90 protein-coding genes, 1 tRNA gene, 1 other RNA gene and 1 pseudogene (1 of these 93 cut by a window edge) are annotated in these 181,926 nt (G+C 67.4%); 84 read left to right on the top strand and 9 right to left on the bottom strand.

The window, feature by feature from the left end:
- The 3 genes from AAK988_RS06110 to AAK988_RS06120 all read left to right on the top strand — a co-directional run.
- Window positions 1-546, top strand: partial view of an NAD(P)-binding domain-containing protein gene (locus AAK988_RS06110; RefSeq protein ID WP_151430440.1) — the 3' portion only. Its footprint begins 420 nt before the window's first position; only the last 546 of its 966 coding nucleotides appear in the window; the start codon falls outside the window, past its left edge; the stop codon is at window positions 544-546.
- Window positions 547-839: 293 nt separating this feature from the next.
- Window positions 840-1,829 carry a radical SAM protein gene (locus AAK988_RS06115; protein ID WP_242369435.1) on the top strand — a complete coding sequence of 330 codons (990 nt, stop codon included), beginning with the start codon at window positions 840-842 and terminating at the stop codon, window positions 1,827-1,829.
- Window positions 1,830-1,941: 112 nt separating this feature from the next.
- Window positions 1,942-2,844, top strand: coding sequence for a DegV family protein (locus AAK988_RS06120; protein WP_369873242.1), 903 nt, complete (start codon window positions 1,942-1,944; stop codon window positions 2,842-2,844).
- Between the two features lie 98 nt (window positions 2,845-2,942).
- Here AAK988_RS06120 and AAK988_RS06125 read toward each other — a convergent pair whose 3' ends face one another.
- Both AAK988_RS06125 and AAK988_RS06130 read right to left on the bottom strand, forming a co-directional pair.
- Window positions 2,943-3,986, bottom strand: a complete 1,044-nt coding sequence (locus AAK988_RS06125) for a TIGR03915 family putative DNA repair protein (protein ID WP_369880504.1) — start codon at window positions 3,984-3,986, stop codon at window positions 2,943-2,945.
- A gap of 9 nt (window positions 3,987-3,995) precedes the next feature.
- Window positions 3,996-5,552: a putative DNA modification/repair radical SAM protein gene (locus tag AAK988_RS06130; protein ID WP_369880505.1), complete on the bottom strand. Its 1,557-nt coding sequence runs from the start codon at window positions 5,550-5,552 to the stop codon at window positions 3,996-3,998.
- Between the two features lie 196 nt (window positions 5,553-5,748).
- Between AAK988_RS06130 and pyrE the strand changes: the two genes are divergently transcribed.
- From pyrE to AAK988_RS06260, 26 genes are all read left to right on the top strand, one after another.
- On the top strand, window positions 5,749-6,432 hold the full coding sequence (gene pyrE, locus AAK988_RS06135; protein ID WP_369880506.1) for an orotate phosphoribosyltransferase: 684 nt from the start codon (window positions 5,749-5,751) through the stop codon (window positions 6,430-6,432).
- A gap of 97 nt (window positions 6,433-6,529) precedes the next feature.
- A tRNA-Thr gene (locus AAK988_RS06140) sits at window positions 6,530-6,604 on the top strand.
- A 116-nt stretch (window positions 6,605-6,720) separates the two neighbouring features.
- Entirely contained in the window at window positions 6,721-7,017 is a 297-nt protein-coding gene (locus AAK988_RS06145) for a hypothetical protein (protein WP_151430450.1), read from the top strand.
- A gap of 78 nt (window positions 7,018-7,095) precedes the next feature.
- A complete protein-coding gene (locus tag AAK988_RS06150) occupies window positions 7,096-8,232 on the top strand; it encodes a M42 family metallopeptidase (RefSeq protein ID WP_369880507.1) in 1,137 nt (378 codons plus the stop codon).
- Window positions 8,233-8,236: 4 nt separating this feature from the next.
- Window positions 8,237-8,704, top strand: coding sequence for an SsrA-binding protein SmpB (smpB, locus tag AAK988_RS06155; protein ID WP_135971017.1), 468 nt, complete (start codon window positions 8,237-8,239; stop codon window positions 8,702-8,704).
- A 106-nt stretch (window positions 8,705-8,810) separates the two neighbouring features.
- The gene (locus AAK988_RS06160) at window positions 8,811-9,434 is read left to right on the top strand and encodes a hypothetical protein (protein ID WP_135971018.1); all 624 of its coding nucleotides are present in this window, start codon (window positions 8,811-8,813) and stop codon (window positions 9,432-9,434) included.
- A 124-nt stretch (window positions 9,435-9,558) separates the two neighbouring features.
- On the top strand, window positions 9,559-10,515 hold the full coding sequence (gene bsh, locus AAK988_RS06165) for a choloylglycine hydrolase (protein WP_151430455.1): 957 nt from the start codon (window positions 9,559-9,561) through the stop codon (window positions 10,513-10,515).
- Window positions 10,516-10,674: 159 nt separating this feature from the next.
- Window positions 10,675-11,053, top strand: a transfer-messenger RNA (tmRNA) gene (ssrA, locus tag AAK988_RS06170).
- A gap of 438 nt (window positions 11,054-11,491) precedes the next feature.
- Window positions 11,492-13,342, top strand: coding sequence for a L,D-transpeptidase family protein (locus tag AAK988_RS06175; RefSeq protein WP_369873244.1), 1,851 nt, complete (start codon window positions 11,492-11,494; stop codon window positions 13,340-13,342).
- 7 nt (window positions 13,343-13,349) lie between these two features.
- A complete protein-coding gene (gene murI / locus AAK988_RS06180) occupies window positions 13,350-14,258 on the top strand; it encodes a glutamate racemase (RefSeq protein WP_242369419.1) in 909 nt (302 codons plus the stop codon).
- Window positions 14,259-14,353: 95 nt separating this feature from the next.
- Window positions 14,354-14,968, top strand: a complete 615-nt coding sequence (gene rdgB / locus AAK988_RS06185) for an RdgB/HAM1 family non-canonical purine NTP pyrophosphatase (protein ID WP_369873246.1) — start codon at window positions 14,354-14,356, stop codon at window positions 14,966-14,968.
- A gap of 217 nt (window positions 14,969-15,185) precedes the next feature.
- A complete protein-coding gene (locus AAK988_RS06190; protein WP_135971307.1) occupies window positions 15,186-15,569 on the top strand; it encodes a MerR family transcriptional regulator in 384 nt (127 codons plus the stop codon).
- Window positions 15,570-15,697: 128 nt separating this feature from the next.
- Complete coding sequence (larB, locus tag AAK988_RS06195; RefSeq protein WP_242369417.1) at window positions 15,698-16,480, top strand: nickel pincer cofactor biosynthesis protein LarB; 783 nt, start codon at window positions 15,698-15,700, stop codon at window positions 16,478-16,480.
- Between the two features lie 6 nt (window positions 16,481-16,486).
- Window positions 16,487-17,401 carry a nickel pincer cofactor biosynthesis protein LarC gene (larC, locus tag AAK988_RS06200; RefSeq protein WP_369873247.1) on the top strand — a complete coding sequence of 305 codons (915 nt, stop codon included), beginning with the start codon at window positions 16,487-16,489 and terminating at the stop codon, window positions 17,399-17,401.
- 780 nt (window positions 17,402-18,181) lie between these two features.
- Window positions 18,182-19,894: an ATP phosphoribosyltransferase gene (hisG, locus tag AAK988_RS06205; RefSeq protein ID WP_262999770.1), complete on the top strand. Its 1,713-nt coding sequence runs from the start codon at window positions 18,182-18,184 to the stop codon at window positions 19,892-19,894.
- 26 nt (window positions 19,895-19,920) lie between these two features.
- Window positions 19,921-21,303, top strand: coding sequence for a histidinol dehydrogenase (gene hisD / locus AAK988_RS06210; RefSeq protein WP_369873248.1), 1,383 nt, complete (start codon window positions 19,921-19,923; stop codon window positions 21,301-21,303).
- Window positions 21,296-22,393 carry a histidinol-phosphate transaminase gene (gene hisC, locus AAK988_RS06215; RefSeq protein ID WP_135971311.1) on the top strand — a complete coding sequence of 366 codons (1,098 nt, stop codon included), beginning with the start codon at window positions 21,296-21,298 and terminating at the stop codon, window positions 22,391-22,393. Before hisD ends, hisC begins: the two co-directional genes overlap by 8 nt.
- Before the next feature lie 12 nt (window positions 22,394-22,405).
- Window positions 22,406-22,996 carry an imidazoleglycerol-phosphate dehydratase HisB gene (hisB, locus tag AAK988_RS06220; RefSeq protein ID WP_201757826.1) on the top strand — a complete coding sequence of 197 codons (591 nt, stop codon included), beginning with the start codon at window positions 22,406-22,408 and terminating at the stop codon, window positions 22,994-22,996.
- Between the two features lie 61 nt (window positions 22,997-23,057).
- Window positions 23,058-23,759: an imidazole glycerol phosphate synthase subunit HisH gene (gene hisH / locus AAK988_RS06225; RefSeq protein WP_160325322.1), complete on the top strand. Its 702-nt coding sequence runs from the start codon at window positions 23,058-23,060 to the stop codon at window positions 23,757-23,759.
- Window positions 23,760-23,761: 2 nt separating this feature from the next.
- Window positions 23,762-24,553, top strand: a complete 792-nt coding sequence (gene hisA, locus AAK988_RS06230) for a 1-(5-phosphoribosyl)-5-[(5-phosphoribosylamino)methylideneamino]imidazole-4-carboxamide isomerase (RefSeq protein ID WP_369880508.1) — start codon at window positions 23,762-23,764, stop codon at window positions 24,551-24,553.
- Between the two features lie 231 nt (window positions 24,554-24,784).
- Window positions 24,785-25,549 carry an imidazole glycerol phosphate synthase subunit HisF gene (hisF, locus tag AAK988_RS06235; RefSeq protein WP_135971192.1) on the top strand — a complete coding sequence of 255 codons (765 nt, stop codon included), beginning with the start codon at window positions 24,785-24,787 and terminating at the stop codon, window positions 25,547-25,549.
- Between the two features lie 9 nt (window positions 25,550-25,558).
- Window positions 25,559-25,882 carry a phosphoribosyl-AMP cyclohydrolase gene (gene hisI, locus AAK988_RS06240; RefSeq protein ID WP_160325320.1) on the top strand — a complete coding sequence of 108 codons (324 nt, stop codon included), beginning with the start codon at window positions 25,559-25,561 and terminating at the stop codon, window positions 25,880-25,882.
- A 256-nt stretch (window positions 25,883-26,138) separates the two neighbouring features.
- A complete protein-coding gene (locus tag AAK988_RS06245) occupies window positions 26,139-26,825 on the top strand; it encodes a transaldolase family protein (RefSeq protein WP_135971190.1) in 687 nt (228 codons plus the stop codon).
- Entirely contained in the window at window positions 26,822-28,744 is a 1,923-nt protein-coding gene (gene rho, locus AAK988_RS06250) for a transcription termination factor Rho (RefSeq protein ID WP_369880509.1), read from the top strand. Before AAK988_RS06245 ends, rho begins: the two co-directional genes overlap by 4 nt.
- Window positions 28,745-28,762: 18 nt before the next feature.
- Window positions 28,763-29,896, top strand: coding sequence for a signal peptide peptidase SppA (gene sppA / locus AAK988_RS06255; protein WP_242369409.1), 1,134 nt, complete (start codon window positions 28,763-28,765; stop codon window positions 29,894-29,896).
- Window positions 29,889-31,901, top strand: a complete 2,013-nt coding sequence (locus AAK988_RS06260; RefSeq protein ID WP_369880528.1) for a class I tRNA ligase family protein — start codon at window positions 29,889-29,891, stop codon at window positions 31,899-31,901. Before sppA ends, AAK988_RS06260 begins: the two co-directional genes overlap by 8 nt.
- Window positions 31,902-32,767: 866 nt before the next feature.
- Here the strand turns inward: AAK988_RS06260 and AAK988_RS06265 are convergent.
- Complete coding sequence (locus AAK988_RS06265) at window positions 32,768-33,049, bottom strand: helix-turn-helix domain-containing protein (protein ID WP_369873254.1); 282 nt, start codon at window positions 33,047-33,049, stop codon at window positions 32,768-32,770.
- A gap of 537 nt (window positions 33,050-33,586) precedes the next feature.
- Here AAK988_RS06265 and rpsB point away from each other — a divergent pair.
- The 13 genes from rpsB (at window position 33,587) to polA (ending at window position 46,409) form a co-directional block, all read left to right on the top strand.
- Window positions 33,587-34,396: a 30S ribosomal protein S2 gene (gene rpsB / locus AAK988_RS06270; protein ID WP_151430747.1), complete on the top strand. Its 810-nt coding sequence runs from the start codon at window positions 33,587-33,589 to the stop codon at window positions 34,394-34,396.
- Between the two features lie 31 nt (window positions 34,397-34,427).
- Window positions 34,428-35,288, top strand: coding sequence for a translation elongation factor Ts (gene tsf, locus AAK988_RS06275; RefSeq protein ID WP_135971187.1), 861 nt, complete (start codon window positions 34,428-34,430; stop codon window positions 35,286-35,288).
- A 129-nt stretch (window positions 35,289-35,417) separates the two neighbouring features.
- The gene (gene murA, locus AAK988_RS06280) at window positions 35,418-36,698 is read left to right on the top strand and encodes a UDP-N-acetylglucosamine 1-carboxyvinyltransferase (RefSeq protein ID WP_135971186.1); all 1,281 of its coding nucleotides are present in this window, start codon (window positions 35,418-35,420) and stop codon (window positions 36,696-36,698) included.
- A gap of 12 nt (window positions 36,699-36,710) precedes the next feature.
- Complete coding sequence (locus AAK988_RS06285) at window positions 36,711-38,225, top strand: LCP family protein (protein WP_369873255.1); 1,515 nt, start codon at window positions 36,711-36,713, stop codon at window positions 38,223-38,225.
- A gap of 114 nt (window positions 38,226-38,339) precedes the next feature.
- Entirely contained in the window at window positions 38,340-38,570 is a 231-nt protein-coding gene (locus tag AAK988_RS06290; protein WP_135971477.1) for a NifU family protein, read from the top strand.
- A gap of 66 nt (window positions 38,571-38,636) precedes the next feature.
- On the top strand, window positions 38,637-38,930 hold the full coding sequence (locus AAK988_RS06295) for a hypothetical protein (protein ID WP_369880510.1): 294 nt from the start codon (window positions 38,637-38,639) through the stop codon (window positions 38,928-38,930).
- Between the two features lie 128 nt (window positions 38,931-39,058).
- Window positions 39,059-39,289, top strand: a complete 231-nt coding sequence (locus AAK988_RS06300) for a UDP-N-acetylmuramoylalanyl-D-glutamate--2,6-diaminopimelate ligase (protein ID WP_242370358.1) — start codon at window positions 39,059-39,061, stop codon at window positions 39,287-39,289.
- A complete protein-coding gene (gene lgt, locus AAK988_RS06305; RefSeq protein WP_135971474.1) occupies window positions 39,289-40,140 on the top strand; it encodes a prolipoprotein diacylglyceryl transferase in 852 nt (283 codons plus the stop codon). Before AAK988_RS06300 ends, lgt begins: the two co-directional genes overlap by 1 nt.
- Before the next feature lie 253 nt (window positions 40,141-40,393).
- Complete coding sequence (locus AAK988_RS06310) at window positions 40,394-40,774, top strand: desulfoferrodoxin family protein (protein WP_135971473.1); 381 nt, start codon at window positions 40,394-40,396, stop codon at window positions 40,772-40,774.
- A gap of 167 nt (window positions 40,775-40,941) precedes the next feature.
- On the top strand, window positions 40,942-41,412 hold the full coding sequence (gene rpmE / locus AAK988_RS06315) for a 50S ribosomal protein L31 (protein ID WP_135971472.1): 471 nt from the start codon (window positions 40,942-40,944) through the stop codon (window positions 41,410-41,412).
- A gap of 146 nt (window positions 41,413-41,558) precedes the next feature.
- On the top strand, window positions 41,559-42,902 hold the full coding sequence (locus tag AAK988_RS06320) for a glutamine synthetase family protein (RefSeq protein ID WP_369883796.1): 1,344 nt from the start codon (window positions 41,559-41,561) through the stop codon (window positions 42,900-42,902).
- 1 nt (window position 42,903) lies between these two features.
- Window positions 42,904-43,578, top strand: a complete 675-nt coding sequence (locus tag AAK988_RS06325) for a winged helix-turn-helix domain-containing protein (protein WP_135971706.1) — start codon at window positions 42,904-42,906, stop codon at window positions 43,576-43,578.
- 203 nt (window positions 43,579-43,781) lie between these two features.
- A complete protein-coding gene (polA, locus tag AAK988_RS06330; RefSeq protein WP_369880511.1) occupies window positions 43,782-46,409 on the top strand; it encodes a DNA polymerase I in 2,628 nt (875 codons plus the stop codon).
- A 32-nt stretch (window positions 46,410-46,441) separates the two neighbouring features.
- On the opposite strand, the gene AAK988_RS06335 is transcribed toward polA, so the two are convergent.
- Window positions 46,442-47,407 (bottom strand): helix-turn-helix transcriptional regulator, encoded by a 966-nt coding sequence (locus AAK988_RS06335; RefSeq protein WP_151430734.1) that lies wholly within the window; start codon window positions 47,405-47,407, stop codon window positions 46,442-46,444.
- A 395-nt stretch (window positions 47,408-47,802) separates the two neighbouring features.
- On the opposite strand from AAK988_RS06335, the gene arcA reads away from it, so the two are divergent.
- The 21 genes from arcA (at window position 47,803) to AAK988_RS06440 (ending at window position 75,463) form a co-directional block, all read left to right on the top strand.
- Window positions 47,803-49,026 (top strand): arginine deiminase, encoded by a 1,224-nt coding sequence (arcA, locus tag AAK988_RS06340; protein WP_369880512.1) that lies wholly within the window; start codon window positions 47,803-47,805, stop codon window positions 49,024-49,026.
- 105 nt (window positions 49,027-49,131) lie between these two features.
- A complete protein-coding gene (locus tag AAK988_RS06345; RefSeq protein ID WP_369880513.1) occupies window positions 49,132-50,739 on the top strand; it encodes a YfcC family protein in 1,608 nt (535 codons plus the stop codon).
- Window positions 50,740-51,031: 292 nt separating this feature from the next.
- Window positions 51,032-51,352 (top strand): 50S ribosomal protein L21, encoded by a 321-nt coding sequence (gene rplU, locus AAK988_RS06350; protein ID WP_016309052.1) that lies wholly within the window; start codon window positions 51,032-51,034, stop codon window positions 51,350-51,352.
- Between the two features lie 21 nt (window positions 51,353-51,373).
- A complete protein-coding gene (gene rpmA / locus AAK988_RS06355) occupies window positions 51,374-51,634 on the top strand; it encodes a 50S ribosomal protein L27 (protein WP_135970774.1) in 261 nt (86 codons plus the stop codon).
- Between the two features lie 145 nt (window positions 51,635-51,779).
- On the top strand, window positions 51,780-53,177 hold the full coding sequence (gene obgE / locus AAK988_RS06360; RefSeq protein WP_369873261.1) for a GTPase ObgE: 1,398 nt from the start codon (window positions 51,780-51,782) through the stop codon (window positions 53,175-53,177).
- On the top strand, window positions 53,177-54,313 hold the full coding sequence (proB, locus tag AAK988_RS06365; RefSeq protein WP_242370208.1) for a glutamate 5-kinase: 1,137 nt from the start codon (window positions 53,177-53,179) through the stop codon (window positions 54,311-54,313). Before obgE ends, proB begins: the two co-directional genes overlap by 1 nt.
- A 128-nt stretch (window positions 54,314-54,441) precedes the next feature.
- Entirely contained in the window at window positions 54,442-55,743 is a 1,302-nt protein-coding gene (locus AAK988_RS06370; RefSeq protein WP_369873262.1) for a glutamate-5-semialdehyde dehydrogenase, read from the top strand.
- Window positions 55,744-55,746: 3 nt separating this feature from the next.
- On the top strand, window positions 55,747-56,538 hold the full coding sequence (nadD, locus tag AAK988_RS06375) for a nicotinate-nucleotide adenylyltransferase (protein ID WP_240806263.1): 792 nt from the start codon (window positions 55,747-55,749) through the stop codon (window positions 56,536-56,538).
- A complete protein-coding gene (yqeK, locus tag AAK988_RS06380; RefSeq protein ID WP_135970778.1) occupies window positions 56,526-57,179 on the top strand; it encodes a bis(5'-nucleosyl)-tetraphosphatase (symmetrical) YqeK in 654 nt (217 codons plus the stop codon). Before nadD ends, yqeK begins: the two co-directional genes overlap by 13 nt.
- A gap of 95 nt (window positions 57,180-57,274) precedes the next feature.
- Window positions 57,275-57,715 (top strand): ribosome silencing factor, encoded by a 441-nt coding sequence (gene rsfS, locus AAK988_RS06385; RefSeq protein ID WP_262999985.1) that lies wholly within the window; start codon window positions 57,275-57,277, stop codon window positions 57,713-57,715.
- A gap of 820 nt (window positions 57,716-58,535) precedes the next feature.
- Window positions 58,536-61,217: an AfsR/SARP family transcriptional regulator gene (locus AAK988_RS06390; RefSeq protein WP_369873263.1), complete on the top strand. Its 2,682-nt coding sequence runs from the start codon at window positions 58,536-58,538 to the stop codon at window positions 61,215-61,217.
- 131 nt (window positions 61,218-61,348) lie between these two features.
- Window positions 61,349-62,872 (top strand): cytochrome ubiquinol oxidase subunit I, encoded by a 1,524-nt coding sequence (locus AAK988_RS06395; RefSeq protein WP_369873264.1) that lies wholly within the window; start codon window positions 61,349-61,351, stop codon window positions 62,870-62,872.
- Between the two features lie 3 nt (window positions 62,873-62,875).
- Window positions 62,876-63,910, top strand: a complete 1,035-nt coding sequence (cydB, locus tag AAK988_RS06400) for a cytochrome d ubiquinol oxidase subunit II (RefSeq protein WP_369880514.1) — start codon at window positions 62,876-62,878, stop codon at window positions 63,908-63,910.
- A gap of 305 nt (window positions 63,911-64,215) precedes the next feature.
- The gene (gene secA, locus AAK988_RS06405) at window positions 64,216-67,029 is read left to right on the top strand and encodes a preprotein translocase subunit SecA (RefSeq protein ID WP_369880515.1); all 2,814 of its coding nucleotides are present in this window, start codon (window positions 64,216-64,218) and stop codon (window positions 67,027-67,029) included.
- A gap of 182 nt (window positions 67,030-67,211) precedes the next feature.
- Window positions 67,212-68,312: a peptide chain release factor 2 gene (gene prfB / locus AAK988_RS06410; protein ID WP_369873267.1), complete on the top strand. Its 1,101-nt coding sequence runs from the start codon at window positions 67,212-67,214 to the stop codon at window positions 68,310-68,312.
- Between the two features lie 19 nt (window positions 68,313-68,331).
- Window positions 68,332-69,165 carry a transketolase gene (locus AAK988_RS06415; protein WP_262999997.1) on the top strand — a complete coding sequence of 278 codons (834 nt, stop codon included), beginning with the start codon at window positions 68,332-68,334 and terminating at the stop codon, window positions 69,163-69,165.
- A gap of 14 nt (window positions 69,166-69,179) precedes the next feature.
- Complete coding sequence (locus tag AAK988_RS06420; RefSeq protein WP_151430707.1) at window positions 69,180-70,157, top strand: transketolase family protein; 978 nt, start codon at window positions 69,180-69,182, stop codon at window positions 70,155-70,157.
- 43 nt (window positions 70,158-70,200) lie between these two features.
- Complete coding sequence (ftsE, locus tag AAK988_RS06425) at window positions 70,201-71,088, top strand: cell division ATP-binding protein FtsE (protein ID WP_440132288.1); 888 nt, start codon at window positions 70,201-70,203, stop codon at window positions 71,086-71,088.
- The gene (gene ftsX, locus AAK988_RS06430) at window positions 71,081-71,995 is read left to right on the top strand and encodes a permease-like cell division protein FtsX (RefSeq protein ID WP_135970787.1); all 915 of its coding nucleotides are present in this window, start codon (window positions 71,081-71,083) and stop codon (window positions 71,993-71,995) included. The genes ftsE and ftsX overlap by 8 nt, the downstream gene beginning before the upstream one ends.
- 81 nt (window positions 71,996-72,076) lie before the next feature.
- Complete coding sequence (locus tag AAK988_RS06435) at window positions 72,077-73,387, top strand: S41 family peptidase (protein ID WP_369880516.1); 1,311 nt, start codon at window positions 72,077-72,079, stop codon at window positions 73,385-73,387.
- 21 nt (window positions 73,388-73,408) lie between these two features.
- Window positions 73,409-75,463 (top strand): ribonuclease R family protein, encoded by a 2,055-nt coding sequence (locus tag AAK988_RS06440; RefSeq protein WP_369880517.1) that lies wholly within the window; start codon window positions 73,409-73,411, stop codon window positions 75,461-75,463.
- Between the two features lie 109 nt (window positions 75,464-75,572).
- On the opposite strand, the gene AAK988_RS06445 is transcribed toward AAK988_RS06440, so the two are convergent.
- Entirely contained in the window at window positions 75,573-76,955 is a 1,383-nt protein-coding gene (locus AAK988_RS06445) for a sodium-dependent transporter (RefSeq protein WP_369880519.1), read from the bottom strand.
- Window positions 76,956-77,116: 161 nt separating this feature from the next.
- Window positions 77,117-77,515, bottom strand: a complete 399-nt coding sequence (locus AAK988_RS06450) for a hypothetical protein (protein WP_369880521.1) — start codon at window positions 77,513-77,515, stop codon at window positions 77,117-77,119.
- 257 nt (window positions 77,516-77,772) lie between these two features.
- On the opposite strand from AAK988_RS06450, the gene ftsY reads away from it, so the two are divergent.
- Window positions 77,773-79,263 (top strand): signal recognition particle-docking protein FtsY, encoded by a 1,491-nt coding sequence (gene ftsY, locus AAK988_RS06455; RefSeq protein ID WP_369880522.1) that lies wholly within the window; start codon window positions 77,773-77,775, stop codon window positions 79,261-79,263.
- A 51-nt stretch (window positions 79,264-79,314) separates the two neighbouring features.
- Complete coding sequence (ffh, locus tag AAK988_RS06460; RefSeq protein WP_151430694.1) at window positions 79,315-80,733, top strand: signal recognition particle protein; 1,419 nt, start codon at window positions 79,315-79,317, stop codon at window positions 80,731-80,733.
- 745 nt (window positions 80,734-81,478) lie between these two features.
- Here the strand turns inward: ffh and AAK988_RS06465 are convergent.
- The gene (locus tag AAK988_RS06465; RefSeq protein WP_369880523.1) at window positions 81,479-82,657 is read right to left on the bottom strand and encodes an IS110 family RNA-guided transposase; all 1,179 of its coding nucleotides are present in this window, start codon (window positions 82,655-82,657) and stop codon (window positions 81,479-81,481) included.
- A gap of 498 nt (window positions 82,658-83,155) precedes the next feature.
- On the opposite strand from AAK988_RS06465, the gene AAK988_RS06470 reads away from it, so the two are divergent.
- The 13 genes from AAK988_RS06470 (at window position 83,156) to AAK988_RS06530 (ending at window position 95,795) form a co-directional block, all read left to right on the top strand.
- On the top strand, window positions 83,156-84,820 hold the full coding sequence (locus AAK988_RS06470; protein WP_369873273.1) for an ABC transporter substrate-binding protein: 1,665 nt from the start codon (window positions 83,156-83,158) through the stop codon (window positions 84,818-84,820).
- A gap of 55 nt (window positions 84,821-84,875) precedes the next feature.
- A complete protein-coding gene (locus AAK988_RS06475) occupies window positions 84,876-85,904 on the top strand; it encodes an ABC transporter permease (protein WP_369873274.1) in 1,029 nt (342 codons plus the stop codon).
- Window positions 85,894-86,808 carry an ABC transporter permease gene (locus AAK988_RS06480; protein ID WP_369873275.1) on the top strand — a complete coding sequence of 305 codons (915 nt, stop codon included), beginning with the start codon at window positions 85,894-85,896 and terminating at the stop codon, window positions 86,806-86,808. The genes AAK988_RS06475 and AAK988_RS06480 overlap by 11 nt, the downstream gene beginning before the upstream one ends.
- A gap of 9 nt (window positions 86,809-86,817) precedes the next feature.
- Window positions 86,818-87,909, top strand: coding sequence for an ATP-binding cassette domain-containing protein (locus AAK988_RS06485; protein ID WP_369873276.1), 1,092 nt, complete (start codon window positions 86,818-86,820; stop codon window positions 87,907-87,909).
- Window positions 87,903-88,505 carry an ABC transporter ATP-binding protein gene (locus AAK988_RS06490; protein ID WP_151432036.1) on the top strand — a complete coding sequence of 201 codons (603 nt, stop codon included), beginning with the start codon at window positions 87,903-87,905 and terminating at the stop codon, window positions 88,503-88,505. The genes AAK988_RS06485 and AAK988_RS06490 overlap by 7 nt, the downstream gene beginning before the upstream one ends.
- 190 nt (window positions 88,506-88,695) lie before the next feature.
- Complete coding sequence (gene rpsP / locus AAK988_RS06495; protein WP_135971415.1) at window positions 88,696-88,941, top strand: 30S ribosomal protein S16; 246 nt, start codon at window positions 88,696-88,698, stop codon at window positions 88,939-88,941.
- Window positions 88,942-88,944: 3 nt separating this feature from the next.
- A complete protein-coding gene (locus AAK988_RS06500) occupies window positions 88,945-89,199 on the top strand; it encodes a KH domain-containing protein (protein ID WP_135971416.1) in 255 nt (84 codons plus the stop codon).
- Window positions 89,200-89,724, top strand: coding sequence for a ribosome maturation factor RimM (locus tag AAK988_RS06505; RefSeq protein ID WP_369873277.1), 525 nt, complete (start codon window positions 89,200-89,202; stop codon window positions 89,722-89,724). It abuts the gene before it with no gap.
- 39 nt (window positions 89,725-89,763) lie between these two features.
- Entirely contained in the window at window positions 89,764-90,675 is a 912-nt protein-coding gene (trmD, locus tag AAK988_RS06510; RefSeq protein ID WP_369873278.1) for a tRNA (guanosine(37)-N1)-methyltransferase TrmD, read from the top strand.
- 127 nt (window positions 90,676-90,802) lie between these two features.
- Entirely contained in the window at window positions 90,803-91,393 is a 591-nt protein-coding gene (gene lepB / locus AAK988_RS06515; protein ID WP_160325389.1) for a signal peptidase I, read from the top strand.
- Window positions 91,394-91,496: 103 nt separating this feature from the next.
- The gene (locus AAK988_RS06520) at window positions 91,497-92,609 is read left to right on the top strand and encodes a glycine--tRNA ligase subunit alpha (protein ID WP_369873280.1); all 1,113 of its coding nucleotides are present in this window, start codon (window positions 91,497-91,499) and stop codon (window positions 92,607-92,609) included.
- Between the two features lies 1 nt (window position 92,610).
- Complete coding sequence (glyS, locus tag AAK988_RS06525) at window positions 92,611-94,692, top strand: glycine--tRNA ligase subunit beta (protein WP_369880525.1); 2,082 nt, start codon at window positions 92,611-92,613, stop codon at window positions 94,690-94,692.
- A 206-nt stretch (window positions 94,693-94,898) separates the two neighbouring features.
- On the top strand, window positions 94,899-95,795 hold the full coding sequence (locus AAK988_RS06530; protein WP_151432025.1) for a pyruvate, water dikinase regulatory protein: 897 nt from the start codon (window positions 94,899-94,901) through the stop codon (window positions 95,793-95,795).
- Window positions 95,796-96,768: 973 nt separating this feature from the next.
- Here the strand turns inward: AAK988_RS06530 and AAK988_RS06535 are convergent.
- Complete coding sequence (locus AAK988_RS06535) at window positions 96,769-97,803, bottom strand: putative endonuclease domain-containing protein (RefSeq protein ID WP_369873282.1); 1,035 nt, start codon at window positions 97,801-97,803, stop codon at window positions 96,769-96,771.
- Window positions 97,804-99,115: 1,312 nt separating this feature from the next.
- Between AAK988_RS06535 and ppdK the strand changes: the two genes are divergently transcribed.
- Window positions 99,116-101,833, top strand: a complete 2,718-nt coding sequence (gene ppdK / locus AAK988_RS06540; RefSeq protein WP_242369166.1) for a pyruvate, phosphate dikinase — start codon at window positions 99,116-99,118, stop codon at window positions 101,831-101,833.
- Between the two features lie 214 nt (window positions 101,834-102,047).
- On the opposite strand, the gene AAK988_RS06545 is transcribed toward ppdK, so the two are convergent.
- Complete coding sequence (locus tag AAK988_RS06545; RefSeq protein WP_369873283.1) at window positions 102,048-102,218, bottom strand: hypothetical protein; 171 nt, start codon at window positions 102,216-102,218, stop codon at window positions 102,048-102,050.
- A 156-nt stretch (window positions 102,219-102,374) separates the two neighbouring features.
- Here AAK988_RS06545 and mtnA point away from each other — a divergent pair, with 156 nt between their 5' ends.
- The 5 genes and pseudogenes from mtnA to AAK988_RS06570 all read left to right on the top strand — a co-directional run.
- Entirely contained in the window at window positions 102,375-103,517 is a 1,143-nt protein-coding gene (gene mtnA / locus AAK988_RS06550) for an S-methyl-5-thioribose-1-phosphate isomerase (RefSeq protein ID WP_369873284.1), read from the top strand.
- 128 nt (window positions 103,518-103,645) lie between these two features.
- Window positions 103,646-104,407 carry a ParA family protein gene (locus AAK988_RS06555; RefSeq protein WP_160325370.1) on the top strand — a complete coding sequence of 254 codons (762 nt, stop codon included), beginning with the start codon at window positions 103,646-103,648 and terminating at the stop codon, window positions 104,405-104,407.
- A complete protein-coding gene (locus tag AAK988_RS06560) occupies window positions 104,400-105,071 on the top strand; it encodes a hypothetical protein (protein WP_160325369.1) in 672 nt (223 codons plus the stop codon). Before AAK988_RS06555 ends, AAK988_RS06560 begins: the two co-directional genes overlap by 8 nt.
- Before the next feature lie 856 nt (window positions 105,072-105,927).
- Complete coding sequence (locus AAK988_RS06565) at window positions 105,928-179,919, top strand: SdrD B-like domain-containing protein (protein ID WP_369880526.1); 73,992 nt, start codon at window positions 105,928-105,930, stop codon at window positions 179,917-179,919.
- A 230-nt stretch (window positions 179,920-180,149) separates the two neighbouring features.
- Window positions 180,150-181,926: pseudogene (locus AAK988_RS06570) on the top strand (hypothetical protein); the annotation flags it as partial.

Here is a 181,926-nt window from a genome sequence, read left to right on the forward strand (position 1 = left end):
GAAGTGGGCGCTCCCGGGCGCGCCCAGCTCATGCGCAGCACGCACACCCTGCCCCTCGCGGCCAACCTGGCTTCGGCTATCGAGGCCGTGGCCCTCGACGATGCGGCCGCCCGCTCGGTGGGGGCCCTCGATGCCGATCAGGTGCCGCTGTTCTGCACGGTGAGCACCGACCCGGTGGTGCGGGCCGTGCAGCAGCGGCGCTTCGCCGGAGACTACACGGCCGAGATGCTGCTGGCCGAGCTGTCGGCCGCTCTCATGGCCGCCGACGATGCCGAGGTGATCCTGCCCGGCGTGGAGGCGACTATGCATCTGCTGGAGCTTCTGGCCGTGATCGGCGGGGCGGACATGGCCCCGGCGGCCCTGGCCCTGGTGTACCGCGACGAGGCCGCCGGCGCCGCGGCGGGGCTCGACTGGACCCGTGCCGAGCAGGCCTACGGACGTGGCAGTGACCATAGTCGGGACGAGGACGAGGACTGGAGCGACTATGACGACCCGGACTGGGCCGACGACTCCGATTACGACGACTTCGACTACACCGCAAACTAGGGCACTTCCGCGCGCTTTGGCGGCGCGCGGACTGCTCGACGCTGCGGACTGTCGCCGGTGTCGGGGATGGGGGATGCCTTGATTCGTCGTTTTGTTTCCGTCGACCGTCGTTTCGCGCAGTAATCGCCGCGAAATAGACTGCGCCGCGCGAGGGGTCTCGCAAAAAGTTTTCCATGGAAAACCATGAACAGGTGTTATAGCGCCTGCTACGGATAGATTTGCCTCATAGTGAGAGATTGGAATTTGGAAAGATCTATCTCGCGGCGTTTGCTGCGCAGATTGAGGGGTTTGAGATGCGAGAACTGAAGTCGGTCGGTCAAGGTGGCCCGCGCCCCCTCTGCGCAGCGCCATCGTCGTGCGATCTGTGCCCCCGCGCCTGCGGGGCGAATCGGGCGGCGGGGAAGCGCGGGGTGTGCGGGGCCGACGGGCGCCTGCTCGTGGCCCGCGCGGCGCTGCATTTCTGGGAGGAGCCGCCTATTTCTGGAGAAGGCGGTTCCGGCACGATCTTCTTCGCGGGCTGTCCCCTGCGCTGCGTCTACTGTCAGAACGCCGAGATCGCGCTGGCCGAGCATGCCCGAGAGATCACCGTGGAGCGGTTGGCGGCCATCATGGGCGAGCTGGAGGCGGCGGGCGCCCTGAACATCAACTGCGTGACGCCCACGCACTACGCGCCGCAGATTCGCGCGGCGGTGGGACTCGCGCGGGCGGCGGGGATGCGTCTGCCGGTGCTGTGGAACACGAGCGGGTACGAGACCGTGGCCGCCGTGGAGGCGAACGCGGGGTGCGTGGACGCCTATCTCACCGACTTCAAGTACGCCGACGGCGATATGGCCCGGCGCTATTCGTCGGCAGCGGATTACCCCGAGGTGGCCCTGGCCGCCCTTGAGGCTATGGTGCGGGCGGTGGGGCCCTGCGCCTACGATGAGTACCGCGGCCAAGAGCGCTTGACCGGCGGCGTGGTGGTGCGCCACCTGATGCTGCCCGGGGCCCTGGAGAACTCGAAGGCCGTGGTGCGCCTTCTGCACGAGCGTTTCGGCGACGCCGTCCGCCTCTCGCTCATGAACCAGTACACGCCGGTGCTCGCCCGCGCGGCCGAAGCGGGCAGCGCCCGGGCCGCCTCGGCGCTGGCGGCATGCCCCGAGCTGGCCGAAACTGTGCCCGATGAGGAGTACGAGGCGCTGCTGGACTTCGCCGACGAGCTGGGGGTGTCGGACTACTTCTGGCAGGAGGGTGGCGCGGCCGAGGAGAGCTTCATCCCCGCCTTCGACTTCACAGGGCTGTAAACTTCCCTCGCTGTGGCGGGCGGCTCGGGCCCAATGGTGTAGGATGAAGAGGTGAAAGCGCGCGGGCCCCGTAGGGGCGCGCATCGGCCCGTATCTTCGAAAGGAGACCCCCGTGATCAAGATCGTCACCGATTCTGTGGCCTCGATTCCCGCCGATGTGGTGCGCGAGCGCGGTATCGAAGTGGTGTCGCTGTACGTGAACCGCGATGGTCGCGAGTACCGCGAGACCGACATGGACGTGGATGCGTTCTACGAGGATATCTATGACATGATCGAGCAACCGCCGACCTCGAGCCAGCCGTCGCTGCACGCGCTGGAGGCGATCTTCGATCGGGCGGCCGAGGCACGCGATGAAGTGCTGGGCATCTTCCTGTCGTCGAAGATGTCGGGTACCTTCGAGAGCGCCGTGCGCAGCGCCCGGGCCTGCAAGGAACGCTATGAGCAGTTCCGCTGCACGCTGATCGATTCCACGTCGAACTGCGGCGATGAGATGTTCGCGGTGCTGGATGCCGCCGATGCCCGCGATGGCGGTGCCGATTTGGAGGGCTGCGCGGCGGCGGCCACCGATGCCGTGGCGGCATCGCGGTTCATCTTTGCTCCCGAGAGCCTGGCGTTCCTGAAGGCGGGCGGTCGCATCGGGGGCGCTTCGGCCCTGCTCGGCGGCTTGCTGCAGATCTCCCCGGTGCTGACCGTGGCCGATTGGGAGACTACCACCCTGGCCAAGGTGCGCACGTGGAAGAAGACGCTGGCGCGCATGGTGGACGTGTTCAAGGAGGACATTGGGGCCTGTGGCCTCAAGCGCGTGGTGGTGCACTATATCGGATCGGCTGCGCCGGCGGTGACGTGGGCTCGCGAAGCTATCGAGCCGGTGGTGGGGCGGGCCGTGGACGTGCTGCCCGTGAGTCCCGTGATCGGCGTGCACGTGGGGCCGGCCGTGGGACTGGCCTACGAGTGCGAGCGCCCGGTGCCCGGTAAGCTGACGGCTCCGGCGAGCGAGCTGCTGTTCAGCCTGTAGAGGGGCGTGCGCGAAACGAGGGCCGCCCTGCGGGGCGCGTCGGTTCCAGGGAAGACGAGCGGGGGCGCCCAGGAGGTGTCCCCGCTTTGCGTGCGGGGCTAAGATCGGGCCGTGCGCAGGGTAGCGGGGCTCTCCTGAAGCTCGGTGAGGTTCTTCCAGAAGCGCTTGGGCATGAACTGTCGGCGCAGCTCGGGATGGTAGCGGGCATCCACCGATACCGAACGGTAGAAGGTGCGCCAGGCCTCGCTGAAGAGGGCCTCGTCGGCCGTGGGATCGGGGAGGGCCCGGGCGAGATCGCCTTGGCCGGCGGTGGCCACGAGGTGCCAGTCGCCTCCGTCGTAGACGCCGGCCAACTCGTGCACCTCGTCGTAGATGATGAAGGGCTGCACGCCGAGCCGCTCCACGAAGTGGTCCATGACCAGTGGTACCACCGAGGCTTTGGGGTTCACCCGGGCGAACCACACTTCGGTGCCGGTGTCGTCGCCCACGCTCTCGCCCTGCAGGTGTTGGAAACGGACGAACTGGCGCAGGTGCTCGCATTCCTGACTGATGGAGCGGGAGATGCGGAAGAGCCGTTCCACGGCCGGATGGGTGATGTCTGAGAGGGCGCGGCCCCGCATCTTGGGGCAGAGGCCCGCACCGCTGCGCCCAGGGCAGGACGATCGCTTGCGGCAGCGCTCGCAGTTGCGGTGCTTCTGCTCGTCCATGGCGTAGCGCACGAAGCGGTAGGCAGCCGTGCCCGCATCGGGCTCGTCGGAGCAGCTGGCCTGCTTCACGGCATGGGCCGCCCGCCAGCCGCAGGCTCGCTTCACGCCGCGCAGCACCCGGGCCGCATGGCTCATGTTCGTGGGGATGGCCGCTACCCGCTGGCCCAGGCGGGGCTGCAGCCGACTTTCGGGCACTACGTCGGTCGGGTTCTCATGGCGCTCGTAGGCGGCGAAGATGGCCGAGAGCAGTCCTTCCAAGGTGCCGTCGTAGGCGTAGGCTACCTCGTCGTAGATGTCGTCAGGGGCGGCTGATGGGACGGCTGCGAGGGGAAGGTGGTGGGGGCTGCCTGCCGCGGAGGGGGACGCGTCCGCTCCGGCCGGATATGCGCCGACCAGGGCGGGGCTTGCGGGCGCGGTAGCGTTTGCGCGGTGCACGACGCTCTCCTAGGCTACGGAGAGCAGTGGCTCGCGGGCATCGTCATCGTGCGGGGCGTTCTCGTGCAGCGGGCTTTCATCTCTGGTGCGGGGCGCTTCTGCGTCGAGGGTCGTCCGCCGCTCGCCCCCAGCGCCGTCGGCCATCGCTCGGGCCAGCGCCCCCTGGGCCAGGGCGCGGCGCTGGGCCTCGAAGGCGACATCGAGGGCGGCGCGGTTGGCGGGGCTCGCCTCGGGGAGCACCGGCGGCGCGTCCACCGCCTCGAAGAGGCTCATCTGGCCCTGCACGGCCCGGTTGGCCCGCCGTCCGTGGCGGCCGCCCTCGATGGGGGCGGAGAGGCGCGCGTGCAGCGCATCGCGGGAGAAGTCGATGCCGGAGCCTCCGTAGGCGCCGTTCATGGTGATGAAGTAGCGGGCGCGCTTGTAGGCGATGCCGAGGCGGCGCAGCTCCGCCTCGCCCAGGGTGGATTGGCGCCGGGCCCGCAGGATGAGCCGCGCCCCGCGCACGCCGATGCCGGGCACGCGCAGCAGCGCCTCGAGGGGTGCGGTGTTCACCTCCACGGGGAAGAAATCCAGGTGGTTTAAGGCCCAGTTGGCCTTCGGATCCACATCGGGGGCGAGGAAGGGGTTCTCCTCGTCGATGATCTCGCTCACGTTGAAACCGTAGTAGCGCAGAAGCCAATCGGCCTGGTACAGGCGGTGCTCGCGGTTCAGCTGCACGGCATCGGTGGCGGGCAGGAGCGGGTCGGCCACCACGGGCAGATAGGCGCTGAAGAACACGCGCTTCAAGGACAGCTGGGTGTAGAGCGCCGCCGACAGGTTCAGGATCTGGTAGTCGCTTTCCGGGGTGGCGCCGATGATCATCTGGGTGGACTGGCCCGCCGGGGCGAAGGCCCGCGTCTTGCGGGCCATTCTCTTCTCCCGGTACACCGTGGTGCGGCGCTGGGCGAGGGCGCGGGATTCCTTGTCTTCGGCCACCGACTCGAAGATGTGGCGCATGGGGGTTAGGATGGAGTGGCGCGACTTGTTGGGGGCCAGAAGCCCCAGGCTCTGCTTGCTCGGCAGTTCCAGGTTCACCGAGAGGCGGTCGGACAGGCGGCCCAGCTCGTCGATGAGTTCCAGGGACGTGCCGGGGATGGTCTTGGTGTGGATGTAGCCGCGAAAGCCGTATTCTTCCCGCAGGATGCGCAGGGCCTGCACCATGAGCTCGGTAGTGCGGTCGGGGCAGCCGGCCACCCCCGACGACAGGAAGAGCCCCTCGATGTAGTTGCGGCGGTAGAACCCGATGGTAAGGTCGGCCAGTTCCCGCGGGGTGAAGGCCGTGCGCGGGACCATGGCGTTGCTGGCACGGTTCACGCAGTAGGCGCAGTCGTAGACACAAGCGTTGGTCATGAGCACCTTCAGCAGCGTGACGCAGCGCCCGTCGGGCGTGAAGGAATGGCAGCAGCCCGCCTGGTGCGCCGCGCCCAGCTGCCCTTTCTTCCCCGAACGCTGCACGCCGGAGGAAGTGCAGGCCACATCGTACTTCGCCGCATCGGCCAGCACTTCCAGCTTCTCGATAACGTTCACGGCCCGGCCTCCTTCCCTGAGAACGCTTCTAAACAAGCACACCTGTTCGCCCGAATGGATGTACGCTATAATAACCGAATATATGTTCGGGTGTCAACTAACCGCTAACCTGTCGCCGCGCGGTCGCACCCTCTGCTGAATCGGGTATCATGGTGTCCATGGAAAATGAGAGGGTCCCTGGAGCGAAAGGATGGCCATGGAGGCTTACAAGCGCGAGTTCATCGAGTTCATGGTGGAAAGCGACGTGCTGAAGTTCGGCGACTTCACGTTGAAGAGTGGGCGCAAGTCGCCGTTCTTCATGAACGCGGGCGCCTATGTGACTGGCGAGCAGCTGCACCGTCTGGGCCTGTACTACGCCCAGGCCATCAACGACAACTTCGGGCTCGACTTCGACGTGGTGTTCGGGCCGGCCTACAAGGGCATCCCCCTGGCCGTGGTCACCGCCATGGCGTTGCAGGAGCTCTACGGCAAGGAAGTGAAGTACTGCTGCAACCGCAAGGAAGTGAAGGACCACGGGGCCGATGCGGGCAACCTGCTCGGCGCCGAGCTCGCCGATGGCGATCGCGTCATCATGGTGGAGGACGTGACCACCTCGGGCAAGTCCATCGATGAGACCTATCCCATCCTGAAGGCCGCCGCCGACGTGGACGTGCGCGGGCTCATCGTGTCTCTGAACCGCATGGAAGTGGGGAAGGGCGGCGTGACCACGGCCCAGAAGGAGATCGAGGCGAAGTACGGCTTCCCGGTGGCTTCCATCGTGTCCATGGCCGAGGTGAAGGAGTGCCTGCACAACCACGAGGTGGCCGGGCGCATCGTGATCGACGACGATATCGCGGCCGCCATCGACGCCTACTACGAGCAGTGGGGCGCCAAGGAGTAGGGAATCTGCGGTTGCAACTTCCCTAAATCGGAGCGTTGTCGTACAATAAGCGGATGCGGCGTCATCTTCGGGGAGGGAGAGGTGCCGCATGCACGGCGCCGGTGTGGCTCAACGGTAGAGCAACTGATTTGTAATCAGTGGGTTGCGGGTTCGATTCCTGTCACCGGCTCCATAACAATGAGCAGGCCATCGTTGGTTTTCCAGCGGTGGCCTGTTTGGCTTTCAAGGCGGGGCCTCCGTCGTGCTAGAATGGCCCCTGAACCACAGAGACGGAAGGACCGCCCGTTTATGCAGACCTATGTTGCCCACTACCAGTCACCCAAGGGATCCCACGACCGCGAGCGCGGCCTCTTCGAATTCCAAAGCGAGGCGCGGGCCGGCACCAAGGCCAACGCCCACGACGCGCGGCTGAAGATGCTGGAGCTGTTCGGGGCCGGCGCGGTGTCCTGGACCATCGAGAAGGTGGAGCGCAAGGCCGCAGCCCCGGCGGAGAAGCAGGAGAAGATCACCGACGGCCAGCTGGCGCTCGATTTCCGGCCCCCCAAGCCCGAGCGCAAGCGGAAGCACTCGAAGGGGTACTGGTAGGTGGCCGACCGCGCTTCCGTTGCCCGGCAGCATTGCGGCCCTCGCCCTGGGGCGGGGAAACAGATTGGAGCATCGTTTATGAAGAAGAAGCAGATCAAGTTTTTGAAGCAGCTGGTGGAAACCCCCTCGCCGACCGGGTTCGAGGAGCCGGTCGCCGCCCTGGTGCGCGAGCGGCTGGGGACTGTGGCCGACGAGGTGTCCACCGACACCATGGGCTCGGTGAGCGCGGTGCTTTCCGGCACCGACGAGGCCGCGCCCTCGCTCATGCTGGCGGCCCACATGGACGAGATCGGCCTTATGGTCACCTACATCTCCCCGGAGGGCTTCCTGTCGGTGGCCTCCCTCGGCGGTGTGGACGCGGCCATTCTGCCTGGCATGCGCGTGGACGTGCACACGGCCGCAGGCCCGCTGCGCGGTATCGTGGGCCGCAAGCCCATCCACCTCATCGAGCCTGACGAGCGCAAGGCGGTGACGCCGCTTTCGGGGCTCGTGATCGATCTGGGCCTGAAGCCCAAGCGCGTGAAGAAGCTCGTGTCCGTGGGAGATCCCATTACCTTCGCCGTGGGCTTCGAGCGCTTCGGGGACGGCATGGCCGTGTCCAAGTGCTTCGACGACAAGTGCGGCGTGTGGGTGGCCTGCCGCGTCATGGAGAAGCTGGCCGCGGCCGGCCGCGCGGCGGGCGACTTCATCGCCGTGGCCACGACCCAGGAGGAGATCGGCACCCGCGGCGCCATGACGAGCGCCCATGCCGTGAACCCCGATGTGGCCCTGGCCTTCGACGTGACCCATGCCACCGACTACCCGGGCATCGACGCCGCCAAGTACGGCAAGATCGTCTGCGGCGCGGGCCCGGTCATCGCCCGCGGCCCGAACATCAACCCGGTGGTCTTCGAGCGCTTGGTGGCCGCGGCCAAGGCCGAGGGCATTCCCTATCAGCTGGAGGCCGAGCCGAGCGTGACCGGCACCGACGCCCGGGCCATCCAGGTGGCCCGCGACGGCATTCCCACGGGCCTCATCTCGGTGCCGCTGCGCTACATGCACACCCCCACCGAGGTGGTATGTCTGGCCGATTTGGACGCCACGGTGCGCCTCATCACGCGCTTCGCCCGCGATCTCGGCCCTCAGGTCAGCTTCGTGCCGGGCATGGGCGCCGTGACCGCCGATGACGCGGGTGTCGGCGGCGAGGCGGACACCGAGGCAGTGGGGGAGGAGTAGCACCGTGCCCAAGCGCGACGAGAAGACCATCGCGAAGAACCGCCGGGCCTTCCACGACTACGAGATCCTGGAGACCTACGAGGCGGGCATCGAGCTGACGGGCACCGAGGTGCGCTCTCTGCGCGAGAATAACTGCCAGCTCACCGATTGCTTCGCCCTGATCCGCAACGGCGAGGTGTGGCTGAACAACGTGCACATCCCTCCCTACGCCAACGGGTCCATCTTCAACCCCGACCCCGATCGCAAGCGGCGTCTCTTGCTGCACAAGAAGCAGATTCGCTATCTGGACGGGAAGGTGGCCGAGAAGGGCCTGGCCATCGTGCCCTTGAAGATGTACTTCAACACCGATGGCCGGGTGAAGGTGGAACTGGCTCTGGCTCGGGGCAAGAAGCTCTACGACAAGCGGGCGAGCATGAAGGAGCGGGACGCCAAGCGCGAGATCGACCGCGCCATGAAAGAGCGTTCACGTTAGGGAAACGAAACCGCGCTCCGTGCCGGGGCACTGCGGCGGGATGGCATCATGGGAACGTGGTCGCCGAGGCGGCCCTGTAGGACGGACACGAAAAAGGAGCACCATCATGGGTCTGGACGAAGAGCTGGAGAGCATGGAAGAGCCCGGCGAGACCGACGCCGAATGGATCGACCAGGAAACCGAGCTTCAGGACGTGGAGGGCGACGAGGACGAGATCTTCGGGGCCGACGCGGCGGAAAGCGACGTGGAGCACGCCTATGACAGCTTCATGACCGACAACGAGGCCGACTACGACGGCTGGGATGAGGGCGACGTGGATGAGGCCCTGGCCGCCGAGGAGGAGGCCGACGTTTTGAACTCCGAGGGCTACCATATCGAAGAGGAGCCCGAAGAGGAGAGCGAGATCATCGAGATGGAGATCGAGGACGGTGACGTGCACGCGGTCATCGTGGACGAGTTCGACAACGAGATCGGCTTTATCCTGCTGGACGAGGACGGCAACGAGGTGGAGTACTACTACGTTGACGAGGACAATGACGACGACGGTGTGCGCGTGGAGCGCACCTCCGACGGCGACGAGTTCGATCTGGGCATTAGCCGCGAGGGCGTGGCGGCGGCCACCAAGGACGTGAACGCCATCTACAAGGACGGCGTCGCCGTGGCCGCGGAGCTGAAGGGCACTTTCGATGAGATCGCCGACTCTCTGAGCTTCCTCAAGAAGAAAAAGTAACGGCGACGCCGCGCTGTCAAAACGGCAACCAAGGGACCGCCCGCCCGCCCAGGGCGCAGCGGGGCCCTACTATGGATGGGAGCGATCGGGTCGGTCGCTCCCGTTTCGTCGTTAGGAGACTATCATGTGCACGGGCGTTCGCTTCGCTGACAGCAAGGGCAATCTGTACTTCGGCCGCAACCTGGATTGGTGCGAGCACTATGGGGAGGGCGTGGTCATCACCCCCCGTGTCGCCCGCATCCCCTCGCCGTTTCTGGGCACCATCGAGCCGAAGCACGCCTGCATCGGCATGGCCATCATCGAGGCCGGGGCGCCTTTGTACTTCGACTGCGCCAACGAGACGGGCCTGGCCGTGGCGGGCCTGAACTTCCCCGGCTATGCCGTGTTCGCCCCCGAGCCCGTGGAAGGTACGGTGAACCTGGCCGCCTACGAGGTGCCCCTGTGGATCGCCTCGCAGTTCTCCACCGTGGCCGAGGTGCGTGCGGCTCTGGACAACGTCACCATCGTGAACAAGGCCGTGAACGACCTGTGGGCCGTGTCTCCCCTGCACTGGATCGTGGGCGACGGGACCGAGTCCCTCGTCATCGAGTGCGAGGCTGACGGCATGCACGTCTACGACAACGGTTTGGACGTGCTGACCAACCAGCCGCCCTTCCCCTGGCACGCCGAGAACGTGCGCAACTATATGCACGTGAGCTGCGAGCATCCCGAGCCGGTCACCTGGACCCGCGACACCTTGAAGGCCTTCGGCACCGGTGCCGGCATGGTGGGCTTCCCCGGCGGCTACGACCCGGCCAGCCGGTTTGTGCGGGCCGCCTTCCTGAACGCGAACTATCCGGCAGAGGAAGGGGAGGCCGCCAACGTGACGCGCCTGTTCCGCACGTTGGAGGGCGCCTCCATGTGCAAGGGCGGCGCGAAGATGACCGACGGCCGCTACGAGTACACCCTGTTCTCCGATGGCTTCTCGGCGGCGACGCGCACCTACTACTGGTGCACCTACGAGGAGCCGGCGCGGCGCAGCGCGTGCATGGACGACTACGACCTGGACGGTGCCGAGCTGCTGCGCGTGGCTGCGGCCTAGAGTTGCGGAACCGCGCCCTTGACAGCGGAGCATGCGGCTCTGCGCCGCCGTCTGCTCGCGCTCCTCTCGTCGGCAGGAGCCTCGCCCGCGGGCGCGCGACATCGCCGACGCCCTTGACAGCGGAGCCGGGGCGGCTACAATAAACCGATACCCTTTATTGGGGGCGACTGGTTTCGACATGGTAAGTCCGAAACGAGGAGCAGGTCGTGGTCTCCTCGCCACGTTAAACAGGGGTAACGTCAAGTTAATTGGCAAAAACACTGCTAAGACCGGCTACTACATGCCGGCCGCCATGGCTGCCTAACAGCAACCTGGTGATCGCCGAAGCCGGTGTTTCCCCGAACCGGCCAAGGCGTCAACTTCAGGGGAATGCTCCCGGGCACGTAGCCGGTATGGCCCGGGAAAAGAGAGAACCGACTAGGAGCGGCCACGTTGGTTGGCGAACCGATCCGCTCCGAATCCCGATCGCCAACTAAGCTTGTAGAGCCTCGTGGACGATTTAGTATGGACCGGAGTTCGATTCTCCGCGCCTCCACCAACGGAAATCGGCCCCTCTGACTGGTAACCTGCCTGGTCAGAGGGGCTTTTTCTTCGCTGAATCGCAGTGTGATCGCCGGAGGGGCACCTCCCTTGTCGCCGGCGGGTGACCAGGGGTTCTCTCGTCTCCCTTCCGACTTTAACCAAAAAATAACCGATGGCTTGGCTGAAAACAGGACGGCGGTGGATATTCGCGAACCTTAAGAAAAGCAGTCATATTCAGGGGAAACGTCTGAATCTCGCGTAAGTCTTGTGAACGGGTCGCGGAGAATGGCCCCTGTACGGGCCGTGAGGGGCCCTCCTGTGTGAAAGTGGCACCATGGCCGCGGGCGCGGAGCCGAACGGGCGGGGAGTGTCGTATAATAGGGCGAAACTCGCTGAGATCGGAGCGCCGGGCAGGCGGCCCTCCGTTGACGAACGACATCCATGGAAGCGCGATATGGCTCAGAATAAACAGGGACATCACGGTAAGAAGGACGGTGCGGCCAAGCCCAAGCGCGGCCGCGGGTTCCGCATCCCCTCGGGGGCGCCCCGGGCTGCCGGCTCCACGGGCGCCATGCCCCCCGTCGGGAGCACGCCCTCGGCAACGGGGGCCATGGCACCGCTGCGCGAGAGCGGCCCCGCATCCACCGGCGCCCACGCCCCGGTCGCCCCGGGCCCCGCTGGTGCCCATGGCCCGGCGCCTTCCGCCCCTGCGACCTCGACCGTCCCGGTATCCCCCGTGCGCTCCGGCTCCACGGGCGCCATGGCGCCGCTGCGCCCTGCGTCCACCGGATCGATGCCGCCTGTGCCCCCTCGGGGGCCCGAGCAGGCCGCCTCCTTCGCCGGGGGCTACGTGCCCAGCTACCAGGCGAGCCCGGTGCCGCCGGAGGAGAAGCGCCATCGCGGTCTTAAGATCTTCGGCATCACCGTGGGCATCATCCTCGGTGTGCTCGCCGTCGTGTACCTCGCGGGCGTCTTTATCTTCATGGGCCGCTTCTTCCCCAACAGCTCCATCATCGACATGGACATCTCAGGCAAGACCCCCGAGGAAGTGCACCAGATGCTCGACGGGGTGCTCGGTGACTACACCTTCAAGGTGGAAGGCCACGGCCTGAGCCTCACCCTGTCCGCCGCCGACATGGGCATGTCCCTGGACAGCCAGTCTATAGCCGACGGCCTCCTGTCCGAGATGAATCCCTGGGCCTGGCCCTACGAGGTGTTCCAGAGCCACGACGACACCGATGACTTGGTATCCACCTTCGAGGAGACCAAGCTCGCCGACACTATCCACGGCGCCGTGGAGGAGGCAAACGCCCGCGGCACGGCCCCCAAGAACGCCATGGTGGCCTACGACGCCGCCGAGCACGCCTTCGTCGTGGTGCCCGAGGAGGAGGGCAACACCCTGCTCGCCGACAAGGTCATGGACGAGGTGGCCCGCGGCACGGTGAACTTCGCCCCGAAGGTGACCTTGAGCGACGCGGTGCTCGCCCGGCCCGAGGTGCTCTCGAGCGACCCGGCCCTGGCCGCCGCTCGCGACGAGGCCAACAAGTACGTCTCGGCCCCCGTGAGCGTGACCATGGAGGGCGTCGAGCGGCTGGCCATCGACGCCGATGCCATCGCTGCCCACATCACCATCGGCGACGACCTGTCCGTCGCCTACGATCCCGAGCCTTTGGTAGCCATGGTGAAGGAGCAGGTGAACGCCATGGACACCACGGGCGCCGAGCGCGCCTACGCGCGGCCCGATGGCAAGCAGGTCGTGGTGAAGGGCGGCGACTACGGTTGGATCACCGACAGCGAGGCCACGGCCGAGGCGGTGCGCGAGGCGCTCGTGAACGCTGAGGGCGGCCCCATCGAGATCACCATGAAGCAGCGGGCGGCCCAGGCCCCGGACCAGTACGGCCGCGATTTCGGCGCCCGCTATATCGACGTGGACCTGACCGAGCAGTACGCGCGCTTCTACGACGGCGACGGCTCCATCCTGTGGGAGAGCGACATCGTCTCGGGCAAGCCGGCCGACGGCCGGGCCACTCCCGAGGGCACTTACTACATCAAGACCAACGACGGGAAGTCGGTGCTGCGCGGCTACAAGCCGGACGGCACGAAGGATTACGAGACCGAGGTGGCCTACTGGATGCCCTTCAAGGATAACTCCATCGGCTTCCACGATGCCGGCTGGCAGGCCCAGTTCGGCGGCGATTGGTACCTGGAGCACGGCAGCCACGGCTGCATCAACCTGCCCCCCGAGAAGGCCGAGGAGCTTCACGGACTCCTCTCCGTCGGCGACGTCGTCGTTGTCCACAGCTAGGGCACCCGTGCTTTCCGCCCAGGACCGCCCCCTCGTGGGCGAAGGCTACGACAACCGCCCCATCGGTGTATTCGATTCCGGCTACGGAGGCCTGACCGTGGCCCGGGAGCTCCAGCGGCGCCTGCCCGAGGAGAGCATCGTCTACTTCGGCGACTCGGCTCGGTGCCCCTACGGGCCGCGGGACCAGGCGGAAGTGGACCGCTTTGTCCAGCAGATCTGCACCTGGCTTCTGGGCCAGGACGTGAAGATGATCGTCATCGCCTGCAACACCGCCACCGCCGCCGGGCTCTCCCATGCCCAGCGGGTCTTCGACGTGCCCGTGGTTGGCGTGGTGGAGCCGGGGGCGCGGGCCGCGGCCCACACCACCATAAACCGTCGGGTGGGGGTCATCGCCACCAAGGGCACCGTGGACTCCAACGCCTACTCCGAGGCCATCCGCCACATCGACGCCGGCATCACGGTGTTTTCCACGGCCACGCCGCGCTTCGTGGAGATAGCCGAGATGGGCCTGAAACTGGCCGACGGCCCCATCGAGGACTACCTGTCCGGGGCCGCGAAGGTCTACATCCGCCCCGAGTTCGAGGAGATCGCCCGGGAGTACCTAGAGCCCCTGCGCCGCTGCGAGATCGACACCCTCGTGCTCGGGTGCACCCACTACCCGCTGCTGAAGGCCCTCATCGGCGGGGTCGTGGGCCGGCCGGTCACCCTGGTGTCCTCGGCCGAGGAGACGGCCCGGGATGTGGCCCACATCCTGCGCCGCCGCCGCAGCTTCGCCGAGCCGGGCAACGTGCCCGCGGCCGCCTTCTTCACCACGGGCGCTGACACCGCGGAGTTCCGCCGCTTTGGCGGCCGGGTGCTCTCGCGCCCCATGGACGTGGTGGAGCATGTCGATCTGCCCGAGCTGGTTGTTTCGTAGCAGTGGCTTGAGGCCCTTCGGGGCGTGGCGGAGGAGGGGCTCCGTGCGGTATACTTTGTCGAGCGCATTGAGAAGAGCCCCCGAGAGGAATCCCTATGAAGACCGTCGTCATCGCCACCAACAACGCCCACAAGGTATCCGAGATCCGCTCGGCCCTGAATTTCGAGGGCTGGGAGTTCAAGACCCTGGCCGAGGCCGGTTTGGCCTCCGATCCGGTGGAGGACGCCGACAGCTTCGAGGGCAACGCCCGCATCAAGGCCCGGGCCGCGGCCGAGGCGGTGCGCGCCGCCGGTCTGACTGCGGCCGTGCTCGCCGACGACTCGGGCCTGGCTGTGGATGCCCTGGACGGGGCCCCGGGGGTGTACTCGTCCCGCTATGCCGGCGCCGACGGCGACGACGGGGCCAACAACGCCAAGCTTTTGGCCGAGCTGGCCGCTGTTCCCGATGGAGAGCGCACGGCCCGCTTCGTGTGCACCCTCGTGTTCATGGATGAGGATGGCACCGAGACCGTGGCCCGGGGCACCATCGAGGGGGCCATCGGCCGCGAAGCGCGGGGGAGCGAGGGCTTCGGCTACGACCCGCTGTTCATCCCCGACGCCTTCGGGGGCACTCTCACTCTGGCCGAGGTGCCCCAGGCCCGCAAGAACGCCGTTTCCCACCGCGGCAACGCGCTGCGGGCCCTGCGTGACTCCCTGGCATCGGACCGCTAGTCCGTCGGCACTGCGCGGTCCCGGTACGTTCCCTTTGCCGGCTGCGACGCGCCGTTCCGGAGTCTGGGAGAGTCGGGGGTGCGCGGCGCCAGTGCCCCTGCGCGAGCGTTCGCGGAAATCTGGCAAAGCGCTCTTGACTTGTAGTCTACTCCATATGGTCTAATTGACGTGTAGTCTGTACGGGACGACTGGTGCAGCCCCGCTCGAAAGGGACCGAATGAAGATCGCGGAAGTCAGCAAGCGCTACGGTGTCTCCACCGATACGCTGCGCTATTACGAGCGCATCGGCCTGTTGCGCCACGTTCCGCGCAATAGGAGCGGTATCCGCGACTACGACGAGGCCAGCTGCAACGCCGTGGAGTTCGTCAAGTGCATGCGCGATGCCGGCATGTCCATCGAGTCCCTCGTCGAGTACATGGAGCTCATCGAGCAGGGAGACGAGACCCGGGCCGCCCGCAAGGAGCTGCTCGCTCGCCAGAGCATCGCCATCCGCGAGCGCATCGCCGATCTGGAGCGGGCCCTCGAGCGCCTGGAGTACAAGATCGATCACTACGACGATATCATGGCCGACAGCGAGCGGGCCCTTCGTCCCGAAGAGTAGCCGCCGGCCATCCCTCGCTTTCCCGAAGGCCCTTGCGAATCTTCCGTGGGCCTTTTTCTTTTCGCGATCCATGGAGCCAACTCCAAGATTTATCATGCAGAGAACGAAAACCGACCGAGGGAGGGCCCGTGGGCTGCGACCATCATGAGAGAGGGGAGGGGCTGAGCGCTTTCGCCCGCCCCGATTACAGCCGGGCCTCCCGCCAGGGGGCCGGCGAGGTGATCTACGGGGAAGGAAAGACCGCTGAGCAGATCGTCGCCATCGCCGCAGCCCTGCTGGAGGCGGGGCAGCCCCGGGTGCTGGCCACCCGGGTCGGCGACGGGAAGGCCGGCGCCGTCGAGGTCCTGTGGGCCGAGCGTGGCAGCGCGGCCGCGGTGACCGGTGCGGGCGCCACCCTCGCGGCCACTCTGCGCGCCCGCCCAGTGTCCCTGACCTTCCACCGTGAGGCTCGCCTGCTCGTGTTCGGCGAGCTGGGCGCCCCTGACGGCGATGGGGTGGTGGCTGTGGTGGCAGCGGGCACGAGCGATCTGCCCGTGGCCGAGGAGGCGGCGCTGACCGCTGAGTTCCTCGGCAACGAGGTGATGCGCTGTTACGACGTGGGGGTGGCGGGACTGCATCGGCTGTTGGATGTGGCCGACGATCTGCGCCGGGCCCGGGCCATCGTGGCCGTGGCCGGCCTGGAGGGGGCCCTGGCCAGTGTGGTGGGGGGTTTGGTGGACTGCCCGGTCATCGCCGTGCCCACCTCCGTGGGCTATGGGGCTTCCTTCGGCGGCATCGCGGCCCTGCTCGCTATGCTGAACTCCTGCGCAAGCGGAGTGTCGGTGGTGAACATCGACAACGGCTTCGGCGCCGCCTTCCAGGCGAGCGCCATCAATCACTTGAACGGCCGCGGCGCGGCTGTGGAGAGGTAGGACGCGATGACACGACTCCTATATTTAGAGTGCACGGCGGGCATCAGCGGCGATATGGCCGCGGCGGCGCTGCTGGATGCCGGCGCCAGCGAGGAAGTCGTGCGCCGGGCCCTCGACAGTCTGGACGTGGAGGGCTTCGCCGTGGAGATCAGCCGGGTGGTGAAGTCGGGCCTGGATGTGTGCGATTTTGCCGTGGTGCTGGACGCGGCCCACGAGAACCACGACCACGACATGGCCTACCTCCATGGCCGCGAACGCGAGGATGGGCGCGAGCGCGAAGAAGGCGGGGATCGGGAGGGCTCCTGCGTCGGTGGCGACGGCTACGGCTACGGGCTCGACGGCGAGCGGGAGTGCGGTGGCGGCCGCGGCCACGGCCATGACGGCGCCGAGGGGACCGGCCATCACCGGGGTCCGCGGGAGATCGAGGCCATCATTGATGGAGCGACCATGACCGGGGAGGCCAAGGCGACGGCGCGCCGTATCTTCGAATTAGTGGCCCAAGCTGAGGCGAGGGCCCATGGCGTGCCTCTGGGCGATGTGCACTTCCACGAAGTGGGCGCGGTGGACTCCATCGCCGATATCGTGGCTATTGCCGCCGCTGTCGACGATCTGAATGTGGACGGGGTGGTTGTGACCGATCTGCCGTGCGGGCGCGGCACCGTGCGATGCCAGCACGGCCTCATTCCCGTGCCAGCTCCGGCGACCGCCTTCATCGCCGAGGCGTGCGGGCTGCCGCTGACACCCTCGACGGTGGAGGGGGAGCTTGTGACTCCCACGGGTGCCGCCGTTGCCGGTGCGCTGCGCACTCAAGGGGCGCTTCCCGAGCGCTTCACCATCCAGCGCATCGGCATGGGCGCCGGCAAGCGCGCCTATGACACTTCGGGCATCTTGCGGGCCATGATCGTCGAGCCCCTCGTCTAAGGGCCTCCGATCTTTCGGCGCCAAGCCACGACGGCGATTCTGCGGCGCATCCGCAAGATCGGCCGTACGGGTCGCATGCGCGTGCAGTTCGCTCCACGGCCATCGCCCTGCGGGACGTGGCCCGTGCAAGCGGACGAGGCCGTCTCGTCAGAATATGGGAGTTATTAGGGTTCGCTAGTCGTTGACGTGCGGAAAAAACTCTCTTTTGAGGATGGACCGGTACGTTTTTCCTGGTAGAGATGGTCGGATAGGGTGGCTTGATCTTCGAGATACTCTAAAAACTCCCATATTCTGACGAACTCTGCTCGGTAGCTTGCATTCCGCTCGCCGAACGCCTTCTTCTTCCTTGGAAATCAGCTGATACTTTATCACTCTACTGTGATAAAGTATAGACAATCGCAGGATCGCTCGTTGCAAATGGCGCTGGAAGCTGGATCGAGCCGGAGACAGGATCAGGCTGGGGGCTGGATCGAGCCGGGGGCTGGACGGTGTTCGCTGCGGGCATCGCGCTGGCCTCAGGGTGGACACGGCGATGATCGCAGGGTGGCATCGCGCCAGCTTGGGCCGGTTGGCCTGGGTCTGGAACCCCGGCGCCTGAGCCTGGAACCCCGGTGCCCGAGCCTGGGCCTGGAGCCCCGGCATCCGAATCGGGGGTCGGCCGTCGGTGTGGCGTCCTGCGGGGGATATGTCGCCTTTTGGCTGTGGCTGCTCCCATGCTGTGGCATGCAGGCGCATAATATGAGTGTTTCCGTAAGAAACGGGTACGAGGAAGGTTCGCTTGTGAACGCAGTCACCCCATCGGGATTCCGTGACGTGCTGGCCGAGGAGGCCCGGGCCCGCGAGGTCATCACCCGCGCCGTGGCCGACCTGTTCGCCGAGCGCGGTTATGCTCCCATCGAGACGCCTACCCTGGAGGTAATGGACGTCGTGCGGGCCGGCGGCCGCATGCCCGCATCCCCCTTCAAGTTCTTCGACTCCCATGACGACCTGCTGGCCATGCGCCCCGATGTGACTCTCCAGATCGCCCGTATGTGCGCCACGCGCCTGGCCGACGAGCCCGGCCCTCTGCGCTTCCGCTACACCCAGCGGGTGTTCCGCGAGGCCGAGGCCGACAACCAGGCCCAGGCCCGTGAGCTCACCCAGTGCGGCGTGGAGTGCATCGGCCCCACGGGCCCGGCCGCCGACGCGGAGATCGTGGCCCTGTTCGTCGAGGCGCTCACCTTGGCCGGCGCCGGCACCTTCGTGCTGGGTCTGGCCACCGTGGGGGTGCTGCGGGCCCTGCTCGAGCGCTCCGGCGCCTCCGAGCCGTGGAAGGCCGCCGTGCTCGACGCCTACCATGACTCCGACTTCGTGGCCCTCGATCGCCTGTGCGCCGCCGGCGCCCCGGGCGCCGTGCTGGCCGCCGACGGGGACGCGGCGCCCGACCCGGGTTGCGTGGCCCCGGCCTACGCCGCCGCCATCGGACGGCTGGCCCGCATCCGCGGGGCCCAGGATGCCATCGACGAGGTGCGGGCCCTGGCCGCCCCCCTCGGCTGCATCGCCGACCTCGACGACTTCCAGGCCACCTACGACCGGCTCGCCGATGCCGGCCTGGCCGAGCGCATCCTCGTGGACTTCTCGGTGGTGAGCTCCTTCAACTACTACACGGGCATCGTTTTCGAGGCCTACGCCCCGGCCGTGGGCTCGCCCTTGGGCTCCGGCGGCCGCTACGACCGCACCCTCGGCGCCTACGGCCCCGACCGTCCCGCCGCCGGCTTCGCCTTCTACCTGGAGCAAGCCATGGCCGCCGCGGCCACGGCCGGTGCCGAGGGGGTGGCGCGGCCCCTGCGCATCGCCGTGCCCAAGGGCTCGCTCAACGGTGAGGCCATCGCCTGCCTGGAAGAGGCGGGGCTCGATGTGACCGGGCTCGCGAGCCCGGGCCGCTCGCTCGTCATCTCCAACCCGGGGGTCGACTACATCATCGTGCGCCCCTCCGACGCGCCGGTGTTCGTGGCCCTGGGAGCGGCCGACTGCGGCATCTGCGGCAAGGACTCGCTTCTGGAAGTGGGGGCCGACGTCGTGGAGCTGGTGGACCTGCGCTTCGGCGGCTGCCGCTTCGTCGTGGCTGAGGCCGCCGGCACTACGGCCGCCATCGAGGAGCGCTACCGCAAGCTCGGCGCCATGCGCGTGGCCACGAAGTACCCCTCCATTACCCGGTCCCACTTCGCCCGCCGCGGCACCCAGGTGGAGATCGTCTACCTCCACGGCAATGTGGAGCTGGCCCCCATGGTGGGCCTGGCCGACCGCATCGTGGACATCACGGCCACGGGAACCACCCTGGCCGAGAACAACCTGGAGATCGTCGACGAGGTGCTGGCCTCCACGGCCCGCTTCTTCGCCAACGGCTGCGCCCTGCGCACCGACGACCGTATCGTGGGCCTGGCCCGCACCCTGGCCGCCTGTGCCCCCGCGCACACCTACGCGCCCATCGCCGGCGCATCGAACCCCGCCTGACCGCCCCGATTCCAAGGAGAAGACCCATGACCATGCGACGCGTTGACCTTCAGCCCACCGAGCCCTTCACCGCCGACTTTATCGACCGGGCGGGGGCCTTCAACCCCGGAGCCCTGGAGGCGGCCACGGCCATCATCGAGGAGGTGCGCGCGAAGGGCGACGCGGCCCTGCGGGCCTACACCGAGAAGTTCGACGGCGTGGCCATCGACGACTTCCGTGTGCCCGAGAGCGCCATCGAGGAGGCCCTGGCCGCAGTTGACCCCGACACCATCGACGCCCTGAACCAGGCCGCGGCCCAGATCCGCGACTTCCACGAGCGCCAGCGCCAGCAGAGCTGGTTCTTCGCGCGTCAGGACGGGGCCATCGTGGGGTCGAAGGTGACGCCGCTCGATTCCGTGGGCATCTACGTGCCGGGAGGGCGGGCCCTGTACCCCTCCACGGTGCTCATGAACGCCCTGCCGGCCCAGGTGGCCGGCGTGGAGCGCATCGTGTGCGTAACGCCGCCGACCAAGGACGGCACGCTCGACCCCACGGTGCTGGCCGCCTGCAAGATCGCCGGCGTTACCGAGATCTACACTGTGGGCGGCGCCCAGGCCGTGGCGGCGCTCGCCTACGGCACCGAGACCATCCGCCCCGTGGCCAAGATCACCGGCCCGGGCAACGCCTTTGTGGCCGCGGCGAAGAAGCTCGTCTCGGGGGATGTGGGCATCGATATGATCGCCGGCCCTTCGGAGGTGTGCGTCGTGGCCGACGAGACCGCCGATCCGTCCATGGTGGCCATCGATCTCATGGCCCAGGCCGAGCACGACCCTCTGGCCGCCTGCTACCTGGTCACCTTCTCGGATGCCTACGCCGATGCCGTGGAGGCGGCCATCGCCGACCACATGGAGCGCTCCACCCGCGCCGACATCACCCGCGCTTCCCTGGACGACCACGGCCTCATCGTGGTGTGCCCCACTATGGAGCAGGCCCTGGAAGCGGTGAACGTCATCGCGCCGGAGCACTTGGAGATGCACGTGGCGAACGCCATGGAGTACCTTGGTGCCATCCGCAACGCCGGCGCCATCTTCTTGGGCGAGTGGACCCCCGAGGCCGTGGGCGATTATGTGGCCGGTCCCAACCACACCCTGCCCACGGGCGGCACGGCCCGCTACTCCTCGCCCCTTTCGGTGGACGACTTCGTGAAGAAGTCCTCCGTCATCCAGTACACGGCGGCCGCCCTGAGAAACGATGCCCGCTCCGTGGTGCAGATCGCCACCCACGAGGGGCTGTGGGCCCATGCCCAGTCCGTGGCCCTGCGCCTCCAGAGCCTGCTCGCCGCCGAGCAGACAAGCGTGGCCGGCGGCAGCGCGGCGGCCGGGGTGGATGCCGGCGCGGGCGCGACGGCGGCGGGCTCGGCCGATGAATAGGGTGCGCGCGGCGGCCCCGTCGTTGGCGGGCCTTGTTCCCTACGATCCGAAGTACCTGCCGGCCGAGGCGTTCCTCTCGGCCAACGAGAACCCGCGGGACGTGGACGACGAGCTGCGGGCCCTCGTGGCTGAGCGCATCGCCCGCGTGCCCTTCAACCGCTACCCGGATCCGCTCGCGGGCGGCCTGCGCGACCTTATCGCCGAGGCCAACGGCCTGGAGCGGGAATGCGTGCTCATCGGCAACGGCGGCGACGAGCTTCTGTTCGATTTGGCGCTCGCCTGGGGCGGCCCGGGGCGCACCTGCCTGAACTTCCCGCCCACCTTCTCGGTGTACGCGGCCAACGCCCGGCTCACGAACACCACGGTGGTGGACATCGCCCGCCGCGATGACTTCTCCATCGACGAGGGGGCCACCTTCGAGCGTTTGGCCGTCGGCGACATCGACTACGTCATTGTGGCGAGCCCCAACAACCCCACGGGCCTGCGGGCCCCGGCCGACTTCCTCGAGCGGCTGCTGGACGCCACCGACGCCCTGGTCATGGTGGACGAGGCCTACTTCGAGTTCTCGCGCCAGACCGTGCGCCCCCTGCTCGCGACCCACCAGAACCTCGTCATCCTGCGCACATTCTCCAAGGCGTTCTCCCTGGCCGGCGTGCGCCTCGGCTACATCCTGGCGAACCCGGCGGTCATCCGCGAGTTCATCAAGGTGCGCCAGCCCTATTCGGTGGATGCGGTGTCCCAGGTCGTCGGCGAGGTGGTCTTCGAGCACCGGGCCCGGTTCGAGCCGGGCATCCGCGAGATCATCGAGGAGCGGGGCCGGGTCGCAGAGGCGCTGCGGGCAACTCCCGGCATCGTGCCGTTCCCATCGGATTCCAACTGGATCCTGCTGCGCATGGAAGACGCCGGCGATGCCTGGGAGTACCTCTACGAGCACGGGGTGCTCGTGCGCGACTTCTCGGCAACACCGCTTTTGGAGGGCTGCCTGCGCGTGACCATGGGCACGCCGGAGCAGAACGATCGGTTCATCAGCCTGCTGAGGGCCTTCGTGGCCGAGCGGGGGAGCCGCCGCGCCCAAGCGGCGCGGGACTAAAGGAGGAGCATCATGGCGAGAGAGGCGACCATCACCCGCACGACGGCCGAGACCGCTATCACGGTCACGGTGAATCTGGACGGCACGGGACGGGCCGATCTGTCCACGGGCATCGGGTTCTTCGACCACATGCTGAGTGCCTTCGCGCGCCACAGCCGCATGGATCTGGCGGTGTCCGTGGCGGGCGACCTGGAGGTGGACGGCCACCATTCTGTGGAAGATGCCGGCATCGTGCTGGGCCAGGCCTTAGGTGCGGCCCTGGGCGACAAAGCGGGCATCGCGCGCTTCGGCAGCGCCTTTGTGCCCATGGACGAGGCCCTGGTGCTGGCGGCTCTTGACATATCCGGGCGCGGGCAGCTGCACTGGGCCGTGGAGGTGCCCTTCGGCATGGTGGGCGATTTCGACACCCAGCTGGCCCGGGAGTTCTTCATCGCCCTGGCCGCCAACGCCGGCATCACCCTGCACGTGCGCCAGCTGGCCGGCGACAACGTGCACCATATCTTCGAGGCCGCCTTCAAGGCCTGCGGCCGCGCCCTGCGCCAGGCCGTGGCCATCGATGGGGCCCTGGCCGGCGAGGTGCCGTCCACAAAGGGCGTGCTGTAGCCGGCCGCGCGTCGTGGACGGCCCGGCGTTGTTGACCGTAGCGGTGAGGGGAGTTGCGAAGTTGATCGTTGTCGTTGATTACCATAAGGGAAACCTGCTCTCGGTGGAGCGGGGGCTGCGCGGCGCGGGCGCCGAAGTCGTCGTCTCCGACGATCCGGCCCAGGTGCGCGCGGCCGACGCCGTGGTGCTCCCTGGCGTGGGCGCCTTCGCCGATGCCGCCGCGTCTTTGGAAGAGCTCGGCCTGGGCGCGGCTGTGGCCGATGCCGTGGCGGCCGGCGCGCCCTTTCTCGGTATCTGCCTGGGTATGCACCTCATGTTCGAGCACGGCACCGAGCACGCGCCCGAGGCGGGGCCCCTGCCCGCGGGCCTGGGGCTCGTTTCCGGCACGGTGGGCCTCATGCCCAAGACCGACGAGGCGGGCGCGGCCTATAAGATTCCCCACGTGGGGTGGAACTCCGTGGAATGGGACGAGGCCGACCCGTTGTTCGACGGCCTGGAAAGCGGGGAGTACTTCTATTTCACCCACTCCTTCGCCGCCCCCGAGAGCGCCGCGACCATCGGGCGCACTACCCACTCGGTCACGTTCCCCTCCGCCGTGCGGGTGCCCGGGCACCCCGTGTGGGGCGTGCAGTTCCACCCCGAGAAGAGCTCGGATGCCGGCGCGCGCCTGCTCGCCAACTTCGTAACCGTTGCCCGCGCTGCGGCCGGTCGCCGCGGCGCGGCCGCTACCATGGCGGAAGATACCGTCTTGTCAAAGGAGTAGCCATGTACCTGTTGCCCGCCATCGATATCCTGGACGGCCGCGCCGTGCGCCTGGCCCGGGGCGATTATGCCGCCGTCACCGTGTACCACGATGACCCGGCCACCCAGGCCCAGCTCTTCGAGGAGGACGGCGCCACCTGGCTGCACGTGGTGGACCTGGACGGCGCGAAGTCCGGCAACCCCGACAACATCGAGGTGGTGCGCCGCATTCTGGCCCGCACGAAGCTGAAGGTGGAAGTGGGCGGCGGCGTGCGGTCGCTGGAGGTGGCCGACCGTTTGCTGGACGCCGGGGCCACCCGGGTCATCCTGGGCACCGCCCTTGTGCGCGACCCCGATTTCGCCCGGGCCGCCATGGAGAAGTTCGGTCCCGACGCGCTCGTGGCCGGCGTCGACGCCAAGGCCGGCGAGGCCGCTGTGGCCGGCTGGATCGAAGGATCCGGCGTGGCCGCCACCGATCTGGCCGCCCGCATGGCCGCCCAGGGCTTCGAGCACATCGTCTACACCGACATCGCCCGCGACGGCATGCAGACCGGCGTGGACAATGGCGCCTACGCCCGTATGGCCGCAGCCTTCGGCAACCCGGTCATCGTGTCGGGCGGCATCTCCTCGGCCGCCGATATCGCGGCGCTTGGGCCCATCGCCGATGCCGTGGAGGGCGTCATCGCCGGCCGCGCCATCTACGAGGGAACGCTCTCGGTGGCCGACGGCGTGGCTGCCTGCGTGGGCACCTATCGGGTAAGCGACCAGCTGGAGGCGGAGGAGAAGCCCCTGACCATCGAGGATTTGGAAGCCTAGCGGGGAAGGAAGAGCAGCCCGCGCGATGGCTGATGCCTCGACCGAGCGAGTTTTGCAGACCATTGGGCGCAAGAGGGCGAGTAAGGAAACGTAGTCAGTGAGACAGACGGTGTTGCGACCGAGCGAGTTCCGCAGCGACCGAAACAGCCCGGTGGGCTGTTTCGCAAAGCGAGGACTGTCTGAGCGAATCGCAATACCGGCTGGCTCGCCGACGGACAGGTTGGAAAGACTATGCTGACGAAACGAGTAATACCCTGCCTGGACGTGAAGGACGGCCGCGTCGTGAAGGGCGTGAACTTCGTGGGCCTGCGCGATGCGGGCGACCCCATCGAGCTGGCCCGGGCCTATGACGAGCAGAGGGCCGACGAGGTGATCTTCCTCGACATCACGGCCACGAGCGACGATAGGGCCACCACGGTAGAGCTGGCCAGCCATGCCTCGGCCGAGCTGCACCTGCCCTATTGCGTGGGCGGCGGCTTCCGCAGCGTGGCCGACATTCGGACGATGATCGCCGCCGGGGCCGACAAGGTATCGGTGAACTCGGCGGCCGTGGCGAACCCCGACCTCATCACCCAAGCGGCCCGGGCCTTCGGTACCCAGGCCATCCTCGTGGCCATCGACGCGAAGGCAGTGCCTGGCAACCCCAACAAGTGGGAGGTGTACGTGGCCGGCGGCCGCAAGAACACCGGCATCGACGCCGTGGAGTGGGCGCGCGAGGCGGCCCGGCGCGGGGCGGGGGAGATTCTGCTCACCAGTATGGACCGCGACGGCAGCCGCGACGGCTTCGACTGCCACCTCACGCGCACCGTGGCCCGGGCCGTGGATATTCCCGTTATCGCCAGCGGCGGCGTGGGCAAGCTGGAGCACTTCGCCGAGGGCATCATCGACGGCGAGGCCGATGCGGTGCTGGCCGCCAGCGTCTTCCACTTCGGTGAGCTGACCGTGCGCCAGGTGAAGGAATCCATGCGCGCCGCTGGCATCCCCGTGCGCCTGTAGGAGGCCGTGATGAATATTTGCGAGTTGAAGTACAACGAGGCGGGGCTCGTTCCCTGCATCGTGCAGGATGCCGATACGGGCGAGGTACTCATGATGGCGTGGATGAGCGCGGAATCGCTGGCGCTCACCCTGGAGCGGGGCGAGACGGTGTTCTGGAGCCGCAGCCGCCAGGAGCTGTGGCACAAGGGCGCCACGAGCGGCAATACCCAGAAGCTCGTGGACCTGCGCTACGACTGTGACGGCGACACGTTGCTGGCAATGGTGCACCCGGTCGGCCCCGCCTGCCACACGGGCGCGCGTACCTGCTTCTACCGCTCGATGCTGGAAGCGTAGGCGGGGGAGGGTCGGTGCTTCCTTAGGACGCTGAGGGGGCGCCTCTCCGTGGGCGCTTGCGGTATGTCCTTGTGCGCACCGGGTTGTTGCGCTACTATGATTCCAGTTCTAAATCTTCAGCGCGAAGCAGCGCCTTTCCCCCTTTCATTTCCGCATCGCCCTCTCAACGTTCTCGCGGTCTGGGTCTCACGGTGCGCGCAGCTCACGATTTGGACGAGATTCCCCTATGTCTGTAAACCTCAAGAAGGAGGATAACGTGAAGTTCTTTCTGGACACGGCCGACCTCGCCGAAATCGAGGAGGCTGCCAGCTGGGGCGCCCTGGCCGGCGTGACCACCAACCCCACGCTGTACGCCCGCATCGGCGGCAAGCTGGACGACTTCCACAACCATATCAAGCGCATCTGCGACATCGTGGGGCCTGCCTGCCCGGTGTCCGCCGAGTCGGTGGCCATGACCCGCGACGAGATCGTGCGCGACGGCCGCGAGCTGGCCAAGATCGCCCCCAACGTCGTGGTGAAGATCCCCACTATGGTGGAGGGCCTGGCCGCCACCCGCGTGCTGGCCGACGAGGGCATCCCGGTGAACATGACCCTGTGCTTCACCGTGCCCCAGGCTATTCTGGCCGCCCGCGCCGGCGCTCGCTACATCTCGCCCTTCGTGGGCCGCTTCGACGACATCTCCGAGGACGGCCTGGCCCAGCTGGACGACGTGGTGCGCGCCATCGGCAACTACGACTTTACCGCCGACACGGTGGGCGGCGAGCAGATCGAGATCATCGCCGCTTCCATCCGCAGCGCCAACCACGTGACCCAGGCGGCCCTCATGGGCGCCGACATCGCCACGGTGCCCTTCGGCATCCTGAAGAAGTGCGTGTCCCATCCGCTGACCGACCGCGGCCTGGAATCGTTCCTTAAGGACTGGGAGAAGGTTCAGAACGCATGAGTGAGGCCGACGAGAACCAGATGACCATCGCCGACGCCCTGGAGGCGGCCCCTGAGAAGCCCAAGCGCGGCCGTCCGCGCAAGAAGGCCGTCGACGCCCCGGCGGCCGAGGGGGCTGCGGCGGCCGGCGAGGCCCCGGCCAAGAAGCCGGTGCGGCGCCGCGCGGCCAAGGTCGCTGCGGGCGAGGCCGCCCCGGAGGCGGCTCCCGAGGCCGCCCCGGCCAAGCCCCGCCGCTCGCGCACGGCCAAGGCCGCCGCAGCCGACGGGGCCGACGGCGCCCCGGCCGAGATGGCCGAGACGGCCGAGGGCGCGACCCCGGCCGAAGCGGCCCCCAAGGCGCGCCGGGCCCGCAAGAAGGTCGAGTCCTCCGAAGCCGAGGCGGCCGGCGCCCCCGAGGCGCCCGCTGCGGGCGAGGGGGAGGCCGACGGTGCCAAGGAGGCCGACCGCAAGGCCACGGTGGTGCGCAAGCACGGCCGCGGCGAGCGCCCCGACGACCGGGGGGAGCGCCGTCAGAGCGGTGGCCAGAGCAGCGCGGGCAAGCAGAACGGGCAGGGGCAGAACGGCAAGAAGGGCCACGACCGCAACAACCGCCGCCAGCGCCACGAGAACCGCAATCGCGAGCCCCAGCCCTCGGTGACCCGGGAGGAGCTGGCCGAGCTCAAGGTGGCCGAGCTGCGCGCGAAGGCCGCCGAGCTCGGCGTGGAGGGGGCGGCCCTCAAGAAGGCCGAGCTCGTGGAGGCCATCTATGAGGCCACCTGCAAGGCCGAGGGCTTCACCGAGGTCACGGGCGTGTTGGACATCATGGGCGACGGCTACGGCTTTCTGCGCACCTCCGGCTACCTGCCCGGCGAGAACGACATCTACGTGGGACTTGCCACCATCCGCAAGAACAACCTGCGCAAGGGCGACATGGTCACTGGCACCACGCGCCCGGCCCGTCCCAACGATAAGTTCGCCGCCCTGCAGAAGGTGAGCCTCGTGAACGGCATGGCCCCCGAGGTCATGGCCCTGCGCCCGAAGTTCTCCGAGCTCACGCCCATCTTCCCCGATGAGCGCCTGTGGATGGAGCACGGCAAGACCACCACGACGGCCCGGGTCATCGACCTGACGGCCCCTATCGGCAAGGGCCAGCGCGGCCTCATCGTCTCGCCGCCCAAGGCCGGCAAGACCACGGTGCTCAAGGACATCGCGGCGGCCATCTCGGCCAACAATCCCGAGGTGCACCTCATGTACCTCGGCATCGACGAGCGCCCCGAGGAGGCCACGGACATGGAGCGCTCTATCCGCGGCGAAGTGGTATCCTCCACCTTCGACATGCCCGCCGACAACCACATCCAGGTGGCCGAACTGGTCATCGAGCGCGCCAAGCGCCTCGTGGAGCAGGGCAAGGACGTGGTCATTCTCCTGGATTCCATCACCCGTCTGGCCCGCGCCTACAACCTGGCCCAGCCGGCCAGCGGCCGCATCCTCTCGGGCGGCGTGGACTCCACGGCCCTCTACCCGCCCAAGCGCTTCCTCGGCGCCGCCCGCAACATCGAGCACGGCGGCAGCCTCACTATCTTGGCCTCGGCCCTCATCGACACGGGGTCGAAGATGGACGAGGTGATCTTCGAGGAGTTCAAGGGCACCGGCAACATGGAGTTGAAGCTGGATCGCAACCTGGCGGATCGCCGTATCTTCCCGGCCATCGACCCCATCTCCTCGGGCACCCGCAAGGAGGAGCTGCTGCTGGAGCCCCAGGAGGCGCCGCTCATCTGGGCCGTGCGCCGCATCCTGTCGAACACCAATTCCACGGAGCGGGCCATGGACATGCTCATCAAGTCGCTCAAGCAGACGGGCTCCAATCAGGAGTTTCTCATCCGCACGGCGAAGAAGGCCCAGACCCAGCAAGGGCGCTCCGACGACAACTTCGAACTGTAGAAGGCACGGGATCTCGCCATGACCGATCAGAACCATTGGCCCAACGCCGCCTGGGGCACCCCAGGCGGCCAGCCCGCACCGGTCCAGGCCGCACCGCAGCCCGCGCCGGCTGCGCAGGCCGTTCCGGCTCCCGGCGCCCAGCCGGGCACCTACGGGACCGGCACCGCCGCCCCTGGCCCGGGGTGGAGTGCTTCCGCCTACGGGGCGCCGCCCGCGCCGGCCGCCGCACCCAAGCGCCGCGGCTGGATCGTGGGCCTGGCCGCCGTGCTCTCCTTTTTCATTCTGGGGCTTTTCTCCATCGGGTCGTGCACCGCGGTGATGACCGCCCCCATGGGGGCCCTTTCCTACGATTCGCCCTCGTGGGCCGATACGGTCACGGGCGATACCGTGGGCATCATCAGCATCGACGGCACCATCCAGTACGACGGCTCCACGTCGAGCCCCGAGGGACTGAAGGCCCAGCTGGACGCCGCCGAGCAGAACCCGCACATCAAGGCGGTGGTGCTGCGGGTGAACTCCGGGGGAGGGGTGGCCACGGCCGGCGAGGAAATGGCCCGCTACGTGCGCGATTTCTCCAAGCCGGTGGTGGTGTCCTGCGCCTCGCTTGATGCCAGCGCCGCCTACATGATCTCCTCCCAGGCCGACTACATCTACACGGCCGAGACCTCGGCGGTGGGCTCCATCGGCGTCATCATGTCGGTGACCGACCTGTCGGGCCTCTACGAGAAGCTGGGCATCTCCGTGGACAACATCACCTCGGCCGACGCCAAGGACGCCGGGGGCGGGGATCGGCCCCTCACCGAGGAGGAGCGCGCCTGGTACCAGGCCCAGGTCGACCAGATCAACGACGTGTTCATCGCCACCGTAGCCGAGGGCCGCTCTATGACCGAGGACGAGGTGCGCGCCCTGGCCACGGGACTCACCTTCACGGGCATCGATGCCGTGGGCAACGGCTTAGCCGACGAGATCGGCACCTTGGAGATGGCCGTGGAGAAAGCGGCGTCCCTCGCCGGCGTGGCCGACGCAGATACCGTGTACTTGCAGGATTCCTCGAGCGACCTGGGGCGGCTGCTCGATATCATGGGCACCGAGGACGAGGCCACCGTGACCGATATGCTGAAGGAGTTGGAAGACCGTGTCGGACTTGAGTAGCAGAACCCGCGTGAAATGGCCGGCCCGGGCCGTGGTGACGGCCGGCATGCCCTACGGCAACAAGCCCCTGCACTTCGGGCACATCGGCGGCGTCTTCGTGCCCGCCGACGCCTTCGCCCGCTTCCTGCGCGACCGCATCGGCGCCGAGAACGTGCGCTTCGTATCGGGTACCGACTGCTTCGGCAGCCCCATCAACGAGGGCTACCGCAAGCTCGTGGAGGCCGGGGAGTTCTCGGGCACCATCGCCGACTATGTACTGGCCAACCATGAGCGCCAGGCCTCTACCTTGGAGGCCTTCCAGGTGAGCCTGGACATCTACGACGGCAGCGGCATCGGGCATGCCGCCGACGTGCACCAGATGATCACGAACCAGTTCATCGAGCGCCTGCACGGCTGCGGTCACCTGAAGCTCGATTCCACGCTTCAGTTCTACGATGCCGAGGCCGGCACCTTTCTGAACGGACGCCAGGTCCAGGGGCGCTGCCCCGTGCAGGGCTGCAAGTCCGAGCACGGCTACGCCGACGAGTGCGACCTGGGCCATCAGTACGCGCCGGCAGACCTCATCGCGCCGGTGTCCACGCTCACGGGCACCACGCCCGAGATGCGCCCGGTGGAGAACTGGTACTTCGACCTGCCCGACTTCGACGGCTTTCTGAAGGAGCGGGTGGAGGCCCTGCGCGCCGATTCCGAGGTGCGCCCGGTGGTGCCCCAGACCATCGCCGAGTTTCTGGCGCCCCCGGTCATCTTCGTGAAGAACGAGCACCTGGACGAGTACCGGGCCCTGGCCGACCGTCTGCCGCCTCACCAGTTCCGCGCGGCCGAGGGGGGCAAATCCTCCTTCGAGATCGAGTTTTCCGATATCGCGGCCCGTGATGCGGCCCGCGCAGTGCTGGCTCCCGCCGGCATCCGCTTCCGCACCTCGAAGACCCTCGTGCCCTTCCGCATTACGGGCAACATCGAATGGGGCGTGGCGGCGCCGGTCATCGACGGGGTGGAGGGGCTCACCGTGTGGTGCTGGCCCGAATCGCTGTGGGCGCCCATCTCGTTCACCATCGCCGCCAACGACGAGCAGGGCCTGCCGCGCGGAAGCTGGCGCGACTTCTGGTGCTCCGACGAGGCCCGGGTCTACCAGTTCATCGGCCAGGACAACCTGTACTTCTACGGCGTGGCCCAGCCGGCCCTGTGGGAGGCTCTGGGCGAGGGCGGCCTGTTCGACGACGGCGAGGACTCCCGCCTGCGCCAGACGACGCTCGTGGCCAACCACCACATGCTCTTCGGGAAGAAGAAGGCGTCCTCCTCGGGCGCGGTGAAGCCGCCCACGGGCGAGCAGTTGCTCGCGCACTACACCGCCGAGCAGCTGCGGGCCCACTTCCTGGCCCTCGGCCTCGACCAGAAATCCGTGGGATTTTCGCCGAAGCCCTTCGATCCGGACGAGGCCAAGCGCACCGACCCGCGCTATGCCGACCCGGCCCTGAAGGAGGGGGCGCTGCTCACCAACGTGTTCAACCGCCTGGCCCGCAGCTGCTTCTACGAGGCGGGCAAGAACTTCGATGGCTGCATGCCCCTGGGCCGTGTGACGAGCGAGGTACGCACCCGCGCCTTCACGGCCCTCGTCGATTACGAGGAGCGCATGCACCGGGTGGAGCTGCACCGGGTGATGTCGGTGTGCGACGAGTTCATCCGCTGGTCGAACAAGTGGTGGGCCGATGGCATCAAGGCCGCCGAGGAGAGCGGGGACGAACAGGCCCGTCGCCAGGTGCTCGTGGACTCGTTCTACCTGCTGCGGGTGGCCACCCTGCTCATGCACCCCATCGTGCCGGCCGGCTGCGAGAAGATCTGCGACTACCTGAGCTTTGGCTTCGACGAGTTCTTCAGCTGGAACTACGACTTCGACTCCAACGAGGAGCTGTGCCCGGCCATGGAGATCGATGCCGGCGTCCACCGCATCCACGAGCTGCCGCCGCGCTTCGACTTCTTCCGCAAGCACGAGAGCCAGTACAAGTAGGGCCTCGTTTACAGCGTCCCAGCATCTTCTAAGGTGCGGCCGTCCCCAGGACGCCGCACCTTTTTTTGCGTTGGGGGAGTGAGCGTCGTGGTGGCCATTGCGGCCGTGCGCGCAGTGCGGCGGACGGGCAGGGCGCTGGGCGTTGCGGTGGTGCGCGGAGGGCTTTCGGGGCGGGGCTGAAAGCGGCGGAAAATGCCGATCTGCACGGTCGGATCGTCGCTTACCGCCAGGAAAGCGGGCCACCGCGCCGAGGTGGCAGCCGTTTCTGCCCCGAATGTGCGGTGTGCACGGGCACATCGACGTTTTCTGCTAGAAAAGGGCACGGTTGGGTTCTTTCTGCGGGGAATCGCGTCCCAGAATGCCGGTGCGCACAGGCGCATCGTCGTTTTGTGTCGGAAAAGGGCGCGATCGGGGCTTTCTGGGAGGGAATCACGTCCCGAATCAACGATCCGACCGTGCAGATCGGCATTTTCTGCCAGAAATGGTCAGCCGAAAGCGGCCGATGGGGAGAGACTGCATTTCCGGGAATGCGGCGGCTCCTGCGAGCGGCGCTGGCCGTTCGGCCATCTTGCGTTTGGCTGGGCGGGATGCGGCGGTGCCGCGACCTTCTCCGCCGGTCCGAACGAGAGGGGCCCGGACGACGAACGGTCGACCGGGCCCCTTTTGCGTGGAGAGGCGAGGAGGGGGCGCCTACCCGGGTTCGGAGCCGGCCCATGGCGCCGACTCCCGGCGGCCCAATGGCCCCGCGCGGCCGTTGCGTCCCTCAGGCGAAGGGGGGGGGTGGGACCGGCCCCGTCGCGCAGGGCGGCGACCGATACCTCCACCACATCGAGGAGCTCTTGCTGGGTATGGACGCCCAGCTTGGCCTAGATGCTCGAGACGTGGCTCTTCACGGTCTCCTCGGAGACGACCAGCTCCTCGCTGATGTAGCGGCGGTTGCGGCCCCGAGCAAGCAGGGCCAGGGTGGTCGTCCGGGCCAGCGCATCCGGCTGTTGGACGAGGGCCGCCGCCGCGCCGCCGCCGATGAGCTGTCCCGCCATGAGGCAGCAGGTGGGCCAGGCCACCACCCAGGGAGCCGGCAGGGCGAAGGACTTGGTGAGGTAGGAGCACAGGCCCCACATGATGAGGTGCACGTAGCAGAAGCCCACGAACTGGACGAACTCCCCGGGGGCCGGGGCGGCGGGGCGAGCGCGATGAGAAGGGCCCCGGTGGCCATGATGCTGAAGCCGACCTGGTAGATGAGGCGGTTGAAGTCCATCTTCACGAAAAGGGCCGTGAGGAGCAGCAGCACGGCGGCCGCGATGAAGCTCAGGGCATTGAGGAGCACCGTTCCCGCGTCCCCGGCCCGCAGCACGGCGCTGCCGAGCAGCGCGCCGAGGGCCAGGCCGTGGAGACTCGCCGTCACGAGGAACTTGTAGGGCGTGCGCAGTACGGCGTTCATGCCGTGGTCGAGCCGGGTCTCCCGGCTTTCCGCCCGCATTCGTTCCGCTTTCCCGATTTCTTCGCGCAATCCCTTGCATTAGCGGGGGATTGTGCTATTTTAGACAGGCTGTGTCCGTCCACGGGACGGAACACGGCGGCAACTATCACACATGCTCGGGCGACCTGCCTCCGCGAGTGGCCACCGGAAAAGGCTGCGGCAGACGGGGAAGACCTCGGGCAGAGGACTAACGAATGGAGCGATCATGACGAAAGTCAGCATCACCACGCTGCTCGATGCCGGTGCGCATTTCGGGCATCAGACCCGCCGCTGGAACCCGAAGATGAAGCCCTATATCTTCGGCAATCGCGGCGACATCTACATCATTGACCTCAAGCAGACCCTCTACGGCCTGGATGCGGCCTACACCTTCGTGAGCAACCTCACCCGCAAGGGCGGTACCGTGCTGTTCGTCGGCACCAAGAAACAGGCCCAGGAGGCCGTGTCCGAGGCTGCCAACCGCTGCGGCATGCCCTATGTGAACGCCCGCTGGCTCGGCGGCATGCTCACCAACTTCACCACCATCCGCACTCGCGTGCGCCGCATGGAAGAGCTGGAGGCCATGGACGCCGACGGCCGCATGGCCCTGCTGCCGAAGAAGGAGCAGATCCTGCTGCACAAGGAGCTGGCCAAGCTCCAGACCAACCTCAACGGCATCCGCAACATGAAGAAGGTGCCCGACGCCATCTTCGTGATCGACACCAACCGCGAGGGCATCGCCATCCATGAGGCCCATCGCCTGCAGATTCCCGTGGTGGGCACCCTGGACACCAACTGCGATCCCGACGACGTGGATTACGGCATCCCGGCCAACGACGATGCCATCCGCTCCGTGCGCCTGCTCGCCGACTTCATGGCCGACGCCGTCATCGCCGGCACCGGCGCTGACGTGACCGCCGCTGAGATGGCCGGCGAGGCCGCTGCCGCCGAGGTCGCCACCGAGGCTGCCGCCGACGTGGCCGAGGGCGCTGCCGCCGAGGTCGTCGCCGACGTGGCCGCCGACGCCGCCGAGTAACTACCGATCCTGTTCCCCGAAGGAGGAATTCATGGCTAACATCACCGCCGCTATGGTGAAGGAGCTCCGCGAGATGACCGGCGCGGGCATGATGGAGTGCAAGAAGGCCCTGGCTGAGGCCGAGGGCGAGATGGAGAAGGCCGTCGACGTGCTGCGCACCCGCGGCCTGGCCGCCGTGGCCAAGAAGGCTGGGCGCGCCACCAACGAGGGCACCGTCATGGCGCTGGTCTCCGACGATTGCGCCACCGGTGCCGTGGTCGAGCTGAACTGCGAGACCGACTTCGTGGGCATGAACGAGAAGTTCAAGGCCTACGCTGAGAAGATCGCCCAGGCTGCCCTGGCCGCCAAGCCGGCCGACGTGGACGCTCTGGCCGCTGCCACCATCGACGGCGAGACCGTCGAGGAGGTTGTGACCGACTGCATCCACGTGATGGGCGAGAACACCCAGCTGGCCCGCGTGGCCGTGGTGGAGGCCCCGGCTGTGGCCGCCTACATCCACGGCGGTGGCAAGATCGGCGTGCTGGTGACCTTCGAGGTGGAGGGCATCGATCCGGCCGCCGAGGACTTCCAGAAGTGCGGTCGCGACATCGCCATGCAGGTGGCCGCCCTGAACCCGGTGGCCGCCACCCGCGCCGATGTGCCCGCCGATGTGGCCGCCCACGAGTTCGAGATCTACAAGGCCCAGGCCGCCGAGTCCGGCAAGCCCGAGAACATCCAGGAGAAGATGGCCGAGGGCCGCATGGACAAGTTCTACAAGGAGAACTGCCTTGCCGAGCAGGCCTTCGTGAAGAACCCGGACCTGACCGTGGCCGCCTACGCCGACGAGTGCGCCAAGGAGCTGGGCGGTTCCATCAAGATCACCGGCTTCGTCCGCTTCGCCCTGGGCGAGTAGCTGTCGCTGGAGTTTTTATTCCGATGGGAGAAAGGCCGCCTTACGGGGCGGCCTTTTTTCTATAATAATGGGACGTATGAACCCATGATGGACTACCGGGCGTTTCGGCGCCCGTACAAAGGACTAGAAATGAACCAGGAAGTCATCATCGTTCGGGGAAACCATGTCCTTTCCGGCGACGTGACCGTGGCCGGCGCCAAGAACTCGGCGCTCAAGCTCATGGCCGCCTCGTTGCTCGGCCAGGGCGTCTCCACTATTCGCAACGTGCCCGTCATCTCCGATATCGAGATCATGGGCGAGGTGCTCGATCGCCTTGGGGCCGCGGTCGCGCGCGAGGGGCACACCCTTACCATCGATACCGCATCCGTCGACTCGTGCGAGACTCCCTACGAGCTCGTCTCGAAGATGCGCGCGTCCATTTCCGTGCTCGGCCCGCTTATCGGGCGATTCGGCGAGGCGCGGGTGGCCATGCCCGGCGGCTGCCAGATCGGTGCCCGCAAGATCGACATGCACCTGGTGGGCCTGGAGGCTCTGGGCGTGCACTTCGACGTGGATCACGGGGTGCTGCATGCCTTCACGCCCGACGGGCTGCACGGCGCCCACGTCTACCTGGAGTTTCCTTCGGTGGGGGCCACCGAGAATATGCTCATGGCCGCCGTGACCGCCGAGGGTCACACGGCCATCGAGAACGCCGCCTGCGAGCCGGAGATCGAGGATCTGGCGAACATGCTGAATGCCATGGGCGCGAAGGTGTCCGGCGCGGGCACCTCGCTCATCGAGGTCGAGGGCGTGGCCCTAGAGGCTCTGCACCCCTGCGATCACACCTGCGTGGGCGACCGCATCGAGGCGGGCACGTTCCTCGTGGGCGGGGCGCTCACGGGCGGTCCGGTCACCGTGCACGGTATCGATCCGGCCTTCTTGCGCATGGCCATCATGAAGCTGCGGGCCATGGGCTGTGCGGTGGAGTGCGGTCCTGACTGGGTGCGCGTTACGCGCAGCGAGCCTTTGCGCTCGGTGGATATCCAGACGCTGCCGCATCCCGGTTTCCCCACTGATCTTCAGGCTCAGTTCATGCTGCTGGCGGCTCTGGCCGACGATGTGTCGGTTATCACCGAGAACGTTTTCGAGAACCGCTTCATGTTCGCCGCCGAGCTCATGCGCATGGGGGCCGATATCACCTTGGACGACCATCATGCGATCGTGCGCGGGGTGGCCGAGCTGGAAGGCGCCCCGGTATCCTCCACCGACCTGCGGGCCGGGGCGGCCCTCGTGCTCGCGGGCATCGTGGCCGACGGGGAGACGAGCGTCCACCATTTGGAGCATATCGATCGGGGCTATGAGGATTACGCGGGCAAGCTCGCCTCCCTCGGCGCCGATATCTGCCGCGTGCCCGTCTCCAGCCGGGGATAGGCGGTCGATTCCATGGCGATGCACAGCAAGAAGGGGCTCTCGGCCTCCCAGACCCGTCGCACGTCCCGCCGGGTGAACGATTCCGTGATCGGCTCCCACGTGGCCCGTCCTGCCGGCCGCCGCGGCCGCCGCGAGGACGATAGCCCCGTGGGCACCACCCGGGTTGACTTCTCCGACAGCCGTCGTTCCCGCCGTGCGACCCGCGGTATGGTGGAGCAGGTGGATGTTCAGGCCACAAGCGGGGAAAGCGATGCCGACTACGCTCGCCGCCGGGGCCGGCGCGGCTATGTGGAGGAGATCCAGGTCCGTTCCCGTCGGCGCCGCATCGCGGTTCTGACCGTTGCGGCCCTCGCGGTCGTGGCCGTGGCCGTGTTCGCGGGGGTGTCGGCCTTCTTCGCCCTGTCCGACTCCCAGCTGTCCCTGGGCGATTCCAACGCCACCGAGGCGCTGGTTGCCCCCGCCGAGGGGGAGCCCTACTTCGCCCTGTGCACCGCCCATCTGGGCTCGGCCACCCCGGCCGGTGCGGCCGAGGGCGACGCCTATCTGGCTGTGCGCATCGACGAGGCCGCTCACACCCTCACCTTCATATCGGTGCCGGCCACGGTGTCGGTGGAATTGTCCGACGGCGCGCGCCACCCCCTGTCCGAGGCCACCTCCGTCGGGGGCGACGCCGAGCTCATCCGGGCGGTGGCGTCCCTGCTGGGCGTGGACATCGCGCACTTCGCCGCCACCGATGCCGCGGGCATCGAGCGGCTCGTGGATATCGTGGGCGGCGTGGCCGTGGAACTGGATCAGGAGGTGGACGACCCCCGGGCCGGCATCCAGGTGCTGCAGGCGGGCCCCGTGACCCTGGACGGCCCCTCGGCCGTCACGCTTCTGCGGGCGTCGAACTATGCCGACTCTTATGCCACTCAGGCGAAGATGCGTGCTCTGTTCACGGTGAACCTCGCCGAGCGGGCGAACTCCGGCGAGGGCCTGAGTTTCCCGACCGTGGTGGCGGACGGCGCCTCGGCCGTGAGCACCGACTGGTCGAGCGGCCAGATCATCGCCCTGGGCGAGGTGCTGCGGCCCCTGTCGGAGGTGACGGTGTACGCCGCCGTGGTGCCCGGTCGTGCCGTGGAGGGCGAGGGCGGCGCGCGCACCTACGAGGTGTCCGACGACGAGCTGGCCACCATGATGGAGGCCGTGCGCGCCGGCAATGCCCCGGAGAGCGCCGCGGGCAACGTGGCCAATGTGGATCGCAGCCTGCTCACCGTGGAGGTGCGCAACGGCTCCGGCATCCAGGGGGCGGCCGCCCGCTGCGGCGAGCTTTTGGAGTCCGACGGCTACCAGGTGGAGGCGGTGGGCAACGTGGACGACGGCACGGCCTATCCCGAGACCATGGTGATCTACAAGGATGCCGCCTTCGAGATAGCGGCCAAGGCCGTGGTGAGCGACCTATCCGCCGGTCGTGTGGTGAACGGCGGCGACTTCTACCAGTTCGATACCGACCTGCTCGTCATCATCGGCCAGGACTGGATCGGCTAGGGACTGCGCCCTGGCCGGTGCCGTTGTGGTGTTCGCGGCCCTGCGCGCCCGCCGCCGCGGCGCTGTGCTATGATGGCTTGCGAACGGAAGAACCTCTTTGAAAGGGAGTGCCTTATGGTTGAGAAGTCCGATGTGGCTGCCGTGCTCGAGCTGATCCGTCCGAGCCTCCAGGCCGACGGCGGCGACGTGTCGTTGGTGGACGTGTCCGAGGACGGCGTGGTCACCGTGGAGCTCCAGGGTGCCTGCAAGGGCTGCCCCATGTCCCAGATGACCCTGGCCAACGGCGTGGAGCGCATCCTGAAGGAGCGCGTCCCCGGCGTGACCAGCGTGGTGCCGGCCGCCTAAGGGCCCGGAACAATCCATGAGCCGAGCGGGCCCTTTGGGGCCCGCTTTCACGAGAGAGGGAAGGGAATGGAAGGCTGCTGGAGCCGTCGCGGCTGCGATGACGAGATGCAAGGGCGCTGCCCGCACAACGTGCCGGGTGAGCCGTGCCCGGCCGACTGCCACTACGCGGCGTGCTATCGGCCGACCCACGTGGTCTGCGACGACTTCGACGTGCTGCTGAACCCCAAGCGCGACTACGAGGCCGCCATCAAGCAGGTCTGCCGTTTCTGCGAGCACTTTCTCGTCCATGGCCCGGAGGTGGATCCCGAGGCCCCAAGCAGCCGCGACAAGTTCAGCGGCCGCAACCGCTTCATTCTTTAGGCACCCTCTCTGGCGCCTCGAGTCCGGGAAGGAGTCGGGTCGTTGCTCTCGTTGACGGCCGTCGGCGACGGCCTCTGCTACAATGGGGGTCTGAAGCGGACTCCAAAATGGAAAGGCGGTGGCGCTCCATGGGGGCTATGGTAACGTGCCCGGCGTGCGGGGCGGGCGATCTGGATGTGCGCACCTTCGAATCCATGATGGTGCTGCGCCCGAACCTGGCGCTGTTCTCCTTGGCGTGCCCCCATTGCGCGGCGACCGTCTCGGCCATCCAGCCCATTCCTTCCTCCCTGCGCGAGGAGGTTCAGTTCGCTGCTATCGAGCTGGGCGCCGGCATGGGTGCCCATGAGGGGAACCTATAATGTTGAACGATATTTACCAGAACCTCGATCCTGTCGCCTTGAGCCTGGGGCCCTTGGTCGTGCGCTGGTACGGCCTGGCCTACGTGGCCGGTTTCGCCCTGGCGGCCTTCATTATCTATCGCATCGCCCGTCGCTGGCGACTCGGTCTGACCATGGACGACCTGCTCACGCTCATGATCTGCGCCATCATCGGCGTGGTGGTGGGGGGTCGTCTCGGTTACGTGCTCTTCTACGGCGACGGCTACTACTTCGCCCATCCGCTCGAGATCCTCGCCTTCAATCAGGGGGGCATGAGCTTCCACGGGGGGCTCGTGGGCCTGCTCGCCGGCGGCGCTGTGGCGGCACGCCTGACTCGCGTACCCTATCTGACCTTAGCCGATTTGGGGGCCATTGCCGCCCCGCTGGGGCTCTTCTTCGGCCGCTGCGCCAACTTCGTGAACGGCGAATTGTGGGGCGCGCCCACCGATGGGCCCTGGGGCGTGGTGTTCGGCGGGGCTGCCGGCATGATGCCGCGTCATCCGAGCCAGCTCTACGAGGCGGTGCTCGAGGGGCTGGTCATCTTCTGCGTGCTGTTCGCCCTCTCGCGCCGGCTGCCCCCGCGCCCCCGCGGCACCTTCGTCGGTGCGTTCCTCGTGCTCTACGGCATCTTCCGCTTCCTCATCGAATTCGTGCGCGAGCCCGATGTGCAGCTGGGCTACTTATGGGGCGGCTGGCTGACCATGGGCCAGCTGCTCTCGGCCCCCCTCGTGGTGGCCGGCGTCGCCCTGCTGGTATATGCGGCCCGGCGCAAGCTGTCCCAGGAGGGCCCCCAGCGGCCTTCGGCGCCCGAGGCGGGGGATACGGCCTGCTAGAGGGTGCGCATCGGTGATGCGGCCTCATCGGCGCCTCTGCTGCCGATGCGCGCGGGTACCCCGGGCCCCGGCCGCTGACCAAGGCGATAGCCGCGCGCCCGCCTGGGGCCGGCTTCGATAACGACGCGGTGTCGATTGTGCGCTCTTCCGGCAGTGTCGTTCTACTTCCCCTACAATAGGGAGCGGTCGAAACTGCGCCATCGCGCGGACGGCCGCTGTCAATGAAAACGACTCAAGAGATACGAGGTGCAAGATGGACGTGAAGTTCTTCAAGTGCATGCACTGCGGCAACATCGCCGTGAAGGTGTTCGACGCCGGCGTGCCGCTGGTGTGCTGCGGTGAGAAGATGGTGGAGCTCGTGGCCGATTCCCAGGACGCTGCCCTGGAGAAGCACGTGCCCGCCGTCGAGGTGGCCGGCGACAAGGTGATCGTGAACGTGGGATCAGTGGATCATCCCATGACCGAGGAGCACTGGATCCAGTTCATCTGCCTGGTGACCGACAAGGGCTATCAGATCAAGCCCCTGACTCCGGCCGATGCCCCCCACGCCGAGTTCACGGTGCCCGCCGGCGAGACCCCGGTGAAGGTGTACGAGCACTGCAACCTCCACGGGCTGTGGGTGACCGAGCTGTAGAACGCCACCGTTCCCCGGCAATTCTTGAAAGACCCGTGCAGCACGGGTCTTTTTTCTTGCATTGGGGCGAATCGGTGCTAATATAAACAAGCTTGTCTCGGGCTTGGTCGGAAACCAAGCCTTATTCGGAACCCTTGGTCGGAAACCAAGGGAAGATAGGAGAACCCATGAAGCAAGGAATTCATCCGGAGTACGTGGACTGCGTTGTGAAGTGCAGCTGCGGCAACACCTTCACCACCCGCTCGACCAAGCCGGAGCTGAAGATCGACATCTGCAATGCCTGCCATCCGTTCTACACCGGCACCCAGAAGCTGATCGACACCGGTGGACGCGTGCAGCGCTTCGCCGATCGCTTCGGCGCCGCTAAGGACGTCGTTGCCGAGCGCGAGGCCGCCAAGAAGGCCGAGCGCGCCGCTCAGATCGCCGAGCGCGAGGCTGCCAAGAAGGCCGAGCGCGAGGCCAAGGCCGCCGCTAAGGCCGAGCGTGCCGCTGCCTTCGCCGCCAAGGCCGCTGAGGCTGCTGCTCGCGCCGAGGCCGAGGAAGAGGTTCAGAACATGGAGGATGCCGCCGCCGAGGCCACGACCGAGGAGGCTCCCGGCGTGGAGCTGACCGAGGCCGAGGTTGAGGCCGCCGAGTAGTTCCGCTGCTTCTCGCACCTTTGAGACCCGTCGCGCACCGCGGCGGGTCTTTTCTTTTGCAGTCCGGTAAATTCCCCCAAGGGCTCTTCTGGCTGCGAACTATAATGGGACAGATCAAGAACGCGACGGCCGAACGGAGCAGAGACGTGGTGGTAACCCCCGAGCAAGATTTCGTGCTGAAGACTATTGAGAGCCGTGATGTGCATTTCGTGCGCTTCTGGTTCACCGACGTACTGGGGAATATGAAGTCCTTCGCTGTGGTGCCCGGTGAGTTGGAGAGCGCCTTCGACGACGGCATGGGATTCGATGCCAGCTGCATCGAGGGCTTCTCGGAGAGGCGGGAATCCGATATGCTGGCCTTCCCCGACCCCTCTACCTTCCAGGTGCTGCCCTGGCGCCCCACATCCAATGCCGTGGCCCGCATGATCTGCAACATCCGCACTCCCGAGGGCAAGCCCTACGAGGGCGATTCGCGCCAGGTCCTCAAGAGCATGGTGCGCAAGGCCTCCGAGGCCGGATACTCGTTCATCGTGGGGCCGGAGCTGGAGTACTTCTACTTCAAGGACGCCGAGGGCACCGAGGTGCTCGACCGCGGCAGCTACTTCGACCTTACCTCTCTCGATTCCGCCTCCGACCTGCGGCGCGACACGGTGCTCACCCTGGAGAAGATGGGCATTCCCGTGGAGTACTCCCATCATGAGAAGGGTCCCTCCCAGCACGAGATCGACCTGCGCTACGCCGATGCCCTGTCCATGGCCGACGCGGTGATGACCTACAAGCAGGTGGTGAAGGAGATCGCCATGAAGCACGGGGTGTACGCCTCGTTCATGCCCAAGCCCCTGACCGGGGCGCCGGGCAGCGGCATGCACGTGCACCAGAGCCTCATGGACCGGGCCGGCAACAACGTCTTCTTCGACGAGAGCGACCCGTCCGGCTACAACCTGTCGGCCACGGCGAAGGCCTACATTGCCGGCCTTCTGAAGTACGCGCCGGAATTCACCTTGGTCACGAACCAGTACGTGAACTCCTACAAGCGCCTGCAACCGGGCGGGGAGGCCCCCACCTGCATCAGCTGGGGCGCCCGCAACCGCTCCACCCTCGTGCGTATCCCGGGGTACCGGCCGCGCAGCGAATCGGCCTGCCGCGTGGAGCTGCGCAGCCCCGATCCGGCGGCGAACCCCTACCTGGCCTTCGCGGTCATGCTGGCCGCCGGCCTGGCGGGCATCGAGGAGGGCCTGGAGCTCATGGCCCCTGCCGACGAGGCCGCGCCCCTCGGGTGCAGCCGTCGGGAGCACCGCGAGCGCGGAGTGACGCCGTTGCCCGAGAGCCTGGGGGAGGCCGTGGAGCTGTTCGCCCAGAGCTCGCTCATGCGCGAGACGCTGGGGGAGCACATTCACGATTACCTCGTGCGGGCCAAGCGGGCAGAATGGGATGCCTACCAGGCCGTGGTGACCCCTTGGGAGCTCGAGCGCAATCTGGCGGTGCTGTAGCATGCAGCGCAAGACCGTCATCTTCATTGCCGACAGCCTTGACAACGCCCATAAGTTCCAGCAGGTGCTCTCGAAGCTGGACGTGGACGTGGCGGCCGGCTCCTCGGCCCAGTTCAAGAAGCTGCTGGCCGCCCATCCCTCCCGCGATCTGGTGATCTACGAGGCCCGCGGCGAGCGCCTGGCATCCCTGGCCTCGGCCGAGGCGGCCTTGGCCGAGGAGGGCTCGGTGGCCATGCTCGTCATCGTGAACGAGGCCGATCTGGCCCAGTTCCGCCTGCCGGTGTCCTGCAAGGCCGACTTCGTAGTCCACGGGGCCGGCGCTGCCGAGTGCGCCACCCGCATCCGCCAGCTGCTGTGGCCTGGCAACGAGACCTCCTCGGCCGATTACATAGTCGTAGACAACATGACCGTGAATCTGGCCACCTACCAGGTGAAGGTGGGCGGCGAGCCGGTGGACCTCACCTATCTGGAGTACGCGCTGCTGGCCTTCCTCGTGACCCATCCCGGGCGCACCTATTCCCGCGATGCCCTGCTGCGCCGCGTGTGGGGCTTCGACTACTACGGCGGCAGCCGCACCGTGGACGTGCATGTGCGCCGGGTTCGCGCGAAGCTCGGCCCTGAGCTGGCCCAGCGCCTGGAAACGGTGCGCGGCGTCGGCTATTTGTGGAATGCGTAAGGCCGAGCGCATGAAAGGCATATCGAAAATGTAAGGGTGTAGAGGAAACGGCGGGTGTTCCAACCGAGCGAGTTCCGCAGCGACGAGAACAGCCCGGTGGGCTGTTCTCCAAAGCGAGGACTGTCTGAGCGAATTGGAATACCCGGCGGTTCCGACCGGCGATGAGCCGCTCGTTCGCTTGCGATTGACGCAAAGGAGTCAGAATGTCGAAGAAGATCGCCGTCATCGATGGCAACTCGCTGATGCACCGTGCCTACCATGCGGTGCAGACGCCCATGACCGCCAAGGACGGCACCCCCACCAACGCCGTGTTCGGCTTCCTCTCCATGTTGTGCAAGTTCATCGAGATCGCCGAGCCCGATGCCGTGGTGTGCGCCTTCGATGCCGGCAAGCCGGTGCACCGCATTAAGGCCCTCGAGCAGTACAAGGCCCAGCGGCCCCCCATGGACGAGGAGCTGCGCGTGCAGTTCCCCGTGATGGAGGAACTGCTGGCGGCCATGGCCATTCCCGTGGTGAAGGTGCCGGGCTGGGAGGGTGACGACATCTTGGGCACCATCGCCGCCCGGGACGAGGCCTTGGGCTTCGAGACGCTGCTCGTGACCGGCGACAAGGACGCCTACCAGCTGGCCGGCGAGCTCACCCGCATCGTCACCACGAAGAAGGGCATCACCGACATCACCGTGAACGGCCCGGCTGAGGTGGAGGAGCGCTACGGCGTGACTCCGGCCCAGTTCATCGATTACCTGGGACTGATGGGAGATTCCTCCGACAATATCCCCGGCGTGCCCGGCATCGGCCCGAAGACAGCCACGAAGCTTTTGCAGGCCTACGGCTCCATGGAGGGCATCTACGAGCATATCGGCGAGCTGAAGGGCAAGCAGAAGGAGAACCTGGAGAACAATCGCGACATGGCCTTCCTGTCCCGCGAGATCGCCACCATCGTGCGCGACCTGGACTTCCCCCTGGATCTGGAGAGCGCCGCCTTCCCGGCCTTCGACGCGGCCGATGTGGAGGAGGCCTTCGGGAAGTACCAGCTGGCGAGCCCCTTGGCCCGGGTGCTGTCCATGATCGACGCCGAGCCGCCCTCCCGCGAGATCGAATTCACCCTGGCCCCCGTTCTGGAAGGGGCCGACGGCGCGGCCGAGATCGAACGGGCTTGCGCGGCCGGCGAGGTCATCGGCGTGGCCTTCGTGGATCCCGAGCAGGTATCGCTGTTCAACGATGGCGCCACGGCGGCCTTCGTCACGGGCTCGGCCCGGGTGATGGCCGAGGGGGAGCGCGCCCTCGATCTGTTCGCGTCCATCGTGCGCGGGGGAACCTTCTGCGCCCTGGATGTGAAGGCCGACGTGCGCCGGGTGTACCCGGCCGATACCGCCGAGGCGGCCCGCGTGACCGACGGGGAAGTGCTCGCCATGGCCGGCTTCGATTTGGGCCTGGCCGGCTACGTGCTGAACTCCTCCACGAGCGCCTACACTTACGACTCCCTGATGGAGTCGGTGGCCGGGGCCACGCTGCCTGCGGCCGAGACCGACGGCGAGCGCGCGGCCGTGCAGGCCACGGCGGCCCGCATGCTCCAGGGGCTTCTGGAGGAGGCCCTGAAGAAGGACGGCACCTGGGAGGCCTATGCCGACATCGACCTGCCGCTCGTGGGGGTGCTCTCCTGCATGGAGCGGGTGGGAGCTGCTATCGACGTGCCGCGACTGGAGGCCTTGGGCGCCGAGGCCCAGGTGGAGGTAGACGATCTCACGGCCCAGATCTATGAGCTGGCCGGCGAGACCTTCAACCTGAGCTCGCCTAAGCAGCTGGCCCGCATCCTCTTCGAGGTGCTGGAGCTGCCGGCCAAGAAGAAGAACCAGCGCGGCTACTCCACCGATGCAAAGGTGCTCACGGAGCTCTCGGCCATTCACCCGCTGCCCGATCTGGTCCTGCGCTACCGGGAGTTCTCGAAGATCAAGAACACCTATATCGACGCCCTGCCCCGCATGCGGGCGGGCGACGGGCGCGTGCACACCCAGTTCAACGAGACGGTGACCACCACGGGGCGCCTGTCCTCCTCCGACCCGAATCTGCAGAACATTCCCGTGCGCACCGACTTCGGCCGCCAGATTCGCAGCTGTTTTGTGCCCCTGCGGGAGGGGGAGTTGTTCCTGTCGGCAGACTACTCCCAGATCGAGCTCAGGCTGCTCGCGCACTTGTCGGCCGACGAGCATCTGGTGGCCGCCTTCAACTCCGGGGCCGATCTGCACACCTCCACGGCGGCTCGCGTGTTCGGCGTGGCTCCCGAGGACGTGACGCCCGCTCTGCGCAGCCGTGCCAAGGCGGTGAACTTCGGCATCGTGTACGGGCAGCAGGCCTACGGTCTGGCCCAGTCGCTGGAGATTCCCATGGCCGAGGCGAAGGAGATGATCGACCGTTACTTCGAGGTGTATCCCGGTGTGCGCGCATACCTGGACGACACTGTGCGCGAGGCCAAGGCGAGCGGCTTCGCCACCACGATGTTCGGCCGCAAGCGCCATATTCCCGAGCTGCGCAGTTTCAACGGCCAGCAGCGCGGCTTCGGCGAGCGCACGGCTATGAACCATCCGATGCAGGGCACGGCCGCCGACATCATCAAGATGGCCATGAACGAGGTGCAGCGCCGGCTGCTTGCCGAGGGCTTTGAGGCCCAGCTCATGATCCAGGTCCACGACGAGCTTGATTTCTCGGTGCCGGTCGATGAGGTGGAGCGCCTTTCGGCCATGGTGCGTGAGGTGATGGAGCACGTGGCGAAGCTGCGCGTGCCCCTTCTCGTGGATGTCAGCTGGGGCCCCACCTGGGCCGAAGCGCACTAACAGGTTCCGCTTGCCCTAACGCCGGGCGGGGCCTACACGGTCTTCCAGAAGTCTTGGATGAGTTCCTGGCGGTTGCCGTGGCCGGTCTTCTGGAGGATGTTGTGCACGTGCACCTTCACCGTGGAGGGGGCCAGGGACATGGCCGAGGCGATGTTCTGGTTGTCCTGGTCCCGCAGGATGTAGTCGAGCACCTCGCGCTCCCGGGCCGTCAGCGAGTGGCGCCGGGCGTAGACGAGCAGATCCTCGGCGGTCTGGTGGTAGCGCTCGGTGTCGTCGACGACCGGGGCGGTGTGAGAGCGGATATCCAGCTGGCGCAACGCGAAGTGGCACGTCATGAGGGCGCAGACGAGCATGAGCAGGTTCTCGGCATAGTTGCGCTCGGCCGTCAGCGTGAACGGTCCCACGGTGATGGCCTCGGTGGACAGCACCAGGAAGAACATGACGTCCTCGAAGATCATGAGCACACCGAGGAGGGCCAGGGCCACGCAGTGGGGGAGATAGCGGGCCAGACGCTGGCGCTCCACCTCGTCGCGGGTACGCAGGTAGTAGATGCCGCCATAGAGGAGGATCCAGAACATGAAGCAGGCGCGGCAATTATAGAAGCAGAAGCGCAGCACCTTGTTCTCGCCTGAGATAGCCAGAAGCAGGAAGGCTATGACGCAGAAGACGATGATGGGCAGTGCGCGCACGCGGCGGTTGCGCTCTCCGATGTACTCGCAGACCATGAGCCAGAAAGAGCCGAGGAATCCCGCACCGGTGACGAGTGTGTAGACGGAGCGGAAGAACATATATTCTGGGGAAAGCTCGGGCCCGAGGATTTGGGCCGCGTAATCGTCCTGCAAGATGGAGGCCACGTCCAGGAAGTAGAACAAAAAGGCCGCGCAGGCGTACAGCATGGTCTTGCGGTGGGTCACCAAATATGATGAGAGGCAGACGGCGGCCGTGAGAACGGAGACGAGAATCACGAGAAGCGTCTCATAGAAGATGGCAAGTTCCATGGATCCCCTTCATCCTGGCCAGCCCATCGGGCGTTGAACTTTGCTGCCATTATATACCAATTCGCCAGCGCCCTCCTCGATGCCCGAAGCCTTCAGAAGTTTTTGATCGAGTTAGGTAACGTAACGGTAACAGCGCACAATTAGATGAGGAAACAACGCAGATTAGAATTTGAAAAACCCAATTATGACCTGCGGTTTATGGAGGTTGTAGGGAGATGCTTCTTCACATAGTCTCAACATACATACGCACCTACACCTGGTTTAGACCTTTCGCAAAATGTGACTATCCCGCACATTGGAGCCATGAAACATCGCGGATTTGCGATGGGCCGTGGAGGGAAACCACGGCAGCCGGCACATCGACAGGCGCCGCGGGCGCCAGATCGGAGAGTCACATGCAAGGAGTAAACGTCAAGAGCGAGATCGGGAACCTCAAGAAGGTCATCCTCCATCGCCCGGGCAACGAGCTGCTCAACCTCACCCCGAACACCCTGGAAGAGCTGCTGTTCGACGACATCCCGTTTCTGGAGGTTGCCCAGGCCGAGCACGATGCCTTCGCCGACATCCTGCGTAACGAGGGCGTGGAGGTCGTTTACCTCGAGGACCTCATGGCCGAGGCTCTGGACACTGATCCGGCCCTGCGCGAGCAGTTCCTGAACCAGTGGATCTACGAGGCGGGCATCCGCACCGATCTGTACACCGACATCATCAAGGACTACATCAACTCCGAGTACGCCGGCACCAAGGACATGGTCATGAAGACCATGGCGGGCATCAACCTCCAGGAGCTCCCGCAGCAGCACACCAACCTGCTCGTGGACATGGTGTCCGACCGCACCAAGCTCGTGTGCGCCCCCATGCCGAACCTCTACTTCACCCGCGACCCGTTCAACATGATCGGCAACGGCGTGGGCATCAACCGCATGTACAGCACCACCCGCAACCGCGAGACCATCTACGGCTCCTACATCTTCAACTACCACCCCGATTTCAAGGATGTGCCGCAGTACTACAGCCGCGAGAACACCTTCCACATCGAGGGCGGCGACGTGCTGAACATCAACGACCACGTGCTGGCCATCGGCATCTCCCAGCGCACCGAGCCCGACGCCATCGACCAGCTGGCCCACAACGTGTTCAGCGATGAGACGTCCACCATCGACACCATCCTGGCCTTCAACATCCCGGTGTCCCGCGCCTTCATGCACCTGGACACGGTGTTCACCCAGATCGACTACGACAAGTTCACCATCCACCCCGGCATCATGGGCCCGCTGACCGTCTTCGAGATCACCCCCGACGGCCAAGGCGGCGCCAAGATCCGCGAGCGCAACGAGGATCTGGAGAGCGTGTTGTCGGAGTACGTGGGCGAGAAGGTCACGCTCATCCCCTGCGGCGGCGGCGACCGCATCGCGGCCGAGCGCGAGCAGTGGAACGACGGCTCCAACACCCTGTGCGTCCGTCCCGGCACCGTGGTCGTGTACCAGCGCAACAACGTCACCAACGACGTGCTGTACAAGAACGGCATCAACTGCCTGGTCATGCCCTCCGCCGAGCTGTCCCGCGGCCGCGGCGGCCCCCGCTGCATGTCCATGCCGGCCTGGCGCGAGGCCCTGTAGGGCTGATCGCTTTCGGCGGGTCCGCCCGGACCCGCCTTGTTTGAATGTTAATTGGCGGCCGAGTCGGGGGAGGGGTCGGCCGCCACTCCCTTAAGGAGTTATCTCATGGCAGAGACAAAGAAGAAGAAGCGCGCGAGCCTTTCTTCGTTTACTATTTTGCTGATCATCCTGGTGGCCCTGGCCATCATCACCGTCATCATGTCGGCTATGGGCGTGGAGGGCGTTGAAGGCGCCACCCTGTCCGGCGTGCTGACCGCGCCGGTCGCTGGCTTCAGCGACGCGTTGCCCGTCTGCTTGTTCGTCATGATCCTCGGCGGCTTCCTCGGCATCATCACCGAGACCGGCGCCCTGGATGCCGGCATCGCCGCTCTGGTGCACAAGCTGAAGGGCAACGAGCTGGTGCTCATCCCGATCCTCATGATCATCTTCTCCATCGGCGGCACCACCTACGGCATGTGCGAGGAGACGGTGCCCTTCTACCTGCTGCTCGCCGCCACCATGGTAGCGGCGGGCTTCGACAGCCTGACCGGCGCGGCGGTCGTCCTTCTGGGCGCCGGCTGCGGCGTGCTCGGCTCCACGGTGAACCCGTTCGCCGTGGGCGTGGCCGTGGACGCGCTGTCCGGCGTGGGCATCGCGGTGAACCAGGCCACCATCATTGGTCTGGGCGCCCTGCTGTGGATCGTGACTCTGGCCATCTCCATCGTGTTCGTGATGCGCTACGCCAAGAAGGTCATGAACGACAAGGGCTCCACCTTCCTGTCGCTGCAGGAGCAGCAGGACATGATGAACGAGTGGGGCATGAAGGACTCCGAGGCCGAGGCCGCTGACGGCCAGGCCGACGCCCCGAAGATGACCGGTCGCCAGAAGGCCTCCCTGGTCGTGTTCGCGCTGACCTTCGTCATCATGATCGTGTCCTTCATCCCGTGGTCCGATCTCGGCTTCGACGGCTTCAACGCCGGTTCCGCGACCGAGGAAGTGACCACCACCCTGACGGGCGAGGAAATCGTCACCGCTATCGACGACGCCAACGACGGTGCCACCGTGACCACCATTGCCGAGCCGGTCGAGGCTGTCTCCGTGGAAGAGGTCGAGACCTCTCCCGCTTGGTCGTCCTTCCTGACCGGCGTGCCCCTGGGCGGCTGGTACTTCGATGAGGCCTCCACCTGGTTCCTGCTCATGGCGCTGATCATCGGCATCATCGGCGGCGTGTCCGAGAGCCGCTTCGTGAAGGCCTTCATCAACGGCGCCGCCGACATGATGTCGGTCGTGCTCATCATCGCGCTGGCCCGCTCCATCACCGTGCTCATGGCTTCCACCGGCCTGGACATGTGGATCTTGAACAACGCGGCCAACGCACTGGCGGGCATGTCGGCCATCATATTCGCGCCGCTGTCCTTCCTGCTCTACGTGGTGCTGTCGTTCCTGATCCCGTCCTCCTCTGGCATGGCCACCGTGTCCATGCCCATCATGGGCGGTCTGGCCAGCCAGCTCAACTTCTCCGTTGAGACCATGGTCATGATCTACTCCGCCGGCAACGGCCTTGTGAACCTGTTCACGCCCACCTCCGGCGCCATCATGGGCGGTCTGGCCCTGGCCAAGATCGAGTACTCCACCTGGCTGAAGTTCGGCGCGAAGCTGTTCGTCGTGCTCGGCGTGGTATGCATGGTCATCCTGACTGCGGCCATGATGATCCTGCCCGGCGGCGCTGCCTAAGGGCATCCGCCAACGCGATCGATAACAGCCTGCCGGCTGTCATCCTTCCGGGAGAGCGCCCCTTGTGCCGGGGCGCTCTCTCCGTTTGGGGCGCTTCTCGCGTTGTCACGTCGCATCCTCTCGGCGATTCCCGACGGCTCCTCCCTCTGGGATGGATCACGTGTTCCGCTGCCTTACTAATATATAGAGCGTCGGTGAACGGTGGGAAAATGGGGGAGAAAATTGTTGACGCGGGGGCGGTGCGCTGGTAGGATACTACCTTGCGTTTAGTCACATTCAAGGAGATACATACATGTACGCAATCGTGAAAACGGGCGGCAAGCAGTACAAGGTCGCCCCCGGAGACAAGATCAACATCGAGAAGCTCGACGTCGAGCCCGGCGACAAGGTGGAGCTCGAGGCCATCTGCGTCGTCGACGGCGACAAGGTGGAGGCCGACCCCGCGAAGGCCGCCAAGACCAAGGTCGTCGCCACCGTGCTTGAGCAGTTCAAGGGCGACAAGCAGTTGGTCTTCAAGTTCAAGAAGCGCAAGAACTACAAGAAGCTGCGCGGTCATCGTCAGAACCTGACCCGCGTGAAGATCGAATCCGTCGGTACGGCCAAGGCCGAGTAAACGGGTTAGGAGGAACATCTCATGGCACACAAGAAAGGCTTGGGCTCTACCCGTAACGGTCGTGACTCCCACGCACAGCGACTCGGCGTGAAGAAGTTCGCCGGCGAGGTCGTGAAGACCGGCAACGTGATCGTTCGCCAGCGCGGCACCCATTTCCACCCCGGTGAGAACGTGGGCCGCGGCAAGGACGACACTCTGTTTGCCCTCTGCGACGGCACGCTGAAGTTCACCCGTGGCGTCAAGCGCAAGATCCACGTGATCCCCGCTGAGCAGACCGCCTAAACGCTTAAGTTTCAACGACTGCGTAACATCGAACGGTTAGCCAATGCCCTCTGAGAAATCAGGGGGCATTGTTGTATAGTTTGCACAGAGAACGGCGCCCCGCTACGGGGGCGGCGATTCACGACGACCCAGTGGGAAGGTTCCTATGTTTATCGATAAGGTTCGCATTAACGTGAAGGGGGGCAACGGCGGGGCCGGCTGCATGTCGTTCCGCCGCGAGGCCCATGTGCCCAAGGGCGGCCCCGACGGCGGCGACGGCGGCCATGGCGGCAACGTGGTGGTCCAGGCCGACGCCGGCGTGTCCTCGCTCATCGAGTACCGCTTCAAGCACCACTTCAAGGCCGAGCGCGGCACTCACGGCAAGGGTAGCCGCATGCACGGCGCCACAGGCGAGGACCTCGTGCTGAAGGTGCCCGTGGGCACGGTGGTGCGCGAGTACTTCGAGGAGAGCGGGGAGGTGGGCGAGACGATCGCCGATCTGACCCACGACGGCGAGACGGTGGTGGTGGCCCGGGGCGGCATGGGCGGCCGCGGCAACATCCACTTTGTCACCTCCACTCGTCGCGCCCCGGCCTTCGCCGAGCTCGGCGAGCCTTCCGAGGAGCGCTGGATCGAGCTGGAGATGAAGCTCATGGCTGACGCGGCCCTAGTGGGCATGCCCTCGGCGGGCAAGAGCTCCCTCATCGCGAAGATGAGCGCCGCCCGGCCCAAGATCGCCGACTACCCGTTCACCACCCTCGTGCCGAACCTAGGTGTGGCCACCTCGGGGGACTTGTCCTTCGTCGTGGCCGACATCCCCGGCCTCATCGAGGGGGCTCACGAGGGTCGCGGCCTGGGCCATGAGTTCCTGCGGCACATCGAGCGCACGGCCCTCATCGTGCAGATCGTGGACCTCACGGGCGATTGGGAGGGGCGCGATCCTTTGGACGACTACGAGGTCATCAAAAACGAGCTGGCCGAGTACGCCGCCGACCTGGCCGCTCGGCCCCGCATCGTCGTGGCGAACAAGATCGATGCCCCGGGCACTGAGAAAGTCTGCGACGCCCTGGCCGAGCGGGTGCGGGCCGATTCCATCGCCGCTGCCGGCGGCAACGAGTTCGCCCCGAGCCCCATCGACCCGAAGCTCTACCGCATCAGCGCGCTCACGGGGGCCGGCGTCGATTCCCTGAAGGCGGCCATTGCCACGAAGGTGCACGACCTGCGCGAGGCGGCCCGGGCGGCTGCGGCGTCCGATATCCAGTACGACCACGTATGGGAGCTGCGCCGCGAGGCCCGTGAGAAGCGCTTCGATATCATGCCCGAGGGCGCCGGCGTTTGGCGCGTGCGCGGCGTGCAGGTGGAGCGCATGGTGGTGCAGACCGACTGGGAGAACGAGGAGGCGGTGGCCTTCTTCCAGCACCGCTTCAAGAGGCTGGGCGTGGACACGGCCCTTGAGAAGGCCGGAGCCCTGGACGGCGACGAGGTGCGCATCCTCGGCTACTCCTTCGCCTTCGAATCGCCCCACGGCCACGGGGTGGACATGTACCAGGAGCTGGATCTGTAATGGGCGAGACGACGACCGCGGCGCGCCGCCGCCTGGTGGTGAAGATTGGCTCGGCCACTCTGACCACCTCCGAGAGCTCCATCGACTACGGCTTCCTGGATGACCTGGCGGCCCAGCTGGACACGGTGCGCCGCGCGGGCTGGGATGTGGTGGTGGTCACCTCGGCTGCCATCGCCTGCGGCCTGGAGGCCCTCGGCATCGCCAAGCGCCCCACGGACATGCCGAGCCTGCAGGCGGCCGCGTCGGTGGGGCAGAGCGCCCTGTCCACGGCCTACGCCGAGGCCTTCGGGAGGCGGGATATGCTCACGAGCGTGGTGCTGCTCACCCGTCGCGATACGGCCGACCGCACGGCCTACCTGCACGCTCGGGACACCCTGCGCCGCCTCATGGAGCTCGATGTGGTGCCCATTGTGAACGAGAACGACACGGTGAGCGTCGAGCAGATCCGCTTCGGCGACAATGACACCCTGGCCGCGCTCGTGGCCTGCCTCATCGACGCCGACCTCATGGTCATCCTGTCGGACATCGATGGACTGTACACGGCCAATCCGCTCATCGATCCGGCGGCCGAGCTGATACCTCGGGTGGACCGGGTGGGCCGCGAGATCTTGGCTGCAGCCGGGGGCGCGGTGTCGGGGGTGGGCTCCGGCGGCATGATCACGAAGATCAAGGCCGCCCGGGTGCTCATGGCCGCGGGCATTCCCATGGTCATCTGCCAGGGGCGCCGCCCCGATTGCGTGGTGGATGCGGCGGCCGGGGTGCCGGTGGGCACGCTGTTCACGGCCCCGGAGCGCCCCCACGAGATCACCCCGAAGAAGCTGTGGATCGCCCTGGGCGATGCCGTCCACGGTACGCTCGTGGTGGACGAGGGGGCCCGCGCGGCCCTCGTGGAACGCGGCAAGTCGCTCTTGTCCGTGGGCATTCGCGAGGTGCGCGGGTCCTTCGACTACGACGACATCGTGGATGTGGCCGACGAGACGGGCCATGTGTTCGCTCGGGGCCGAGCGGCCGCGGGCAGCGATCTGGTGGCCCTGGCGGTGGGGAAGAGCCGCGAGGCGGTGGCGGCCAACGGCATCCTGTCGGTTCTGGCCGACCGCCCCGTCGTCCACCGCGACGAGCTGGTGCTGTTCGAGTAGGCGGGTTTTCGTTCGCCCTGTGGGAGGAGCGGGCCGGCCGATGCTGCGGTTTGGGCGGGCGCTTGCCGAAGCCTCGCTGGCAGTGGCCGCCCCCGCGAGAAGGTGCAGGAAGCAGAGAAAGGTTCAACATGGATATACGAGACGAAGTGGTTCTGCTTGCGAAGAGGGCCAAGGAGGCGAGCGCGAGGCTGGCAGTGACGACGGCCGAGGAGCGCAACGGCGCCCTGGCCGCCATGGCCGCAGCCCTGCGGGAGCACGCATCCGAGATCGTGGAGGCCAACGGGGGCGATATGGACGCGGCCCGGGCGGCCGGTACGAGCGAGGCCCTGCTGGACCGGCTCATGCTGGACGAGGCCCGGGTGGGCGCCATGGCCGATGCCCTCGACGAGCTGCGGGAGCTGCCCGACCCCCTCGGCGTGGTGTCCCTGGAATCCACCTTGTACAACGGCATCCGCTTGCGCCGCGTGTCGGTGCCCCTCGGCGTGGTGGCCATGGTCTACGAGGCGCGGCCCAACGTGACCGCCGATGCCGCCGGCGTCTGCGTGAAGTCGGGCAACGCCTGCGTGCTGCGGGGCGGAAGCCTCGCAGCCCGCTCCAACGAGGCCATCGCCGACATTCTGGCGGCCGCCGCCGTGGGGGCCGGCCTGCCCGAGGGTTCCATCTGCGCCATCACCACCACCGATCGGGCCGCCACCGACGTGCTCATGGAGCTGCATGGCCTGGTGGACGTGCTCATCCCCCGCGGGGGCGCCGGGCTTATCCGCCACTGCGTCGAGCACGCGAAGGTGCCGGTCATCGAGACGGGCACGGGCAACTGCCACGTGTACGTGCACGCCTCGGCCGACCCCGCCATGGCCCGCGATATCATCATGAACGCGAAGTGCCGCCGCCTCGGCGTGTGCAACGCCGCCGAGACCCTGCTGGTGGACGCGGCCGCCGCCCCCTCGGTGCTGCCGCCGATTCTGGGCGAGCTGCTGGAGGCGGGCATCACGGTGCACGGCGACGAGATGGTGTGCGCCCTGGCCCGGCAGGCCGGTCTGCCCGTGGCCGATGGGGCCGACGAGGCGTCCCCGGCCGTGGTGCCGGGGGGCGAGGCGGACTGGGAGACCGAGTATTTGGGACCGCATCTGGCGGTGCGCGTAGTGGAAGGCCCCGATGAGGCCATTGCCCATGTGAACCGCTACGGCACCAAGCATTCCGAGGCCATCGTGGCCACCGACGAAGCGGTCATCGACACCTTCCTCGCCGCGGTGGACGCCGCCGCCGTATACGCCAACGCCTCGACGGCCTTCACCGACGGGGGCCAGTTCGGTCTTGGGGCCGAGATCGGTATCTCCACCCAGAAGATCCACGCCCGCGGCCCCTTCGCTGCCGATGCGCTCACGTCCTACAAGTACGTGCTGCGCGGTGACGGCCAGGTGAGGGCTTAGGCCGTGACCGGGCGCGAACAGGAGGGCTGGGGCCGCCGTGCCGAGCTGGACGCGGCCAGCACCCCCGCGGCTGCTCGGGAAGGGCGCCCGGCGGTGGTCTGCCCCCGCTTCGACGGGGTGGGTGCCGACGGTGCCCCGGTGCGTCTGGGCATCATGGGGGGCACCTTCGACCCCATCCACCAGGGGCACCTGGCCTGCGCCGAGCAAGCGCGGGAGGCTTTCGGCCTGGCCGGTGTGGTGTTCGTTCCCACGGGTCGCCCGGCATTCAAGCGCGATCGGGCGGTGACCGATGGGGCGGTGCGCCTCGAGATGTGCCGTGCCGCCGTGGCGGGCAACCCCGCGTTCGCGGTGAGCCCCCTGGAGGTGGATCGGCCCGGCATCACCTACGCCGTGGACACGCTGCGCGCGCTGCGGCACCATTACCCTGCCAACGTCGAGCTGTTCTTCATCGCCGGGGCCGATGCCATCCTGTCCATCGCCCGCTGGCGCGAGAGCGCCGAGGTGGCCCGTCTTGCCCGCTTCGCCGCCGCCACGCGCCCCGGCTTTGAGGTCACCGAGTCCTTCAAGGAGGAACTCGCCTCCCGCGGGGCGTTTCGGGTGGACTACTTCGAGGTGACGGCCCTGGCCATCTCGTCGAGCTATCTGCGCGAGCGGGCCGCCCGGGGGCTCTCGCTGCGCTACCTGACCCCCGATCCCGTGCGCGAGATCATCGAGGCGCGCGGGCTCTATCGCTTGGAGGCCCCCACCACGGCTGCGGCGGTGGGCGGCGGAAAGGAGGCGCCATGGACGCCATGACCGTGACCGATCCCGCAGACCCCGCCTTCGTCGAGGCGCGCCGGGCCGAGTTGGCCGAGCGCGTGGGGCCGCGCCGCTACCAGCACAGCCTGGGGGTGGCCGACACTGCCCGGGAACTGGCGCGCACTTACGGGGTCGATGGGGAAGCCGCCTATCTCGCAGGCCTGCTGCACGATTGGGACAAGGGCTACGACGACCCGGGTATCTTGGCCCGTGCGGACGAGCTGGGCCTTGACCTGCCCGAGGAACTGCGGGCTATGCCCCGGGTGCTCCATGGGATGACGGCGGCGGTGGCGCTGGCCCGGGAATTCCCCGCCCTCGACCCGGCGGTGCTCCAGGCCATTGCCCGGCACACGGTGGGGGAGAAGGCCATGACCCCCCTGGACAAGGTGGTCTACATAGCCGACGCCCTGGAACCGGGGCGGAGCGGCAAGACCGTGGAGAGGCTGCGGGCCCGGGTGGGCGAGGCGGCGCTGGACGAGCTGTTCCTGGACGTGTACGCCTACTGGGTGCGGCTCATCCTGGAGCGGCGCCACCCGCTGTACTCGCGCACGACCGAGATATGGAACTCCTACATGCCGGTCCAGGAGGTGTTCCGGGCCGCGCCCGGGGCCGACCCCATGCCTTACGGGCGGCCGTAGAATCCGCGGAGGTTTCTGCGAAAGGGCAAGCGGCCCTTTCCTTGTGCTATGGTAAGCAGATTCGTTTTTTGATTCGTACTGGATGGGAGGACAGCATGACCGACGCTGTTGCCGAGCAGGCCGCATTCTCGCGGAAGTGCGCCATCATCGCGGCGCAGGCGGCCGATGAGAAGAAGGCCACCGATATCATGGTGCAGGAGGTGCGCGAGCTCATCGGTGTGACCGACTACTTCGTCATCGCCACGGCGGCCAACTCCCGCCAGGTGGACGCCATCATCGACGAGATCGAGGACAAGCTGCGGGAGGATGCGGGCATCAAGCCCACCCATCGGGAGGTGTCGCCGGACGGAAGCTGGTCTCTGCTGGACTACGGCAACATCGTGGTGCACGTGTTCATGCCCGAGACGCGCGAGTACTATCGCCTCGAGGCGCTGTGGAACGACGCGCCCACCATCGATTTGGCCATGGAGGCGGGGCTCGAGAACCTCGAGTACTCTGAGCGCATCGCCAAGCTGCTGGGCCGCAAGCCGGCCTAAGGGCATCTGCCGCCCGCGCAGCCCGCGGCGAGCGGAACCGAACGAAAAGGACCCCTCGGGGTCCTTTTTCTTTGTGCCCGATGGCGAAGGGAAAGGGAGAGAGAAAGGGAGAGAGAAAGGGAGAGAGAAAGGGAGAGAGAAAGGGAGAGAGAAAGGGAAAGAAGGGGGGGGGTGATTCGCTGCCCGTTCTTCCTCTCGGGAAGGGGGATTCGCGGCGCTTTCCCGTTGCGAGGAGGGTTGATTCGCCGCCCGGTCCCCGTTTCGGAGCGGCCAGCTCGCCGCGCAACCCCGTTGCGGGAGGGGCCGGTTCTCCGCCCGGTCCCGTTGCGGGAAGGGCCGGTTCGTGGAGGAACTGTGGGGAACGGGGCGAAATGTCGTTGCGAAGGACGGAAAAGTGGGGGCGCACTCCCTTGAGGATCCTGATGCCGGCCTCGCATCGGGCCTGCGATAAATCTGGAGCGCTCCTGTAGCGGCCCTGCCGCGCGCCTCGCGGCGGGGCTGGGTGACGCGCGAGTTCCTGGAAGGCGCCTGTATTTTGAGTGCCGCTCCATCGGCTCGGGGGCTTCCCGTGATTGCCCAGGGCCGAGGGGGTTGTGCGGCGGCCGGGTGGGGCCGCCGTGGCCAGAAGGGGCGAAAGAGGGGTTGAAGCGGGGCGGATCGGAAACCGACAGGGTGCCTGACGGCGGCCTGAACCCTATCTGGTGGTCGTCGGCAGCTGAGCGCGACGGGCCGGGGGCGCCGGCCTGCCCCTTGCGCTCGACAACGGAGAGGCCTAGGGTGCGTCGGGCTGTTTTTCAACCGTGAGAGTGAAAGGAACTCTATGACCCGTTTCATCCAGCAATGCGCCTGCCGCGGCATCCGTCCCGCCTCAGTGGTCCCCGAGCGGTTCGCAAGCCGGCCGCATCTCGTGTCGCAGCTGCTGCGCAACCGCCGCGTCGCCCGCTTCCTTGTGGCGCCGACGGGGTTCGGCAAGGCGACGGTGGCCTACGAGTACGCCGAGGTGGTATTCGGTTTCCAACACGTATTCTGGATCAGCGGCACCTCCCCTTGCTTCCTGCGCGATCTGGATGCTGGCGTGCTCGCTTCCGCCGTGGTGGCGTGCGATCCCGAGGCGTCTCTGGCCGTGCTCGCCGATGTGCCCGTCCTCGACGAAGAGAGGGAGGCGGCCTTCTCGATGGCCATCGACCGGCTTCTGGAGAGTGGTTGCGAGGTGATTGTCACCTGCGCTCCCGCCGCGGACGGCTGGGCGGCCCTCCAGCGCGACCGCGTGGCGGTTGGGGCGAGAGACCTGCTCGTCGATGAGGAGGAGGCGCGGGTTGACGATCTGGCGCCCTTCCGGCCTGCGGTGGGTCTGCCCCTGGCGATGCGCGTGCCCTGCCTGCGGTGGGGCGAGGAGGGGCAGGCGGCTTTGGTGCGGGGCCTCGCCGCCGAGGAGCTGCCGGCTGAGACGCGCATCGCTCTGTGGGCCGTTCTTGCCATGGGCTGTGGCAGCCGGTCAGACCTGGCCCTGCTCGTGGGCGGCGTCCGAGCGGGGGAGATCTGGGGCTTTCTGGCACAGCACTATCCCTACGCCGGCATCGAGGCGGACGAGGATACCTTCGATGCCGTAGCGGTGCCCCTGCCGATACTGCGGGCCGCTCTGGCTCCCAGCCTCGATGCCCTTGCCCGCATTCAGGGGCGCTTCGAGCGCGACGAGATGGTGCGTCTGGTGGCCGACCGCATGGTGGCCCGGGGAGCTGGCCGTCGGGCTGCGATGGTGATGGGGGCTTTCGCCAGCCGTGAGGCGGTGTCCGCATGGCTCGGCCAGGCCGGATGGCATCTCTTGTGGGCCGACGGCGGGGCCGAGCTCGAGGAGCTCTATCGGACGGTCTGCCGCATCCGAGTGGAGGAGCGGGCCGGGGTGAACGCGATGATGGCCTGGGCTCGTGCTTTAGCCGGGGATGGCCGCCGTGCCATCGAGTTCGCCCGAAAGGCCCTCGGCTCGCCCCAGGCCTCCGACACGTTGCGGGCCGCCGCGGCCCTGGCCGCCTACGGCCAGGGCAACGCTGCGGCGCGACGGGCCATGGCCGAGCCTGTGGAATCGTGGCTTGCCCGCATCGCCCAGGAGTCAACGCTCAACGCTCACGAGGGGGCGCTGCGTGCGCTTGCCTCCGTGGCCCTGGCCGATCGGAGCGGGGAGGATCCCCTCGCTCGCTGGCACGGAGTGGCTCGTGAGCTGCTCGGCGCCGCCCCGGTGGAGGGGGACCTGGAGCAGGCCTTGCTCCTGGCTGCCGCCTGGGCCCTGGATGCCGCGGCGTCCACCGGGGCCTTCGAGCCCGGCCGCGAGGACGCCTCTCTGCTTGCGGGGGCCGACCTGGCGGCCCTGGCCTCCTTCGTGGCCGAATGCGCCGAGCGCGCCGCCGCAGGCGGCAGCTTGGGCCTTGGCGGACGAGAGGCGGCCGCGGCCCTGGAGCGCATCGAGGGCGCCCTTGCCCTCGCGGGCCTGCCCGGCCTGGGAGAGCGGGCCCAAGCAGCCCTCGACGAGGCCCGTATCTCCATGGCCCGCGGTGGCCGAGAGGCCGCGGCTTCGTCCCGCTCTCGCCGCAGTTCTGCCCCGGCGGGTCCTGGCGCAGACCCCTTCGCCGCCCCCTGCGCCCCCGCCGCATTCCCGGCCGTCAGTCGCGGGGATGCCCTGGACGTCTCGTCCCGCGCCGCCGCTGTGCCCCTGGCACCGCCCCTGCTGCACGTGCGGCTCTTCGGAGCCATGACGGTGTCGGTGGGAGAGACCGATGTGACCGCGGCCCTCAAGTCGCGCCGCCGGGCTCGCCTTCTGCTGGCCCTGCTCGTGCTTCACCGCGGCCGCGAGCTGACGCGGGAGCGCATCGTGGCCATGATGTGGCCCGCCGCCGACCAGCGCACCGGGGCTAAGAGCTTCTATCGGGTGTGGAGCGAGCTGTCCCGCATCTTGGCCGTGGGCGGCCGGTGTCCCTATCTGGTGCGCGACCGCTACGGCTGTCGCCTCGATCCGGCCCTGCTCGTTAGCGACGTGGTCGACTTCGAATCGCTGACCCGGCGTCTTCTGTTCGGGCCCGCGACGGGCTCTCTCGCTTGGGAGCAGGTCATTCTCCAGCTCCAAGAGACCTTCGATGCGCCGCTGCTGCCGGCGGAGGGGGGCTGCGAGACCGTGGGACAGTTCCGCGAGCGATTCGCCACTGAGATGGTGGACGGCCTCGTGGCCGCCTCGTGCCGCCTGCGCCGGGATGGGGAGCCCCAGGGCGCCCTCTGGTTCGCCCGCGAGGCCCTGCGCCGGGATGGCACGCGGGAGGATGTCTACGCCGCCCTCATGCGGGCCCAGATGGTCTCGGACCAGCGCAGCGCCGCCCTGGACACCTTCTTCGCCTGCCGCGACTTCCTCGGCGACTCCCTCGGCCTGGATCCCTCCCCGTCGCTGCAGGCGCTCTACCAATCGCTTCTTGAGGGCGATACGGCCGTGGGGGAGCGGGACGCGATTTCCCGTTGTTGACGCAGACGCGGCCCGCGAAAGCGTATACTATGTTCCCGAGTCGATTCCCGTCTGGGAATCGACCGCGTATACGGAAGCGTCCGGCCGCTCGATGGGGTATGGGCCGGGCCCGATTTGAAAGGGGGTGTGCCATGGAGGCCTTCGCTGATGTGGCCCTGCTGTCGCGCGTGCAATTCGCGCTGACAGTGGCCTACCATTTCCTGTTCGTGCCCTTGTCCATCGGGCTCGGGCTCATTCTGGCCATCAACGAGACGCGCTACTATCGCACACGCAGACCTGAGGATGCGGCGGCGACGAAGTTCTGGGTGAAGATCTTCACCGCGACCTTCGCCATCGGCGTAGCCACGGGTATCACCATGGAGTTCTCCTTCGGTACGAACTGGGCGAACTATTCGCGCTTCGTCGGCGACATCTTCGGGGCGCCCTTGGCTGCCGAGGCCCTGCTCGCCTTCTTCCTGGAGTCTATGTTCCTGGGGGTGCTGCTGTTCGGCCGCAAGCGCGTGTCACCGCGGTTCTATATGGTGTCCGCCTGGCTCGTGTGGGTCGGTTCGTGCCTGTCGGCCCTGTGGATCCTCATCGCGAACTCGTGGATGCAGACGCCCGCCGGCGGCGAGCTGAACGCCGATGGCACCGAGGCGGTCATCACCGACTTCTTTGCGGCTGCCTTCAATCCGTCCATCTTCGCCCGCTACACCCATACGGTGGACGCCCTGCTCATCATGGGCGCCTTCGTGGCTATGGCCGTGGCCGGCTGCTACATGCTGAAGAAGCGCCACAGCGACTTCGCCATGAAGACCATGCGCATCGCCGCGGTGGTGGGCATCGTCACCTCCTGCGCCATGATCGTGTTCGCCCACGCCTCGGCCGTGGTGGTGTGGGAGGAACAGCCCACCAAGCTCGCCATGATGGAGGGCATGTACGATTCCGAGGTGCCGCCGCTGTACGCCGTGGGCATCGTGGATGAGGAAACCCAGGAGGTCATCGCCCCCTTCGCCATTCCCGGCGGCACGAGCTTTCTGGCCACGGGCAACTTCGACACGGAGTACCCGGGCCTCAACGAGCTGGCCCAGACCGAGGAGTACGGCGCCATGGTGGTGGAGGACATGCCGGTGAACCTCGTGTTCCAGAGTTACCATCTCATGGTGGCCATGTACGGGCTCATCATGGTGACGAGCATCCTCGTGCTCGTGTTCACGTTCCGCGGCGGCCGCATCGCGCGTATGCGCTGGCTGCAGTGGCTGGCGGTGCTCTCGCCGCTATGGCCTTTCATCGCCATCCAGACCGGCTGGATCACCGCCGAGGTGGGCCGCCAGCCCTGGGTCGTGTACCCTTCCGTCTCCGGCCCCGAGGGCGTGTCGCTGCTTACCGCCGACGGCATCTCGATGTCGGTGTCGGCGCCCGAGCTATGGCTGACCATCGGCCTGTTTATCGTGGTGTACCTGGTGCTGCTCGTCGGCTGGGCCCGCGTGGTGGGTCGCTTCATCAAGGAGGGCCCGGTGGCCGAGGATGGCGATCGCTCCGAGGGCTCGCCGGCTTTGGCGGCGGCCGCGGTTGCCGGCAGCTCCGTGTCCGCTGAGGGCTCCGTCGCCGTCGCCGTTGAAGTGACCGAGGCGGCCGTTGCGGAAGACGGCACGGCTGCGAAGGGAGGTGAGTAGGCCATGTTCGAGTTTCTGAGCGTGCTGTGGTTCTTCCTCATCTTCGTGCTCATCGCCGGCTACTTCGTGCTGGACGGCTTCGATCTGGGCGTGGGGGCGCTCTCGCCCTTCATCGCCAAGAACGACGAGGAACGCGCGGTGCTGCGCCGGGCCATCGGGCCGGTGTGGGATGGCAACGAGGTGTGGCTGCTCACGGCCGGCGGCGCCCTGTTCGCGGCGTTCCCCAACGCCTATGCCACCACCTTCTCCGGGTTCTACCTGGCCGTGATGCTCGTGCTGTTCGGCCTCATCGTGCGCGCGGTGTCCTTCGAGTTCCGTGCTGGCGACCCCGGTTGGGCGAAGCTGTGGGACGGCTGCTTCTTCGTGGGATCGCTGCTGCCGGCCCTGCTGCTGGGCGTGGCCGTGGGCAACATCTTCGCCGGCATCCCCATGGACGAGGCCGGCAACTACGCCGGGGTGCCGCTGCTGGGGCTCATCACGCCCTTCACGCTGCTCACGGGCCTGCTCGGCCTGGCTATGTTCCTGGCCGCCGGCGCAGCGTGGGCGGCGCTCAAGGCCCCGCTGCCCTCGGAGCTGCGCGAGCGGGCGGTTCGCCTGCGCCTGCCGCTCCAGGTGATCGCGCTTGCGCTGTTCGCCGTGGTGTCGGTGTTCGCCCTGGCTCTTGTGGGTACCGAGATGGACCCGGCCCTGGCGCCGGCGCGCTGGCTGTGCGCCGCCCTTGTGGTGGCGGCCTTGGGCGCCTCCATCGTCTTCGGCCGCAGCCCGAGCGGCGACTTGAGGGCCTTTCTGGCCCAGTCCGCGGCCATGGTTGCCCTGGTGGCGCTTCTGGCCTGCTCGATGTTCCCGGTGCTCGTGAACGCGACCCCCGATTCGGTGGGTCCGGCCATCACCCTGGCCAATGCCGCCTCCTCGGAGCTGTCGCTGTTCTGGATGACTGTCATCACCGCCGTGGGCCTGCCCTTGGTGCTGGCCTACCACGTCATCATCTACCGTACCTTCCGCGGCCGCGTGAAGCCGGAGGATCTGACGCACTACTAGACCTCCTCGGTTAGGGTGCGATCGAGCGCGCTCGGCGAACCCGAGGGCCCTCGCAGAGCCGGGCATTTTCCAGGGGCCGGAACCGCTCGAAGGTTCCGGCCCCCTCTTATCGCCGTCAGGCGGTGACGGGCTCCCTGCAAACCCTGTGGAATCGGGGGCGGGCGCGGGCCCTTGTGGTAGAGTGGAACGGATTTACGCGCGGGGCGCTCGGCCTCGGTGGCGCGGCCCGCAGGGGGCCGCGGGCGCACCGGGACGGGCGACCCGAAGAGACCGACCCGATACCGCAGAGAAAGAAGATGCCACCCATGGGATTTCTCTCCAAACTGCTCACGATGGGCGAGGGCAAGCAGCTGAAGCGCTACCAGGCTACCGTTGACAAGATCAACGGGCTGGAGCCGGCCTTCCAGGCCCTGACCGATGAGGAGCTGGCCGCCAAAACAACCGAGTTCCGCGAGCGCTACGCCGCCGGCGAGACGCTGGACGACCTGCTGCCCGAGGCCTTCGCGGCCGTGCGCGAGGCGAGCGTGCGCACGATCGGGCTGCGCCACTTCGACGTGCAGCTCATCGGCGGCATGGCCTTGAACGAAGGGCAGATCGCCGAGATGAAGACCGGCGAGGGCAAGACGCTCGTGTCCACCTTGGCCGGCTATTTGAACGCCATTCCAGGCCACAACGTGCACATCGTCACCGTGAACGACTACCTGGCCCGTCGCGACTGCGAGTGGATGGGCCAGATCTACCGCTTCCTCGGCATGAAGACCGGCCTCATCCAGAACGGCATGGCCCCGGCGGCGAAGAAGCCCGCCTACGAGGCCGACGTCACCTACGGCACCAACTCCGAGTTCGGCTTCGACTACCTGCGCGACAACATGGTCACCCGCGGCAGTTCGCGCGTGCAGCGCGGCCACCACTTCGCCATCGTGGACGAGGTGGACTCCATCCTCATCGACGAGGCCCGCACGCCGCTCATCATCTCGGGCGCCGGCACTCAGGCCGCCGACACCTACAAGAAGTTCGCCCGGGTCATGCCCGGCCTCAAGCAGGGCGTCGACTTCGACATGGACGAGGCCAAGCGCACCATCAACGCCACGGAGAGCGGTCTGGAGAAGATCGAGGCCATGCTCGGCATCGAGAACATCTACGCCGACCCCTCCGGCCAGTTGGCAAACCACCTCCAGCAGGCCCTGAAGGCTCAGTTCCTGTTCCACCGCGACGTGGACTACGTGGTCATGGACGGCGAGGTGAAGATCGTCGACGAGTTCACCGGCCGCATCATGGAGGGCCGCCGCTACTCCGAGGGCCTGCACCAGGCCCTGGAGGCCAAGGAGCACGTGCTCGTGCGCGAGGAGAACCAGACCCTGGCCACCATCACGCTGCAGAACTACTTCCGCCTCTACGACAAGCTCTCGGGCATGACCGGCACGGCCATGACCGAGGATGCCGAGTTCCGCCAGATCTACAAGCTGCCGGTCATGGCCATCCCGCCGAACAAGCCGGTGGCCCGCAAGGATGAGAACGACCTGGTGTACCGCACGGTGGAGGGGAAGTTCGCCGCCGTGGCCAACGACATCGCCGCCCGCCACGCCGCCGGCCAGCCCTGCCTCATCGGCACCGTGTCCATCGAGAACTCCGAGAAGCTCTCGCGCCTTTTGGACAAGCGCGGCATTCCCCATGAGACCCTGAACGCCAAGCACCACGAGCGCGAGGCCCACATCGTGGCCCAGGCCGGTCGCGCCGGCGCGGTGACCATCGCCACCAACATGGCCGGCCGCGGTACCGACATCCGCCTCGGCGGCGACCCGGATGTGCTGGCCGAGGACATGCTGCGCCAGCGCGGCTTGGATCCGGATGCCGCCCCCCTGACCGAGGAGGGGGCCAAGAACCCGGCCTGGCCCACGGCCGAGCAGCGGGCCGCGGCCCTGGCGGCGGCGCGGGCCATCTGCGCCGAGGAGCAGAAGAAGGTGCGGGCCGCCGGCGGCCTGTGCGTCATCGGCACCGAGCGCCACGAGTCCCGCCGTATCGACAACCAGCTGCGCGGCCGTTCCGGCCGTCAGGGCGATCCGGGCGTGACCCAGTTCTACCTGTCCCTGGAAGACGACCTCATGCGCCTGTTCGGCGGCTCGAAGATGGACTCCATCGCGCACATGATGGAGAAGACCAACCAGGAAGACGACATGCCCATCCAGGCGGGCATGGTGTCGAAGTCCATCGAGAGCGCCCAGCGCCAGGTGGAGTCCATGCACTTCGCCGCCCGTAAGAACGTGCTGGAGTACGACGATGTCATGAACCTCCAGCGCAAGGCCATCTACGAGGAGCGCAACGCCATCCTGGACGGCAAGTCCATGACCGACCGCATTCCCGGCATCATCCGCGACGCCGTGGACGCCATCGTGGGGGAGTGCTGCCCGGAGCGGTCGGCCTCTGACGATTGGGACCTGAAGGCCATCGACCTGTGGGCCGCCAACATGTCCGGCTGCAGCGACTTCGCCGTGGCCAAGGTGAACCACGAGGACGACCCCGGGGTCCTGGCCGACGCCCTTTACGAGTTCTTGGAGTGGATCTACGAGCAGAAGACCCAGCAGCTGGGCAGCGATCTTATGGAGAATCTCTCGGCCCAGGTCATGTTGCGCATCATCGACACCCGCTGGATGGCCCACCTCCAGGAGATGGACTACCTGAAGACCGGCATCGGCCTGCGGGCCTTCGGCCAGCGCGACCCCCTCGTGGAGTACAAGAACGAGGCCTACAACGCCTTCCAGAACCTCACGAGCTCCATGTACGACGACTACCTGCGCACCCTGCTGCGCCTGGAGATCGCCGCGAAGCCCGCTGCCGCGCCCGGCGCCCCGGCTGCCGGCTCGAGCCCGTTGGGGGAGGCCGAGGACCCGCTCGCCCGCAAGATGAGCTACTCCTCGCCCGAGGAGGCCCTGGCCACCTCCGGGGTGCGCGGCCGTCACGCTGCCGCCAACATGCCGGCCGGCGCCCCGCGCCCGGCCCCGAGCAGGCCCCAGACCTTCGTGAAGGACAAGGAGGACCCCTACGCTAACGTGGGCCGCAACGATCCGTGCCCCTGCGGGTCCGGCAAGAAGTTCAAGAAGTGCCACGGCCGGGACGCCTAGCCAGCCCGCGCCTGCTCAGCCAAGGTTGAGCGAAGCGGAAACGGCGGGTGCCTCGACCGAGCGAGTTCCGCAGCGATTGAAACAGCCCGGTGGGCTGTTTCACAAAGCGAGGACTGTCTGAGCGAATCGAGGTACCGGGCGGTTCCGCTCCCAGAGAGTTTCAAGGAGACACAGGGCAAGGTATGGAACTGAAGGACATACAGAAGGAACTGGAAGGGGCGCGGGGGCGCTTGTCCGATGCGCGGGCCTTCCTGCATATCGATGAGAAGGCCGCTGATTTGGCCGCCCTCGACGAGCAGGCGGCGGCACCGGACTTCTGGAACGACGCGGCGGCGGCCCAGGCCGTGAGCAAGCGGGCCTCGAGCCTGCGGGCCACTATCGCCGACTACGAGCGGGCCTGTTCCCTGGCCGACGATGCCGCGACCGCCTGCGAGCTGGCCGGGGACGACGGGGCCTTCGCCGAGGAGGCCGCCCAGGCTGCCGCCGAGCTGACCGCCCTGCTCGATCGGCTGGAGATCGAGTCCTGGTTCGCCGGGGAGTTCGACGAGGGCGATGCCATCCTGACAGTGAACCCGGGCCAAGGGGGCCTCGAGGCCCAGGACTGGACCGAGATGCTCTACCAGATGTACGTCCATTACGCCGAGGACAAGGGCTGGAAGGTCACGGTGCTCGATCTGGTGCCCGGCGAGGGTATCGGGCTCGACCGCGCCACGATCCAGATCGAGGGCCGCTACGCCTACGGCATGCTGCGCAGCGAGATCGGCATCCACCGCCTCGTGCGCATTTCCCCCACCGACGCCAAGAAGCGCCGCCAGACCACCTTCGCCTCCGTGGAGGTGCTGCCGGTCATCGCCGACGACATCGAGGTGGACTTGAACCTCGCCGACGTGCGCGTGGACGTGTACCGCTCCTCGGGCCCCGGCGGCCAGTGCGTGAACACCACCGACTCGGCCGTGCGGCTGACCCATGAGCCCACGGGCATCGTGGTCACCTGCCAGAACGAGAAGAGCCAGCTGCAGAACAAGGAGGCGGCCTTCCGGGTGCTGCGCGCCAAGCTCTACGAGCTTGAGGAGCGCCGTCGCCAAGCCGAGATCGACGAGCTGCGCGGCGAGCGCATGGAGAACTCCTTCGGCAGCCAGATCCGCAACTACGTGCTGTTCCCCTATCAGCTGGTGAAGGACCTGCGCAGCGGCGTTGAGACGGGAAATGTGGACGCAGTGCTCGGCGGCGCCCTGGAACCCTTCGTCATCGGGTATCATACATGGAGAGTATCGAATCAGTAGTCCAAGGGAAAGGCAGGCTATGGATACGGCGCAGCTGGTGGGGAAGGCCACCGACATCCGCAAGGACATTCTGACCATGATCACGGAGGCGGGCAGCGGGCATCCCGGCGGCTCGCTCTCCTGCACCGATATGCTCACGGCGCTGTACTTCGGCGGCGTGCTGGACCACGATCCCGCCGATCCGGCCAAGGTTGGCCGCGACCGCTTCATCTTGGCGAAGGGCCACGCGGCTCCGGCCCTCTACGCCACCTTGGCCCATGCCGGCTATTTCCCCATCGAGGAGCTCGCGACCCTGCGCAAGCTGGGCACGCGCCTGCAGGGGCACCCCGATTCCAACCTGCTACCCGGCGTGGAGGTGTCCACCGGCTCCCTCGGCCAGGGGCTCTCCGTGGCCGCAGGGCTCGCCGCCGGCCTGCGCCTGACCGGCGAGGCGGGCTGCGTCTTCACGATCCTCGGCGACGGCGAGTGCGAGGAGGGCCAGGTTTGGGAGGCCGCCATGTTCGCCGCCCACCAGCGCCTGGGTCGCCTCATCGCCATCATCGACAACAACGAGCTGCAGATCGACGGCTGCATTCACGACGTATGCGACCCGGGCGATCTCGGCGAGAAGTTCGCCGCCTTCGGCTGGGACGTGGTGCGCGTCGACGGCCATGACATCGATGCCCTGGTAGCCACCCTCGGCCGCTTGAAGGCCGCGGCCGCCGACGAGGCCGCGCCCGTGGCCGTCATCGCCGCCACGGTGAAGGGCAAGGGCGTCTCCTTCATGGAGAACCAGGCCGGCTGGCACGGCAAGGCGCCCAAGGCAGAGGAGTTGGAAATCGCCCTGGCGGAGCTGTCCGCTGCGGTAGCATAGGAGGTAGGGTACCCATGGTGAAACTCGCAAGCGCTGAGGCCGCGACTCAGAAGAAAGCCACCCGCGCCGCCCTCGGCGCCACCCTGGCGGAGCTGGCCGATGCCGGCGTGCCCGTCGTGGCGGTGGATGCCGACCTGACCGGCTCCACGACCACTAAGAAGCTGGCCGACGCGGGCCACGGCGACCGCCTGTTCAACTGCGGCATCGCCGAGCAGAACATGGTGGACGTGGCCGCGGGCCTGTCCCTGGCCGGCAACGTGGCCTTCACCGGCTCCTTCGCCGTGTTCGGCACGGGCCGCGCCTACGACCAGATTCGCAACACCGTGTGCTACTCCAACCTGAACGTGAAGATCGCCCCCACCCACGCCGGCATCTCCGTGGGTCCCGACGGCGGCTCCCACCAGATGCTCGAGGACGTGTCCCTCATGCGCGGCCTTCCCGGCATGCGCGTGCTCGTGCCCGCCGACTACGCCGCGGCCCGAGCTGCCATCAAGCTGGCCGCCGCCACGCCGGGCCCCGTCTACGTGCGCATGGGCCGCGCCGCCGTGCCCTGCGTCTACGACGACGATGTAGAGCTTCAGATCGGCCGCGCCTACGTGCTGCGCGAGGGCGCCGATGTGACCATCGTGGCCAACGGCGTGGAGATCCGCGAGGCGCTGGCTGCCGCCGACATGCTGGCCGAGCGCGGGGTGTCCGCCGAGGTCGTCGATGCCTTCTCTGTGAAGCCCCTCGACGGCGAGACCATCGCGGCCTCCCTCGCGAAGACCCGTTGCGCCGTGGTGGCCGAGGAGCACTCTGTCGTGGGGGGGCTGGGCTCGGCTGTCTGCGAGCTGGCCGCCCAGGTGTGCCCGGTGCCCGTGGAACTGGTGGGCATGCGCGACCGCTTCGGCAAGTCCGGCGAGTTCGACGAGCTGCTGGCCTACTTCGGCCTTGATGCCGCGGCCATTGTTGAAGCTGTGGAAAAGGCGCGGTCGCGAGCGGGCCTCTGCTAGAATTATTCAGTCTCAGTACCTATCAACCTGAACGGAGCAAGCTGTGGCGAATGAACGGAACCAGGCGAGTCCTGGCCGCACCGGTCGTCACGCCGGGGTCTCCGGCCAGGGCAACCCCCGCACCCGCGCGGTCTCTGCCCACAGCGCCGGCAATCCCAAGGCATCGATGACCTCGCAGTTGTCCCAGTCCCTTCCCGTGCTGGAAGTGGACGAGATGGCCGCCCCCATGGGGGCCCCGGTCATCACCTTCGACCATGTGACGAAGACCTACCCGGCCCAGCCCAGCAAGCCGGCCCTGTACGACATCACTCTGCAGATCTTCGCCGGGGAGTTCATCTTCCTCGTGGGCCATTCCGGGTCCGGCAAGTCCACCTTCATCCGTCTGCTCACCCGCGAGATCAAGCCCTCCTCGGGCAAGATCTACGTGGCGGACGAGGATTTGACCACCATGCGCAATTGGCGCGTGCCCTACCTGCGTCGCAACATCGGCTGCGTGTTCCAGGACTTCAAGCTCCTGCCGAACAAGACCGTCTTCGAGAACGTGGCCTTCGCCCTGGAGGTAATCGGGAAGAGCCGTCATGTCATCAAGACCCAGGTGCCCGAGGTGCTGCGCCTCGTGGGCCTGTCCGACAAGCTCAACAGCTATCCCGACCAGCTCTCCGGCGGCCAGCAGCAGCGCGTGTCCATCGCCCGCGCCATCGTGAACCGCCCGCCGCTGCTCATCTGCGACGAGCCCACGGGAAACCTGGACCCGCAGACCTCCCGCGGCATCATGGACCTGCTCGAGCGCATCAACCGCACGGGCACGACCGTGCTCGTGGCCACCCACGACCGCGAGATGGTGGACAACATGCGCCGTCGCGTTATCGCGCTCGACCGCGGGCATCTGACCCGCGACCAGGATCGGGGGGTGTACGGTTTCGATGTCTAGCCTGTTCTACTTCTTCAAGGAATCGCTCCAGGGCTTCGCGCGGAACCTTTCTACGACCCTGGGCTCCATCATCACCATCTTCCTGTCGCTGCTCATCATCGGTGTGTTCCTCGTGGGCGGCACTATCGTCGAGCGCCTCGTCTCCTCCATCGAGAGCGAGGTGTCCATCACCGCCTATATCGCCGACGACGCGCCCCAGGAGTCCATCGACGCCGTCATGAATTCCGTGCGCTCCATGGGCGGCGTGGAGAGCGTCGGGTTCACCACCAAGGACCAGGCCCTCGAGAACTTCAAGAGCTCCATGACCACCAACCCGGAGATCATCGAGCAGCTCGACGGCACGAACCCCCTGCCCGCCTCCATCGACGTGAGCCTGTCCGACCCCCAGAAGGTGGATGAGATCGCCGGCGCCATCGAGGGCGACGAGACCTTCCGCTCCATCTGCGACAACCCCGAGGATCCGGCCGACTCGCTCAAGTACGGCCAGAAGACCGTGGATCGCCTGTTCTCGGTGACGAAGTACGTGCGCTACCTCGGCGTGGCCCTGGTGCTGCTGCTCGTGTTCATCGCGCTCGTGTTCATCAACAATACCATCCGCCTGGCCATCATGGCCCGGCGCAAGGAGATCGCCATCATGCGCCTGGTGGGCGCGTCCAACGGTTTCATCCGCGGGCCCTTCCTCATGGAGGGCGCCCTCCATGCGCTCATCGGCTCGCTGCTGGCCGTCGGCGTGCTGCAGGTGCTGCGCGTCTACGCCATCCCGAAGCTCCAGAGCGCCCTGTCGTTCCTCTCGCTCGATGTGGGCGGCCAGACCTATGCGATGATCTACATCGTGCTCGTGGTGGCCGGCCTCGTCATCGGCCTCTTCGGCTCCGCCCTCGCCATGAGGCGCTACCTGAAGGTGTAGCCCGCCCGCCACAACCGCGATCGCCCGCGCGATCCTCCGGCAGAGCCTGGGGATCGCGCTTCGGTTTTTAAGGAGATGTCCATGGCCCGAGAAGACAACGGCCGCCACATTGCCCAAAGCGCCCGGTTTCGGGGCGAGCAGCGCATGGAGCGTGCCACCAACCACTTGATGTTCCGCGTGTTCATCACCGTGATCCTCGTGGCCATGGCCTTCTGCGCCGGCTTCGTGCTGCGCAGCCAGACGGCGCTCGTGGCCAGCTGGGGCATTCCCGTGACCGAGGAGGAGGCCGCGAGCCTCTCCCAGGCCGCCGCCCAGGACACCTACGAGTCCGTGAGCGCGCGCGTGGCCGACGTGGAGGACATCCTGGGCACCTACAGCCTGGACAAGGTGGATCTCACCGGGGCCACCTATTCCATGCTGGCCGACATGATGAAGTCCACGGGCGACCCCTACGCCTCCTACTACAACCCCGATCTGTACAACAACTACATCAAGGAATCCACGAGCCGCAGCTACGCCGGCATCGGCGTCATCTTCGCCGACTACAACGGTCGCGCCTATGTGGCCGGGGTCTTCGAGGGCTCTGAGGCCGAGGCCAAGGGCGTGCAGCAGGGCGACTTCGTGAACGCCATCGCCGGGGAGGACACCACGGCCTGGTCCATGACCGAGGTGGTGAACGCCCTGTCCCAGCGCGAGGGGGAGAACGTGTCCGTCACCTGGCTGCGTCCCGCCTCCATCGACGCCCAGACGGGCAGCGAGTTCTCCACGACCCTGGAGTGCAAGGTCTACGAGGAGGCGAACCTCTCCACGGATTTGGTGGGCACCGTGGGCGTCGTGAAGATGCGCCAGGTGACCCAGAACGCCGCCGACCTGGTGCGCCAGGCCATCGAGGGGCTCACGGCCCAGGGGGCCACCTCCTTCGTGCTGGACCTGCGGGACAACCCCGGCGGGTATCTGACCCAGGCCGTGGACGTGGCGGCCCTGTTCGTGCCCTCGGGCGTGCTCGTGCAGATCCAGACCAACGACGGCATCACCCCCAAGTCGGTGCCCTCGGGCAGCAAGGTGGTCACCGAGGCGCCGGTGGTGGTGCTCGTGAACCAGTACACCGCCGCGGCCGCCGAGGTGCTGGCCGCCGCCCTCCAGGACAACCAGCGGGCCCAGGTGGTGGGGGAGACCTCCCTCGGCAAGGGTTCGGTCCAGGTAGTGCGCGAGCTCGACTTCGGCGGCGCGGTGCGCTATACGGCCGCCTACTATCTCTCGCCCCAGGGGCAGGCCATCGACGGCGTGGGTGTGGTGCCCCAGGTGGGGGTGGCCAACGGCAGCACCGAGGGGGAGGACACCCAGATGCTCGTGGCCGTGGACACCGCCCGTTCCCTCGTGCCGGCCGTCTAGGGGCCGGGAAGGGAGGCTGGCATGGGCAGGCAGAAGAGCCGCGGGCGGCGTCCCACTCGACGCAAGCCCCAGGCGAATCCCACCGGCGTGCTCCTGTCGCGGGCCGAGGGCTACGGCTTCGTGCGCACGGCTGAGGGGGAGTACTTTATTCCCGCCACGGCCATGGGCGGCGCCTTTGACGGCGATTTGGTGGAAGTGGCGCCCATGGCCCGCAAGGGGGCCGAGAAGGGCCGGCGGGGCGAGGGCCGTAGCGAGAGCGATGGGGGCGCGGGGCTGCCCGCGGCGCGGGTGCTCCGGGTGATCGATCGGGCCCACGACACGGTGGTGGGCCGCTACGAGGTGGCCGAGCCCTTCGGCGTGGTGGTGCCGGCCGACCCGCGCATCCCCTACGACGTGTTCACCCTGCGCGCCGATTACCCGGAGGTGCCCGACGGGGCCCTCGTGCGGGTGCGCATCGCCCAGTTCCCCACCCGCCGCACGGCGGCCACGGGCCACATCGAGGAAGTCATCGCCGATAAGGCCCAGGGGCCCCGGGCCGGCATCGACCTCATCATCGGCCGCCACAAGCTGGAGACCGTCTTCTCGGAAGGGGCTCTCGCCGAGGCAGACGCGGCCGTGCTGGACGAGACCGGGGCGCTCGCGGCCGGCTACCGCGACCTGCGGGATCGTTTCGTGTTCACCATCGATCCGGCCGATGCCAAGGACTTCGACGACGCCCTGTCGGTGGACTATCTAAGGGACGAGGGCCTGTGGCGGCTCGGGGTGCACATCGCCGATGTGTCCCACTATGTGCCCTGGAACTCTTCGGTGGATTTGGATGCCCGGCGCCGGGCCACGAGCGTGTATCTGGCCGACCGGGTGATTCCCATGCTGCCCGAGACCCTCTCCAACGGCCTGTGCTCCCTGGCGCCGGATGAGGACCGCCGGGCCGTGACCTGCGACCTGTTTCTGGACGAGCGGGGGGACGTGGTGCGCTTCGAGCTGTACCCGGCCCTCATCCGCTCCCGGGCGCGGCTGTCCTACGGCGAGGCCGACGAGCTGTTGGCCGCTGCGGGCGCAGCGGCCGGGGAGGCGGCTGCGGGCGGCGCCCCGGCATCCGGGGACGGCGCCCTCGTGGCGCGGCTCGCGGCCGCCTCGAGGATCGCGAAGCGGCGGGAGGCGGCCCGGGCGGCGGCCGGCGGCATCGACTTCGCCACGACCGAGGCCAAGGTGGTGCTCGACGACGCGGGGGTGCCCGTGGATATCGTCGTGCGCCGCAAGACCGACGCGACCCGCCTCATAGAGGAGGCCATGATTCTGGCCAACGAGACCGTGGCGGGCTTCCTGGAGGCGCGGGGCTTTCCCTGCCTGTACCGGGTGCACGAGGCCCCTGCGGCCGATGCGCTGGGCTCCCTCATCCCCATCTTCCAGGAGTTTCCCTGGTTCGAGCGATCTTTGGAAGGGCGGCTCCTGGCGGCCGACCCGAGGGCCATCCAGGGGATCTTGGCGGCCAGTGCGGGGCGCAGCGAGGGCGAGCTGGCAAGCTCCCTGCTTCTGCGGGCTATGAAGCGGGCCGTGTACCGGCCCGTCAACGACGGCCACTACGGCCTGGCCAGCGAGGCCTACTGCCACTTCACGAGCCCCATTCGCCGTTATCCCGACCTGGTGGTGCATCGCATGTTGCGCGCGGCTCTCACGCGGCGTCCTGAGCGCTTCGACCAGGAGGTGGCGGCCCTGCCCTGGATCGCCGAGCACTCCTCGGACATGGAGCGGGTGGCCGACACGGCGGCCCGGGAATCCCAGGAGCTGAAGATGGTGGAGTACCTGCGGGCCTTTACGGGCCAGGCCTTCTCGGCCGTGGTGAGCGGGGTGGCCAATTGGTGCCTCTACGTGCGCCTCGACTGCACGGCCGAGGGGGTGCTGCCGGTGCGGGCCCTCGGCGAGGAGTACTTCGCCTTCGACCCGGTGCGCCATACGCTCACCGGGGAGGAGAGCGGCCGGTCGTGGCGCTTGGGCCAGCGCATTCCCGTGGTGCTGAAGACGGCCGATCCGGCCACGCGGACCCTGGAGTTTGCCCTGGCCGCAGGGAGGTCCTGAGAGTTGCACGGTCCACGGGGCCTATCGCCGTGTTCTCCGCGAGAATAAGGCGATAGGCGGCTGTGCGAGCGCAGTGGCCCTCCTCGCAGGGAGCTGTCGGTGGGGCGTTCTACGCCATCCAGCTCGTGACGATGGGGACCCAGCCCATGATGAGGATGATGACCACGAGCACCGGCACGCCGAAGCGCATCCAGTTATGCAGCCAGCTGGGGAATTTGAGCCCCGTGCCCTCGTTGGCCTCGGCGAGGAAGTTCTTCCAGCCCCAGCCCCGGCGGCTCACGCAGAACAGCACGAAGACCAGCGAGCCTAAGGGCATGATGTTGCTTGACACGAGGAAGTCCTCCACGGTCTGGATGTCGCCCACGCCGGGCATGACCACGTCCGAGAGCACGTTGAAGCCCAGCGCGCAGGGCAGGGACAAAAGCGGGATGGCGATGAGGTTCACGATGACCGCCCGTTTGCGCGACCAGCCCCACTGGTCCATGGAGAAGCGCAGGATGCCCTCGAACACGGCGATGACCGTGGAGAGCGCCGCGAAGCTCATGAACACGAAGAAGAGCGTGCCCCAGACCTGGCCGAGCCACATCTGCTCGAAGACGCTCGGCAGGGTGATGAACACCAGGCCCGGGCCCGAATCGGGGGCCACGCCGAAGGCGAAGCAGGCAGGGAAGATGATGAGACCCGTGGCGAGCGCCACGCCGGTGTCCAAGGCACCGATGGTGGCCGCCTCGCCCATGAGCGAGCGGTGCTTGTCGATGTAGCTGCCGAAAATGGTCATGGAGCCCATGCCGATGGACAGGGTAAAGAACGCCTGGCCCATGGCCGCGTAGGCTGCCTCGAAGAAGGTGTCGGGGGTGGCGAAGATCTTCGAGAAGTCGGGCAGCAGGTAGAAGGACACGCCCTCGCCCGCGCCGGGCAGGGTGAGGGCCCGCACCACGAGCACGCCGAGGATGGCCAGAAGCGCGAGCATCATCACCTTCGTGACCCGCTCCACGCCCTTCTGCACGCCCATGGAGCAGATGAGGATGGCGATGGCGCAGGTGAGCACCATCCAGAACACCACTTCTACCGGATCGGCCAGCATGGCGTTGAAGATGGCCTGGGTCTGGGCGGCATCGGCGCCGACGAGCTGGCCGGTGGCCATCTTCGGCACGTAGGCGAGCATCCAGCCGGCCACGGTGGTGTAGAACATCATGAGCAGGTAGCAGCCGGCCCCGCCGACCCACTTGTACTTGTGCCAGTGGGTGCCGGCCGGCTCCAGCTCGTTGAAGGCCCGGGCGATGGAGCGCTGGGAGCCGCGCCCCACGGCGAACTCCATGACGAGGATGGGCAGGCCCAGCACGAGCAGGAAGGCAAGGTAGAGCACGAGGAAGGCCGCGCCGCCGTACTCGCCGGTGATGTAGGGGAAGCGCCAGACGTTGCCTAGGCCGATGGCGCAGCCGGCCGAGATGAGGATGAAGCCGAGGCGGCTGCCGAAGCGCTCGCGTTCCATGGGGTCTCCTTTGGGGGTGGGACGCCGGCGCAGCGGCCAGACGTCGGAGCATGCGGTAATTTGGCTATGCTACCAGAAAGAAGGGCCCCGAGACCCGAAAAAATGTCGCGATCTCGGGGCCCTGGGGCCTCAGGTGGGGAAGCCGTTTCCCGGTCGGGGCGCTATTTGGCGGCGTCCTTGGCCTTCTCGGCTGCATCCTCGGCAGCCTGCTTGGCCTCGCCGGCCTTCTCGGCCACAGCGGCCTTGGCATCGGCCGCCGCGTCCTTGGCCTTGTCGGCGGCATCGCCCGCGGCCTTCTTCAGGTCGTCGGCCTTGTCGGCTGCGGCCTCTTTCGCCTCGCCGGCCTTCTCGGCGGCGGCTTCCTTCAGGTCGGCTGCCTTCTCGGCTGCCGCATCCTTCATCTCGCCGGCCTTCTCGGCCACGGCGTCCTTGATGTCGCCGGCCTTCTCAGCGGCGGCGTCCTTCAAGTCTTCTGCCTTTTCGGCCAGGTCGTGGGCGCCTTCGGCAAACGCGTCCTTGATATCCTCGCCGGCATCCTTGATTTTGTCGATGAAGCTCATGGTGAATCTCCCTTCGGGGGTGGTGAAATAACCTAGTGGAATCATAGAGTTTGACGGGGCGCGAAGAAGTGGGGAGCGCGCGACTGATGACGGCCCTTTGATGATCCGTTGGCGGCCCGTTGGAATGGCGGGCGCGGGACTCAGGTTTGTGACCAAAATAGGGGGAAGGGCCGCAGCCGCGCCGGGGGACAGGCCCGATGGCGTACACTATAGGGAATTGTGATTTCAACGGCATCCAAAGCGTGAAGGAGTGCCCCATGGGCTTGTTCGATCGTATCAGCGATGGCTTGAGCCGCTCGCGTCATAAATTCAAGGAGTCGATGAACGTCCTGCTCGACCGCGGCCCCGATCTGGACGAGGAGTTCTGGGACGGCCTGGAGGAGACGCTCATCCTGTCGGACGTGGGCGGGGCTGCGGCCGCCGACATCGTGGAGCGCCTGCGCGATTTGGCCACCCGCCGGGCCCTGCCCGATGCCTACGCGGTGCTCGATCTGCTGAACGACGAGATTGCCGCCACCTTCACCGAGGGCGGCGCCGACATCCTCGGCGGCGGCCCGGCCGTGGTGCTGTTCGTGGGCATCAACGGCACGGGCAAGACCACCACCGTGGGCAAGCTGGCCAAGGCCGCCACCGACGAGGGCCGCGCGGTCATCCTGGGCTCGGCCGACACCTTCCGCGCCGCCGCCATCGAGCAGCTGGAGGTGTGGGCCCGCCGGGCCGGGGTGGAGATGGTCACCCGGGAGCGCGGCGCCGACCCCGCGAGCGTGTGCTACGACACTCTGGAGCGGGCCGAGGCCACAGGCGCCGATCTGGTGCTCATCGACACGGCCGGGCGCCTGCACACCTCCGCCGATCTTATGCGCGAGCTGGAGAAAGTGGTGAACGTGGTGCGGAAGCGCTCGAAGCTGCCGGTGCACACGGTGCTCGTCATCGATGCCACCACGGGCCAGAACGGCCTCACCCAGGCCCGCGAGTTCGACCGCGCCCTCGATTTGGACGGCCTGGTGGTCACAAAGCTCGACGGCACCGCCAAGGGGGGCATCGCCCTGGCCGTGAGCCATGATTTGGACCTGCCCATCTTAAAGATCGGCGTGGGCGAGGGCATCGACGACCTGCGCGACTTCGATCCCCATGAGTTCGCCGCCGCCCTCGTGGGCACCTTCGACGAGCGCTTCGACGCCGCCGAGGATGGCCTGCGCGGCGAGAACGCCAAGGAGGCGGCCGTCACGGCCGGCGAGCGTCGCCGCGACGTGCTGGAAGGGGCTCCGACCGAGGTTGCGGCGGAGGCTGCCGAGGACCCTGCGACGGAGGCCGATGGCGTTGAGCCCGAAGCTGGGGCTGAGACTCCCGAGGCGGCTGCACCCGAGGCGGCCGCGGTGCTCGACGAGCAGGGCGACGTGGAAGAGGCGCTTGTGGAGGCGGCCGACGAGGTCGAGGCCGAGCCCGCCGACGGCGACCTCGTGGAGGCGGCGCTCGGGCGGCGCACCCACGAAACCATCGTAGCTGAGGAAGCCGAGGACACGCCCACGGGCCTCGAGGCCGCAGAGCTGGCCGAGCTCGACCGCGATGCCGAGGCCCTGGCCGAGGCTGCCGATGAGCCTGCCGCCAAAGAGGGGCACGACGCCCCCTTCACCGATGACGAGCTGGCTGAGCTCGCCCTGACCGCCGACGGCGCATTCGAGGGCGAAGAGACCGGGCCTGCCCCCGAGCCCGAGAAGAAGAGCTTCTGGAAGCGCCTGTTCGAGTAGGCCGCTATACTGTTTCGATATTCCACTCCGTGATGAAGGAGCGCACGACTCATGCTTGAAAATCTCTCTGAACGCCTTCAGGGCATCTTCTCCGGTCTGCGGTCGAAGGGCCGCCTGACCGAGGACGACATTAACGCTGCCATGCGCGAGATTCGCCTGGCCCTTCTGGAGGCCGACGTGAACTTCAAGGTGGTGAAGGCCTTCGTGGCCCGCACCAAGGAGCGCTGTCTGGCCGCCGAGGTGCTCGATTCGCTCACGCCGGCCCAAAACGTCGTGAAGATCGTGCTGGACGAGCTGACCGAGCTTTTGGGCCGCACCGATTCGCGGCTCGTGCTGGGCAGCCGCATTCCCAACGTCATCATGCTCGTGGGCCTGCAGGGCTCCGGCAAGACCACGGCCGCGGCCAAGCTGGCCTACCGTTTGAAGCAGGAGAGCCATTCCCCGCTGCTCATCGCCGGCGACGTGTACCGCCCCGCCGCCGCCGACCAGTTGCAGACCTTGGGCGACGAGATCGGCGTGCGCGTGTACCGCGGCGACGGCAAGGATCCCGTGGCCATTGCCAGGGAGGGCATCCAAGACGCCATCGACAACCTGCGCGACGTGGTCATCATCGACACGGCCGGCCGCCTGCACGTGGACGACGACATGATGGCCGAGGCCCAGGCCATCAAGGAGGCCGTGAAGCCCGACCAGATCCTCATGGTGGTGGACGCCATGACCGGCCAGGACGTGGTGAACGTCGTGGAGGCCTTCGCCAGCGCTGTGGACTTCGATGGCGTCATCATGTCGAAGATGGACGGCGATGCCCGCGGCGGCGGCGCCCTGTCCGTGCGCGAGGTGACCGGCAAGCCCATCAAGTTCATCTCCTCGGGCGAGAAGCCCGATTCCCTGGAGGTGTTCCACCCCGACCGCATGGCCAAGCGCATCCTGGGCATGGGAGACGTGGTGTCCCTCATCGAGAATGCCGTGCGCGTGCAGCAGGCCGAGGAAGAGGAGCTGGAGGCCGAGCGTATGATGCGCGGCCACATCACCTTAGACGACTTCGTGATGATGAACGCCCAGATGCGCAAGATGGGCGGCGTGCAGAAGCTCGTGAGCGCCTTGCCCGGCGGTGACAAGGCCCTGGCCTCGGGCCAGGTGGACGAGGGGGCGCTCGATGCCATGGAGGTCATCATCAATTCCATGACCCGCGAGGAGCGCGCGCACCCCGAGCTGCTCAACGGCAGCCGCCGTGCCCGCATCGCCAAGGGGGCCGGTGTGAGCGTGACGGCGGTGAACCAGATGATGAAGAAGTTCAACGAGACCAAGAAGATGGTGAGGCAGGCCACCGCCGGCATGGATATGGAGGGTGGCCGCGGCAAGAAGGGGAAGAAGGGCAAGGGGCGTCGCCGCCGCGGCTTGGGGCTGCCCGGCATGGGCGGCATGTCCATGAAGGACCTGAAGAAGATCCAGGACATGATGGGGCAGTAACTTCCGGGGTGGACTCGGCGTGGGCCTTCTCCGCGGCGGCGTCGATCTGCCCGCGGCTTTCCCATATCTCGCGGGTTTTAGTCGGTACGGACGTAGTCGCCGCGTTCGACATGCTGGAGTGAACAGCCTCGGCGAGCGCGGCGGTCGAGTGCGCTGTGGGGAGGCCGTAGAGTCAGAGAAAAAAGGGGGGGGCGTCGGATGAACTGAGCCCCGATAGTGGGACTGGAAACAAAAGTTTCCAGTCCCACTTGTTTCGGGAGGGGGGCGATGAGGCATTCGATGGAAATCCGCAGCGAGACTGCGAGGTGTTTCGGGATGGACTACGGGAAGGCGTTCTCGCGGGCGGCAGTGTCCTCGGCGCCCCGAAATGACGGTGTGCACGGGCAGACCGTTGATTTCTGGCGAAGGGAGCCGCCGATGGGTCCAGTCTGTGCGTTTTTCTGCCGCAAAATGACGGTGTGCCCGGGCGGATCGTCATTTTGGGTCGGAAAAGGCCGCTATCGGCGCCACTTCGAGGAGAAATGTGCCCCGAAATGACGGTGTGCACGGGCAGATCGACATTTTGCGCCGGAAAAGGACAGCGCTAGCTTTGGCGGGGGCAGGAGGGTAGGCGAAAAAGCGAAGGGGGCAGGGGACGAAGGGGGGTGTCTCTATAGTTTTGTCAACCCCTTGGCTGGCTCGGTGCAGCAGGGATTCGGGCGCACCGAGCCAGGCCCCCTCCGGGGGCCGCGGATCGGTGCGGCGCCTACGCGACGGGCTCCTCGTAGGGCCTCGGGTTCCTCATGATGGCCCAGATCACCTTGAGCCTCTTGCGCGCCACCGCCTTGAGGGCGGCGTTGTGCCGCATGTTCCTCGCCCGGCACTCCTCGTAGTACCTCCCGAACCTGTTCCCGGTGCCGACCAGCGAGTTGCAGGAGAATATGAGCAGGTTCTTCAGGGTCTTGTTCCCGCCGCGCTGCGGCCTGGCCGACCTGACGCTCGTGCCCGACTGGCTGTCGGCCGGGGCGACCCCGCAGTAGCTCGCGAGCTTGTCGTGGCTGGGGAACAGCGAGACGTCGACGGCGGCGACCAGGGCGGCGGCCGTCTTCGGGCCGACGCCCGGCACCGTGAGCAGGCAGCGGTACGTCTCGTCGGACTCCAGCTCGGCGGCCATCAGGGCCCGCAGCTCGGGCGCCTCCCCGTCCAGCGCAAGGATGTCGCGGGCGAGCATGCGGGCGAGCGCCCCCTCCGCCGGAGCCGACGGCCTCCCGGCCGACGCCGAGGCCGCGAGCGCGCCCCAGAGCCGCGAGCTGGCCGCCCGCGAGGCGCCGCCCGCCCGCTCGGCCACCGCCCCGAACCGCCTGATGCCCGCCTCGGCGCAGTCCGCCGGCCCCCCAATCTCGGCCAGCACCGCCATGTGCCAGGCGCAGGAGGGGTCGACGGCGGCCTCCAGCGCCGGGTCGGCCTCCAGGAGCACCGCCCGCAGGCGGTTCTTCGCCCGGGTCCTCGACCCCGTGCAGAAGTCCAGCTGGGAGGCCAGCAGCCGGACGGAGGCCGCCCGCGGGGCCTCCTCGGCGAGCGGCCTCAGCACATGGGGCGTCCCCGGCGCGGCCCTCGCGATCACCTCGGCGTCTATGCGGTCGGTCTTGGCCACGCCGGCCTCGGCGTCGCGCAGGGCCTTCTCGGCCGATCCCGGCAGGTAGGCGACCGGGTTGCCGGCGGCGCGGGCCCTCGCGACGGCCAGCGCGCCGATGTTGCGCTTCTGGTCGACCACCACCAGCGCCCCCGAGCCCGCGCGCGCCAGCACGGCGTCCACGTCGGCCGCCCTGTTGGCGACCCGTCCGCTCAGGACCACGCGCCCCGAGGAGTCGATGCCGCAGGCCCAGTGCGACGCCTTGCCGACGTCGAGGCCGAGCACCGCCGCGGTTGTGCCCCTCTCTTCCATGATGTATCCTCTCCGAAGGTCGGCCGGCCGGTCCCGCCGCGGGCCCGCGACACCCACATTACCCGGCCGTGGCGCCGCGCGCCCGGCAGATCTCTATCAGTCGTCCGCCCGCGGCCTGGCCGCGCCGGTGGCAACACCCCCCGGGCCTTCTGGAGAGGCAGGGGCGAAGGGCCATCCGGCGCGGCCGGCCAGCAGCCCGTCAGGGCCGCCCCCATCGTAGCCTCCTCGCAATGGAAGATAAAGAGAGCCGCCCTTGCGGGGCGGCTCTAACTGTAATGGGGCGAGGGGGCGAAGGGGCAGGCCAGAGGGCGAAGGACGAAGAGGGGCAAGAGGCAGGGGGCGATGGGGGCAGGTGGAAAAGGGGTTGCTCCCGCGTGCGGTGGCATTCACCTTTCGCATGGGCCATTAGGCATACGAATTTGGTTTTCGTAACACTGACGGAGCATCTGTGGTATTGTTACGTGTTGAGAGAACGTAACACGATGAGAGGAGCGGGGGATGGCCCTGACGAGACGAGACTTCATGCGGGCTGCGGCGCTGGCCGGCGCAGCGAGTGCGGGGCTGCTGGCGGGCTGTGCCGGCGGCGGGGAAGGCACCGCGACGGGCGCCGGAGCTTCGGCGGCCGGAGGCGCTGGCGCCGGCCCGAACGGCGAATCTCAGGTGATCGTGACTATGACGCCCTCCTCGGAGCCGGCGGCCGGGTTCGATCCGCTCATGGGCTGGGGCGCCGGCGAGCATGTGCACGAGCCCCTCATCCAGTCCACCCTTATCGCCACCGACGACGATCTTTCCTTCGTGAACGATCTGGCCGTGGCCTACAACTGCTCTGAGGATGGTCTCACCTGGACTTTCACCATTCGCGACGACGCGGTCTTCACCGACGGGGTGCCGCTTACGGCCGAGGACGTGGCCTTCACCATCAACGGCATCGCCCAGGGGGCGGCGGCTGAGGCCGACCTGTCCATGGTGGCCGAGGCTCGGGCTCTCGATGCGGTGACCTGCGAGATCGCCATGAAGCGGCCCAACAACGCGCTTCTGTACACTCTGGCCGTGGTGGGCATCGTGCCGGCCCATGCCTACGGGTCCGACTACGGCGCGAACCCCATCGGCAGCGGCCGCTATATGCTCGAGCAGTGGGACCGCGGCCAGCAGGTCATTCTGCGGGCCAATCCCGACTACTACGGCGAGAAGCCGCTCATGGACCGTGTGGTAGTGCTGTTCATGGAGGAGGACGCCTCCCTGGCCGCGGCAAGCTCGGGCCTGGCGGACGTGGCCTATACCTCCGCCTCCCTGGCCGGGGCGGTGCCGGCGGGCTACACCTTGCTCGACTGCGCGTCGGTGGATTCCCGGGGCATCTCGCTGCCGTGCAATCCGGCCGGCACCGACGTGGTGGTGGATGGCGACATGGTTTATGTGGGCGGCAACGACGTGACGAGCGACATTGCCGTGCGCCGGGCGCTCAACTACGGCATCGACCGCGAGGTCATGATCGAGCGGGTGCTCGCCGGCTTCGGGCGGCCGGCCTACTCCGTGGCCGACGGCATGCCCTGGTCGAGCGCGGCCATGCGCGTGGAAACCGACGGGGCGGCTGCCGAGCGCTTGCTGGACGAGGCCCGTTGGCAGCGGGGTGACGACGGCATGCGCTCCCGCGACGGGGTGCCCTGCGCCTTCGACCTGTACTACGCGGCCGGCGATTCCACCCGCCAGGCCCTGGCCTACGACTTCGCCGACCAGTGCGCGGCCCTCGGCATCGCCGTGACTCCCAAGGGGGCCAGCTGGGACGACATCTACCTACGCCAGTACGCCGACCCGGTGCTGTGGGGCTGGGGCTCCAACGCCCCAGTGGAGCTCTTCGAGCTGACCCATTCCGCCGGCTGGGGCAACTACGCCCAGTACGGCGACGCCACGGTGGACGCCCATCTGGAAGCGGCCCAGGCGGCCCGCACCGTGGAGGAATCCTTTCCCCTCTACCAGGCGGCCCAGTGGGACGATGCCACCCAGACCGGCGTGGCGCCGGAGGGGGCGGCCACCTGGGTATGGCTTGCCAACGTAGACCACCTCTACTTCGAGCGGGAGGGCCTGGCCGTGGCCGCGCAGAAGCCCCACCCCCACGGCCATGGGTGGAGCCTGGTCAACAACGTCGATCGCTGGTCGTGGAAGTAGGGGGCGATGGGCCCCGCCGACCTGCCCCGGCGCACGGAAGGGCGCTATAACTATTATGTCATATAATGTCATCAGATTCATCGGAGGCCAGATCGGGCGGTTCGCGCTGCTCATGGGGGCCGTGGCCGTGGTCACCTTCGCCCTGGTGAGCCTCTCGCCGATCGATCCCGTCCAGGCCAACGTGGGCCAGGCGGCCCTGCTCGGCATGAGCGAGGAGAAGCGGGCGGCCCTGGCGGCCTATTGGGGCTCCGATGCGCCCGTGACCGAGCGGTTCCTCGCCTGGGCCGGCGCCCTGCTGCAGGGGGACATGGGCACGTCGCTGCGCTACAACGCCCCCGTAGCCGAGGTCATCGCCTCCCGGGCCGCCAACTCCCTGGCCCTCATGGGGGTGGCCTGGGTCGTCTCCGGCGCGCTCGGCTTCGCCCTGGGCGTGGCGGCGGCCCTGAACGAGGGGCGCCCGGTGGATCGGGCCGTGCGGGCCTACTGCTTCGTGCTGGCCGCCTCTCCCACGTTCTGGGTGGGCCTTTTGCTGCTCATGGTGTTCTCGGTGTGGCTCGGCTGGTTCCCCCTGGGCTTCTCGGTGCCCGCAGGCATGGCCGCCTCCGAGGTCACCTTCGCCGACGCCCTGCACCATATGGCCCTGCCGGCCATCACCTTGTCGGTGGTGGGGGTGGCCAACGTGGCCCTGCACACCCGGGCCAAGGCCATCGAGGTCATGGGCAGCGACTTCGCGCGCTTCGCCCGGGCCCGGGGGGAGAGCCGCGGCCGGGTCATGGTGCGCCACGGCCTGCGCAACCTCGCCCTGCCGGCCATCACCCTCCAGTGCACCCAGGTGGCCGAGATCTTCGGCGGCTCGGTGCTCGTGGAAGAGGTGTTCAGCTACCCCGGCCTCGGCCAGGCCGCCGTCACGGCCGGTCTCGGCGGGGACGTGGCCCTGCTGGCCGCCATCGCGCTCGTGTCGGCGGCCCTCGTGTTCGCGGGGAATCTGGCCGCGAACCTCGTCTACGGCCTCGTGGATCCTCGCATGCGGCCGGTGCGGGCCGATGTCCGGGGCTCGGAGAAAGGGGAGGGCCATGACCGATGACGCTGCCGCCCTGCGCGGCGCCGCTGCTCCCAACGGTGCGCCCGAGGCCGCCGCGGCCCCGGTGCTGTCGGCTCCCCGCGTCCGGCGCCTGCCGAACCGCCGCCGGGCCGCCGGGCTCGCTCTGGGGGCCGCCGTGGCCCTGGCCCTGGTGGTGATCGCCGGGGCGCTGCTCGGCCCGGCCGCCCAGGCCACCGATTTCGCCGCCAAGAACCTCGCGCCCTCCTGGGCCCACCCCTTCGGCACCGACTGGATGGGCCGCGACATGTTCCTGCGCACGCTCGCGGGCCTGTCCACGAGCATCCTCGTGGGGCTCGGCGCGGCCGTGGCCTCCTCCCTCATCGCCCTGGCCCTGGCATCCGCGGCGGCCCTCGGCCCCCGCTGGGCCGACGGCGCGGTGAGCTGGCTGACCGATCTCATGATGGGCATTCCCCATATCGTGCTGCTCATCCTCATCTCCTACGGGCTGGACAAGGGCTTCTGGGGCGTCACCATCGGCGTGGCGCTGACCCATTGGCCGAGCCTCGCCCGCGTCCTGCGGGCCGAGATCCTCCAGTGCCGCGCCTCCGGCTTCGTGGCCGTGGCCGCCCGTCTCGGCGCGGGTCCGGTCTCCATCGCCCTGCGGCACATGGCGCCCTACGTGCTGCCCCAGTTCGCCGTGGGGCTCGTGCTCCTGTTCCCCCACGCCATCCTCCACGAGGCCGCCATCACCTTCCTCGGCTTCGGCCTGCCCCCGGAGATGCCCGCCATCGGCATCATCCTCTCCGAGGCCATGGGCTATCTTTCGGCGGGGATGTGGTGGCTCGCGGTGTTTCCCGGCGCGGCCCTGGTGGCCTGCGTCTTGTTGTTCGATAGCGTGGGCGCGGGCCTGCGCCGGCTCGTCGATCCGGCGAGCGCCCAGGAATAGGGGAAGGCTATGGAATCTCACGAGACCCTCGATCACGGCACCCAGGCGGTGCACCACCACCATTCCCACGGAGCCGCCTCCCGCCACGCCCACGGCCACCACCTGCTCACGGTAGAGGACCTCACCGTGGCCTTCCGCATGTACGACGAGGGGGCCGGGGAAGCAGGGGAGGAAAAGAGGGGCGAGAAGCCGGGGAGGGGGCGGAGGGCGTCAAGGCCGCGGAAGGGGCCGAGGGGGCGGGGGCAGACCCGGCGCCGTCCCTCGGCGTGGCGCCGCTACCTGGAGGCGCCCCAGCGGGAGGTGGAGGTGATCCACTCCCTGAGCCTGTCGGTCCACGAGGGGGAGATCCTGGCCGTCGTGGGGGCCTCGGGCTCGGGCAAGACCCTGCTGGCCGACGCCGTCCTCGGGCTGTTCGAGCCCAACGCCCTCGTGCGCGGCCGCATCTGGTTCGACGGCGAGCCCATGGACGCGGCCTCCCTGGCCGCCGCGCGGGGCTCCCGCATCGCGCTCGTGCCCCAGTCCGTGGCGAGCCTGGACCCCCTCATGCGGGTGGGCCGCCAGGTGGAGGGGGCGCCCCGGGGCCGCGGGGCCGCCCGCCGGGCCGACAAGCGCCGCCGGGCCGCGCGGCGCCGCGAGCTCTTCGCCCGCTACGGCTTGGACGAGGCGGTGGCGCGCCTGTTCCCCCACGAGCTGTCGGGGGGCATGGCCCGCCGCGTGCTGCTGTGCTGCGCCCTCATGGAGGACCCGAGGCTCATCGTGGCCGACGAGCCCACCCCGGGCCTCGATCTCGATCTGGCCGTGCGCGCCCTGGACGACCTGCGGGCCTTCGCCGACGGGGGCGGGGGCGTGCTGCTCATCACCCACGACATCGAGCTGGCCCTCACCGTGGCCGACCGCGTGGCGGTGTTCCGCGACGGCACCGTGGTGGAGGAGACCGCCGTGGAGAGCTTCGCCGGGCCCGACACCCTGGCGCACCCCTTCAGCCGCCAGCTCTGGCACGCCCTGCCCGAGCACGACTTCGCCCCGCCCCCTTCCGTTCCGGTTCCCGGTGATGACCGCGGGGAAGAGGAAGTGGCCGCGGAAGGGGGCGCCCCATGCTAGAGGCCCGCGCCATCGCCTTCGGCTACGGGGGCGGCCCGCTGCTCTACGAGGGGTTCTCCCTGGCCGTGGCCCCGGGCGAGCGGGTGCAGCTGGCGGCCCCCTCCGGGGCGGGCAAGACCACCCTGGCCCGCATCTTGGCCGGCTACGAGCGGCCCCGCGCGGGCACGGTGCTCGTGGACGGGGCGCCCCTGCCGCGGCGCGGACGCTGCCCGGTGCAGCTCGTGGGCCAGCATCCCGAGCTGACCGTGGACCCGCGCCAGACCATGGCTGCCGTCCTGGCCGAGGCCGGGGCCGCGCCCGAGGAAGTGGAGCGCTTGCGCGCCCTGCTGGGCATCCGGGACCGGTGGCTGACCCGCTATCCCCGGGAGCTCTCCGGCGGCGAGCTGCAGCGCTTCTGCATCGCTCGGGCCCTGGCCGCGTCCCCGCGCTACCTCATCGCCGACGAGGTGTCCACCATGCTCGACGCCGTGACCCAGGCCCAGATCTGGTCGGTGCTGCTGGCCGAGGCCCGAGCCCGTGACCTGGGGCTCGTGTTCGTGTCCCATTCCCCGGCCCTGGCCGCCCGCATCGCCACCCGGGTGGTGCCCCTGGCCTGAGGGAGGGGCGGGCCCGTGCTGGCCCCAGGCCGTTTCGCGCCCCGGGGGTTTGCCGTCCGTGGATAGTTCATGGACGGGCGCTTGTCAAACGGAGCGCGAAGCCGTAATATAAGCAATTGCTGTTTTCGCCGCACTGTGCGAGCAGTGCTTGCGTATAGAGAAATATCAGTTGTAGAAGGAGTTCCATTTCATGGCAGTCAAGATTCGCCTCGCTCGCCACGGCGCCAAGAAGCGCCCGTACTACCGCATCGTCGTCGCCGATTCCCGCGCTCCGCGCGACGGCCGCTTCATCGAGGAGGTGGGCCGCTACAACCCCTGCTGCCATCCGCACCTCATCAAGTTCGACATGGAGAAGCTGGACCAGTGGCTGGCCAACGGCGCCCAGCCCACCGATACCGTGGAGCGTCTCATCAAGGTCGCCCGCGAGAACGCCTAAGCCATGGCTGATCTGACTGAGGATCTCGCCGGTCTCGTCGACGCCATCGTGCGCCCCCTCGTGGAGGAGGCCGATGCGCTGGAGGTCGTCGCCACCGAGGCCGATGACGGCGGCATCGTCGTGGAGATTCGCGTCGCCGAGGGCGATGCCGGCAAGGTCATCGGCCGTCAGGGCCGCGTCATCAAGGCCATCCGCACGCTGGCCCGCGCCGCTGCCTCGCGCACGGGCAAGCTCGTCGAGGTGGAGCTCATCGATTAAATGCGCGGTTGGATCGATGTCGCCTATCTGGCGAAGCCAAAGAATTTGAACGGAGGGCTCGTCGCACGGGGTGCGTCGGGCCTTCCCGCTTTGCTGCACGAGGGCCTGGAGGCGGCCTTCGTGCCGCCGGTCATCGACGCGCCCCGCCGCGCCCGGGTGCGCGATGTGCAGGCGCTGTCGGAGGCCGAGGCCCTCGTGTTCTTCGAGGGCGTGGAGGACCTCACCGTGGCGGAGATGCTCGCCGGGCGGCGCGTCCTCGTGCGCGAGGAAGCGGTGGATCTGGCAGTGCTGGAAGAGGCCGAGGCCCTGCCCGACTGGTCCGGCTGGTCTGTGGAGGACGTCCGGGCTGGCTATGTGGGGGAGGTGGCCTCCTTCGACGAGCGCGCTACCCAGCCCCTGCTCGCCGTGGCCCGTCCCGACGGCCGCGAGACCCTGGTGCCCCTCGTGGACGCCTTCATCGCCGCGGTGGACGAAGAGCGCCGCCTCATTCGCCTCACCTGCCCCGACGGCCTGCTCGACCTCTAGGGCGCCCGGTCGCTCACTTCCAACGGCAAAGGACCGCCCATGCTCATTGAGACCCTCTCCACCTTCCCCCATATGTACGACTCGGTCATGGGGGAGTCCATGATGAAGCGCGCCCAGGAGAAGGGCCTACTGGAATTTCGCGCCCACGACCTGCGTCATTGGACCCACGATCGCCACCGTACCACCGATGATGATCCCTACGGCGGCGGCGCCGGCCTCGTCATGAAGTGCGAGCCCATCTTCGAAGCGGTGGAAGAGATCCTCGGGAAAGAAATCGTCGAAGTGAAACTGGCCTCTGCTGAGGTTGAGCCCGGCGAAGATACGGGGTGCCCTGACCGAGCGAGTTCCGCAGCGACTGAAACAGTCCAGTGGACTGTTTCACCAAGCGAGGACTGTCTGAGCGAATCAGGGTACTCCGTAGCTTCGCCCCCGGCGATCCCGACCGAGGGGAGCCGCGCGCCCAAGATCGTCTTCCTCGCGCCCCAGGGGCGCACCTTCGACGACGCCTATGCCTCCGAGCTGGCCGCCGAGGGGCATCTGCTGTTCATCTGCGGCCACTACGAGGGCATCGACGAGCGCGTCTACACCTTGGCCGATTCCGTGATCTCCCTGGGCGATTACGTGCTCACCTCCGGCGAGCTGGCATCCATGGTGGTCATCGACGCCGTGGTGCGCAAGATCCCGGGGGTGCTGGGGGCGCAGGCGGGCCCCATCGACGAGTCCTTCACGAGCGGGCTTCTGGAGTACCCCCAGTACACGCGTCCCGCGAGTTTCCGCGGCATGGAGGTGCCCTCCGTGCTGCTGTCGGGCAACCACGCTGCCGTGGCCCGTTGGCGCCGCGAGCAGAGCCTCGCTCGCACGGCCGGCGCCCGTCCCGACCTGCTGGAGCGCTTCGCGACGGCCGACGCCCTCACCGAGGCCGACCGCGCCTTCCTCGATTCCCTGGCCTAGCGGGGCCGCGCCCTTCCGCTGACCAGAAATTTCTGTTGTCTCGCGAACCCGGAGGGCGAAGGGCGGCCGAAGGGGTATCATGACCTTTCATGGTATGTTCACACCGCAGAGAAGGGGCTGCCCACCGATGTACGAAAGCGATCACGCCGCCTATCAGCAGCGCCCGCGCCAGTCGGCCGGCATCCTGCGCACCCTGCTCAGCGTCATCGGCCTGGTGGCCATGGTGCTCGTGCTGTCCTGGGGTCTGCGCACCTTCGTCTTCCAGGCCTACGAGATTCCCTCGGGGTCCATGGAGGAGACCATCAAGCCCGGCGACATGGTGTTCTCCGAGAAGATCACCTACTACAGCAGCGATCCGGCCCCCGGCGACATCGTCACCTTCGAGGATCCCGACCCCGATCACGCGGGCCGCATCCTCATCAAGCGGGTCATCGCCGTGGGCGGCCAGGTGGTCGATTTGCGCGACGGCCGGGTCTACGTGGACGACGTGCTCCAAGACGAGCCCTACACCCGCGGCGAGCCGTCCTTCCCCCTCACGTCCCTGCCCGGCACCACGGTGGACTACCCCTATACTGTGCCGGCGGACTCCCTCTGGGTGATGGGGGACAACCGCACCAATTCCCAGGATTCCCGCTATTTCGGGGCCATCGCCGAGCGATCGGTCACCGGCAAGGCGATATTCATCTACTGGCCGCTGACCGACGTGGGCGTGCTCTAGGGCCCGAGGGCTGAGCGAGAGCCGCCGCGCTCGGCGCGGTGGAGGCGCCGCCCTCTGGCGTCGCGCGGGAGATATTGTAGGAACCGACCGAAGAAGGAGAGCCATGGAAATGGATGCCGCAAGCATCGTGGAGGAGACGTTGCCCCCCACCTTCCAGGACGTCATCATGAACCTGCAGCGCTACTGGGCCGGCACCGGCTGCGTGGTCCTGCAGCCCTACGACAACGAGGTGGGCGCCGGCACCAACGCCCCGGCCACCACCTTGCGCTCGCTCGGCCCCGATACCTGGCGCACCTGCTACGTGCAGGGCTGCCGCCGTCCCACCGACGGCCGCTACGGCGAGAACCCCAACCGCGGGCAGTTCTACTACCAGTTCCAGGTGCTCATCAAGCCCTCGCCGGAGAATATCCAGGATCTGTACCTGGGAAGCCTCAAGGCCATCGGCATCGATGTCGCGGCCCACGACGTGCGCTTCGTGGAAGACGACTGGGAGAGCCCCACGCTGGGCGCCTGGGGCCTGGGCTGGGAGATCTGGATCGACGGCATGGAGGTGACCCAGTTCACCTACTTCCAGCAGGTGGGCGGCTTCGAGTGCGACCCGGTGCCCGTGGAGATCGCCTACGGCCTGGAACGGCTCACCATGTTCGTCCAGGGCGTGGACAACATGTTCGACATCGTGTGGGCCCGCGGCGACGACGGCGTGGTGTTCACCTACGGCGACGTGTACCTGGAAAACGAGCGCGAGTACTCGAAGTACAACTTCGAGGTGGCCGACACCGATTTTCTGTTCCAGGAGTTCGCCGACCGTGAGGTGGAGTGCCTGCGCACCCTGAAGGCCGACCTTCCGCTGCCGGCCTACGACTCGGTGCTGAAGTGCTGCCACGCCTTCAACCTGCTGGACGCCCGCGGCGTCATCTCGGCCACCGAGCGCATGGCCTACATCCTGCGCGTGCGCACCTTGGCCAAGGCCTGCTGCGCCTCCTACATGAAGAACGTGGTGGGCATGGACGTGGACACCGCCGATTTGGATGCCCTGCTGGCCGAGGTGCCCGACCCGCTCGCGAAGCCTGTCGCGGAAACGGGGGCGAACCTGGTGCCGATGCACCCGGAAGAGGCCTCCGGCTGTCCTGGCGCCGCGGCTGCGGCCGAGCATACCGAGCGCGCCTTCGAGTTTGTGACCATCGCCGACGACGCTTCGGCCGAGAAGGAGGCCTAAGATGACGAGTACCGCGACCCTCGCCTTCGAGATCGGCACCGAGGAGATTCCCGCCTTCGACTTGAAGCGCGCCACCGAGCAGCTGACCGAGCTGGTGCCGGCCTCTCTGGATGCCGTGCGCATTCCCCATGGGGACGTGGCCATCTACACGAGCCCGCGCCGGCTTATCGCCATCGTGGATGCCGTGGCCGACCAGACCGAGGCCCTGGAAGAGGTATTCCGCGGCCCGGCCGCCAAGATCGCCTTCGACGAGGCCGGCGCCCCCACCAAGGCCGCCATCGGATTTGCCCGCGGCAAGGGGCTCGACGTGGACGCCCTGGAGCGCCGCGACGAGAACGGCACCGAGTACGTGTACGCCGTGCGCAGCGTGGCCGCCCAGCCCGTGGCGGCGCTTTTGCCCGAGGTGCTGCGCGGCATCATCGACGGCATCAGCTGGCCGAAGTCCTGCCGCTGGGGCACCACCCGCGAGATGTTCTCGCGGCCGGTGCGCTGGCTGGTGGCCCTCCTCGGCGACGAGGTGATCCCCGTCCAGTACGCCGGACTTGTGGCGGGCAACACCACCCGTGGCCACCGCTTCCTGGCCCCCGGCCCCCATACGGTGCCCTGCGCCGACGAGCTGGTGTCCGTGGTGGAGGGTGCCTACGTGGTGCCCACCCAGGCGGCCCGCGAGGCTCGCATCCGCGCCGGCGTGGCGGCGGCCGAGGCGGCCACCGGATATGTCGCCGAGCTGCCGGCCAAGACCCTGACCGAGGTCATCAACCTGTCCGAGTACCCCACGGTGATGGTGGGCACCTTCGACGAGGAGTTCCTCAAGGTGCCCGAGGAGATCATCGTGGACGCCATGCTCATGCACCAGCGCTACTTCCCGCTGTACGACGGCGGCAAGCTGACGAACAAGTTCATCATCGTCTCCAACGGCGATCCGGAGCGCGAGGCCACCATCGTGGACGGCAACGAGCGCGTGGTGGCGGCCCGCCTCTACGACGCGAAGTTCTTCTACGAGGAGGACCTGAAGCAGCCCCTGGACGCCTACGTGGAGCGCCTGGACGAAGTGGTGTTCCAGGAGGCCCTGGGCACCATGCGTGACAAGACCGAGCGCGTGGTGAAGCTGTCGGCGCGCCTGACGGCGGCGGCCGGCATCGCCCGCGAGGAGATGCACGACATCGCTCGGGCCGCCTACCTGGCCAAGGCCGACCTGGTCACGGCCGCTGTCATCGAGTTCACGAGCGTCCAGGGCGTCATGGGCAGCTATTACGCCACGGCCGCCGGCGAGCCTGAGCGCGTGGCCCGCGCCATCGCCGAGCACTACCGCCCCCGCTTCTCCGGCGACGCCATCCCCACCGACGTGGTGGGCCAGGTGGTGGCCCTGGCCGACAAGCTGGACACCATCTGCGGCCTGTTCGCCGTGGGCGCCTCGCCCACGGGCTCGTCGGACCCCTTCGCCCTGCGCCGCGCCGCCCTGGGCGTGCTGGCCATTTTGGAGACGGGCCTGCCCATCGATCTGGTGGAGGCCATCGACGCCGCCCTCATCATCTACCGCGAGGCGGGGCTTCAGTTCGACAACGCCGCGGTGCGTCGGGAGATCATTGACTTCTTCATCACCCGCGAGAAGGTGGCCCTGCGCGACGCGGGCGTGAAGGCCGACACCATCGACGCGGTGCTGGCCTGCGGTATCGAGGAGCCCATGGTGCTGGCCGCCCGGGCCCGCGCCTTGGAGGCCGCCCGCACCGAGCAGCCGGAAGTGTTCGCCGATTTGGCCACGGCCTTCGCCCGCGCCAACAATCTGCGCGATGTCAAGCTGGGCACCGGCTACAAGAAGGCCGAGCTGTCCGAGGTTGAGTGTGCGCTGTCCGAGGCGGTCGTCGCCGCCGAGGAGGCCGTGGCCGCCGCCCTGCGCGAGGACCGCTTCGCCGACGCGCTCGTGGCCCTGGCCGCCCTGCGAGCCCCGGTGGACCGCTTCTTCGAGACCACCATGGTCATGGACGACGACCCGGAGGTGCGGGCCAACCGCCTGAAGCTGCTGAACCGCTTCGCCAACGCCTTCGCCCACGTCGCCGACTTCGGCGCCATGGCCAAGAAGTAGCCTTCGACAACCGTAGCCCTGCTTTCTTGGTAAAGGAGGGAAGGGGTCGGGGGGATTGCCCGCGCGCAGATTCCGCAGACTCGTGAAAAGAGGTGTACAATTTCCCCACCTCTTTTCACGAAGGCGAGGACTGACCGAGCACGGGCGGTCCTCCCGACCTGTTTTCGGCCAAGTCTTGGCGTTTTGCAAGAGAAAAGGCGGTTGCCATGCACAACTGTACTCCTGACGAGCGGGCGGCCCGCGTGCCCACCATCCATGTGGTCTCCGATTCCATCGGCGAGACCGCCCAGGTGGTGGCTCGGGCCGCCGCAGCCCAGTTCGGCGTCACGAACCCGCGCCTGGAAGTGTTCTCGAAGGTGAAGAGCTACCAGGAGGTGCACGACTACCTGACCGAGCACGTGCGCTACCATCGGCAGGAGCTCGGCGACGACCGCATCCTTGTCTTCTACACCCTCGTGGATGCCGAAATTCGCCGCGAGCTGGCCGCCTTCGTGGGGCGCCACCCCAACATTTTGGCCGTGGACGTCATGACGAGCGCCGTGGACGCCATCGCCGAGATGAGCGGCATGGAGCCTGTGGGGGCGCCCGGGGCCCTGCGCGTGGTGGATCACAACTACTTCCGGCGCATCGCCGCCATCGAGTTCACCATCGCCCACGACGACGGCCAGAACCCCGAGGATCTCACCAAGGCCGACATCGTGCTTCTGGGCGTGTCGCGCTCCTCGAAGACGCCTCTGTCCATCTATCTGTCACAGCAGGGCTACAAGGTGGCCAACGTGCCCCTGGATCCCTCCACCGAGCCGCCTTCCCAGATCTTCGATGTGGACCGCACGCGACTGTTCGGGCTCATGATCAGCCCCGACGTGCTCATCGGTATCCGCCAGAAGCGCATCAAGAAGGCGGCGGGGAAGATGCAGCTCATCACCAAGGACTATGCCGACCCGGAGTACGTCTACCGCGACCTGGATGCCTCCCGGGCTCTCATGCGGCGCCTCGGCTGCATCGTCATCCACACCGAGGGCCGCGCCGTGGAGGAGACCGCCCAAGAGATTTTGCGCTACTACGAGCGCAGTCACCCGCCCGGCGAGGGAACCCTCGCGTAACCGCGCCCGGGAAAGTGCCGCGAAGGAGCCGGGGCCCGCGGCGCGGCTGCGGGGAGGGGGGTGCGGCTCGCGGCACGGTCGGGGTTGGGGTGCGTTGGCGGTCGAGGGGCCGGCCTGCGGCGGTGCTGCCGCCCGGGGCGCGGCTGCGGGGAGGGGTGCGGCTCGCGGCACGGTCGGGGTCGGGGTGCGCTGGCGGTCGAGAGGCCAGCCTGCGGCGGTGCTGCCGCCCGGGGCGCGGCTGCGGGGAGGGGTGCGGCTCGCGGCGCGGTCGGGGGAGCGGCCGAGAAACACGATGTGCCCGGATACCTCGCATTTTTTTCGGTGCTATAGAGGCTCGGAAGTTTTTTATTCGGGGAATGCGGCCGAGAGGCACGATGTGCTCGAGCACATCGTGCTTTTGCGACGCGCTAGCGGCTCTGCGATCTCTCCTGGCAGTTATTTGCGGCTGAAAACTACGGTTGGCCCGTGCATACCGCAAAAAACAGGCAGCTTCTCCCTCCATCCTCTGCAATTGGCGCAAAGAGCTGTCCGAAAATGCCGAATCGCCCGATCATATCGGCATTTTCGGACATCTTCCCTGGAGCTGTCGCGAAAAAGGAGCGATACCCGGGTGCCGCCCGGGTATCGCTCCGCCGCTGGGTCGCCGCCTCGGCCACTGCTCCGCCGCCGGGTCGCCGCCTCGGCTGCCGCTCCGCCGCCGGGTCGCCGCCTCGGCTGCCGCTCCGCTGCCGAGTCGTCGCCCTGATCATTGCCCTGCTTCCCCTCCTCGTCGTTTGATGTCGCGCTTCGCGGCGATCCCTCATCGCTTCCGACCACACCTCGGTGCAGCCTCTCCGTCGTTTACGGCCGTGCTCTGGTGCGGCCCCATCGTCCGCGGCCGCACCCCGGCGTGCCCCCTCGCGCCCGCCATCGCCCTGCCGTCCCTCGTTCGCCCCGCTATCGCCACGACACTTCCTCGCCGCCATGCTGCCCCTTAATACTCGCGATCGGGTCTCGGCGCGGTGCTCTTGCCGGGCTTTCCGGCATCCCGGCTGTTCTCATATTGATCGGGGGTCTTGAAGAGCGTTCGCAGCGACCAGTCCAGGGCGAAAAGGGATCGATGGCTTTTAGGGAAGCGCTTGCTTCGGATGCGCATGGGCCGCTTGGCGCAGCGGCTCACCTCGCGGGCCACATTGGCCATGTGCCGGCTGCTGCCGAGCTGCAGAGAGGTGACTGTGATTACCCGGTAGCCCTCGGCCTCCAGCGCGAGCCGTTTTGTGGCGTCGAGCATGGCTTGGTGGCTGGTGAGGTGTACGGAATCGGCATCGTATTCGACATCGAGCCGGCAGCCGGGCCAGTAGAGATCGGGAACGAGCGAGGAGCGCCCTGCCAGGTTTTGCCCGCGCTTGCCCAAGGGAATCGCATGGTTGACGAGAGCCCCCTCGCAGCCGAATCCGCCGAGGCGGTGGGGGAGGCAGAGGGCCATGCGCAGAAATACCTCGGGAGGCGAGGCGGCCAGCTCGGTCATGTGGGGTAGGCAGCGGCGCAGGGCCTTCAGCCCCTTGATTCCGGGATGAAGGCGGGCGAATCGGGCTATGGTCGCAACGTCCGTCAGAGGTGCGCGCTCGCGCAGGCCCGTGGCACAGATGGGATCGATGGCGAATGACCCGCAGAGCAGACCGCCGTACAAGATGAGTTCCTGATCGGTGGACTCTCGTGCGAGCTGGGCGAGGCAGAGCTCGCACGATGGCACGTAAATGCCGCTGTGGATTTTGAGCAGGGAGCCCGCGGGCAGCGGGGCCCGCGCGCTGTGTAATGCCGCCGCCGTGCCGAGCGCGCGCTCCCATCGAGGGGCGAGGAGGTGCAGCGGGTCGGGAAGCTGCGGATAGCGACGGCGAACGTAGCGGAGGGCCTGCGCGGTGGGCTGGCAGCCGTCGAGGGCCTCCTGCGCCACCGCGCGGTCGCGATCGATGGAGGGCAGGGTCATTAAAACCGAGAGAGCGGTTTTGCCGTAGAGCGCTAAACGCATAGGGAATCCTCTCCGCGATCCAGCCGAGGGTCATGCCGAGCCGGTCCAATGGTGGTGCAGGGACTATAGGGGGAAAGGCTGCCGCATTTCAAGACCCTGCGGAACCGTCCCCAAACCGCCGGTGCGTCGCGTCGGTGTCGCCATGCTGTCTTCACGAACATCTGAACAGGCTTTTCTTCGGTTTCAGGGGGTTCCTCTGCACTGTCGGGCCGGACATCCGCCAGTAAGAAAAGACATCCGTCGGTAAAATCAAAAGGGAAGGCCACCGGGGCGTCATGGGCTGGGGCGGCGGGCTATGACCTCACGGCGGAGGGCTGCCGACGCGGCACAAAGTGACGATTTGCACGGGAGCATCGTGAAAAAGCGCCGTACTTTGCGTCTGAAGCGGGATACGAATATCCCTTGCTGCCGGTAATTGCCGGCCTGCACGGGCGCATCGGTGATTTCGGGCGAAAAAGTTGGGGAGAAGGGCGTCTGTGGGTCGTTGTCTGCCGCAAATTGGCGAACGAACCGTTCACATCGTGGAAAAACGGCGAGTATCCGCTTGATGTCCCGGCAACGGGCTCCATCGGCTGTGGGGGGGGGACTGGCTGCTCGGGGGATGTCTCCCGCCATGGGGGTGGGCGCTGGCACCGCAGCCTTCGGGGGCGCTGGCGCCGCAGCCTTCGGGGGCGGGAGCGTGCCGTAGCCCTCGGGGGCGGGGGCGTGCCGTAGCCCTCGGGGGCGGGGGCGTGCCGCGGTCGGGTGTCGCGGCGGGCCGCCATGCCCTCCTGCCGCGCCCGACCGCCGCCCCGCTCGCCGGGATCGCAGTGCTGCCGCGCCCGACGTCGCGGATCGCAGCTGCTGCCGCGCCCGACCGCCGCTCCGCTCGCCGGGATCGCAGCTGCTGCCGCGTCCGACGCCGCGGATCGCAGCTGCTGCCGCGTCCGACGCCGCGGATCGTCCGACGCCGCGGATCGTCCGTTTCGCTGACCGCCACGCTCATTGGAGCCACGGCCGCCGCCTCCGGATGCCGCGCTCGCCATGGCTGCTGCGGGAGCGGGGGATCGCCGCTGGGGAGATTTTGCGGTACTGCGGCAGCTGGATGGGGCTTGGCGATACCCGGAGCCGTGAAATGGCCTATAATCAGGGCAGTTCATTTATGAGCGCGTCAGGGTCGGTGCGGCAAGCGCCCCGGCACCCGGGCGGCTCGCGGCGCCATGGGGCGGCAGCCTGTGGCGTTGCGCCGTTTCGCGGGTGCTGCGAGGCCTGTCACCGGTTCGGGCGGAAAGGTAAGCCGCACGCACGCGTGCACAGCTTAAGGAGAAGTAAGGTGACAGAAGCAGTGAAGCGCGTCTACGCCTTCGGCAAGGACGCCAACGGGAACAACGTGACCGAGGGCAACACCGACATGAAGTGGGTGCTCGGCGGCAAGGGCGCCAACCTCGCCGAAATGGCCAACATCGGCCTGCCGGTGCCTCCGGGATTCACCATCACCTGCCAGACCTGCATGGAGTACGCCAACGCCGGCAACGTGTGGCCCGAAGGCGCCCTCGACACCATCGCCGAGTACCGCGCCGACCTCGAGGAGCGCATGGGCAAGCGTCTCGGCGACGCCGAGGACCCGCTGCTCGTCTCCGTCCGCTCCGGCGCCCCCTTCTCCATGCCGGGCATGATGGACACCGTGCTGAACCTGGGTCTGAACGACGCCTCCATCCAGGGCCTCATCAAGCAGACCGAGAACCCGCGCTTCGCCTGGGACTCCTACCGCCGCTTCATCCAGATGTTCTCCAACGTGGTCATGGGCCTGGACGGCGACCTGTTCGAGAACGCCATCGTGGCCATGAAGAACGACCGCGGTGCCGCCTCCGACACCGACCTGACCGCCGATGACCTGCAGGAACTCGTGGGCGAGTTCAAGACCATCTTCGCCGACAACGTCGATGGCGAGGCCTACCCGACGCTGGTGGTCGACGGCGCCGTGCAGTTCCCGCAGGATCCCATGGTGCAGCTGCAGCTGGCCATCGAGGCCGTGTTCGGCTCCTGGAACAACCCCCGCGCGGTGCTCTATCGCGCCACCAACAAGATCGCCGACGATTTGGGCACGGCCGTGAACGTGCAGTCCATGGTGTTCGGCAACAAGGGCAACACCAGCGCCACCGGCGTGGCCTTCACCCGCAATCCCGCCAACGGCGCCAAGGAGTTCTACGGCGACTACCTGGTGAACGCCCAGGGCGAGGACGTGGTGGCCGGCATCCGCAACACGAGCCCCATCGCCGAGCTGAAGGAAGTGGAGGGCCTGGAAGAGGCCGGCGCCCAGCTGGAGGAGATCTTCGGCGTGCTGGAGAACCACTTCCGCGATATGTGCGACATCGAGTTCACCATCGAGCAGGGCAAGCTCTGGATGCTCCAGACCCGCGCCGGCAAGCGCACCGCCGCGGCGGCCCTCGGCATCGCCATCGCCATGGAGCGCGAGGGCCTCATCTCCAAGGAGGAGGCCGTCATGCGCGTGGCCCCCGACCAGCTCGACCAGCTGCTGCACCCGCAGTTCGACAAGGACGCCACCTACGACGTGGTGGCCCGCGGCCTGAACGCGTCCCCGGGCGCCGCGGTGGGCGAGGCCGTCTTCTCCGCCGCCGACGCCGTGGCCGCCACCGAGGCCGGCCGCAAGTGCGTGCTCGTGCGCTGGGAGACCAACCCCGACGATTTGGCCGGCATGATCGCCGCCGAGGGCATCCTCACCTCCCATGGCGGGAAGACCTCCCACGCGGCCGTTATCGCCCGCGGCATGGGCGCGCCGTGCGTCTGCGGCGTGGAGGCCCTGAAGATCGACGCGGCCAAGAAGGAGGCGGCCATCGCCGGCACCGACATCGTCATCCGCGAGGGCGACATGATCTCCATCGACGGCACCACCGGTATCGTGGTGCTGGGCGCGGTGGATCTGGTGCTGCCCGAGCTGACCGGCGATTTGGACACCATTCTGGAGTGGGCCGACGAGTTCCGCACCCTGGGCGTGCGCGCCAACGCCGACAATCCCGAGGACGCCGAGCTGTCCCGCGGCTTCGGTGCTGAGGGCATCGGTTTGTGCCGTACCGAGCACATGTTCCTGGGCGACCGCAAGCAGATCATCCAGACCTTCATCCTGAACGACGACGAGCTCATCCGCGAGAAGGCCGTGGCTGATCTCTACGAGGCCCAGGTGGGCGACTTCTACGGCATGTTCAAGGCCATGGACGGCCTGCCGGTCATCGTGCGCCTGCTGGACCCGCCGCTGCACGAGTTCCTGGAGAGCCCGCGCGAGCTGGACGTGGAGATCGCCAAGCTGGAGGTGTCCGGCGCCTCGGCCGACGTCATCGCCGAGAAGCGCGCGCTTTTGGAGAAGATCGACGGCTTTGCCGAGCAGAACCCCATGCTGGGCATGCGCGGCTGCCGTCTGGGCATCGTGTACCCCATCCTGCCCGTGATGCAGGTGCGCGCCATCGCCACCGCCTGCGCCCGTCTGCAGAAGGAAGGCTTCGCGCCGAAGCCGGAGATCATGATCCCGCTCGTGTCGGTGCTGCCCGAGCTGGCGAAGCTGCGCGGTGTGGCCGAGGCCACTATCGCCGAGGTCGCCGAGGCCGAGGGCGTGGAGCTGTCCATCCCCGTGGGCACCATGATCGAGCTGCCGCGCGCAGCCGTCACCGCCAACGAGATCGCCACCGAGGCCGACTTCTTCTCCTTCGGCACCAACGACCTCACCCAGACCACCTTCGGCTTCAGCCGCGACGACGTGGAGGGCGAGTTCGTGCCGCAGTACCTGGCCGAGCACCTGCTGCCCTACAACCCGTTCGCCACCATCGATCCCGGTGTGGCGAAGCTCGTGGAGATGGGCGTCGAGCTGGGCCACGAGGGCAACCCGGACATCGTGTGCGGCGTCTGCGGCGAGCACGGCGGCGATCCGGAGTCCATCCACACGTTCAACCGTATCGGCCTGGACTACGTGAGCTGCTCTCCCTACCGCGTGCCGGTGGCCCGCCTGGCCGCCGCTCAGGCTGCCATCCAGCAGCGCTAGGGCGCTTTCGCCGGTTGCGGCGCGCCGGCGTTCGCGCCCGTATTCGCAACGGTAGCGTGCAACTACGCATCGCCCAAGGCGCGGGAAGGCTTCGGCCCTCCCGCGCCTTTCTTTCAGGGAGGGGTCTTGACGGCATCGGTCGGCGATGCGGCCCTTTCGCTCTTGCGCAGGGCGGGGGAACTTGCTAGAATGGGCGCCAACGGAGGCCCGGCCGTTAGCGGGCAGTGCCGTTGGGTTTGTGAGCCTCGAGTGCGCTATCACTCGAGGCTTCTTTATCAAACCCCTGCCGTTTCTGCTCGGTGCTCTGGGTATAGAGTTTCACCGCTGCCGTTGCCAACCCCGTGAGAGCGGTCAGCAGCTGCAAGATAAACATGGTAAGCTCCATAGGCCATCACCTCCTGCCTTGTTGGACGAGCCAATAGATTCAGAAGGCACTGCCAGCACGTTTCGGGACTTACACCGTTGGCAGATACAAACTAGCGTATTACAAATTACCATTAAAGGCTTGACAGCCAAAAAGTTGAAAAAGAAAGAGCCGGCGATGACGTTGCATCTCGATAACCTGCCCCGGACCATCTACGTCGAGCGGGAGGAGGGAAAGCCGCGAGTCGTGATGATCGACCAGCGGGCCCTGCCCGGCGAGCTTACGTGGATTCGCACGGCGGACTGGCGTGTCGTGGTGGATGCGGTGAAGACCCTCGCTGTGCGCGGCGCCCCGGCCATAGGCGTGGCGGGAGCGGCCGCGGTCATGCTCGCGGCCTTCGAGCTCGCCGGTTCGCGCGTCGGCCCGGGCCGACGCGCGGAGGATTTCTGCTCCTTTGGGGGAACCTCCTTCTTGGCCGCAGCGGATGGCTGGGGTTTCCGGGGGGCTCTGGAGGCTGTGGCCTCTGAGGTAGCCGAGGCCCGTCCCACGGCGGTGAACCTGTCCTGGGCCGTGCGCAGGGCCCTTCAGACGGCTTTTGGAGCCCTGGATGGGGGACAGGCGGCCCAAGAGGTGTCCGAGGCTCTGTACGGGCTCGTAGAAGGCCTCATCGTTGAGGATGAGGCCGCCAACCGGCGCATCGGAGCCGCGGGCGCGGCCCTGTTGCGCGACCGGGCCCGGGCTCTGGGACGGCCGCTGCGCATCCTTACCCACTGCAACGCCGGCAGCCTCGCCACGGCCTTCTACGGCACGGCCCTCGGCGTGGTGTACGCCGCGGCTGCCGAGGGGCTCGTGGAGCGCGTCTGGGCTGACGAGACGCGGCCCGTGGGCCAGGGGGCCCGCCTGACGGTGTGGGAGCTGGCTCGGGCCGGGGTTCCCGCGACGCTTCTTTGCGACAACATGGCCGCGAGCCTCATGGCCGCCGGCCGCATCGACGCCGTGGTGGTGGGGGCCGACCGCATCGCGGCCAACGGGGATGTGGCGAACAAGATCGGCACCCTTGGTGTGGCGGTTCTGGCCCATCACTTCGCGGTGCCCTTCTTCGTGGCCGCGCCGGTCAGCACCGTGGATGTTGCCACGGCCGACGGTGCCGCTATTCCCATTGAGGAGCGCGACGGATCCGAGGTGTGCCCGCATCCGCCCGAGGGCGTGGCCCTCTACAACCCGGCCTTCGATGTGACCCCGGCCTCGCTCATCGCCGCCATCGTGACGGAGGAGGGGGCCTTCGCGCCGAGCGCGCTGGCATCGGCGCTTGTTATGTAAATCGAAATCCCCAGGTCATTACACCCTATATTCCTAACAACATTATATGTTATAGTATGCTTCATCAACCATGGGAGCACTGGGCCCTCTCGCGGTGCCCGGGAAGGGAAGCAGGGAAGGATAGCGGGATGATTACATTGGCTGCGGCCTCGCAGAAGGGCGGCGTGGCGAAGACCACGACCAACTTGGCCATCGGGGCGAAGCTGACTCAGGACGGCGCCCGGGTGCTCTACGTCGACCTGGATCCGCAGATGAACCTCTCGACGACGCTCAAGGCCGCCTGCGCCGGCGTGCCCTCCTCCCTCGAGGTGCTCACGGGGGAGGCCACTATCGCCGAAGCGGCCCAGGTCATCGACGGCTACGCCGTGGTGCCTGCCAGCCGCCTGAACGGCAAGGCCGACGACCTCATGCCGAGCGTCGGGAAGGACTACCGGCTCCGCAAGGCCCTGGCCGCCGTGGCCGGCGACTACGACTACGCCATCCTGGATACGCCCCCGGCTCTGGGCACCCTCACGGTGAACGCCCTCACAGCGGCAAGCTGGGTCGTCATTCCGGCCCAGGCCGATGCCTACTCCCTCGACGGCGTGACCGATCTGGCGGCCACCATCGAGGCCATCCGCGAGTACACCAACCCCGATCTGAAGATCGCCGGCATCCTGCTCACGCGCTACAATCCGCGCACCTCCATCTCGCGGGTCATCCACGAGGACGCGGAGGCCATGGCCGCCGAGCTGGACACCAAGGTGTTCAGGGCCTGGATTCGCGAGGCCACGGTCATCAAGGAGGCCCAGGCGGTCAAGCAGTCGCTGTTCGACTACGCGCCCTCGGCCAAGGTGGCCTACGATTACCGATTCTTCATCGACGAGCTCATGGGAGAAGTCAATGGCTAAGAAGGACTTGCGCGCCCAGATGGACGCCGCCCGGGCCGCGGCCGCCTTCATCGGCGCCGCCCAGGAGGCCGATCAGGCTCGGGAAGCCCAAGAGGCCCCCGCGCCGGCCTCGTCCGCCGCAGTGTCCGTGGAGGCGAGCCCCTCGGTGGCCTACGAGGTGGTCTCGCTGGCAGAAGAGGCCCCCCGTGCGGCCGGCTCGCCGGGGGAGGCGCCCCCGGCTGTTTCGGAGAGGACGCTTTCGGGGCAGGCTTCGTCCTCGTCGTCCCGGGCCGATGGTGGGGTCGCGATCGTGGCCCTGGATGCCTCCGATCAGTTCGGGGGCGTCGCCGCCCTGGCAGATGTCGCCCCAGCGGCGGGAGCGGGACGCCGAGGGTCGTCGAAGAGCGCCGAGAAGCCCAAGACCCCCCGAACCCGCAAGCCGCGCAAGAAGGCCCCCGAGCCCGTGGAAGAGCCCGCGGACTCGTCGGCGCGCATGACCGCCCAGGTGCTCGTCCCCATGACCGCCGAACAGCGGGAGCACGCTGACTTGCTTGCCCAGGTGATGAAGATCACCCGCGCTGAGGTGATGCGCCAGGCCCTCGACGAGTATTGGGACAACCACAAGGCCGAGCTCCAGGCTGCCGTGATGGCCTATGAGCAGCTTATCCGCAAGCTCATGAAGTGATCCCAGGCCCGCGAAGTGCGGGCGGCGCCCCCAGCCAGCGCCGCTGCTCGTGGCTTCAGGAGCCGCGATGGCCCCTCTGGAGCCGAGCAACAACCAAGCGCCCCTTGGGGCGCTTTTCTTATGCTCTGATGCTGGGGCGAGGGATGACGGGGATCGTATGAGGAGGGGATGGGGGAAGGCGACAGATGGGATTCAACGGAAGGGATGGCAATGGTGTTTTGGAGGGAACGTGGAGCCGATTCCTTTTTAGGCGAATTCGAGAAAATTTTTTCTCGGGGAATACAAGCCTCAGTCCCTAATGACATTATGTCATATAATGATTATCAAACTATGTCATGATGGGATAAAAGAATTTTGGAACAGTCAAATAGTATAATCACATAAGCATGTAGTGATTTAATTACAATTTGGAAAAAGAGCAGTTTACCTGGTGCGTTGCAAATATTTGATACAACAAATCATCAATATATAATGTAACTATAAAGTAATATAGACATTATATAACTATGATGCATAAGAAACTTTGAGGAGAATTGACGAGATTTTGTGGATTTCGAAGGGGCAAAATGGGGGGGGGGGCGCTCATTTTGTGCATCGAAAATAACGACCGATCAATAGTAAAAGCCCAGTATAACGGTGGAAATCGAAGATATTTTGGCTTTACTTTGTTGCCGATTTGTAGATAATAATCCATAGATGCAAACACTCTTTGGCACTCCTGCGCCCAAAACGCGGAGCGAGTGTTTGCAAGAGAGAGAAAATATGCCAATTCATCAGGGAATTTGGCATCGAGATAACCGCCAGGCGAGCAAGGGAAAGGCTCACCGGGGCGAAGCGGAGAGAGGACGAGCGAAATATGAGCAAAATGCGCATTGAAACTCGCGAAGGAAACGAGCCGAAGGCCCAGCGGGGCGGCGTATTCGCCGTCCTGAGGACCCTGCGCTCCCAGCGAAAAGCTGACGAAGTTGCGGAGACCGCTGGGGCTGTCGAGGTTGCGGAGACTGCGGAGGTCGCTGAGGCTGACGGGGCTGCCGAGACCGCGGAGACTGCTGGGGTTATCGCGGCCGAGTCCCCCACTGTCGAGGACGTCCTGGATGCGACAGACGTCCAGGACGCGACGGAGGCCGCCGCCGTTGCCGCAGCCGCCGAGGTTGTCGAGGCCGCCGAGGTCGTCGAGGCCGAGGCCTCGGTCGCGGCGCATACGGGCCGTTTTACCGGCAAGGGCGCCTTCTCCCGCGACATCGCCGCCAAGGGCGCCGGCTCCCAGGAGGGAAATGCCGTTGCAGGTGGCGTTGCCGCAGATGCCGAGGCCAAGGGCGGGTTCGACGGGACCCTGCCGGCTCCGGTGGACTTCAATGGCGACGGCATCGTGAGCCGCAACGCGCCGCGCCAGCTGACCCCCTCGGGCAAGGTCCTGGCCTGCACCTTGGCCGTGCTGCTGGTGCTGACCAGCTGGAATTCCGTGTCCATTGCCGAGGCCCGCACCATCTTCGTCGGCGACGAGCCGGTGCCCACGGCGCCAGCTGCGGAGGACGAGGCGGCCGACGATGGGGTCGACGACCAGGCCGATGAGGGGACTGACGAGGCCTCCGACGAGAGTGCCGACGAGGCTGACGCGGAGGGCGAGGACGGCGAAGGCACCGAGGACGACGCGGTCGCTGACAGTACTGTCAGCGAGGCAGATATGCAGGCATATCTGCCTAATGATCTGCTCGATGCCGACAAGGTGATGCCCTCCCTGACCGAGGAAGCTGAGCAGACGAAGGCGGACAAGCTGCTGAACGCCGCCACTTCCACTGAGGAGGAGCTTAAGGCCGCTCTGGCCGAGCGCTTCACCTACGGCCTTGATGTGACCGGCGGCCTGCGCGCTTCCGACAATGCCTTCCATGTGTCCGGCTCCGGCTTGACGCTGGCCCCCACTCTCGGCAACTTGGCCGTGAGCCTGGCGGGCGGCTACCTCGGCGGCTCCGAGAGCGACGATGCTGTGGTGCTCACCTTCGCCGCTCCCTATCTCTATAAGAACGCCGACGGCACCTGCGGGCGCACCAACTCCGAGGAGGAGTGGAAGGCCCGCGGCGGCGCGGCCGACGATATGCGCGCCGTGCTGGCCGGCGAGCTGCCCGTGGGCTGGTCGGTGTACACCGAGCACATGGGCCAGTACCAGAAGCGCACCGCCGAGGATCTGGCCGCGGGCCTGTCCGGCACCATCGTGCTGCGCTACGACGGCGTGCAGGACGAGCACGGCATCACCGAGCGCGAGACCCGCGGCCAACTGCCGGCCGGCACTCCGCTGCCTTCGTTGACGGCATCGCTCACCCAGAACGTGCCGGCCGCCGAGGCCGTGACCGTCCACGCCGGCTACGTGGTGTGCTCCTACACCGCCGCCGACCCTGCGACCGAGCGGGAGGCTGCCGATGCTGCGGCCGCCGGCGCCGCCGAGGGCGACGACTCCGCTGAGGCCGCTGCCGACGACGAGCCCGTCGAGCCGGCCGACTCCATTCTCTATCGCGCCGAGAACGCCGAGGCTGCCTCGGTGGTGCTCTCCAACGTGGCCCCTCTGGCCACCGTGGGCGCGGCCGTGGCCACCCAGGGCGACCCGATGCTCGCCGGTGGGACTGGCTGGGCCGCCTTCCTCGTGAACATCACCGCCGCCGAGGGCGCGCTGCTCGAGCGCGGTCACGCCCTGCGCGTGTCCGACATGCCCGTGGACGCTAAGGGCACCGGCGCCCTTTCCGCCGACGTCATCGTGGCCTTCGACGCCACCAACCTCACCGCCGAGGCGTTGGCTTCCATCGATCCGGCCGACCCTGAGACCCTGGCCGCGGCTGGAGTGGAGACCGCCCCGGTGCAGAAAGTGGCCGAAGGCGTGGCCGACATCAGCTTCGAGAACCTCATGGCCATCGATGACGATCCGACCGACGAAGTGCAGCCCGAGGCCGTGCCGGCCCCCGAGGATGCCCAGCTGCCCGACGATGCCACGCTCTCCCACGACGAGGAGACCGGCGAGGCCTCGGGCACTCGCGTGCTCTACGTGGCCGTGCCCTATGCCGCCAGCGCCCTGACCCTCACCGAGGACGGCAGCGCCTACGAGGCAGAGACCCCGGAGCTCACTCTGTGGTCCTATCTATATAGTAAGGCGATTCAGGAGGAGACCGTAGCCGAGGCCGATGGCGACGCGGAGGCCATGGAGGCCGACGAGGAGTCCTGCGCCATCCTGTCGCTGGGCACCGCAGACGCAGTGTTCCCGAAGCCGGCCGAGCCCGAGCCGGTCGAACCCGAGCCCGCTGAGCCCGATGGCGATACCGATGCCGAAGAGCCGGCCGAGGCCGAGGGCGAGGGCGAGCCAGCCGAGGGCGACGAAGGCACCAACGCCGATGAGGAGCCGGTCGCCGAGGAGCCCGTTGAGGACGACGCCATGGCGGTCGGCCCCGGCTACAGCGAGTTCGACCAGGATGTCATCGACGAGATGACCAAGCTGCTGGACGCCGCCGGCATCCACTCCATGGACGAGCTCATGGATGCCCTGGATCGGGCGGCCCGCGGCGAGCTGACCGTGGCCGACGGGGCCCTGGGCGACTACGATCTTCTGGAGATCTACATGGCGCTTCTGGGCATGTCCCTCGTGGATTTCGGCGTGACACCGCTGGCCATCGCGCCCAACCCGAACACCGCCGGCCAGCTCGGCAACTCGAACTTCAACCCGAATCTCGTGTGCCAGGACATGGGCACCCCGCTCGGCAAGGACGAGAAGACCGGCGCCGACACCTATCTCATCAACGACAAGAACCATCCGAAGCTGACCTTGTCCTGCCAGTTCTCCGGCCAGACCGGCTACATGGGAGGCTGGAGCGCCTACGGCCCGAGCTACTACGGCACCTACGAATACGACGACAACAACAACCTCGTCTACACGCCGAGCACCACGGCTGCCACCAAGTTCGCGTCGGCGGCCGAAGCCGTGGCGAGTGCCGAGACCGTGGACAAGCGCACCTATCAGCGCTCGGACGCCTCCTTCCCCGAGGACATCTCCACGCTGTCGCCCGACGAGCAGAACTACTGGAAGCTCCAGGACTACAACTACCAGAAGGATGCCGAGGGCTATCAGGAGATGGGCACCGAGTTCGAGCTGCGCGTGCCCTACCTCATCAAGAACGAGGCCGGCGGCCTTATGTCCACCTACAACTACACCGACTGGCGCGGCGACAAGAACGACGACGGCACCTGGTCCCGCGGCGGCTACGACAAGGACGGCAACCCTGCCGACAAGACCAACTACCCCTTCATCTCCGTGGATTTCGGCACGAACCGCACCTCCATGCTGAACAACTGGTCGGTGTATCTGCGCGTGCCCGGCGCCACCACCGACGGCGGCAAGGACGTGCGCGTCTGCCTCGACAAGTACATCGCCACCCTGGCCCAGGATGACCTGAACGACATCATCAAGGACTACCCGCAGCTGGAAGGCCTGAACTTCAGCTACGGCTTCACCGGAGAGCTCATCTTCGTGTGGCACGGCGAGAACAACGTGTACAACCCCACCGGCTACGACCAGAAGCTCCCCGTGGGCGGCCATCTCTCCCGCGCCCCCAACGTGAACGTGAACATGATCGGCGACATTCCCGAGAACGCCGGCGGCACCATCGAGTACGGCGGTCGCGCCCACGTGTTCACCGACGTGCAGCCCTCCGGCGAGAAGTACTTCTACCCGCCGGGAACCGATCCGAAGAACGGCAAGTTCGGCACCTTCACCGCCCAGATGGGCGTGGGCTACGGCGGTACCGTGCGCAAGATCAACCTGTTGAAGACGAACCTCACGTGGGAGACCACCTACGAGCCCATCTCCAACAACGTGCTCTACGACCGCTACAACTACATGGTGTACAAGGTGACCACCACCAACACCTCCACGGGCACCGCCGAGATCGACGCCTTGGAGTACTTCATCCGCGTGCACAACACCGAGCACAACAACAACACCGGCCTGACGAAGCGGGACCACATGCAGTGGCTCTACGACCCCGCCACGAGCAAGCGCCCCGACGGCGCGGTGTTCAACACGCTGTATCCCAACGAGCTCATCTCGGAGAAGGACAAAGATCCCTCCCTGGCCCGGGCGGCACAGCCGCTCACGAGCCCGCGGGATACCCAGAAGCTCCAGTACGTCGGCGTGCCGAACAAGGGCGGCGTGCTCATCTACAACACCACCGACTGGCTGGAGCAGGACTACGAGGATCTGGATAAGACGCTGTTCAGCAACTTGGACCAGATCATGACCCGTGCCGCCGAGCGTCCGAAGACGTGGAAGTCCGAGGTGAACGGCGAGGGCATCACGACCTCGCGCTACGAGATCGACGACAGCCGCGACGACGAGTACAACATCGACGGCACCTTCGATGACGACGACAACCCCGTGGTGACCACGCACTCCATTCCCTATCGCCAGAACGACCAGCCGGGCTACGTGAACTTCACAGTCATCGATGCCGACGGCGGCCTGCTATACCCGAACAGCCGCGTTCCGGAGAAGGAGGGGGCCCGCGGCCAGTACTCCTTCATCGTGGCCGTGCCCTACACCACCAACATCCCCGAGACCGATGGCGGCATGGGCCGCGGCCACTATGTGGACTTCGGCCCCAAGACCACCATCTACTTCGGCCACTTGGGAAGCGGCGTGGATGCGCCGAGCCGCGACTACTCCTGGTCCGACGCCGTGTCGAAGTTCGCCTACCCCTTCGGCATTCCCGAGGCGAGCCTGACCGGCGAGAAGCTGGCGGTGAACAAGTACACCGGCTCTACCGCCAATCCCTCCGTGCGCCCGCAGGCCGAGAAGGTGCTCTCCACCAAGTACAGCTACCTGGGCTACCCGGTCACCTACGAGATCGGCAACTTCACCTCCCAGGGCAACATGCCCCTCTACGGCGAGAACGTGGGCAGCATCGGCGGCGCTGAGCGTCCCGAGGATGCCGGCAAGCCCCACGGCCCGGCCGTCATGGACACCTTGCCAGACTACTTCCGCCTCTACAACCTGGAGTTCGAGATCGACTCGGCCCGCACCATGGGCACCGGCGACAACGACTACCATAGCGACATGGAGCCGCTATCCCGCTACTTCGATACCGACGAGAGCCACTTCCTGGACGGCTTCGACAACACGAACTGGGGCAACAGCGCTGTCGTGCAGTTCGAGGTGGCCGTGCCCGCCGAGAAGGACCCCGGCGACGAGAGCGCCAACGAGGAGGACGACTACTACTGGGTGAACATCGGCACCCCCGAATACGTGCGCACCGAGTCCTACGACGCCGGCACCGACGAGGAGGGCGAGCCGGTTACCCGCTACCGCCACATCTACCGCCTCGGCGGCGAGGACAAGGCCACCTCCATCGCGTCTATGCTGGCCGCTCGCCAGATCAGCCCCATCCCCGGGCTCACCGATCTGTCCGTCACGGACAAGACCGACCTGAAGAACTTCACCGGCGGCATCCGCATGGTCATGGAATCTCCCGTGGCGGCCAACATCGTGCTGCCCGTGACCGTGCGCGTCACCGGCACCATGACGCTGCCCTTGGCCGACTACCGCAACGCGGTGGAGGTGCAGTACGGCAAGCGCACCTGGAACCAGGCGGCCCAGAAGTACGCCTCCTCGGTGGAGGTCTCCGATCGCTCCCAGGCCACCTTCACCTCGGCTCTCTCGCCGACGCCCCAGGTGAGCGCCACGGCCGTGTCTATGGCCGCGAAGCTCTACGACGAGAAGTCGGCCATCGGCCCCAACGATGTGAACAAGCAGCCCATCCTGTCCCGCACCGGGTCGGGCTGGCGCTTCCAGGTGAGCAACAACTCCATGTCGAAGATGGAGCCCGCCTCCTTCACCGTGGGCAACACCTACGGCGCGGCCGAGGCCGCCGGCTTCACCACGGAGCGTGTCGGCATCAACCAGGGCCTACTCGATAACGGCATCCTGAACAAGATCGACATCACCTACCGCGTGAAGGACGGGGCACTGTACACGAACAAGCACGCCGTGTACACCCTGAACCCCGACACGGCTCAGGGAGAGCGCGACCTGCGCGAGCTCTTGCGGGCCCGTGCTGCCTACACCGTGGGCGGCCAGGAGGTGTGGAAGAAGAACGCCGACGGCAAGTTCGTCGACATCAAGGGCAACGTCATCGCCGATCAGGAGCCCGACGACATCGCCACCTGGACCAAGAACGGCGTTGTGCTCATTCCCGAGGACTGGAGCGATGCGCTGTTCGGTGCCGGCTACTTCGTGTCCATGACCCTGTCCTTCGAGGAGCTGAAGGGCAAGAGCGAGATCGGCACGAGCAAGATGTACGTGGAGGTGCAGGGCTCGGCCGAGGACTTGGCCACCATGGAGATGACCGGCACCTTGACCACCAACTACGAGCAGCTGGCCGCCGCCATGGAGGGCCGCAACGTGCTGGCCAAGGCCACGGCCTCCTTCACGTCCCGCAAGGCCCCTTACCACTTGGCCGTGACCACCACGGGCATGCGCGAGAGCAAGGTGCCCGGTGATCCGAACGCCTTCGTGGGCAACCTGGAGTACGAGCGCGACAACGACGGCAACATCTACTATACCGACGCCTCGGGCAACAAGGGCATCGTGAAGGACAAGGTGTTCAGCTACGGCTCCACGGTGACCACCGAGCAGACCAAGCCCTTCGACGCGGCCACCATGCTGCCCTTCTACACCGACAAGGACGGCGTGCGCGGCGTGCTCGATGGCGGCGTGTTCACCTACGAGGACGCCAACGGCGAGGTGCAGACCCGCGTGGTGCCCATCTTCGAGGTGGAGTCCCTCACGGGATCGAAGCGCTATTCCGACGGCACCCACACCGGCATCCTGCGGGACGACAAATTCGTCTACGAGGAGCCCCAGAGCCGCGAGGTGACCGAGGACTATCTCTTCGACCTGGTGACCGAGCAGTGGGCCGGCGGCAAGAAGCTGGTCTCCACGGGCACGATCGACGATGACGGCAACCCGCTCTACACCGATAACGCCGGCAAGACCGGCTACATCGCCGACGGCTGGTTCATCTTCGGCGCGGGCGAGAACGACAAGCTGGAAGTAGAGGTGAGGGTCAAGAAGGACGCAGAAGGCAACGACCTGTACACCGACCGCTCCGGCAACGAGGGCATCGTGGTGGGCGACCTGTTCAAGTATAAGGATACCGAGGGCAAGGAGCACAGCAAGCCCTACACCACCGCCTTTACGCCCACGGGCAACAAGGTCATGGTGGACCAGGAGCAGCGCGATCCGGTGACCGGTGATGTCACCATCGTGAAAGTGGAGGTGGACGAGTACGAGAACCCGGACGGCCACCGCGGATACGTGGCCGACGGCTGGTTCACCTATACCGTTACCGAGCAGGTGGAGCGCACCGTGGACATCGACCCGGCCGTGGGCGTGCTGTCCTACCACCGCGACGGCAACAAAAACATCTACCACCGCGGCACCGATGCCGACGGCAACACCGTGACCGGCGTGAGGCGCGGCGACTTGTTCGCCTACAACGTCACCGAGTTCGTGGGCGACAGCTACCCGGTTACCGACATGAGCCTGCTGACGCCTGTGGTGGAGAAAGACGACGCCGGCCACGACAAGCTCTTCGAGGGCTACATCGGCGACCCGGGCAGCGGCTGGCGCATCACCGTGGCCAACGATTCGGCCTACGATATCGGCAACGCCGTCATCAAGGCCGGCGTGGTGCTGAAGGACAGCATGGGCGCCGGCGCGCCCACGGACTCCACCGAGACCGTGGACAAGAAGATCCCCTACATCACCGAGGGGCACACCGACTTCGAGGCCTCCCACATCGCCATTTCCCCGGCCCTGTGGCAGACCAAGCTCATGACTGTGTACGAGTCGAACACCTGCAGCATGGCCCACGTGCACACGGCCGACTGCCCCGATGCCGTGGCCGTGGAGAAGAACGTGCGCCGCGGCGGCATTCCCGACACGCTGACCCTGGAGGTCTTCGACGCCACCAACACCTCGAACCTCCAGACACCGACGACCCTGACGGTGCCCGGCATCGCCTTCCGGGCCCTGCTCGGCCTGTTCACCGAGGAGGACCGCGATGCCTTCCGCATTGCCAACCCCTCCTTCGCCGGTGCCGATGACGCCACCGTGGATGCCGAGCTGCACAAGGCCCACGACGCCAAGGTGTCTACCTACGGCCTGTCTCTGGCCGACGACGGCACCATTGTGGTGACCCTGGCCGACTGCGCTCCCTGGAAGGCCGGCAACTACTACCTGCGCGGCCTGGAGCAGGAGTTCGTGCACTTCGGCAGCGGCCTGACCTTGAACGATGGCGGCTACCTGGACATCTACGGCACCGTGGTGAACAAGGCCGAGATGGAGATCGGCGGCATCTTCTCCACCAACTACGAGAATCCCAAGTGGGACACGGCCGTGGATTCCGAGGGCGTGCTCAACGGCGCCCCGTACCCCGCTGACGGCACTCCCATCGTGAAGGCCTTCTCCGATATGCGCGGCGAGGACGCGAAGGACGACAATACCGATTACCTAGGCCCCAACAACGCCTCGGAGGGATACTCCAACCCGCTTCTGGGCCACCGCGCCGGCCTGCGCATCAAGTCCACCACCGGTAAGGACGAGATTTGGGCCACCAAGCCCGGCACCAGCGACCGGGTGGACGTGCCCAAGCGCAAGGCCTACTACGACTACGAGGATTCCGGCTACCGCATCAACGTGGCCAACGACACCAAGTACGCCATCGCCCAGGGCGCCCGCTTCACCGTGGAGCCCCTGCCGGCCGATGTGCTGAAGAACCCGAGCAACCCCGCCGACGCGAACAAGCTCGTGGACTTCGAGACCCACAGCATCACCCTGTCCCCGGAGCTGTTCAAGAAGGGCAACGTGGAAGAGGGGGAGAAGCAGGCCTCCCACGCTGGTCAGATGATCGATGCGAAGATCACCTATTACGACATCACCGACGGCGGCAAGGGCACCCTCAAGGAGATCAGCCTCCACGAGCTGGTGGAGTACATCTACCAGGCCCGCATCACGGTGACCAAGCCGGGCGATGCCAACTGGAAGGGCTACACGGAGGGCACCTTCGCCTCGGGTACCGTGGCCGTGCCCGATTGGTTCACCAAGGACGTGACCGACGAGAGCGGCGCCACTGTGTCCAAGTCGGTGGTGCGCTATGAGGACGGCAACTGGGTCATCGACTGGGATCTGTGGGACCGCGGCTACCTCGTGTCGGTGGAGCTGGACTACGGCTCCTTCAACAAGTGGGTGAACGAGGCCACCAACGCCTACGTAGAGCTGCGGGGCCGCACGAGCAACCTGGGCACCTTCCAGATGAACTCCACGTTCAAGACCAAGCAGGCCATCGATGAGTGGACCCGCTCTTGGACGAGTGCCGTGGCCCTCACGAGCGTGCTGCCGCCCATCCGCCCGACTATGAACATGGGTGCCTATGGCGCCAAGCAGGGTGTAGAGGCCGCCGGCGACGACGACAACGTGACCATCGTGCCGGGGCAGCCGAACACCTACGGCGGCATCAGCACCATTCACATGAACAAGACCACCCTGTGGAACTCGGGCACCTATCGCGAGCAGCAGGGCTTCACGGCCGAGGGCGGCGGTAACTACTACAAGCAGTACCCCATTACCTCCTCCGAGGTGCGCGACGAGAAGCCCACGGCCTATCGCAACGAGGAGAACGCCGGTTACCGCGCCGTGGTCACCAACGATGCCGACCACGCCATGTACACCGGTGCAAAGCTGACCATCGGCAACCTGACTCCCCGCTGGGACCAGGCAGAATGGGGCTCTGACGGCGACGGCCACAAGAAGGGCGACAAGCCCGGCGAGGCCCTGGACAAGAACCTCGGTTATCACACCACCTACCTGACCCTTTCGGCCGGGCTTATCGCCTCCTCCGAGATCGAGTCGGTCACCATTCACTCGGTGCCGGCCTTTACCAAGTACACCTCGGGCGGCTCGCATGTGGTGGGCACGGCGGGTGCCGTGAAGAGCACGTGGACCTGGGAGCAGATCCAGCAGAAGTGGATGGGGGTCAAGGCCGACGGCACATGGGACGGCGAGAACATCAACATCCCGGCCACCGAGGGCTGGTTCGGCAACGACGCCTTCTACTTCGAGGTGACGTTCAAGAAGGTGGATGCGCACCTGACCGTGACCGATAACGCCTACGTGGACCTGTTCGGCTACGGCATCGACTCGCCGAACGTGAACAACGCCACCGACCCCTACTACGCCGAGTCCGACGACGTCTATGCCTACGGCGACAGCTATAACGTGGTGCACGTGGGCCAGACCCACGGCTGGGGCTGCTGGGGCGGCGGTAACCCGGGCACGAGCTCGTCGCGCATCGATAAACAGTTCCTCGGCCGCTACGCCTACGTGGGCAACTACTACGTGGTCGTGGACGCCGACTCCGAGTTCAAGGCCCTGTACCCGGATGCCGACTGGTCCCACATCTCCGGTTCCAACAACGGCGCCACCGGTGCCAACGACGGCGTGAACTCCGACGGCGTGCGCACCTTCGCCCGCGACAAGGCGAACCTGTACGCCATCGGCGGCCAGCCCAACATCGGCCTGGAGGCCCACACCTACTTCAAGGCCGTTGAACCCGCGGCGGGGGAGACCTACGACGCGGCAGCCAAGCGGTCCGTGGCCGCCATGGCGGCCACCACCAACATCACGGGCATGAGCAGCCAGACCAAGGCCTGGTGGGGCGAGGACGGCGCGGCCTACCGCTTCAACGTGTCCAACGGCGCCCGCACCATGTTCGAGAGCGAGCTGCAGATCGGCACCGAGGGCACCAAGTACTGGGTGAACTCCACGGACTCCAGCGTCACCTACGGCCGCATCAAGCCCCAGGGCACCGAAGTGTCCTGGGAGCTGGTGCCCGGCACCGATGATGTGGAGGACTACGAGAACGCCGTGCGCGGCTTCCAGACCAAGAACATCATGATCTCGAAGGCCCTGCGCGCAAGCTCCGACATCAAGGAGGTGGAAGTTACCTTCTACGAGCCGACGGCCACTAAGCTGCCCCTGGCGGCGGCCCCGGCCAAGACTCGCGTGATTCTGCCCTACGCCTACCTGCGCGGCGAGGTGGATTCCGCCGGCAATGCCGTGGGCAATCCCGCCTACGACGCGACCAAGGCCACGAAGGCCTACGATTCCGACGGCTCCCTCATCATTCCCTGGGACGAGTGGAAGCAGGGCTACGTGCTGAACGTGGTGGTGCGCTTCAACTCCGTGGACCCGAACACGGGCCTGGCCGCCGACAGCACCACCAAGACCTACGACGCCTTCGTGGATGTGTGGGGCGAGGCCAACAACGTGCGCGACATGCCCCTGTCCTCCTGGTTCGGCTGCACCTACGACTACCAGGGCTGGCACTACGACCGCGACGAGCCCACCCGCCCCTACGGCACCAACAAGGGCGGCTACGCCTGGGGCAGCTGGCCCAACGTGTGGGCCTGGAACTCCCGCACCCCCTCGGCCTACGGTTCCGGTTATACCCGCGTGGGCGACTACGTGCAGTGCATGACCTGGCCCGGCTCCGCGGCCCACAACTGGTGCGTGGCCAACGCCGGCAACTACAGCGCCATCACGAGCCGCTACAACTCCTACATGCCGCAGTTCAAGCGCTGCGTGGCCAGCTGGAACCCCTACTGGAAGGGTGCCAACGCCTACCACAACGGCGCGGCCACGGCCTGGCTCATGGGACGCCCTTACGAGGTGGACGAGCGCATCAAGGCCGAGACCTTCATGCGCTCCGAGGACGCCACCGCCTCGGCGGGCTACGACGACCACACCGACGGCACGGCCCAGGAGACGGCCCTCGGCGGCTCGCTCAAGCTCACCGAGACCACGAGCAACTTCGTGAACGGCACCACGAGCGGTTATACCAACGGCTACTACGAGGAGGAGGGAAGCGGCTTCCGCTTCACCCTGTCCAACAACAGCGCCACCGACAAGGCCATGACCGACTTCGCCCAGAAGGAGGGCACGAACCTCACGGGCGCCGACGGCCACTTCCGCATGCGCAAGGCCTACTTCGCCACGTCCAAGATTCCCTTCGTGAACAACAAGGACGACGAGGAGGTGAAGGCCGGCAAGAAGCCCGCGGGCCTGGTGAACTACTACACCGAGAAGGTCGCCCTGTCGGCGGCCCTGTTCGAGCGCTCCACGGTGAAGGACCTCACCCTGTACTGGCGTCCCTACGACGGGGCCACCCAAGAGCCGGCCACCTCCGACGCCAGCCTGACCATCGACGGCGCCGACCTGCGGACATTCGCCGCGGTGGCGAACCAGGCGGCTCTTGACGCGGTCACTTTCGACAACGCCGTGGCCCTGCCCAGCGGCAAGGGCAACCTGTTCGATAACGTGGCCTTCAACGGAGATGTGCTGGAGGCGAAGGACAGCGACGGCGAGGTGGTCATGTACCGCCAGGCCGACGGCGACGTTGTCTTCATGGCCGCCCTGTGGAACCACGAGTACTACCGCAACCTGGAGATGCATCTGCGCGATTTCGCCGCCCAGACCACCAACGACATGGGCGCTTATGTGGAGTACTGGGGCGAGGGCACCTACCGCTGGACCAATTGGGACCTGCGGGCCACCTTCCGCACCGACTGGATCACCAGCTGGTGGAACTCCAACAACAAGTACGACACCGATTCCACGAGCGCGAGCTACGGCACGCCGGTCATCAACGGCGACCCGGCCTTCAAGGTCCGCGGCCTTAACGGCGACTTCACCACCTATGCGAACCTGCGCAACCAGCTGTTCCAGAACTACACCTACAGCGTGAGCGAGGCCACCACCCCGGGCACCGGCAACTGGACGGCCCCGGCCTACAACACCTTCGGCGCCACCTTGGGCCGCAACTACTACTGGAACGCCTCGGCCGGCGCCTACAATTCCACGACACTTTCCAAGACGGCGTCCATGGGCGGCAACGCCCCCTACACCTATACGGCCAGCGCCCGCCTGAACGTGGCCCTGCCGCCGGTGCGCCCGGTGGTGGCCCTGTACAGCTACAAGGACGCCGATGTGGCCAACAAGGCCTTCGGCGACCTGGACAAGTACGAGAAGAAGAACTCGCCGACCCAGACCGTGGGCACCCTGGTGGGCAACGCGCCGGAGGTTACCTCCCAGCGCAACGCCCAGGACGCGAGCAACCACAACGTCATCACGGGCTACAACTGGAACAGCCAGCCGCGGGCCTACTGGCGCGATGAGGCCGTGGGCTACCGCGCCCTGTTGTCCAACAAGTCGCGCTACGCCATGGAGCACGGCGCGAAGGTGACCCTGGGCGATATCCTGCCCCTTTCCGACACCAACGCGCCGGCACTGCTGGGCAACGTTGGCTTCCGCACCACGCGCCTGGCCCTGTCCAGGGGCATGTTCGAGGCGGGCGTGGATCCCGTCAGCGGCGAGGGCTCCATCAAGTCCATCACCCTGAGCTGGTACGCGCGCGACGGCAAGGCCGCCTCGTGGATCGGCAACACCAGCGCCATCCCCCAGTCGCCCATCAGCCGCACCGGCCTGGCCGCCGCCTCGCCCGTGTTCACCACCACCTACACCGGCGAGCAGGTGAGCGCCTGGTTCCAGGGAAAGCACCTTGTCTACGAGCGCGACGAGAACGGCAATGTGGCAACTGACGGCGACGGCAACCCGATTGTGAGGGAAGAGCAGGACATTGCCGCCGGCGAGGCTCCGGGGCTTGCGATTTCCGCCGACGGCGATGTGCTCTTGGACTGCACCATGTGGGTGTCCGGCGACCTGGCGGGCCTGGTGATCGACTACGGCTACTATCAGAACGACCTCACCCGCGAGCAGTCGAAGGACCCGGCGCTGAAGGACTACAAGCGCATCACGGGCGACGAGCCTTACGTGGACTTCTTCGGCTACACCATCGACTCGCCCGACGCCAACAAGGTGCGCACCGTGAAGGACACCTGGTGCGTGAACCACGGCTGGGAGGGCGCCGACGGTGCCACGGTGGACCAGTACCGCGACTTCTACTACGATATCGTGCGCATGGAAACCGATTTCCGCACCACCTACGGCAACGCCAACTGGAACAACCTCTACGAGGGCAACAACCAGGGCACCGAGAACAGCAGCCACCATAACGAGTACGATGTGAACGCGTTCAGCGAGATGACCCGCTCCACCGACTACGGCGACCTGTTCGCCCATACGCCGGCCTCCAGCCAGAAGGTGGTGGCCAAGGCCTACTTCGCCGACAACGCCAAGCCCATGGGCGCTCTGACCGACGACGGGGTGTCGGTGGGCACGATCCCGCCCGACGGCAAGCTGCACGACACCACGACGGCCTACCTGCGCTACTACGGCGCGGGCTGGCGCTTCACCTATACCAACTACGCCAATCCCACCACCGTCACCTCCAACACCTATGCGAACTCGGTGTGGGCCCCCGACCATAACATCTACGACCGCGACTACGAGATGTTCGACAGCTACCTGAACGTGGGCGTCATGCCCTCCGAGGACGTGCCCGCCGCCGAGACGGACGACTACGCCAACGTAAAGCGCACCTTCGATGCGAAGTACCTGAGCCTGTCGAAGGGGCTCTTGGAGGCGGCCACGTGGAACCGCATGGAGGCCCGGGCCGATGGGCGCCCCGGCAACGCCGTGAAGACCATCGCCATCACCGCCGTGCCGCGCAAGGTGGCGGCCCCGGCGGGGGAGGGCGACAGCGGCGCCGATGGCAGCGCCGACGACGGGGAGGCCGACCCAGCGGGAGCGACCGTCTGGGACGAGCCGGTAGCGGAAGCAGGTGACGTCACCGCCACCGAGACGCTGGCCGACGGTACCACGCGCACGACGACCACCCGTACCGACGGCACCACCTGGGTCAAGGACGAGACCACCGCAGGGGCGGTGACCATCACCTATACCTTTACCCTGGATACGGCTGTTGCCCGCGGCGCCTCCTACGATACCGACGGCAACCTGGTCATGCCCGCCTCCCTGTGGAACGACGGCTACTTCCACAACCTGCGCGTGGACGTGGCCCACTTCAATGCGGGTGTGCGCGAGGACGCCAACGCGGCCATCGACGTGCTCGGCCGCACCGACGTGGTGGACAAGAACGTGAAGCTGGAGTCGGTGTTCAACACCGACTACGACGCCAACAGCGCCACGGTGCTCGATAGCACGCTGCTGGACGGCGCGGCCGCTGGCACCCTGGCCGGCGCCTTCCAGAGCGCCGGCACCTGGGATCACACGGCCGATATGTACGGCCAGTGGAGCGACGAGATCGCCGGCGGCAGCATCCTCCAGGAGAAGACGGCCGACAAATTCGGCGAGGCGGCCATCGCTCGCAAGGCCCTGGGCAGCAACCGCTATGACGGGTACATCGCGGCCTACGACCGCTCCAACGGCATGGACCGCATCGACGCCGCCACCCTGGTGGCCGAGGTGGACCCCATCAAGCCGCGCATCGACTCCTACACCTTCCTGTACGCCGACAAGGCCGGCGATGTCACCGCCAACATGGAGTGGTCGGACACCGCGACGCCGAACACGCCCATCGACACCCTCATGGGCTCCATGAACTCCGGCTGGCGCTTCCCGCTGACCAACAACTCCAACTACGCCCTGGACTCCGCCCGCGTGACCTTGGGCACCGGCTATGTGGCCGCCGGCGACGACAAGGGCGCCAGCTTCGGCACCACGGGCTCCACGGGCAACGTGGTGGGCGGCGTGGCCAACTACGACGGCGGTGATCCGTCCGGCAACCATGCCATCTACGGCGAGCTGGTGGACGGCCAGTGGCGCGGCTTCGATGCCAAGACGCTGTACGTGAACGGCCCGGCCCTGGCCGCCATCCTGGCCGGTCCCATGGCCGATGCGAAGGCCGCGGCGGCCCGCGCCGGCGAGGGCGACTTCGAGCATCAGAGCGATTTCATCGCCCCCGAGGCCGACCTGGCGGGCCTGAAGGCGATGGGCGAGAGCGATGTGAAGGCAATGCTCGCCGGCTACACGGTGGACATCTACGCCGTGGGCCGCGGTGACACCACCTTCTCGCGCACCACGAGCGTGAACCGCATGCAGGGCGACGGCTCCTTCGCCGCCGAGACCATCACGGTGCCCACGGTGCCGGCCAAGCCCATCCACCAGATGGGCGGCGCGGCCGACACCACGGCTTCCTACACCGATGGCGACGGCAACCCCACCGGCGAGAAGGTGTTCACCCACGCCGACGGGACGGCGAAGTACCAGCCCCTGGCCCTGGCCGACTACGTGACCCGCGACGCCGCGGGCAACTGGGTCGTCTCCATTCCGAGCGAGGCCTGGCTTGCCCACGACGACGGCTGCACGGCCAAAGACGGCATCGACCACAACGACGATGCCGCCAACCCGAACCATACCGCGTGCAAAGACGAGCTGTACGTGACCCGCGTCACCTTCCACCTGCCCGGCTTCGCCGCCAAGGTGACCCAGGCCGATCCCACGGCCGCCGACGCCGCCGTCATCGAGATGCACGGCGTGCCCACCCGCGCCACGGTCATGAGCCTGGACGGCCAGTTCTCCACCGAGTACAAGACCGAGAGCTGGAACGCCAACAAGTACACCCGCACCATCGACGGCGACTACGCCAAGATGAACCCCCTGACGGCCGAGCCGGAGATCCAGACCTACTTCAACTGGACCGGCGGCAAGACCGGCGAGGGCAACATCGAGGTGGACCAGACCACCCACCGCCCGCTCACCTACACGCTGGATACCGCCGGCAACAAGGTGGACAGCCAGGTCATCGGCGGCACCCTGTACCGCCCCATCACCAATGTGCCCTACCGCTGGGGCGAGGGCGACTTCAGCTACCTCGACTTCGGCAACGGGGAAGGGGAGGGCTGGAAGGTGGGCCAGGACCACGCCACCCCGCGCTTCACCGACACCCTGGCCGCCCCCGATAAGACGAGCGATAACCCGCGCGAGGACGCCTGGTACGAGTACATCCTCACCAACAAGTCGAAGTCCACGGCCGAAAACGGATACCTGGACCTGGCCATCGACGGCGTGTCCATGATGAAGGTGACCAAGGACGCCAACGGCACCTACCAGCGGGCCACGAACGAGATCGTGGAGCAGGCCCGCGGCTTCATCGCCGACGAGTTGCAGATCGACGGCTACTACCGCTACCGCGACGGCGACGCCACCCGCACCAAGCTGCCGGCCGACACCACGGTGACAAGCACCAAGTGGACCAACCGCGCCGGCACGGTGAGCAAGCTGTGGCTCTACGGCTGTTCCACGGTGGTGCCCCACGCCTCCTCCGAGGACTTCACCGGGACCGACGGCCAGAAGTACCGCCGCTCGGTGAACGCCGCCACCGGCGAGGTGGAGGTCACCCGCCTCTCCGACGGCTCCAAGACCGTGACGGCGCCCGTGGCCACGGTCACCCTGGACGACGCCACCATCGAACTGCTGGTCAAGAACGGCGGTACCGCCATCGACTTCACCACGGCCGCCGGCACCGACGGCGCCTCGGTGGACGAGGCCATCGCGCACCTGCCCCTGACCGAGGCCGGCCTTGCGGCCCTGAAGGACGCCGGCGCCTCCATCAAGCTGCGCGAGGATGCGGATGGCGCCTTCGACTACGAGGTCATCGCCAACGTGCGCCTGCTGTACAACTCCATGGCCGCCGAGCTGTACGAGGAGTACCCGGCCGACGGCCTGACCCCGGCCAAGGCGGGCAGCAACACCACGCTCACGGCCCGCATCTACGGCGACGTGCGCACCCACGGCACGCCTACGGCCGTGGCCGGCGGCACCGTGAACACCAGCTACGACAACCGCATGGCCTCCACCATGTACTACTTCCCGCTGTCGAGCTTCTACGGCAACATCGACCGCGCCTCGGAGAAGAAGCTCGTGGTGGACAAGTACCTGGGCGCCTCGGAGGCCACGGCCTTCAAGGATGCCGCCAGCCGCCCGACCACCGGCGCGACCAGCTCCTCCACGCCCGAATGGGTGAGCAACGGCGTGACCAACGGCACCGACAACGGCACCCTGGGCTCGGGCAACTCCGCCACGGTGTCGGTGGCCAACAAGGCCGACGGCGCCGGCTACACCTTCACCCTGCGCAACGCCACCCGGGCCCGTTCCGACGAGGCCACGCTGTCCCTGCGCATCGAGAGCGTGTCCATGAAGGCGAAGGCCATGCTGGCCCCGGGCTACCCCGAGGCCAACGCCGGCAACGCCGCCGACCTGGACACCAACAACTACTACGGTTACCGGGGCGTGGTGCGCGGCTTCAAGACCGCCGAGCTGGAAATCGGTACGGCGCTGAAGACCATGGGCTCCCTGGACTCCATCGACCTGACCTTCTACCAGCCCAACGGCGAGAAGTTCATCATCACGGTGCCGGCCGATTCTGCGCTCCTCGGCGCCGACGGCGCGGCCACCACCCTGAACTTCCACGACGCCTGGAACAGCGATGCTGCGGGCGATACCGTGGTGAACACCATCGACGGCTTTGAGGCCGTGGGCCTCGTGCGCACCCCCTCGGGCGACGCGGGCTACGATGCCACGACCACGGTGCCCACCGTGGCCGGCAAGAGCGATGCCTACACCGCGGCGAACTACACCGGCCCCATCTACCAGAACACCACGGCCTACACCATCGACGACTGCTACCTGTACCAGGTGGACTTCCATTACGATTCGCTGGAGCCCTCCTGGCGCCCCGGCCAGCAGAACTCCGCCGCGGCCGAGGACTGGGTGGTGCAGGATGCCAACGGCAATACGACGGGCAACAGCAGCCCGGCGGCTTCGGACGCCTCGTGGAACAAGGACGCCAAGGTGCCGGCCAGCCCGACCAACAATGGCTATCCCGGCCCCGCCGACCCCGCCGACCCCGCCGACGCCATCGGCGAGCTCACGGTGACCGCCACGGGCAAGGCCGACTGGTACAACTCCGTGGGCAACACCGCCAGCTACAACAACAGCTGGTCGGCGGCGGGCCTGTTCGTCAACGGCACCGACAAGACCCTCACCCCCTGCGTGAACGGCTACCGTACCTACTATTCCACGAGCAGCAACGGCACGCGGAACTACAACTGGTACTACCCGCACAACCAGACTCTGCACGCCCGCCTGTTCCTGAAGCAGAAGGGCGCCTACGACACCCGCGGCGCGCGCACGGCTGACTGGCAGGACAACTCCGCCGTCAACACCGCCGAGAAGGACAAGGCCCAGTCCCTGTCCCGGGACTACCGCTACGACACGGTGCGCAAGTGCGCCGCCCTGTCGGTGGCCCGCCCCTATATGGAAGTGCACTCCTATGTGCGCTACGGCAACGTGAACAACTACACGGGCAAGACCGTGAGCGAGTCCACGGCCTACGCCTCCGACGGCACCCGCACCGAGGTGAGCGTGCCCTACGCCAAGACCTTCAACTACTGGGCCACGCTGAAGAACGAGTCCGGCATCTCCAAGCTGGACGACACCGACGTGAACATCACGTTCCCCGTGGAGTGGGAGACCTTCCAGACCGGCAAGGCCTCCGTGGTGGGCAACAACGGTAAGACGAGCGCCTACACGGGCTTCCATCCCATCGGCTACACCATCTCCCGCGGCTACCTGAAGTGCTTCCCCGATGACAAGGTGGGCAAGATCCGCATCTTCGGCTACTCGCCCTATCAGATCAGTCGCAAGGTGGCCCAGACGAGCACCACCAAGGTGGTGCTGTGGCCCTACTACACCGAGGTGGCCGGCAAGAAGCGCCTGGCCGGCTTCGAGTTGGAGTACGCCACGGGCACCAGCACCGCCAACCGTTCGCTCCAGGCCCGCGGCGCTCTGTCCTACAATTCCGCGGCCGTGAGCGAGGCCACCCTGCGGGCCCACGGCTTCGACGTGGTGGACGGCCGCGTGCGCATCCCGCTCCAGGCCAACGGCAGCTTCCTGCTCACCGAGCAGCAGGTCTTCGACATGGGCATCGAGGTGCCCACCATGTTCCAGCTGTACTCCTGGAAGGATATGGCCGAGGACATGGCCGGCAAGACTGTCGACGACCAGAACGTATTCATCCAGGGTTACACCGACAGCAACTTCGAGACCCAGCGCACTATAAACATTGCAACATATAATCATTTAGACTCTTTCCGCGAGGCGCCCCTGGACCTGCCGGGCTTCGGCACCGCGAGCGGCGCCCTCACCGCCGACGGCAACAAGGCCAACTACGGCTTCAACGGCGATAAGGTGCTCAACGGCACGGCGGACAACTACACCCTCACCCGCATCGACCGCTCCCTCATCTTCGTGTCCAAGATGTACTTCGATGCCGTGAGCCGCTCGGCCTATGCTGACGTGGATTCCGGCGAGGCTGTGGAGGACAAGAACGACGAGAACGAGAACAAGAGCCTCTTCGAGAAGATCGTGGACACGCTCTTCGAGATCGATCCCGACCCGAGCGCCGACGGCGTGGCCTTCTACCGCTACGATGCCAAGGCAGTCCACGACGGCTATGTGGCCGTAGACGACCCGGCCGCCCTCGTGGGCGGCGCCACCCAGGCCTATGTGCGCGACGAGAAGGGCGCCTATCAGAAGGTGACCGTGGTGACGGTGCCCGGCGCCGACGGTGCCGCGGACACCCTCGGCTACCGCACCGATGCCATGTCCGCCGACGCGACCCCCATTCCCGCCGAGGGCGTGGCCTTCTTCACCTACGACGGGGCCCTCGTGCACGATGGGTACTTCGTCGTGCCCGGCGGCTCCGAGCTGGCCACCCAGAACGGGGCGGGGGACACCCCCGGCGAGCAGCTGTTCGTGCGCAACGACGACGGCACCTACGGCAAAGTGGTCGTGGAGGAGAACGTCGACCGCGACGACGCCTCCAAGAAGGTGCTCACCTACTGGCATTCCGGCGACGACTTCGACAAGGCCCCCGAGGCGGAGAAGAAGACCGCCAAGTGGCTGCTGCGCGATTCGGACTACACCATCGAGCTGCGCTTCGAGAACAGTAACGACACCTATCACCCCCTCGATGGGTCCGAGGATATCAACGCCATCGACCTGTACCGTCTCGTGACCGCCGAGGACGGCACCACCTCCTACGAGCGCGTGACCGACAAGCCCGGCGCCATCGCCGCCGGCGAGCAGCTCTATTGGCTGAGCCCCGGCATCGCCGAGGGCAACGTCATCCGCGCCGAGCTGAAGAGCGAGGCCACCAACACCGCCAAGGCCGTCGTGACCGTGTACGTGTCCGCCGGCCCGGCCGAGGAGGTGGACGAGGCCGCCGACCAGGTGGGCAAGACCCTGGCCGACGCGAAGGCGGCCCTGGCGCCCCTGAACTTCGAGATTCCCGATGCCCAGGTGACCTACGAGTACAGCGATACCGTGGCCGCCGGGCTCATCATCTCGGCCCGGAAGCTCTCCGAGCCGGTGTACAACACCGACGATCCCACCAAGGTGGACACCCTCGGCCAGGTGGCCGTGGTCATCTCCAAGGGTCCCGATGCCTTCAAGGACCTGCGCCCCACCACCTCCACCGATGAGGCGGGCAACGTCACCACCACCTACCTCACCGAGAGTGAGGCCCGGGCGAAGCTGCTGAATTTGGGCTACTTCGTCGAGACCGACACGGTGAAGGAGTACAGCGACGCAGTGCCCGCCGGCCAGCTCATCGACCTGGCCTTGACCCGCGGACCCTGGACCCAGCCGGCCGTGGCCGGCGTGTACGCCGACCCGCGCTTCGACCCGAATTACGTGTACGCCGACGGCGAGGAGCGCGTGGAGGTGCCCACGGACGAGGACTTGCTGTGGGCCGTGAAGCCGCAGCCGGCCAAGGACTACCTCGGCACCGTGCAGCTGACCATCTCCGAGGGCAAGCATCCCGGCGACCTGGAGAAGGAGGAGCTGGCGAGCGCCTACACCGGCAAGACCCTGGCCGAGGCCATCCAGCTGCTCACCGACAACCACTACACCGTGGACGAGGCCAACGACGTCGTCCATGAGAAGAACAACGTCGTGGCCGCCGGCCTCGTGTTCAAGGTGGAGCGCATCGGCGACTACTCCGAGGACCGCGAGAACCGCGGCGCCGTGAAGGTGTACGTCTCCGACGGCCCCACCGAGGAGTATCTGCGCGCCCAGCTGTTCGCCGAGTGCGTGGGCAAGACCGTGGAAGAGGCCACGGCCCTGCTCGTGGCCGGCGGCTACACCGTGGACGAGGTGACCGACAAGCAGGCGAGCGCCTCCATCGACGAGGGGGCCGTCATCTGCGTCGGTCTGGTGCGCGTGAACGAGGACGGCAGCGAGGACGTGCTCACCGGCGACGACACGCCCACCGACATCCGCCGCGCCCGCCTCGTGGTGTCCTCCGGTCCCGATGCCTCCGGCAGCGCGAGCGGCGCGCAGCCGGGCAAGCTGACCGTCACCCCCAGTTGGAGCGCGAAGGACCCCGCCAGCAGCGGCTATGACGAGAAGCTGGCTGACGGCACCTACCCGTCCTGGTACCTCATGCCCCAGAAACTGGGGGCCGACTACCTGACCGGCGATGCCCAGGCCACCCGCTTCACGAATTACTCCGCCGGCTCCAATGACGCCCACGGCCAGGCGGGCCATTCTGCCTGCTGGGGCAGCTCCCTCGACGAGACCTCGGGCAACTTGGCCATCGGCTACAAGTCCCAGGGCTCCTTCCTCGTGGACTTCCGCCAGGTGGATACCACGCCCAACGAGAACCTCGGCAACATCACCTACAAGCCGGCGAACCGCACCTCCACCAACGGCTCGCCCTATGACAACAACGCCCGCGGCGGCATCTCCGCCGTGGCCCCCGAGGGCACCTTCTTCATGGAGCAGGGCAACTCCAACTTCTACAACACCCGCTGCCCGGGCTGCTATTCCAACTGGGCCTACTACGACAAGAACACCCGCTGGATCTACGGCTCCGGCTTCGTGGACGGCTCCCTGCGCGACAAGGCCGGCTCCATCGTGGACCAGGTGCACAACCACTCCACCTACTACCACAACTACGATTACTGCTACAACTGGGCCAACGGCAGCCCCCGCTACAACTCCGTGGGCTCCTACACCTACAACACCGGCGCCCACCTGGAGATGGTCCAGGAGATCACCGGCGACGGCTTCGACGCCTACTACATCAAGATCAAGCAGCAGGCCCTGTCCTACCTGGATAAGGTGACCGTGGAGTACAGCGACGGCAAGAAGCTGGTGGTGGACGGCAACACCATCCGCCAGCAGTACTACAGCTCCCTGGCCACGGCCGGGGGTGCGGCCACCCCCACCTCGGTGCAGCTGGACAACCAGGGCAACTACTTCTTCCGCCTGAACCTCATGAAGGTGGTGGACAAGAGCGGCAAGCCCGTGGACCTGGCGGCCAACCCGAGCGCGGCCTACGACCGCCACGAGGCCGACTTCGGCACCGATCCCACCTACGCCTACCGCGACACCTTCAACGACTACACCCAGCAGGTGCCGCGCTTCAAGGTGAAGAAGATCACCTACGACGTGACCATCAACCAGGGCACCCTGGACGCCAACGGCTACCCGAAGATGCCCGACTGGGGCCAGTGGTTCTCCGAGAGCCTCTCGGCCTCATCCGCCGAGTGGACCAAGGCCATGTCCTTCGAGGTGACCGGCCGCTTCATCAAGACTGACCAGGCCACCGAGCCCACGGCCAACAACACCGTGACCTCCACTACCACGGTGAACATGACCATCGGCGGCCAGTACTCCGGCGACAAGTACGTTCATGCCGCCGCCACCCGCTACGACTCGCCCGACCAGCGCGCCGACGGCGCCAACGCCCAGGACAAGGCCAACAAGCAGGCGCGCACCATCTACGGCGACTACGATACCGGCGGGGCCGCCGAGTGCCTGAACATCTTCTACGACGAGTACAACCGCGGCACCTGGGGCTACAAGAACTTCCACCGGGTGGGCGCCTGCTGCAAGTCGGGCTGGTGCTCCTACCACAACACCTATCACCACCACTACCACTACTACCAGTTCGACGAGGGCAAGATGCGCCACCTGCGCACCTCCTCCTCGGTCATCACCTACGAGAGCCGCAACTACGTGCAGAAGTCCGTGGTGCGCGATCGGGGCTCCATCGGCTGGGCCGGCAACACCAACGTGTCGGACAACCACGACGATCAGCGTATCTTCGCCGATGACGAGGGCTACTTCATGTCCCTGTACCGCTGGGAGCCCGGCAGCAACAACAACAGCTACACCGACCACGACTACAAGCCCTGGGGCACCAACATCTCGGCGGCCGACAACATCCGCATCAACGACTCGCTGCCCACCATCTATCCCGATCAGGACACCGAGTACTACGGCTATTTGGGCACGGGCCTGAAGTTCTTCCGCACGAGCGGGGCGAACACGGGCAACCCCGAGAGCTCCATCAGCGCCATGGACGGCGCGAACGTGTGGGCCCACCTAAACCCGCTGACCAACTACGCCCGCTGGGAGCGCGCGGCCAACATGGACAAGGTGTTCATCACCCTGCGCACCACTGCCTGGGAGAAGGACAGCACCTGGACCGAGGCCGACGCCGCCACCGACAACGGCTGGAAGAAGAAGGCCGGCTCCTCCACCTACGAGTTCACCACCTCCGACGGCAAGAAGGTCACCCATACGGTGAACCGCACCATCCGCATCCGCGAGCACGGCATGTTCCTCGTGGACGCCTCCGGCAAGGAGACCATGGTGGACGAGTCGTTGCGCCCGTCGAACCACGAGAAGACCGACCCGGCCGACGACACCGGCTCCCCGGGCCTGACCTACCTGTTCTCCAAGGGCCTGAACAAGGACGGCGACGCCATCATCTACTTCAAGCGTCCCTACGACTACACCCCCGAGTTCATGGACGCCGCGAACTGGACGAGCGCGCCGAGGTACGAGTACGTGAAGAAGGGCAAGGACGCTGACGGCAACCCGGTGGTGGGCATCGACGGCAAGCCGGTGGTCAACCGCCTGACCAAGGTGGCCGACGAGAGCGACCACCAGCCTTTGACCATCAACCTGCCCGACGGCGAGTTCGTGACGAGCTACACCATCGATCTGGGCCCCTACGGCGGCGATGCCGACGCCACGGCCGAGACCGCCCGCGCCTACGACGGCGATCGGGGTTCGGGCCAGGCCGTGTCCGACTACCAGGTGCTCGGGCGCCCCTACATCTTCAAAGGGCAGGCGAACAAGCTGTACGCCGACGGCACCACGGCCCAGGAGACCCGTTTCCAGAGCTACATCGACAACGCCATCTCTACGGCCCATGTGGACTACAGCCGCTTCTCCGCCCCTGCCACCTATCTGACGAGCGTGGAGAAGGCCCTGTACTCCAACAACCAGTGGCGCATCGTGAACGCCTTCGAGCGCCAGTACAACTACACCGGCTGGGCCTACACCTGGGTGCCGCACAACTCGGCCTACGACACTGCCTGGATGGTGGGCTACAAGGTGCGCTACGGCTACAACACCGGCATCCAGACCGAGAACAACGGCGCCCTGACGGACAACACCGAGAACTACAACCACGGCGATCATAGCGGAGATACCACCAACCATGGCGTGCTCAACGAGAACTACCGCACCCAGGTGATCACCCGCACCGACAGCTACGGCTACAACGCCGCCAACGCCTCGGTGGTGCCCCAGGGCGCGTGGCTGAGAAACGGCGCCAACGATTACACGTCCTCCACGTCCAGCGGCTACACCACCAACACCATCACCTGGAAGACCGACACCAAGCGCGTCTACGACTACGGCGACGAGCGGGTGTACGATCTGGTGGGCGGCCAGGAGGTGGCCAACGCCGATACCGACAACCTGACGCCCACGAAGGCCACCTACGAGGTGCGCTTCCAGAACCAGTTCGACGATCCAGCGGCCGGCAAGCCCACCGAGGACCACACCCGCGCGGCCCATATGTCCCGCGTGAAGCTGAAGAGCACCTTCGACGAGAACATCGCCGCGGCCGGCGACAAGGTGTTCCGCCTCCAGAACGTGTACGTGCCCGCCTACCTGGTGAACGACGGCGATCACAAGTGCAACGACCACGCCCAGGGCACCTGCATCAGCTACCAGTACGCTCCCTATGTGAAGGTGGGCGACGACTATGTGTCCTATGACGGACCCCGCAGACTCGAGGGCGGCAAGCAGGTGGCCGACGGCGGCGCCCACGACGGCAAGCAGATCTACCTGACCATCGTCGGCGACACCTACACCAAGGACGACGCGGCCTTCATCGAGGCCGTGGCCTGCGGCGGCCAGGACGGTGCTGCCTGCGCCTGCCTGGAGTGCGACGGCGGCTGGTTCAACGCCACCGACTTCACCTTCACCTACGTGGACGGCGACGGCGTGGAGCAGACGAAGTCCGTCACGTGGGGCGAGCTGAAGGAAGCCGGTCGCGTGAGCGGTCCCTGGAAGATCGACGACGCCACGGCGCAGGTAGTCTACGACGCCGATGGCCTGCCGACCTTCGACGCCGACGGCGACTACGTCATCGACTTCGAGAGCTTCTTCCGCGATGACGCTATAACATATAATGTTTATAAGGCTACAGAGGCGACGGATACCATCAAGGGCTTCGCCAACACCGGGGCCGCGGTGGATCCCTACGACAGCGCCGAGGTGGACCAGACCTACGCCAAGCCGCTGTTCACCTCCCTCCAGATCACCTTCGAGGCCGCCAACGCCAACCGCCGTTTCGACAGCACCATGCTGGACGCCGGCCAGTGGCTCACCCGCAAGAGCCAGTACAACGTGGGCACCACCCAGGCCACCTACAAGGCCAGCAACCTCATGGTGAACTATGCCTTCAAGTACGAGGGCGTCTACGCCGATCGCCCGGTGGAGCTGTTCCGCACGGCCAAGGCCGCTACGAACCAGGCCCTCACCAAGGACAACGTCCTGGGAGCCGACCGCGACGGCGACAAGCTGAACGCGGGGCAGTGGGACTACAACTCCACGCCGTCGTTCGGCAAGCAGTCGAGCGCCTTCGCGGGCACCGACTCGCGCCACAAGCTGACCGTGGAGCTGAAGGCGAAGGATCCCAACACCGAGGGCCTCACCGCCTTCGTGGACGACACCGCCTCCTACCGCGTGGCCCACAAGCTGGGCACCATGGACACCTCCTATGTGCGCGGGCGCAAGATTGAGCCCACCGTGGGCTACGGTCGCGACGACGCCACCCTGCGCCAGAAGGACACCGTGTTCGCCTACGATGCTGACGAGCGCTCCTCCACGAGCATCTTCAGCTACGAGCCCACCACCACGGCCAACGACATCCCCGACGGCGCCCTGTACGCCGGCGACTATGTGGAGTACACCCTGTTCGTGGGCGCGAACCTGAAGTCGATGCTGCCCCTGCAGCACGTGGATGCCCGCTTTGAAGTGAACCGCGGACAGCGCATCGTCGGTTGGGAGGTGGTGACCGATGAAGTGCCCGGCGCCACCGGCGCCGCCTCCGGGAAAACCCAGCTCAACTTCGTGGGCGCCAACGACAAGCTTGGCGTCACGGGCGAGTTCGGCCCGGATGCCCCCGCCATCAACACCGCCAACCCGCCGCTGACCACCGATGCGGCCTACTACGATGCCGACGCGAACGCGGCCCGCGTGACCGCGAAGCTGCTGGGCGAGCCCAACGCCGCCGGCGCCGACGTGGTGACCATGGCCTTCGCCCCGGCCTCCACGGATCTGACCCTGCTGGCCCACGACGACATCGTGCTGCCCGACCCGGAGCCCGAGCCCGATCCCGAGCCCGTGGACCCGGAGAACCCCGACGGCACCGACCCGGAGAACCCGGACGCTGGCGAGACCGAGAACCCCGACGGCGGCGAGACCCCGGCCCCGACTTCCGTTGCTCCCGCGGCTCCGGTGGTGGCTGCCGACGCTGTGGCCCGGGCCACCCAGCCCGACACGGTGGGGGAGCACTACGACATGAACCGCGCCCTCGTGTTCTCCGTGGGCTCGCCCACCCAGCAGATGATGCCCGGCGAGGGCGTCTACATCCGCGTCATCACCCAGATGACCGACGAGCTTCAGGGCGACGCCGCGGCTCGCGACGCCTACAACGTCTCGGAGAACAAGGCTTTCAACAGCAGCAACGGCGACGGGCGGGAGCCCTACGACGCCGAGAGCCCGGCCTACGCCGCCAGTGCCGTGACCGCCGCCTACACCGTGACCGCCGCCCCGCGCCACGGCTTCAGCCAGTACCGCGTGGAGCAGTCCGATGCCGTGGGCGAGGACGTGTACAAGTCCGTGGACGACGAGGCCCTCGACCCCATCGACCACCGCCATCCCACCGACGTGACTGCCAACCTCACGGGCCGCGACCAGTACGGCTCGGCAGTGGAGTCGCAGGTGCGCTTCTACAAGAACGGCAACACCGACGGGGCCGGTTCCGGCACCCATGCCCAGGTGGCCAGCCTCGCCCTGGGCGGCACCGACACCCAGGGCAATGCTCTGGCCGCCGACCTGCTGACCGCCACGGGCGCGAACCGCGATAAGTACGGCCAGGTGACCACCACGGCCAACACCGCCTACAGCGCCGCCGGCGCCACCGGTGCCACATCCAGCAAGCGCATGGCCCGCATTGCGGACAACCATCAGAACGACGTGCAGATCACGGCCGCCTACACGGAGAAGTCCACGACGCGCCGCACCGAGGCGAACCAGGACGGCAACCCGCTGAAGCTGACCGTGTCCAACCTGAAGAACCCCACCTTCCATACGAGCGACATCCGCACCACGGTGCGCTTCACCGAGGGCTTCAACGCCGAGAACCAGCAGCCCACGGGCCGCCAGATCTTCGAGTTCACGGGTCACAACCTGGCCTACCCGGAGACCATGCCCGACAACGAGGCCATGATGGATGCGGCGGCCAACGTCATGGGCGAGGCCATCAACCCCACCCAGTCCTTCGCCACCACCGAGGCCAACCGCACCGTGGCCGCGGGCTCCGCCGTGCGCCCCGACGGCCGCAAGAATATCATGGTGGAGTACTACGTGGCCCTGACCACCCAGGAGGAGATCGACAAGGCGCTGGCCATCAAGGCCGACCCGGCCCTGGGCGGCGAGGAGGCCGTGGAGATCGTCACGAAGAAGACCCCGGCCCAGGTTGACGGGAACGGCAACGAGACCGCCCCGGCCACCGAGACCATCGTGGGCGCGTGGCTGGCCGAGGACCAGGACCGCGAGGCCCTGCGCAACTACATGGGCGGATTTACCGCCGCCACCGGCGAGTTTGCCGGCCGCACCTTTGCCGGCCAGACCCACTATGTGGACGGCACCGTGAACCGCTTCTCGGGCCTGACTGATGATGCGGGCGCCACCTACGACAGGCGCGGCGTGTACAACATCAACCTGTTCCGCGAGGCCCAGGCCATGCGCTGGACCTACTTCGACGTGCCGGCCACGGCATCGGTGAAGAACGCTGACGGCACTTTCACGGCCGACGGTCTGGCGCCCTTCGCCCTGAACGACGTGGAGCTTGAGGGCGTGGCCCGCTTCAACGACACCCGCAGCCCGCTGAACCTGTGGACCGACATCGCCAACTACTACGAGGGCACCGTGGCCGTGGACGTGGCCTACAGCCACCTCCACAACGAGACCACCACCCTGGACTTCCAGAACCCGCTGTACACCGACGACGTTATCCAGGGCGCCACCTTCGGTGATGCGGCCTCCACCCACGTGGAACACGGCGAGTGGCGCACCCACCAGAACCAGTGGGACGCCATCGACGAGCCCATCCGCGTGTACCGCAAGAGCCCCAACGTGCAGTTCCAGAACCAGGTCTTCCAGACCCAGGAGGAGGCCACTGCGGCCTACGATGAGAACGCCGATCAGAAGAGCGGCTACGTGGCCGGCGAGACCTTCTGGTACCGCGATACCCTCGTGAACGCCAAGCTGGCGGCCGTGGCCACCAAGCCGGTGATGAGCATGGGCGGCTGGGCCTTCAACGGCACGGAGTACTACAGCAACTCCAACTACCACGTGAATAGCTCGACGTCCTCCATGTCGTTCTCCTTCACTGCCTATTCCGACACCAAGGTGTCGTGGCAGTACCGCGTGAGCTCCGAGAGCGCGAGCTACGACTACCTGTACTGGCGCGTGTACCGCAACGGCGCCCTGGTCAGCTCCATGAACGGCGGCAACTACGGCGGCAACACCGGCTGGCAGACCTGGCCGAGCTACAACGTGTCGGCGGGCAACTACGAGGTGTACTTCTACTACCGCAAGGACGGCTCCGTCCACAGCGGCGACGACCGCGCCTACATCCGCAACATCAACGTGGCCGACGCCATCGACCAGTCCGTGGGGGAGGGGTCTGCCGAGGAGAAGACCAAGCTCCAAGTGCTGAAGACCCATGAGGAGGGCGCCGGCGAGGGCGAGATCTACAACCCGGTGTTCTACGAGCGCATTCCCCTGGACTACCTGCGCCAGGCCTCCCAGTACGCCTACGACGACGCGGCCTCCGTATCGGGCAACCTGGGCGCCCGCATCACCGAGGAGTACCTCGAGTCCGTGCTGAACGCCAAGGCCGACGACGGCTCGGCTTTGGGCATCGCCTGGTACGATCGCTTCGGCAACGACGTGACCGCCGAGCGCACCCGCGGCCTGAAGCTGAAGGCCACCCTGGTGGGCACCGAGACCGAGGCTGCCGACTACGGCGGCTCCATGAACTACGCCTCCCAGGAGAAGGGCCTGTGCACCAACGGCGGCCTGAACAACCCCTGTCTGGACGGCGGCTCCAACAAGTACACCTGGGGCAAGACCTACAACGATCTGGACCCCCGGGACAAGAACGTGTCCAACCCGACTACGTTCGGCCTGTTCAAGATCGAATGGGTGGTAGACCCCGAGTATAAGGATGCCACGGGCCGCACCTACATCACTGACCCGGCCGACAGCCGTTTCCTGGACGAGAACGAACTGAATACGGGCTCTCAACTGACCGACGGCTCCGTGCCCGAGAACGGCACCGTGGCCTCCGATGACATGGTGGCCCTGCGCCCGGTGGACCGCCCCGACTACACCTCCGCCGTGGTGGAGGTGGGCGACACCGTGGCCATCGCCTTCCCGGTGCGCGCCGCCGAGGAGAACCTGCCTCAGGTGTACAAGGACCTGGACGCCTCCACCACCACGGCCACCAACGCCGACGGCACGAGCAACACCACGGGCAAGAAGCCGGCCTTCCTGCCCCGCTTGGGTGAGTACTACTTCTCCGGCTACCACCTGCACTGCGGGCACGTGGGCTGCGCCGCCGGCAGCTTCTTCACCAACCCCGGCGTGGGCTCGGCCACCTTCGGCCTGTCCAACGCCGTCACCGGCGTGAACCGCGTGGAGACCCAGAACGTGCTCATGGACATGGACTCCCTGCTCCACGAGGCCGCCTTCACGGCCGACAAGCCCAAGCACGTGGACACCTACGAGATGTTCAACCACGCCTACACCTTCATTCCCGGCACCGATTCCAACGTGAAGCGCCCGAGCGGCGGCTACATCGGCGAGAACGTGGTCACGGCCCCCAACGTGAACGCCAACGACTACGGCTCTTCCGGCTCCAACGACCAGTTCATGGATGCCGACGTGATGACCCTGCGCGGCGGCAAGGCCAACAACCAGAAGGTGAGCTACCTGCTGACGGGCACCCCCACCACCGGCGACAACACCGTGGCCGATGCCAAGGACAGCCTGCCGAACCAGTTCTCCTTCGTGACCCGCGACGCCTGGGACATTAAGGGCGACACCACCACCGGTCTTGTGGCCCGCGACTACTTCGCCTTCGTCACCGCCAGCCGCATCGCCGACGCCCTGAACACCTTCGGCGAGAAGAAACTGACCGCCAAGAAGCAGAGCACGGTGGACGTGGACCGCGCCCTGGCCAGCCAGGTGTCGGCCACCCCGCTGGTGTGGTCCCAGACCCGCCTGCACATGCAGAAGGCGTGGCTGACCACCATCTCCGAGATGGTGAGCGACTTCGACAGCCGCGTGGGCGATGCCAATGCGGCCGACGACTACCAGGCCGCCCGCCGCTACAGCGGCAACGTGGCCCAAGATTTGCCGACGGGCCGCCGCTACAACGGCGTGACCCGCGTGACCACCGGTGCCTCGGGCTCGGCCGCCATCAACACCGATTTCCCCACGGCCGCCGACGTGAACTACACTGACCCGAACAAGGACATCTACGACAACGGCCAGAACAATCTGACTCACTGTCAGCTGACTGTGGACCCGGAGGTGGAGTTCGGCCAGTACGAGGATGCCCTGGAATTCGGCCAGACCTTCACGAGCCAGCTCACGGCCTACAACTACGGCGACCGCAACCTGGACGGCGTGGAGTTCACCTACATCATGCCCCGCGGCGTGGAGCCGGTGATCGGCGAGGACGGAGCCATCGAGGTGGGCGCCGAGTTGCTGAAGAAGGTCGGCAGCGTCTCCAACGGCCGCGGTGCCACCGGCGCGGCCGCCAACGACGGCGCCCCCTATGTGGACGAGACCTACGAGGCCATCGATGAGGACCGCATCGAGGTGGAGGTGCTCCAGACGCCCTATAGCGCCTATGCGGGCTACGACGCTCCGGCGGCCATCCAGGATCCGGCCTTCTACCGCGAGGGCAACGTGACCACGGCCGCCACCGACCTGTCCCGGGCTGTGGAGCAGGCCACCTACTCCAGCGTGAGCGCCGCCACCGGCGCCGACTCGGTGCCCGGCGCCGGCGAGGCGCCCGTGGTGGACACCGCCAAGATGACCGGCTCCGCCTACACCCAGAGCTCCCAGCCCTGGGTGCTGAAGATCACCGTGAAGCAGGACCTCGGCAAGTGGTTCGGCCGCGCCATCGACGGCGGCGCGGCGGTGGCCGGCGTGGCCAACGCCACCGACCCCGACCCGGCGTCCATGGCCGACTGCTACACCGAGGGCGGCTACAAGCTGCGCGTGAACCTGGCCAGCCACGTCTTCGGCAACAACGAGGACGAGGCCTGGTACGACCGCCTGCTCACCGCCCCGTGGGACGATGCGGAGCACACCGACGAGCCCCAGACGAGCGACCCGACCGACGCCGCCACCCCCGGCACCCCCGGCACCGCGGCCGTCTACGAGGCCGTGGCCGACCCGACCGCCGAGACCGGCACCCTGTACGTGCGCGAGGCCGACGGCACCTACCGCACCGCCACGGCCGCCGATCCCACCGACGGCACCGTGACCTTCTACAAGAAGACCGCCGAGGCCACCGCCGGCACCGAGGGCACCCGTCCCTTCAACGCGAGCGCCTACTACCAGATCTACGACGTAGATGTGTACGAGGGCAACGCCGCCCTGCGCAGCCGCCGCCAGAACGTGCAGCCCTACGGCATGGACTACTCCTGGACCCTCATCGCCAAGGGCCGCCTCGGCGTGCACGCGCCGCTCTACGGCGAGTTCTACGGCTCTCCGAACTTCCCGGCCGTGAACGGGTTCACCACCATGACCAACTCGGTGCTGGCTGACGAGGCCCTGGCCGCCAACGACGGCCAGCGGGCCCTGGCCGCCATGGGCCTCGTGGTGACCAACGCCGCCCAGGTGAACTACAACGACGCCCTGAAGAAGAACGCTGCTGGCGAGCCGCAGACCCTCTACGCCCAGACTGGCACCCATGCGGTCATGCGCAAGCCGCTCGTGCGCGTGTGGAGCACCGTGAGCGAGTATAGCCCTGAGGCCGGCAAGACCTCCAACGCCGTGGAAGCGGTGAACGAGACCTACTATGTGGACACCGAGGCGGACCGCCGCCAGATCAACGTGCACATCGAGAACCGTTACTGGCTGAACGACCAGCCCTACCAGTGGCAGTACAACAACACGGCCAACGTGCACAACGGCACCACCTACAACTCCAAGTACCACAACAACTACGCCGTGGACGGCGGCTCCAAGGGCTCGCTCACGCTGCCCGTGCTGACTGTGGTGCTGCCCTACGGCGTGGCTCCGTACTCCAAGACCACCGGCCAGCCCTATTCCATCAAGGGCGAGAACAAGGGCATGGCGAACTGGACCCTGGCCACTGAGGACTGGGACGTGTCCGTCGTGGTGGGCGCCGATGCCGATAACTACGACAACCTGACGGCTACCCCCGCCCCGGCCGGCGACGCCACGGGGTATCAGACCCTGGCCAGCGTGAACGACAACATGGCGGCGGCCTGGAAGGAAGCCAACTGGGATGCCACCTACGCCTTCGAGCCGGTGACCACCGACACGGGCTCGGTGGAATGGCGCTACGTCCTGCGCTTCGAGCCCAAGGCCACGGGCTACAACGACGCCCGCGACCTGGTGACCCAGATCGTCTCGGGTGGCCTGGACACCTTCAAGTTCAACGTGCTCACCTACGACGAACCGAAGATGGGCCTGGACCCGGCCTCCATGACCAAGAGCTACGAGAACATCCGCGCCTTCGTCACCTCCAAGGTGGACGGCGCCAAGCACCTCGTCGATGAGGACATCAAGGTGGCCAACGCCGCCGCGGCCGACCGCGTCACCCAGTCCACGGGCATGACCACGGGCAACATCACCCTGGTGGCCGCCAGCGACGCCAACCCCTTCACCCCGGGTGCCGAGGCCCAGCTCGGCCTGTTCGGCGACGGCCATCCCCTGAAGGGCCACCAGAAGAAGCTCACGTGGCTGAAGTACCGCGCCGAGCATTCCAACTGGACCACGGTGAACTCCACCACCTACAACAACATCTCCAAGGCCACCGGCTACTATCTGGCAGACAAGCGCCTCGATGCCACCGAGAGCACCTACTACGAGTACGAGGCCCAGAACGCCTCGGGCAGCGAGTATGCGGCTGTGCCGCGCACTGAGGGCTTCATCCCCGCCAAGTACATCAAGACGGGCGACCCGAAGACCGGCGCCTCCCTGGGCGAGAAGGTGCCCTACAACTACCTGGCCGGCTACAACGGCACCTACACCGAGCGCTACGGCACCATCCGCTCCGCCAACGCCCTGGGCGGCCTGCCCGCCGCGGGCCTGCCGCTCGTGGGCACCGACACCGTGACCAAGGACCCCGCCGGCGAGCCGCTGGCCACGCCGCTGACCCAGGGCAAGGGCCTTACGGTGGGCGACTACGAGTTCGCCGCCAACGCCTACGGCCTGTCGGCGGCCACCACCCTGGCCCTGAACGGCCATCGCGACGTGAACGGCGACGGCGCCCTGGTGCCCGACACTGCGGCCACCCATCGCGAGAAGTTCGTGAACCGCCTGGCCGGCGAGGCCCGCGAGCACGGGGATGCCGGCGTGTACTCCACCGTGAAGCTGCGCACCAAGGTGCCCACCTTGAACGCTGACTACGAGGTGGAGGCCAACCCGAGCGACCGTCCGAGCGATACCGGCGCGGACTATGCCAACGACGGCATCCCGGGCACCTCGGCCACGGGCATGGGCGCCGATGAGGATTCCATCATCTCCGTGGACGGCTCCATCATCACCGCGCCGCGCACCTGGTGGGAGAATGGCATCAAGTTCACCGACCGCGTGCTGCGCGACACCGAGGGCCACGAGCGCATCAAGGTGACCGAGACCGACAACAACGGCGTCATCACCACCGAGATGAGCGAGCGCTACGAAGACGGCACCATGAAGAACTACGCCAAGCGCGTGAAGAACGGAAACGTCGTCACCTTGACGCTGAAGTCCTACGACGAGAACGGCAACGTGGTGTGGTCCCTCAAGAAGACCTTCACCCTGTCGCTTCTGACCGGCGAGCTGGACCAGACCGTGGCCGACCTGTACGCCGGCGACTGCGACGGCGGCGGCAAGCTCGTGCTGACCGAGAACTACAAGCGCACCAAGAAGGTGACCACCAACCCCATTCCCGACGCCGACCGCAAATGGGACGACGCCGCGGGCACGACCTTCTACACCCGCGAGTACGTCTACAGCGAGGCCGAGGCCGGCTACGACGGCACGAAGTACATCAAGCGCCCCGATACAGCCAACCCGGGCCAGTTCATCTACGTGGCCGTGGCCGATGCCACCGACTACGACCCGTCCGCCGACACGGTCTACAAGCGCGAGGAAGTGTACACCGCCGTGCCGCGGGACAAGTACGTCCTGGGCAGCCTGGCCGACGCGGGCACCCCGCTGTTCGTGGGCGAGGGCGACGCCTTCGTTTCCGTGCGCGTGGCCCACAAGGACTCGGCGACCGGCGAGGTGGTGGACCCCTACAGCTATTTCGACTACAGCCTGGGAGCGGTGCCGGAGCAGAGTGCTCTGGGCGCCACCTTCTACACCTACAACGACGCCAAGGGCGCCTACGAGAAGAAGGACCTGTCCTCGGCCACCCAGCTGGCCTTCTACGCGAGCGACGCGGCCCCCGACATCTTCGTGAAGCAGATCGTGCGCGGCCAGGTCACCTACGTGAACGCCAAGCTGCGTGCCCTGGAAGTGGGCTTCTTCGACGACTACGTGTACACCCTGGAAGGCGATAAGGACTCCCCGGGCACCCTCGTGGAGCACCCGCTGGACGACCTCACCTTCTACGTGCGCACCGAGACCCAGGTGCCCAACCCCGACTACACTCCGCCCACCGAGGGCGAGGACGGCGACAAGGGCGACGGCGACAAGGGCGACGGCTCTGGCGACGGCTCTGGCGACGGCTCTGGCGACGGCTCTGGCGACGGCTCTGGCGATGGCTCTGGCGACGGCGACGGCAAGCCGACCGACCCGGAGAAGCCCGAGGTGCCCGAGTTCATCACCCAGGTCAGCTACGATGCCGTGACTTTGAACTCCACCAACCTCGACCAGTACACCGGCCCGAGTGCCCCGCAGCTGTACAAGCACACGGGCTCCGGCACCGCCGAGACCGACTACACGAAGGCCACCATCTTCAAGAAGAACGTGGATCCGCGTACCAAGTACGTCTACACCACCGCCGGCCTCGGCCGCCTGGTCAAGATCGGCGAGAACTACTACCTCTACACCGAGGTGGAGAAGAACAAGCTGGACAGCACCGGCAAGCCGCTCGTGGACGCGGACAAGAACCCCGTGAAGGAGCGCTACGCCCACTACGTGGCCCAGGTGAAGGCGCCCGACGGGGCGACCATCACCGCCGACGAGGGCCGTTTCACGGCTGTGGGGGAGACCTTCTACACCTTCAGCGACCCCGATCCGAGCAGCACCGACGGCACCGAGGGCACCGAGGGCACGTGGAACGTCGTGCGCGACGGCGTGGTGGTCACCGAGAAGTCGTTCCGCCGCGACCTGGTGCCCGGCACCGACAAGCTCGGCGACTACATGGAGGCCGAGGCCAACCAGCTCTACATCGAGGTGAAGTCCCCGGCGTCCGATTCCAACGAGGGCCCCTCGATCTATCTGCCCGTGGAGATCATCCGCGTGAAGGACGAGGAGCCGCCGAAGGCCCCCGACGCCTACGACGAGTTCGAGTACAGCCGCAACGAGACCGTGGACGACATCCGCACCACCCAGACGCGCAACGTGATCTTCCACATCCCGCTGAAGGATCCGGGCATTCCCTACAAGACCAACGAGGCGGGCGAGTGGATGCTGCGCGAGAAGGGCACCGACATCCTGACGAGCGATGTGTCCACGCCCGTGGACTACAACGCCGACGGCACCCCGAACCTGGGCACCTACGACCCGGAGGTGTGGGAGATCATCCCCTACACCTTCAACAACTACCGCGTGGACGGCCGTACCCTGGCCTGGGTGGCCACGGGCGACAACGACCCGTACTTCCACCACAACGAGATCCAGTACGATCCGGCCTTCCTGGAGTCCTTCGGGATGGACAACAACTGGATCGAGCACGACACCCTGTTCTTGCCCTCGGGCGAGAACGACGCCTGGCAGTACAACGAGCACCCCTGGTTCGCGGCCACCATCACCAACTCCGCGGACAAGCTGGAGCCTGAGGACTACACCGACATCGTGGAGGCCCAGGGCAACCTGAAGCACGCGAAGCTCGTGTACGCCCTGCACCTGCCGAGCCAGGTGACCTTCTACGACGACCGCATGCTCACCGACGACAAGGAGCTGGCCGGCTGGGACGGCACCACCTCCACCGACAGCAACTACCAGTGGATCGGCGACTACGAGGACGACGAGTACGCCTTCTACGTGGAGCGCACCTACCGCGACCGCCACGCCGAGGTGGCCGACCCGGCCGCCGGCGACTACGTGGTGGACGCCGCCGCCCACAAGATCGAGCGCTGGGTGACCGTGGCCGAGAACAACGACAAGGACAACGCCCCCAAGACCAAGCCCGACACCGCGGCCGGCGAGACCGTGCGGGCCGCCGACGGCACCCCGGCCATGGTCGACGACGGCACCGGCACCCTGGTGCCCAAGACCGAGGCCGACACCAAGGCCGGCGAGTACGTGGCCAACGCCGCGGGCGAGAAGCTCGTGGCCAAGACCTGGGCCGACAAGGCCCTGGGCGAGGGCGTCATGCGCATCGAGCGGCTGACTCCCAAGCAGCTTTTGGCCGAGGGCTGGACCGTGAAGGTGACCTACCAGCCCAACTACGGTGACGACACCTTCGCCACGACCGGTCCCACGGCCGGCCGCGGCGGCGCCGACAACGCCCACTACGGCAAGGCCGACCTGGACGACCCGACCGACACCCTGGCGAGCCGCAACCTCGTCCACGACCGCCTGGCCGGCGAGTCCGAGGAGAACCAGGGCGTGGGCGCGCTGACCACACCGAAGGCCCACGCCCACGATCGCGAGGTGGTCGTGTTCGAGCTGGCCGCCCCCGACGACGCCACCGATAGCGAGTTCGCCGAGTTCGACAGCTTGCTGAACGCCTTCTACGCCGGCGCCCACGCCGACGGCTACCTGGGCTACGGCGACGCCATCACCGTGAAGGTGAAGACCCGCCTGGACAACCTGGGCGACGTGGAGTCGGCCATGGACGACAGCCTCTACGAGGACGGCAACCTGGTCAGCTTCAAGAAGCAGATGGAGACCGTGGCCTCCTGGGACGGCGACGACTCCCAGTTCTACGCCACGGCCCACGAGACCAAGCTGAACTGGCTGTCCGACGACCCGGCCGACGGCGCCTGGGATCATATCTATGATGACGGCTTCAACGGCAAGGACGAGAACGGCAACGACCTCAACAGCGGCGAGAACACCGGCTTCGGCAAGGACGAGAACGGCAACCCCATCGATCCCAGCAGCGCCGGTGGCTCGGCGGCCACCAAACCCAAGCTTGAGGACGACCAGATCAAGACCCTCATCGGCACGTCGTTCCACGGCCAGTCGGTGAACCGCTTCTTCCGCGCCGGCAAGAAGGCCGAGGACAACCAGTACGAGAATATCAACTACGACCGCGACAAGGACTTCGACGACCTGTACGTGACCGCCACCTCCGGTTGGTTCCACGTGCGCAAGCCCAGCGTGTCGGTGCGCTCCGACACCGAGAAGCTGCGCAGCCTCATCTACAACTCCGACATGAACGTCTACACCGGCCAGGACGTGCAGCTGCGCGGCTCCAACGGGTTCTACCTGACCCAGGCCGTGAACACCGGCGGCGCCGTGAACAGCTTCGTGGTGGATTGGCAGGTGCCCTTCTGGGCCACTGCCGGCGCCACGGCCAACGACAACGCCATGACCGTGAACAACGCGCCCTTCGAGTCCACTGCCTACGCCGTGGGTCGCCTGAGCTCGGTGTTCGAGCGCGTGTCCACGGGCGTGTGGGAGGTCCCCGGGGCCCTCTACACCGACACCGGCGATAATAAGGGCACGCCTTTGGCCGCCAACGAGGCCGGCGCCCTGCCCGCCAACGAGGCCGCTGAGACCGAGAGCCAGCTGCGCCTGTTCATGTTCGCCCGCATCGTGTCCACCGACCGTGCTGAGCGCGTGAACGCCTACAACGAGCAGAACGGCCCCACCTACACCGACCATGAGAACTTCGCCCTGCCCGGCAGCGATGCCGACCGCGACTACTGGTACGGCGAGGACGAGATCGACGAGGTGTTCGGCGACTCCACCGACTACAACACCGCCGACGAGCAGCGCTGGATCCAGATCGGCGAGCCGGGCGGCTACGCCATCTCCGACAAGGAGAACGTCACCATCGACGACAGCTTCCTCGACAAGTACGAGGGCTGCCAGGTGCGTCAGATCCGCTGGGTGGTGAAGGCCGTGCCCACCACCGACGAGAGGGGCCGCGCCATCACCCCGCGCGTCGACGACGACCGCCTGTCCCACGAGGTGGCCGTGCCCCACGGCTTCCGCCTCGACGTGGACGCCGTGCCCGATTCCGACGAGAAGCTCTACGACCAGAACGGCAAGGAGGTCGTCACCGCCGGCAAGCAGGAGGCCGACGAGTTCGACCCGCTGCGCCTGAACGCCGGCTGGGGCTACAAGAAGAACAACCACGGCCAGGTGCAGATCCTGGACGCGGCGGGCAACTACTACCCGGACACCACCGTGGCCCTGCACTCCGGCATCACCGACAACGCCCCCATGGTGGACTTCGCCACGTCGCTTCTGAACACGCCCACCGTGGGCCAGGCCTCCCAGAACCCGCCCGACAACGAGGCCCCCTCGGCCGAGGCCGACCCGTCGGTGCACGTGAACCACTTCGTCTCGGCGGTGCCGCGCTACGACGACACCAAGAGCGTGGAGACCGAGCGCAGCCGCGCCGGCTTCATCCGCACGCCCGAGTCGCCGGTGCTGGCCCTCGAGATCATCCAGGGCTACTTCTCCGGCTCCGGCACCACCGGCTACAAGTGGGTCACCGGCGCCTCCACCATCGACAAGGGCTCCTCGCGCATGATGCGCTACAAGATCATCCTGTCCAACCTCTCCGACGAGCAGATGGCCGCCCTGAACTACAAGGGCTACGAGCAGGACTACTGCGCCAACCCGCAGATCTCCCAGATCCTGCCCTATGTGGAGGGCTTCGGCGCCTCCCAGGACATGACCGACGACAAGCTGCAGTACGTGGCCTACGACGACCTGTACACCACCAAGACGGTGACCAACCCCGACAACACTACCACCACCGAGACCGTGCCCAACCCGGTCTACAGCTACTTCGACTGGGACTACGTGTCCACCAAGGTGGGCAACAAGCCCCATCCCAACCTGGACGCGAAGCAGCCCATCTGGACCTACTACGTGGCCGACATGACCGACTACCTCGAAGTGGGCGACGTGGTGCGCTCCAACTCCTCCTCGGCGCCGCGCATGAACGACCCCGGCCCCATCAACAGCAAGGGCTCGGCCTTCCTCGTGGCCGACAAGGCCGCCGGCGTGGACGCGGGCTCCAACTTCAACCGCAAGATGTTCAACTGGCGCTTCAGCGGCCAGAAGTCCATCAAGGACGTGGAGGACGAGAACGGCAACGTGACCCAGGTCACCGAGTACGACCGCGGCATCCTGCCCCCGGGCCAGGGCATCGTCATCGAGCTCATCATGCCGGTGCAGAAGGAGTCCTCCGACTTGCTGTCGGAAGACTTGCTGACCACCTCCGGCTACGGCTACAAGCCCGGCTCGTTCATGCCCTACACGCCGGCCACCTCCGATAACGACGGCTCCACTCGCGGCCTGGTGTCCGATACCCGCGACGTGAACCTGGACGGCCAGACCTCGCAGTCCATGGTCATGATGCAGCTGAAGGCCCTGGAGTTCACCGGCGAGCAGAACCTGTCCAACACCAAGACGGCCTCCACCCAGATGGAGGACTTGGCCACCTACGCCTCCAACGGCGCGGCCGCTGTGCCCGAGGGCACCACCTACAGCTACTACACCAGTGCGGTGAACCCCGAGGCCGACGAGTCGAAGGCCCGCAACTTCAACAACATCGCGCTCTACGACATCCTGCCGTTCGAGGGCGACTACCAGATCTGGACGAACAACAACGCCGAGCCCATCAGCCGCGGCTCCCAGTGGTCCGGCTGGCTGAAGGACCTGGACTCCATCAAGGTGAAGCGGTTCTCCGCCGCCGATTCCACCATGCCCGCCGACGGCATCACCCTCACCGACGGCGTGGACATGGACATCTGGGTCGGCCCCTACGAGGAGGATCCGGCCACGGGCCGCATCAGCCTAGCCGATCCCTCCGACCTGTTCTGGATGTACATGTACGGCGACAAGGTCGTCTACGGGCCGAACTACGGCTCCTTCGAGGACGGCAAGGACCCCGACGACCTGGAGCAGTGGACTGACAGCTCCTACTACGAGTTCGAGAAGGTGCGCCTCGGCGAGTACGACGAAGTGACCGGCAACCTCATCACCGACGCCGACACCATGAAGCGCCGCTACAAGCTCGTGAAGCTGGCCGACCTGAAGGAGTACGTGGAGGAGTACCCCGAGGAGAAGGAGGAGCTGACCCGGGGCCTGGTAGCCATCTGGGCCCAGCCGAAGATCGACACCTTCATCCCGCGCAAGGGCTACCTGCGCCTCGTCTACGACCTGAAGGCCCCGCTGAACCTGCCCAAGTTCCTGGGCACCAAGACGGGCGACCCGGCCGTTGACATGCAGGCCGAGGTGAAGCAGGAGGAGTACGACAAGTACACCGAGGCCGAGAAGGCCCTCTACAACAAGCGTCGTGCCCGCGCCGCCGAGCTGCGCTCCGCCGTGCAGTGGAACACCTTCTACTGCCGCGTGAACATCAACGACTCCGGCGACATCTCCGGCGCCTACCACGTGGAGGACGTGCGCGCCGGTACCTTCGTGGACGCCCCGGACAACCGCGGCTACATCGGCGACTACGTGTGGCTCGACTCCGACTGGTCCGGCACCCCCGAGGACGACGTGCTGGATATGAACGGCAAGGAGGCGGAGAAGGATGCCGACGGCAACGTGCTGAATTCCGCCTACCAGACCTCGCTCAACGGCCGCAAGCTGCTGCGCGGCGTGGTGGTGGACCCGGTTACCGGCAAGCCCGAGTACGAGACCGTGCGCGAGCCGGCCATCGACCGCGACGGCAACCAGGTGGTCGACAAGGACGGCAACCCGGTGTACTACGAGAAGCAGATGCTCAAGCGCTTCGACAACACCACCTACAAGGATGCCAACGACCGCGACCAGAGCCGCCTGAAGGATCTGGACTACGACCTGGAGAAGGAAGACCCGGGCATCAACGACGTCAAGGTGGAGCTCCTGAACGAGTACGGCAACCCTGTCAACCGCGACGGCGAGGTGTCGGTGCTCGTGAACAACGACAAGACTGGCCGCCAGGACCGCTGGGTCCGCTGCGACGAGCGCACCGGCAAGCCGGAGTTCGACGCCTGGGGCAACTACATCTCCGCCGACTCGGGCGCGCCCTGCGTCTACTACACCGAGACCGACTACTACGGCAACCCGGGCTACTATGTGTTCAGTAACCTGGAGCCGGGCAAGTACCGCCTGCGCTACACCTTCCCCGAGGAGTACTACAACTTCTCACCCACCCAGAAGTCCATCGGCGAGACGGACATCTACGCCAACGCCGAGGACAAGGACCTCACCGTGGAGCGCATCGAGGCCGACCATGCCAACGGCGTGGATGCGGCGCTCGTGGTGACCACCTCCACCATCGAGGTGGAGCCCGTGGCCTACGATCAGGCCAACGCCGGCACCGACGCCTACGACAAGGCCGTGCACGAGGCCTACGACAAGAAGGCCACCTCCATGAAGCTCGGCATCGCCCAGGGCATCACCTTCGAGGGCATCACCTACCGCGACGATATCCTGGCCGACGGCACGCCGGAGGAGGACATCCAGATCAACTCCCTGCTGGATTCCGTGGGCGTGGGCACCGGCACCACTGAAGAGCAGATGGCCGGAGCCGATGCCAAGCCCGAGCGCCGCCTCGAGGGCATCCGCGTGAACGTCTACGAGTACGACAAGGCGAAGGGGTCCATCTCGTCCACTCTGGCCACCGATGCCGACGGCAACGCCGCCACCATCGTGACCGACGACACCGGCTTCTTCCGCTTCCGCCTGAAGGCCGGCAAGACCTACATCATCAAGACCTCCGAGACCGTGGCCAACCGCCTCATCAAGCCCACGCTGAACACCTGGAGCAACGATGCGACGGCCTACCAGCGCGACGGCTTCTACTACCACGACTCCGACGTGCTCGTGGCCGACAACGACCTGCGCTACGTGTCCGGCTCCGCCCGCACCTACCCGCTCACGGCCGCCCTGCCGCTGGACGCGGACGGCAAGGTGATCTACCAGGATCCCGCCAACAAGTGGCTCGGCTACGAGCGCCAGGACAAGCTGGCTTTGGGCTACGTGGACGGCACCAAGGGCTATTTGGGCAACAACGTGTGGAGCGATGCCAACTACGACGGCGTGCAGCAGGCCGACGAGGAGGGCGTGGGCCAGGGCCGCGGCAACGGCGGCGTGAAGGTGAAGCTGGAAACCTGGTACTACGGCCCGACCGAGACCCGCATGGAGTACGTCCAGAAGAAGGATTCCAACGGCAACCCGCTGTGGAAGACCAACGCCGCCGGCGTGCCGGTGATCGACCCCGACACCGGCGAGAAGACCCCGGTCATGGAGTGGACCATGACCGATGAAGGCGAGTTCCGCTGGCAGCTGTACCCCGGCGATGAGCTGCGCGAGGCCTACACGGGCGACGCGGCCGCGGCGGGCACCTACCTGTTCCGCGACGTGTCCTCCTACGTGGTGGACCCGCGCGACACCCGCAACCTGGACAGCGACTACAAGACCAAGCGCCTGGCCGGCTACCGCCTGCGCATCGATCAGGAGGACCTGAACGCGCTCGATGAGGACTACGCCATCACCGTGCGCAACGCCTTCATGACCGATAACACGGGCAACCGCGGCCAGTCGGTGGACTCCGACTCCGACCTCATGACCAAGCCCGTGGCCACCGGCGTGCTGCGCCAGGCCAACGACGTGGCCTCCGGCTACACCGACGGCACCGCCTACTACATCAAGAACGGCTCGGTCTTCGAGCCCATGCCCGCCGGCACCGACCCGGCCGTGACCCGCTACGTGAAGGTGGCCAACGGCAACGCCGCCGGCGACGACATCTACGTGGCCGTGGCCGACGCGCCCTTCGCCCCGGGTACTGCGGACGAGGGCGACGGCGAGGCGGAGGAGCCCGGCGAGGGCTTCAACGGCACCCAGAGCGCCGATGGCACCAACTCCGAGGACGCCACGACCCTGACCTACTACCTGAACGAGCAGCGGGACGAGGGCTGGACGCCGGAGCCCGGCTCCTTTGCCGACGGCTACATCGTGCTCGCCTCCATCGGCCAGCACTCCGCCACCGGCACGCTCATCGACCGCGTGACCGGCGAGCCTTTGGCCGACTCGCCGGAGCTGGCGCCGTTTGCCGAGCTGAACGAGAACACCCCGGTGGAGGTCGCCTACACCACGGTGTACCGCAACGAGACCGACGCCACCCAGCAGATCACCATCACCGATCCCTACCCGACGGGCAAGGGTCTCACGGCCGGGACCGACGTGGTCTGCGTGGACGCCGTCTGCGACAAGGCCGGCGTGCCCGTGAGCATGAACGCCACCGACGACGAGGGCAACCCCGTGGTGCGCTTCGGCACCGACGACGTGGACGGCTCCGGTGCCTACACCGGCCGCATCAAGCTGGCCCCGGGCGAGTCCGTGACCGTGACGGCCACCTACCGCTTCCGCACCGTGAAGACCGTGGTGCACGCCGCCACCGTGGGCGGCACCGAGGACGGCGAGGTGGAGACCAACACCGTGGCCCACAAGGTCAAGCGCGACCTGGAGGCCCTGCGTCCGGTGCTGCCGCTGTACCAGAGCTCCATGCTGCGCGACGGCGACAAGGTGACCTACGACGAGAACGGCCAGGAGACCGAGCGCGTGGCTCCCACCATCGCCACTGGCGACTACGTGACGGGCAAGAACTTCGCCCAGGCCACGGTGGCCATCGAGGCCGACGGGCTTTCCGTGGGCCGCGTCATCTTCAAGACCGAGCTCACCGGTAGCGCGCTGCCGGGCACGGTGATCGGCCAGGTGCCGGTGGCCGGCCTGCTGAAGCACGAGGGCTCCCCGGTGAACCTCATCGTGGCCGGCCCCCGCGACGCGGCCATGAACGTGCTCGGCGCCACCTGGGCCGACAACGGCCTGGAGAGCTCCGACAACGAGGTCTACGGCCAGGAGAAGATCGACGAGGACGGCATCGCCACGGGCCTGTACCTGCCCCTGCTCACCCTGGGCGGCAAGGCCGTGAACCGCTACGAGTCCACCGAGGCCGTGGAGGAGGCCCTGAACGACCTGTGGAAGGCCGCCCAGGATCTGAAGAAGGAGATCCCGGCCGCCCCGAAGACGCCGCCGACGCCTGAAGAGCTCGCTCGCACCAATGAGAAGTACAACGAGGAGAACTTCTACGACGCCATCAAGGTGGTGGATCCGAACAACCCGACCGACGACGAGCGCAAGCGCGCCCGGGAGGCCGCCGACAAGGCCTGGTCCACCGACTGGGAAAACTTCCTCACCACGTGGAACAAGACTCTCGGCTTCGTCTACGCCGACGCCAACGGCGAGCTCATCACCTACAAGGTGAACACCGAGGCCACCAACGTGTTCACCCAGCCCTACAACAAGCACGGCATCGTCATCCAGGGCGAGACCGAGCAGGACGAGTGGCTCGTGTACTGCGCCGCCTACGAGGGCGACGACACCTACCTCTATGGCTTGTGCGACAAGGGCACCACGGTGACCACCGGCACGCTTTCCAAGGAGGAGTTCCCCGGCTACAAGGCCATCTACGACCACCTCAAGGCAGACTTCGACGCCAAGACCGCCCGCTACGAGGAGGCCCTGGCCATCTACAATACCCTGAACGACGAGTACGCCACCTACAAGGGCAAGTACAAGACCTACCTGGCCGAGAAGCTGGAGTACGAGTCCGAGGAGGACTACGGCAACGGCAAGATGCTCTTCGGCGACGTGAACACCGTCTACGACTTGGGCGACGCGGCCCGTCTGTACAACTGGGACGCCGGTCTGGTCATGGTGCCGCGCTCCAGCATCTCCGGCAAGGTGTGGGACGACTCGTTCTACGAGACCGACGAGAACGCCCACGACGCCGCGGCCCGCGAGCGTGCCTACAACGGCATCCAGGACGACGGGGAGCCGGGCCTGGCCGACCAGGCCGTGTACCTGACCCAGTGGTACTACCTGCCCTATGCCGACCTGAACGGCAACCAGGCCGCCGACGGCAACGCCGACGCCTTCCGCTTCACGGTGAACGCCGAGCTGGCCGAGCTGGCCGCCAAGGAATCGCTTTCCGAGGAGGACGCTGCCCGCGTGGCCGAGCTGGCCGCCGAGGCCGGCGTGCCCGCCGAGGCCCTGGAGGCCGGCGACTTCGAGCCCGCCTCCGACGGCTCCGGCTTCTGGGTGCGCAACCTCGCCTTCGGCACCGACAAGATGACGAGCCACACCGTGAAGGTGCCGGTCATCGATCCGGTCACCGGCGAGCAGGCCACCGATCCGGTCACCGGCCTGCCGGCCGAGGAGGACCAGGTGAACCCCCGCTCCACCGATGCGTGGAACGTGGAGGGCGCCCGCGGCGTCATCGCCGTGAAGACGGCCGACGCGCGCCACTACACCGAGACCGTCACCGAGGGCACCGGCGACGACGCCGTGGACGTGGAGGTGGACCGCGTGGACGAGAGCACCCGCGGCGTGTACACCTTCGACAACCTGCCCGCGGCCTACACCGCCCCCGACGGCGGCCACTACCTGGCCAGCTACCGCGTGGAGGTGGGCGAGCGCCTGTTCACCACCGGCGACCAGACCGTCACGGCCGACGACGAGCAGTGGCTGCTCACCCGCTACCACAAGACCCTGCCCGGCGCCGACGGCTCCGACCCGACCGCGGCCTACGATGTGGATTCCGACGCCGAGGGCACCCTGGGCAAGAACGGCGGCATCGCCATCACGGCCCAGGACGAGGTGCTGACCCTGGACGGCGGCGCCCATGCCGGCGTGCGGCCCCATTCCGGCCACATCATCCTGGCCGGCGAGGCCGAGAACGTGAAGCACTCCAACATCGATCCGGATACGGCCGCTCGCGACCTGCAGGCCTCCAAGGTGACCGTGCCCCTGGCCGACGTCGTCAACAAGACCGTCGACGGCACCCCTGGCGACGACGCCTACGTCATGGCCGACGGCACGAAGGTGCTCGTGCCCACCGACCGCTACCTCACCTACGACTGGCTGACCTACCGCACCCTGAAGAACGACGACGGCACCGATGTCATCGACCCGGCCACGGGCCTGCCCAAGAAGATGGTACGCGGCGGCGACGCCGGCGAGATCAAGCCGCCGACCCAGAAGATCACCGGCGTGGTGTTCAACGACGCCGACAACGACGGCATCAACGGCACCGTGAACGCCGGCGAGGGCGATGAGGCCGCCGACGCGCCGGTGAAGGGCGCCCAGCTGACCCTGGAGCGCTTCTACACCCTGGCCGAGGACCTCGGCACCGACGAGGCCTCGGTGGCCGGTAACGGCTGGCACGCCGATCCCACCTGGTCCACCGCTGCGGAGCAGGCCGCCTACGAGGCCGACCGCACCCAGGGTTTGGCCGGCGACAACCACTACGGCGCCTGGGAGGCCCCGGAGGTCGGGGAGGGCGAGACCTGGTACCGCGAGGTGACCGATCCCACCGACGGCACCGTGAGCTACGCCGCCTACAGCGAGGCCGACCTGGCGGCCCTCTTCCCGGCCCCCATGACCACCGCCGAGGTGTACCGCCAGGTGGTGGCCCCGGCCGTGGGCGTGAAGGGCGTCTACGAGAAGGTGCTGCTCATGCAGTACGCCAACGGCGTCATCTGCCCGAAGATGGAGGTGGAGACCTACTACAAGGAGACCGCCGGCACCTACGAGGCCTACGACGAGGCCGAGCTGGCCGCCCTGTTCACCGCCGAGGTGACCGAGGTTGAGGCCTTCGCCTGCGTGGCCGACGCCGAGGTGGACGAGAGCGGCGACGAGACCAAGCCCGCCGAGTACGCGCCGGTGACCCTGGTGCTGAACGAATACGGCATCCCCGTGCCCGTGAAGTCCGAGGTGGACGGCACCCACAACGCCATCACCCTGGCCGACGGCTCCTACGAGTTCACCAACTTGAAGACCCAGGGCTGGCTGCCGTTCAAGGACGGCGTGGCCGTGGCCGACGGCACCGAGGGCGCCGAGCCCAAGCTCGTGGTGTTCGGCTACCGGGTGCGCCTGACCGAGGCCGACTGGTGGAACCGCTACTGGGGCACCGCCAAGTACCTCCAGGGCTCCTCCTACGCCGCCGATGCCGAGGACTGGAAGGCCGACTCCGACCTGGTCCACGCCGACGGCTACCTCATGAGCGGCACCGCCGCCGAGGGCGACTCGTCCGAGTACACCGTGCTGCTGGACGTGAAGGCCGGCGATTCGCCGTCGGTGAACCTGCGCCGCGCCCTGAACCCCGACAACCCGAACCAGAACAGCCATGACCGCTACGGCGATAACGACCGCTACGACGGCGACCCGGTGGAGTGGGTGTACACCACCAACGCCGCCGCGGCCGCGGCCGGCGGCGCCGCGACGGCCGCCGAGGCCGCTGGGGCCGACGAGGGTGCGGGCAAGTTCCGCCCCGTGCTCGCCTTCGACCTGGCCCGCGGCGCCGACCGCGCCGGCAACGACGCCGGCCTGCGCGTGCCCGTGCAGCAGAAGATCGGCGGCCGGGTGTTCCATGACGCCGACTACGACGGCACCCTGGCCCGCACCCGCCAGATGAACACGCTGGCCTCTTCCGAGGCGCCCCTTGTGGCCGCCGAGGCCGGCGGCGAGGGCGAGGATGCCGACGGCGACGATGCCGCTCCGACCGGTGACTTGGGCCTGGCCGGTAAGCGCGTCATCCTGAAGCAGTGGTACTGGGCCCCCGTGACCCGCACGGTGTACAAGAACGCCGCCGGCGAGGTCATCGACGCAGCCGACGCCTTCGTCGACGAGGACCAGACCACTCTGGCCGACGGCGTGACCGCCGAGGCCGTGACCGCCAACGAGTGGATCCTGAACGGGAACTTCGGCAACGACGGCTACACCGTGGCCGAGGGTTCCGTGACCTACCGCACCGAGACGATCACCCGTCCCGACGGCTCCACCGAGGACGTGTCTGTGGTGGACACCACGACCGACGAGGCCTACGCCGAGGGGCTCACCACCATCATCCCGAACGCCACCTACCTGGAGGGCGTGGGCGTGACCGTGCTCACCGACGGTGACAGCACTGCCGACGACGGCAGCACCCTCACCGTGGCCGGCGACTACCTGTTCGATCGCCTGCCCACCCGCTTCGTGGCCGCCCGCCACGGCGACATCATGAGCGAGCCGGAGGACGAGGACGAACAGCCCGTGGTCGTGGACCCGAGCAACCTGGCCGCGCCCGCCGGCGAGTACCTGGCCGGCTACACCGTGGAGGTGCTGGGAGGCGCGGTGGATACCGCCAACGCCGAGGCCATCCCGGGCCTGCCCGCCACGCTGCTCCAGACCGACGATGCCGACGACGCCATGAACTCCAAGGCCGTGAGCGCGCTGGCGGCCAAGGGCTCCCAGAAGCAGAACTTCGCCGACTACACCGACGGCAACTATCCCGTGCGCATGAACGAGCTCACGGTGCAGGTCACCGACGGCGCCGGGGCCACGGTGAAGGCCGCGCTCGACGGTAAGATCGTCCTGGCCACCCAGGCCGAGGCCCAGCCGACCGCCGGCGACGGCGAGCCCACCCGCGACGCCGCCTCCGGCGCCCGCGCCGATGCGGCCGCCGCCACGTCCCGCGGCACCCAGCCCCAGTACTACGTGAACGAGACCCGCGGGGCTGAGGCCGCCGGCTCTGCCGCCGGCGCCGAGGTGGCCGCCCGCGACGAGAACGGCCAGCCGGCCGACCAGACCGTCATCTACGACTGGTCCTGTGGCCGCGACGAGACCCGCATGCACGCCGGCTTCGGCGAGTACGGCTACACCGCCATCACCGGCAAGGTGTGGCGCGACCACAACTTCGACGGCATCCTGAACGTCGGCGAGGAGCCGGTGCCCGGCCAGAAGCTGTCCATCACCCAGTGGTTCTACGTGGACGATGCAGCCCTCATCGAGGCCCTGGCCGCCGATCCCGAGAACTTCACCGTGGACCGCATCGACAACGTCATCACCCGCAACCCCGACAAGACCCCGAACGAGACCGTGAAGGCCGCGTGGGTCCACGTGAAGACCGCCGCCGAGAAGCAAGCCGCCTACGACGCCGAGGTTGCCGAAGCCGGTGCCTCCACCATCGACGTGGCCGATGTGCGCACGAGCTTCTCCCGTCCCGACTCCGTGACCGACGCCGCGGCCGGGGCCTACGCCTTCGAGCAGCTCCCGAGCTTCGTGTACCTGGGCGGCAGCTTCACCGCCGCCACCGAGGGCGACGAGAACACCCCGGGCACGCCGGCCGCCAACGATCTGTATGTGCTCCAGCCCAACGACACCGATCTGACCGGCGCCCTGGAGGCCAACGAGGTGGCTCTGGACAAGCTGTACCTGGCCTCCTACCGCATCACCCTGGCCGAGGTGGCCCCCGACTTCAGCCTGACCACGCCGCACGTGGGCGTGAACGTGGGCGACAAGACCCTGGGCGATATGTCCGCCATTACCGTGCCCGGCCTGGAGGGCTCCGACTCCGACGCCCTGCGCCCCGATCCGGCGGGCGACCGCGTCATCCAGATCGTCGACGAGTACTTCGACAACTCCTGGAATGGCGAGGGCACCTTCGACGAGTACGACAAGAACACCGAGGACAATTACAACAAGGACGACCGCGACGAGGCGGACGAGAACAAGAACAACGCCAGCTTCTGGCGCACCGACGGCTATGTGATCGTGGCAGCCCGCGGCGCCGACGGCAACCGTTACAACGACGCCGGCACCGAGCGCGACGAGGCCAGCTACCAGTACGAGCAGATCTACAACGGGGTGCGCTACGACGTGCCGCGCCCGCTGTTCGCCCAGCGCGGCGGCCACGCGGGCCTCGTGAAGATTCCGCGCACGAGCCTCACGGGCCGCGTGTGGGACGACACCGGCATCTACAACGCCGACGGCACCTACGACGTGTCCTGCGGCTACAACGGCGTGCAGGACGCCGGCGAGCGCGGCCTGGCCGACCAGACCGTCTACCTCACCCAGTGGTACTGGGCGCCGGCCGGAAGCACTGCCTTCGCCGCCATCGCCGACACCGAGGCCGACTTCGTGGCCGCCGACGGCACCGTCACCTCCGTGGCCGCCGCCGACGCCGCCGACTTCGCCCCTGGCGACGACTGCGTGGGCGCCTGGGTGCGCAACAGCCTCTTCGGTGCCGACACCTACACCTCCAACAAGTACGGCGCCCGCGCCGACGGCGAGCCCGTGGAGCCCATCATCTACGACGGCAACGCCGCCGCCCAGACGCCTCTGGCGAGGGTGAACGGGGTGGAGGGCGCCCTGGCGGCCACCACCAACGAGGACGGCCAGTGGCTGGCCGAGAACCTGCCCACGGTGTTCGTGAGCGACGACGACCAGTACTACCTGGCCGCCTACCGCACTGAACTGGCCGATCTGTACCGCGAGCCGGCCGGCAACGCCGCCGACGGCACCGACAATCAGTGGGTGCTCACCCGCTACCATCACAACGGCGACGGCGCCGAGCTGTCCTCGGTGAACGGCACGGCTTCCGTGACCGACGACTCCGACGTGGCTGCCGACCTGTCGGTGACCGAGCGCACCGGCATCGCCGGCGGCATGGTCATCGCCGGGCGTCTGGACGCCGCCATCTGCGGCCTGGCCTCCGAGGGCACCGCCGTGGACGGCACGGCTGCCACCCGCACCACCCGCGGCTTCAAGGGCCAGACCATCCTGGCCTGGGCCGCCCAGGATACGACCACCAACGAGGCGGGCGAGTACACCCACGCCAACGCCAACGCCTTCGTGGCGCTGCCCGCCGGGGCCGGCATGGGCACGGGCGCCGAGGTGTACGACTGGATCATGGATCCCGAGACCGCCACGGTGACCGATCCCGACACGAACGTGACCACCGAGACCGTGGTTCCCGTGGAGGCCGGCGATGTGGGCGAGACCCAGGCCCCGCGCCAGACCATTAGCGGTCTCATCTGGAACGACACCGATAACGACGGCATCTACGACGGCCCGGCCGCCGACGGCAGCACCGCCGGCGAGCCCGGCGAGGCCGACCGCGCCCTGGCCCTGGAGCGCTACGCCATCACCGCCGTGCAGCAGGCCGACGGCTCCTTCGCCGTGGCCGACGGCGCCGCGTGGGAGCGCGACCTCACCTGGGCCGACCAGGCCGCGTGGGATGCCTACGACGCCGACCCGACCACGGGCCTCGGCACCCGCGGCACCACCACCGACGCCGACGGCCGCTACGAGTTCTCCGACCTGCCGAGCCACCGCTACAACCCGGCCCAGAAGGTGGAGACTCCCTTCACCGATCCCGATACCGGCGAGGAGAGCGTGCAGGTCACGGTCATTCCCGCCTCGGTGACCATCTACGGCTACCGGGTGCGCCTCATCGACACCGACTTCTGGGAGCGCACCATCGGCGCCGCGAAGTACCGTATGGGCGACGACTGCACCGTGGACTCCGACCTTATCTACGCCGACGGCTATCTGAACGCCCCGGGCGAGTACGACGTGCTCCTGAACGTGGTGACCGCCGAGTCGCCGCGGGCGAACCACGCCATCGTGCCCGCCTCCGGCAACGCCAACCAGAACAGCGCCGACCGCAACGCTGCGGCCCTCTACGAGAAGGCCGTGGCTGCCGGCGATGCCGCGGCCACGCTCACCCTGCCCGAGGCGGTCACCGACCGCAACGGCGGGGCCCTGGCCGGTGTGGTGGACGGCTCCGGCTACGCCGTGTCCACCGACGACGGCGCGCGCTTCACCTACGATCTGGGCCTGGGCGCCGACCGCGCCTCCTCCGACGGCGGCCTGCGCACGCCCGTGGCCAACAAGATCGCCGGCGTGGTGTTCAACGACACCGACTACGACGGCACCCTGAACCGCACCGAGCCGGTGCTCGACGGCGACGGCAACCCGGTGCTCGGCACCGACGGCAAGCCGGAGACCACCCTGGTGCGCGAGCCCGGCTTCGAGGGCAAGAAGGTCATCCTCAAGCAGTGGTACTACGTGCCCGGCGAGAACGGCGCCAAGGGCACCTGGCAGCTCAACGAGAACTTCGGCAACGACTACTACACCCGCGCCGAGTTCGGTGCCACGGCCACCACGGCTGCGGCCGCTTCCGCCCTGTTCACCATCCCCGGTGCCACCTACGATGCCGCCCGCAAGGGCGTGTGGGCGACCACCGATACGGCCGGCGACTACCTGTTCGACCACCTGCCGGCCCGCTACACCGCGGTGCGCGCTGCGGTGGACGGCGTGCTGGAGCCGGCCCGCGAGTACCTGGCCGGCTACACCGTGGAGGTGCTCGGCAACGACGATGGCGCCGCCCAGTCCATGAACGGCCTGCCGGCCACGCGCCTGCAGGTGAACGCCAACGGCCAGGAGAGCTGGACCATCGACGGGGATGCCGACCGGGTGAACTCCCAGGTGGTCTCCGCCGAGACGGCCGCCGCGGGCGCTCTGGTGCCCGACGTCTGCGCCGCCGGCAACTACCCGGTGCGCTGGAACGAGTACACCTGCCAGGCCGAGGCCCCTGCGGCCGACGCCGCCACCGCGCCCTTCACCAAGGCCACCCTGGACGGCCGCATCATCCTGGCCGCCCCGGCCGAGGGTAGCCTTACCCCCGCCGTGAACGACAATGCCACCGCGGGCCAGTACCGCGTGACCACCACGGGCCTGTGGAAGAACGACGGCACGGCCGACGACACGGATGTGCCCGTGGACTTCGACTTCTCCGTGGGCCGCGACGAGGTGAGCCTGAACGCCGGCTTCGGCCTGTTCGGCACCACCACCGTGGAGGGCACCGTGTGGCAGGACGACGACTTCGACGGCCTGCTCGAGACCGCCGACGGCGAGCACGGCCTGGCCGACATGAGCCTGACCCTGACCCAGTGGTACTACGTGGCCGGCACCATGGAAGGGGAGGGCGACGCCGCCCACTTCGTGGCTGCCCCCGGCGAAGTGGTGCCCGCGAACGCCACGGTGCGCCCCGTGCGCGGCGACGGCACGAACGCCGATGCCGTGGTGGGCGCCTGGGTGCGCGTGGACGGCTTCAACGGCGGCGGTGCCATGACCACCGTCACCGACGCTGCCGGCGACTACGCCTTCCCCGGTCTGCCGAGCTTCGTCTACGCCCAGGACGGTGCCAACGCCGGCATCTACCAGCCTGGCGAGAAGCAGGCCGCGGGCCGTCCCGACGAGAACAGCGAGAAGGTGGACACCGACAAGCTCTACCTGGTGAGCTACCGCCTCGTGCTCTCCGAGATCGCCCCGTCCTTCTCGCTCACCAAGACCCAGGTGGGCGTGAACATCGAGACCGATACCGTGGACGGTGCCGGCAACCTGACCACCACCTCCAAGCCGGCCGATCATCCCGGCGCCACCGACGGCACCGGCACCGGTACCGACGGCCGCGAGGACGCGGACTCCGACGCCATCCGCAACCCCGCCGACGAGATCGAGCTGCGCGAGGAGTTCTTCGACGGCGTGCTGGCCGCCTGGCGCACCGACGGCTACGTGCTCGTGAGCGATCACGCCAACCGCGGCGACGGCCACCAGTACGAGCAGAACTACGGCAGCGGCGCCAGCGGCTCGGTTGCCTACGACGTGCCCGATCCCATGGGCACCCAGCGCGGCGGCGACGCCGGCCTGTACGCCGTGCCCCGGGCCTCCATCACGGGCCGGGTGTGGAACGACATCGACCCGGCCGACCTCTCCGCCTCGCCCAACACCTACAACGGCATCCAGGATCCCGACGAGGTGGGCATCGCTGGCGAGACCGTGCTGGTGACCCAGTGGTACTACGACCCGGCCCGCACCAATGATGAGGACGGCGGCAGCCATTGGTTCCAGAACAAGGAATTCGGCCGCGACCGCTACACCTCCAATATCGACGGCGCCTACCAGGCCGGCAACACCGCCCTCGTGAAGGCGGGCGACGTGAACCCCGCCACGGGGGACGTGGAGGCGCTCACCCCCATCCTCCTGGACGGCAACGCCATGACGCCGCTCAAGTACGTGTACCGTGTGAACGGCCACAGCGTGGATGCCAAGGGTACCCTGTACGAGCTGGGCACCAACGGCGACGGCACCGTGGTGACCGAGGCCGATCTGGTTCCGGGCGTGCTGGCCACCACCACCGGCGACGTGCGTGAAGTCACCGGCGAGAACGGCGAGGTCGTGAAGGATGCCGAGCAGCTCGGTCTGTATCACTTCGCCAACCTGCCGACGGCCTACGTGACCGACGACGACCAGTACTACCTGGCCGCCTATCGCGTGGAGCTCGCCGATGTGGAGCACACCGAGAACGAGGACGGCACTGACAACCAGTGGCTGCTCACCCGCCACTTCCAGGGCGACGACCGCCAGGCCGACTCCGATGCCGACGACATCACCAACACCGGCATTGCCGGCATCAAGGTCATCGGCAGCTACGATGAGGCCGGCGTGCAGGCGCGCGCTAACGACGGCCAGGTCATTCTGGCCGGCACGCGCGACGGCGGCAGCCTCATCACCGGCGGTGCCACCTCGGGTTCCAAGTCCGTGGTCACCGTGCCCGCCGGCCAGGCCATGGACACCGACCGCCTGGTGGCCTACGACTGGAGCCGCACGGCCCCGGCCACGGCCGACGGCAAGGTGACCGTGGACGAGAACGGCGTGACCCGCGTGGCCGGCGGCGACGTGGGCGAGGTGCAGGCCCCCATCGACGATATCGAGGGTCGCATCTGGTACGACGACGACAACGACGGTCTGCTGACCGCCGACGACCTGGACGACGAGCCCGGCACCGGCAAGGACACCCTGGCCGCCGGCATCGAGGTGACCCTCGAGCGCTACTACGCCATCGTGACCGCCGACGGCACCGTGGCCGCCACCGACTGGGTGCGCGACGACGCCCTGCCCGCCGGCGTCGATGCCCTGGCGAAGTCCGCTTGGGCCTCTGCCGACCAGTGGAAGGCCTACGACGCCGACCCGACGGCCGGCCTGGGCGCCGCTGCCGATCACGGCGACGGCATCGCCCGCACCCTGGCCACCGGCGACGACGGCGTCTACCGCTTCGGCGGCCTGAAGACCCAGGAGTGGGCGCGCCTCACCCACGAGGTGGACGGCGCCACCGTCACCGAGGATGTGCAGGTCATCTACGCCTACAAGGTGCGCGTCACCGACGCTCGCTGGTGGGATCGCTTCTTCGGCACGGCCAAGATGCAGGTGTCCGGATTTGCCGGCGACGACTACGACCACGATTCCGACCTGGTGTTCAACACCGGCTACCTCATGGGCGCCGACGAGTACGACGTGCTGCTCCAGGTGGCCGACGACAACTCGCCGGCTTCCAACCGCCGCTTCGCGCCGAACTCCAAGAACCCGAACAACGGCGAGGACGAGGCCGCGGCCGAGGCCGGCAAGCCGGCCAACGAGGTGTCCGACGTGACGAGCGCCACTCGCCGCTACGACATGGCGTGGGGCATCACCCGCGTTCACAACGACGGCGGCCTGCGCGTGCCGCTGTTCCAGAAGATCGGCGGCGTGCTGTGGCGCGATGCCGATGACGCCTTCACCGCGGCTGCCGCGACCGACTACGACGGCATCCGCAACGACGGCGAGCCGGGCCTGGCCGGCAAGCGCGTCATCCTGAAGCAGTGGTACTACGTGCCCAGCGAGGACGGCGCGACTGGCCAATGGATCCAGAACACCGACTTCGGCAACGACAACTACACCCAGGCCGAGTTCGGTACCACGGTGACCGCCGCCGGTGCCACGCTCACCACCATCCCCGGCTCCACCTACGACGGCACCGAGGGCGGTATCTGGCTGCTCACCTCTGACGGCAAGACCGTGGTGGACAACGGCGACGGCACCACCACCGAGACCGTGGATGCCGCGGCCGTGGGCTCCTACCTCTTCGAGAGGCTGCCCACCCGCTTCGTGAAGGCCCACAAGGGCCATGAGCTGGGTACCGAGTACCTGGCCGGCTACACCGTGGAGGTGCTCGGCAACATCAACGGCGCTTCGGTGGAGCCCGGCCAGAAGGCCCAGGCCGTGACCGGCCTGCCGGCCACCTTGAAGCAGCAGCGCCCCACCGACGGCACCCGCGACGACGTGGTGAACTCCCAGGCCGCCAACATGACGGTCTCCGCCACCAGGAACGTCGAAGGCGATCTCAACGGCAACTATCGCCTGGCTTGGAACGAGGCCACCGAGCAGTCCACCTACGGCACCGACGAGGCGGGCAACGCCTTCACCAAGCACACCATGGACGGCAAGATCATTCTGGCCGGCGTGGCCGAGGCCAACAGCCCGGCCGCCTCCACGGTGACGACTCGCACCTCCGACGACGCCGTCAATCCCGGCGCCACGGTGGCCTTCGACTGGAACCTCGGCCGTGACGAGCGCAACCTCGACGGCGGCTTCGGCGCCTACGAGACCGGCAAGATCACCGGCACCGTGTTCCAGGACAAGAACGTGGACGGCTTCTACAGCGAGAAGGACGTGAACGCCAAGGAGACGGGCGACAAGCCGGTGGCGGGGGAGACCCTCCAGCTGTCCCAGTGGTTCTTCGTGCCCGCTGGCGATACGCTGGCTTCTGAGGTTGACCTTGGCAAGGAAGTGGAGCTGGGCGACGGCACTAAGGTCACCAAGACCCGCGACACCGCCGTAGCCCTCAAGGCCGCGGGCTTCGAGTTCGACGACACCGCTTCCGACGACGGCATCTGGTTCAAGTCCAAGACCTTCAGCTATCGCACCAACGTGGCCGACCTGCCCCTGGTGGACGTGAAGGGCGACGACGGCACCGTGACCCAGCAGCCCGCCACCCTGGATCCGCGCGTGGCCGTGGACGCCAGCGGCTGGTTCGAGGGCACCGTATCGGGCTTCAACCCCTACGCCGCCGATCCTGCCCAGAGCGCGGGCGACTACCTGTTCGAGGAGCTGACGAGCTACGTCTATGTGGACATGCTCACCCAGGGCGAGGGCGATGCGGCCACCACGGCCCTCTCCGACATCCAGCCCTACTTCCCGGGCCGCACGCACGTGAACCTGCCCGTGGGCGACGTGGCCCTGGCTGCGGCCGAGGGCGATGCGGGCGACGGCACCGACGGCGAGGGCACCGAGGGCGGCGAGTCCGAAGAGCCGACCAAGCCCGCCGTGGGCGAGGGCGTGACTCTGGATGTGGTGGACACCGACGCCGACCCGGTGGCCCTGGCCGCCGCCCAGGTCACCCGCGACCATATCTACATGACGGCCTACCGGGTGTCCCTGGACGAGACTGAGCCCGACTACGCGCTCACCTTCCCGAGCCAGGCCCAGAACCCCGATGCGGCTGCCACGGCCGCCAACCTGGCCGCCGGCCTGAACATTACCAACGATTCCGACGCCCTGCGCCAGGACGGCAACGTCGTGGAGCTGTTCGAGCAGGTGCCCGGCGAGACCAACGCCGGTCAGAACCTGGCCGTCACCGTGGACGACGGCACCGGCAACGTGGGGCCGGCCCGTACCGACGGCTACGTCATCGTGGCCGCCGAGATTACCGATGATGCGGCCGCCAACACGCCGGCCGCCGGCCAGTACCAGATGACCAACAACGCCGCCGCCGCTTCCGGTGCCGCCTTCATCGGCGCTGAGGTGTTCTACAACGGCAAGCGCTACGACGTGCCCCGCTGCGTGGACGAGCCCCTCGCCGGCGGCGACGCGGGCCTCGTGGAGCTGCTGAAGGCCAACATCTCCGGCCGTGTGTGGGACGACCGCAACTACGACGGCCTCCAGGCCACCAAGACCGTGACCGTGGACGGCAAGGAGACCACCGTGGTGGACACCGACGCCGAGCCTGGCATCGAGGGCGAGGAGGTGCGCCTGTCCCAGTGGATGTACGTGCCCGTGGACAAGTGGGCGCAGTTCGTGGCCAACCACGAGGACCTCGTGCGTGCCTCCTTCGGCTACACCGCCGGCATCGAGGGCGCCGACGGCAACCCCGTGGCCTCCATCGCCCAGGGCGTGTGGATCCGCAATACCCAGTTCGGTGAGGAGCGCTACACGGCCCTCACCGAGCAGGACGAGAACGGCAACATCGTCCATAAGCCCTATATGACCGATTCCTGGTACCGCGGCGACGGCATCGTGGCCGTGAACACCCACGACGGCACCAAGACCACCGCGGCCGGCGACGCCATCGAGCGGGGCGTGTACCTGTTCGACAAGCTGCCCACCGTGGCCGTGGTGCAGAACGCCACCTACGACGAGTTCTACCTGGCGGCCTACCGCGTGGAGATCCCGTCTATGAACGTGACGACTGCCCGCGACACCGTGACCAGCACCGCCGATGACGCCTGGCTGCTCACGCGCCATCGCGCCACCCAGCAGCTGGACAAGGCCGACCTGGCCTCGGCCAAGCTGGATTCCGACGTGGCCAATTTGAACGCCTGGCCGGTGGAGGAGACCCGCGACGGCGCGGCCGGCAACATCGGCGTGGCCGGCGGCTTCATCGTGTCCCAGCAGAACGACGAGCTGGACACCGCCTCCGGCGAGCCCAAGGAGCGCCAGAACCACGGCCAGATCATCCTGGCCACCCTCGTGGGCGACGGCGAGAAGGGCAACGACAACACCACCGAGGACGTGGACCAGGGCAACAACATGTGGGACAACCAGGTCCAGTACGACTGGATGCTGGAGCTGCCCGACGGCACCGCCCTGCACCATGGCGGCGACGTGGGCGAGGTGCTGCCCCCGTACCAGACCATCACGGGCCGCGTGTGGAAGGACATGAACAACGACGGCCTCCAGGGCGACTACACCGACGAGAACGGCACCGTGGCCGCCGAGCCCGGCGTGAACGGCATCCAGGTGTCCCTGGAGCGCTACTACACCGTGGTGGGCGCCGATAACGGCTTTGTCTGGGACGACCAGTGGGCCGCCGCCTACCCGGCCGACTATAACGACACCGTGCAGGCGAAGACCTCGCCCATGAAGCCGGCCGTGGCGCTCGCGTGGAACAAGAACGACGGCACCTACAGCTACACGGCCGCCCCCTACGCCAATGTGGAGACCGCCACCGTGGCCGGCGTGGACGGCACCTACGAGTTCAAGAACTTGAAGAGCTCGGACGTGCGCGACGTGAACGGCGACGGCGTGGACGAGGTCGTCGTCTACGGCTACAAGGTGCGCGTCACCGACGAGGACTTCCGGGCCCGCCGCCTCTTGGCCGCCAACATTCACGAGGGCAGCGACTACACGGTGGACTCCGACCTCATCTACTCCGACGGCTATGTCATGGGCGCCGATGAGTACACGGTGCTCCTGAACACCGAGGAGACCGCCGACTACGTCCACGGCGCCCTGACCGACGGAGAGGGCAACGCCACCAACAGCGGCGCCGCGGCCGTGACCGTGGCCTCCCAGGGGGCCAACGTGGCCGTGGCCACCGCCTCCGGCAACCCGAACCAGAACACCGCCGACCGCTACGGGCGTATGCCCGCCGCGGCCGGCGATGGCGCCACCCTGCGCTACGACCGCGCCAAGGGCGCCGACCGCTCCTTCAACGACGCCGGCGTCATGGACGTGCCGAAGCACCATATCTCCGGCTATCTGTTCCACGATGCCAACTACAACGGCATCTACGACGTCGCCGGTGCGTCCGACCGCTTCACCGTGGGCGGCACCGAGTACACCGAGCGCGGCCTGGTGGGCAAGAAGGTCATCCTGAAGCAGTGGTACTTCGTGCCCGGCACCGCCGTCGACGCCGACGGCAACGGCACGGGCGGCCAGTGGGTTCAGGTGGCCGACTTCACCAACGTCGACGCCCCGGTGCCCCCGACCGGCGGCGACGGGGCCGATGGTGCCCTGGCCGCCTTCGTGGCCGCCGGTCTCCGCGCCGCGGCCGCTGCGGCCGCCGGTACGGTGGAGTGTTCCACCCGCACCGTGGCCGCCGATGCCCCCGGCACCGACGAGGGCCACTACGACGGCTTCTACTCCTTCGACAACCTGCCCGTGTACGTGGCCGTGAACGGTACCGAGTACCTGGCCGGCTACACCGTGGAGGTGGCCGGTGGCGACGGCGTGGCCACCAGCGAGACCCTGAATGTGCCCGTGACCCGCATCGAGGAGCGGGGCGATGCCCTGGCCGAAGACGAGCACGAGTCCACGGCCCAGGTCATCGGCACCCAGCTGCTGGAGAACGTGGGCGGCACGGTGACCTACACCGACGGCGCGGCCTCCATCGACACCTACGGCAACGCCAACTACCCGCTCGGCTGGCAGAACCTCACCGGCCAGGCGCCGCAGATGTTCGACAACGACGACGTGGCCCTGCACAACAACACCTCGAACTCCACCCTGGACGGCATGATCGTGCTGGCCGGCAACACCACCACCTACACCCAGGACGACAACTACAAGATCGACCAGGTGCGTGACGGCGTGAAGGTGTCCTTCGACATGGCCACGGGCCGCAGCGAGGAGAAGCTCTCCGGCGGCTACGGTTACTTCGGCACCACCGAGGTGGCCGGCACCCTGTGGTACGACGCCGACTTCGACGGCGTGCAGGAGATCGGCACCGATGGCGATGCCGCCCTGGCCGACACCGAGGTGCGCCTGGCCCAGTGGTTCTACCTGGACGGCTCGCTCGTGAACGTCACCGTGGACGGCAAGGTGGTGCCGCGCTTCCAGGCCGCCGCCGTGACCAACAACAAGGGCCAGGTGCTGCGGGCCGCCAAGACCTACGAGGACGTGGACGTGAACGACATCCACGGCATCGAGCTGGTGCGCGACGACGCCGACGCCGTGGTGGGCGCCTGGATCAAGAACCCCGCCTTCGGCGAGGAGGTCGTCGACAAGGTCACGGGTACGGTCACGGGCCGCACCGGCTTCTATGCCATGGACACCGACGCCGACGGCGCCTACCGCTTCCACGACGAGGACGGCGCGGCCGGCTCCACCGAGGGCCTGCTGCCCTACGTGCAGTTCGACGCCGAGGGCAACCCCTTGGCCGCCGGTGACCCGGCCGCCACCGACGACGTGCTGGCCCTGGCCTCCTACCGCGTGACGGTGCCCGAGGTGCCGGCCGGCCACGTGCTCACCGTGTACCACAGCGGCGTGGGCTCCTCCGACACCGACTCCGACGCCAAGCGCGACGTACGACGCTCGGCCGAGGTGGACGGCTACGACACGCCCATCGTCACGGCCTACCCGCAGTTCGCGGCGGCCGGCGAGCAGCCCGACGGCGGCTTTGCCGAGGACACCGGCTTCATCCTGACGGCCGACGCCTCCACCCTCGCCGACGGCTCCGTGCCCGCGAACACGCCCTACCGCGCCTCCATGGGCGGGGTGGACTACGATACGGCCTATCAGGTGGCCGCCCGCACGTCGGTGAACACCGGCCTGTTCCGCGTGCCCACCTCCCAGATCACCGGTATCGTGTGGAACGACACCGAGGCCGACGACAACACGGCCCCCAATGGCGTCCGCGATGCCGACGAGAAGGGCCTGGCCGGCGAAGTGGTGCTGGCCACCCAGTGGTACTACGTGCCCGCGACGAGCCCCATCTTCGATCAGATCGCCACCGGCGAGGCCGCCGGCATCGTGGAGTGGGTGGCCGCCGACGGCACCACCTCCACCGACGAGGCCGCCCCCGCCGGGGCCCAGGGCGCCTGGGTGCAGAACATCGGGTTCGGCTCCGACTGGGTGACCACCGAGCTGAAGTTCGTGAAGGATCCGGCCGACCTCACCGATCCGGGCCACTTCGAGCGCGTGCCCGTGGTGACCGGCGGCGAGAATCGCGCCGACGGCCGCGGCAAGGACGCCGTGGTGGCCGTGCGCACCTACGCCCAGGGCGCTGCGAGCAAGACCGCCGCCGACGGCACGCAGGTTCCCGTGGCCGACGGCGAGTACGTCTTCGACAACCTGCCCACGGCCGTGGTGGTCTACAACGACGCCACCGGCACCGACGAGTACTTCCTGGCCGCCTACCGCGTGGAGCTGGCCGCCGCGAAGAACTACCTGAAGTCCGACGGCACGCTGGCCGACCCGTGGCACATCACCGCGGTGAACGAGGGCACCGACCTCACGGTGGACTCCAACGCCACCGACGACGGCACCACCGGCCCGGCCGCCAATGCCGACGAGATCGGCCTGGCCGCCGCCGAGCCGGCCCGGGCCTACTACCACAGCTTCCCGGTCATCGAGCGCTACGCCGACAAGACCCTGCGCGCCAACGACGGCCAGGTCATCCTGGGCACCGTCCAGGCCGACAGCACCCAGGGCATCCCGGCCGCCTTCGCCGCCATCCCGGCGGGAAGCGCCATGGACACTGCGGGCGCGGCTACCTACCAGTGGACCCGCCCCGTGGCCACCGAGGAGGCCGGCGATGTGGGCGAGGTGGCCCCGGCCTACCGCGCCATCGGCGGTTACGTGTGGCGCGACAACGCCTACAAGGACGGCTGGTACTCCCGCACGCCCGGCACCTACCCCGACCCCGACGACCCGAGCGAGGACCTGACTCTGGAGGCGGCCGAGGAGGGTCGCGTGGGCACCACCATGTACCTGCGCCAGTGGTACTACGATCCCACCCGGGTGAACACCGCCGACAGCTTCAACGGCGACAACCACTGGTTCCCGGTGCGCGCCTACGACACCGACCGCGACCAGACCGGCTTCTACTTCGCCACCACCACGACCAAGGCCGCTGCCGACTTCGGCAAGGCCAACGACGGCTACTACGAGTTCGACGACCTGCCGGTGCGCGTGTTCGTGGACGGCAAGGAGTACCTGGCCGGCTACACCGTGGCCATCCGCGGCAACCTGTCGTTCACCCCGGGCAAGTACGAGATGTCTACCACGCACGATACCAGCGTGGATGACGCCGACCACGACCTGTGGAACTCCAAGGGCCAGTCCAACGTGAACGCCGGGCTGCCCCGCGAGTACCGCTTCGGCCTGGACACCTTCCCGCTCGTGCGCAGCGACGCGTACAGCTCCGACGGCGACATCCATACCCTGGACTCCATGCTGGTGCTGGCCGGCTCGACGACGGCCGACGCCGCCGGCGCCCGCGTGAGCGGTACCCAGTACCCCCTGGCGGCCTCGGGCAAGAACCACGAGGGAGACGCCGGCGCCACCGACGTGTCCTTCGATCTGACCTTCGGCAAGAACGAGACCCGCATCAACGGCGGCTACATCATGCCCCCCGCGGCGCCCATCACCGGCCGCATCTGGGACGACGCCAACTACAACGGCGTCCAGGACGAGGGAGAGAAAGGCATCGCCGGCGTGCGCATCCGCATCATCCAGTGGTACCTCGACACCGCCGACAAGAGCGGTGGGACCGACGGCACCTGGAAGCGCACCTATACCCTGGCGGCCGACGGCGTGACCCACGTGGACGTGCCGGCCACCACCTGCACCACCTCCAACGGCAAGCCCGTCTACGACGTGGACGGCACCACCATCATCCAGGATCTGCCGCTCGGCACCTACAAGAGCGAGGAGGTGCCCACGCGCTTCAGCAAGCCCGATGAGAGCACCGACACCGACTACCTGTGCGGCTACACCGTGGAGGTGGAATCGGTGTCGGCCGGCTACACGCTGACCCGCGCCCATGCCAACGGCGACGACGGAGTGGAAGCGGCCGAGGACTACACGGCCGACTCCGACCTGTTCCGCAACATGGGCGGCACCAACATCGACGGCGGCCAGTTCACGCTCGTGAACCGCGTGGCCGACAAGGCCGACGACGGCAGCACCCCCACCCGCGCCGACGGCATGGTCATCATCGCCCGCGAGAAGCACTCCACGTCCACCAACGACAAGACCCAGAAGACCTACAAGGGCGTCACCTACGACACCGATATGAACGTGCAGTCGGCCCAGGGCGGCGACGGCGGCCTTATCGCCGTGCCGACCGCCTCCATCAACGGCATTATGTGGGACGACTCCTATCAGGACACCTGGTCCGGCGATCTGCTGCTCGACCGTGCCGAGCGCGAGCGCTCCTACAACGGCATTCGCGACCATTGGGCCGAGAACGGCAAGACGGTCTACGAGGCCGGCCTGCCCGGGCGCACCGTGGCCCTGACCCAGTGGGCCTACGACCGCAATGCCCAGACCTGGACCCAGGTAAAGGGCTTCGGTGCCGAGGTGAAGTGGGAGTCGGTGACCGATGCCGACACCGGCACCACCTCCTGGCAGCAGACTCTGACCCCCAACAACAGCGGCGCCCGCACCGTGACCACCGGCCCGGTGGGCTACGACCGCGACGGCAAGACGGTGAGGACCGATCTGGACGCGGGCACCTACGGCTTCGACAAGCTGCCGAGCGCCATCGTGGGCATCGGCGCCGAGGCCTCTGCCCTGAAGATCGCCGCCGACCGCACCGTGGCCCTGGCAGGCGACACCTACGCGCTCGCCGGCTACCAGGTGGAGTTCGACGGCCTCGGCGCCGGCGGCTCCGATGCGGCCGACGGCGAGAACTGGCTGCTCACCCGCTACCATGTGGGCGAAGACGTCACGGTGGATTCCGATGCTGAGAACCTCGACCGCACCGGCGTAGCGCCCCTGACCGGCGGCGCGGGCCGCGTGGTGACCGACCGGGCCGAGGTTGTGGCCGAGGACGGCACCGTGGTCGCCGGCACCCGCACCGCCCAGGGCAACCTCGGTGGCAACGATAACGGCGGCCGCATCGTGCTGGCCAGCGAGGGCGTGAGCGACGGCGAGGGCAAGACCAAGCTGGCCGACCCGGCCGACTACGCGCGGGTGCCCCTGTCCCAGCTGCTGGCCGGCACGGCCGGCACGGCGGCCTACGACTGGCTGACCGTGGACACCGAGCGCGTGCTCGTGGACAGCTGGACCGATGAGGGCGGTCTCGAGCACGAGGTGTGGGATCGCTACAGCATCCCGCTGGCCGGCGGTTACGTGGGCGCCACCCATCCCACGCGCCAGTCCATCCGCGGCATCCTGTGGAACGACGCCAACAACAACGGCATCCAGGACACCTTCGTGGACGAGGAGACCGGCGCCCGCACCGACGAGGCTCCGATCAACGGCTACGCCGTGGCCCTGGAGCGCTACTGGTTCAACGGCACCGACTGGGTGCTCGACACCACGGCCTGGGCGCCCGACGGCACCAGCGAGGCCAAGGTCGTGACCGGCAAGGTGCTCGTGGAGGAGGATACGGACAAGACCGCGCTCACCCTCGATTTCAACGAGGAGCTGGTGGGCAACGACCTGTACCGCAACGGCACCTACAGCTTCGAGAACCTGGAGACCGCGGGCCTGCGCACCGTGGGCGGCACCACCCAGTGGGTCGTCTACGGCTACCAGGTGCGTGTCACCGAGGATTCCGTGGCGGATGCGGCCGACTTCAAGGCCAAGTACCAGGTGCGCGGCACCGCCGAGGCGCCCGTGGACTACCGTCACGACTCCGACCTGTCCGAGGACAACTACCTGGTGGACACCGATGGCAGCGAGATGATCGTGCTGCTGGAGACCGTGAACGCCGACGGCCAGACCCCCGACGGCCTGACCTCTCACGGCTCCAACATCGTGTACGCCCCGGCTTCCCACAACGCCGACCAGACGCCCAACTACGAGCGCGACGAGAACGGCGACGTGGTGACCGACGGTGAGGGCAACCCCGTGGTGGCCGAGCCGATGCGCAAGGGCGACCTGGTGGCCTACGACCTCATGATGGGCGCCAGCCGCGACCACAACGACGGCGGCATCATCATCCCGCCCACCTACGCCATCGACGGCTTCGTCTGGGAGGATGCCGACTACGACGGCCTGTACAACTACAACACCGAGGTGCGCAAGACGCTCACCAAGGACGGCAAGGAGGTCACCGAGGACTTCATCGAGTACGGCTACAACAACAAGCAGGTCATCCTGAAGCAGTGGCTGCTGGCCGCCGACGGCACCTGGGTGCAGAACGCCGACTTCGGCAACGACACCAACGTGAAGGCCGCCGACGTGACCACCCCGGGCAAGAACACCCTGAAGCCCGGCGAGACCGCCAACCTCACCCAGACCATCCCGGGCTCGAAGAACCTGGGCGGCGGCAAGGTGGCCGTGCTGACCGGTGCCCATCCGACCCTCGTCTCCGAGGGCAAGCTCGGCGGCAAGGCCGTGACCGGCTACTACCTCTTCGACAAGCTGCCCACGGCCTACCGCCAGTGGAACGCCGCGGCGAAGAAGTACGAGTACACCCTCGCGTCCTACACCGTGGAGGTGAACGGCGTGAAGGCCGACGACGGCATGGGCTCGCTGCTCGTGACCACCTTCGAGGCCCAGACCACGGCCCACGATGTCGTGAACTCCCGGGTGCAGCCCATGGTGACCGCCGAGGACAAGGACGCCGGCAACCCCGATGGCCTGGCCGAGGTGTGGAAGCACTACGAGAACAACAACTACCCGGTGTTCCTCGACGAGCCGAACATCCAGACCGCCGACGAGGCCCACAGCGACGGCGCCTGCACCCTGCCCGCGGGCACCTGCACCACGGTGGAAGGCGAGATCGCCAAGAACGCCGCCGACTGGCGCATCGTGCTGGCCGGCGCCTCCGACGATGCCAGCCTGGCGGCCCAGAAGGCCGTCTTCCCCTGGTCCGAGGAGCGCGTGAAGACCGACGAGAACGGCAAGCCGGTCTACGACGCCGACGGCAACCCCGTTAAGGAAACGGTCGCGGGCGAGAACGGCTACGACTTCGCCGCGGGCCAGAACCAGGCCTCCATGAACGCCGGCTTCGTGCCGCCGGACCGCTCCAGCTTGGTGGGCCAGGCCTGGTACGACGAGGACTACGACGGCGTGAACGACTCCGACACCTCCGACGACCGCTTCGACACCGAGGACAGCGACAAGACCGAGGAGGGCGTGGAGAACTTGCGCGTCATCCTCACCCAGTACTACTTCGTGCCCGAGTACGACCGCGGCCACCAGCTGCTGGAGGACGAGGACGGCAACGTCTTCTACGAGAACGAGGACGGCGACCTGCGCCTGGTGGACGGCAAGGGCGGCAACATCGTCGTGGGTGCCGACGGCAAGGTGTACCTGGTGCGCTCTGGCCGCACCTACGACTACGATGCCCTGCGCAAGGCCCATGTCCGCGTGCTGCGCGACTCCGGCGTGTGGGTGGAGAACACCAACCTGGCCGGCGGTTACCAGTACCAGGACGGCGCCGACGAGCCCGACGAGGGCGAGGGCGGCGAGCCTACCGACCCGGAGAACCCGGGCGAGCCTACCGATCCCGAGGCCGGCGGAGAGGCCGGCGAGGGCGAGGGCGGCGAGCCCGCGGCCCGGCGCGTGGTGCCCGCGGCGGTGCCCGTGAGTGCGGCGGCCCTGGCCGACGGCGAGGGTGACGGCAACACCCAGGTGACCGACCCCGGCGACCCGAGCTGCACCCACGACAACCGCACCGCGACCGCCAACAACGACGGCACCCATACGGTGACCTGCGATAACCCGGCCTGCACCTATACCGAGGCCAACGTTGCGTGCTCCGACGGCGACGGCGACGATTGTTGCGACGCCTGCGGCGCGTGCCTGCACAACGGCGCGGTGGCCACCGACAACGGCGACGGCACCCATGATGTGGCGTGCGACAGCTGCAACACGGTGCTCGCCGACGATGCGCCCCACGTGGACGATGACGCCGACCAGGTCTGCGATGTCTGCAAGGCCTCGCTGGCCACGGCTCCCGCCTGCGACCATGTGGGCAAGGGCCTCGCCTACAAGGACAACCTGGACAACACCCATACGGCGACCTGCGCCGGCTGCGGGGCCGTGGTGGACGCCGCGGCGGCCCACCGCGATGCCGATGGCGCCGACGGCAAGGGCGACGGCAAGTGCGACGACTGCGGCGGCGTGGTCATCGAGGCTCACCAGCTGTGGACCCTCACCAACGCGGAGGGCATCTACGAGTTCAACAACCTGCCCGGTTACGTGCTCGTGGACGGCGACGTGGTCACCGCCTCCAAGCCCGCCGACATGACCAAGGTCTACCAGCCCTACGGTGTGCCCAACGCCAACGGCACGGCGCTGTCCACCTCCGACCTGAAGGTGCTGCACGCCCGCCCGGTGTCGGTGAATATGATCGCGTCGCTGTCGGCCGAGGACATCAAGTCCCTGTCCGGCGAGCAGATGAAGCTCATCCAGGCCGACGCCGAGCTGAAGGCCGCCTACGACGACCGCATGCAGGCACTGGCCGATGCCGACCCGAACTTCACCATGGCCACCCCGTACCTGACCGGCTACGCCATCAAGGTGGTGGACGACTCCGGCGAGTACGTGGCCAGCCGCTTCCACGTGGACGGTGCCGGCACGGGCAACAACTCCGACCTCACCTCCTTCGAGTCGTCGCTCACCGACAACGTGAACGATGCCGACAAGGCCAACGAGGTGTACGCCGTGGTGGCCGAGCAGGTGGATGAGGATGCCGATATGAACGGCAGCCTGCTGGCCAGCGCCTATGCCATCACCTACATGGAGAACGACTACGACCTCGCGAACCGCATGTACTACAAGCGCGCCTTCGACGCCGGCCTGACCAAGCGCCTGCCGGTGCTCATCGATGGCGACGTGTGGAACGACGAGAACTCCGACGGCCTCATGACCGAGGGCGAGGCGGGCATCGAGGGCGCCGTGATCCGTCTGGTGCGCTACTGGTACGACGATGCCGGCATGGGCTACTGGGAGAACGCCGCTGGCGACGGCAGCTACAAGAACTCCGGCCTCACGAAGGACGAGTACAAGGCCATCGAGGCCATGGCCCCGGCCTACGTGGAGGACGAGGACGACGCGGTGGCTGATCCCGCGGCCGCGGCCCAGGCCATGATCGACTGGCTCGGTGCCATCGGCGCCGACCTGGATAACGCCACGGCCGCCGACCGCGAGACGGTGTACCGCGCGGCCCTGAACAAGCTCAACGTGTTCGAGGCCACCCAGGGCACCTCCCTCAACAGCTACACCGAGGGGGCCGACAACAAGCGGGTCATCCGCGAGGCCTTCGACGCCTGCATCGACAAGATCGGCGAGGCCACGCCGGAAGGGGAGAAGGGCGTCTGGCGCCGCGACTACAGCTTCTCCCAGGCCGACCTGGCCGAGCTCACCGGCGTCCACGACCTGTCCAAGGACGGGCTGGGCGAGCACACCTACCTGCCGCTGACCGAGGAGGAGGCCCTGGCCGTGGCCCCGGCCGACGAGGTGCGCGAGCAGTGGGTGAGCGAGGACAAGGACGGCAACGACCAGTACTTCAAGTACGTGCCCGGCTCCGGCTTCGCCACCACCGACGAGAACGGCCGCTGGGAGTTCATGGCCTACGGCACCGGCACCCACCGCTCCGGCGAGAACACCGCCGAGTTCAAGGTGCTGTTCGCCTACAAGGCCGAAGTGGTGAGCTATCCCGAGCCCGAGGCCTACGCGCCCACCCTGCAGCACGTGGACGCCGAGGTGGACGACACCATCAACTCCGACTTCGACGAGAAGTTCGGCTCCCTGCGCCCGAACATTCCCGACGCCGCCGGCCACAAGGGCGACTACACCCTGCCCATCGATCCGGCCGACGCCGCCAGCGAGGGCCTCATCGTGCTGACCACCCTGGCCGATGCGACGGAGTCCGACTCCTCCAAGACCCAGGGCGCCTACGCCACCTTCGACTCGCAGGTCAACCGCGACCCGGAGGGCTGCGACCACGAGGACGGCAACGGCGACGGCTTCTGCGACGCCTGCAAGGAGTGCATGCACGGGAAGGTGGACGGCTTCTGCACCGAGCCGGGTTGCGACCATGCCAGCGACTGCTGCCCGGCCCAGGCCGGCACCGAGTGCGAGCACGTGGACGGCGACCTGGACAACCGCTGCGATCTGTGCGGCGACTGCCTGGCGAACCACGACGACCGCGCCGTGGCCGACGTTGACGGCGACGGCCTGTGCGACACCTGCTCGGTGTGCCTGCACGAGAAGGACGGCGACGGCTTCTGCACCGAGACCGGCTGCACCCACGCCGACTGCACGGTGCGCGCGGCGACCGAGGCCGCCTTCCTCACCACGCTCTACCAGGGCGACAGGCCGGTGGCCCGCATTACCGTGACCGACACCTTGAAGAGCGAGGTGCTGGCCTGGATCGAGGAGGCCCTGCTGGCCGACCTGGACGAGCTGTACGAGGCGCACCCCGACTACCACGAGGCCATCTTCGGCAAGCAGAAGATGCTCGGCGGTAAGCCGGTGTACCTGGGCCCCGACGGCCGCGAGACCACCGATGCCACCGCCGCCGACGGCACGGCTAACGCGCCGGTCTACGATGGCACGGGCGACCACGACCTGTACGAGGCCTACCAGGCCCGCCGCATGGAGCTCGAGGGCGACAACATGTGGTCCGACATCAACTGGTTCAGCTCGCTGCACCACGGCTACGGCCTGTTCCGCATCGCCCAGGCCCACATCGCCGGCGTGGTGTGGCGCGACGACAACTACGATGGCATCCAGGATGCCGGCGAGACCGGCCGCATCGCGGGCGTGCCCGTGAGCCTGAAGCGCTACTGGTACTCCGCCGACGGCTGGCAGCTGGACGAGACCTTCAGCCAGACGGTGACCTCGGACGCCGACGGCCGCTGGATCTTCGACAACCTGGACGTGGCCGGCAAGCGCATGGTGGACGGCAAGGAAACCTACGTGCTCTACGGCTTCGAGGTGACCGTGGACGACCTGCCGGCGGGTTATGGCGTGACCCACATGAACAAGGGCACCCACGAGACCGACTCCGACCTGAACGAGGACACCAAGCTCCTCGATCCGGCCGATCCCCACGGCGGCCTCATCGTGCTGGCCTCCCCGTCGGATCGCTCCGACCTGGTCGGCAACGGCGCAGCCTACCTGGCCGGCCCGGGCGGCACCACCTGGGTCATCTCCATGGGCGTCGATTCCGACTTCAACGACACGGGCCTGGTGCCCTACGCCCTGGCCACCATCGCCGGCATCGCCTTCGACGATCCGGAGGCCGACGGTCTGCAGGACGAGACCGCCGAGCCGGTGCCCGGCCTGATGGTGTACTTGGAGCGCAAGACCCTGGGCGATACGGCGGCGGTCGGCTTCAACGGCGCCTCCTACAAGCCCACGGCCCTGGCGGCCATCAAGGGCCAGACCGTGGAGGGCGGCGACGGCTGGACCGAGGTGGCCTCCCAGGAGACCAACGCCGACGGCGCCTACCGCTTCGAGGGGCTGCCCATGGTGGACGGCGCCAACACGCCCTACATCTACCGAGTGCGCGCCACCATGCCGGACGGCAAGGACTTCGTGCCCATCGAGGTGGGCAACGACGACAACAACGATTCCGACTGGGGCGAGGCCGCCGGCTCGGTGCTCGGCACGGGCAAGGTGGGCATCACCCCGGCCATGGCGGTGCTCGGCTCCTTCACCGAGGTGCGCACCACCCCCAACGCCTATGGCCACAAGTTCAACCTGCTGGCGCCCTACAACTGGACGCCCGAGGTGGACCGCTCCGTGGACCTCGGCATGACCGGCAGCGACGACGACTGGAACACCATCGTGGTCACCACCCCGTGGGGCACGAACCTGTTCTACCTGAAGCTGCCCCAGACCGGCGACGAGCTCATGCCCTGGCTGTTCGGCCTCACCCTGCTGGGTGCCGCGGCCCTGCTGCTCGTCCTCATCAGCCGCCGCAAGGATGAGGAGGAGGACGAAGAAGGGGAGGAGGAGTAAGAAGAGGCCGCGGGAGAGACGTCCCTAACGGCTCCGATCGGAAGGAGGGGCCCTCTCCGGAGGGCCCCGGTCAAAAGGGATGACAAGCGCCCCTCGCCACTGGCGGGGGGCGCATCTTGGCATCGGGGACAAGAAGGGTATATAATGCGCTGTTATCTACAGCTTGGTAACGGAAGCGCAACGGGACGGCGAAGGGGCCGTGCCGGCGCCCGCGATAAGAGAGCCAGGAGATGACCGCCATGAAGCAGCAGCATCGGTTCCTCCGCAGCGCATTGGCCGCTGTGCTCGCCTGGGGCCTGATGGTCCCGGCCGGCGCCGCCTACGCCGACGGGGAAAATACCGCTACCCCCCCCCTAAGTTCTGAGAACAGTTCCGGCGAAGGGGCGTTCGACGGGCCCCTCGTCGACGCGGGTGCCGAGCCATTAGATCAAACACCGCAGGACGGGACCGCCTCCCAAGCAGAGGGCGTTCTGCAAGCCGTGACGACGGCCGGCCAATACCTGCAGCGGGCCGCGACGGCCGCCCGCGATGCCTCGGATGCGGCCACTCCCGCTGGCGATCCCGTACCCAGCGATGGCGGGTGGGTCACGCCGGCGGGCTGCCAGCTTCAGATCAGCGGCGGCACCGACGGCACCGACTATTCCTTCGCCGATGGTATCTTGCACATTCTCAGCTCAAAGCCCCTCACGGTGAAGATGGCCGACGGCGTGACCACGACGGCTCAGACGATCCAGATCGATGCCGGCGTGCATGCCGACCTCACCCTGGCCGGCGTGACCATCCAGAGCACCACCTCGGCGCCCATCAACATGGTCAACAATGTGAAGGATATTGCCGACAACGACGGAAAAGCGCCGGAGAACCAGCGCAAGGCCGCCACCGCCGACGAGATCCGTCGCAAGACCATGCTGCACCTAACGCTCGCGAGCGGCACGAGCAACATCCTCGAGTCAACGGTAAGCGCCAACAGTGGCTGGCCCGGCATTCGCTGCGGTTGGGGATCGGTGCTCGTCATCGATGACGAGGTGCGCAACCTCGACACGTCGAATAACATCGTAACTCCCGTCAACGGTCTCATCGGCTCGGATGTGACCCTCATCGGGGGACAGAAGCTCTCGGCGGGAAGCGCTCCCACCGAGATGGATGCGAAGAACCCTGGGGAACTGACAGCTGTTGGCCGCGGCCAGTCGGCTGGCATCGGCGGCGGCCCCAAGGAGAACAGCGGCACCATTATCATCAACGGCGGCCGCATTACCGCCACCTCTACGAGCAACAACCTCTCCTATTCCAACGGTGCCGGCATCGGAGGCGGAGCGGGCGGCTCCGGAACCGTCATCACCATCAACGGAGGCCGTATCAAGGCCACGGCGGGCTATTGCGGATCGGGTATTGGGTCGGGTCTTGGCTACTACACGACAAGCACCAATATGGACTGCACCGCAAAGGGCGATGCGATCGATATCCTGAAGAAGGAAGAGAATTCCCACGGCTACAGCTTCATCGATACCGTGACAACCGAGTTCAACACCGGTGACGTGCAATATCCCGGCTTGGAGAACTACCATACCGTTGCGGGCGATATCACCCTGAATAGCGGGTTCGTCGATGCCCACAACGGCGGTCACGGCAACGCCTTCGGCCAGAGCTGCGGCCACGGCCCCGCCTCGAACAAGAACCACATCATCCGCGTGACCGGCGGAACGCTCCTGGCGACCGTCACCTACGGCAGCGGCCCTCCGCGCCTCCTCGAGATCGGCGCCCGCCTCGGCTACACCCTTATCACTGGCGGCTCGGTGCGCGTCAGCAACGTGAATATGTTCCAAGGCTTCGGCGACACCGCCTACAACACCCAGGGGGTGGAGACCTGGGACGACGTGGTGCGCATTGCCGGGGGAGACCCGAACGATCCCGTTGCGGCCAACCGGAAGTACCTGCCCGACACCGACAAGGTGCAGATGCTCACCATCGACCTGTCGAGCGAGTTCGACAAGGGCGCCACCGATGCCG

Origin of the sequence: Adlercreutzia muris, assembly GCF_041223505.1 — a bacterium.
GTDB lineage: Bacteria > Actinomycetota > Coriobacteriia > Coriobacteriales > Eggerthellaceae > Adlercreutzia > Adlercreutzia muris.

Bases quoted from the DNA above. Each gene is read 5' to 3' on its own strand.
- AAK988_RS06115 (WP_242369435.1), top strand. From the start codon at position 840: ATGCGAGAACTGAAGTCGGTCGGTCAAGGTGGCCCGCGCCCCCTCTGC.
- pyrE (WP_369880506.1), top strand. From the start codon at position 5,749: ATGGAGGCTTACAAGCGCGAGTTCATCGAGTTCATGGTGGAAAGCGAC.
- AAK988_RS06145 (WP_151430450.1), top strand. From the start codon at position 6,721: ATGCAGACCTATGTTGCCCACTACCAGTCACCCAAGGGATCCCACGAC.
- AAK988_RS06150 (WP_369880507.1), top strand. From the start codon at position 7,096: ATGAAGAAGAAGCAGATCAAGTTTTTGAAGCAGCTGGTGGAAACCCCC.
- AAK988_RS06160 (WP_135971018.1), top strand. From the start codon at position 8,811: ATGGGTCTGGACGAAGAGCTGGAGAGCATGGAAGAGCCCGGCGAGACC.
- bsh (WP_151430455.1), top strand. From the start codon at position 9,559: ATGTGCACGGGCGTTCGCTTCGCTGACAGCAAGGGCAATCTGTACTTC.
- AAK988_RS06175 (WP_369873244.1), top strand. From the start codon at position 11,492: ATGGCTCAGAATAAACAGGGACATCACGGTAAGAAGGACGGTGCGGCC.
- rdgB (WP_369873246.1), top strand. From the start codon at position 14,354: ATGAAGACCGTCGTCATCGCCACCAACAACGCCCACAAGGTATCCGAG.
- AAK988_RS06190 (WP_135971307.1), top strand. From the start codon at position 15,186: ATGAAGATCGCGGAAGTCAGCAAGCGCTACGGTGTCTCCACCGATACG.
- larC (WP_369873247.1), top strand. From the start codon at position 16,487: ATGACACGACTCCTATATTTAGAGTGCACGGCGGGCATCAGCGGCGAT.
- hisD (WP_369873248.1), top strand. From the start codon at position 19,921: ATGACCATGCGACGCGTTGACCTTCAGCCCACCGAGCCCTTCACCGCC.
- hisC (WP_135971311.1), top strand. From the start codon at position 21,296: ATGAATAGGGTGCGCGCGGCGGCCCCGTCGTTGGCGGGCCTTGTTCCC.
- hisB (WP_201757826.1), top strand. From the start codon at position 22,406: ATGGCGAGAGAGGCGACCATCACCCGCACGACGGCCGAGACCGCTATC.
- hisA (WP_369880508.1), top strand. From the start codon at position 23,762: ATGTACCTGTTGCCCGCCATCGATATCCTGGACGGCCGCGCCGTGCGC.
- hisF (WP_135971192.1), top strand. From the start codon at position 24,785: ATGCTGACGAAACGAGTAATACCCTGCCTGGACGTGAAGGACGGCCGC.
- hisI (WP_160325320.1), top strand. From the start codon at position 25,559: ATGAATATTTGCGAGTTGAAGTACAACGAGGCGGGGCTCGTTCCCTGC.
- rho (WP_369880509.1), top strand. From the start codon at position 26,822: ATGAGTGAGGCCGACGAGAACCAGATGACCATCGCCGACGCCCTGGAG.
- sppA (WP_242369409.1), top strand. From the start codon at position 28,763: ATGACCGATCAGAACCATTGGCCCAACGCCGCCTGGGGCACCCCAGGC.
- rpsB (WP_151430747.1), top strand. From the start codon at position 33,587: ATGACGAAAGTCAGCATCACCACGCTGCTCGATGCCGGTGCGCATTTC.
- tsf (WP_135971187.1), top strand. From the start codon at position 34,428: ATGGCTAACATCACCGCCGCTATGGTGAAGGAGCTCCGCGAGATGACC.
- murA (WP_135971186.1), top strand. From the start codon at position 35,418: ATGAACCAGGAAGTCATCATCGTTCGGGGAAACCATGTCCTTTCCGGC.
- AAK988_RS06285 (WP_369873255.1), top strand. From the start codon at position 36,711: ATGGCGATGCACAGCAAGAAGGGGCTCTCGGCCTCCCAGACCCGTCGC.
- AAK988_RS06290 (WP_135971477.1), top strand. From the start codon at position 38,340: ATGGTTGAGAAGTCCGATGTGGCTGCCGTGCTCGAGCTGATCCGTCCG.
- AAK988_RS06295 (WP_369880510.1), top strand. From the start codon at position 38,637: ATGGAAGGCTGCTGGAGCCGTCGCGGCTGCGATGACGAGATGCAAGGG.
- AAK988_RS06300 (WP_242370358.1), top strand. From the start codon at position 39,059: ATGGGGGCTATGGTAACGTGCCCGGCGTGCGGGGCGGGCGATCTGGAT.
- lgt (WP_135971474.1), top strand. From the start codon at position 39,289: ATGTTGAACGATATTTACCAGAACCTCGATCCTGTCGCCTTGAGCCTG.
- AAK988_RS06310 (WP_135971473.1), top strand. From the start codon at position 40,394: ATGGACGTGAAGTTCTTCAAGTGCATGCACTGCGGCAACATCGCCGTG.
- rpmE (WP_135971472.1), top strand. From the start codon at position 40,942: ATGAAGCAAGGAATTCATCCGGAGTACGTGGACTGCGTTGTGAAGTGC.
- AAK988_RS06325 (WP_135971706.1), top strand. From the start codon at position 42,904: ATGCAGCGCAAGACCGTCATCTTCATTGCCGACAGCCTTGACAACGCC.
- polA (WP_369880511.1), top strand. From the start codon at position 43,782: ATGTCGAAGAAGATCGCCGTCATCGATGGCAACTCGCTGATGCACCGT.
- AAK988_RS06335 (WP_151430734.1), bottom strand. From the start codon at position 47,407: ATGGAACTTGCCATCTTCTATGAGACGCTTCTCGTGATTCTCGTCTCC.
- arcA (WP_369880512.1), top strand. From the start codon at position 47,803: ATGCAAGGAGTAAACGTCAAGAGCGAGATCGGGAACCTCAAGAAGGTC.
- AAK988_RS06345 (WP_369880513.1), top strand. From the start codon at position 49,132: ATGGCAGAGACAAAGAAGAAGAAGCGCGCGAGCCTTTCTTCGTTTACT.
- rplU (WP_016309052.1), top strand. From the start codon at position 51,032: ATGTACGCAATCGTGAAAACGGGCGGCAAGCAGTACAAGGTCGCCCCC.
- rpmA (WP_135970774.1), top strand. From the start codon at position 51,374: ATGGCACACAAGAAAGGCTTGGGCTCTACCCGTAACGGTCGTGACTCC.
- obgE (WP_369873261.1), top strand. From the start codon at position 51,780: ATGTTTATCGATAAGGTTCGCATTAACGTGAAGGGGGGCAACGGCGGG.
- proB (WP_242370208.1), top strand. From the start codon at position 53,177: ATGGGCGAGACGACGACCGCGGCGCGCCGCCGCCTGGTGGTGAAGATT.
- AAK988_RS06370 (WP_369873262.1), top strand. From the start codon at position 54,442: ATGGATATACGAGACGAAGTGGTTCTGCTTGCGAAGAGGGCCAAGGAG.
- yqeK (WP_135970778.1), top strand. From the start codon at position 56,526: ATGGACGCCATGACCGTGACCGATCCCGCAGACCCCGCCTTCGTCGAG.
- rsfS (WP_262999985.1), top strand. From the start codon at position 57,275: ATGACCGACGCTGTTGCCGAGCAGGCCGCATTCTCGCGGAAGTGCGCC.
- AAK988_RS06390 (WP_369873263.1), top strand. From the start codon at position 58,536: ATGACCCGTTTCATCCAGCAATGCGCCTGCCGCGGCATCCGTCCCGCC.
- AAK988_RS06395 (WP_369873264.1), top strand. From the start codon at position 61,349: ATGGAGGCCTTCGCTGATGTGGCCCTGCTGTCGCGCGTGCAATTCGCG.
- cydB (WP_369880514.1), top strand. From the start codon at position 62,876: ATGTTCGAGTTTCTGAGCGTGCTGTGGTTCTTCCTCATCTTCGTGCTC.
- secA (WP_369880515.1), top strand. From the start codon at position 64,216: ATGGGATTTCTCTCCAAACTGCTCACGATGGGCGAGGGCAAGCAGCTG.
- prfB (WP_369873267.1), top strand. From the start codon at position 67,212: ATGGAACTGAAGGACATACAGAAGGAACTGGAAGGGGCGCGGGGGCGC.
- AAK988_RS06415 (WP_262999997.1), top strand. From the start codon at position 68,332: ATGGATACGGCGCAGCTGGTGGGGAAGGCCACCGACATCCGCAAGGAC.
- AAK988_RS06420 (WP_151430707.1), top strand. From the start codon at position 69,180: ATGGTGAAACTCGCAAGCGCTGAGGCCGCGACTCAGAAGAAAGCCACC.
- ftsX (WP_135970787.1), top strand. From the start codon at position 71,081: ATGTCTAGCCTGTTCTACTTCTTCAAGGAATCGCTCCAGGGCTTCGCG.
- AAK988_RS06435 (WP_369880516.1), top strand. From the start codon at position 72,077: ATGGCCCGAGAAGACAACGGCCGCCACATTGCCCAAAGCGCCCGGTTT.
- AAK988_RS06440 (WP_369880517.1), top strand. From the start codon at position 73,409: ATGGGCAGGCAGAAGAGCCGCGGGCGGCGTCCCACTCGACGCAAGCCC.
- AAK988_RS06445 (WP_369880519.1), bottom strand. From the start codon at position 76,955: ATGGAACGCGAGCGCTTCGGCAGCCGCCTCGGCTTCATCCTCATCTCG.
- AAK988_RS06450 (WP_369880521.1), bottom strand. From the start codon at position 77,515: ATGAGCTTCATCGACAAAATCAAGGATGCCGGCGAGGATATCAAGGAC.
- ftsY (WP_369880522.1), top strand. From the start codon at position 77,773: ATGGGCTTGTTCGATCGTATCAGCGATGGCTTGAGCCGCTCGCGTCAT.
- ffh (WP_151430694.1), top strand. From the start codon at position 79,315: ATGCTTGAAAATCTCTCTGAACGCCTTCAGGGCATCTTCTCCGGTCTG.
- AAK988_RS06465 (WP_369880523.1), bottom strand. From the start codon at position 82,657: ATGGAAGAGAGGGGCACAACCGCGGCGGTGCTCGGCCTCGACGTCGGC.
- AAK988_RS06470 (WP_369873273.1), top strand. From the start codon at position 83,156: ATGGCCCTGACGAGACGAGACTTCATGCGGGCTGCGGCGCTGGCCGGC.
- AAK988_RS06475 (WP_369873274.1), top strand. From the start codon at position 84,876: ATGTCATATAATGTCATCAGATTCATCGGAGGCCAGATCGGGCGGTTC.
- AAK988_RS06480 (WP_369873275.1), top strand. From the start codon at position 85,894: ATGACCGATGACGCTGCCGCCCTGCGCGGCGCCGCTGCTCCCAACGGT.
- AAK988_RS06485 (WP_369873276.1), top strand. From the start codon at position 86,818: ATGGAATCTCACGAGACCCTCGATCACGGCACCCAGGCGGTGCACCAC.
- AAK988_RS06490 (WP_151432036.1), top strand. From the start codon at position 87,903: ATGCTAGAGGCCCGCGCCATCGCCTTCGGCTACGGGGGCGGCCCGCTG.
- rpsP (WP_135971415.1), top strand. From the start codon at position 88,696: ATGGCAGTCAAGATTCGCCTCGCTCGCCACGGCGCCAAGAAGCGCCCG.
- AAK988_RS06500 (WP_135971416.1), top strand. From the start codon at position 88,945: ATGGCTGATCTGACTGAGGATCTCGCCGGTCTCGTCGACGCCATCGTG.
- AAK988_RS06505 (WP_369873277.1), top strand. From the start codon at position 89,200: ATGCGCGGTTGGATCGATGTCGCCTATCTGGCGAAGCCAAAGAATTTG.
- trmD (WP_369873278.1), top strand. From the start codon at position 89,764: ATGCTCATTGAGACCCTCTCCACCTTCCCCCATATGTACGACTCGGTC.
- lepB (WP_160325389.1), top strand. From the start codon at position 90,803: ATGTACGAAAGCGATCACGCCGCCTATCAGCAGCGCCCGCGCCAGTCG.
- AAK988_RS06520 (WP_369873280.1), top strand. From the start codon at position 91,497: ATGGAAATGGATGCCGCAAGCATCGTGGAGGAGACGTTGCCCCCCACC.
- glyS (WP_369880525.1), top strand. From the start codon at position 92,611: ATGACGAGTACCGCGACCCTCGCCTTCGAGATCGGCACCGAGGAGATT.
- AAK988_RS06530 (WP_151432025.1), top strand. From the start codon at position 94,899: ATGCACAACTGTACTCCTGACGAGCGGGCGGCCCGCGTGCCCACCATC.
- AAK988_RS06535 (WP_369873282.1), bottom strand. From the start codon at position 97,803: ATGCGTTTAGCGCTCTACGGCAAAACCGCTCTCTCGGTTTTAATGACC.
- AAK988_RS06545 (WP_369873283.1), bottom strand. From the start codon at position 102,218: ATGGAGCTTACCATGTTTATCTTGCAGCTGCTGACCGCTCTCACGGGG.
- mtnA (WP_369873284.1), top strand. From the start codon at position 102,375: ATGACGTTGCATCTCGATAACCTGCCCCGGACCATCTACGTCGAGCGG.
- AAK988_RS06555 (WP_160325370.1), top strand. From the start codon at position 103,646: ATGATTACATTGGCTGCGGCCTCGCAGAAGGGCGGCGTGGCGAAGACC.
- AAK988_RS06560 (WP_160325369.1), top strand. From the start codon at position 104,400: ATGGCTAAGAAGGACTTGCGCGCCCAGATGGACGCCGCCCGGGCCGCG.
- AAK988_RS06565 (WP_369880526.1), top strand. From the start codon at position 105,928: ATGAGCAAAATGCGCATTGAAACTCGCGAAGGAAACGAGCCGAAGGCC.